Origin of the sequence: Citrobacter sp. wls711 (assembly GCF_005281055.1) — a bacterium.
Lineage (GTDB): Bacteria > Pseudomonadota > Gammaproteobacteria > Enterobacterales > Enterobacteriaceae > Citrobacter > Citrobacter gillenii.
Genome location: NZ_SZXC01000006.1, coordinates 1 through 230686 on the forward strand (window position 1 = coordinate 1; position 230686 = coordinate 230686).

The 230686-nt window shown below is 53.4% G+C and carries 191 protein-coding genes, 5 tRNA genes and 2 pseudogenes (1 of these 198 cut by a window edge); 71 read left to right on the forward strand and 127 right to left on the reverse strand.

The genetic code is table 11. From position 1 onward, the window contains the following. Window positions 1-111: 111 nt before the first annotated feature. From FDW98_RS00500 to mltB, 8 genes are all read right to left on the reverse strand, one after another. Window positions 112-188: transfer RNA gene (locus FDW98_RS00500), tRNA-Arg, on the reverse strand. Window positions 189-191: 3 nt separating this feature from the next. Continuing rightward, window positions 192-284 (reverse strand) — tRNA-Ser (locus FDW98_RS00505). Window positions 285-663: 379 nt separating this feature from the next. Continuing rightward, entirely contained in the window at window positions 664-849 is a 186-nt protein-coding gene (gene csrA, locus FDW98_RS00510) for a carbon storage regulator CsrA (RefSeq protein WP_000906486.1), read from the reverse strand. Between the two features lie 238 nt (window positions 850-1087). Then, window positions 1088-3715 carry an alanine--tRNA ligase gene (alaS, locus tag FDW98_RS00515; protein ID WP_096755989.1) on the reverse strand — a complete coding sequence of 876 codons (2628 nt, stop codon included), beginning with the start codon at window positions 3713-3715 and terminating at the stop codon, window positions 1088-1090. Between the two features lie 128 nt (window positions 3716-3843). Continuing rightward, window positions 3844-4344, reverse strand: a complete 501-nt coding sequence (recX, locus tag FDW98_RS00520) for a recombination regulator RecX (RefSeq protein WP_096755988.1) — start codon at window positions 4342-4344, stop codon at window positions 3844-3846. 68 nt (window positions 4345-4412) lie between these two features. Continuing rightward, window positions 4413-5477, reverse strand: a complete 1065-nt coding sequence (recA, locus tag FDW98_RS00525; RefSeq protein ID WP_096755987.1) for a recombinase RecA — start codon at window positions 5475-5477, stop codon at window positions 4413-4415. A gap of 92 nt (window positions 5478-5569) precedes the next feature. Then, window positions 5570-6067, reverse strand: a complete 498-nt coding sequence (pncC, locus tag FDW98_RS00530) for a nicotinamide-nucleotide amidase (protein WP_096755986.1) — start codon at window positions 6065-6067, stop codon at window positions 5570-5572. Window positions 6068-6260: 193 nt separating this feature from the next. After that, on the reverse strand, window positions 6261-7340 hold the full coding sequence (mltB, locus tag FDW98_RS00535) for a lytic murein transglycosylase B (RefSeq protein ID WP_096755985.1): 1080 nt from the start codon (window positions 7338-7340) through the stop codon (window positions 6261-6263). A gap of 262 nt (window positions 7341-7602) precedes the next feature. Between mltB and srlA the strand changes: the two genes are divergently transcribed. From srlA to gutQ, 7 genes are all read left to right on the forward strand, one after another. After that, window positions 7603-8166 (forward strand): PTS glucitol/sorbitol transporter subunit IIC, encoded by a 564-nt coding sequence (srlA, locus tag FDW98_RS00540; RefSeq protein WP_096755984.1) that lies wholly within the window; start codon window positions 7603-7605, stop codon window positions 8164-8166. Further along, on the forward strand, window positions 8163-9134 hold the full coding sequence (locus FDW98_RS00545) for a PTS glucitol/sorbitol transporter subunit IIB (protein WP_096755983.1): 972 nt from the start codon (window positions 8163-8165) through the stop codon (window positions 9132-9134). Before srlA ends, FDW98_RS00545 begins: the two co-directional genes overlap by 4 nt. Window positions 9135-9147: 13 nt before the next feature. After that, complete coding sequence (srlB, locus tag FDW98_RS00550) at window positions 9148-9510, forward strand: PTS glucitol/sorbitol transporter subunit IIA (protein WP_096755982.1); 363 nt, start codon at window positions 9148-9150, stop codon at window positions 9508-9510. A gap of 17 nt (window positions 9511-9527) precedes the next feature. Further along, entirely contained in the window at window positions 9528-10307 is a 780-nt protein-coding gene (gene srlD, locus FDW98_RS00555; RefSeq protein ID WP_096755981.1) for a sorbitol-6-phosphate dehydrogenase, read from the forward strand. Window positions 10308-10408: 101 nt separating this feature from the next. Further along, window positions 10409-10768 carry a transcriptional regulator GutM gene (gene gutM, locus FDW98_RS00560; protein ID WP_096755980.1) on the forward strand — a complete coding sequence of 120 codons (360 nt, stop codon included), beginning with the start codon at window positions 10409-10411 and terminating at the stop codon, window positions 10766-10768. 136 nt (window positions 10769-10904) lie between these two features. Further along, window positions 10905-11678, forward strand: a complete 774-nt coding sequence (gene srlR, locus FDW98_RS00565; protein WP_096755979.1) for a glucitol operon DNA-binding transcriptional repressor SrlR — start codon at window positions 10905-10907, stop codon at window positions 11676-11678. Next, complete coding sequence (gutQ, locus tag FDW98_RS00570) at window positions 11671-12636, forward strand: arabinose-5-phosphate isomerase GutQ (protein WP_096755978.1); 966 nt, start codon at window positions 11671-11673, stop codon at window positions 12634-12636. The genes srlR and gutQ overlap by 8 nt, the downstream gene beginning before the upstream one ends. On the opposite strand, the gene norR is transcribed toward gutQ, so the two are convergent. Then, entirely contained in the window at window positions 12633-14156 is a 1524-nt protein-coding gene (norR, locus tag FDW98_RS00575; RefSeq protein WP_096755977.1) for a nitric oxide reductase transcriptional regulator NorR, read from the reverse strand. The two genes, gutQ and norR, sit on opposite strands and share 4 nt — an antisense overlap. A 191-nt stretch (window positions 14157-14347) precedes the next feature. Here norR and norV point away from each other — a divergent pair, with 191 nt between their 5' ends. Then, on the forward strand, window positions 14348-15796 hold the full coding sequence (gene norV / locus FDW98_RS00580; protein ID WP_096755976.1) for an anaerobic nitric oxide reductase flavorubredoxin: 1449 nt from the start codon (window positions 14348-14350) through the stop codon (window positions 15794-15796). Then, entirely contained in the window at window positions 15793-16926 is a 1134-nt protein-coding gene (norW, locus tag FDW98_RS00585) for an NADH:flavorubredoxin reductase NorW (protein ID WP_096755975.1), read from the forward strand. The genes norV and norW overlap by 4 nt, the downstream gene beginning before the upstream one ends. A gap of 117 nt (window positions 16927-17043) precedes the next feature. Here the strand turns inward: norW and hypF are convergent. From hypF to FDW98_RS00600, 3 genes and pseudogenes are all read right to left on the reverse strand, one after another. Further along, window positions 17044-19255 (reverse strand): annotated as a pseudogene (gene hypF / locus FDW98_RS00590) (carbamoyltransferase HypF). A 141-nt stretch (window positions 19256-19396) separates the two neighbouring features. Beyond that, complete coding sequence (gene hydN, locus FDW98_RS00595) at window positions 19397-19942, reverse strand: electron transport protein HydN (RefSeq protein ID WP_096759340.1); 546 nt, start codon at window positions 19940-19942, stop codon at window positions 19397-19399. 144 nt (window positions 19943-20086) lie between these two features. Continuing rightward, window positions 20087-21100 (reverse strand): LacI family DNA-binding transcriptional regulator, encoded by a 1014-nt coding sequence (locus tag FDW98_RS00600; protein ID WP_096755973.1) that lies wholly within the window; start codon window positions 21098-21100, stop codon window positions 20087-20089. A 263-nt stretch (window positions 21101-21363) separates the two neighbouring features. Between FDW98_RS00600 and ascF the strand changes: the two genes are divergently transcribed. The 3 genes from ascF to FDW98_RS00615 all read left to right on the forward strand — a co-directional run bounded on the left by ascF (window position 21364) and on the right by FDW98_RS00615 (window position 24698). Continuing rightward, complete coding sequence (gene ascF / locus FDW98_RS00605; protein ID WP_096755972.1) at window positions 21364-22818, forward strand: PTS cellobiose/arbutin/salicin transporter subunit IIBC; 1455 nt, start codon at window positions 21364-21366, stop codon at window positions 22816-22818. A 22-nt stretch (window positions 22819-22840) separates the two neighbouring features. After that, window positions 22841-24265, forward strand: a complete 1425-nt coding sequence (locus FDW98_RS00610) for a 6-phospho-beta-glucosidase (protein ID WP_096755971.1) — start codon at window positions 22841-22843, stop codon at window positions 24263-24265. Between the two features lie 193 nt (window positions 24266-24458). Continuing rightward, window positions 24459-24698 carry a SymE family type I addiction module toxin gene (locus FDW98_RS00615; RefSeq protein WP_096755970.1) on the forward strand — a complete coding sequence of 80 codons (240 nt, stop codon included), beginning with the start codon at window positions 24459-24461 and terminating at the stop codon, window positions 24696-24698. Between the two features lie 67 nt (window positions 24699-24765). Here FDW98_RS00615 and hycI read toward each other — a convergent pair whose 3' ends face one another. From hycI to hycA, 9 genes are all read right to left on the reverse strand, one after another. After that, window positions 24766-25236 carry a hydrogenase maturation peptidase HycI gene (gene hycI, locus FDW98_RS00620; protein ID WP_096755969.1) on the reverse strand — a complete coding sequence of 157 codons (471 nt, stop codon included), beginning with the start codon at window positions 25234-25236 and terminating at the stop codon, window positions 24766-24768. Then, window positions 25229-25639 (reverse strand): formate hydrogenlyase maturation HycH family protein, encoded by a 411-nt coding sequence (locus tag FDW98_RS00625; protein ID WP_096755968.1) that lies wholly within the window; start codon window positions 25637-25639, stop codon window positions 25229-25231. Before FDW98_RS00625 ends, hycI begins: the two co-directional genes overlap by 8 nt. Further along, on the reverse strand, window positions 25636-26403 hold the full coding sequence (hycG, locus tag FDW98_RS00630) for a formate hydrogenlyase subunit HycG (RefSeq protein WP_096755967.1): 768 nt from the start codon (window positions 26401-26403) through the stop codon (window positions 25636-25638). Before hycG ends, FDW98_RS00625 begins: the two co-directional genes overlap by 4 nt. Continuing rightward, complete coding sequence (gene hycF / locus FDW98_RS00635) at window positions 26403-26945, reverse strand: formate hydrogenlyase subunit HycF (RefSeq protein WP_096755966.1); 543 nt, start codon at window positions 26943-26945, stop codon at window positions 26403-26405. The genes hycG and hycF overlap by 1 nt, the downstream gene beginning before the upstream one ends. A 9-nt stretch (window positions 26946-26954) precedes the next feature. Then, entirely contained in the window at window positions 26955-28664 is a 1710-nt protein-coding gene (hycE, locus tag FDW98_RS00640; RefSeq protein ID WP_096755965.1) for a formate hydrogenlyase subunit HycE, read from the reverse strand. Between the two features lie 17 nt (window positions 28665-28681). Further along, window positions 28682-29605, reverse strand: a complete 924-nt coding sequence (locus FDW98_RS00645) for a respiratory chain complex I subunit 1 family protein (RefSeq protein ID WP_096755964.1) — start codon at window positions 29603-29605, stop codon at window positions 28682-28684. Window positions 29606-29607: 2 nt separating this feature from the next. Continuing rightward, the gene (gene hycC, locus FDW98_RS00650) at window positions 29608-31434 is read right to left on the reverse strand and encodes a formate hydrogenlyase subunit 3 (RefSeq protein ID WP_096755963.1); all 1827 of its coding nucleotides are present in this window, start codon (window positions 31432-31434) and stop codon (window positions 29608-29610) included. Further along, window positions 31431-32042, reverse strand: a complete 612-nt coding sequence (gene hycB, locus FDW98_RS00655) for a formate hydrogenlyase subunit HycB (protein WP_096755962.1) — start codon at window positions 32040-32042, stop codon at window positions 31431-31433. Before hycB ends, hycC begins: the two co-directional genes overlap by 4 nt. A gap of 144 nt (window positions 32043-32186) precedes the next feature. Further along, window positions 32187-32645: a formate hydrogenlyase regulator HycA gene (gene hycA, locus FDW98_RS00660; protein ID WP_096755961.1), complete on the reverse strand. Its 459-nt coding sequence runs from the start codon at window positions 32643-32645 to the stop codon at window positions 32187-32189. 198 nt (window positions 32646-32843) lie between these two features. On the opposite strand from hycA, the gene hypA reads away from it, so the two are divergent. From hypA to flhA, 6 genes are all read left to right on the forward strand, one after another. After that, window positions 32844-33200, forward strand: a complete 357-nt coding sequence (hypA, locus tag FDW98_RS00665) for a hydrogenase maturation nickel metallochaperone HypA (protein WP_096755960.1) — start codon at window positions 32844-32846, stop codon at window positions 33198-33200. Between the two features lie 85 nt (window positions 33201-33285). Continuing rightward, complete coding sequence (gene hypB / locus FDW98_RS00670; RefSeq protein WP_096755959.1) at window positions 33286-34158, forward strand: hydrogenase nickel incorporation protein HypB; 873 nt, start codon at window positions 33286-33288, stop codon at window positions 34156-34158. Further along, window positions 34149-34421, forward strand: coding sequence for a hydrogenase 3 maturation protein HypC (gene hypC / locus FDW98_RS00675; protein ID WP_096755958.1), 273 nt, complete (start codon window positions 34149-34151; stop codon window positions 34419-34421). The genes hypB and hypC overlap by 10 nt, the downstream gene beginning before the upstream one ends. Then, the gene (gene hypD, locus FDW98_RS00680; protein WP_096755957.1) at window positions 34422-35543 is read left to right on the forward strand and encodes a hydrogenase formation protein HypD; all 1122 of its coding nucleotides are present in this window, start codon (window positions 34422-34424) and stop codon (window positions 35541-35543) included. Further along, complete coding sequence (hypE, locus tag FDW98_RS00685) at window positions 35540-36550, forward strand: hydrogenase expression/formation protein HypE (RefSeq protein ID WP_096755956.1); 1011 nt, start codon at window positions 35540-35542, stop codon at window positions 36548-36550. The genes hypD and hypE overlap by 4 nt, the downstream gene beginning before the upstream one ends. A 131-nt stretch (window positions 36551-36681) precedes the next feature. Further along, on the forward strand, window positions 36682-38760 hold the full coding sequence (flhA, locus tag FDW98_RS00690; RefSeq protein ID WP_096755955.1) for a formate hydrogenlyase transcriptional activator FlhA: 2079 nt from the start codon (window positions 36682-36684) through the stop codon (window positions 38758-38760). A 78-nt stretch (window positions 38761-38838) separates the two neighbouring features. Here flhA and FDW98_RS00695 read toward each other — a convergent pair whose 3' ends face one another. Next, complete coding sequence (locus FDW98_RS00695; protein ID WP_096755954.1) at window positions 38839-39183, reverse strand: nitrous oxide-stimulated promoter family protein; 345 nt, start codon at window positions 39181-39183, stop codon at window positions 38839-38841. A 186-nt stretch (window positions 39184-39369) separates the two neighbouring features. Here FDW98_RS00695 and sitA point away from each other — a divergent pair, with 186 nt between their 5' ends. From sitA to sitD, 4 genes are read left to right on the forward strand one after another with little or no spacing between them, the layout of a single operon-like run. After that, window positions 39370-40287, forward strand: coding sequence for an iron/manganese ABC transporter substrate-binding protein SitA (gene sitA, locus FDW98_RS00700; protein ID WP_096755953.1), 918 nt, complete (start codon window positions 39370-39372; stop codon window positions 40285-40287). After that, the gene (gene sitB, locus FDW98_RS00705) at window positions 40284-41105 is read left to right on the forward strand and encodes an iron/manganese ABC transporter ATP-binding protein SitB (protein WP_096755952.1); all 822 of its coding nucleotides are present in this window, start codon (window positions 40284-40286) and stop codon (window positions 41103-41105) included. Before sitA ends, sitB begins: the two co-directional genes overlap by 4 nt. Continuing rightward, complete coding sequence (gene sitC / locus FDW98_RS00710) at window positions 41102-41965, forward strand: iron/manganese ABC transporter permease subunit SitC (RefSeq protein ID WP_048213040.1); 864 nt, start codon at window positions 41102-41104, stop codon at window positions 41963-41965. Before sitB ends, sitC begins: the two co-directional genes overlap by 4 nt. Then, window positions 41956-42807: an iron/manganese ABC transporter permease subunit SitD gene (sitD, locus tag FDW98_RS00715; RefSeq protein WP_096755951.1), complete on the forward strand. Its 852-nt coding sequence runs from the start codon at window positions 41956-41958 to the stop codon at window positions 42805-42807. Before sitC ends, sitD begins: the two co-directional genes overlap by 10 nt. A gap of 29 nt (window positions 42808-42836) precedes the next feature. On the opposite strand, the gene FDW98_RS00720 is transcribed toward sitD, so the two are convergent. The 9 genes from FDW98_RS00720 to FDW98_RS00760 form a co-directional block, all read right to left on the reverse strand. Continuing rightward, window positions 42837-43196, reverse strand: a complete 360-nt coding sequence (locus tag FDW98_RS00720) for a hypothetical protein (RefSeq protein ID WP_096755950.1) — start codon at window positions 43194-43196, stop codon at window positions 42837-42839. Continuing rightward, window positions 43180-43704, reverse strand: a complete 525-nt coding sequence (locus FDW98_RS00725; RefSeq protein ID WP_096755949.1) for a chemotaxis protein CheW — start codon at window positions 43702-43704, stop codon at window positions 43180-43182. Before FDW98_RS00725 ends, FDW98_RS00720 begins: the two co-directional genes overlap by 17 nt. Next, window positions 43701-45386, reverse strand: coding sequence for a diguanylate cyclase (locus FDW98_RS00730; protein ID WP_096755948.1), 1686 nt, complete (start codon window positions 45384-45386; stop codon window positions 43701-43703). Before FDW98_RS00730 ends, FDW98_RS00725 begins: the two co-directional genes overlap by 4 nt. 15 nt (window positions 45387-45401) lie before the next feature. Further along, window positions 45402-45758, reverse strand: coding sequence for a response regulator (locus FDW98_RS00735; RefSeq protein ID WP_096755947.1), 357 nt, complete (start codon window positions 45756-45758; stop codon window positions 45402-45404). A 22-nt stretch (window positions 45759-45780) separates the two neighbouring features. Beyond that, window positions 45781-47907, reverse strand: a complete 2127-nt coding sequence (locus FDW98_RS00740) for a response regulator (protein WP_096755946.1) — start codon at window positions 47905-47907, stop codon at window positions 45781-45783. A gap of 11 nt (window positions 47908-47918) precedes the next feature. After that, window positions 47919-49331: a protein-glutamate O-methyltransferase CheR gene (locus FDW98_RS00745; protein WP_096755945.1), complete on the reverse strand. Its 1413-nt coding sequence runs from the start codon at window positions 49329-49331 to the stop codon at window positions 47919-47921. Next, a complete protein-coding gene (locus FDW98_RS00750) occupies window positions 49328-50395 on the reverse strand; it encodes a chemotaxis protein CheB (protein ID WP_096755944.1) in 1068 nt (355 codons plus the stop codon). The genes FDW98_RS00745 and FDW98_RS00750 overlap by 4 nt, the downstream gene beginning before the upstream one ends. Further along, entirely contained in the window at window positions 50392-52482 is a 2091-nt protein-coding gene (locus FDW98_RS00755; RefSeq protein ID WP_096755943.1) for a Cache 3/Cache 2 fusion domain-containing protein, read from the reverse strand. The genes FDW98_RS00750 and FDW98_RS00755 overlap by 4 nt, the downstream gene beginning before the upstream one ends. Window positions 52483-52547: 65 nt before the next feature. Next, window positions 52548-54740 (reverse strand): EAL domain-containing protein, encoded by a 2193-nt coding sequence (locus tag FDW98_RS00760; protein ID WP_096755942.1) that lies wholly within the window; start codon window positions 54738-54740, stop codon window positions 52548-52550. Window positions 54741-55361: 621 nt separating this feature from the next. Here FDW98_RS00760 and FDW98_RS00765 point away from each other — a divergent pair. The 5 genes from FDW98_RS00765 to lapD are packed head-to-tail and all read left to right on the forward strand — an operon-like array spanning window position 55362 to window position 61995. Beyond that, entirely contained in the window at window positions 55362-57554 is a 2193-nt protein-coding gene (locus tag FDW98_RS00765; protein WP_096755941.1) for a bifunctional diguanylate cyclase/phosphodiesterase, read from the forward strand. Beyond that, the gene (locus tag FDW98_RS00770) at window positions 57547-58479 is read left to right on the forward strand and encodes a transporter substrate-binding domain-containing protein (RefSeq protein ID WP_096755940.1); all 933 of its coding nucleotides are present in this window, start codon (window positions 57547-57549) and stop codon (window positions 58477-58479) included. The genes FDW98_RS00765 and FDW98_RS00770 overlap by 8 nt, the downstream gene beginning before the upstream one ends. Further along, window positions 58463-59356, forward strand: a complete 894-nt coding sequence (locus tag FDW98_RS00775; RefSeq protein WP_096755939.1) for a transporter substrate-binding domain-containing protein — start codon at window positions 58463-58465, stop codon at window positions 59354-59356. Before FDW98_RS00770 ends, FDW98_RS00775 begins: the two co-directional genes overlap by 17 nt. A 5-nt stretch (window positions 59357-59361) precedes the next feature. Then, complete coding sequence (gene lapG / locus FDW98_RS00780) at window positions 59362-60051, forward strand: cysteine protease LapG (protein ID WP_170975188.1); 690 nt, start codon at window positions 59362-59364, stop codon at window positions 60049-60051. Window positions 60052-60060: 9 nt separating this feature from the next. Then, on the forward strand, window positions 60061-61995 hold the full coding sequence (lapD, locus tag FDW98_RS00785) for a cyclic di-GMP receptor LapD (RefSeq protein WP_096755937.1): 1935 nt from the start codon (window positions 60061-60063) through the stop codon (window positions 61993-61995). A gap of 157 nt (window positions 61996-62152) precedes the next feature. Here lapD and FDW98_RS00790 read toward each other — a convergent pair whose 3' ends face one another. Together FDW98_RS00790 and FDW98_RS00795 are read right to left on the reverse strand one after the other, a co-directional pair. Continuing rightward, window positions 62153-62404, reverse strand: coding sequence for a hypothetical protein (locus tag FDW98_RS00790; protein ID WP_371683349.1), 252 nt, complete (start codon window positions 62402-62404; stop codon window positions 62153-62155). A gap of 65 nt (window positions 62405-62469) precedes the next feature. Beyond that, window positions 62470-70626 (reverse strand): retention module-containing protein, encoded by an 8157-nt coding sequence (locus tag FDW98_RS00795; protein WP_096755936.1) that lies wholly within the window; start codon window positions 70624-70626, stop codon window positions 62470-62472. 331 nt (window positions 70627-70957) lie between these two features. Between FDW98_RS00795 and FDW98_RS00800 the strand changes: the two genes are divergently transcribed. The 3 genes from FDW98_RS00800 to FDW98_RS00810 all read left to right on the forward strand — a co-directional run bounded on the left by FDW98_RS00800 (window position 70958) and on the right by FDW98_RS00810 (window position 75941). Next, complete coding sequence (locus FDW98_RS00800; protein WP_096755935.1) at window positions 70958-72301, forward strand: TolC family outer membrane protein; 1344 nt, start codon at window positions 70958-70960, stop codon at window positions 72299-72301. 75 nt (window positions 72302-72376) lie between these two features. Then, on the forward strand, window positions 72377-74581 hold the full coding sequence (locus tag FDW98_RS00805; protein WP_096755934.1) for a type I secretion system permease/ATPase: 2205 nt from the start codon (window positions 72377-72379) through the stop codon (window positions 74579-74581). After that, window positions 74568-75941, forward strand: coding sequence for an HlyD family type I secretion periplasmic adaptor subunit (locus tag FDW98_RS00810; protein WP_096755933.1), 1374 nt, complete (start codon window positions 74568-74570; stop codon window positions 75939-75941). The genes FDW98_RS00805 and FDW98_RS00810 overlap by 14 nt, the downstream gene beginning before the upstream one ends. A 41-nt stretch (window positions 75942-75982) precedes the next feature. Here the strand turns inward: FDW98_RS00810 and FDW98_RS00815 are convergent, their stop codons facing one another. Further along, window positions 75983-76588: a helix-turn-helix domain-containing protein gene (locus FDW98_RS00815; RefSeq protein ID WP_096755932.1), complete on the reverse strand. Its 606-nt coding sequence runs from the start codon at window positions 76586-76588 to the stop codon at window positions 75983-75985. Window positions 76589-77091: 503 nt separating this feature from the next. On the opposite strand from FDW98_RS00815, the gene FDW98_RS00820 reads away from it, so the two are divergent. From FDW98_RS00820 to mutS, 3 genes are all read left to right on the forward strand, one after another. Continuing rightward, window positions 77092-77877 carry a winged helix-turn-helix domain-containing protein gene (locus FDW98_RS00820; protein ID WP_096755931.1) on the forward strand — a complete coding sequence of 262 codons (786 nt, stop codon included), beginning with the start codon at window positions 77092-77094 and terminating at the stop codon, window positions 77875-77877. Beyond that, window positions 77877-78395, forward strand: a complete 519-nt coding sequence (locus FDW98_RS00825; protein WP_096755930.1) for a hypothetical protein — start codon at window positions 77877-77879, stop codon at window positions 78393-78395. The genes FDW98_RS00820 and FDW98_RS00825 overlap by 1 nt, the downstream gene beginning before the upstream one ends. Before the next feature lie 206 nt (window positions 78396-78601). Further along, complete coding sequence (gene mutS / locus FDW98_RS00830) at window positions 78602-81169, forward strand: DNA mismatch repair protein MutS (protein WP_096755929.1); 2568 nt, start codon at window positions 78602-78604, stop codon at window positions 81167-81169. 112 nt (window positions 81170-81281) lie between these two features. Here mutS and FDW98_RS00835 read toward each other — a convergent pair whose 3' ends face one another. From FDW98_RS00835 to FDW98_RS00850, 4 genes are all read right to left on the reverse strand, one after another. Further along, the gene (locus FDW98_RS00835) at window positions 81282-81434 is read right to left on the reverse strand and encodes a Hok/Gef family protein (RefSeq protein ID WP_003034202.1); all 153 of its coding nucleotides are present in this window, start codon (window positions 81432-81434) and stop codon (window positions 81282-81284) included. Window positions 81435-81773: 339 nt separating this feature from the next. Then, window positions 81774-82010, reverse strand: a complete 237-nt coding sequence (locus tag FDW98_RS00840; RefSeq protein ID WP_096755928.1) for a non-oxidative hydroxyarylic acid decarboxylases subunit D — start codon at window positions 82008-82010, stop codon at window positions 81774-81776. A 10-nt stretch (window positions 82011-82020) separates the two neighbouring features. Continuing rightward, complete coding sequence (locus FDW98_RS00845; protein WP_096755927.1) at window positions 82021-83448, reverse strand: non-oxidative hydroxyarylic acid decarboxylases subunit C; 1428 nt, start codon at window positions 83446-83448, stop codon at window positions 82021-82023. Next, the gene (locus FDW98_RS00850) at window positions 83448-84041 is read right to left on the reverse strand and encodes a non-oxidative hydroxyarylic acid decarboxylases subunit B (protein ID WP_096755926.1); all 594 of its coding nucleotides are present in this window, start codon (window positions 84039-84041) and stop codon (window positions 83448-83450) included. Before FDW98_RS00850 ends, FDW98_RS00845 begins: the two co-directional genes overlap by 1 nt. A 160-nt stretch (window positions 84042-84201) precedes the next feature. Between FDW98_RS00850 and FDW98_RS00855 the strand changes: the two genes are divergently transcribed. Next, a complete protein-coding gene (locus tag FDW98_RS00855) occupies window positions 84202-84606 on the forward strand; it encodes a MarR family winged helix-turn-helix transcriptional regulator (protein ID WP_096755925.1) in 405 nt (134 codons plus the stop codon). A gap of 187 nt (window positions 84607-84793) precedes the next feature. Here the strand turns inward: FDW98_RS00855 and rpoS are convergent, their stop codons facing one another. The 12 genes from rpoS to cysD all read right to left on the reverse strand — a co-directional run bounded on the left by rpoS (window position 84794) and on the right by cysD (window position 94711). Then, window positions 84794-85786, reverse strand: coding sequence for an RNA polymerase sigma factor RpoS (gene rpoS / locus FDW98_RS00860; RefSeq protein ID WP_000081498.1), 993 nt, complete (start codon window positions 85784-85786; stop codon window positions 84794-84796). Between the two features lie 63 nt (window positions 85787-85849). Beyond that, window positions 85850-86929, reverse strand: a complete 1080-nt coding sequence (gene nlpD, locus FDW98_RS00865) for a murein hydrolase activator NlpD (RefSeq protein WP_319016474.1) — start codon at window positions 86927-86929, stop codon at window positions 85850-85852. A 186-nt stretch (window positions 86930-87115) separates the two neighbouring features. After that, window positions 87116-87742 carry a protein-L-isoaspartate O-methyltransferase gene (gene pcm, locus FDW98_RS00870; RefSeq protein ID WP_096755923.1) on the reverse strand — a complete coding sequence of 209 codons (627 nt, stop codon included), beginning with the start codon at window positions 87740-87742 and terminating at the stop codon, window positions 87116-87118. Further along, window positions 87736-88497, reverse strand: a complete 762-nt coding sequence (gene surE, locus FDW98_RS00875; RefSeq protein WP_096755922.1) for a 5'/3'-nucleotidase SurE — start codon at window positions 88495-88497, stop codon at window positions 87736-87738. Before surE ends, pcm begins: the two co-directional genes overlap by 7 nt. Beyond that, on the reverse strand, window positions 88478-89527 hold the full coding sequence (gene truD, locus FDW98_RS00880; protein WP_096755921.1) for a tRNA pseudouridine(13) synthase TruD: 1050 nt from the start codon (window positions 89525-89527) through the stop codon (window positions 88478-88480). The genes surE and truD overlap by 20 nt, the downstream gene beginning before the upstream one ends. Beyond that, the gene (ispF, locus tag FDW98_RS00885) at window positions 89524-90003 is read right to left on the reverse strand and encodes a 2-C-methyl-D-erythritol 2,4-cyclodiphosphate synthase (protein WP_096755920.1); all 480 of its coding nucleotides are present in this window, start codon (window positions 90001-90003) and stop codon (window positions 89524-89526) included. The genes truD and ispF overlap by 4 nt, the downstream gene beginning before the upstream one ends. 139 nt (window positions 90004-90142) lie before the next feature. Further along, on the reverse strand, window positions 90143-90838 hold the full coding sequence (ispD, locus tag FDW98_RS00890) for a 2-C-methyl-D-erythritol 4-phosphate cytidylyltransferase (protein ID WP_096755919.1): 696 nt from the start codon (window positions 90836-90838) through the stop codon (window positions 90143-90145). Window positions 90839-90856: 18 nt separating this feature from the next. After that, entirely contained in the window at window positions 90857-91168 is a 312-nt protein-coding gene (ftsB, locus tag FDW98_RS00895; RefSeq protein ID WP_003034163.1) for a cell division protein FtsB, read from the reverse strand. A gap of 219 nt (window positions 91169-91387) precedes the next feature. Next, window positions 91388-91711, reverse strand: coding sequence for a DUF3561 family protein (locus FDW98_RS00900; protein WP_096755918.1), 324 nt, complete (start codon window positions 91709-91711; stop codon window positions 91388-91390). A gap of 49 nt (window positions 91712-91760) precedes the next feature. Further along, window positions 91761-92366, reverse strand: coding sequence for an adenylyl-sulfate kinase (gene cysC / locus FDW98_RS00905; RefSeq protein ID WP_096755917.1), 606 nt, complete (start codon window positions 92364-92366; stop codon window positions 91761-91763). Next, window positions 92366-93793 carry a sulfate adenylyltransferase subunit CysN gene (cysN, locus tag FDW98_RS00910; protein WP_096755916.1) on the reverse strand — a complete coding sequence of 476 codons (1428 nt, stop codon included), beginning with the start codon at window positions 93791-93793 and terminating at the stop codon, window positions 92366-92368. Before cysN ends, cysC begins: the two co-directional genes overlap by 1 nt. Before the next feature lie 9 nt (window positions 93794-93802). After that, complete coding sequence (cysD, locus tag FDW98_RS00915) at window positions 93803-94711, reverse strand: sulfate adenylyltransferase subunit CysD (RefSeq protein ID WP_096755915.1); 909 nt, start codon at window positions 94709-94711, stop codon at window positions 93803-93805. A gap of 254 nt (window positions 94712-94965) precedes the next feature. Here cysD and FDW98_RS00920 point away from each other — a divergent pair, with 254 nt between their 5' ends. Then, window positions 94966-96003, forward strand: a complete 1038-nt coding sequence (locus FDW98_RS00920; protein ID WP_096755914.1) for an aminopeptidase — start codon at window positions 94966-94968, stop codon at window positions 96001-96003. A gap of 53 nt (window positions 96004-96056) precedes the next feature. Here FDW98_RS00920 and cysH read toward each other — a convergent pair whose 3' ends face one another. The 3 genes from cysH to cysJ all read right to left on the reverse strand — a co-directional run bounded on the left by cysH (window position 96057) and on the right by cysJ (window position 100399). Beyond that, window positions 96057-96791, reverse strand: coding sequence for a phosphoadenosine phosphosulfate reductase (gene cysH, locus FDW98_RS00925; protein ID WP_096755913.1), 735 nt, complete (start codon window positions 96789-96791; stop codon window positions 96057-96059). 96 nt (window positions 96792-96887) lie between these two features. Continuing rightward, on the reverse strand, window positions 96888-98600 hold the full coding sequence (cysI, locus tag FDW98_RS00930; protein ID WP_096755912.1) for an assimilatory sulfite reductase (NADPH) hemoprotein subunit: 1713 nt from the start codon (window positions 98598-98600) through the stop codon (window positions 96888-96890). After that, window positions 98600-100399, reverse strand: coding sequence for an NADPH-dependent assimilatory sulfite reductase flavoprotein subunit (cysJ, locus tag FDW98_RS00935; protein WP_096755911.1), 1800 nt, complete (start codon window positions 100397-100399; stop codon window positions 98600-98602). Before cysJ ends, cysI begins: the two co-directional genes overlap by 1 nt. Window positions 100400-100704: 305 nt before the next feature. Here cysJ and queD point away from each other — a divergent pair, with 305 nt between their 5' ends. Continuing rightward, on the forward strand, window positions 100705-101067 hold the full coding sequence (gene queD, locus FDW98_RS00940; RefSeq protein WP_096755909.1) for a 6-carboxytetrahydropterin synthase QueD: 363 nt from the start codon (window positions 100705-100707) through the stop codon (window positions 101065-101067). Between the two features lie 94 nt (window positions 101068-101161). Here queD and queE read toward each other — a convergent pair whose 3' ends face one another. The 3 genes from queE to FDW98_RS00955 all read right to left on the reverse strand — a co-directional run bounded on the left by queE (window position 101162) and on the right by FDW98_RS00955 (window position 104150). Then, window positions 101162-101833 carry a 7-carboxy-7-deazaguanine synthase QueE gene (gene queE / locus FDW98_RS00945; protein WP_096755908.1) on the reverse strand — a complete coding sequence of 224 codons (672 nt, stop codon included), beginning with the start codon at window positions 101831-101833 and terminating at the stop codon, window positions 101162-101164. Between the two features lie 71 nt (window positions 101834-101904). After that, window positions 101905-102594 (reverse strand): N-acetylmannosamine-6-phosphate 2-epimerase, encoded by a 690-nt coding sequence (locus FDW98_RS00950; protein WP_096755907.1) that lies wholly within the window; start codon window positions 102592-102594, stop codon window positions 101905-101907. Further along, window positions 102594-104150, reverse strand: a complete 1557-nt coding sequence (locus FDW98_RS00955; protein ID WP_096759339.1) for a PTS transporter subunit EIIC — start codon at window positions 104148-104150, stop codon at window positions 102594-102596. Before FDW98_RS00955 ends, FDW98_RS00950 begins: the two co-directional genes overlap by 1 nt. Before the next feature lie 165 nt (window positions 104151-104315). Here FDW98_RS00955 and FDW98_RS00960 point away from each other — a divergent pair, with 165 nt between their 5' ends. Beyond that, window positions 104316-105140 (forward strand): MurR/RpiR family transcriptional regulator, encoded by an 825-nt coding sequence (locus tag FDW98_RS00960; RefSeq protein WP_096755906.1) that lies wholly within the window; start codon window positions 104316-104318, stop codon window positions 105138-105140. Window positions 105141-105195: 55 nt separating this feature from the next. Here FDW98_RS00960 and eno read toward each other — a convergent pair whose 3' ends face one another. From eno to rlmD, 5 genes are all read right to left on the reverse strand, one after another. Beyond that, complete coding sequence (gene eno, locus FDW98_RS00965; RefSeq protein ID WP_096755905.1) at window positions 105196-106494, reverse strand: phosphopyruvate hydratase; 1299 nt, start codon at window positions 106492-106494, stop codon at window positions 105196-105198. A gap of 86 nt (window positions 106495-106580) precedes the next feature. Then, window positions 106581-108218, reverse strand: coding sequence for a glutamine hydrolyzing CTP synthase (gene pyrG / locus FDW98_RS00970; RefSeq protein WP_096755904.1), 1638 nt, complete (start codon window positions 108216-108218; stop codon window positions 106581-106583). Between the two features lie 224 nt (window positions 108219-108442). Further along, entirely contained in the window at window positions 108443-109234 is a 792-nt protein-coding gene (mazG, locus tag FDW98_RS00975; RefSeq protein WP_096755903.1) for a nucleoside triphosphate pyrophosphohydrolase, read from the reverse strand. A 95-nt stretch (window positions 109235-109329) separates the two neighbouring features. Beyond that, a complete protein-coding gene (relA, locus tag FDW98_RS00980; RefSeq protein WP_096755902.1) occupies window positions 109330-111564 on the reverse strand; it encodes a GTP diphosphokinase in 2235 nt (744 codons plus the stop codon). 98 nt (window positions 111565-111662) lie between these two features. Further along, window positions 111663-112961, reverse strand: a complete 1299-nt coding sequence (gene rlmD / locus FDW98_RS00985; protein ID WP_096755901.1) for a 23S rRNA (uracil(1939)-C(5))-methyltransferase RlmD — start codon at window positions 112959-112961, stop codon at window positions 111663-111665. A gap of 57 nt (window positions 112962-113018) precedes the next feature. On the opposite strand from rlmD, the pseudogene barA reads away from it, so the two are divergent. Beyond that, window positions 113019-115067: pseudogene (gene barA, locus FDW98_RS00990) on the forward strand (two-component sensor histidine kinase BarA); the annotation flags it as partial. 20 nt (window positions 115068-115087) lie between these two features. Here the strand turns inward: barA and FDW98_RS00995 are convergent. From FDW98_RS00995 to syd, 6 genes are all read right to left on the reverse strand, one after another. Next, window positions 115088-116428 (reverse strand): enolase C-terminal domain-like protein, encoded by a 1341-nt coding sequence (locus FDW98_RS00995; RefSeq protein ID WP_096755897.1) that lies wholly within the window; start codon window positions 116426-116428, stop codon window positions 115088-115090. A gap of 2 nt (window positions 116429-116430) precedes the next feature. Next, window positions 116431-117783: a galactarate/glucarate/glycerate transporter GudP gene (gene gudP, locus FDW98_RS01000; protein ID WP_096755896.1), complete on the reverse strand. Its 1353-nt coding sequence runs from the start codon at window positions 117781-117783 to the stop codon at window positions 116431-116433. Window positions 117784-118265: 482 nt separating this feature from the next. Beyond that, complete coding sequence (locus FDW98_RS01005; RefSeq protein ID WP_096755895.1) at window positions 118266-118715, reverse strand: flavodoxin; 450 nt, start codon at window positions 118713-118715, stop codon at window positions 118266-118268. Between the two features lie 19 nt (window positions 118716-118734). Then, window positions 118735-119517: a tRNA pseudouridine(65) synthase TruC gene (gene truC, locus FDW98_RS01010; RefSeq protein WP_096755894.1), complete on the reverse strand. Its 783-nt coding sequence runs from the start codon at window positions 119515-119517 to the stop codon at window positions 118735-118737. Continuing rightward, entirely contained in the window at window positions 119517-119846 is a 330-nt protein-coding gene (locus FDW98_RS01015; RefSeq protein ID WP_096759337.1) for a YqcC family protein, read from the reverse strand. Before FDW98_RS01015 ends, truC begins: the two co-directional genes overlap by 1 nt. 634 nt (window positions 119847-120480) lie before the next feature. Continuing rightward, a complete protein-coding gene (gene syd, locus FDW98_RS01025; RefSeq protein WP_096755893.1) occupies window positions 120481-121026 on the reverse strand; it encodes a SecY-interacting protein in 546 nt (181 codons plus the stop codon). A 68-nt stretch (window positions 121027-121094) separates the two neighbouring features. Between syd and queF the strand changes: the two genes are divergently transcribed. The 5 genes from queF to xni all read left to right on the forward strand — a co-directional run bounded on the left by queF (window position 121095) and on the right by xni (window position 127596). Then, window positions 121095-121943 (forward strand): NADPH-dependent 7-cyano-7-deazaguanine reductase QueF, encoded by an 849-nt coding sequence (gene queF / locus FDW98_RS01030; protein WP_096755892.1) that lies wholly within the window; start codon window positions 121095-121097, stop codon window positions 121941-121943. A 113-nt stretch (window positions 121944-122056) separates the two neighbouring features. Further along, window positions 122057-123421, forward strand: coding sequence for a nucleotide 5'-monophosphate nucleosidase PpnN (ppnN, locus tag FDW98_RS01035; protein ID WP_096755891.1), 1365 nt, complete (start codon window positions 122057-122059; stop codon window positions 123419-123421). A gap of 561 nt (window positions 123422-123982) precedes the next feature. Further along, the gene (locus FDW98_RS01040) at window positions 123983-125272 is read left to right on the forward strand and encodes an HAAAP family serine/threonine permease (RefSeq protein WP_096755890.1); all 1290 of its coding nucleotides are present in this window, start codon (window positions 123983-123985) and stop codon (window positions 125270-125272) included. Window positions 125273-125306: 34 nt separating this feature from the next. After that, window positions 125307-126674: an L-serine ammonia-lyase gene (locus FDW98_RS01045; protein WP_096755889.1), complete on the forward strand. Its 1368-nt coding sequence runs from the start codon at window positions 125307-125309 to the stop codon at window positions 126672-126674. A gap of 166 nt (window positions 126675-126840) precedes the next feature. Continuing rightward, window positions 126841-127596 carry a flap endonuclease Xni gene (gene xni / locus FDW98_RS01050; protein ID WP_096755888.1) on the forward strand — a complete coding sequence of 252 codons (756 nt, stop codon included), beginning with the start codon at window positions 126841-126843 and terminating at the stop codon, window positions 127594-127596. Window positions 127597-127690: 94 nt separating this feature from the next. On the opposite strand, the gene fucO is transcribed toward xni, so the two are convergent. From fucO to FDW98_RS01085, 7 genes are all read right to left on the reverse strand, one after another. Beyond that, window positions 127691-128839: a lactaldehyde reductase gene (fucO, locus tag FDW98_RS01055; RefSeq protein WP_096755887.1), complete on the reverse strand. Its 1149-nt coding sequence runs from the start codon at window positions 128837-128839 to the stop codon at window positions 127691-127693. A gap of 27 nt (window positions 128840-128866) precedes the next feature. Beyond that, complete coding sequence (gene fucA, locus FDW98_RS01060; protein WP_096755886.1) at window positions 128867-129514, reverse strand: L-fuculose-phosphate aldolase; 648 nt, start codon at window positions 129512-129514, stop codon at window positions 128867-128869. A 138-nt stretch (window positions 129515-129652) separates the two neighbouring features. Then, complete coding sequence (locus FDW98_RS01065) at window positions 129653-130651, reverse strand: LacI family DNA-binding transcriptional regulator (protein ID WP_096755885.1); 999 nt, start codon at window positions 130649-130651, stop codon at window positions 129653-129655. 64 nt (window positions 130652-130715) lie between these two features. Beyond that, window positions 130716-132296 (reverse strand): FGGY-family carbohydrate kinase, encoded by a 1581-nt coding sequence (locus FDW98_RS01070; RefSeq protein ID WP_096755884.1) that lies wholly within the window; start codon window positions 132294-132296, stop codon window positions 130716-130718. A 53-nt stretch (window positions 132297-132349) separates the two neighbouring features. After that, the gene (locus tag FDW98_RS01075) at window positions 132350-133300 is read right to left on the reverse strand and encodes an ABC transporter substrate-binding protein (RefSeq protein ID WP_096755883.1); all 951 of its coding nucleotides are present in this window, start codon (window positions 133298-133300) and stop codon (window positions 132350-132352) included. A gap of 73 nt (window positions 133301-133373) precedes the next feature. Then, window positions 133374-134357, reverse strand: coding sequence for an ABC transporter permease (locus FDW98_RS01080; RefSeq protein ID WP_096755882.1), 984 nt, complete (start codon window positions 134355-134357; stop codon window positions 133374-133376). Between the two features lie 3 nt (window positions 134358-134360). Beyond that, window positions 134361-135860, reverse strand: a complete 1500-nt coding sequence (locus tag FDW98_RS01085; protein WP_096755881.1) for a sugar ABC transporter ATP-binding protein — start codon at window positions 135858-135860, stop codon at window positions 134361-134363. 464 nt (window positions 135861-136324) lie between these two features. Here FDW98_RS01085 and fucI point away from each other — a divergent pair, with 464 nt between their 5' ends. The 4 genes from fucI to fucR all read left to right on the forward strand — a co-directional run bounded on the left by fucI (window position 136325) and on the right by fucR (window position 140832). Next, window positions 136325-138100 (forward strand): L-fucose isomerase, encoded by a 1776-nt coding sequence (fucI, locus tag FDW98_RS01090; protein ID WP_096755880.1) that lies wholly within the window; start codon window positions 136325-136327, stop codon window positions 138098-138100. Between the two features lie 97 nt (window positions 138101-138197). After that, window positions 138198-139616 (forward strand): L-fuculokinase, encoded by a 1419-nt coding sequence (fucK, locus tag FDW98_RS01095; protein ID WP_096755879.1) that lies wholly within the window; start codon window positions 138198-138200, stop codon window positions 139614-139616. Between the two features lies 1 nt (window position 139617). Beyond that, window positions 139618-140040 (forward strand): L-fucose mutarotase, encoded by a 423-nt coding sequence (gene fucU, locus FDW98_RS01100; RefSeq protein WP_096755878.1) that lies wholly within the window; start codon window positions 139618-139620, stop codon window positions 140038-140040. Between the two features lie 57 nt (window positions 140041-140097). Then, complete coding sequence (gene fucR, locus FDW98_RS01105) at window positions 140098-140832, forward strand: L-fucose operon activator (RefSeq protein ID WP_096755877.1); 735 nt, start codon at window positions 140098-140100, stop codon at window positions 140830-140832. Window positions 140833-140859: 27 nt separating this feature from the next. Here fucR and rlmM read toward each other — a convergent pair whose 3' ends face one another. The 4 genes from rlmM to FDW98_RS01125 all read right to left on the reverse strand — a co-directional run bounded on the left by rlmM (window position 140860) and on the right by FDW98_RS01125 (window position 143873). Continuing rightward, a complete protein-coding gene (gene rlmM / locus FDW98_RS01110) occupies window positions 140860-141960 on the reverse strand; it encodes a 23S rRNA (cytidine(2498)-2'-O)-methyltransferase RlmM (RefSeq protein WP_096755876.1) in 1101 nt (366 codons plus the stop codon). Next, entirely contained in the window at window positions 141953-142348 is a 396-nt protein-coding gene (locus FDW98_RS01115) for a DUF423 domain-containing protein (RefSeq protein ID WP_096755875.1), read from the reverse strand. Before FDW98_RS01115 ends, rlmM begins: the two co-directional genes overlap by 8 nt. 18 nt (window positions 142349-142366) lie before the next feature. Beyond that, window positions 142367-143284, reverse strand: coding sequence for a glycine cleavage system transcriptional regulator GcvA (gene gcvA, locus FDW98_RS01120; protein ID WP_096755874.1), 918 nt, complete (start codon window positions 143282-143284; stop codon window positions 142367-142369). 361 nt (window positions 143285-143645) lie between these two features. Next, window positions 143646-143873: a YgdI/YgdR family lipoprotein gene (locus FDW98_RS01125; RefSeq protein WP_096755873.1), complete on the reverse strand. Its 228-nt coding sequence runs from the start codon at window positions 143871-143873 to the stop codon at window positions 143646-143648. Between the two features lie 192 nt (window positions 143874-144065). On the opposite strand from FDW98_RS01125, the gene csdA reads away from it, so the two are divergent. Both csdA and csdE read left to right on the forward strand, forming a co-directional pair. Next, entirely contained in the window at window positions 144066-145271 is a 1206-nt protein-coding gene (gene csdA, locus FDW98_RS01130; protein WP_096755872.1) for a cysteine desulfurase CsdA, read from the forward strand. Further along, window positions 145271-145714, forward strand: a complete 444-nt coding sequence (gene csdE / locus FDW98_RS01135) for a cysteine desulfurase sulfur acceptor subunit CsdE (RefSeq protein WP_096755871.1) — start codon at window positions 145271-145273, stop codon at window positions 145712-145714. The genes csdA and csdE overlap by 1 nt, the downstream gene beginning before the upstream one ends. 68 nt (window positions 145715-145782) lie before the next feature. Here csdE and tcdA read toward each other — a convergent pair whose 3' ends face one another. Continuing rightward, a complete protein-coding gene (gene tcdA / locus FDW98_RS01140; protein ID WP_096755870.1) occupies window positions 145783-146589 on the reverse strand; it encodes a tRNA cyclic N6-threonylcarbamoyladenosine(37) synthase TcdA in 807 nt (268 codons plus the stop codon). Between the two features lie 133 nt (window positions 146590-146722). After that, window positions 146723-147820, reverse strand: coding sequence for a murein transglycosylase A (gene mltA, locus FDW98_RS01145; RefSeq protein ID WP_096755869.1), 1098 nt, complete (start codon window positions 147818-147820; stop codon window positions 146723-146725). Window positions 147821-148024: 204 nt separating this feature from the next. Here mltA and FDW98_RS01150 point away from each other — a divergent pair. Both FDW98_RS01150 and FDW98_RS01155 read left to right on the forward strand, forming a co-directional pair. Continuing rightward, window positions 148025-148101: transfer RNA gene (locus FDW98_RS01150), tRNA-Met, on the forward strand. A gap of 48 nt (window positions 148102-148149) precedes the next feature. Next, a tRNA-Met gene (locus FDW98_RS01155) sits at window positions 148150-148226 on the forward strand. Window positions 148227-148616: 390 nt separating this feature from the next. Here the strand turns inward: FDW98_RS01155 and FDW98_RS01160 are convergent. The 9 genes from FDW98_RS01160 to amiC all read right to left on the reverse strand — a co-directional run bounded on the left by FDW98_RS01160 (window position 148617) and on the right by amiC (window position 158083). Continuing rightward, window positions 148617-149705: a fimbrial protein gene (locus FDW98_RS01160; RefSeq protein WP_096755868.1), complete on the reverse strand. Its 1089-nt coding sequence runs from the start codon at window positions 149703-149705 to the stop codon at window positions 148617-148619. A gap of 12 nt (window positions 149706-149717) precedes the next feature. Further along, window positions 149718-150383, reverse strand: coding sequence for a hypothetical protein (locus FDW98_RS01165; RefSeq protein ID WP_096755867.1), 666 nt, complete (start codon window positions 150381-150383; stop codon window positions 149718-149720). Next, complete coding sequence (locus FDW98_RS01170) at window positions 150373-153009, reverse strand: outer membrane usher protein (RefSeq protein WP_096755866.1); 2637 nt, start codon at window positions 153007-153009, stop codon at window positions 150373-150375. The genes FDW98_RS01165 and FDW98_RS01170 overlap by 11 nt, the downstream gene beginning before the upstream one ends. Window positions 153010-153027: 18 nt before the next feature. Further along, entirely contained in the window at window positions 153028-153738 is a 711-nt protein-coding gene (locus tag FDW98_RS01175; RefSeq protein ID WP_096755865.1) for a fimbria/pilus periplasmic chaperone, read from the reverse strand. Between the two features lie 47 nt (window positions 153739-153785). Next, on the reverse strand, window positions 153786-154451 hold the full coding sequence (locus tag FDW98_RS01180; protein WP_096755864.1) for a fimbrial protein: 666 nt from the start codon (window positions 154449-154451) through the stop codon (window positions 153786-153788). Window positions 154452-154466: 15 nt separating this feature from the next. Next, complete coding sequence (locus FDW98_RS01185) at window positions 154467-155087, reverse strand: fimbrial protein (RefSeq protein ID WP_096755863.1); 621 nt, start codon at window positions 155085-155087, stop codon at window positions 154467-154469. A gap of 10 nt (window positions 155088-155097) precedes the next feature. Further along, window positions 155098-155553 (reverse strand): fimbrial protein, encoded by a 456-nt coding sequence (locus tag FDW98_RS01190; protein WP_172625551.1) that lies wholly within the window; start codon window positions 155551-155553, stop codon window positions 155098-155100. Between the two features lie 128 nt (window positions 155554-155681). Further along, a complete protein-coding gene (locus FDW98_RS01195) occupies window positions 155682-156293 on the reverse strand; it encodes a fimbrial protein (RefSeq protein ID WP_137398731.1) in 612 nt (203 codons plus the stop codon). A gap of 536 nt (window positions 156294-156829) precedes the next feature. Beyond that, on the reverse strand, window positions 156830-158083 hold the full coding sequence (gene amiC, locus FDW98_RS01200) for an N-acetylmuramoyl-L-alanine amidase AmiC (protein ID WP_096755860.1): 1254 nt from the start codon (window positions 158081-158083) through the stop codon (window positions 156830-156832). Window positions 158084-158318: 235 nt separating this feature from the next. Here amiC and argA point away from each other — a divergent pair, with 235 nt between their 5' ends. After that, complete coding sequence (gene argA / locus FDW98_RS01205; protein WP_096755859.1) at window positions 158319-159650, forward strand: amino-acid N-acetyltransferase; 1332 nt, start codon at window positions 158319-158321, stop codon at window positions 159648-159650. Between the two features lie 85 nt (window positions 159651-159735). Here the strand turns inward: argA and recD are convergent, their stop codons facing one another. The 12 genes from recD to rppH all read right to left on the reverse strand — a co-directional run bounded on the left by recD (window position 159736) and on the right by rppH (window position 178148). Beyond that, window positions 159736-161574, reverse strand: coding sequence for an exodeoxyribonuclease V subunit alpha (gene recD, locus FDW98_RS01210; protein ID WP_096755858.1), 1839 nt, complete (start codon window positions 161572-161574; stop codon window positions 159736-159738). Continuing rightward, window positions 161571-165116, reverse strand: coding sequence for an exodeoxyribonuclease V subunit beta (gene recB, locus FDW98_RS01215; RefSeq protein WP_096755857.1), 3546 nt, complete (start codon window positions 165114-165116; stop codon window positions 161571-161573). The genes recD and recB overlap by 4 nt, the downstream gene beginning before the upstream one ends. Further along, the gene (gene ptrA / locus FDW98_RS01220) at window positions 165109-167997 is read right to left on the reverse strand and encodes a pitrilysin (protein ID WP_096755856.1); all 2889 of its coding nucleotides are present in this window, start codon (window positions 167995-167997) and stop codon (window positions 165109-165111) included. The genes recB and ptrA overlap by 8 nt, the downstream gene beginning before the upstream one ends. A gap of 177 nt (window positions 167998-168174) precedes the next feature. Further along, on the reverse strand, window positions 168175-171543 hold the full coding sequence (gene recC, locus FDW98_RS01225; protein WP_096755855.1) for an exodeoxyribonuclease V subunit gamma: 3369 nt from the start codon (window positions 171541-171543) through the stop codon (window positions 168175-168177). Window positions 171544-171555: 12 nt separating this feature from the next. Beyond that, window positions 171556-171879 (reverse strand): prepilin-type N-terminal cleavage/methylation domain-containing protein, encoded by a 324-nt coding sequence (locus tag FDW98_RS01230; RefSeq protein ID WP_096755854.1) that lies wholly within the window; start codon window positions 171877-171879, stop codon window positions 171556-171558. Continuing rightward, the gene (locus FDW98_RS01235; protein WP_096755853.1) at window positions 171864-172271 is read right to left on the reverse strand and encodes a DUF2509 family protein; all 408 of its coding nucleotides are present in this window, start codon (window positions 172269-172271) and stop codon (window positions 171864-171866) included. The genes FDW98_RS01230 and FDW98_RS01235 overlap by 16 nt, the downstream gene beginning before the upstream one ends. After that, complete coding sequence (locus FDW98_RS01240) at window positions 172268-172831, reverse strand: prepilin peptidase-dependent protein (protein WP_096755852.1); 564 nt, start codon at window positions 172829-172831, stop codon at window positions 172268-172270. Before FDW98_RS01240 ends, FDW98_RS01235 begins: the two co-directional genes overlap by 4 nt. Further along, on the reverse strand, window positions 172822-173292 hold the full coding sequence (locus FDW98_RS01245) for a prepilin peptidase-dependent protein (protein WP_096755851.1): 471 nt from the start codon (window positions 173290-173292) through the stop codon (window positions 172822-172824). The genes FDW98_RS01240 and FDW98_RS01245 overlap by 10 nt, the downstream gene beginning before the upstream one ends. 184 nt (window positions 173293-173476) lie before the next feature. Further along, entirely contained in the window at window positions 173477-174271 is a 795-nt protein-coding gene (gene thyA, locus FDW98_RS01250; RefSeq protein ID WP_096755850.1) for a thymidylate synthase, read from the reverse strand. A 6-nt stretch (window positions 174272-174277) separates the two neighbouring features. Then, a complete protein-coding gene (gene lgt / locus FDW98_RS01255) occupies window positions 174278-175153 on the reverse strand; it encodes a prolipoprotein diacylglyceryl transferase (protein WP_115257571.1) in 876 nt (291 codons plus the stop codon). Window positions 175154-175358: 205 nt separating this feature from the next. After that, the gene (gene ptsP / locus FDW98_RS01260; protein ID WP_096755848.1) at window positions 175359-177605 is read right to left on the reverse strand and encodes a phosphoenolpyruvate--protein phosphotransferase; all 2247 of its coding nucleotides are present in this window, start codon (window positions 177603-177605) and stop codon (window positions 175359-175361) included. A gap of 12 nt (window positions 177606-177617) precedes the next feature. Further along, window positions 177618-178148 (reverse strand): RNA pyrophosphohydrolase, encoded by a 531-nt coding sequence (gene rppH / locus FDW98_RS01265; RefSeq protein ID WP_003825602.1) that lies wholly within the window; start codon window positions 178146-178148, stop codon window positions 177618-177620. 684 nt (window positions 178149-178832) lie between these two features. On the opposite strand from rppH, the gene mutH reads away from it, so the two are divergent. The 4 genes from mutH to FDW98_RS01285 all read left to right on the forward strand — a co-directional run bounded on the left by mutH (window position 178833) and on the right by FDW98_RS01285 (window position 181828). After that, complete coding sequence (gene mutH, locus FDW98_RS01270; RefSeq protein ID WP_096755847.1) at window positions 178833-179525, forward strand: DNA mismatch repair endonuclease MutH; 693 nt, start codon at window positions 178833-178835, stop codon at window positions 179523-179525. 78 nt (window positions 179526-179603) lie between these two features. After that, window positions 179604-180317 (forward strand): TerC family protein, encoded by a 714-nt coding sequence (locus FDW98_RS01275; RefSeq protein ID WP_096755846.1) that lies wholly within the window; start codon window positions 179604-179606, stop codon window positions 180315-180317. 144 nt (window positions 180318-180461) lie between these two features. Next, window positions 180462-180680, forward strand: a complete 219-nt coding sequence (gene ygdR / locus FDW98_RS01280; protein WP_000758660.1) for a lipoprotein YgdR — start codon at window positions 180462-180464, stop codon at window positions 180678-180680. A 107-nt stretch (window positions 180681-180787) separates the two neighbouring features. Then, window positions 180788-181828, forward strand: coding sequence for an NADP(H)-dependent aldo-keto reductase (locus FDW98_RS01285; protein ID WP_096755845.1), 1041 nt, complete (start codon window positions 180788-180790; stop codon window positions 181826-181828). A 102-nt stretch (window positions 181829-181930) separates the two neighbouring features. Here FDW98_RS01285 and lplT read toward each other — a convergent pair whose 3' ends face one another. Further along, entirely contained in the window at window positions 181931-183124 is a 1194-nt protein-coding gene (gene lplT, locus FDW98_RS01290; protein WP_096755844.1) for a lysophospholipid transporter LplT, read from the reverse strand. After that, complete coding sequence (aas, locus tag FDW98_RS01295; RefSeq protein WP_096755843.1) at window positions 183117-185276, reverse strand: bifunctional acyl-ACP--phospholipid O-acyltransferase/long-chain-fatty-acid--ACP ligase; 2160 nt, start codon at window positions 185274-185276, stop codon at window positions 183117-183119. Before aas ends, lplT begins: the two co-directional genes overlap by 8 nt. 602 nt (window positions 185277-185878) lie before the next feature. On the opposite strand from aas, the gene galR reads away from it, so the two are divergent. Both galR and FDW98_RS01310 read left to right on the forward strand, forming a co-directional pair. Next, complete coding sequence (gene galR, locus FDW98_RS01305; protein ID WP_096755841.1) at window positions 185879-186907, forward strand: HTH-type transcriptional regulator GalR; 1029 nt, start codon at window positions 185879-185881, stop codon at window positions 186905-186907. Window positions 186908-186920: 13 nt separating this feature from the next. Next, entirely contained in the window at window positions 186921-187931 is a 1011-nt protein-coding gene (locus FDW98_RS01310) for a LacI family DNA-binding transcriptional regulator (protein WP_096755840.1), read from the forward strand. 140 nt (window positions 187932-188071) lie between these two features. Here the strand turns inward: FDW98_RS01310 and lysA are convergent, their stop codons facing one another. Further along, window positions 188072-189328 carry a diaminopimelate decarboxylase gene (lysA, locus tag FDW98_RS01315; protein ID WP_096755839.1) on the reverse strand — a complete coding sequence of 419 codons (1257 nt, stop codon included), beginning with the start codon at window positions 189326-189328 and terminating at the stop codon, window positions 188072-188074. Window positions 189329-189445: 117 nt separating this feature from the next. Here lysA and FDW98_RS01320 point away from each other — a divergent pair, with 117 nt between their 5' ends. Further along, the gene (locus FDW98_RS01320; RefSeq protein ID WP_096755838.1) at window positions 189446-190381 is read left to right on the forward strand and encodes a LysR family transcriptional regulator; all 936 of its coding nucleotides are present in this window, start codon (window positions 189446-189448) and stop codon (window positions 190379-190381) included. Here FDW98_RS01320 and FDW98_RS01325 read toward each other — a convergent pair. Then, the gene (locus tag FDW98_RS01325) at window positions 190368-191060 is read right to left on the reverse strand and encodes an aspartate/glutamate racemase (RefSeq protein WP_096759336.1); all 693 of its coding nucleotides are present in this window, start codon (window positions 191058-191060) and stop codon (window positions 190368-190370) included. The two genes, FDW98_RS01320 and FDW98_RS01325, sit on opposite strands and share 14 nt — an antisense overlap. Before the next feature lie 142 nt (window positions 191061-191202). Between FDW98_RS01325 and FDW98_RS01330 the strand changes: the two genes are divergently transcribed. From FDW98_RS01330 to FDW98_RS01350, 5 genes are all read left to right on the forward strand, one after another. After that, complete coding sequence (locus FDW98_RS01330; protein ID WP_096755837.1) at window positions 191203-191529, forward strand: cupin domain-containing protein; 327 nt, start codon at window positions 191203-191205, stop codon at window positions 191527-191529. 480 nt (window positions 191530-192009) lie between these two features. Continuing rightward, window positions 192010-192900: a carbohydrate ABC transporter permease gene (locus tag FDW98_RS01335; protein WP_096755836.1), complete on the forward strand. Its 891-nt coding sequence runs from the start codon at window positions 192010-192012 to the stop codon at window positions 192898-192900. Continuing rightward, window positions 192893-193795 (forward strand): carbohydrate ABC transporter permease, encoded by a 903-nt coding sequence (locus FDW98_RS01340; RefSeq protein ID WP_096755835.1) that lies wholly within the window; start codon window positions 192893-192895, stop codon window positions 193793-193795. The genes FDW98_RS01335 and FDW98_RS01340 overlap by 8 nt, the downstream gene beginning before the upstream one ends. 12 nt (window positions 193796-193807) lie before the next feature. Further along, complete coding sequence (locus FDW98_RS01345; protein WP_096755834.1) at window positions 193808-194935, forward strand: ABC transporter ATP-binding protein; 1128 nt, start codon at window positions 193808-193810, stop codon at window positions 194933-194935. A gap of 13 nt (window positions 194936-194948) precedes the next feature. Beyond that, a complete protein-coding gene (locus tag FDW98_RS01350) occupies window positions 194949-196235 on the forward strand; it encodes an ABC transporter substrate-binding protein (RefSeq protein ID WP_096755833.1) in 1287 nt (428 codons plus the stop codon). A gap of 85 nt (window positions 196236-196320) precedes the next feature. Here the strand turns inward: FDW98_RS01350 and FDW98_RS01355 are convergent, their stop codons facing one another. The 3 genes from FDW98_RS01355 to kduI form a co-directional block, all read right to left on the reverse strand. Further along, entirely contained in the window at window positions 196321-197739 is a 1419-nt protein-coding gene (locus tag FDW98_RS01355) for a sugar porter family MFS transporter (protein ID WP_096755832.1), read from the reverse strand. 314 nt (window positions 197740-198053) lie between these two features. Further along, window positions 198054-198815 (reverse strand): 2-dehydro-3-deoxy-D-gluconate 5-dehydrogenase KduD, encoded by a 762-nt coding sequence (kduD, locus tag FDW98_RS01360; protein ID WP_096755831.1) that lies wholly within the window; start codon window positions 198813-198815, stop codon window positions 198054-198056. Between the two features lie 57 nt (window positions 198816-198872). After that, the gene (gene kduI, locus FDW98_RS01365) at window positions 198873-199709 is read right to left on the reverse strand and encodes a 5-dehydro-4-deoxy-D-glucuronate isomerase (protein ID WP_096755830.1); all 837 of its coding nucleotides are present in this window, start codon (window positions 199707-199709) and stop codon (window positions 198873-198875) included. A gap of 459 nt (window positions 199710-200168) precedes the next feature. On the opposite strand from kduI, the gene FDW98_RS01370 reads away from it, so the two are divergent. Further along, on the forward strand, window positions 200169-201344 hold the full coding sequence (locus FDW98_RS01370) for an oligogalacturonate lyase family protein (protein WP_096755829.1): 1176 nt from the start codon (window positions 200169-200171) through the stop codon (window positions 201342-201344). Window positions 201345-201511: 167 nt separating this feature from the next. Here the strand turns inward: FDW98_RS01370 and FDW98_RS01375 are convergent, their stop codons facing one another. The 3 genes from FDW98_RS01375 to FDW98_RS01385 form a co-directional block, all read right to left on the reverse strand. Next, on the reverse strand, window positions 201512-202195 hold the full coding sequence (locus FDW98_RS01375; protein WP_096755828.1) for an oligogalacturonate-specific porin KdgM family protein: 684 nt from the start codon (window positions 202193-202195) through the stop codon (window positions 201512-201514). A 474-nt stretch (window positions 202196-202669) separates the two neighbouring features. Then, window positions 202670-203848 (reverse strand): acetyl-CoA C-acetyltransferase, encoded by a 1179-nt coding sequence (locus FDW98_RS01380; RefSeq protein ID WP_096755827.1) that lies wholly within the window; start codon window positions 203846-203848, stop codon window positions 202670-202672. A 103-nt stretch (window positions 203849-203951) separates the two neighbouring features. Then, window positions 203952-204836 (reverse strand): LysR family transcriptional regulator, encoded by an 885-nt coding sequence (locus tag FDW98_RS01385; protein ID WP_096755826.1) that lies wholly within the window; start codon window positions 204834-204836, stop codon window positions 203952-203954. Between the two features lie 101 nt (window positions 204837-204937). On the opposite strand from FDW98_RS01385, the gene FDW98_RS01390 reads away from it, so the two are divergent. Beyond that, window positions 204938-205393: a multidrug/biocide efflux PACE transporter gene (locus tag FDW98_RS01390; RefSeq protein ID WP_096755825.1), complete on the forward strand. Its 456-nt coding sequence runs from the start codon at window positions 204938-204940 to the stop codon at window positions 205391-205393. Window positions 205394-205535: 142 nt separating this feature from the next. Continuing rightward, window positions 205536-206765 carry an amino acid permease gene (locus tag FDW98_RS01395; protein WP_096755824.1) on the forward strand — a complete coding sequence of 410 codons (1230 nt, stop codon included), beginning with the start codon at window positions 205536-205538 and terminating at the stop codon, window positions 206763-206765. A 52-nt stretch (window positions 206766-206817) separates the two neighbouring features. Here the strand turns inward: FDW98_RS01395 and rcnR are convergent, their stop codons facing one another. Beyond that, window positions 206818-207090 carry a Ni(II)/Co(II)-binding transcriptional repressor RcnR gene (rcnR, locus tag FDW98_RS01400; RefSeq protein WP_016154292.1) on the reverse strand — a complete coding sequence of 91 codons (273 nt, stop codon included), beginning with the start codon at window positions 207088-207090 and terminating at the stop codon, window positions 206818-206820. 119 nt (window positions 207091-207209) lie between these two features. On the opposite strand from rcnR, the gene FDW98_RS01405 reads away from it, so the two are divergent. Continuing rightward, complete coding sequence (locus FDW98_RS01405; protein WP_096755823.1) at window positions 207210-208076, forward strand: nickel/cobalt efflux protein RcnA; 867 nt, start codon at window positions 207210-207212, stop codon at window positions 208074-208076. Window positions 208077-208127: 51 nt separating this feature from the next. Here FDW98_RS01405 and FDW98_RS01410 read toward each other — a convergent pair whose 3' ends face one another. From FDW98_RS01410 to FDW98_RS01440, 7 genes are all read right to left on the reverse strand, one after another. Beyond that, the gene (locus tag FDW98_RS01410; protein WP_096755822.1) at window positions 208128-209510 is read right to left on the reverse strand and encodes an amidohydrolase family protein; all 1383 of its coding nucleotides are present in this window, start codon (window positions 209508-209510) and stop codon (window positions 208128-208130) included. A gap of 12 nt (window positions 209511-209522) precedes the next feature. Next, complete coding sequence (locus FDW98_RS01415; RefSeq protein ID WP_096755821.1) at window positions 209523-210473, reverse strand: carbamate kinase family protein; 951 nt, start codon at window positions 210471-210473, stop codon at window positions 209523-209525. A gap of 26 nt (window positions 210474-210499) precedes the next feature. Next, window positions 210500-212050: a xanthine permease gene (locus FDW98_RS01420; protein ID WP_096755820.1), complete on the reverse strand. Its 1551-nt coding sequence runs from the start codon at window positions 212048-212050 to the stop codon at window positions 210500-210502. A gap of 117 nt (window positions 212051-212167) precedes the next feature. Then, complete coding sequence (locus FDW98_RS01425; protein ID WP_096755819.1) at window positions 212168-213586, reverse strand: DUF1116 domain-containing protein; 1419 nt, start codon at window positions 213584-213586, stop codon at window positions 212168-212170. Further along, window positions 213586-215133, reverse strand: coding sequence for an acyl-CoA synthetase FdrA (fdrA, locus tag FDW98_RS01430; protein WP_096755818.1), 1548 nt, complete (start codon window positions 215131-215133; stop codon window positions 213586-213588). Before fdrA ends, FDW98_RS01425 begins: the two co-directional genes overlap by 1 nt. Next, on the reverse strand, window positions 215111-216010 hold the full coding sequence (locus FDW98_RS01435; protein ID WP_096755817.1) for a DUF2877 domain-containing protein: 900 nt from the start codon (window positions 216008-216010) through the stop codon (window positions 215111-215113). Before FDW98_RS01435 ends, fdrA begins: the two co-directional genes overlap by 23 nt. A 15-nt stretch (window positions 216011-216025) precedes the next feature. Beyond that, window positions 216026-216724: an ankyrin repeat domain-containing protein gene (locus tag FDW98_RS01440; RefSeq protein WP_338075331.1), complete on the reverse strand. Its 699-nt coding sequence runs from the start codon at window positions 216722-216724 to the stop codon at window positions 216026-216028. A gap of 298 nt (window positions 216725-217022) precedes the next feature. Between FDW98_RS01440 and FDW98_RS01445 the strand changes: the two genes are divergently transcribed. Beyond that, complete coding sequence (locus tag FDW98_RS01445) at window positions 217023-217952, forward strand: LysR substrate-binding domain-containing protein (protein WP_096755815.1); 930 nt, start codon at window positions 217023-217025, stop codon at window positions 217950-217952. Window positions 217953-217997: 45 nt separating this feature from the next. On the opposite strand, the gene FDW98_RS01450 is transcribed toward FDW98_RS01445, so the two are convergent. From FDW98_RS01450 to pgaA, 6 genes are all read right to left on the reverse strand, one after another. Further along, on the reverse strand, window positions 217998-218270 hold the full coding sequence (locus FDW98_RS01450; RefSeq protein ID WP_096755814.1) for a GNAT family N-acetyltransferase: 273 nt from the start codon (window positions 218268-218270) through the stop codon (window positions 217998-218000). An 11-nt stretch (window positions 218271-218281) separates the two neighbouring features. After that, the gene (yjdI, locus tag FDW98_RS01455; protein ID WP_096755813.1) at window positions 218282-218512 is read right to left on the reverse strand and encodes a 4Fe-4S mono-cluster protein YjdI; all 231 of its coding nucleotides are present in this window, start codon (window positions 218510-218512) and stop codon (window positions 218282-218284) included. A 105-nt stretch (window positions 218513-218617) separates the two neighbouring features. Next, window positions 218618-219118 (reverse strand): poly-beta-1,6-N-acetyl-D-glucosamine biosynthesis protein PgaD, encoded by a 501-nt coding sequence (gene pgaD / locus FDW98_RS01460; RefSeq protein ID WP_096755812.1) that lies wholly within the window; start codon window positions 219116-219118, stop codon window positions 218618-218620. Then, window positions 219115-220449, reverse strand: coding sequence for a poly-beta-1,6-N-acetyl-D-glucosamine synthase (gene pgaC, locus FDW98_RS01465; protein ID WP_016246533.1), 1335 nt, complete (start codon window positions 220447-220449; stop codon window positions 219115-219117). Before pgaC ends, pgaD begins: the two co-directional genes overlap by 4 nt. Continuing rightward, window positions 220446-222467, reverse strand: a complete 2022-nt coding sequence (gene pgaB, locus FDW98_RS01470) for a poly-beta-1,6-N-acetyl-D-glucosamine N-deacetylase PgaB (protein ID WP_096755811.1) — start codon at window positions 222465-222467, stop codon at window positions 220446-220448. Before pgaB ends, pgaC begins: the two co-directional genes overlap by 4 nt. A 9-nt stretch (window positions 222468-222476) precedes the next feature. Beyond that, the gene (gene pgaA, locus FDW98_RS01475) at window positions 222477-224939 is read right to left on the reverse strand and encodes a poly-beta-1,6 N-acetyl-D-glucosamine export porin PgaA (protein ID WP_096755810.1); all 2463 of its coding nucleotides are present in this window, start codon (window positions 224937-224939) and stop codon (window positions 222477-222479) included. Window positions 224940-225731: 792 nt separating this feature from the next. Here pgaA and FDW98_RS01480 point away from each other — a divergent pair. Then, the gene (locus tag FDW98_RS01480; RefSeq protein ID WP_096755809.1) at window positions 225732-229274 is read left to right on the forward strand and encodes an inverse autotransporter beta domain-containing protein; all 3543 of its coding nucleotides are present in this window, start codon (window positions 225732-225734) and stop codon (window positions 229272-229274) included. 301 nt (window positions 229275-229575) lie between these two features. On the opposite strand, the gene FDW98_RS01485 is transcribed toward FDW98_RS01480, so the two are convergent. Both FDW98_RS01485 and actS read right to left on the reverse strand, forming a co-directional pair. Beyond that, window positions 229576-229649: transfer RNA gene (locus FDW98_RS01485), tRNA-Gly, on the reverse strand. Window positions 229650-229728: 79 nt separating this feature from the next. After that, the gene (gene actS / locus FDW98_RS01490; RefSeq protein ID WP_168246980.1) at window positions 229729-230487 is read right to left on the reverse strand and encodes an amidase activator ActS; all 759 of its coding nucleotides are present in this window, start codon (window positions 230485-230487) and stop codon (window positions 229729-229731) included. A 160-nt stretch (window positions 230488-230647) separates the two neighbouring features. On the opposite strand from actS, the gene idi reads away from it, so the two are divergent. Beyond that, window positions 230648-230686: the 5' end (the start) of an isopentenyl-diphosphate Delta-isomerase gene (gene idi, locus FDW98_RS01495; protein ID WP_096755806.1), read on the forward strand. It continues 510 nt past the right edge of the window; the window shows 39 of its 549 coding nt (coding positions 1-39); its start codon is at window positions 230648-230650; its stop codon lies off the right edge, out of view.

The window sequence follows — 230686 nt, forward strand, 5'->3', positions numbered from 1 at the left end:
TCCAGCTGAGCTACGGATGCATCAGGGAAACTACTTTAGTGCAGATTTTTGATACCGCTGCTAAGGCTGTATCGATTATCCATTCTTTCATTGCTGAAGAAACAGAAAATATGGTGCATCCGGGAGGATTCGAACCTCCGACCGCTCGGTTCGTAGCCGAGTACTCTATCCAGCTGAGCTACGGATGCAAATGGCGGTGAGGCGGGGATTCGAACCCCGGATGCAGCTTTTGACCGCATACTCCCTTAGCAGGGGAGCGCCTTCAGCCTCTCGGCCACCTCACCAACAACGCCTCTTGCGAGTGCTTCGAAGAACTTGTTTCTGCTCATCGTCGCTGCGTGGCGCACATATTACTTTCTGGTACTTATAAGTCAAACAATTTTTCCAGTGCTTTTATCGTTTGCACATTTCACGCGCAATTAGTCTGCAAAAACGGCAAAAAGAGTGTTTTATCAACAGATAAATTGGCGTTTTCTCGGGGGGGCGGGCAAACAGAAAAATTGAGGAAAAGGCAAAAAGTGCAGTGCTGTAGTGAAAACAGAGTGAAATCAGAAGAACAAGATGGGTGCCAGGAGGTAAAGCGAAAAGGAAAAGTAACAGAAACAGGAAAAGAGAGGCGCTAAATCAGGTTGCGCCTCACCAGAAAGGTGAGACGCGAAAACCTTAGTAACTGGACTGCTGGGATTTTTCAGCCTGGATACGCTGGTAGATCTCTTCCCGATGGACAGAAACTTCTTTCGGGGCGTTTACGCCGATGCGTACCTGGTTGCCCTTCACCCCTAAAACTGTCACGGTGACCTCATCGCCAATCATGAGGGTTTCACCAACTCGACGAGTCAGAATCAGCATTCTTTGCTCCTTGAAAGATTAAAAGAGTCGGGTCTCTCTGTATCCCGGCATTATCCATCATATAACGCCAAAAAGTAAGCGATGACAAACACCTAAGTGTAAGCAGTCACGGCATCACATTCTGTTAAACCTAAGTTTAGCCGATATACACAACTTCAACCTGACTTTATCGTTGTCGATAGCGTTGATGCAAACGCTGCAGATTGACCTCCGCAGCGTTGGATTACGCTTATAATTATTACAGTTTTGCGCTGACCCAGCCTTTCACACTGGCTAACGCTGTAGGCAGAGCTGCGGCATCCGTACCACCGGCTTGCGCCATGTCCGGACGACCACCACCCTTACCGCCTACCTGCTGTGCGACCATGCCAATCAGTTCCCCTGCTTTCACACGGTCAGTCACATCCTTAGACACGCCCGCAATCAGAGAAACCTTACCTTCAACTACCGTTGCCAGTACGATAACGGTAGACCCCAGCTGATTTTTCAGATCATCAACCATGGTACGCAGCATTTTAGGTTCAACGTCGGTCAGTTCGCTGACCAGTAGTTTCACGCCGTTGATATCAACCGCTTTACTGGAAAGATTTGCACTCTCCTGCGCGGCGGCTTGTTCCTTCAATTGCTGCAATTCTTTCTCGAGCTGACGCGTACGCTCCAGTACGGAACGCACTTTGTCACCGATATTCTGGCTATCACCTTTCAGCAGATGCGCTATCTCGCTTAAGCGGTCGCTCTCAGCACGCACGGTATTGATAGCACCTTCGCCGGTTACAGCTTCGATACGACGCACACCCGCGGCAGTACCAGACTCAGACACGATGCGGAACAGGCCGATATCACCGGTACGGCTAGCGTGAGTACCACCACACAGTTCGGTAGAGAAATCCCCCATGCTCAGTACGCGCACGTGGTCATCATATTTCTCACCAAACAGCGCCATTGCGCCTTTGGCTTTCGCCGCGTCGAGATCCATGATGTTAGTTTCAATCGGCAGGTTGCGACGAATTTGCGCATTCACCAGATCTTCAACAGCACGAATTTCAGCCGGTTTCATCGCTTCGGTATGAGAGAAGTCAAAACGCAGAAGTTTATCGTTAACCAGTGAGCCTTTCTGTGCCACGTGCGTGCCCAGAACCTGGCGCAGCGCCGCATGCATCAGGTGCGTTGCGGAGTGGTTCAAACGAATACGCGCACGACGCGCTTCATCGACGTCAGCCTGCACGGCATCGCCCACTTTCAGAGAACCCGCAGACAGTTTGCCGATGTGACCAATTGCCTGGCCATATTTTTGCGTATCGCTAACCGCAAACGCAAAGCCCGCACCTTTCAGTTCGCCTTTATCGCCAACCTGACCACCTGATTCCGCATAGAACGGCGTCTGGTCAAGGACGACAACAGCTTCCTGGCCTGCGTTAATTGCGTCTACCGCTTTACCATCTACAAACAGCGCGGTAACTTTACCGTTCAGTTCCAGATGCTCGTAGCCTTTAAATTCAGAGGTACCCTCAACGCGAATCATCGCATTGTAGTCGGCACCAAAACCGCTGGCTTCACGCGCGCGACGGCGCTGTTCTTCCATTGCGGCTTCAAAGCCCGCTTCGTCAACTTTGATGTTGCGCTCACGGCAAACGTCTGCCGTCAGGTCAACCGGGAAGCCGTAGGTATCGTACAGGCGGAAGGCGGTTTCGCCATCCAGCGTATCGCCGGACAGTTTTGTCAGTTCTTCATCCAGCAGAGCCAGACCACGCTCCAGCGTGCGGGCAAACTGCTCTTCTTCAGTTTTCAGAACCTGCTCAACCAGTGCCTGCTGACGCTTCAGTTCTTCACCCGCAGAACCCATCACCTCGACCAGCGGCCCCACCAGCTTGTAGAAGAAGGTGTCTTTCGCGCCCAGCATGTTGCCATGACGCACCGCGCGACGAATGATACGACGCAGCACATAGCCACGGTTTTCATTCGACGGCACAACACCATCGGCAATCAGGAACGCACAGGAACGGATATGGTCGGCAATCACGCGCAGCGATTTGTTGCTCAGATCGGTAGCACCGGTGACTTTCGCCACGGATTCAATCAGCGCGCGGAACAGGTCAATATCGTAGTTGGAGTTAACGTGTTGCAGCACGGCTGCAATACGCTCCAGCCCCATACCGGTATCTACAGATGGCTTCGGCAGCGGTTCCATAGTACCGTCAGCCTGACGGTTAAACTGCATGAAGACGATGTTCCAGATCTCAATGTAGCGATCGCCATCTTCTTCTGCGCTTCCCGGAGGGCCGCCCCAAATGTGGTCGCCGTGATCGTAGAAAATTTCGGTGCACGGACCGCAAGGACCGGTGTCACCCATCTGCCAGAAGTTGTCGGAGGCATAGGCCGCACCTTTGTTATCACCAATACGGATGATACGTTCGCGCGGAATACCGACTTCTTTCTCCCAGATTTCAAAGGCTTCATCGTCAGTTTCGTAAACGGTTACCCACAGACGCTCTTTCGGCAGGGCAAACCAGTTTTCACCGGTCAGCAGTTCCCATGCATACTGGATAGCGTCGTGTTTGAAGTAATCGCCGAAGCTGAAGTTACCCAGCATTTCGAAGAAAGTATGGTGACGTGCAGTGTAGCCGACGTTTTCCAGATCATTGTGTTTACCGCCCGCACGTACGCAACGCTGCGAAGTGGTTGCGCGGGAATAATTACGCTTGTCGAGACCAAGGAAAACATCCTTGAACTGGTTCATCCCGGCGTTGGTAAACAACAAAGTAGGGTCATTGTTTGGAACCAGGGAGCTGCTGGCAACTACCTGATGTCCTTTACTGTGGAAAAAATCGAGAAACGCCTGACGGATCTCAGCAGTGCTCTTGCTCATAATTATCCTGAAGAAATCAAGCTAACGAAATGTCATCACCAGCACAGGCACGTAAACAGCGCCGCTGGCAATCGAAAAGTGGGAATAAGATAAGTTTTCTTCACGGGGAAGTAAAATCCCGTATGCGCTCAATCGTCAAAATTTCGCCATATTGTCTGAATATCTTCCATCAGATAGCCGCGATAGAGCAAAAAACGCTGGACCTTCACCTTTTCTGCAAAATCCACAGGCAAGGGCTCACCGTATTTTCTGATGGCTTGATCTCGCGCCAACGGTGCCCAGTCAATCTCACATTCACGCATCGCGCGTTCGATGGCTTCGCGGGAAATACCTTTCTGTCCCAACTCCTGGCGCACACGTGCGGGGCCATAGCCTTTACGGCTACGACTGGCGATAAATTGTTGAACGAAACGGTCGTCATCCAGGTAGCGGCTTTCTATACACCAGGCAATAACCTTATCGTAATCCTCTGGCGTAGCATCAATTTCTTCCGGTCCATTTTTTCCCATAACCGGGGCTGCCAGTTTCCGTCGCAGTTCCTGTTCACTGTGATCGCGCATGGCAAGTATGCGCACAGCGCGGTCAAGCAGTCGAGAATACGCGGATCGGCGAGACGTTGAATCTGTCATAGTGCACCTTCAGAAATGGAAAAGGGCCGCATCATATGCAGCCCTTTTTATACGATAAAATCAGATTATCAGAAATCTTCGTTCGTTTCTTTTACGCCTTCACTGCTGTCATCAACGGAGAAGTCCGGTTTTGAATCCTGGTTATTGAGCAGTAACTCGCGGACTTTTTTCTCAATTTCTTTTGCGGTAGTCGGGTTTTCTTTCAGCCAGTTGGTTGCGTTCGCTTTACCCTGACCAATTTTTTCACCGTTGTAGCTGTACCATGCACCGGCTTTTTCAATGAGCTTCTCTTTCACGCCCAGGTCGACCAGTTCGCCGTAGAAGTTGATGCCTTCACCGTAAAGGATCTGGAATTCTGCCTGTTTAAACGGCGCAGCAATTTTGTTTTTCACGACCTTAACGCGGGTTTCACTGCCGATTACGTTATCGCCCTCTTTCACCGCGCCAATACGACGGATGTCCAGACGAACAGAGGCGTAGAATTTCAGTGCGTTACCACCGGTCGTGGTTTCCGGGTTACCGAACATGACACCAATCTTCATACGGATCTGGTTGATGAAAATCAGCAGCGTATTGGACTGTTTCAGGTTACCCGCCAGTTTACGCATCGCCTGGCTCATCATACGTGCCGCGAGGCCCATGTGAGAGTCACCGATCTCGCCTTCGATTTCCGCCTTCGGCGTCAGTGCGGCAACGGAGTCGACAACGAGAACATCTACGGCACCGGAACGCGCCAGTGCGTCACAGATTTCCAGCGCTTGTTCACCGGTATCTGGCTGAGAACACAGCAGGTTGTCGATATCAACACCAAGCTTACGGGCATAAACAGGGTCAAGCGCGTGTTCTGCATCGATGAACGCACAGGTTTTACCTTCACGCTGTGCGGCAGCAATCACCTGCAGCGTCAGGGTTGTTTTACCGGAGGATTCTGGCCCGTAGATTTCGACGATACGCCCCATCGGCAAACCGCCTGCACCCAATGCGATATCCAGAGAAAGCGAACCGGTGGAGATGGTTTCCACGTCCATGGAACGGTCTTCACCCAGGCGCATGATGGAGCCTTTACCGAATTGCTTTTCGATCTGACCCAGCGCTGCCGCCAACGCTTTCTGTTTGTTTTCGTCGATAGCCATTAATTACTCCTGTCATGCCACTCTCGGGTTGAACCAAGAATCGTGAAAGATGATGTTCTGTTGACGCAATTATACTGTATGCTCATACAGTATCAAGTATTTTGTAGAAATTGTTGCCACAGGGTCTGTAACGCATAGGCGGTCGCCTGTCTACGCACCGCATCGCGGTCGCCGCTGAAGCATTCCCGGCGCGTGATCCCCTCGCCGCTTACGCTGGCAAAGGCAAACCAGACGGTCCCAACCGGCTTGTCTTCGCTGCCTCCATCCGGCCCGGCAACTCCGCTTATAGAAACGGCGAAATCAGCACGGGCCGCTTTTAGCGCGCCAATGGCCATTTCAACAACCACCGGTTCACTCACCGCGCCATGCTGTGCCAGCGTCGCTTCTCGCACACCAATCATCTGCGACTTGGCTTCGTTACTGTAGGTCACAAATCCGCGCTCAAACCAGGCGGAACTGCCGGCGATATCCGTAATGACTTTCGCTACCCAACCGCCGGTACAGGACTCTGCGGTGGTCATCGTCGCGCCGCGCGCTTTCAATGCCAGCCCTACCTGTTCACTTAACTGCATCAGTTCACTGTCGGTCATTTCAGCCTCTGTCAGTTAAAAAAATATGCCGGACAAGATAGCACTTTCAAAACAAATGTGGGGATGAGGAGAGCAATTTACGAGGGGGATTCCGGAAATAGATCCGTCGCGTCAAGAAGATCTGCCGGATGGCGGTGCCAGGCATCCTATCCGGCCTACAAGAGGTTTCCTCCTGTAGACCGGTTGCGGGTAATTACTGTACGCGCGCCAGCGCTACAGCCTGACCTAATTGCCAGACGGCCATCGCGTAATGCGTGCTGTGGTTGTAGCGGGTAATGGTGTAGAAGTTCGGCAGCCCGTACCAGTATTGGTAACCAGTGCCAATATCCAGACGCAGCAGGCTGGCCTGCTGATGGTTACCCAACGACTGCTGTGGCGTCAGACCTGCAGCCGCAAGCTGAGAAATGCTGTACTGGGTTTTAAACCCGTTTGCCAGCCCTGGCGCCTGGCCATTTGCCGGCACCGCCACCGTATCGCCTTTCACCCAACCGTGACCTTTAAAGTAGTTTGCCACACTGCCGATGGCATCCTCCGGATCCCACAGGTTGATGTGCCCATCGCCATTGAAATCAACCGCATATTCTTTGTAAGAGGACGGCATGAACTGCCCGTAGCCCATTGCACCGGCAAAGGAGCCTTTCAGGTCCAGCGGGTCATCGCTTTCATCTCGAGCCATCAGCAGGAAGGTTTCCAGCTCACCGGAGAAGTATTCCGCCCGACGCGGATAGTTAAACGACAGCGTCGCCAGCGCATCCAGAATACGCGTTTTACCCATCACGCGGCCCCAGCGGGTTTCGACACCGATAATGCCAACAATAATTTCCGGTGGTACGCCGTAGACCTGCCATGCGCGCTTCAACGCATCTTCATGCTGGTTCCAGAACGCCACGCCATTTTGCACGTTATCTGGCGTGATGAACTGCTTGCGATAGCGCAGCCATGCACCGTTAGGCCCGGCTGGCGGCTGCGTCGTCGGTGCCTGACGGTCCATCAAGCGCAGAACGTAGTCCAGACGTTTGGCCTGCGACAGGATCTCCTGCAACTGCTGACGGTCAAAGCCGTGCTTGCTCACCATTTTATCGATGAACTGTTGCGCATTCGGATTATTGGCGAAGTCGCCGCCCGACAGCATGACGTTGTGTTGCGGCTCAAGCAGGAAGCCGCCAGAAGGCGTACCCGTTGTCGTTTGAGTCTCTGAAGGTTTTGGTTTGCTACTACAGGCAGCAAGCAACACACAAAGGGGAAGTAATGCTACATAACGACGCTTGAACATGAGACATCCATTAAACAGATTCAGCCAGAGAGAAGTATGGTAAAGCATCCACCGCCACACAAGGAAGCGGTAGTCGCGCTCCTTCGCAGAATTTACCGCCCCTTTCACCGTTTACCACCCCATTTGCGATCCCTCACGCAACAACTTTCACAATAAAATATTTATCTTTCATTTTGCGATCAAAATAACACTTTAAAATCTTTCATTGTGATTAAAATAAACCACGTTCTAGCAAATTCCCAACCCCCTACAGGAGAGAATAATGATCGACACCATCACCCTGGGCGCAGAGTGGTTCATCGGGCTGTTTCAGAAAGGCGGAGAAGTGTTCACCAGCATGGTCACCGGGATTCTTCCACTGTTAATTAGCCTGCTGGTCATCATGAACGCGCTCATTAACTTTATTGGCCAGCAGCGAATTGAACGTTTTGCTCAACGCTGTGCCGGAAACCCGCTGTCTCGCTATCTACTGCTGCCGTGCATCGGCACCTTTGTTTTTTGTAATCCAATGACGTTGAGTCTGGGCCGGTTTATGCCCGAGAAGTACAAACCCAGTTACTACGCGGCAGCCTCTTATAGCTGCCACTCAATGAACGGGCTGTTTCCACACATCAATCCCGGCGAACTGTTTGTCTATCTGGGGATCGCCAGCGGCCTGACCACGCTTGGCCTGCCGCTCGGTCCACTCGCGGTGAGCTATCTGCTGGTTGGCCTGGTGACAAACTTCTTCCGCGGCTGGGTGACCGACCTCACCACCTCCATCTTCGAAAAGAAAATGGGCATTCAACTTGAGCAGAAAGTCCATCTGGCGGGAGCGACATCATGAGGCGTATTCGTATTGAAAGAGGTACCGGTGGCTGGGGTGGCCCGATTGAACTGGATGCAACCCCCGGTAAGAAAATTGTCTATATCACCGCAGGAACACGCCCGGCGATTGTCGACAAGCTGGCGCAATTAACCGGTTGGCAGGCTATTGATGGCTTTAAAGAGGGCGAGCCTGCAGAAGACGAAATCGGCGCAGCCATCATCGACTGCGGCGGCACGCTACGCTGCGGTATTTACCCGAAACGCCGGATTCCGACAATTAACATTCATTCCACCGGAAAGTCCGGCCCGCTGGCGCAGTACATTACCGAAGATATTTATGTCTCCGGCGTTAAAGAAGACAACATTACCGCTGTCGGTGAAGCCACCACGACGCCACCACCAGCAAGCACCACGGCGGGTCGTGACTACGACACCAGTAAAAAGATTACTGAACAGAGTGATGGCCTGCTGGCGAAAGTCGGCATGGGCATGGGTTCCGCCGTGGCGGTACTGTTCCAGTCCGGGCGCGACACGATTGATACCGTGCTGAAAACCATTCTGCCGTTTATGGCCTTCGTCTCGGCGCTGATCGGCATCATCATGGCCTCCGGCCTGGGTGACTGGATCGCCCACGGCCTGGCGCCGCTGGCCAGCCATCCGCTGGGGCTCGTGACGCTGGCATTAATCTGTTCCTTCCCGCTGCTGTCGCCGTTCCTCGGCCCAGGTGCAGTGATCGCCCAGGTTATTGGCGTGTTGATTGGCGTGCAGATTGGTCTGGGCAATATTCCTCCACATCTGGCTCTGCCTGCACTGTTCGCGATCAACGCCCAGGCCGCCTGCGACTTCATCCCTGTGGGGTTATCACTGGCAGAAGCCCGTCAGGACACCGTGCGCGTCGGCGTGCCGTCCGTACTGGTAAGCCGCTTCCTGACCGGCGCGCCTACCGTTCTCATCGCCTGGTTTGTTTCCGGCTTTATTTATCAATAAGAGGCTCTCAAAGATGACCGTGATCTATCAAACCACCATCACCCGCATTGGCCAGAGCGCCCCGGATGCACTCTGTGACCAAATGCTGATTACCTTTCGTGAAGGCGCACCTGCGGATATCGAAGAGTTTTGCTTCATCCACTGCCACGGCGAGCTAAACGGCGTTCTGCAGGCGGGTATTCAGTTTGAGCTGGGTCAGCATCGCTACCCGGTCACCGCCGTGGGTAGCGTGGCAGAAATGAACTTGCGTGAACTGGGGCATATCACCCTGCGCTTCGACGGACAGAGCGAGGCGGAATTCCCTGGCACCGTACACGTTGCGGGGCCGGTACCGGACGCCATCGCGCCGGGCTGTATTTTGAAGTTTGTTGCTTAAGCGTAAAGGAGAGAAAAATGAATCAAGTTGCCGTTGTCATTGGTGGAGGCCAGACCCTGGGGGCATTCCTTTGCCGTGGGCTTGCGACAGAGGGATACCGCGTGGCGGTGGTCGATATTCAAAGCGATAAAGCCGCAAACGTGGCGCAGGAAATTAATGCCGAGTTCGGTGAGGGGACCGCTTACGGATTTGGTGCCGACGCCACCAGCGAACAAAGCGTGCTGGCGCTATCACGTGGTGTCGATGAGATATTCGGTCGCGCCGATCTACTGGTTTACAGTGCGGGGATCGCCAAAGCGGCGTTTATCAGCGATTTTCAGCTCGGGGATTTCGACCGCTCGCTGCAGGTGAATCTGGTCGGTTACTTCCTCTGTGCCCGTGAGTTCTCACGTCTGATGATCCGCGACGGCGTGCAGGGGCGCATTATCCAGATCAACTCAAAATCCGGCAAAGTGGGCAGCAAGCACAACTCAGGTTACAGTGCGGCAAAATTTGGCGGCGTGGGCTTAACCCAGTCGCTGGCGCTGGATCTCGCGGAATATGGGATTACCGTGCATTCATTGATGCTCGGCAATCTGCTGAAATCACCGATGTTCCAGTCGTTGTTGCCGCAGTATGCCACCAAGCTTGGCCTCAAACCGGATGAAGTGGAGCAGTACTACGTGGATAAGGTCCCACTCAAGCGCGGCTGCGATTATCAGGACGTGCTGAACATGCTGCTGTTCTACGCCAGCCCGAAAGCATCTTACTGCACCGGACAATCGATTAACGTTACCGGCGGTCAGGTGATGTTCTAATGTTGAATTGCCGGATGGCGGTTTCACCTTATCCGGCCTACGCCATCCCTGTAGGCCGGGTAAGCGTAGCGCCACCCGGCATATAATCAAGGAGCAATAACATGGTTTCCGCACTGATTACCGTCGCCGCCATCGCCTGGTGCCTACAGCTAGCGCTGGGCGGCTGGCAAATTTCCCGCTTTAATCGCGCGTTCGACAAGCTTTGTCAGCAGGGTCGGGTCGGCGTCGGGCGTTCCGGCGGACGTTTTAAACCGCGCGTCGTGGTCGCTATCGCTCTGGATGAGCAACAGCGGGTAACCGATACGTTATTTATGAAAGGTCTTACCGTATTCGCCAGACCAGGCAAAATTGTCCCGATAATGGGAAAACATCTTGATGAATTACAGCCTGATGTGATCTTTCCCCATGATCAACTCTCACAGAATGCACTATCATTGGCGCTTAAACTGAAACATGGATAATTTCGTTGTGAATGCTATTAGCTTGCGAAATTATCATTTTGCAACCTATAGCCTAAATAATTCGAGTTGCAGAAGGCCAACGCACATGCAGCTTGAAGTATAACGGGCATATACATAAGTCAGGGTAATCACGCCTATGAAACCTCGTCAGCGTCAGGCTGCCATACTGGAGTATCTGCAAAAGCAGGGAAAATGCTCGGTTGAAGAACTGGCCCACAACTTTGATACAACCGGCACAACCATTCGCAAAGACCTGGTCATTCTGGAAAATGCCGGCACCGTCATTCGCACCTATGGCGGCGTAGTATTAAACAAAGACGAATCTGACCCACCCATCGACCACAAAACGCTAATCAACACGCATAAGAAAGCGCAAATTGCCGAAGCCGCCGTGCGCTTTATTCACGACGGCGACTCAATCATTCTCGACGCAGGCAGCACCGTTTTGCAGATGGTGCCAATGCTCACCCGCTTTAGTAACATCACCGTGATGACCAACAGCCTGCACATTGTTAACGCCCTTTCGGAACTGGACAACGAGCAAACTATCCTGATGCCCGGCGGCACCTTTCGCAAAAAATCGGCGTCATTTCACGGGCAACTGGCAGAAAATGCCTTCGAGCAGTTCAGCTTTGATAAACTCTTCATGGGAACCGACGGCATCGATCTGAATGCCGGTGTGACCACCTTTAATGAGGTCTATACCGTCAGCAAGGCGATGTGCAATGCCGCTCGCGAAGTGATTCTGATGGCGGACTCGTCGAAATTCGGGCGCAAAAGCCCCAATGTGGTATGCAGTCTGGAAAGCGTCGACAAGCTGATTACCGATGCGGGCATCGACCCTGCATTTCGTCAGGCGCTGGAAGCAAAAGGGATAGAAGTGATCATAACCGGAGAAACCAATGAGTGATGCACTACTGAACGCGGGCCGTCAGACGTTAATGCTGGAACTCCAGGAAGCCAGCCGACTGCCAGAACGCCTCGGCGATGACTTTGTTCGTGCCGCCAATACTATCATCCACTGCGAAGGCAAAGTGATTGTCTCTGGCATTGGTAAGTCTGGCCATATTGGCAAAAAAATCGCCGCGACCCTCGCCAGCACCGGCACCCCGGCGTTCTTCGTGCATCCAGCGGAAGCATTGCACGGCGACTTAGGCATGATTGAAAGCCGCGATGTGATGCTCTTCATCTCCTACTCCGGCGGCGCGAAAGAGCTGGATCTCATCATTCCGCGCCTGGAAGACAAATCAGTCGCGCTGCTGGCGATGACCGGAAAACCCACCTCGCCATTAGGTCTGGCCGCCAAAGCCGTACTGGATATTTCGGTTGAACGTGAAGCCTGTCCGATGCGTCTGGCACCCACCTCCAGCACCGTCAACACCCTGATGATGGGCGATGCGCTGGCAATTGCCGTCATGCAAGCGCGCGGTTTTAACGAAGAGGATTTTGCGCGTTCTCATCCGGCCGGAGCGCTGGGCGCTCGTCTGTTAAACAAGGTGCACCACCTGATGCGCCGCGACGACGCCGTACCGCAGGTGACGCTTACTACCAGCGTTATGGACGCCATGCTGGAACTGAGCCGCACCGGTCTGGGTCTGGTGGCGGTCTGCGACGAGCAGTCTCTGGTGAAAGGTGTCTTTACCGACGGTGACCTGCGTCGCTGGCTGGTTGGTGGCGGCGCACTCAGCACGGAAGTACGCGAAGCGATGACCCCGAATGGCGTCACGCTGCAGGCACAAAGCCGCGCGATTGACGCCAAAGAGGTTCTGATGAAGCGCAAAATCACTGCCGCACCGGTGGTGGATGAAAACGGCAAACTCACCGGCGCAATTAACCTGCAGGATTTTTATCAGGCGGGCATTCTCTAATCCTTCAGTCCCAGACGCTTCGCCAGCCGATGCAGGTTGGCGACGTCGGTTTCCAGCGCCCGCGCGCTTGCCGCCCAGCTATGGTTATTCTGCGCCAGCGCCCGGCGGATCATCTCCCGCTGAAAAGACTCCGTGGCTTCGCGCAGATTGTGATTCTGCGGGATCTCCGCCATGACGTCGGCTTCAGCCTGCGGCGTATGCGCCTCTTCCTGTAAGGCAAAGTGCTGCGGCTCCAGCACCACTTCATCCCCTGCCCTTGTTGCCCTGGCCAGCACCACCGCACGATGAATAGCATGTTCCAGCTCACGCACGTTACCCGGCCAACCGTAGCTCAGCAGATGGCGACGCGCACCGGGGCTTAGCACCACACGGGAAAGTCCCAGCCTCAGCCGGCACTGTTCGCAAAAATAACCCGCCAGCAAAACCACATCTTCACCGCGCTCACGCAGCGGCGGTACCGAAAGGGGAAAGACGCTCAGGCGGTGGAACAGGTCGGCACGGAAATTCCCGGCCAGCACCTCTTCGCGTAAATCACGGTTGGTGGCTGCCAGCACGCGAACATCCACCCGCAAGCTGCGATCGTCACCCACTCGCTGAATATCACCGTACTGCAACACGCGCAGCAGCTTGGCCTGCAACGCCAGTGACAGTTCGCCAATCTCGTCCAGGAACAGCGTGCCGTTGTCCGCCATTTCAAACTTGCCGCTACGGTTGCTGATGGCCCCGGTAAAGGCGCCTTTCACATGGCCAAACAGTTCGCTTTCCGCGACGCTTTCTGGCAACGCGGCACAGTTGAGATACACAAGCGGATTCACCGCACGCGGCGAGCCTTCATGAATTGCTTTCGCCACCAGCTCTTTCCCGGTTCCCGTTTCGCCGCTGATTAAGACGTTAAGATCGGAGCCTGCCACAATCTCAATCTCTTTTTTCAGCTGCATCATATTAGGCGACAGGCCAATCATCTGCGTTTCCGTCACCTGTTCGAAAGCGGTGGACGAACCCGGCAGCATATTCTGGCTTTCCAGCTGTTCAATCAGCAGCGCATTGCTCAGCGCCCCCGCCGCCAGTGCGGCAATCAACCTAAGCTCTTCATCGCTGAAGACATCGAACTGATCTGGCTCCATACCATCCAGCGTCAGCGCGCCAATCAAATTTTGTCCGGCAAACAGCGGCAGCCCAATGCAGGCATGGACCTTCAGGCTTTCCTGGCCGGGGATCAGCCCATCGTACGGATCGGGCAAATCGCTGTCGGCTGGAAAACGCACCACGTCCCCGGCGCGGGCAATCGCTTCCAGACGCGGATGCCCCTCCAACGTAAACCGTCTGCCGAGAACATCCTGCGCCAGCCCGTCGATCGCCAGCGGAATAAACTGTCGTGATTCATAGCGCAGCAGCGCCGACGCATCGCACTCCAGCACCTGGCGCAGCGTAGTGATCAGGCGTTGAAAACGATCCTGATGCCCAATACCGCTTTGTAATTCAATGGCGATACCCGCCAGCACATCAACGGAAAAACTCATGGCTACCTCATTGTCATTTTGACAATGCATATTGTCATATTGACAACAAAAAGCATAGTCATTTTGACAATTAATTTAAAGAAGAAAAACATTAAACTGTTATAAATCAATTAAATAAAAAGTTGGCACGCAACATGCAATAAGCAAAACATCTTTTTTAGAAACACGCTAAATTAATTACTGAGGTTGCTATGTCTATTCTGGTTAAAAATAACATTCATTGGGTTGGCCAACGTGACTGGGAAGTTCGTGATTTCCACGGGACAGAATACAAAACGCTGCGCGGCAGCAGCTACAACAGCTATCTTATCCGTGAAGAAAAAAATGTCCTGATCGATACAGTAGACCACAAGTTTAGCCGTGAATTCGTGCAGAATCTGCGCAATGAAATTGACCTGGCAGATATTGACTACATCATCATTAACCATGCAGAAGAAGACCATGCCGGGGCGCTGACCGAGCTGATGTCCTGCATCCCGGACACGCCGATTTACTGCACCGCTAACGCGATTGACTCCATCACCGGCCACCACCATCACCCGGAATGGAACTTCAACGTGGTAAAAACCGGTGACTCACTGGATATCGGTAATGGCAAACAGCTGATCTTCGTTGAAACGCCGATGCTGCACTGGCCGGACAGCATGATGACTTACATGACCGGTGACGCCGTGCTGTTCAGTAACGATGCTTTTGGTCAGCACTACTGTGACGAACGTCTGTTCAACGACGAAGTAGATCAGACTGAACTGTTCGAACAGTGCCAGCGCTACTACGCCAACATCCTGACGCCGTTCAGCCGCCTGGTTACGCCAAAAATCACTGAAATCCTCGGCTTCAATCTGCCGGTTGATATGATTGCCACCTCTCACGGTGTGGTATGGCGCGACAACCCAACGCAGATCGTTGAGATGTACCTGAAATGGGCAGCGGATTATCAGGAAGATCGTATCACTATCTTCTACGACACCATGTCCAACAACACCCGTATGATGGCCGATGCCATTGCCCAGGGCATCAACGAAGTTGACCCGAACGTGGCAGTGAAAATCTTTAACGTCGCCCGCAGCGATAAAAACGAAGTCCTGACGAACGTCTTCCGCTCTAAAGGCGTGCTGGTCGGCACCTCCACGATGAACAACGTGATGATGCCGAAGATCGCCGGTCTGGTCGAAGAAATGACCGGCCTGCGTTTTCGCAATAAACGCGCCAGCGCCTTCGGCTCACACGGCTGGAGCGGCGGTGCGGTAGACCGTCTGTCCACGCGTCTGCAGGATGCCGGTTTTGAAATGTCCCTGAGCCTGAAAGCCAAATGGCGCCCGGATCTGGATGCGCTGGAACTGTGCCGTCAGCACGGTCGTGAAATTGCACGTCAGTGGGCGCTCGCTCCACTGCCGGAAACCAGCGTCAAAGCCGCAACCAAAGAGGAAGAGTGCGCCTGTGCCGCCGCCGCGGCCGCTGACCTTGGACCTTGCATGCAGTGCAGCGTTTGCCAGTGGATCTACGATCCAGAGAAAGGCGAGCCGCTGCAGGATGTCGCACCGGGTACACCGTGGAGCGACGTGCCGGAAAACTTCCTGTGCCCGGAATGTTCATTAGGCAAAGACGTCTTCGACGTACTGGCTACGGAGGCAAAATGAGCCGCGGAATTGTCATTATTGGTTCGGGCTTCGCCGCCCGCCAGTTAGTCAAAAATATCCGTAAGCAGGATGCGACTGTCCCGCTGACCCTGATTGCCGCTGACAGCATCGATGAGTACAACAAGCCCGATCTCAGCCATGTTATCAGCCAGGCACAGCGTGCCGACGACCTCACCCGCCAGTCGGCGGGGGAGTTTGCCGAACAGTTTAATTTGCGCCTGTTCCCGCACACCTGGGTGACCGACATCGATGCCGATGCTCACGTAGTGAAAAGCCAGGACAAGCAGTGGCAGTATGACAAGCTGGTGCTGGCTACGGGGGCATCAGCCTTTGTACCGCCGGTGACCGGACGTGAGTTAATGCTCACACTGAACAGCCAGCAGGAGTATCGCGCCTGTGAAACGCAACTGCGCGATGCGCAGCGAGTCCTGATTGTTGGCGGTGGTTTGATTGGCAGCGAGCTGGCGATGGATTTCTGCCGTGCCGGTAAAGCGGTGACGCTTATCGATAACGCCGCCAGCATTCTGGCCTCGTTAATGCCGCCAGAAGTCAGCAGCCGTTTACAGCATCGTCTGACCGATATGGGCGTACACCTGCTGCTGAAATCACAGTTGCAGAGTCTGGAGAAAACCAGCACCGGTATCCGTGCCACGCTCGATCGTAACCGCAGTGTAGACGTTGATGCGGTGATTGCCGCAACCGGTCTGCGTGCAGAAACCGCGCTGGCGCGTCGCGCCGGGTTAACCATCAATCGCGGCGTTTGCGTTGACAGCTATCTGCAAACCAGCCACCCGGATATTTACGCCCTCGGTGACTGCGCAGAAATTAATGGTCAGGTCCTGCCGTTCCTGCAGCCGATTCAGCTCAGCGCGATGTATCTGGCTAAAAACCTGCTCGGCGGCAATGCTCCGCTGAAACTGCCGGCCATGCTGGTAAAAATCAAAACGCCTGAGCTGCCATTACACCTGGCAGGGGAAACCCAGCGTCGCGATCTGAACTGGCATATTGCGGCTGAAGCAGAAGGTATGGTCGCCAGAGGAATGAACAGCGAAGGCCAACTGTGTGCCTTCGTGGTGAGCGAAGATCGTATGAAGGAGGCCTTCGCGCTGCTGAAAACACTGCCCGTGTAAACAATGTTGTGCCATTGCTTGTTTTATTAACCTCACGCACACGGATGTGCGTTGCCACTTGTCGGTATGCCCCGACTTGCTTTTCTTGCCCCGCCAGTCCCGGGGCTTTTTTTATTTTTACGGCAATGCCCGCGCCGCAGCAATCACGCCCTGCCCCAGCGACAATCCCCCATCCCCTGCCGGTAAACGCTGCGGGAACAGTAACGTAAAATCATGCAGATAAAACGCCAGACGGGCTGACAGCAAACGGTTATGCATCACGCCCCCGCTAAATACCAGCGTCGTAATACCGCGTAACTGTGCCTGTTGGCGCATCAGCGTAGCAAACCCACGCGCCAGCGCATCATGGAAAGCCCAGGCGCGTTCAGGGGGGGTCGCCTGCCAGTTCAGCCACTGCTGCCAGAAAACCGCCAAATCCAACTGGTTGTTGTTAAGCGGTATGGCGACCGGGTGTTCAACGCCTGCACATTGTGACGCTAACGCCTCCAGCGCACAGGCGGCCTCGCCTTCATAGCTCAGGGATTGCGGTGCGCACTGCAGTGCGGCGGCAACGGCATCAAACAAGCGTCCACACGACGATGCCAACGGCGCGTTGATCCCACGCTCGATGGCGCGAGCCAGTACGCTCCAGTTTTGTTGCTGCACAAACGCCGTTTCCGGATAACGCTGCCAGTCAGGCACAAAGCGCAGACACTGCGCCAGCAGATTGCGCCACGGCTGTTTTGCCGCCAGATCGCCACCCACCAGCGCTACCGCGGGCAAGCCACCCAGGTATTCGCATTCGCGATAATTCACCCGCAGGCACTCGCCACCCCACAGCGCACCGTTTTCGCCCATGCCGATACCGTCCAGCGTCAGGGCAATAACATCGCCACCGTTCAACGGCCAGCCGTGCTCAGCCAGGCACGCCGCAGCATGCGCATGATGGTGCAGCACCGTTTCAATTGGCAACGTCATCTCACGGGCCCACTGGCTGGAAACGTAGCCAGGATGCGCGTCGCAGACGATACGCTGCGGGGTAAAATCATAAATGTTCTGGATCAGATGCAGCGCATCGCGCCACTGATGCTGAATGCCGTCATCGCTCAGATCGCCCAGATGCTGACTAATCACCGCCTGTTCCCCCCGGATCAGACAGAACGTATTTTTCAGATCAGCGCCTAAGCACAGCATCGGCGGCACGTCGCGAAAACCTGGCGGCAACGCCACGGCATCCGGCACGTAGCCTCGGGAGCGACGCAGCATCTCCCCGCTTTCGCGCACCACGGAGTCATCCATGCGCTGCACAATCTCGCGGTTATGCAGCAAAAAGCCGTCGGCAATGTCGTGCAAATCGTCCAGCGCCTGCGCATTAGTAATGGCTGGCGGTCATCACCAGCGGCCCCTTCATCTCCTGCAACAGCAAATGCTGTAACGGGTTGGCAGGCAGCATGACGCCGACCTCGGTAAGTCCTGGCGCAATCCCTTCACACAGTGAAACCACATACTGTTTATTGACCAACACGATGGGGGCAGCGGGCGTAGTCAGCAAACGCCGTGCCGCTTCTGGCAGTCCGTCATCCCCCGGCAGCATTACCGCCAGCGGTTTAGCCGGACGATGTTTACGCCGACGGAGCAGCGCCACGGCAGCGTCGTTGCGCGCATCACAGACCAGATGAAATCCACCAATGCCTTTAACCGCCACAATGCCACCGGCTTTCAACCGCGTAACCGCCGCCTGTAGCGCCGGTTCTTTTTCCGCTCGCTCGTCTGCGCTTATCCACGCCAGATGCGGGCCACACGCTGGGCAGGCGACAGGCTGGGCATGAAAACGACGATCATACGGATCGCGATATTCAGCATCGCATTGTGGGCACAACGGGAATGAAGCCATGACGGTAAACGGACGGTCATACGGCATCGCACGAATAATGGTGAAGCGCGGGCCGCAGTGGGTACAGTTGATGAAAGGGTAACGATAACGGCGTTCACCGGGGGTGTTCATTTCAGCTAGACATTCAGGGCAAGTTGCGGCGTCCGGTACGATCTGCGTATTCATCGTTCCGCCAGCACTTTGGCGGATGGAGAAATCTGCGGGTCGTTGTTGCCAGGCAAACGGCGCACTCTCGACGCTATCAATCCGCGCCAGCGGCGGGCAGTGCTGATGCAGTTCGGCAATAAATTGCGCTGCGTCTTCGAGCAAACGCACCACCACCCCGTCGCCGTCGTTACAGACGTCGCCATGCAGCTGTAGCCGCTGCGCCAGTTGCCAGACAAAGGGTCGGAACCCAACGCCCTGTACCTTACCGCGAATGCGCAGCTCTACACCGGAGTGGTTGCTTAGTGTCATGTTGAATTCCCGCGATCGTGTATCCCTGAAATATCCCTTTGCCGGATGGCGGCTTCGCCTTATCCGGCCTACGTGTTATTGCCCTGTAGGCCTGATAAGCGTAGCGCCATCAGGCAGGTATTTTACGCGGATTTTGGACAATCAGAACAGCAAAGATGCGGTGGAGTCCAGTGCCGCACGACGGCGTTTTTCCGCGCTCAGCTGCTCCAGTTTATTGCGATCGACATAAATCAGCGCATGCGTCGGGCAGACTTCCATACAGGCAGGACCGGCTTCGCGATGGTGGCACAGATCGCATTTGTTGGCTTCGGCTTTTTCAGCACGCACGTTCAGACCCGCGCCGCTGTTACGAATAACCGGACGGACAACCACTTCCATTGCGCCATAAGGACAAGCGACCACGCAGGTTTTACAGCCAATGCAGCGTTCCTGCATCACGTGGACAAAGCCTTTATCGCGGCTAATTGCACCGTTCGGGCAGACGTTGGCACACGGCGCATCTTCACACTGACGGCACAGCGTCGCGGTAGAGACGTTAACGCCTTTGATCACGTGAATGCGCGGTAAAAAGGTTTCAGGGGTCAGCGATGCGCAGTCCTGGTTATCCTGATGGGATACCACGCAGGCCACTTCACAGGTACGGCAACCAATGCATTTATTGGCGTCTGCAATGATGAAACGGTTCATCAAATTCTCCAGCAATGACAGATTATCTGCCGAAACATTCATAAATCGTGCCAGAATTTAATGCGCTGTTATTAAAGGATTTTTATTTTACTCTGCTTTAATAAAGCATGTCATCGTCACTAGTGACGATGACAAATGACAGCATCAGCGCGAAAGTGTCGGCGCAAGAGAGGCGCGAGGGATAAGCTCACCGGTAAAGGTTTTCGCTGGCGTAAAGGCTCCGCCGTCCAGCATAAAGATCAGGCGTCCTATGGTTTCCTGGACCATCTCCGTGACCGGGATTTTGACGCTGGCAAGCGCCGGAATGGTGTACGGCGCAAGGGCTATATCATCGAAACCAATCACCGACACCTGCGCGGGAACATTAATGCCCTGCTCGTTCAACTGCTTCATCGCGCCAATCGCCATATCATCATTGCTGGCCACCAGCGCGGTGAAATTCACCTTGCGTAAAAGTAAGGTTTTAACGCCTTCAGCCCCACAGGCTGGCGTCCATTTACCCTTCACAATCAAATCATTATTCAACGGAATGCCGTGCTGCGCCAGCGCGTCTTTGTAACCGGAAAGTCGCTCCACGCCGGTGGGCGAATCCATTGAGCCGCTGATAAAAGCAATCTCGGTATGCCCGGCGCGAATCAACTGCGTGACGGCATTAAAGCTGGTCTGTTTTTGATCGCACCAGACGCAGTGGCTGGTGTTTTTACGCAGGCGTCGGTTAAGCACCATAATGGGCTGGGCGTGTGCATCGATAATCTCATCGATGTCATCCACACTGAGAAAACGCGGATAGATCATGACAGCATCACAGCGCAGGTCGAGCAGATATTGAATCGCCTGACGCTCTTCCTCGGCACTATGTTTACCGTCGGCAAGCAGAAGCTGGCGTCCTTTATCCTCCGCCATACGCGCAGTGTGAAAGAGCAACTCGCTAAAATAAACGCCGTGATACAGGGTGTTGGTTACCACCAGACCCAGCGTCTGCGTGCTCTTCGCCGCCAGGCTGCGCGCCAGCAAATTGGGACGATAGCCACTCTCTTCAATAGCCTGGAACACGCGGTCTTTGGTCTCCTGGCTGACGTAGCCGTTCCCCGAAAGCACCCGGGAAACCGTAGCTTTCGACACGCCAGCACGCTTCGCCACTTCCAACATCGTGGTCATCTTACTCATCCCTTTTCACGCAATGTGACGCAGTGTACTGCACCGTTTCACCGCTGTCCTTGCTGCTCAATCGCAGAACGCGTTATCTGGTGATCGTAGTCACAAATACAAAAAATGATCAAAATATAATCTTGTATAAATAGTATAAATTAAACATGATTTTGTGGAACCGGTTTCCTATCAATGTTTCATCATCACCAACATGAGACGAAAATAAACGGTAAGACATTACCTACCCTACTGATAAAACAGGATTAAATCCGATGTCTAAAAATTATGCAGCGCTGGCGCGCTCGGTTGTGACGGCTCTGGGCGGCGTCGAGAACATCACCGCAGTAACCCACTGCATGACCCGTTTACGTTTCGTTATCAAAGATGATTCACAGGTCGACAGCGCTACGTTAAAAACGCTTAGTGGCGTACTCGGCGTAGTGCGTAGCGACAATCAGTGCCAGGTGATCATTGGTAATACCGTGTCCCAAGCGTATCGCGAGGTCGTCAGCCTGCTGCCGGGCGATATGCAGCCCAGCGAACCTGCAGGCAAACCCAAACTGACGCTCAAGCGTATTGGGGCAGGGATCCTTGATGCGCTGATCGGCACTATGTCACCGCTGATCCCGGCGATTATCGGTGGATCGATGCTGAAACTGCTGGCAATGATCCTCGAAATGACCGGCGTGCTGCAAAAAGGCTCCTCGACGCTGACGATCCTGACAGTGATTGGCGACGGCGCATTCTTCTTCCTGCCGCTGATGGTCGCCGCCTCTGCCGCCATTAAATTCAAAACCAACATGTCGCTGGCTATTGCTATTGCGGGCGTGCTGGTGCATCCGAGCTTTATTGATCTGATGGCTAAAGCCGCACAGGGCGAGCACGTTGAGTTCGCGCTGATCCCGGTCACGGCGGTGAAATACACCTACACGGTGATCCCGGCGCTGGTCATGACCTGGTGCCTGTCGTACATCGAACGGTGGGTGGATCGCATTACGCCAGCCGTAACCAAAAACTTCCTGAAACCAATGCTGATCGTGCTGATCGCCGCCCCGCTCGCCATCGTCTTAATTGGCCCGATTGGCATCTGGATCGGCAGCGCGATCTCCGCGTTGGTGTACACCATTCACGGTTATCTGGGCTGGCTGTCGGTGGCCATTATGGGCGCACTGTGGCCGCTTCTGGTGATGACCGGCATGCACCGCGTCTTTACCCCCACCATTATTCAAACCATTGCCGAAACCGGTAAAGAAGGCATGGTTATGCCGTCTGAAATTGGCGCCAACCTGTCGCTGGGTGGCTCTTCTTTAGCGGTCGCCTGGAAAACCAAGAACCCGGAACTGCGTCAGACAGCGTTAGCCGCGGCGGCCTCCGCCATTATGGCAGGGATTTCCGAGCCGGCGCTGTACGGCGTGGCGGTACGCCTGAAACGTCCGCTGATTGCCAGTCTTATCAGCGGCTTTATCTGCGGTGCCGTAGCCGGGATGGCCGGACTGGCAAGCCACTCGATGGCTGCACCAGGTCTGTTCACCAGCGTACAGTTTTTTGACCCGGCCAATCCGATGACCATTGTCTGGGTATTTGGCGTCATGGCGCTGGCGGTAGTGCTGTCGTTTGTCTTAACGCTGCTGCTCGGCTTTGAGGATATTCCCGTCGAAGATGCGGCTGCGCAGGCCAGAAAAAATCAGGCTGCGCAGCCGGGAAATATCAATGGCGCCAGCATCTGACGGATACTAACTGAGGTTTATTATGTCTGTTTTTCCGCAAGGATTTTTATGGGGCGGTGCACTGGCCGCCAACCAGTCTGAAGGGGCGTATCGGGAAGGCGGCAAAGGGCTGACTACCGTGGATATGATCCCCCACGGCGCACATCGAATGCCGGTTAAACTGGGTCAGGAAAAGCGCGTTCAACTGCGGGATGACGAGTTTTATCCCAGCCATGAAGCGATTGATTTTTATCATCGCTATAAAGACGATATCGCCCTGATGGCAGAAATGGGGTTCACGGTGTTTCGTACCTCAATCGCCTGGAGTCGGCTCTATCCGAACGGGGATGAACTGACGCCAAATCAGGAAGGCATTGATTTTTATCGCTCGGTGTTTGCCGAGTGCAAAAAGTACGGTATTGAGCCGTTGGTGACGTTGTGCCACTTTGATGTACCGATGCACCTGGTCACCGAGTATGGCTCCTGGCGTAACCGCAAAATGGTGGAGTTTTTCACCCGCTACGCCCGTACCTGCTTCGAGGCCTTTGATGGTCTGGTGAAATACTGGCTGACGTTCAATGAAATCAACATCCTGCTGCACAGCCCTTTTTCCGGCGCGGGACTGGTGTTTGAAGCGGGTGAAAATCAGGATCAGGTGAAATACCAGGCCGCGCACCACGAACTGGTTGCCAGTGCACTGGCAACCAAAATCGCCCATGAAATCAATCCGCACAACCAGGTCGGGTGCATGCTGGCGGGCGGAAACTTTTACCCCTACTCGTGCAAACCTGAAGATGTGTGGACCGCGCTGGAAAAGGACCGTGAAAACCTGTTCTTTATTGATGTACAGGCGCGTGGTGCTTATCCCGCCTACTCAGCCCGCGTGTTTCGTGACAAGGGCGTAGTGATTGAGAAAGCCCCGGAAGATGACGACATCCTGAAAAATACCGTCGATTTTGTCTCCTTCAGCTATTACGCCTCGCGCTGCGCCTCGGCAGAAATGAACACCGGCAACACCAGCGCCGCCAACGTGGTGAAGTCACTGCGCAATCCGTACATTGCAGCCAGCGAATGGGGCTGGGGCATTGACCCACTGGGTCTGCGCATCACCATAAACATGATGTATGACCGCTACCAGAAACCCCTGTTTCTGGTGGAGAACGGACTGGGGGCAAAAGATGAAATCGATGCCAACGGTGAGATCAACGATGACTATCGCATCCGCTATTTATGCGACCATATTCGCGCCATGGCAGACGCCATTGAAGACGGCGTGCCGCTGATGGGTTACACCACCTGGGGCTGTATCGATCTGGTTTCCGCTTCCACCGGCGAGATGAGCAAACGCTACGGTTTTGTCTATGTCGACCGCGATGACGCAGGCAATGGCACGCTGACGCGGACTCGCAAGAAATCATTCTGGTGGTACAAAAAAGTGATCGCCAGCAACGGGGCTGAGCTGGACTGATCGTCGGGCCGGATGGCGCTTGCTATCCGGCCCGCATGATCACCCGCCACAAACATCCCCCTTCCTTTCCGTTTCATTTTTTACATTCATTTTTCTGGATCGTCATTCCATTCTGCGGTTTGCTGCCGCGCATTATTACTGGCATTTTATTCAGTAGTTTTTACTTTTCACCGTTCGTAACAAGGAAACGTTCATGTCTACTGATAATGTTCAAACACCAATGATTATCGCCAAACCCGTGCGTCGTTTAAAAGTGGGTTACGTCAGAAGACGCTACGAAGATCGCCGTACCGGATTCACCCTGCGTATCAGTCGACACGCCTCATTAACGCTGAATGGCGACTGGCTGGAACAGGCGGGTTTTCCGACCGGCACAGAGGTGAATGTTTCGGTGATGCAGGGGAAATTAATTATTGAGCAGGCAACTAAATAACGGCTGGATATGTAAAGGCGGAACAGGCCGGATGCCGCGCGTGGCTGACATCCGGCGCTGGGAATGCTTACTCTTCTGGTGCTTCTAACTCAGCAAATCCGCCATGGCCTTCCCAACCGGCTAATCGCTGATACACGGTCCCGACCGCCTCTTTGATTGGCTGCGTCATCGGGTAATAAAAGCCGACAATATCCGGTTGAATGCCGAGGAAAATCACCTCGCCAACATCTTCTTTGAGCTGATCAACCAAATAGTTCAACGGCATATTATGGGTGGTCATCATGAACATCTCGGCAATATCATCGGGATCGATAATGCGAATCTCGCCTGGGTTGAGGCCCATGTCAGTGGCATCAACAATCAGCAGACGTTCCGGGCGCAGTTCGCGGATCGCGACGATATCATTTTCTGGCGCACTTCCGCCGTCGATGACCACCCAGTTGCCTTTAGGCTCAGCGGCGCACATTTCTGCCAGCAGCGGACCCGCACCGTCGTCACCCATCATGCTGTTGCCGACACACAATAAAACGTCAGTCACGGTGTCTCCTCACCATCAGATAGATGGCGCTTTCCTGGTGAATGTCATGCAGCATGCTGAGCACCAGCTTGCTCCATTCCTGCTGTTGCGGCGTCTGCGCGTCGAGTGCGTCATCAAACGCGCGCGCCAGCATCTGCACATGGTTAAAATCGATGACGATTTCACCGTACTTCGGTACGCCTTCCATCTTACGGCGAGCTTCGCTTCCTTCGGCAAGTGTGGCAATCCACGCCAGATAGTCATCCCACGGGCAGGTTAACGCCGCTTCCAGGCAGTCGATTATGCCTAAGTGGTGACCAATCGCCAGGCTGTAATAGACAACCTGCTGCGCCTCAGCGGGCGTTGCATCGTTCTCATCAATAAACTTACGGCTCAGTTGACTGAACACCACCGTTTCACTCATCGGATACGCGCCTCTTCTACAACATGATTAAGATGCGTGACGATCTCGGTCAGACGCGGATCGTTTTCCGCTTCCAGCCAGCGCACCACCTGTTGCTCACCCTGCCCCAACTGATTCATATAGTCATCGGCAATCTGACGACCATAACGATAACCCGCCAGACGACGTGCTTCGCGATCGACCTTCACACGCAGCGGCTGAACCATATCCGGGTGCAAAATTTCCGCAGGCTGTGCGTCCAGTTCGCCTGGTGCACGTGCGTGAATTTTCTGCTCCAGCAGGCCAAGCGCCATCGCAAAGCCGTACAGCGTGGCGGCAGGCGTCGGTGGGCAACCGGGAATATACACATCCACGGGAACAATTTTGTCGGTGCCGCCCCATACGCAGTATAAGTCGTGGAAGATACCGCCGCTGTTGCCGCAGGCCCCATAGGAGATACAAATTTTCGGGTCCGGGGCAGACTGCCAGGCACGCAGCGCCGGAGAACGCATCGCGCGGGTTACCGCACCGGTGAACAGCAGAATATCCGCATGGCGCGGCGACGGAACCACTTTGATGCCAAAACGTTCGGCGTCAAACAGCGGGGACAAGGTGGCGAAGATTTCGATTTCGCAACCGTTGCAGCCACCGCAGTCGACGCGGTAAACGTACGCTGAACGCTTGATGCTTTTCAGCAATGACGCTTTCATGCTGGCAATGGATTCATCCACGGTCATCGGGACCGGAATTCCGTTGGCATCACGTGGGCCTAATAAATTGCTCATCAGCTGGCCTCTTTCATATGGCGAGTCAGTTCAATACGGTCAGACGGCACCAGGCATTTCTGGCGCTTACAGTCCGGGCAGGTCTCAAAGCCTTCACGGTGATTTTCCGCACGGGAATCACCGTTGTGCTTCAGTAACGCAATGGCGTAATCAATCTCTTTTTGCACCGCAAAAGGACGGTTACAGACGCGGCAATTACACAGCGCAAAACGAGACTGCTGCAGGAAATCTTCTTTCTTCCATACCGCCAGCTCATACTCCTGCGACAGCTTGATCGCCGCCGTCGGGCAGACTTCTTCACAGCGGCCACAGAAAATACAGCGACCGAGGTTGAACTGCCACGCCAGCTCACTGGTGACCAGATCTGTTTCTACTGTCAGCGCGTTAGATGGGCACGCATTGATACAGGCCGCACAGCCAATACACTGCTGCGGATTATGTTCCGGCTTACCGCGGAAGTTTTTATCAACCGCAATCGGCTCCAGCGGGTAGGACGACGTTGGTGCCCCGGTTTTGATGACTTTTTTGATAAAAGTAAACATGGCGATTCCTTATTTCAGCGGCGAGTTTTTACGCTCGATGCTGTAGCGCTCAAGTTCTTTGTACGGCACGACTTTGCTTTTCTTCTTACGTACATCGACCACGGTCATACGGTCAGTACAGGAGTAGCAAGGATCGAGGCTACCGATAATCAGCGGGGCATCGGAGACGGTGTTACCGCGCAGCATGTAACGCAGCGTCGGCCAGTTGGCGTAGGTGGCCGCACGGCAGCGCCAGCGATACAGTTTCTGGTTGTCGCCGGTCATGCTCCAGTGGATGTCATCGCCACGCGGTGCTTCGGCAAAGCCCAGCGCGAAGCGGTGCGGAATATAGGTAAAGCCTTCCACCGCCAGCGGGCCGCCCGGCAGGTTATCGAGACCAAAGTCGATCATGTTCAGCGCAGTATAGACTTCGTTGATACGCACTTTCAGACGGGAAATAACGTCGCAGCCCTGCTCGCTGTGCACTTCCATCGGCAGTAAACCGTAACCGACAAACGGGTGGTCCGCGCGGGTATCACGCGCGTGGCCGCTGGCACGCACCATTGGGCCGACGTTACTGAAGTCACGAGCGATTTCCGGGTCCAGACGACCAATGCCGACGGTGCGCTGTTCCATGTTCGGCGTACTGAGCAGCATGTCGACCAGATCCTGTACATCACGACGCATCTGCTGCGCCAGCTGACGGGTCTGGATCATGTCCTCTTTCAGCAGGTCACGACGGATGCCGCCGATCAGGTTCATGCCGTAGGTTTTACGCGCCCCGGTGAGGATCTCCGCCATTTTCATCGACGTTTCACGCACGCGGAAGAACTGCATAAAGCCGGAGTCAAAGCCGGTGAAGTGGCACGCCAGGCCAAGGTTCAGCAGGTGCGAGTGCAGACGTTCCACTTCCAGCAGAATGGCGCGGATCATCTGCGCACGTTCCGGCACCACAATCCCCATCGCATTTTCCACGGAGGTGGTGTACGCCGTGCTGTGGGCAAAACCACAAATACCGCATACGCGATCCGACAGGAACGTCACTTCGTTATAACCCATACGGGTTTCCGCCAGTTTCTCCATGCCGCGGTGGACATAGAACAGACGGTAGTCGGCGTCGATGATGTTTTCGCCATCAACAAACAGGCGGAAGTGACCTGGTTCATCGGAGGTGACGTGCAGCGGGCCAATCGGCACCACGTTATTTTTCTTGTCACCCAGTTCGTTGATGAACTCGTAGGTTTCGGCATCGGTAGTCGGCGCCGGGCGCTGACGGTAATCCATGCTGTCTTTACGCAGCGGATAGAGTTCGTCCGGCCAGTCATCCGGCAGTACCAGACGGCGTTCGTCCGGTAACCCTACCGGGATCAAGCCGTACATGTCGCGCACTTCACGCTCGCCCCAAACGGCGGCCGGTACGCGCGGCGTCACGGACGGGAACTCCAGTTTATTGGCGTCGACTTCTACGCGAACGGTTATCCAGCACTTGGTGCCCTGTTCCATCGACATGACGTAGTAGACGGCGTAATGGCCGCACAGCTGACGTTCGTCGTTACCAAACAGCACCGACAACCAGCCGCCCTGTTTGTAGTAGAGAAATTCAACTACTTCCGGCAGATAGTTGACCTTCACGGTGATGGTCAGCTGATCTTTGGTCTGCCAGCCTTCATCCAGCACCACGCCCGGGAAGGCCTGGTGCAGAGCGGCGAGATAGTGTTGACCTACTTTTTCTTCAGACATGTTCAAACTCTCTTAAATCACGCCACCAGCAAGGAGACGAAGGCTAAAAACGCAAACCCAAAACCGGCCCAGGTCACGCGTGAAGTGGCGCAAAAACGCAGACGCGCCATGCTGTTTTCAAACAGGGCGATGACCAGCACGCCGAGGACCAGCTTAACGACAGCAATCACCAGCGCCAGCAGCAGCCCGCCCGCAGTGAAGGTTTCCATCTGCCCCCACGGCAGGAACACGCCGACAAACATTTGCAAAACGACCAGCTGCTTGAGGCTGATGCCCCACTTGAGCACCGCAAAACCGCTGCCGCTGTATTCGGTCAGCGGACCTTCCTGCAGCTCCTGCTCGGCTTCCGCGAGGTCGAACGGCAGCTTGCCCATTTCGATAAAGGTGGCGAAGGCACAGGCACACAGCGCCAGAATCAACGGGATGCTACGCGCGGCAGGCCAGTGATAAATGGTATCGGCAATGTTGCTGATGTGGGTCGAACCAGCAACCTGCGCCGCCACCCACAAGCCCAGCAGCAGAATCGGCTCCACCAGTACGCCGAGCATCGCTTCACGGCTGGCGCCGATAGCGGTGAACGGGCTACCGGTATCCAGACCGGCGATAGAAAAGAAGAAGCGGGCAATGGCAAACAGGTAAATCAGCGTGATCAAATCACCCAGTTGCGGTAGCGGCGAGCCCACGGTCACCACCGGCAGTGCGGTAGCGATAGTCAGCATAACGCCCACCATCACAAACGGCGTCAGGCGGAAGACCCAGCTGGAATCCGCTGGCGCAATGCTCTGACGGCCGAGCAGTTTGATAATGTCGCGATATTCCTGCAACACGCCCGGACCGCGGCGGTTATGCAAACGCGCACGCGCCACGCGGGTAATACCGGACAACAGCGGCGCCGCGGCAAACAGCACCAGCGCCTGAATTAACGGATATAAAACACTCATTCTCAGGCTCCTCGTGAAACCACAATCACCACCAGCACCGCCAGCTCAATCAGCGCCAGGCGACGGAACAACACCGGTGCCGCCGCGTTCTGCCAGCCCGGAATCCAGGATACCGGGTTCAGCCATTTACGCAGTTTGAGTACCGGAGCAAAGGCTTCTTTAACCGGCATGGCAAAGCCGTGCGCAGTGATCACCATTGACTGCTCGTGATCGTAACCACACACCCACGCGGAACCGCGTGAACGTGACGGCAGGCGGTTGCCTTTGAAAATAGCCATGATGATGAACGGCAGCAGCGGACACGCGATCAACAGCAGCGTGATCATCGGCTGAGATACGGTGGTATTCGCCGTTTCCAGCGGTAGCGGAACAGCGGCAGAAATCAGCGGCAGCAACCACGGGGCAGCAACGCCGCCAATCACGCAGCAGATAGCCAACGCAACCACGCTCACGCTCATCAGGATAGGGGCGCAGCAGGCGTTTTCCGCTTCCTTCGTGCGCGGTGCGCCGAGGAACGTCACACCGTAGACTTTCGCCATACACATCACCGCCAGCGCGCCGGTAATTGCCAAACCGACAGCCAGCAACGGTCCTAACAGACGACCGATGAACGCGCCGCTGTTACCCAGCTTGAAGAAGGATTGATAGATAACCCACTCACCGGCAAAGCCGTTCAGCGGCGGCAGCGCGGCCATCGCCATCAGGCCAACCAGCATCGCCAGAGAAATCACCGGCATACGTTTACCGATACCGCCCAGTTTCTCGATATCACGGTGACCGGTGCGGAACCAGATGCTGCCTGCGCCCAAAAACAGGACGCTTTTGAACAGGCTATGGTTGACCAGGTGATACAAACCGCCGGTCAGGCCAAGTGCGATCAGTGCCGGTTGGTTAAGGGAAATACCGGTCACGCCAGCACCCAGACCCAGCAGGATAATGCCGATATTTTCCAGCGTGTGGTACGCCAGCAGACGCTGGATGTTGTGCTCCATCAGGGCATACAAGCCGCCGATAAACGCGGTGATCATCCCCAGCACCAGTAGCGTAACGCCCCACCACAGCGGGGCATTACCGCCCAGCAGCGACAGGGACAGAATACCCAACAGACCCACCTTCATTACCACGGTGGAGAACAGCGCCGCCGCCGGTGCACTGGCGTTGGCGTGTGCCTGTGGCACCCAACCGTGCAGTGGGATAATCCCGGCCAGCAGACCAAAGCCCGCCACACCCAACAGCCAGATGTCAGCGCCGAGCGGCAGCTGCTGAGTGCGCAGGTCGAGCAGACGCAGTTCCAGCGTACCGTAGCGCTGCCACACCAGATAGCAAGCAATCGCCAACAGCAGCGTACCGACACGACCCAGCGCAAACCACAGCTTGCCTTCTTTGCTGCACCCGGTCAGGAACACCGCACACAGCGCCATGATTTCCGCCATCACCACCAGCGTGCCGAGATTGCTGGCAACCACCGCGCACACCGCCGCCGCCATCAGCAGATTCACCAACAGACCGTTGGCCTTTACCTGCGGGTGACGGTGCCAGTCGATGTTGTACAGACTGACGAACAGGCCGCACAGACCCAGCGTAATCAGCCAGATAGCGTTCAGCGGCGACATTTGCAGGCTATGACCGATGAACGGCATCACGCCGCTAACCGCCAACCCATTAATGAGCACGCTAAAACCGGCCGCCGCCGTACAGAGGCTGCCCACCGCACCGCCGACACCGGCGATCCAGCCGCTTAACGGCTTATGAAACGAAAACAGAAATGCCAGAATCGCCGCCGCCGTAAACCAGGCCACGCCGCTGTTAATCAGTGAAATTGCGCTCATTTTGCATCCCCACTCTGAGCCTGCTGAAACAAGGTGAGATCGCCGAAGTCGGTATTGAACGTCAGCTCACGCTTACGTTTGCTGGCGCGGGCGATGTCCATATTGCTCACCAGATGCAGGGCTTGCGTTGGGCACATGCGCACGCAGGCCGGACCTTGTTCATCAAAGCTACACAAGTCGCATTTCACCGCAATGGCGCGAATACCCGGCACCCAGTCCAGCAGCGTGCTGACGCGAGCTGGCGCTGGCGGAGCAGGAGGCGCTTTTGACGTGTTGGCGTTCGCCGGGATATGCAGCGGACGGCTGCCTGAAAACTCAATGGCCCCAAACGGACAGGCGATCCCGCACAGTTTGCAGCTCACGCACAGGCTTTCATTCAGCTGTACGGCGCCGTCGACACGGTTAATCGCATTGACCGGACAAACGGTGGCACAAGGCGCATCTTCACACTGATGGCAAAGCTGCGGCGCAGATTCTTTTTCATTTAGCATCACTTTCAGGCGCGGCATTGACTGCAGGCCATGCTGGCGATGTGTCTCTGAGCAGGCGGCTTCACAGGTGTGGCAGCCGATACAAAGAGTGGAGTCAGCAATTACAAAACGATTCACCAGGCATTCCTCAGGTGATAGTCATTTTTGACGAAAACATGTCTATCAAATGTCATTTTCGACACTTATCGACATGCCCATTCCCTAAACTGTCGTGACGCAGCATACGCACCGCATCATGACTTACGTGGACACACCCGAGGCTTAAACCGGGCTATGACCCTCTACCAGTTGGCTTAAATTCACTGGCATATTGTTTTCAACCGCGGTGTACAGGCTGTCGTAGACGCTGGCGATTTTTTCGAGATAGTGCTCCAGCACCTGTTCCCGATCGCGGTTGCTGATACGGTCATCGACCTTGCCGTCGAGAGACAGTTGTGCCTGTGCAATCAACTGCTTATCTTCGCCGTCTTTCGTTTCAACGTAGTACTCGATGGTATGGCTGTTAAAGCCGTCCGCCAGCGTGACGTAGATAACGAAGTGCTCAAACAAGACAAAGCACAGATCCTTGTCCGGTGCGCAGCTCATCGCATGATGTAAACGCGCTTTCGACAGGGTGATCCCCTGTACCAGCGAGTTGCAATAAATACGCCACTGGTCCTGTAGGCGACGATGCCGTTCAGCGATGTAATCGGCTTTTTCGCTTATTTCCCAAATAGTCATGTCAGGTTACCCGTTTAGCAGAGACATTCTGCGTTAAGCATGTTTCATGCCAATATTTAATTACTTATATTTCATATAGATAAATAAATTACTGGTCGTGACGACATGTCATTTCGTCATCGTCGTCATTGTCACGGGTGAAAAAATTCAGTTTGGCATGTTTTTTGCTTTTATCCCGATAACAACATGGGAGGCGATATGCACGAAATAACCCTCTGCCAACGGGCACTGGAATTGATTGAACAACAGGCTACGCAACACGGTGCAAAACGGGTTACTGCGGTCTGGCTCAAAATTGGCGCATTTTCTTGCGTAGAAACCAGCGCTCTCGCCTTTTGTTTTGATCTGGTATGCCGTGGCACCCTTGCAGAAGGTTGTAAACTCCACCTCGAAGAACAAGAAGCCGAATGTTGGTGTGAAACATGCCAGCAGTACGTCACCTTACTGACCCAGCGCGTGCGCCGTTGTCCGCAATGTCACAGCGACATGCTAAGAATCGTGGCCGATGACGGCCTGCAGATTCGACGAATTGAAATAGGCGATGCTGAAGATTAAAGCTGGTGACAAAGTAGGCCGGATAAGACGTTAGCGCCGCCATCCGGCAAAAAGCGAGTAACAAGCAATAGATCAGGAGTGAGCGATGTGTACGACATGTGGTTGCGCTGAAGGCAACCTTTATATAGAGGGTGATGAACATAACCCCCACTCGGCGTTTCGCAGCGCGCCATTTGCCCCGGCCGCTCGTCCGGCGCTGAATATTACCGGTGTGAAGACCGCCAGTTTCACCCCGAGCCAAACTGAAGAAGGCGATTTACACTACGGTCATGGTGAAGCCGGCACCCACGCGCCAGGCATGAGCCAGCGCCGTATGCTGGAAGTGGAAATTGACGTGCTGGACAAGAACAACCGTCTGGCCGAGCGTAACCGCGCCCGCTTCGCCGCCCGTCAGCATCTGGTGCTGAATCTGGTCTCCAGCCCCGGTTCCGGTAAAACAACGCTGTTAACCGAAACATTGATGAAGCTGAAAGACAGCGTGCCGTGTGCGGTGATCGAAGGCGACCAGCAGACGGTTAACGATGCCGCGCGTATTCGCGCCACCGGTACGCCCGCTATCCAGGTGAACACCGGTAAAGGCTGCCATCTTGATGCACAAATGATTGCCGATGCCGCGCCGCGACTGCCGCTGGCAGACAACGGTATTCTGTTCATTGAAAACGTCGGTAACCTGGTATGCCCGGCGAGCTTCGACCTCGGCGAACGTCATAAAGTAGCGGTGCTTTCCGTTACCGAAGGCGAAGACAAGCCGCTGAAATACCCGCATATGTTTGCCGCCGCCTCGCTGATGCTGCTCAACAAAGTCGACCTGCTGCCGTACCTCAATTTTGATGTTGAACAATGCATCGCCAGCGCCCGGGAAGTGAACCCGGAAATTGAGATCATCCTGATTTCCGCCACCAGCGGTGAAGGCATGGATCAATGGCTCTCCTGGCTGGAGACGCAGCGATGTGCATAGGTGTTCCGGGTCAAATCCGCACCATTGAGGGAAACCAGGCCAAGGTCGATGTTTGCGGTATTCAGCGCGACGTCGACCTGACGCTGGTCGGTAGTTGTGATGAGCACGGTCAACCACGTCTGGGGCAATGGGTCCTGGTGCACGTTGGTTTTGCCATGAGCATCATTAATGAGGCTGAAGCGCGCGACACGCTCGAGGCGCTGCAAAATATGTTTGACGTTGAGCCGGATGTCGGCGCGTTGCTGTACGGCGAGGAAAAATAAATGCGTTTCGTTGACGAATATCGCGCACCAGAACAGGTGATGCAGTTGATTGACCACCTGTGTGAACGTGCCGCACACCTCCCCTACACCGCTGAACGTCCGCTGCGCATTATGGAAGTGTGCGGTGGCCATACCCACGCTATTTTCAAATTCGGTCTTGACCAACTGCTGCCTGAAAACGTGGAGTTTATTCACGGCCCCGGCTGCCCGGTTTGCGTGCTGCCGATGGGCAGAATTGACAGCTGCGTAGAAATTGCCAGCCACCCGGAAGTGATTTTCTGCACCTTTGGCGACGCGATGCGCGTCCCGGGAAAACAGGGGTCGCTGCTGCAGGCCAAAGCGCGGGGCGCAGATATCCGTATCGTCTATTCGCCGATGGATGCCCTGAAGATGGCGCAGGAAAACCCAACCCGCAAAGTCGTGTTCTTTGGTCTGGGTTTTGAAACCACCATGCCGACGACCGCCATCACGCTCCAGCAGGCAAGACAGCGTGACGTGCAAAACTTCTACTTTTTCTGTCAGCACATTACGCTGATCCCAACACTGCGCAGCCTGCTGGAACAGCCAGATAACGGTATTGACGCCTTTTTAGCACCGGGGCACGTCAGCATGGTCATTGGCACCGATGCCTATAATTTCATCGCCTCCGATTTCCATCGCCCGTTGGTGGTCGCCGGTTTCGAACCGCTCGATCTGCTGCAAGGCGTGGTAATGCTGATTGAGCAGAAAATTGCCGACCACAGCCAGGTTGAGAACCAGTACCGTCGCGTGGTGCCGGATGCCGGTAACGCCCTGGCGCAGCAAGCTATCGCCGAGGTGTTCTGCGTCGATGGCGACAGCGAATGGCGCGGTCTGGGCGTTATCGAATCCTCCGGCGTTCATCTGACGCCTGACTACCAACGTTTTGATGCCGAAGCACATTTCAAACCGGCGCCACAGCAGGTGTATGACGACCCGCGCGCGCGCTGCGGCGAGGTGCTGACCGGCAGATGTAAACCGCATCAGTGCCCGTTATTTGGTAAAACCTGTAATCCGGAGACCGCATTTGGCGCCCTGATGGTCTCCTCCGAAGGCGCGTGTGCCGCCTGGTATCAGTATCGTCAGCAGGAGTGTGAAGCATGAACAGCGTACAACTCGCCCACGGTAGCGGCGGTCAGGCTATGCAACAATTGATCAATAGCCTGTTTATGGAAGCATTTGCGAATCCGTGGCTGGCGGAACAAGAAGATCAGGCGCGTCTGGATCTGGCGCAACTGATGGCTGAAGGCGACCGTCTGGCATTTTCGACCGACAGCTACGTGATTGATCCCCTGTTCTTCCCTGGCGGCAATATCGGCAAGCTGGCTGTCTGCGGTACGGCTAACGACGTTGCCGTCAGTGGTGCGATCCCTCGCTACCTCTCCTGCGGGTTTATCCTCGAAGAAGGCCTGCCGATGGACACGCTGAAAACCGTGGTCAACAGCATGGCGGCCACCGCGCGCGAAGCGGGCATTGCCATCGTCACCGGCGACACCAAGGTGGTGCAGCGCGGCGCGGCGGACAAACTGTTTATCAACACCGCCGGAATGGGCGCGATCCCCGCCAATATCCACTGGGGTGCACAAACCCTGAGCCCAGGCGATGTGCTGCTGGTCAGCGGAACGCTCGGCGACCATGGCGCAACCATCCTTAACCTGCGCGAGCAGTTGGGGCTGGACGGTGAACTGGTCAGCGACTGCGCGGTGTTAACGCCGCTGATTCAGACGCTGCGTGACATCCCCGGCGTGAAAGCGCTGCGCGACGCCACTCGCGGCGGCGTGAATGCAGTCACCCACGAGTTTGCGGCGGCCTGCGGCTTCGGCATTGAATTGTCCGAATCATCCCTGCCGGTGAAGCCAGCGGTACGTGGCGTCTGCGAACTGCTCGGTCTGGATGCGCTCAACTTTGCCAACGAAGGCAAACTGGTTATCGCCGTGGAACGCCAGGCCGCAGAAAGCGTGCTTGCCGCGCTACGCGCGCATCCGTTGGGCCGCGATGCAGCGCTGATTGGTGAAGTGGTGGAACGTAAAGGCGTTCGTCTGGCCGGACTGTATGGCGTGAAGCGAACTCTTGATTTACCACACGCCGAACCACTCCCTCGCATATGCTGATATATTGCCCGGTGGCGCTTCGCTTACCGGGCCTACGGATGGCGTACCCTGGCCATCCGACAATAATTTTCAACTTATACCTATAATTCATTTACCGTTTTTGCACCGTTGGTGCTTCCTGGAAAAGCAATATGTCGTATACACCGATGAGCGACCTCGGACAGCAAGGCTTGTTCGATATCACTCGTACATTATTACAGCAGCCCGATCTTCAGTCTCTCAGTGAGGCGCTTTCACAGTTGGTCAAGCGTTCGGCGCTGGCCGACAGTGCGGCTATTGTGTTATGGCAGGCGCAGACGCAGCGTGCGCGTTACTTTACGACGCGTGAAAATGGTAAACCCATCGATTATGAAGACGAAACGGTGCTGGCACACGGTCCGGTGCGCCGCATTCTGTCTCGTCCCGATGCCCTGCACTGCAGCTACCATGAGTTTAGTGAAACCTGGCCGCAGCTGGCATCCGGCGGCTTGTACTCCCAATTTGGTCACTACTGTCTGCTGCCGCTGGCGGCCGATGGGCGCATCTTCGGCGGCTGTGAATTTATCCGCCACGAAGACAGCCCGTGGAGTGAAAAAGAGTACAACCGCCTGCAAACCTTTACCCAGATCGTCGGCGTCGTGGCCGAACAGATCCAGAACCGGGTCAGCAACAACGTCGACTACGATCTGCTGTGTCGTGAGCGTGACAACTTTCGTATCCTGGTCGCCATCACCAATGCGGTGCTCTCCCGACTGGACATTGATGAGCTGGTCAGCGAAGTCGCCAAAGAGATCCACCACTACTTCGATATCGACGCCATCAGCATCGTGCTGCGCAGCGATCGCAAAAATAAGCTGAGCATCTATTCCACCCACTATCTGGATGAGCATCATCCGGCGCACGAGCAGAGCGAAGTTGACGAAGCGGGAACGCTCTCTGAGCGGGTATTCAAAAGCAAAGAGATGCTGCTGATTAACCTGAGCGAACGTGATGCGCTGGCGCCTTACGAACGCATGCTGTTTGACACCTGGGGCAACCAGTTACAAACCCTGTGTCTGCTGCCGCTGATGTCCGGCGACACGATGCTTGGCGTCCTCAAGCTGGCCCAGTGCGAAGAAAAAGTCTTCACTACCGCCAATCTCAAGCTGCTGCGCCAGATTGCCGAGCGCGTGGCCATTGCTGTCGATAACGCCCTCGCCTACCAGGAGATCCACCGCCTGAAAGAACGGCTGGTCGATGAAAACCTGGCATTGACCGAGCAGCTCAATAACGTGGACAGTGAGTTTGGTGAAATCATTGGCCGCAGCGAAGCCATGTACAGCGTGCTCAAACAGGTCGAGATGGTGGCGCAAAGCGACAGCACCGTGCTGATTCTGGGCGAGACCGGAACGGGTAAAGAGCTGATTGCCAGGGCTATTCACAATCTGAGTGGACGTAATGCCCGTCGGATGGTGAAGATGAACTGTGCGGCGATGCCTGCCGGACTGCTGGAAAGCGACCTGTTTGGTCATGAGCGTGGCGCGTTTACCGGTGCCAGTACGCAGCGCATCGGGCGTTTCGAACTGGCTGATAAAAGCTCGCTGTTTCTCGACGAAGTTGGCGACATGCCGCTGGAGCTACAGCCTAAGCTGCTGCGCGTTCTGCAGGAGCAGGAATTTGAACGCCTGGGCAGCAACAAGCTGATCCAGACCGACGTGCGGTTGATCGCCGCCACCAACCGCGATCTGAAAAAAATGGTGGCCGATCGCGAATTCCGCAACGATCTGTACTATCGCCTGAACGTCTTCCCGATCCACCTGCCACCGCTGCGCGAGCGCCCGGAAGATATCCCGCTGCTGGTGAAAGCCTTCACCTTTAAAATTGCTCGCCGGATGGGGCGCAATATCGACAGCATTCCGGCTGAAGCGCTGCGCACATTGAGCGGCATGGAGTGGCCGGGTAACGTGCGCGAACTGGAAAACGTGGTGGAACGCGCGGTCCTGCTGACCAGAGGCAACGTACTGCAACTGTCCCTGCCGGATATCATCACGCAGTCGCCGTGTACACCGCCGGTGGCGACCGAAGTTGCGCAGGAAGGCGAAGATGAATTCCAGTTGATTATGCGCGTGCTGAAAGAAACCAACGGTGTGGTCGCCGGTCCAAAAGGCGCAGCACAGCGGCTGGGACTGAAACGCACAACGTTGCTCTCGCGCATGAAGCGACTGGGTATTGATAAGGATGCGCTGGTTTAACGATTGTGGCTGATGGCGCAGATGCGTATGCCTTTGTAGGCCGGATAAGGCGCTGCCGCCATCCGGCACACAGCAACATTATTTCTTAGGCTTAAATTTCTCTGGCAATTCCGGCACCGGGCGTTTGTCATCAATCAAATGACGCACGGTCAGGATCGGATGACGCCAGAGCATTCTCGGCCCAGCCCAGCGCATAATCTGCTTCATCTCTTCGCGTTTGGCTGGTTGGTAGCAGTGCACCGGACACTGTTTGCAAGCTGGTTTCTCCTCACCAAATACGCACTTATCCAGTCGTTTTTGCGCATAGGCAAACAACGCATCGTAATGCCCCGGCTCGTCTGAAGCCTGCGGACACTGGCTCTCATACAGCGAGATCATTTTCTGGATCGTCATTTTTTCACGTGCAATACGTTTGCCGGACATGATGCCTCCATATTTAAGTTGCATGCATAATACACCTTAGTAATCCGCGGCACTATTACCTGAAGGTGATACATCCTTAGCACCCTACACAAATAAGAATTATTTTCATTTATCATGCCTTGTGCTATATAACATAGCAAAGGCTATATTCGATGATAAATTAACCACTTTCTTGTGAGGGATACTATGCCGCGCCTGCCCCATCTGAAATCATTTCTCCTTGCCTGCGTCCTGACGGCGCTGTCGCTGTCGCCTGCATCGGCGCAAGAAAAATTTAAGGTGGTCACCACCTTTACGGTGATTGCCGATATGGCGAGCAACGTAGCGGGTGACGCAGCCGAGGTCAGCTCCATTACCAAGCCGGGGGCTGAAATTCACGAATATCAGCCCACGCCGGGCGACATTAAACGCGCGCAGGGCGCACAGCTGATCCTCTCCAACGGTCTCAATCTGGAACTGTGGTTTGCCCGCTTCTACCAGCATTTATCCGGCGTGCCGGAGGTGATGGTCTCTGACGGCGTGAAGCCGATGGGCATCAGCGAAGGTCCCTATAACGGCAAGCCAAATCCCCATGCCTGGATGTCAGCTGAGAACGCGCTGATTTACGTCGATAACATCCGCGATGCGCTGATGAAGTACGATCCGGACAATGCCACCATCTACCAGAACAATGCAGAGCGCTATAAAACGAAAATTCGTCAGACGCTCGATCCCCTGCATGCGGCGCTGGCAAAAATCCCGGCCAATAAACGCTGGCTGGTCACCAGTGAAGGCGCATTCTCCTATCTGGCGCGCGATAACGATTTGAAAGAGCTGTATTTGTGGCCGATCAACGCCGATCAGCAAGGCACACCCAAACAGGTGCGCAAAGTGATCGATGCGATCAGAACTCATCAGATCCCGACGGTATTTAGCGAAAGCACGGTGTCCGACAAGCCCGCCCGTCAGGTGGCGCGTGAGTCCGGCGCACATTACGGCGGCGTGCTGTATGTCGATTCGCTGAGCGCTGCCGATGGCCCGGTACCGACCTATCTGGATTTACTGCGCGTGACAACGGAAACCATTGTCAGCGGGATTAACGCAGGTTTGGGGAGCCAGCCATGAGTCATTCAGCGATTTCCGTCAATCAGGTGACGGTGACGTATCGCAACGGGCACACCGCGCTGCGCGCTGCCACCTTTCAGGTACCGGGTGGATCGATTGCCGCGCTGGTCGGGGTCAACGGCTCCGGGAAATCAACGCTGTTTAAAGCGCTGATGGGGTTTGTCCGCCTGGCGCAGGGCGAAATTTCCATTCTGCGGCAGCCGGTCAGCAAGGCGCTAAAACAGAATCTGATTTCCTACGTTCCCCAGTCGGAAGAGGTGGACTGGTCATTTCCGGTGCTGGTGGAAGACGTGGTGATGATGGGACGCTTTGGCCATATGGGCTGGCTGCGTCGACCAACCGCACGCGACCATCAATGCGTGGATGCGGCGCTGGCGCGGGTCGATATGCTGGAATACCGCCATCGGCAGATCGGCGAACTCTCCGGTGGGCAGAAAAAACGTGTTTTTCTGGCGCGCGCCATCGCCCAGGACGGACAGGTCATTTTGCTGGATGAACCGTTCACCGGCGTGGACGTGAAAACCGAGGCCCGCATCATCGACCTGCTGCGCGAACTGCGCGATGAGGGGCGCACGATGCTGGTCTCTACTCACAATCTGGGCTCGGTGACCGAGTTTTGTGATTACACGGTCATGATCAAAGGGACGGTGCTGGCAAGCGGCCCGACCGACACCACCTTTACCCCCGAAAATCTCGAGCTGGCGTTCAGCGGCGTCCTGCGCCATGTGAAGCTAAGCGGCGGTGAGCAGCACGTGATCACCGATGATGAACGGCCGTTTATTTCTCGACGTACGCCCAACGAGGGGGAATCACCATGAACTGGCTGACAGAACCGTTTGGCTACCAGTATATGCTCAACGCCATGTGGGTCTCGGCGATGGTCGGCGGCCTGTGCGCGTTTCTCTCCTGCTATTTAATGCTCAAGGGCTGGTCGTTAATTGGCGATGCACTGTCACACTCGATTGTGCCGGGCGTTGCCGGGGCCTATATGTTAGGGCTCCCCTTTGCGCTTGGCGCGTTTCTTTCTGGCGGGCTGGCAGCGGGCAGTATGCTGTTTCTTAACCAGCGTTCGCGCCTGAAGGAAGATGCGATCATTGGGCTGATTTTTTCCTCTTTCTTCGGCATCGGGCTGTTTATGGTGTCGCTCAATCCGATGTCGGTGAACATTCAGACCATTATTCTCGGTAATGTGCTGGCGATTGCACCGGAAGATATTCTGCAACTGGCGATTATCGGCGTCATCTCACTCACCATTCTGCTGTTGAAGTGGAAAGATTTGATGGTGGTTTTTTTCGATGAGAACCACGCGCGTTCTATCGGTCTGAACCCAGGCCGCCTGAAGCTGTTATTTTTTACGCTGCTCTCAGTTTCCACCGTTGCGGCGCTACAAACTGTCGGCGCATTTCTGGTGATTTGCCTGGTAGTGACGCCCGGTGCCACGGCCTGGCTGTTGACCGATCGCTTTCCCCGGCTGCTCACTATCGCCGTCGCTATCGGTAGCCTGACCAGCTTTTTCGGTGCCTGGCTGAGCTACTGGCTGGACGGCGCGACTGGCGGAATCATTGTCGTTCTGCAAACACTGCTGTTTCTGCTGGCGTTTGTCTTCGCGCCAAAACACGGTCTGTTGGCCAACCGTCGCCGCGCCCGCCAGGTGAATAAGGAGTCCTCATGTTCTTAACCGCCCTGCTGGAACCCTTTCAGTTCAGCTTTATGGTGAACGCGCTGACCATCTCCGTTATCGTCGCCATACCCTGCGCGCTGTTGTCGGTGTTTTTGGTGCTCAAAGGCTGGGCTTTGATGGGCGATGCCATGAGCCATGCGGTATTTCCTGGGATCGTACTGGCTTACATCGCGGGCATTCCGCTGGCCATTGGGGCGTTTATCGCTGGGCTGTTCTGCGCGGTGGCGACCGGCTATCTCGATGATAATAGCCGCATCAAACGCGACACGCTGATGGGTATCGTCTTCTCCGGCATGTTTGGCGCAGGACTGGTGCTGTACGTCTCAATCCAGTCTGAGATTCATCTGGACCATATTCTGTTCGGCGACATGCTCGGTGTCTCGCTGGGGGATATCGCACAAACGGCGGTTATTGCGCTGGGGATTGCCCTTGTCATCGGGTTAAAGTGGAAAGATCTGTTGCTGCACGCCTTCGATCCGCACCAGGCAAAAGCCTGCGGGCTGAACACCACCCTGCTGCATTATGGTCTGCTGTGTATGATCGCGCTCACCATCGTCGCCACGCTGAAGTCGGTGGGTATTATTCTGTCGATCTCGTTGTTAATTGCGCCGGGCGCGATTGCAATTTTACTCACGCGCCAGTTTTCCCACGCCCTGATACTCGCCGTCGTCATGTCGATGGCCACCTCATTTATGGGCGTGTACCTGTCATTTTTCATCGACAGCGCACCGGCCCCGACCATCGTCGTCTTATTCTCCCTGCTATTTGTTATCGCCTTTATTTATTCCACCCTGCGCGATCGCCGTTTAGAACGGCGACGCCAGTACGGCGGTATATAACGCTCAAAGATAAGAGCGTGAGGTATTTATCAGCCCCAGCTCAACAGCGGGCTGAGCGCCTCGCGCCCCACCAGCGCCCGTAGCGCGGGCAGGCGACAGCTGTGAGCCAGCAGCGGAGGCAGCGCAAAAATGATGTCGCTGGAGAGCATGACATTCTCCAGTTGCCCCCATAAGTACCAGCCAGTATCAACACCACTTGGCGGAACAAAAAAATGCAAATGTCCACCCTCTGGCGGTTCATCGGCAATGCCCAGCCACTGGCTAAAGCGCGGGATAGCCGGTGAAACGTGCGTCACCCGCGAGCAGTTGCGGACCTGGCTTGCGGGAATGTAAAACTCCTGCGTTCCCATGCGAATGCGCACGGCCGCCAGGTTAACGGGTTGCGTCATCACCACAGGTCTCCTGATAACGGTCAAATACCAGATTCAGATCCAGCAGGGTGAACCAGGTGTCGCCCACCTTGACCACCCCGACCGCAATCGGCTGTAGCGCCGGAGGCAGTGAATCACCGGGTAAATGAATCTGGCTTTCCACCACCTCAAGAACATCAATCAATCTGTCAATCAGGATGCCACTTTGCATCCTCTCACCGCAGCCAATCAGGATAGTCCGTTTCCCCAGGGCGTTAGCCACGGGGTTGTCAATCAGGCCGTCCAGCCTCATGACCGACTCCACGCGCCCGCGATAGTTGATCACGCCTTCAAGCATCGGCGGACAACAGGGTACCCACGAGATAGGACGTTCCGCGAGGATCTCTCTTATCTGCGCGCCGTAGAAAGCAAAGTTTTTATCCGCCAGCTGAAATAACACCAGCGTGCACTGCGGCTCATCGACGCTTTCACACTCGGGTTTCTCACCATGATTCAGCGCCAGGATCTGCTCCAGTTGTGGGCTCATGCTCTCTCCTTTTCTTCAGCGATACAGAAGGTGTTGCGGCCTTTTTGCTTGGCGGCATACAGCGCCTGATCGGAACGCTCACGCAGCGTTTCAATACGATCGCCAAACTGCCACTGCGCGATACCAGCGCTGAAGGTACTGTGAAAATAGGTACCATTAACGGAGAACGCGACCTGCTCGTAATCCTTGCGTAAACGTTCCACTACCAGGGCTGCCGTTTCGCTGGTGGTATTCGGCATGATGATGGCGAATTCTTCCCCGCCGTAGCGGCCCACAATGTCAGTGCTGCGTAAACGATGGGAAAACAGCTGCGAGATGCCGACAATCACCTGGTCTCCGACGACGTGGCCGTAGGTATCGTTAATATTTTTAAAATGATCCAGGTCCACCATCACCATGCAGAACGGTTTACCGCTGTAGTTAGATTCGGCGATCGCGCTTTTAAGAAAGTGGGTGGTCGTCGAGTGGTTGTATAACCCACTCAAACTGTCCTGCGACATCCGGGCGCGCAGGGTGCGCATTCTTTCCGCTCGGATCGACACGGCATGGATCAATCCCTGAGGATCGGCCTGTTTGAGGATAAAGTCCTCCGCCCCAATACTCATGGCGCCAAACTGCGCCGTCTTATTAGTTTCACTGGAAAGATAGGCAATCGGCAGGCCAATGTGCTGCGGGATCTGGCGGATCAGTTTGGTCAGATCCACGCCGCTAAACTCAGGCATGTGGTAGTCCATCAGTACCAGATCAATCGGCTGGGCGTTCAGCACATGCAGCAAATACTGAGGTTTCTCCAGCACATGCACGTCCATTCCCGCCATCCGCAGCATTTCCGCGTTGTATTCCGCGACCGCTGGCTCATCGTCAATCAACAGGATCTGATAGGGTTTCTTTAGCGACGGCTGGGTTAAGCGGTGAAGCTCCTGCACTAAATCGGTGATAGACGCCGGTTTAACAAAGTAGCCGTCGCAGCCCGATTTTATGGCGTTAATGCGCGCCGTAAAGTCGCTGTGACAGGAGAGAAACAGCACCGGGAAAGCGGTGCCAACTTTCTTTTTCAGATCCGACATGGTCAGCGGGCCGCCGTAGGCGTTGTCCGGAAAGCTGACATCCATGATCACCACGGAAGGTGGTTGCGCCAGTACGGCCTGGGTAAAGTCCTCGGTATTCGCAAAGACATGGCAGGTAAAACCAAAGCAGCGCAGTTGGGTGGCGAGCAGTTCAACCTGATCAAGGTCATCATCGCACAGGTAGATCGGTTTACTGGTACGGCGGACAAACGCCTCCTCTGGACGCTCCTCAGGGTTCGGTAATTTGAAGCCTGTGTCGCTGATACGATGCTCAAGACTGAGCTGTTCTTGCGTCAGGGTATACAGCCAACGGAGGATCCTCCGCAGCTCATCGCAATGTAATGTGCATTGCTCCGGCTCGGTGAGTAATCGCTCACCTTCCGCGGAGGCAGTAGCGAGCGGAGCAAAGCCAAAAGATCCGGCAGACCCGTGAATACTGTGCAGCAAAATATGCAGCTGTTTACGACAAACCTCGCTGGGTTCGGCGACCAGTTGCACCAATAGCCTGTCCGCTTGTGCCAGCATATCGGGAATGCGGCGTAAAAACCCCTGTCTCAGCCGTGAGATTTTTTCCTGAGCGGCAGCCATAGCAAGGTGCTTATTTTCTTGTTTCATCGTGAGGTTTTTGACTTATTCAGTAGCAGGCTGCAGCAGCGCATTGACCGCGGAACCGAGGTTTTCCGCCAGATTTTCATCTTTTTTCACCCAGCGATCATACGGCACATCGCTGGCCGTCACTTCATTGGCGCTCAGCAAAATAAACGGTTTAGACCAGCCCTGGGCACGCAGCAGCGCCAGCAGATCCAGTCCGCTGATCTCTGGCATATACAGGTCGCTAATCACCAGATCGAGTGTTTTATCCGAATCCAGGCACGCTAAGGCAGAGATGGCGCTTTCCACAATCACCACCTCGTAGCCGTCCATTTCCAGGAAGACGGATGCCAGTTCAGCGGCAAAAAGATCATCATCAACTAATAAAATTCGCATCGTCTCTCTCGGTGTTGTGCCCTCAGCACAACAGCATTTTTAAGGTTTTTATCAGGCTGTCCTGCTCGAAATCGCCCTTGGCAATATAGGCATCCGCGCCTACCTGAATACCGCGCCGCCGGTCTTCTTCCTTGGCGCGGGAGGTCACGATAATAATCGGCGTGTGCTGGTAGTTTTTCTCGCCACGCAGCGATTTTGTGAAGGTAAAACCGTCCATAAACGGCATTTCGACATCCGTCAGGACCGCATCAAACTGGGTCAGTTTCGCTTTCTGCAAGCCTGACAGCCCATCTTCCGCCAGCGTCACCTGATAGCCGTGCGCTTCCAGTACATTCTTTTCTATCTCGCGGGTATTCAGCGAGTCATCAACCACCAGCACATGCCAGGCGTTTTGCGCCACGCTCACCGGTTTTACGGGCGTACTGGTTTGTCGCGATTGCTGCGCCATCGCCATCAACGCCGGAACTTGTAAAATACTGACCAGCTGGTTCTCCGGCGTCTGGACCATTCCGGATACCAGCGATTGCTGCTGCATATGCTTCGGTAGCGGTTTGATCATCATCTTGCGCTCATCGAGCAACTTATCGACCCGCAGCGCCATCTTGCTGTACTGATTCTGCACAATGATTAAGCGCTGCCCCGCCGGAGAGCGGCTTCCCTGACGTGCGTGTATACCGAGTAGCAGGCCTGCGCAAACCACCGGAATAAACTCGTTATGCAAAATAATGGCCGGGCGTCCGGCAATATCGCTGATCCCTTCCGGGGTGTACTCCACCACCTCAACCACGTACTGAGCGGGCAACCCAAACAGGTGTCCCTGCTCTTCAAATTGCAGGATACGCATCATTGTCAGTGATACCGGCAGACGCAGCGTGAAACTCGTTCCGACACCTTGCCGACTGTACACCTGCAAATCCCCCTGCAAATCGGTCACCACCGTTTTGCGCACCACATCAAGACCGACGCCGCGACCGGACAGTTCAGAAACGATTTTGCTGGTTGAAAAACCGGGATGAAAAATAAGCTCATTACACTCCTGCTCAGAGAGCTGCCCGGCCATCGACGCGGGAACCAGTCCTCTACTGACCGCCTTCGCGCTGATGGCCGGATAGTTCAGCCCACGGCCATCATCTTCCACCCGCAGTAATATTCCGCTGCCATCCTGCTGGGTAGTGATGGTGATCGTACCGCGCGTGGATTTACCGAGCGCCAACCGCTCATCAATGTCACCAATGCCGTGATCGACCGCGTTGCGCAGTAGATGCGTCAGCGACTCCGATAGCCGGTCAATAAGCTGGCGGTCAATCTCCACTTCCCCGCCCACAAAGCGGCAGACCACCTGCTTATTCAGCGTGGAGGCCAGCTCACTCACCTGCAATGAAATCGGCTCAAAGAGCGTGGAAAGCGGGAGCATGCGGATCCGCGCCGCCACGTCATACAGTTCAAACATCTGCAAATGCTGAACCTGTACGCTCTCTTTTAACTGGGCGCTGAAATCGCGGATCTGCTGACGAAGCTGCTCTGCGCTTAGCCCTAACAACCGCGGCACAATGTGACTCAGATTCTGTATCTGCTGTTCCAGGCGGTCATGACCGGCGACCACTTCCCCCAGAATGTCGATCAGATCATCCAGCTTGTTGAGCTTAACGCGCACGAAGTCAGCCTGCTTAATGCCACCGTCCACGGTAATCGACGCCGCCGACGGCGTGGGTTTGTCCGCGTGAATAACCGCCTCCACCGCCAACGTAGCAGCTTCCCCACGGCTCGCACAGGCAAGACGTTCACACAGCCCCGCATCCGCAGGCGGCAGCTGGTTATCCCCTGCGCTGACAAAAAGCTGGGTCAATTGGTTTGAGAGATACTCCACCGCTTCATGAATCAGGTTGCCCAGCGCCCGGTCCGGCGTCAGTTTTTTTTCCCGCAGTTCGCTCAGGACGTCCTCCAGGTGATGCGTGACATCGGCGATACTTTGCAGTTTCAGCATCCGTGCGCCCCCTTTCAGGGTATGCGCGGCGCGAAACATCTCACCTATCCCGGCATCGGTATGTTCCCCAGCAGAGAGCAGAAAGGCCCCCTCGCTGAGCGTCTGCAAATGCCCTCTCCCTTCATCAATAAAACGCAGAACGAATTTTTTCAGATCGATAGCCATAATCGTTCTTATTACCCGCTTTGATGGGCGAATTGCGCCAGTTGATGTTCACACAGAAAGCGAAACGTCGTGCCGGGAAAGACCATCGGCAAACGTAGACGACACACCGTTGAAGGATTGTTGATTTCATCGTTAAGTAATTGCATCACCACGCGATAAGTCCGCTGCGCGGGCTGGTGAAGTTCACTTTGGCGATACATTTCGGCCAGATAATAATGCGCGGGCCAGTAACCCGGTTCCTGATAGACCACCTGTTTGAACCAGGCAATCGCCTGCTGCGTCTGGTGCTGCCACATCATCGCCAGACCGAGCAACATTTTTGCCTCTGCCGACCATTCATCCTGGGCGAGGATCTTTTGCGCATTGCCGGTGGTCTGCGAGAACTCTCGCTGCTCAAGCGCAATCACGCCCTGAATCAGCAGCGCATCCTGATGGCCCGGATCGCTGCGTAATACGCAGGCGATACACTTTTCAGCATCGGAAAAACGTTTTTCATCGAGGCAGGCACGCGCCTTTTTCAGCCAGTCGTCAGACTTAAGCGCCGCGGGTGCGGCAGGCTCGACGGCAACAACGGGGGCGGTGACGGTCGCGCGCGGCGTAGCCCGTGGTGTTGGCACCACCCGAGGAGATTCAGCGTGGTGGCAAAAATAGAAAATGCTCTCTTCCTGCTCAAGCTTCAGGATATCGAAATTGTTCGCCAGCGTTTCTGCGTTGCCGAAGAACAAAGCGCCGTGCGGCTGCAGCATTTTTTGCAAATTTGCGTGCAGCTCGCGGCGGGTCGGCGTGTCGAAATAGATAGACACGTTGCGCAGCAAAATAATATCCACTTCCGGTAGCAGTTGCTCTTTGATGATGTTGGTGCGGTGGAATGACACTTTTTCACGGATGGCGTCATGCAGCCGAAACTGGTTTCCCGTACGGGTAAAATAGCGCTGCTGAATTAACGGATCGACGCCACGAAACGAGTAGCTGGAATAGCTGGCATTTCTGGCTTTCGCGAGAATTGCCGGGTCAATATCACAGCCGTAGAGTTCAACCCGTTCCGCCATCCCATCCTGGTACTTTTCATGCAGTTTGATAGCCAGCGAGTAGGCTTCTTCCCCTGATGAACACCCTGCGCTAAGAATACGCACCGGACCGCTACGCTGCTGCATGATGCGCGGCACCCATTTTTCGCAGATTAAATCCAGCGTGTCGCTTTCACGGAAAAAATAGGTTTCGTTAATCGTAATCAGGGTAATAAAGCGATCAAACTCGTCCTGCGACAGCCGCAGTTTTTCATAGTATTCATAGTAATCAGTGATATTACGCTCAGCCATGCGCTGACTCAGCGCCGATTTCAGCAGCGCTTCCATCGCATTATCAAAGTGCAAACCCACCCGTTCTTTGATCAAGCGGGCATATTCTGGAAGGTTGGGTATCATGGCAATGTACTCTCGAAATGCCCGTGACCTGCCATCGAAAGCAGCACCTTCGCGAGGCCATTCAGCGGGATCGTGCGGTGTATGAGCTGCTTATCAATCGCGTTCTTGTTCATACCAAAGACCACCGAACTTTCTTCATCTTGCGCCAGCGTTCGCCCACCACGCTGGACGATAAGCTCGATGCCGCGACATCCATCGCTGCCCATTCCGGTCATGATCAGCCCGACCGCTTTTTCGCGGAACACCTCAGCGACCGACTCCAGTAACAGATTGCAGCTGGGGTGATACACGTCGCTTTCTTGTCGTGGAACCGTCGCCAGTCGTTGGTTACTTTTGACGATCAGATGCTGTTCCGGTGGCAGGATATAGACATTTCCGGCCTCCACCGGGTCATTATCCTGTGCCAGCCGTACCTTCAGATCGGTTACGCTGTCCAGCCAGTGCACCATGTTTTTGGCGAAACCATCGGCAATGTGCTGGGCAATCAGTACCGGACACGGGAACGTACCGGGTAAATCCTGCAACAGTTTGCTCAGTGCCTGCGGCCCACCGGTCGAACAGGCAATCGCCAGCACATAGGGCCAGTCGGCCGTGGTCTCAACCGTTTCCATTGCCAAACGCGTGCCCGACACACTCGGTTCGGCAGGGTAGCGTAACCCCTTGATATGACGGATGACCTTTACGCCCACCAGCAGTTCCACCTGTCGATGCAGCGTCCGGGTGGCGAGTGGAGAGTCGTAGTTATGGTGCAACACCGCCAGCGCCCCGCGAGAAATGTAATCCTCATCGCCTGCATTTTCACCACCAAAATGCATGACCAGAATAGGGATTGCGCTGGTCGCCATGATGGTTTCGACGATCTCGACGTTATCGGCGGTCGACGTTTCCAGCGTCAGGATCAGCAGATCAGGCCCTAACTGTTGCAACAACCGCATTGCCTGGCGGCGATGGGCCGCCTGCCCAACCACCGAAATATGTGGATGATCTTCCAGTTGCTTGACCAGTTGGTTGCGCGAGACGCTGCCCAAATCCAGGATCAGTACCCGAATACCGCGGCTACTCATGCATCCATATCCATCAGGGTGAATGATGCAGAGGCCTCTTTCAGCGCCTTCGACAGCTGTGTCATATCCTGACTCACAATCAGAATGTCTTTGATCGACTGCGACGTGTAGTTACTGGCGACAACAATTTCACGCAGCGCCATAACCACCTGATTGCTGGCGGTTTTCTGCTGCTGGGTAGACAGCGAGATCTGCAGCGCTGCCGTAGAGGTTTGCTCTGCGGTAACGACGATATCATTCAGGTGCTCAGCGCTCAGCTGACACGCCCTCGTCCCCGATTTTATGCTCTCGCCACCTTTTTCCGCGTTCAGCACCAGGCGATTAATCGCGTTCTGGATTTCACTAATTTTATTCTCGATTTCAACCGTCGATTCGGTGACTGAATCCGCCAGACGACGGATTTCAGCCGCCACCACGGAGAAACGTTTCCCGGCTTCTCCGGCGCTGGCCGCTTCCAGCGCGGCGTTAAAGGCGATCAGTTTGGTTTGATCCGCCACACTGTTAATGATCACCATCACGCGGCTGATTTCCGTCGACTTGTTGCCGAGCATCATGATTTCACGCATGTTTTGTTGGTTATCGTTGTCGATATCCGTCATGCGCATCAGCAGCTGCGACATCGAATCCGAGCCTTTATTGCAATCCTCAAGCGTCTGGTTGGCAATATCGACCACCGCCCGCGAATGCTCGGCTATCTGGGTGGAAGAGGCCGACAGCTCTTCCATGGTGGAGGTAATTTCAGCCACTGAAGATGAGGTTTCCACGCTGGTTGAGGCCTGGCCGTCTACCGCCTCGGTGATGTGCAATGATGCCTGGTGCACTGAGTTCGCATGAGACACCATATCTCCCACCAGCGAGTGCAGGCGCTGGCGCATCATTTCTACCGCGCCGAGCAGTTCGCCAATTTCATCAGGATGATCGACCTGCACATCCACCGTTAAGTCACCTTCCGCGATGGTCTGCGCAATTCTCAGCACACGGTTTAGACGGCGTGAAATCAGGAAGCGGCTGGCAATCGCAATCAGCAATAAAATGATGGGCAACAGCAACGCGGTGAACAGCAACAGGCCATTGCGCACAAGATTGCTGCTCTTGGCGACATCATCCACATAGCTGGTGGTGGCGATGATCCAGTTGATCCCTTCAATGTACTCATAGACGGCAACTTTGGTCTTAGGTGCGACACCATAACCACTCACCCAGTTGTAGTAGGTGATGCCATTTTTATGTTCGAGGATATCGGCAAACAGCTTATAACCGTTGGCGTCAGTAATATTCACCACCTGCTGGTTTGCCAACGAAGGATGCGACAGCATACGTCCGGGATCAAACCCGGCGTCCAGCACGTAGGCATAACCATTTTTACCAATATGTACATCGAGTAAGTGCCTGATGATCGGTTGCAGGGTCTGTTTGACATCAAACCCGACCGCCACGGCACCAATCACCTGACCATATTTATCGGCAATCGGCTCATAGTGGCTAATAAACTGCTTACCAAACAGCGTGACCACGCCAGAAAACGGTTTATTTTTCAGCAGTAATGGCAATGCCGGATTATCGCGCCCCAGTGCCGTTGTCGTCGCCGTGTTACCTGAACTGGCCAGCAACGTGCTGCTGACACGAACAAACTGCTCGCCCTGCAGAATAAACGTGCTGGCAAAGACGCTGGTTAATTCGGTGAAATGGTCGTTTGTATTGGGGTTACTCAAAACGGCTTTTAGTTCAGACGCGTCCATAGAGCGCAGTGGCTTATTGGCTACATTCTGATAGTTATTAATGTAAACATTGCTGTAATGTTCCGCATCCCGGGTGACCCTTTGGAACTCATTAGCAATACTATTATGGAAAATACGGGTGTTGGTTTTGATCATTTCCAGCGCATTAACCTGCAGCTCGCTGGACAGATAATTCGATAACATAAAAGAGGCGCCAATCAGCAGCGTGGCAATGCACACCACCAGAATCATGCCGAGTTTCATCGCGACACCCAGGTGAATACTGTGCAGCCAGGTGAGCACTCGTGCAGTGGGTCCGTCTGAAGATATGGCCGCCGGGCGTTCTTTTACTTTAATCATGTCACTCATATTTTTTATTCTCTGTCTGAGAAGGCGCTGTTCTTTTTTTGAGTCAGAATTATGCTGGCGCCACGCTATTTCAGCGTGAGCAGCGGTGTCGGCTTACCAATGTGATATCCCTGCAACCACCCCACGTTCATTTGCTCCAGGCATGCCTGAATACTGGCGTTTTCCACAAATTCGGCGACGACTTGCATGTTTTTCATTTCGGCAACGCGGCAGAATGATTCAACGATGTAGTAGCTGATTTCACTTTCCGTGATCCGCCGAATAAACGAGCCATCAATTTTCAAAATGTCCGCCTCGATATTCATCAAACGCGCATGGCTGGCGAACCCGGTACCAAAATCATCAATCGCCACCCGGCAGCCTAATTGGCGAATTAAACGCAGCGTTTCTACGGTTTGTTGTTTATCGGACAGCGTATCCGCTTCGGTAATCTCAAAAATAATTCGCTGCGGCGCGACGGCGTATTCCTGTAAGAGCTGGGTGATCTTCGAGACAATATTTGAACGACACACCGTCACCGGTGCCAGGTTAATAGAAAAGCAACGCTGTGGATGGTGACACATGGCTTTGAGCGTATTTTCGATGACCCATAAATCGATTTCCGGTGCCAGCCCCGCATCATGCGCCACCGGCAGGAAACTGTTTGGCGAAATAAATTCACCCTTATCGTTTAACATGCGGATCAATATTTCATGATAGTGTTCTTCGCCCTGGGTGCTGACAATAGGCTGGGCCATCAGCACAAACGCATTGTTATCCAACGCATTTTGCAACGCCGTGCGAATATCGGTTTTATCCACAATATGGTTGCCGAGCATGCGGCTATGTTGTGTTTCCAGGTTTTCGGGTCTGCCGTTGGTCAGAGACAACCCCGCGACCATGCCCAGTTTCCCCACCAACTGATAGATGTCATCGCTCACATCGTGAATCAGGCAATAGCCCAAACCACTGCGAAACCCCAGCCGCTGATTATTATGAAAAAGGCGAAAACCGTTAGCGGCCTGGTATAAATCACACAACCGCTCCCAGGTACAATTTTCCAGCCTGATCAGCAGATCATAACCGGCGTGATAATAGACCTTCTCACTTTCGACCAAATGCTTCTGCAAATGCTCAGCCAAAATTTTCTGATAACGGGTACGAAAATGAAAACCGTAGCGGCGGGAAAAAAGCTCCAGTTCGGGAAGTTGAATCAGGCACACCGTCGCATGTTCGGTCGTAAACAGCTCCGTCTTCAGCGCACGCAAGTTTGCCATGCCCGTCATCGGGTCGGTCAGACCTAATACCAGCGCCTGGCTAAATCGTTGACGGGTAAATTTTGCCAGCGCGCCCATAATCACAATGGTGAGTGAAAAGATAAAAATAAGCGTTGAAACCATAGCCTGGTGCAGCATGAAACTCTCATCGCTGGCGATATAATTATCGTTATGCTTGCCCAGAATAATTAATACCACCGTCCACACTAGCATCGTAAATGAGTGGCCAATCTTAATAGCTCCCCACAGCATCAACGGGAAAAGCAGGATCAGACTGTAGAATGAGAAGAAAATATTCGAGTTATAGGGCGACGTTAAACATAGCATCAGACCAATAAGCACGGTGCACCACGCCATGACGCCGTATACCGTGACATTGCCTTTGCATTGCTCGCCGATCGACTTAATAAAGGTAAACAACCAGGACGGTCGGCGCAGGATGCGAAATGCTTTATAGAAAAAGGGGATCCCCGTCAGGCAACCGTTAGCAAGTCCCTGGACACGCACCAGCATTTCCAGACTCATAATATGCAGGTTCGCCACATCCGATCGCTGACTGTGGGGAACCACAAAGGCGAAAATTTTGCTGAAAAGCAGATACAGCAAAATGTTGTAGCCGCAGAGCCAAATCATACGATTCAGGCTGATGGTGATCCGGCTAAAGCTGGCGCTACTGCGTCTGCCCGTCACTTTACGATAAATGGCATAGCTCAGCGTCGATGCCGCCGTCAGGCACAACGCATCCACGTGTTCGCCTGCAGGACCAACCCAAAACATCACCGCCAGAAACAGCATTATCCCCGGCAGAACCCGATAACCAAAGAGAACCAATGCGGCGGAAAATACGGCTAATTTGAGATCGTAAACGGTTAATAGAGTATTATTAAGAATGCAGTAACCGTTAAGATAGTGTGCCAGTGGATAAAAAAGGCCAGGAATAGCAAGCGGCAGACACCATTCACGCGTGATTTTTGCAGTGTTTGTATTTATTATTGCGTCCAAATCAATTTATCCGCTATACACTATACCAATAGGACTTTAATCCAGATTCTAATGTCGCAAACAAATCCATTTGGGCCAGTCATTAACCATTGTAAAATTGATGACATTAACCGCACACTGAGAAAATAAAAAAGGCTCTACATTGAAGCGTGCATCTTATTCATATCGCATCAGAAAATAAACCATCATTTATAGATAAAAATGGACATATCATGATATTTTTATTTTTATCTCACCAGTTAATAAGCCACCTAATCAATTGATTAATAGTGTAAAAACACAGCACCGCCAGCATATCCATCGCACATCTTTAACGTGTGTACAAAAAACATTCCTTACAGGCATTAATGTCAACATTAATACGACACATCACCACTGAATGAAATTGTGTTTTAATGTACATTTTTACCTGTTGACGAAATGTACAGCGATCCTTATATTTATACACCGTTATTTTATCGTTAGCTATTCAGCTCCAGTGTTAATTAAATGTTGTACCTGAGAGTTTCACACCTTTCATCTACTTACTTGTAACAAAAATACCCATATTGTTATTTCATTAAGTCATAAAAGAAATTTAATTCAGCATATATGTGTATTTTCAGGAATTAAAAAGAATCCGTGGCCACGTCTCTGTTTTCCCTAAAGGCAATAAAAGGATGGCAACATTCGATCACCGGCAAAATAACACAGTTTTTGCTGGCGGGGATCATTATTGCGTTTGGTGCTGGTGCCTTTACCAGTTGGAGCCTGATCGACAACTTTTCTTATCAGCAGTGGGTACAGAGAGCAGAAGCCAACGCCCAGATCATGACCTACATCATCCGCAGCGTATATACCACCGTTTCGGTTGAAACCCGCGACACGGGGCAAATATCCCGTATTGTCTCGGACAGACAGCTTGGCGATACCGACTCCATTATTCAGACCGGCTATAACCCGGTAGACGTTTTGGCACTGGCCTCAGCGCAAACGCACAATCCCACCTGGATGTTCCTGTATACGCCCGATAAAGGTTTCGTGGGTATCAACAATAAGTCTGAAGAAGGCGACGGGGTAATCTCCTTCGCCGGGCGTTTGCCACGCGATGTGCTGGTCAACGACTATATCGGATTTGCCCAGATCAACGGCGAAGCGTGCTTCATCAGCGCCGTCCCTGTTCTGACGCCCTCAGGTGAAATCCTCGGCAGCCTGATAAGCAGCATTGGTAAGAAGAGTGATCTGTACGCTGCCTATGATGCGATGTTGAAAAAGAGCAGTATCATTTTCGTCCTCATTTTACTGGCAACGCTGACGCTGGTGACGCTGTTCATGCGCCGTCTGTTCCGCCCGGTTCCGTTGCTAATTAACTCCATTACCCGCATTGCCCGCGAAGAAACCGACTCTGTCACCCCCTATCTTGACCAGGATGATGAGATTGGACATCTCGCCAGCGCCATTGAAAAATTGCGCGTCGCGATGAAAGAACGCGGCTATCTACAGCGTATGCATGAGATGTCACAAAAGATGGAGCATATGGCCCATCATGATTCGCTGACAGGCTTACCCAATCGCGTCTCTTTCGGACTGGCGCTGGATAAACGCGTCAGTGAAGTCCAGCAGGCAGAGAAACCGTTCAACCTGCTGTTGATTGACCTCGACAACTTCAAGCCGGTAAACGACACCTTCGGCCATAAAGCCGGCGATGAAGTGTTAATCAACGTGGCGCAGCGCCTGCAATTATTGCTGGGGCCAAACGATATGGCGGCACGTCTGGGCGGGGATGAGTTTGCGATTCTGCAACAGGTCAGCGACAACGCCGTTAAAGAGGCGAACCGGCTGGCGAAACGTATTCTGCGCGCGCTGAGCACACCGTTTAGCTGGAGCACCCACACGTTCTCTATCAGTTGCAGCATTGGCATTACCAGCGCCCCTTATCAGGGCAATAATACCTCAACATTGATGATCAATGCCGATCTGGCCATGTATGCCTCCAAGCACCATGGCCGCGGTTGCTTCCATTTCTTCGAAGACGGCATGGTGATGAAACAGAGCCACAGCCTGTTCATTAATCAGGAAATTATTGATGGTATTGATAACGAGCAGTTCGAACTTTACTACCAGCCCATCGTTAATCTGCAGGATGAAACGGTTCACGGCTACGAATCTCTGATCCGCTGGAATCACCCGACGAAAGGGCTGATTTACCCGGATTACTTTATCAATATTGCTGAAAGCTCGGGCCTGATTGTGCGTTTAGGTGAATGGGTCATTCGCCAGTCTTGCGCCGTCGCAGCAAAATGGCCGGAACACATCCGCATTGCCGTCAATGTGTCAGCCAATCAGTTACACAGCCCAGGGCTGGTCGACGTCATCAAAGAAGCGTTACGCACCAGCCAACTGTCAGCCAATCGACTCGAAATTGAAATCACCGAATCCGAGAAACTGGATCAGTCTATTGCCCTCCCGGTACTGAAAGAGATCCGCGCGATGGGGATCGACATCGCAATGGACGATCTGGGAACAGGCTACGCCGCGCTGGACTATTTGCTGGTCTACCCCTTCACGCGCATCAAGATTGCCCGCACGCTTATCGATAAATTAGAGCAGGATAATGCCAGCCAGTACTTGATTGTGATGCTTATCCAGTTCGCGCAAAAGTACAATATCTCCGTCACCGCGGAAGGGGTGGAAACACCGCTCCAGCGCAACATTTTGCGCGAAATTAAGTGCCAACATGTGCAGGGATATTTCTTCAGCTATCCGCTGCGCGAGCGTGACGTGTTGTCTGCTTTTGCCGATGAAGCCCTTGCAGAAGAGGTTATGCATGACTAATTGCCTGCGTTTGGCAACGCGTATTGTGCTTGCCGCTGCGCTGTTAATCCCTTTCTCTGCACGCTGCGCGACGGATGTTTCGCCCGAACAGCGCACGCTGGAGAAGATTGCCAGAATGAAAACTATCACCCTCGGTTACCAGGATGATGCCTTTCCTTTCTCGTACCAGGAAGGCCAGTCACCTGCTGGCTATTCCATTGATATCTGTAAAAATATCGTCGCTGCGCTGAAAACCAAACTGCAGCTTAAATCATTGAAAACGCAATGGGTGCGCGCAAACTCGGCATCTCAGTTTGTGCTCATTAAAAAACACATGGCCGATATCATGTGCATTCCGGCTTTTTATTCGAAGGGTCGCCACAGCATTAGTGAATTCTCATTGCCATTTTACTTTTCCAGCACTCGCTATGTGATGCGTAGGAATGATTATAATGGCAATCTACAAGCACTTTCCGGGCACAGCGTGCTGGTAAAAAGCGGCACAGTTTACGTTGAGCAACTACAGAAAATTAATACCGCCAACGCGCTTAACATTAATATTGAGCTGGATACTAACAACAACGTCGCCTTCAATGGCGTTCAGAGCGGCGCCTATCCGGCGCTGATTTCCAGCACCGTATTATTAAAAGGGATGATTGCGCAGGCCGCCAACCCGGATGAATATATGCTATCCCGTATTGCGCTCAGTGCGCCACTTCCGGCGGGACTGCTGCTCCCTTTACACGATAAAGAATTTAAAGCTTTTGTGGATGACACGTTATCTTCTCTGATGACCAGCGGTGAGTTTACGACCTTGTACAATAAATGGTTTCAGTCTCCAATACCGCCGAAAGCCATCAATTTAAATATTCCCATGTCAGATAATCTGAAAGCATTAACGTCAGCAAAAAAGAAGATCGGTTTTGATTATGAAAAATATAATTAAGCATGAGATGGCCCGGATAAAACGTGTAGCGCAGGGGCTGATTTTACTGGCTGGCCTCACCGTGTCCCCTGTGTTGATGGCGCAGCAGAATGCCGCCACGCTGGAACACATACAAATCAGCAGCGTACTGAACGTGGGTTATCGCCAGCTGCCGCCGTTTTCCTTTACCGACCAAAACGGCAAGGTAACGGGGTATACCATTGCGGTGTGTAACCTGATTGCGGACAAACTGCGGCAGTATCTCAAGCTCAATAACTTAACCATTCATTATATTCCGGTGAATTTTGCGGAACGCTTTTCTGCATTAAAAACACGTAAAATAGACATGGACTGTGGCGTAAATACTAACGCGCCAGAGCGGACCTCCAGCGTTTCATTTTCCGTTAACTACTACATCGCGAAAATGCGCATCATCTCTTTACGTAAAAACAATATCCACTCCCTGGCTGACTTAAAAGGACGAACGGTTAGCCTGACAGGCAGTTCAAAAGATTTGCTGGAATTCAATAAGGCGAACCGGGAACAGCATCTTAATATTTCAACAATAACCACTACCACGATAAACGGGGCGTTTAATAAAATGGCGCAGAATGAATCTGCAGCGCTGTTTATCGATGATATCCTGGCCTGGCCGCTGATTAATCAGAGTGAACTGCCTGACACATTTAGCGTGTCAGCCGAAACCATCGGCGCGGATATGCACTATGCCATTATGATGCGCAAAAACGATCCGCAGTTTGTGGCGTTCATCGACAGTTCACTGAAAACCATTTTCGCTTCCCCTATTAATGTACAGCTGCGCAAAAAATGGCTGGCGCCTTATGCCTGTAAACATACGGGAAATCAGCCTCCTACACCGTGTCAGCATCACCCTTGAAAAAAATAAGCGTCTGTTCACTCACTCGCTTACTTCGCCTCTGGCAGATCCCAGGGGCGCTGTTGTTGCTATTGATGGTCAATTCGCTGCGCGCGGCGTGGGATTTTGCCACCATCATGCAGAAGTCCGATGCCCTCTATGGCCCTGCCAGCGCTGCGGCACAACAGCGCATCAATGCCTGGCAACAGCTCTTAATTCAACTGCGCCATGCCGATGAGCAAACACAGCTGCGCGCGGTAAATCTGTTTTTTAATACCCAGCTCCGTTACGCCGAGGATAGCGACGTCTGGCACAACGTCGACTACTGGGCGACGCCAGTGGAATCCCTGCGCCAGGGTAAAGCAGACTGCGAAGACTACGCCATCGCGAAATATTTCACGCTGCGGCAGTTGGGCGTTTCCGAAGAGAAGCTGCGTATCACTTACGTTAAAGCCCTACGTTTAAACCGCGCACATATGGTACTGACCTGGTATGCCACGCCTGACGCCATCCCTCTGGTTCTCGATAGTCTGACAAACACCCTTTCACCGGCCAGCCAGCGTCAGGATTTATTACCAGTGTACTCATTTAACGATAGCGGCCTGTGGCTGCCGGGCAACCAGAACACAAAACGTATTGGGGACAGCAAGAGACTTTCTCGCTGGCAGCAAGTATTCACCAAAATGCGGGAAGAAGGCTTCCCGATAGATAAATAGGGAACGTCAGTGTCACTTTTTAAACAGTTACTTTTTTCTATTTCTCTTTTCATGATGATTGTCTTCAGCGGCAGTTTTATTGTGACGCTGGAAAGCTCCCGCCATCAATACAACAACCAGCTGCTGGCGCATGCCCAGGATGCGGCAACGGCTCTGGGGGTTTCACTCACACCGAACGTCAACGATCCGGCGATGATCGAGCTGATGGTGAGCTCTATTTTTGATAGTGGTTACTATCAAAAAATCCGCATCGTCGATCTGACCAACGGTACAACGATGCTGGAACGTCACGCGGCGGCGTCGATCCCGGATGTACCCGGCTGGTTTGTGGATCTGGTGGATGTGGTCCCGCAAACGGGCAATGCCACCATTATGCGCGGTTGGCAGCAGGCCGCCCGCGTGGAGGTCACCAGTGACCCCATTTTTGCGGTGCAACGTTTGTGGAGCAGCACTGTAGGCAATTTGGTGTGGATGCTGTCCTGTAGTCTGGCCTGCCTGCTGGCGGGGGTTATGCTGTTGCGTAAACTGCTGCGCCCGCTCAACTATCTGGCGAAACAATCAGAAGCAATTACCCGTCGCGAATTCCTGACGCTGCCTGAACTGCCAAAAACGCCGGAACTGCGCCGGGTCGTCGCAGCCATGAACCTGATGGCGACCAAGCTGAAATCACTCTTTGAAGAGCAGGCTATCTACAGCGAGCGCCTGCACAATGAGGCCTATCTCGACAGCCAGACCGGTATTGCCAACCGCCGCGCATTTGATATGCAGTTGCAGGCGCGACTGAGCGATGCGGATACCGCACCGGGCTATTTGATGTTGGTTCGCGTTCAGGATTTGGGGGGGCTGAACCAGCGTTTTGGCGGCCCGCATACCGATAAGCTGTTGCTGAATATCGCCAACCTGTTGAATGCACACAAAGCCAAATACGCGCCGCTCGACAGCACGCTCGCCCGCATTCGGGGCGGCGAGTTCGCCCTGCTCTGCCCCGGCGTCACGCACGGTGAGATGCTGGAACTGCGTACTTCGCTGACGCAAAAACTGACGGCATTTTATGCCACCGGAATGTCAGATCAACAACCGGTCGCCTACTGCAGCATGGTGCCCTTCAGCGCCGGAGACAGTCCGCAGTCGTTGTTGATTCAGGCCGATCGTCTGCTGGTCGAAGCGGAAACGCATACCGACCATCAGGTCGTGCCAACGACAGAGGTCGCCACAGCGAGCGAAGATCAGCATTTATGGTTTGTGCGTCTGGAGCACGCGCTGGCGAATCAGCAATTTCAGCTGGTGTATCAGCCCGTGGTCGATTGTCATCAGCCGGATAAAATCCTGCATTACAAAGTGCTGTCGCGCATTGTTGATGAGCAGGGCAATACCATTAACGCCGGTCGTTTCCTGCCGTGGATCCACCGCTTTGGCTGGAGCCATCGTCTGGACAAGGTCATGTTAAAACTGACCTTAAATCAGCTGAAAATCGCCCCCGGTAAGTTAGCGCTGAGTATTTCAGGCAGTTCAGTCACCAGTGCTCGCGCCATTTCCGACCTGTTAAATCCGCTGAAATACGCACCAAAGCTGGCCGGTCAGTTAATTCTCGAGCTGGATGAAAACCAGCTACCCGGGCCGAACCAAATGGCGATGTTTGTTAAAGCCGTAAGTCAATATCGCTGCTCGCTGGGCCTGCAACACTTCGGCAGTCGCTTCGATATGATTGGTCATCTGTCACAGTGGGGCCTGGCGTATCTGAAAATCGACAGCAGCTATATCCGCCATATCGACAAAGAAAAAGATAAGCGCTTGTTTATTGAAGTGCTCTGTAACGCCACCCGCAGTATTGATTTACCGCTGATTGCCGAGCGCGTTGAAACCGCAGGTGAGCTTAAGGTGTTGCAGGAATTGGGCGTGGATGGCGCGATGGGACAGCTGTTAGGCGAGCCCGCACCGCTGTGATGAAAACAGTCCGTCTGGGCGCCGTTGTTTTGCTTGCTTTTGCCGGATAGCGCTTCGCTTATCTGGCCTACAAAATCAAATGGTTATGATTTTTGTAGGCCCGGTAAGCCTGCGCCACCGGGCATTTTCTACGTTGTCTGCAGGCTGTCTGTTGCCGTTAAAAAATTCGGTCATCGTTACCGAGCAGTTGTTCTAACCCCCCGAGTTCCTGACGCGCGTTCGCGCGATTCATTAATTTAACCTGTGCCATCGTCGGCAGATCGGTAATCGCTATAACGCCTTTACGCATCAGCAGGTAAATCAAGTCATCCAGTACGCGCACCATCTCCAGGTCGCTCTTTTGCAGCATGGCCAGGAACTGTTGGTTGTCTATTTCAGCGCCGTGTTCATCAGGTGGAACAGCATTCATCTTGTTGCCTTAGATTAATATGTCGTGACGTGACTGCCCCGTTTACACAGGGCAGTCAGCTTCCGTTAGTGAGAGTGATTTTGTTCCGGTTTGGCGATCAGGTGATCCAGCGAGTACGTTGACGCATGCACATCGCTACTCAACGGTGTGGAGACTGCCGTGTCAATGCCATGCGCAACCTTCGCCGGGCTGGCAATCAGATGATGATCGCCGCCGCTTTGAATGTACTTCGCAATATCAACGCCTTCATGCAGCTCACGGGCCAAATCGCTCAGGTCGACTTTATCGAGCACGGCCTTCGCTTTATCGTCAGGACCCAGTACGGCTGCCGCCTGTCCGTGCGCGGATGCCGCTGGCGCGTATGACAAAGACAATGCGCTGTCATCAAACAGATTGTGCAGCGCATGCTGTGCTGCGGCGTGCTGTCCCTTGTCTGCCGCATGCGCTTTCACTGGCGCATGATCTTCCATGGTGACATCAGCCATTTGCGCATGTGTCGTGGTATTGCCGTGGTTATCGTTCGCCTCAACCATCACGCTGACGCGATTATGGCCGGTACGCAAGGTCGACGTATCCACCGCAAAGTCATAACGCAGTTCGTTATTATTCAGATGAATAACCGTATCGTACTGATGACCATTGACCCGCGCTGTAATGTGTTCACCATCATGCACGTCACCGGTCACGCTACCGGTAAGGTGGGTGATCGCGTTCTGCGACTCTGCCTGCGAAATGTGGTTATCGCCGGTGATTTTATCCACCACGATAGTGGCATCAGCATGAGTATCAACCACGTAAGAATGAGATATGTGGACACTGTACGGGTTACCCGGTGCATCATGGCCGCTAAGTGAAACATCAATCGCGGTGTGGTTTTTTAGAACGGCTGTATCCACGTCAATCTGATACCCCAGAGTGCCGTTATTCAACGCCGTCACAACACCTTTAAACGTGTCATTACCCATCTTCAAAGTGACCGGATCCCCAGGCTGCGCATCCCCTCCCACAGTACCGGTAATCGTCGTTTTCAGCGCCTGCAGCTCCTGCTGGTTCAGGACGTTGTCAGCAGTGACGTTATCGATATCCACCGTCCCCTTCGCCTCCCGATCAATGGTGAGGGTTTTCGCAGTATCGATTTCCTGACGGTTGCCCGCATCGTCATGGGCGGTAACGTGCGCCGTAATATTCTGGTCATGGACCAAATCCACGGTGCTGGCATCGACGCTAAACACTTTTTTACCGCCGCTGCTGGTAACTTTCGCCACCAGGTCTTTGCCGCCGACCCTGATGGTGACCAGATCGCCAACGTCAACATCACCGGTGACATAGCCGCTGATTTTGGTGTGCTGAAGATTCGTTTGCGCGTTATTCAACACATCATCATCCGACACCTTATCCAGATGAATTTCTGCCACCACATTGGTGTCAATGGTCACCGGTTTCTGACTGTTCGCAGTCTGGGTATTTTTCGCCGCATCTTCACCCGTCACGCTAACGTAAATAGTGGGATCGGTTTGCAAACCAGCGGTGTTCACTAACGCGGAGTAGCCCAGTTGTCCGTTCATATGCGGCAGTTCGACCACATCGGCATCCACCGTGATGTTATTGACGGTGATATGCACTTTATCGCCTTTATGCACATCGCCACCCACGGTGCCGCTGACTTCAATCTGGCCTGCCTTCACTTCATCCGCATTAATGACATCGTCACCGCCGACGGTGTTAATGGTCACCGTCGCTGCCGCCGTGGTATCACGCGTAAAGTTCTTCGTGTAGCTGGCGTCCTGATCGTTACCGTGAACGTCATGACCAGTGACTTTCGCCACAATTGAGTGGTCAGCGTTCAGGTGTTGGGTGTCGATATCCACCGAATAATGCAGCTGGTTATCAACCGTCGCGGTGTAGGTATGATTGTCCACTTCCAGCGTTACGATATCGCCGGACTTCACATCGCCGGTCACGGAACCCGTCACCGTCGTCGTCGGATGCACATTGACATCAGACTCCTGCGCGTTGAGCACGTTATCAGCGGTGATGTTATCAATCGTCACTCCCGCAACGGCGTTCAGATCGACGATGACATGTCGGTCCGTCGACCCGGTGACCGTGTTCCCGGCCGCATCGGTGCCGGTTACGGTCGCAACGATAGTCGGGTTGGTGCGCAGGTCGTTAATGCTGACCTCTTTTGACCACTCCAGCGTGCCGTTATTGTTATGCACCACGGTGGTTAAGGTATTGCCATTGACCTGCAAGGATACCACGCTGCCATCGTGTAACCCTTCGCCTTTGACCGTACCCGTTATCATCGTTTTGCCTGTAAGCGCTTCTTTGCCATTGATGACATCATCGCTGGCCACAGGGTTCATGTTGATGGTGATAGGGTTATCGGTGTCGATGCTAATAACCTTGCGCTGCGTATCCGATCCCGTCAGATTGCCCTCGGTCACGGTAACAGAGACATCAAACATCGGGTGTGCCTGAAGCACATTTGAGGGAACATCAACCTGGTAGCCAAATTCGCCTGACAGCCCCGGAATCGCAAACACCTTGCCGTGGTAGTCCACACCGTTCACCGTGACGGTGACAACGTCGTTGGCATGCACATCCCCCGTCACCCTGCCACGCACAGGTGTGGTAGCGTTATTTACTTCATCGTGGTTCAGCACATCATCGCCCGTCACCTTATCAACAGTCAGATGAACCTGCGGCTGATGCGGGACCGTCGTCCCGGTACCGGTTGGCGGCGTGGTGATCGCTGGCGGGTTATGCATGATATACGGCGTATTCCCACTGACAGCCTGATTATGAGTCCATGGCAGATCAATCAGTTTGTGGTCCGTTGCCGTCGCGGTATTACCATGATCATCATGCGTGGTAATCGACACGGTGATATTACCGTTATCACCGAGATCGCCCGTGCTCACTGAAGCCTGAAAGCCCAGAATGTGACCCGGTAATTCAATGACATGAGTTGTATAGCGGATCCCATTCCCAACAATGAGAATCACCTCATCATTCAACTTAGCATCTGGATCGACATGCCCGGTGACAATCACATAGTCAGGTTTTCTGCCCGGAGCAAGATCCTGCGGGGTCGTCATGTTGGGCAATAAACCGGTGGTCATTGAATCAATCGTAATCCTGGCATCGGCATGGGTATCAATCACTACCGGACGGTCATCATGCCCATATGCCACGTTACCTGCCGCGTCAGTGGCCGATACTTTCGCATGGATATTCGGGTCCAGTAGTAGATCCAACGTGGAGACATCCGCGCTAAAGGTATGCTGTCCGTTGCTGTCCTGTACCTGGGCGTAATAGACCTGATTGTTGACGGTCAGCTCAACCCAATCACCCACCAGTACATCACCGCCTACCGTCCCGGTGACGGTTGTCAGCGGGTTATGCGCCTCGTTATAGTTGATGACGGAATCGTGATCCGCCGTAACGATAGGGTTGATGTGCACCGTAGCAACAGCATGGTCGTCAATCGTCAGGACATCCTGCGCCTGCGCCGTGGCGCTATTGCCATGCGGATCGGTGGCGGTAATGGTGGCGATAATATGCGGATCGTGCTGCAGCCACTGGGTAGTTACATCGACGCTGTAGCCTAATGTTCCGCCCAAATTCGGCAGCGGAATCACTTGAGTGTCCACCAGATGTCCGCCGATATTGAGATGAACAATATCGCCCGCCTTCGCGTCACCGCCCACCGTCCCGCTCACTACGGTGGTTGTTTTCTGCAACTCAGCACCGTTCAGAACGTTATCACCGGTGACCGGGTCGATAGTGATTGCGGCATCGGCTTTATCATCCAGCCCCACGTTATGGTGTGCCGTAATATGCGCATGGTTTTGCGCCGCATCGGTGACATCCATTGACACATCGATATGTGGGCTGGCGATAATATCGGACGTCGCCACCGAAATATGGAAGCCCATTTTATTACCGCCAAGATCTTCCACCACACCAGTATAGGTCTGTCCGTTGATCGTCATTACCAGCGGATCGCCCGGATGCACTTCGCCGGTAACCGTGCCGCTGACCAGCGTATGGCCCTGCATCTGCTCATCGCGGTTAAGTGTGTTATCCGGCGTTACCGTATCAATCTTGATTGCTGCGTCGACACGCGTATCAATAATCACCGTCGTTTCGGCATCCGCTTTCGCCACGTTGCCCGCCGCATCGGTGGTGCTGACGGTGGCGGTTAAGTGCGGGTCGGCCAGCAAATCAGCGGTGCTGACCTTGATGCTATACCCGAGAACCCCACCGCCCAGATCGACAACTTTCCCTGTCAGGACGTGGCCTTTCACCGTCAGATACACCACATCATTGACGTGCACATCACCAGCGACTTTTCCGGTTACCCAGGTAAACGGCTGGTGAGATTCATCACCGTTCACCCGGTTATCGCCGGTAACAGGATCGATGCTCAGCATTGCTTTCGCGTGCAGATCCACCGTCAGATCGTGAAGCGTCTGCACATGCTGAATATTGTGTGGAGCATCCACGCCATTGACCTGGGCAATAATATGAGGGTCTTTAAGCAGATCGCGGGTCAGAACATCCAGTTTATAACCCAGTGCGCCATTATGTTCAGGTAAGTGCTGTACGGTTGTATTGTAGGTATGCCCGTTGACGATGATCTGCACCTTATCGCCGAATTTCACATCGCCAGAAACGGTACCCATCACCTCGGTGGTAAGTCGAGCAGCCTCTGCACCATTGAGCACATCGTCACCCGCTACGGTATCAACAGTGATCCCTGCCCTTGCATGGTTGTCGATATAAACAGTGTGGGAAGTGCCGATGGTAACTTCATTACCCACCGCATCGTGGGAAGTCACCGTGGCGGTAAAGGTGAGATTTTTATCCTGATTACCCTGGTTATTGCTGAATGCAGCCGAATCAACTGGAATTTGATAGCCCAGCTTACCCCCACCCAGGTCGATAACCTTGCCGGTAAACGTGTAACCATTAATCTCAATGTTCACCGCATCACCGACCTGTGCATCGCCGCCCACCGTACCGCTCACCAACTGTTTAGGCTTATCCAGTTCAAAGTGGTTCAGCACATTATCGTCGGTCACCTCATCGATGGTGATTTTCGCATCCGCATGCAGGTCGATATGCACCGTATGATCGTGGGACACGGTTAACTGATTACCGTGTTCATCGACGGTGGAGATTGAAACATGCACGTTCTGATCGACACCATCAGGCAGGTTTTTGGTGCTCACCGGAATGCTGTAGCCTAACGAGCCGTCCGCCAGCACCACCACGTTACCGTGCCAGGTCTGGTTGTTGAACGTTAAGGTCACAACATCGCCTGGTTTCGCATCACCACCGACCGGTCCTGTTATTGTCGTCGTGTTCAGCAGAGATTCGGCATGACTGATAATGTCATCACCTGCCACGGTATCAACACCGATACTGGCGCTGGCATCGAGATCGAGCCCAACGGTACGTTCTGTCGTGGCGGTGCTTTCGTTACCGTGATTATCGGTGGTGTTGATACGGGCATGAATCACCGGATCGTTAACCAGCGACTGGGTATCCACCAGGATGTGATACCCCAGATTCCCGTCAGGCAATGCTTCGACAAAACCAGAGTAACGATGACCATCAATCATCAATTCAACGGTGTCATGCAGTTTTGCATCTCCGCTCACCGTGCCGCTGATCTTCGTCTGACCGTTGTTTTCCGTGGACTCTTTAATATTAATGACGTTGTCGTCAGTCACCGCCTCAATCGTAATATATGACTGCGTGTACATATCCGAGTCGATAGTTTTTAACTCGTTATGGGTGATGTGGTTACCCGCCGCATCGCTTGAGGTCACAGTAACGTTAATCTCCGGATGCGTTATCAGCATATGGGTGTTCACCGGGAAGCTATAACCTAACCCACCTCCCGCCAGCGCAATCACCGTCGTTGTAAGGGTATATCCGCCTTTCAGCCCCAGCGTCACCACATCGCCTGCTTTCGCGTCAATACCGGTCACTGTTCCGGTGATATGCGTAACGCCGCCGTTTTCTGAAAACTCTTTAATATTGATAATGTCATCGACGGCTACTTGATCAATATGCACCTGGTTTTCAGCATAATTGTCGATATGCACGGTGTGGGTTTCGGTTGCAATCGCCAGGTTGCCTGCCGCATCGTGAGAAGTGATGGTTGCATGCACGTCAACGTCTTTCAGCACGTTGCCGCGGTTATCGTCAAATACCACGGAGTCCACCGCGATGCGGTAGCCCAGGCTGCCGTTGCCCAGATCGATCACCCGCCCATGGTAGTCGTGGCCGTTGATGAGCAGTTCCACCCGGTCGCCCGCCCGGGCATCTTCCCCGCTGACGGTACCGGTAATGGTCCGCGTTTTCGCCGATAGCTCATTAAAATTCAGCGTATTATCGACCGTCACATCATCAATACTGATCCGGTTTTCAGCGTAGTTGTCGATATGTACGGTGTGGGTGTGGGTCACTATTGCCAGGTTCCCCACCGCATCAAGGGAGGTAACCGTAGCGTTCACGTCGACGTCCTTCAGCACGTTACCGCTGTTATCAGCAAACGCCCCAGTGTCCACCGCAATACGGTAACCCAGCGTATTGTTACCGAGATTAATAACCTGACCGCTGTAGCGGTGGCCGTTGATCTCCAGCTCAACCCGGTCGTCCACTTTGGCATCTTCGCCGCCGACGGTGCCGGTAATGACCTGATTACGCGCATACAATTCGACACGATTCAGGGTGTTATCGCTGTCCACATCGTCGATGCTGATGGCGTTGTGCGCCACGGTGTCCAGCACCACGTTTTTGTGTGTGACGGCAGTCGCTTCGTTACCCACATCATCATGGCTAACCACCTTCACCTGCACATCATTGACGCCTTCTTTAAGCGTTCCCCTTGGCACCTCAATTTCGTACCGGAGTTGACCATGATCGTCGAAAACCGTGCCGTGGAATTCTTTTCCCTGAACAGTCAACGTCACCGGATCGCCCGCTTTGGCATCGCCACTGGCGACGCCGGTAATCAGCGTTGGCATGCGGTTTTCACTGGCGTTAACAACATCATCATTCGCCACTGTCTCGATGGTCACAGCATTCTGTGCCAGCAGATCGCTCTCGACATGATGCTCCGTAGAAACAGTCGTGGTATTCCCGGCATCATCGGTTGACGTTAGCGTGGCGTGGAAAGTTGGGTCATTCAGCAACCCGTGAGTTAACACCGGGATGTTATACGTCAGCGGGCCATTGCCAGGATCGGTCACAATGCCGGTATATTCTTTGCCATCGACCAGTAAGGTCACGATATCGCCAGGTTTGGCGTCGCCGCCTACATGCCCATGGATGATGGTTTGCGTATGGAGAGATTCTTCGTAGTTAATCAGGTTGTCTGGCGTGACGTTATCTACCGTAATATCGATGCGCGGGCCGGTGATATCAATCAGCGCATTGTCGAAAGTTTGTGCCGTTCGACCCGACACATCGGTGGCCGTTGCCACCACGGTGACGTTCCCTGGCTGTAATCCACCCAGATCGGTATCGATAATCCAGTGACCGTTCCTCACAGGGACATCGACGGTGAATGTGTTTTTTTGGCTATCGGTGAAGGTCAGCGTGACGTGGTTCTGGTTACTGGTGCCGCTTAAATGCGTCCGGTGGAATTCATTCTTGTTAATGTAGCCGTCGTTGCCTGCAAACTCCGCAATAGTCACTTCTGGTGGGAAAAGACTGGCAGACCCGGACAGGATCCCCGCCACCGGCAGGTTGATATCGCCGTTTGGGCTACCCAGTCCCTGGGTGTCAAAACCCGCAGTAGGATCAACCACCTGCCCGGTCAGTTCAAGCTGAACCCGCGTGTGACCGCCACCGCCACCTTCCATCGGCACCGGTTCGTCGTTGCCCGCTGCGGTCGCGTCAAGTATCTGCGTCGGATCCGCACCATCGGCGATGGCTTTTTGTACGGCGGCAATATCCTGGGCATCATGATTCGGATTATGGCTTACCTGTATCCCGTGCTCTCCCCAGTGGCTATTACGCCCAATATCTACCGTCTGCCCGTTAGGTAGAGAGATACTGACCGCGCCGCCGGCACCGGTCACAATTTCTTCACCGAGAGAGATCCTGTCGCCTTCATGAACAAGTCGTTGTGTGCCATTGGCTTCAACAACATACACCTGCCCAATTATTGCTTTGATCACACCGAGTAATTTGCTCACCGTAACCTCACTTAAATACCATCATTATTTTTATAAACTCGTTAATATATTAACGAACAAAAAACACATTCTTTTAATGTAAACATTAATATTCAATGTGGAAAAAAACACATTTTTTAGAATGCATATACATGAGACTTGACTGGCAAATGAATATAATAAAAAATAACCAAAAATAAAACACGATGTGACAAAACATGTCTCTGAATAGCTGATTACCGGCTTTAATTAAGACAATTCATATTTGTTAATTAATATAACGTGTTTGTAAAAATGGATGATAGCGACGACAACTGGATGTCATAACCGTGTGATATAAGGCATTCCTGTCATGAAGAAATTTTTTGTTTTTCTGCTTTCATGGTTTTCAATAAACTCCGTGTATGCAGAAGACTTACACAATACCGTTAAAGATGCATTAGCCAATCACCCTGAAGTCAATGCGGCTATAAATAGTCGCTATTCAGCAGAAAAAGAGCTCCGTGCGGCACAAGGTGGATATTTACCCGCATTGAATTTAAATGCCGAAGCCGGGCGAAAAAATATTGATGATGCGACCACCCGTGCCGCAGGCAGCACAAACGGGCTGACCCAATCCCCCAACGGGGCGACGCTCAGCCTGGAGCAAAATGTGTTCAATGGTTTTGCCACCCATAGTGAAGTTGCACGGCAAAAAGCGACCGTTGACTCACGGGCATTTGGCGTGATGAACACCAGCGAAAGCACCGCTTACACGGTGGTTCAGGCCTATTTTGATGTGCTGCAGCGCGAGGAGTTTGTTCGCCTGGCAGAAGACGATCTCGCTAACCACGAACGCATTTACGACCAGATAAAACTGCGCACCGATCAGGGCGTGGGCCGCTCCGGTGACTTTATGCAGGCAGAGGCACGTCTGGCGCAGGCACGAAACAATTTGCTCACCGAGCAAACCAACCTGGAAGACGCTAAAACCACGTTCGTCAGCGTAACCGGTCAAGACCCTCAAGGATTAAGCCTGCCGGAAAGCATTGACGCGCGGCTCCCTACCTCGCTTGCCGACGCCAAAATCCGGATGGAAAACAACAACCCGCTACTGAAATCGGCCAACGCCGACATCGAAGCCGCGCATCAGCAGTATGAAGCGTCAAAATCGACCTTCTACCCGCGCGTCGACGTTGAGCTGTCTCGGGGGATCAGCAATAACACCGATACCACCCGCGCGCACACTGAAGAGTGGGAAGCGATGGTAAAACTGCATTACAACCTGTACCAGGGCGGCAGCGACAAAGCCACCATGGAATCTCGCGCCTGGCTGCATAAACAGGCTCAGGATGTGCGCAATAACACCCTGCGCCAGTTGAATCAGGAGCTGCGCCTGGCATGGACCGCATTACAAAATGCGCGCGCCCAGCTGCCATCGGCGGAAGAATATGCCGACCGAAGCGTGAAAGTACGCACCGCCTATCAGGACCAATTTAGTCTGGGTGAACGTACGCTGCTGGATTTACTCGACAGTGAGAATGAAGTGTTCTCCTCTAAACGTCGTCTGGTTGAATTACGTTACCTGGCCATGACAAGCGGGTATCGAATTAGCGAACGTACCGGTGAATTAATGACTATTCTAAACATCGCGCCGCCGCCATCAGGCCAGCCGGTGGATTCTGAAGAAGAAAATCATTTACCTGATCTTCATTAATAATAATTTATATAAATAAACATCTGAGCTGCACACTTATTATTAGCATGCTATTTTTAAGTCGTGCAGTCAGAAATGGTTGCTAAAATGAGTGCACAAGCTGAATTATTAAATGAAGTCCCGGAGAATTCTGATAGCACAAATTCTCAATATCATGATCCCCGTAGCTATAATGACGACCCTTTATTAGATAGCTTACTCATTCTGTGTTCTTTGCACGGTAAACCCGCCAGTCGAGCAACATTAAGCAGCGGCCTGCCATTAGAAAACAATCGGCTCACGCTAAATATACTCCCCCGAGCCGCAGCACGCGCCGGTTTAAAAGCCCGGGTGGTGACGCGCACGCTCGATAAAATCCCCGCCATGTCCCTGCCCGCCGTTCTGTTACTGCGCTCCGGGGGAACCGGGGTGTTACTGGGCTGGAATGATGACGGTAGCGCCCGCTTTATGCCCAGCGAAAGCGAAGGAGGCGAAATCACCGTCGATGCCACCACGCTTACGCAGAACTATGCCGGCAAGGTAATTTTTGCTCACCCGCGCCACGAATTCGATTTGCAGGCAGAAGCATTTTTACCGCGCACTAAATCCTGGTTTAAAGATACGCTCAAGCTGTCGCGCTTTCTGTATATGGATGCCGTGCTGGCCAGCCTGCTGATCAACCTGATTGCGCTCGGCACGCCGCTGTTTACCATGAACGTCTACGACCGCGTGGTGCCGAATCAGGCGACGGTAACCCTGTGGGTGCTGGCGGTCGGTATCTGCCTGGCTTTTGTCTTTGATCTGATCTTAAAAATGCTGCGCAGCATCTGTCTGGATATTGCTGGCAAAAAAAGCGATCTCATTATCTCCTCGACCCTGTTTGAACGCATTATCGGTATGGAGATGAAGGAGCGCCCTGCGCGCGTGGGCAGCTTCGCGCAAAACATCCACGAGTTTCAGTCGCTGCGCGATTTTCTCTCCTCGCTCACCCTGACCACCATTATTGACCTGCCCTTTACCCTGCTGCTGCTGGTTGTCATCGGCATTATCGGTGGTGCGCTGGCGTGGATCCCGGTCCTCACACTGCCGGTTGCGCTGCTGTGCAGCTGGGCATTGCAAAAACCGGTTAACGCCGCGGTGGAAAAAACCATGAGCCTGGCCAGCGAACGCCAGGCGCTGCTGATTGAAACATTAAGCAGCCTGGATGCCATCAAAGTGAATAATGCCCAGAGCGAGCGCCAGTATCTGTGGGAGCAAACGCTGGGTAGCCTGAGTCGTCTGGAACTGCGCGTGAAAACCTTGTCCAGCCTGGCAAGCAACCTGACCGGCTGGTTCCAGCAGATCTCTGGCGTGGTAATGATCATCGTCGGCGTATACATGATAATCGGCGGCAAGCTGAGTATGGGCGGCCTGATCGCCTGCTACATGCTCAACGGTCGCGCCTTAATGCCGCTGGGCCAGTTAACCGGCCTGATTGCCCGCTATCAACAGGCGAAGCTGACCATCAAAAGTACTGAGAAAATGATGTCGCTGGCGCAGGAACGCCGGGCGGATGAAACGCCGCTCAAACGTGAACAACTGCAGGGCAGCATAGAATTTCGCGATGTGGACTTCAGCTACCCGGAACAAAAAAGCCTGTCGCTCAACAAGATCAACCTGACCATTTCGCCCGGTGAGCGTGTAGGCATTATCGGTCGTAGCGGCTCCGGTAAAAGCTCACTGAGTAAATTGATCGTTAATTTGTACCCGCCCAGCGCCGGTAACATCCTGATCGACGGTGTCGATGCGCGCCAGCTGGATGTCAACGATCTGCGCCACAGCATCGGCTACGTCCCGCAGGACATCCAGTTATTCAGCGGAACGCTGCGCGACAACTTGCTCTGCGGAGCGCGCTATGTCGATGACGAAACTATGCTGCGCGCGGCAGAACTTGCGGGAGTGAACGACTTCGCCCGCCTGCACCCTGACGGCTATAACCTGCAGGTCGGCGAGCGTGGCTCGCGGCTTTCTGGCGGGCAACGCCAGGCCGTCGCGCTCGCACGTGCGTTATTACTCGATCCCCCTTTGCTGCTGCTGGATGAACCCACCAGTTCGATGGACAACACCAGCGAAGAGCAGATCAAACACGCGCTGGCCCCCTGCATTGCAGGTAAAACGCTATTACTGGTTACTCATCGCGCCTCAATGCTGTCGTTGGTTGACCGCCTGATTATTGTTGATAAAGGACGCATCATTGCCGACGGCCCGAAAGCGGTCGTGATGGATGCGTTAAAAAAGGGGCAGATAAATGCGTCTCGCTGATTTCCTGGCTCGCGCCCGCCGCTCTGTACAGCCCTACTTTCGTGCCCGCGATGAAAATCAAACTGACAGTATCAATGACGTCAGCCACGCCATTATTGATGACGCCCCGAGGGTGATCCGCCTGACGCTGTGGGTGATTCTGGCGTTGGTGCTGCTGGCCTTCGTGTGGGCGGGCTTTGCCAGCATTGACGAAGTGACGCGCGGCGAAGGTAAAGCGATCCCCTCGTCAAAACTGCAAAAGATACAGAACCTGGAAGGCGGGATTGTTACCGAGCTGTACGTGCATGAAGGACAAATCGTTAACGCCGGTACGCCACTGTTGCATCTCGACGATACCCGTTTTGCCTCTAACGTCGGTGAAACAGAAGCCGATAAACTCGGCCTGCGGGCGAAGGTGGAACGCCTGACGGCAGAGGTTGAAAACCGGGACTTTGTTATCTCAGAAGAGATAGCCAGCAAAGCACCGGACGTCGCCCGCGGAGAAACCGAACTGTACAACAGCCGTCGCGCGCAATTTCACAACGAAATCTCCGGACTTGAAGAGCAGTTGGTACAGAAGAAACAGGAACTGCGCGATGTTGAATCAAAAGAAGATCAGTTTAAGCGCAGTCTCGGGTTAATTCGCCAGGAAATCAAAATGTCCGAGCCGCTGCTTGCCTCCGGGGCGATCTCGAAAGTCGAGCTGCTGCGTCTGCGCCGTACTGAAGTAGAAACCGCCGGGCAGTTAAATTCTATTAGCCTGACGTTGCCTAAAGTCGCTTCAGAAATAAAAGAGATTGAGAACAAAATTGGCGAAAGCCGCGGTCGCTTTCAAAGCGATGCGCTGGCCCAGTTGAACGAAGCCCGTACCAATCTGAGTAAGGCGCAGGCCAGCGTCAAAGCGCTGGAAGACCGCGTGAATCGTACTATGGTCACCTCGCCGGTCCGCGGTATCGTCCAGCAGGTCATGGTGAATACCATCGGTGGGGTGATTCAACCCGGTAGCGATCTGGTGGAGATCGTCCCACTTGATGACAAGCTGTTGGTTGAAGCCAAAATACAACCGCGCGATATTGCCTTCCTTCATCCGGGCCAGCACGCGATGGTGAAATTTACCGCCTACGACTACACCATCTATGGTGGCCTGCAAGGTGAAGTGGTACAGATAAGCCCGGATACGGTTACGGATAAACAGGGGCGGAGTTTCTATATTGTTCGTTTGCAAACGGATAAAAACTATCTGGGGACGAAAGAGCACCCGATGTTGATTATTCCCGGTATGGTGGCCAGCGTCGATATTCTCACCGGTAAGAAGACGATTCTTAGCTATCTACTCAAACCGATTATCCGCGCACGTGCGGAAGCACTGAGAGAACGTTAGTGGCTCTGCGCCCCCAGTCATAGCCCTGGGGGCGTACGCGGTTATGATGGGATATAAGAAGTGAGCTTTCCGCGATTCAGGCTAATTTTTCCGTCGCTAACCAGTTCCTGTAATACCTTGTGGATGGCACTGCGCGAGATATGGTTACGCGCCAGAATAAAGGTATACACCGACGTTTTTTCGCGCACCTCAGGTGCCATCGCCCAAATATACTTCACATGCTCAATAATCAGCTCGCGAATAGTACGGTGCGATTGCAGGGTCTCGCGCTGAAAATAGCGTTGCAGATGGTGCGTTAAGATATCAAACGCCTGCTTCCATAAATTTTTAGCGGTGAACAGGAGATCGGCATTCTGCACGCTCATTGCCCACATTTCACAATCGGTGTCACAGCGTAAATAATGTCCTGCCACTTCGGTGCGCATTTGCGGTAGCCCGAGAATAGCGGGTGCTGAAATACTGACCGTGACCAGGTCATTTTCCACACGATAAACAGAGACCGTCCCTTTCTCCAGAAATAAGATATGTCCATCGACCTTCAGGTCAATACGCTGGCGTTTTTTCCGTAAGGAGAGCCAGGCGTTATCTGATTTCTTAATTTCATCACCAATAAGTACTACCGACTTCTCTATTTCATTCTGGAACATGGATATCTCTGCTACAAATTTATGCCTGACAAAAAAACAGAAACAAAAATAAATGCCAGCTTAATAACATGCTGACATTTATTTCCGTTTATATTTTTATGTTAATCCGGATGCTACGCACTACAGGTACGACAAACATCGCAACCATCATGGTTTCACCACCCGCATTCCCAGGTGCTTTGGCGCGTTATCGGTGTGAACCGTGTTCTCGCGTGGTGATGCCGAACAGTATATTGCGCAGTCCAAAGAGAATTAATGCTTATCGCCTTTGTCATCATTATTTCTTCTTTCTCTTCTTTTCGCAATAGCCAGAAAGATACAATTATTTGATTCCTATATGTTTTATTTTCATTAACAAACCATTACTGTTGTTGTGCTATGATACTAAATTGCAACATTTCGCGGTTCTGGCTGCAGAATCTGACAGACATTGGTGGTCCTGATGGCCGGGATGTTTTTAATGCCACCCCACCAATGAAAGCATCATCAAGAGTAGAGACATCATGTCTGAGACTGGTAACATCAGTTATCTGATTGAAAGAAAAATCATCTTTACACCAGCGACTCAATGCCTGGCGAGAGTGGATCAACCCGAGCTACAGATAAAGCTCAAGCACTCAGCATCATTATGTCTTTTATTACTCATCCAAAATCACGGAAAAGTGGTTTCGCAAAACGAACTACTGGAATTTGGCTGGGGTGAAAACCATCGTCAGGCAAGCTTCAATGCTTTTTATCAGAGTATTCTCTCGCTGCGTAAAAGTTTACTTCAGTTAGAACTGGAAGCATCCTTTATCACAACCATTACCCGTAAAGGGCTGATCGTCCAGGACACATTTAGCATTGAGGAAATTGACACGCCGGAGAATTGCCCTGCGGTAACAGAAGAAGATTGGCCGCCCAATACCGACCTCACTGAGTTTTCAGATAATACCGCACATAAAACACCGATAACCAGGACGGAATCTGTACTGGTCTTACTGACTATTATCGTCTGCGGTCTGATACTGTATCCGTGGAACACCCGCGATAATTATTTTTCCGGTTATATTGCCACCCAGAATACCCACTCAAACTGTAAGTATTATTTTAATAACGATGCCAGCGATTTCTCCCGACACACTGCTTTTATCGATAAGAACCCAGGGTTGTGCCAGGACAATAAATTTATCTATATAACGACGTATCCTGAGTCCAAAAAACTGTCAGTGATCCAGTGTCGCTCCCCTATAAACGGAGAGCAGAAGAATACCTGTCAGTCGGTCTATTACCCACGGTACGATAGCTAATGAACTTACCTTCCCGCGCGCCCAAAATCAGAACACAAACAGGTATTATCCTGCTGCTTTGTCTTGTGGTTATCAGTATTGTGAGTTTTTGGCAGCAGGGTAAAAATCATAGCCATCTACATAATCTAGCCTGTCGCGCTACGATCGAGATCGTACGCGATAATGCCTCGTTTCGCGGGATCATCGATATCAAAAGTGGGGACAGTAAAGGTATTGTGAATATTGATGGCATCATCAAAGATGCAAACAACAGCGAGCAAACCGTGCAACGCATGGTTTTGTTTACCCACTCCAGCTATGGCTCAAGCCCCGTATGGGTATCGCAGAACATCCATATATCAAATCGTGAAACCGCCCCTGTCAGTATCATCCAGCAACTCCTGCCCGATTTCTTCCTGACCAATACCAGCGTCTCTAATGTCGATCTTTTCTCGCTGAATAAAGAAACCTACCTGATCACTAAAGAAGGCATCCCCTACCTGTACTGTCAGAATTATGACTTGCCCGAGAGTGAATAGTGACACCGTATTTTTGTGCCAAAGTGACGGGTGAATGTCTGGGGTAGTCGGTGATAAGATACTCTATTGTGGCTGAACTGAGGCTTGCCGTTGCAGCCCTTCAGGCTGCTTTCGATAGTGAAATTTATGGGTTTGTGTGAGTCTACAGGGGGTTCACATGAGACTGCCCGAGTACCTAAAAATATTAAAAAACGAGCATAATCAATATGAAAGAGTCACTTGATACGGACTTCACCAACCACACCCCCATGATGCAGCAGTATCTTAAGCTGAAGGCTCAGCACCCGGAGATCCTGCTGTTTTACCGCATGGGCGACTTTTACGAACTGTTTTATGACGATGCCAAACGTGCGTCGCAGCTGTTGGATATCTCGCTGACCAAGCGCGGCGCATCCGCGGGCGAACCGATCCCGATGGCGGGCATTCCCCACCACGCGGTAGAAAACTACCTCGCAAAACTGGTGAATCAGGGGGAGTCGGTTGCCATTTGCGAACAAATTGGTGACCCGGCCACCAGCAAAGGTCCGGTTGAGCGCAAAGTTGTCCGCATCGTCACGCCCGGTACCATCAGCGATGAAGCGTTGCTGCAGGAGCGTCAGGACAACCTGCTGGCTGCCATCTGGCAGGACAGCAAAGGCTACGGCTATGCCACGTTGGACATCAGCTCCGGGCGCTTTCGCGTCAGTGAACCAGCCGACCGCGAGACCATGGCGGCGGAATTACAGCGCACTAACCCGGCAGAACTGCTGTATGCCGAAGATTTCGCCGAGACCTCGCTGATCGAAGGCCGTCGCGGACTGCGTCGCCGTCCGCTGTGGGAATTTGAAATTGATACCGCCCGCCAGCAGCTTAACTTACAGTTTGGCACGCGGGACCTGATTGGCTTTGGTGTCGATAACGCATCGCGCGGATTATGTGCCGCAGGCTGTCTGCTGCAATATGCGAAAGATACCCAGCGCACCTCGCTGCCGCATATTCGTTCCATCACCATGGAGCGCCAGCAGGACAGCATCATTATGGATGCCGCCACGCGCCGGAATCTGGAGATTACCCAGAATCTGGCCGGCGGTATCGAAAATACGCTGGCCTCGGTGCTCGACTGCACCGTCACCCCGATGGGCAGCCGTATGTTCAAGCGCTGGCTGCATATGCCGGTTCGCGACACCAAAATCCTCACCGAACGTCAGCAGACGATCGGCGCCCTGCAGGATGTCACCAGCGAATTACAGCCGGTTCTGCGTCAGGTCGGCGATCTGGAGCGTATTCTGGCCCGCCTGGCACTGCGTACCGCGCGTCCACGCGATCTGGCCCGTATGCGCCACGCCTTTCAGCAATTACCTGAACTGCGTGCACAGCTGGAAGGCGTCGACAGCGCGCCGGTACAGATGCTGCGCGAGAAAATGGGCGAGTTCAGCGAACTGCGTGAACTGCTGGAACGCGCCGTCGTTGAAGCCCCGCCGGTACTGGTACGCGACGGTGGCGTCATTGCGCCAGGCTATAACGATGAACTGGACGAGTGGCGGGCGCTGGCCGATGGCGCGACCGACTATCTTGACCGACTGGAGATCCGCGAGCGTGAACGCACCGGGCTGGACACGCTTAAGGTTGGATTTAACGGTGTACACGGTTACTACATTCAGATCAGCCGCGGTCAAAGCCATCTGGCGCCCATTAACTACGTGCGCCGCCAGACGCTAAAAAATGCCGAACGCTACATCATTCCTGAACTCAAAGAGTACGAAGACAAAGTCCTGACCTCGAAGGGTAAAGCGTTGGCGCTGGAAAAACAGCTGTACGACGAACTCTTCGACATGCTGTTACCACACCTGGCGGATTTACAGCAGAGCGCCAGCGCGCTAGCCGAGCTCGACGTGCTGGTCAATCTGGCCGAACGGGCTTATACCCTGAATTACACCTGCCCGACCTTCACCGACAAACCCGGCATTCGTATTACCGAAGGCCGTCATCCGGTGGTTGAACAGGTGCTGACCGAACCGTTTATTGCCAACCCGCTGAATCTTTCACCTCAGCGCCGGATGTTGATCATCACCGGGCCGAATATGGGCGGTAAAAGTACCTATATGCGCCAGACCGCACTGATCGCCCTACTGGCCTACATCGGCAGCTATGTTCCGGCACAAAAGGTTGAGATAGGTCCGATCGATCGCATCTTTACCCGCGTGGGCGCAGCGGATGACCTGGCGTCCGGTCGTTCGACCTTTATGGTTGAGATGACCGAAACCGCCAATATTTTGCATAACGCCACCGAGAACAGCCTGGTGTTGATGGATGAGATTGGGCGCGGCACCTCCACCTATGACGGTCTGTCGCTGGCATGGGCGTGCGCAGAAAATCTTGCCAATAAAATCAAGGCATTGACGCTGTTCGCAACCCACTACTTTGAACTGACTCAGTTAGCAGAGAAGATGGAAGGCGTTGCCAATGTGCATTTGGACGCATTAGAGCACGGCGATACGATTGCCTTTATGCATAGTGTGCAGGATGGTGCGGCAAGCAAAAGCTATGGTCTGGCCGTCGCTGCGCTGGCCGGTGTGCCGAAAGACGTCATCAAACGTGCGCGGCAAAAACTGCGCGAACTGGAAAGCATTACGCCAAATGCCGCCGCAACCCAGGTAGACGGGACGCAAATGTCGCTACTTTCAGCACCGGAAGAAACGTCTCCCGCTGTAGAAGCGCTGGAAAATCTCGACCCGGATTCCCTGACGCCGCGTCAGGCGCTGGAATGGATATATCGGTTGAAAAGCCTGGTGTAACACTCGTTGTGCCCGATGTCGCTGCGCTCATCGGGCCTACGACAACTGGCAGGAATGGGTGCGAGAGGACGAAACCAAACCCTCAAGACGCGGGGTTTCCCCCGCGTTGTTGCTACTTCTTCGGTTCGTAAGCGAGAACAGCTTTAAACTCCATACCACGCTCTTTAATACTTAACTCGCACAGCGAATCTCGTACCATTAACGTAAATCCCAGCGCCGTGAAGCACAGCACTACAATTGCCACCAGGGCATATTTTGTCAGCATGTCTTGCCTCCCTGCAAAGAAGAGACTAGCATCCAAATGGTCTAGGTTTGTACGTTAGCCTCAGGTTGATAGAACTATCTCCTGGGGCTTTTGTCTTTCCGGGACCTTGCAAATGCTCAAAGCTCAGAAAGCCTCAAGCACCCGCCATCATTCTATTCCAGATGCCATTTCTTCGAAAAAATTAAGCCATTTGCTACGAGTCTGCTCGCAAAATAACAAGCCCCCGGATATTCGAGGCTTAATATTGGTATGCTGTGCCCGATGTCGCTGCGCTCATCGGGCCTACAAAATACCGCTATATGCAAGCCGGGCAAGGCAAAACCACGCCCGGGATTTTGATTAGCGCTTACCTTCCGCCAGCAGCGGCGGGATGCTCGGCACCATTGGCGCATCATCGATATCTTTTTGCGTCATGCGAAACGCCTGCGGGTAATGTTCGCGACTGGTACGGCGTAGCGGCTCGGTATCACGCCAGGTGTACAGGCAGTGCTGGCACTGGTATACCGTCCAGACGCCTTTCACCGGCGAGGTTGCCATCACTTCAATATGTTCATCAGCACAACGTGGACAAATCATCTGCTACTCCTTATTTACGGTTGGCCAGCATGGCGGTCAGCTTTTCAGCCCAGGCTTTGGTTTCCGGTAAATCGCATACCGGTTGGCTGTAGTGACCACGGTTATCCGGTGCAACCGGGGTAGTGGCATCAATGATCAGCTTATCGGTGATCCCTGCCGGGCTGGAACCCGGATCCAACTCCAGCACCGACATGTTCGGTAACTGCACCAGATCGCCTGCCGGGTTGACCTTCGACGACAGCGCCCACATCACCTGCGGCAGGTTGAACGGGTCAACGTCCTCATCCACCATAATCACCATCTTCACGTAGCCCAGACCGTGCGGCGTGGTCATCGCCCGCAGGCCGACCGCGCGGGCAAAGCCGCCATAGCGTTTTTTAGTCGAGATAATCGCCAGCAGACCGTGGGTGTACATGGCATTCACCGCCTGTACCTCCGGGAATTCCGCTTTCAGTTGCTGATACAACGGCACACAGGTCGCAGGCCCCATCAGGTAGTCGATTTCGGTCCACGGCATACCCAAATACAGCGATTCAAAAATCGGTTTGGTGCGATAAGAGACTTTATCAATACGCACCACCGTCATATTGCGCCCCCCGGAATAGTGACCGGTAAACTCACCAAACGGCCCTTCGATTTCACGTTTGCGGCTTTCGATAACCCCTTCGAGGATCACCTCAGAGCCCCACGGTACGTCAAAACCGGTCAGTGGCGCGGTAGCGATCGGGTACGGGCTTTCACGCAGCGCACCGGCCATTTCATATTCGGACTGATCGTACTTCAGCGGCGTGGCGCCCATCAGGGTAATGATCGGATCGTTGCCCAGGGTGATCGCTATCGGCAGATCTTCGCCGCGCTCTTCGGCTTTATGCAGATGCAGCGCGATATCGTGCATCGGCACCGGCTGCAGGCCAAGCTTACGTTTGCCCTTCACTTCCATGCGGTAGATGCCGACGTTTTGCTTGCCGAAGTTATCCGGATCCAGCGGATCGCGCGACACCACGCAAGCTTTGTCGAGATAGAAGCCCCCGTCGCCGTCGTTCAAACGAAACAGCGGCAGAATGTCGAACAGATTAATGTCTTCGCCGTCGACAGTATTCTCAGCCCATGCCGGGTTCGCACGGCGCTCCGGGGCAATCGGAAATTTATCCCAGCGTCGGATAAACTCATCAATCTGTTTTCTGACCGGCGTATTGATCGGCAGCCCCATCGAAATGGCGTGGTTTTGCCATGAACCGATGGTGTTCATCGCCACACTGGCGTCGGTAAAGCCACGAATATTGTCAAACCACAGCGCCGGTGCGCCGTCGCCGATACGCCCGGTCGCATTAGCGGCCGCGGCCAGATCCGGCTCAGCGTTCACCTCTTCGCTGATTTTCAGCAATTGCCCCTGGTCGTCCAGCGCCTGCAAGAAACCGCGCAAATCATCAAATGCCATTATTCATTCTCCTGTGAAAAATTCTGCGCCGGTCGTAAACCCTGCCAGCGACGGGCGTTCGGATGTTCCAGACCAAACTGATCGAGGACGCGCGCCACAATGTGCTGCGTGATGTCGTCGATCGTTTGGGGATGGTTATAAAACGCAGGCATGGGCGGCACCATCGCGACTCCCATGCGGGAAAGTGCGAGCATATTTTCCAGATGGAGGGTACTCAGCGGCATTTCACGCGGCACCAGCACCAGTTTGCGCCCTTCCTTCAGCACCACGTCGGCAGCACGGCCCACCAGCCCTTCGGCATAGCCTGCGCGGATCCCGGCCAGCGTTTTCATGCTGCAGGGGATAATAATCATACCGTTGGTGTGAAATGAGCCGGAAGAGATCGTCGCCGCCTGGTCCGCCGGGTTGTGGCAATAATCCGCCAGCGCAGACACCTCGCGGACGCTATAAGGCGTTTCCAGTTCAAGGGTGGTTTTCGCCCACTTCGACAGCACCAGATGTGTTTCCACCTCCGGCATTTCCCGTAGCGCCTGTAGCAGCGACACACCAAGCGGTGCTCCCGTTGCACCGGTCATCCCTACGATCAGTCTCATTCAGCCCCTTAATATTTGTTCGTGTACGAACATTTTAGTTAAAATACGCTCTCGATACATTTCAGGCAAGGGTGACTCGCACAGATAGCTAAAGAAACGATCGTTAAAAAATGGCGCATTACCCGCTATGATAGAAGCCGACCGCGATCCCGGAGTCCCTATGCCATTACGAAATAAAGCCTTTCACCTGTTACGTCAGCTTTTCCAGCAGCATACGTCACGCTGGCAGCACGAATTACCGGAGCTCACCAAGCCGCAATACGCAGTGATGCGCGCTATTGCCGAGCATCCCGGCATTGAACAGGTTGCTCTCACCGAAGCCGCGGTCTGCACCAAGGCCACGCTTGCCGAGCTGCTGAGCCGTATGGAAAAGCGTGAGCTGGTCAGGCGTGAACACTTCCCGGCTGATAAGCGTCGTCGGTTTGTCTATTTGACTGAGCAAGGTGAGGCACTACTGACAAGCGCAGCGCCGCTGGGCGATAGCGTTGATGATGAGTTTCTGGGCAGGTTGAGCGAGGAAGAGCGTGAACAGTTCACGCAACTGGTACGCAAGATGATGGCGTAATTTACCGGATGGCCGCTACAGGTGATGTATTTGTAGGCCCGATAAGCAAAGCGCCATCGGGCAATCAGTGCCGGATGGCGGCTACGCCTTATCCGGCCTACACACAGATAAGACGTAGCGCTACCTGGTTGTAAACCAAGAAAAAGGCCAGCCTCACTGAGACTGGCCTTTCTTGATAGAACTGTGCTTACTCGCGGAACAGCGCTTCGATATTCAGTCCCTGTGTCTGCAGGATTTCACGCAGACGACGCAGACCTTCAACCTGAATCTGACGAACACGTTCACGAGTGAGACCAATTTCACGGCCCACATCTTCCAGTGTCGCAGCTTCATACCCCAGCAGACCGAAACGACGTGCCAGCACTTCACGCTGTTTGGCGTTCAGCTCGAACAGCCATTTGACGATGCTCTGTTTCATATCATCGTCTTGCGTGGTGTCTTCCGGACCGTTTTCCTTTTCGTCGGCCAGAATATCCAGCAACGCTTTTTCGGAATCGCCACCCAGCGGGGTGTCTACCGAGGTAATGCGCTCGTTGAGTCGGAGCATACGGCTGACGTCATCAACCGGTTTATCCAGTTGTTCAGCAATCTCTTCTGCGCTCGGTTCGTGGTCCAGTTTATGCGACAACTCACGCGCAGTACGCAGATAGACGTTCAGCTCTTTTACTATATGGATCGGCAGTCGGATCGTACGGGTTTGGTTCATAATCGCCCGTTCGATCGTCTGGCGGATCCACCAGGTTGCGTATGTTGAGAAGCGGAACCCGCGCTCCGGGTCAAACTTCTCGACGGCACGGATAAGCCCCAGATTGCCCTCTTCAATCAGATCCAGCAATGCCAGACCACGATTGCCATAACGACGGGCAATTTTAACCACCAGACGCAGGTTACTTTCAATCATGCGACGGCGAGAAGCTACATCTCCACGCAATGCGCGACGCGCGAAATACACTTCTTCTTCGGCTGTTAACAGTGGCGAATAACCAATCTCACCAAGGTAAAGCTGAGTCGCGTCCAACACACGCTGTGTGGCCCCTTGCGATAACAGCTCCTCTTCAGCCAAGTCGTTATCACTGGGTTCCTCTTCACTCAAGGCTTTTTCATCAAAAGCCTCTACTCCGTTCTCATCAAATTCCGCGTCTTCATTTAAATCATGAACTTTCAGCGTATTCTGACTCATAAAGGTGGCTCCTACCCGTGATCCCTAAACGGAACAAGCAAGTGAAAGCCTGGTTCCGCCGAATTATCGCTGCGGTAAATAGCGCAGCGGGTTTACGGATTTCCCCTTGTAACGAATTTCAAAATGCAAGCGTGTAGAACTGGTTCCGGTGCTACCCATGGTAGCTATTTTCTGCCCCGCCTTGATTTCTTGTTGCTCCCGAACCAGCATTGTATCGTTATGGGCGTAGGCACTCAGGTAATCATCGTTGTGTTTGATGATAATAAGATTACCGTAACCGCGCAGTGCGTTACCGGCATATACGACGCGTCCATCTGCGGTCGCGACAATAGCCTGTCCCTTACTGCCTGCAATGTCGATCCCTTTATTGCCACCTTCGGTAGCCGCAAAGTTTTCAATCACTTTACCGTCAGTCGGCCAACGCCAGGTGGAGATTGGCGCACTGGTAGACGTTGAGCTTGCAGTCGATTCGGTTGCGCTAACTGCTGGTGCCGTTACTGGCGCTGTGACAACTGTCCCAGCAGGCTTGTTGTTCGGCAACATTTTGTTAGCACTTTGTTCACCTGAATCATCAGAATACGTAATTGTTGGTTTCGAAGCAACAGCGACGGTGGAATTTTGTGCAGGGTTGGTCACAACTCCTTGCTGTGCTGCATCCGCCTGGGTGATGGCATTGCCGCCGGTAATCGGCGCACCCGATGCGTTGCCCACTTGCAGAGTTTGTCCCACATTCAGGCCATACGGGGCCGGAACGTTATTGCGTTGTGCGAGGTCACGGAAATCGTTCCCGGTTATCCAGGCAATATAGAAAAGTGTGTCACCTTTCTTAACTGTATAGGTGCTGCCGCCGGTATAGCTGCCTTTCGGAATGTTCCCATACTTACGGTTGTACACAATACGGCCATTTTCCATCTGTACAGGCTGCTGCGCAACGGGCTGAATTTGCGTTGGCTGCGCGACCGGAGTCTGCACCGATTGGATCTGCGGCGTTTGCTGTGCGGTCGTCGTGCCCATTTTAGGTGGAGGCGTGATTAGCATGCCAGAATTGGTGTTCGTTGGCGCACCGCCATCAACAGAGTTGACCGGCGCAGGCGGATTCGAGGTGTTAGAACAGCCTGCCAGCCATAACGAAACCAGTGACAATGCCGCCATGCGGCGAACGGTAAATTTGTGGCTTCCCGCGCTCATTTATCCCCCAGGAAAATTTGGTTAACAACCAGTGACGTAATCACCGTGCAAGGCATCGGGCTGGACACTGGAAAACGTGACCACGATACGCTTACTAATTCCAGAATATCCAGGAAAACTCCAGGTATTCAGAACCTATATCTACGCTAACTCCCCTTTAACTAAGGGTACGAAGCGTACAGCCTCCACGGTATCGATAATAAATTCGCCTCCCCGACGACGCACCCGTTTCAAATACTGGTGCTCGTCGCCCACGGGTAAGACGAGAATGCCGCCTTCATCCAACTGCGTCATTAACGCGGTAGGGATTTCCGGCGGTGCAGCTGTCACAATGATGGCGTCAAACGGCGCTCGTGCCTGCCAGCCTTGCCATCCATCACCATGACGGGTCGAAACATTATGTAAATCAAGCTGCTTCAGGCGACGACGCGCCTGCCACTGCAAACCTTTAATGCGCTCGACAGAACACACATGCTGTACCAGATGCGCCAGAATCGCTGTCTGGTAACCAGAACCGGTGCCGATTTCCAGCACCCGCGATTGTGGCGTCAGCTCAAGCAACTCGGTCATACGTGCGACCATATAAGGCTGCGAAATCGTCTGCCCCTGACCAATGGGCAGGGCGATGTTTTCCCAGGCCTTATGTTCAAACGCCTCATCAATGAATTTTTCACGCGGCACGGCGGCGAGCGCATCAAGGACAAGCTCATCTCTGATGCCCTGCGCACGTAATTGTTCAAGAAGAGTGTGTACGCGTCTGCTTACCATTGCGTGTCGACTCCCACGCTGTCTAACCAATCAGAAACAACCTGATGCGCGCCGTATGCGGTTAAATCAACATGCAGCGGCGTGACAGAAACATAGCCTTCATCGACGGCAGCAAAGTCCGTATCCGGCCCGGCATCGCATTTTTCGCCCGGCGGCCCAATCCAGTACAACGTGTTACCGCGTGGGTCCTGCTGTGGAATAACCTGATCCGCCGGATGGCGACTGCCGCAGCGGGTAACGCGAATACCTTTAATCTGATCCAGCGGCAAGTCCGGGACGTTGATATTCAGAATACGCCCGGTACGCAGCGGTTCGCGGCTCAGCGCACGCAAAATGCGGCAGGTAATCGCGGCTGCGGTATCGTAGTGTTTATGGCCATCCAGTGAGACCGCCAGCGCGGGAAAGCCCAGGTGCCGGCCTTCCATCGCAGCCGCAACGGTTCCAGAATAGATAACATCGTCACCCAGATTAGGACCGGCGTTAATCCCGGAAACTACGATGTCCGGGCGCGGACGCATTAATGCGTTTACGCCCAGATAGACGCAGTCGGTAGGCGTGCCCATTTGCACGGCGATATCACCGTTTTCAAAGGTGAAGGTGCGAAGCGAAGATTCCAGCGTCAGTGAGTTAGACGCGCCACTGCGGTTACGATCCGGGGCAACGACCTGTACGTCAGCAAACTCACGCAGCGCTTTCGCCAGCGTTTGTATACCGGGCGCGTGGACCCCATCATCGTTACTCAGCAATATACGCATAATCACCCGTTGTGTTAATAAGTTCCCTTACTACACTGGTGGCAAAGCTACCTGCCGGTAGCCAGAAGCGTAACTCAACGGTTACGTCATCCCACCAGTTCCAGCTTAATTGTTGTGGGTACAGCAGCATAGCGCGACGCGATGCGTCGACTTTCTCACGCAATAATAAAGACTGCAGCACGCTTTCATCGGCAATGGCGGCCTGTTCAAACGCCAGCGCATCGCGCTGAGTTCCCCACTCACCGCAGCCGGGTAATGCCGCTGTAATCATTAATTCTCTTTCATTAACGCGACGCTGTAATTCAACCTGTTCTTCAGGAGTGGCAACAAACCAACTTCCGCGTCCAGACAATTGTAGCGCATCGCCGTCAACAACTTGATTAAAGTCTGTTTTTTTCAATCGTTCATTGACTATTTGATTAAACAACGCGCTGCGGGCTGCCGACAACCAAAAACTGCGTTTATTGCGATCGCGCACCGGTGCATCGCTTTGCGCCCAGCGCAGCGCCCCTTGCAGGTTACTGCCGGCGATGCCAAAACGTTGGGCACCAAAATAGTTCGGTACGCCGCGCTCGAGAATAGCCTGCAAACGTGCTTCAACGTCGGCGCGATCGCTGACTTCACGCAGCACCACCGTAAAGCCGTTACCTTTCAGGGCACCTAAACGCAGCTTACGCTTGTGACGGGCGTACTCCAGCACTTTACAGCCTTCAAGCTCAAATTTGCTTAAATCAGGCATGACATTGCCCGGCACGCGCGCGCACAGCCACTGTTCCGTGACCGCATGCTTATCTTTCTGCCCGGCGAAGCTGACTTCACGAGCATGAATTTTCAAAAACTTTGCCAGTGCATCGGCGACAAAACGAGTGTTACAGCCGTTCTTCAGGATGCGTACCAGAACGTGTTCGCCTTCTCCGTCCGGTTCAAAGCCTAAATCTTCGACCACCACAAAGTCTTCTGGATTCGCCTTCAATACGCCACGGCCCTGCGGTTTACCGTGGAGATACGTCAGATTTTCAAACTCTGTCATTTTGCAGCCTTTATGAGCAACGCCACCGCTTCACAGGCAATCCCTTCCCCACGCCCGGTAAAACCGAGTTTCTCCGTGGTGGTCGCTTTCACGTTAACATCATCCATATGACAGCCGAGATCTTCGGCAATAAACACGCGCATTTGTGGAATGTGCGGCAGCATCTTCGGTGCCTGCGCAATAATGGTCACATCCACATTGCCGAGCGTGTAGCCTTTGGCCTGAATACGACGCCAGGCTTCACGTAATAATTCGCGGCTATCTGCCCCTTTAAAGGCCGGATCGGTGTCCGGGAACAGTTTACCGATATCGCCCAGCGCTGCCGCGCCCAGTAGCGCATCAGTCAGCGCATGTAACGCGACGTCGCCATCAGAATGCGCCAGCAGCCCCTTTTCGTACGGGATGCGCACGCCACCAATGATAATTGGGCCTACGCCGCCAAAGGCGTGTACGTCAAAACCGTGTCCAATTCGCATTATGCATTCTCCTGATATACACATCACCCTTCAAGCGGCCTCTTTGTTGGCTGCCTTTGTTCACCCCAGTCACTTACTTATGTAAGCTCCTGGGGATTCACTCAGTTGCCGCCTCGATGCAGCTTGAATGATTTTGTGTCTAGATTCTTCGGGTCAGATAAAATTCCGCAAGCGCCAGATCTTCCGGACGAGTAACTTTAATATTATCAGCGCGTCCTTCGACAAGCTGTGGATGAAAGCCGCAATATTCCAGCGCCGAGGCCTCATCGGTAATGGTCGCGCCTTCGTTGAGTGCTCGGGCCAGGCAGTGGTGTAATAACTCGCGGGGGAAAAACTGCGGCGTCAACGCGTGCCATAAGTCAGTGCGTTCGACCGTATGGGCAATGTCAGTTTTGCCCGGTTCCGCGCGTTTCATGGTATCGCGCACCGGTGCGGCAAGGATCCCACCTGTACGACTGGTTTCGCTTATCGCCAGTAAACGAGATAAATCGTCCTGATGCAGGCACGGTCTGGCAGCATCATGCACCAGCACCCAGCGGGCATTTCCGGTGGCCTGCAAACCGGCCAGCACTGAATCGGCGCGCTCATTGCCGCCATCCACCACGGTGATTTGCGGGTGCGCTGCCAGAGGAAGTTCTGCAAAGCGGCTGTCGCCAGGGCTGATAGCAATGACGACATGCGTCACCCGGGGATGCGCCAGTAGCGCAGCAACCGAGTGTTCAAGAATGGTTTTATTGCCGATGGAGAGATACTGCTTAGGACACTCCGATTGCATTCGGCGGCCAAATCCGGCAGCCGGTACCACGGCGCAAACGTCCAATAAAGTGGCTGCCATGTTAAATCCTTGGCTGGTTTATCGATTGTTTTGCCCTGCAGTCTGAGCGCGTTTAGACGCATCAGGCACCAGACGATAAAAGGTTTCGCCCGGCTTGGTCATGCTGAGTTCGTTGCGCGCACGCTCTTCAATCGCTTCCTGACCGCCATTGAGATCGTCAATTTCGGCAAACAGCTGATCGTTACGCGCTTTAAGTTTCGCATTTGTCGCTTGCTGCGCAGCCACATCATCGTTGACGCGGCTATAGTCATGTATGCCGTTCTTACCGAACCACAGCGAATACTGAAGCCAGACCAATAAAGCCAGCAACAGCAGCGTTAGTTTACCCATCCTGCCCCCTGAAAAACGGCATCATCATCCCAAAACATCCGCAGACGACTCTCCGTCTACAGGCGGGAATACCGCGACAACGCGGGCAAATGTACCACATTTGCTCGTTGTTACGTATACCCCGTGTAAGGAGAACATAATCTCATTGTTGGTTACGGTTTGAATTATGACCAGTCCGCGTTTCAGCCTCAGTAGCCATATAAAGAGAAGGGAGATAGCCTAACCCAGCAGCCACATAAACAATGCCCCGAACATCAGCCCCACCGTCAGCAGGGTACACGTCATGCTCAGGAACAGTCGTCCCTTCAATAACGAGTGCAGGGCTATTCCCGCCACAATCGCGACAGGCAGCAATGCAAGGAAAAACGGCCAGGTATAGAGGAAGAAAAACAGCGTGTTAGGGCCATACATAAGACATGGAATGCCCAGCGCCAGCAACCACGCCACAAAACCGACCACGGCCCCCGGTAGTGACCAGATGGTTTCGCCGTCGGCCTTGAAGGTGTCTGACTCTGCAATAGTAATGTTATGGCTGTTACGCATAGCTAATCCTGTGACCTTGACTGACCGAGCCGATAAGCTCGGGGATGTCTCAGGATCTGATAATATCTTGCTGCCTCAGCAGGTCTAATAATTGAGGAACCAAATTTGTTACCAATTGTTCACCATCAAGGTGAATCTCTGGCGATTCAGGCGCTTCGTACACCGCGTCAATTCCGGTGAAATTGCGCAGTTCACCCGCTCGCGCTTTTTTATACAGCCCTTTCGGATCGCGGGCTTCGCATGTCGCCAGCGGCGTATCGACAAACACCTCGATAAAACGCCCCTCGCCGACGCGCTCGCGGACCATTTGCCGCTCAGCGCGATGCGGGGAGATAAATGCCGTCAGCACCACCAGCCCGGCATCCACCATCAGGCTAGCGACTTCCCCCACCCGCCGGATGTTCTCTTTGCGATCGGCGTCGCTAAAACCCAGATCGCTGCACAGGCCATGGCGCACGTTGTCGCCATCCAGCAGCCAGGTGCTGACGCCCAACCGATGCAGCACCTCTTCCAGCGCCCCCGCCACCGTTGATTTACCGGAGCCTGAGAGCCCGGTAAACCAAACAACCGCCCCTTTATGCCCGTGCAGCACTTCGCGATCTTCGCGCGTTACCGCATGGGCATGCCAGACGACGTTTTCGTCATGCAAGGCCATTACTTTCCTCCCAGCAAATCACGTGCGTTCCAGTGCGGGAAGTGACGACGCACCAGCGCATTCAGTTCCAGTTCAAACGCGCTGAACGGGGATGTCGTGGCCTGTTGCTGCTCGATAGGTTCGCGGATCAGTCCCGCACCCACGGTGACGTTGGTCAGACGGTCAATAATAATCAGACCGCCCGTCACCGGGTTATGCTGATAGGTGTCCAGTACCAGCGGTTCATCAAACGTCAAATTAACCAGGCCAATACCATTCAGCGGCAACGCGTCGACCTCACGCTGAGTCAGGTTATTGATATCGACCTGATACTGCACGTTATCTACGCGGGCACGCGTCTTCTTGCCCGCGACTTTGATGTCATAGCTCTGACCTTCCGACAGCGGTTGTTCCGCCATCCATACCACGTCAACGGCAGCATGCTGTACCGCTGGCAAGACTTCGCGAGCATCCAGCAACAGGTCGCCACGGCTGATGTCGATTTCATCTTTCAGTACCAGTGTAATCGCTTCGCCCGCATGCGCTTCCTGGAGGTCGCCGTCAAAGGTGACGATCCGCGCGACGCTTGATTCAACGCCAGACGGCAGCACTTTGATTCGCTGGCCTACCGTTACGCGACCGGAGGCCAGAGTTCCGGCATAACCACGAAAATCCAGGTTCGGGCGATTCACATACTGCACCGGGAAACGCATCGGTTGGGTCTCAACAGCCCGCTGGATCTCTACCGTTTCCAGTACCTCCAGCAGCGTCGGGCCGCTATACCATGGCATGTTTTTACTCTGGGAGGCCACGTTGTCGCCTTCCAGCGCAGAAAGCGGCACAAAGCGAATATCCAGATTGCCCGGCAACTGTTCGGCAAAGGTCAGATAATCTTCGCGAATGCGGGTAAATGTGTCTTCGCTGAAGCTCACCAGATCCATTTTGTTGATCGCCACCACCAGATGTTTGATCCCCAGCAGCGTGGAGATAAAACTGTGGCGGCGAGTCTGGTCCAGCACACCTTTACGTGCATCAATCAGCAGGATCGCCAGATCGCATGTGGACGCACCGGTGGCCATGTTCCGGGTGTACTGCTCGTGCCCTGGCGTATCGGCGATAATAAATTTGCGCTTCTCGGTGGAGAAATAGCGGTAGGCCACGTCGATGGTGATCCCCTGCTCACGCTCGGCCTGTAACCCGTCAACCAGCAGCGCCAGATCCAGTTTCTCACCCTGGGTACCATGACGTTTGCTGTCGTTATGCAGCGTTGAGAGCTGATCTTCGTAAATCTGGCGCGTGTCGTGCAGCAGTCGGCCAATCAGCGTACTTTTCCCGTCATCCACGCTGCCGCAGGTTAAAAAGCGCAGCAGGCTTTTGTGTTGCTGGGCAACCATCCAGGCTTCAACGCCGCCTTCATTAGCAATTTGTTGTGCAAGTGTCGTGTTCATGGCGGCTCCTTAGAAATACCCCTGACGTTTCTTCAGCTCCATGGAGCCCGCCTGGTCGCGGTCAATCACGCGGCCCTGACGTTCACTGGTGGTTGAGACCAGCATTTCTTCGATAATTTCCGGCAGCGTCTGCGCGTTTGACTCCACGGCGCCGGTAAGCGGCCAGCAGCCAAGCGTGCGGAAACGCACCATGCGTTTTTTGATAACCTCACCAGGCTGCAGATCGATCCTGTCGTCATCGATCATCATCAGCATACCGTCACGTTCCAGCACCGGGCGCTCCGCAGCCAGGTACAGCGGCACAATGTCGATATTTTCCAACCAGATGTACTGCCAGATATCCTGTTCGGTCCAGTTGGAGAGCGGGAACACGCGAATGCTTTCGCCTTTGTTAATCTGCCCGTTGTAGTTGTGCCACAATTCCGGGCGCTGGTTTTTCGGGTCCCAGCGATGAAAGCGGTCACGGAAAGAGTAGATACGCTCTTTAGCACGTGATTTCTCTTCATCGCGGCGGGCGCCGCCAAACGCGGCATCAAAGCCGTATTTGTTCAGCGCCTGCTTCAGCCCTTCGGTTTTCATAATGTCAGTATGCTTGGCGCTGCCGTGAACAAACGGGTTAATGCCCATCGCCACCCCTTCCGGATTTTTATGCACCAGCAGCTCGCAACCGTAGGTTTTTGCCGTGCGGTCACGGAATTCATACATCTCGCTGAATTTCCAGCCAGTATCCACATGTAGCAACGGGAACGGCAGCGTGCCGGGATAAAACGCTTTGCGCGCCAGATGCAGCATTACGCTGGAGTCTTTGCCGATGGAATACATCATCACCGGATTAGAAAACTCGGCGGCCACCTCACGAATAATATGGATGCTTTCCGCTTCCAGTTGCCGCAGGTGGGTAAGTCGTTTTTGATCCATAACCGTTCCTATGTAATGCCGTTATTGTTCTAACGATGCTCAGATAACTCGACTATAGGGAGGGCAAGAGAACGAATGAAATTACGAATTGGAATGAGTAGTTCCTCAAAGGAATAACGATCTGGAAAAGCAAATATCAAAAAGTGCTTAAGCCGCCGGATTTCGGGCATTTAGGAGCAAATGAAATTGTTTTACCCCGATCACGGTTTCATACTAGCGGGTAAAAATTTATGCTTGGTATTTAAGGACTCACTATGTTTTCCGCATTGCGCCACTTTCCTGCTGCCCTGGCGCTCGGCGTGTGCTTTATCCTTCCCGCACAGGCAACCTCTTCGAAGCCCGGAGATATCGCCAACTTCCAGGCCCGCCATATTGCAACGTTTTTTCCTGGCCGCGTGACGGGCTCGCCTGCAGAAATGTTGTCTGCCGATTATTTACGTCAGCAGTTTCAGCAGATGGGATACAGCAGTGATATTCGGACGTTTAATAGCCGCTATGTGTATACCGCCAAAAATAACCATAAAAACTGGCATAACGTAACGGGTAGCACGGTAATTGCAGCACATGAAGGTAAGGCACCGCAGCAGATTATTATTATGGCGCACCTTGATACCTACGCGCCGCAAAGCGATGCCGACTCCGATGCCAATCTCGGTGGATTAACGCTGCAAGGGATTGACGATAACGCGGCGGGTCTCGGCGTGATGCTGGAACTGGCAGAAAAACTCAAGAATGTCCCGACCGAGTACGGCATCCGCTTTATCGCCACCAGCGGAGAAGAAGAAGGCAAGCTCGGCGCAGAGAACGTACTCAAACGCATGAGCGCCGCCGAGAAGAAAAATACGCTGCTGGTGATTAATCTGGATAACCTGATCGTCGGCGATAAGCTCTATTTCAACAGCGGGCAAAAAACGCCAGAAGCGGTTCGTAAGCTCACACGCGACCGGGCGCTGGCTATTGCACGCAGTCGCGGTATCTCCGCCAGCACTAATCCCGGTCTGAACAAGAACTACCCGAAAGGCACTGGATGTTGTAACGATGCGGAGGTGTTCGACAAAGCGGGGATTGCCGTGCTCTCCGTCGAAGCCACCAACTGGAATCTGGGTAACAAAGACGGCTATCAGCAGCGAGCCAAAACTGCCTCATTCCCTGCAGGCAACAGCTGGCACGACGTTCGACTGGATAACCAGCAGCATATTGATAAAGCGTTACCCGGCCGTATTGAGCACCGCAGTCGCGACGTGGTACGCATTATGCTGCCACTGGTAAAAGAGCTGGCAAAGGCGGGCTAGTTCACCCGTATCCTGCCCGGTAGCATGCAGATGCTTACCGGGCCTGTTACCGATTACCCTTCGTGCAATCCGCACTCCCGCTTCAGTCCGAAGAAGCGCGTCTCTTCTTCCGCCATGCCCGGTTCCCATTTACGGGTGGTGTGGGTATCGCCTACCGACAGATAGCCTTGCTCCCACAGCGGATGATACTTCAGCCCGTGTTGTTGCAGGTACTGGTACACCGTGCGGTTGTCCCAGTCGATGATCGGCAGCAGTTTGAACACGCCACGCTGGATAGCCAGTACCGGCAAATGGGCACGACTGCCGGATTGCTCACGACGCAGACCGGCAAACCAGGTTTGCGCATTGAGTTCTTGCAGCGCCCGGTTCATCGGCTCGACTTTGTTGATGTCATTGTATTTCTCAATGCCTTCAACGCCCTGTTCCCACAGTTTGCCATAGCGCGCTTCCTGCCAGGCGGCACTCTCTTTTGCCCGGTAAACCTGCAGATTGAGTTTGAGCGTGTCCGTTAACTCGTCAATAAACTGGTAGGTTTCCGGGAACAGATAGCCGGTATCGGTAAGGATCACCGGGATATCCGGGCGAATCTGATTCACCAGGTGCAGGCTAACCGCCGCCTGAATACCAAAGCTCGAAGAGAGCACGTAGTCGCCGGGCAGATTCTCCAGCGCCCACGCCACACGATCCTGCGCGCTCAGTTTTTCCAGCTGGCTGTTGGTTTCCGCCAGCGCCATGACGCGCTCAACTTTTGGTAGGTTGTTCAATGCGTGTAGATCGAGTACGGACATGATTACCTCATCTTATGCCTGATGGCGCTGCGCTTATCAGGCCTACGCAGTCGGTAGGCCGGATAAGGCATTTATGCCGCCATCCGGCAATTCAGGTTATTCCCAGAAATCCCGCGCGGGATCGAGCACCGGGCGAATAATGCCCGCACGCACCGTAAAATCGCCGAAGCCTTCACCCGCTTCACGCTCTTTTGCCCAGCGCCCAATCAGTTCATCCAGCAAGGCCAGAATTTCTGTCTCGGTGATGTTCTCTTTGAACATCCGTGGAATACGCGTCCCGATACGGTTACCCCCCAGGTGCAGGTTGTAACGTCCCGGCGCTTTCCCGACCAGGCCGACTTCCGCCAGCATGGCGCGACCACAACCGTTCGGGCAGCCCGTCACGCGCAGCACAATGTTCTCGTCGCTCAACGCGTATTTCGCCATCAGGGCGTCAATGCTGTCGATAAACGTCGGCAGGAAGCGCTCTGCTTCCGCCATCGCCAGCGGACAGGTCGGGAACGAGACGCAGGCCATCGAGTTTTCACGCTGCGGAGTCACGGCATTCATTAAGCCGCTCTGCTGCGCAATCTTCTCGATCTTCGCCTTCTCGCTTTCCGGCACACCGGCAATGATCAGGTTCTGGTTGGCGGTAATACGGAACTCGCCTTTGTGGATCTTTGCTATCTCCAGTAACCCGGTTTTCAGCGGACGTCCCGGATAATCCAGAATACGGCCATTCTCAATAAACAGCGTCAGGTGCCATTTTTTGTCGATGCCCTTCACCCAGCCGATACGATCGCCGCGACCGGTAAACTCATACGGGCGAATCGATTCAAATTTGATGCCCGCCCGGCGTTCCACTTCTGCCTTAAAGGTCTCAACGCCGACGCGCTCCAGCGTGTATTTGGTTTTGGCGTTTTTACGGTCGGTACGATTACCCCAGTCGCGCTGGGTAGTCACCACCGCTTCCGCAACGGCCAGCGTGTGCTCCAGCGGCAAATAGCCAAATTCACTGGCGGTACGCGCGTAGGTTTTCTTGTTACCGTGCTCAACAGACAGCCCACCGCCAACCAGCAGGTTGAACCCCACCAGTTTGCCGTTTTCTGCCACCGCGACGAAGTTCATGTCGTTGGCATGCAGATCGATATCGTTCTGCGGCGGAATAACCACCGTCGTTTTGAACTTACGCGGCAGATAAGTTTGACCGAGGATCGGCTCTTCATCGGTGGTGGCGACTTTTTTCTGATCCAGCCAAATCTCTGCATACGCCCGGGTGCGCGGCAGCAGGTGTTCAGAGATTTTCTTCGCCCACTCGTAGGCTTCCGCGTGTAACTCGGACTCGTACGGGTTGGAGGTACACAACACGTTACGGTTCATGTCATTGGCGGTCGCCAGCGCGTCCAGTCCGACCGAGTTCAGCATCTGATGCACCGGCTTGACGTTCTTCTTCAGAATGCCGTGAAACTGGAAGGTCTGACGGTTGGTCAGACGGATGCTGCCGTAAATCGTGTTGTCATGAGCAAACTTATCGATCGCCTGCCATTGTTTAGTGGTGATGACCCCGCCCGGCAAGCGGCAGCGCAGCAGCATCGCATGACGCGGCTCCAGCTTCTGCTCGGCGCGCTCGGCGCGAATATCGCGGTCATCCTGCTGGTACATACCGTGAAAACGGATCAGCAGAAAGTTATCACCTTTAAAACCGCCGGTGAGACCGTCATTTAAATCTTCCGCAATGGTGCCGCGCAGATAGTTGCTTTCCAGCTTCATACGTTCAGCGTCGGACAGCTTACCTTCGACCACCAGTGGCCCTGGATGTTTTTCACTCATTAGTAGACATCTCGCTGATAACGGCGCTCAACGCGCAGCTCACTTAAAAATTCATCCGCCGCTTCGGTATCCATCGCACCGAATTCGGCAATCACTTCCAGCAAAGCCTGCTCAACGTCTTTCGCCATGCGATTGGCGTCGCCGCAGACATAAATGTGCGCCCCGTCATTAATCCAGCGCCACAGTTCCGCACCTTGTTGGCGCAGTTTATCTTGTACGTAGACTTTTTCTTTTTGGTCGCGTGACCAGGCGAGATCGATCCGGGTAAGTACGCCCTCTTTGACGTAGCGCTGCCACTCCACCTGGTAGAGAAAATCTTCGGTAAAGTGCGGATTGCCAAAGAACAGCCAGTTTTTGCCCGTCGCTTCATCGGCAGCACGCTGCTGCATAAAGGCGCGGAACGGTGCAATTCCCGTCCCCGGCCCAATCATAATAACCGGTGTTTCAGGATTGGCTGGCAGGCGGAAGTTGTCGTTATGTTCAATGAACACACGTACTTCACCTTCTTCGCCAACGCGGTCGGCGAGGAAGCTCGAGGCTCCGCCGGCACGCGCACGGCCTTCGACGTCAAATCGCACGGCACCGACGGTCACGTGTACTTCGCTTTCGACTTCCGCCTGTGAGGAGGCTATTGAGTACAGGCGCGGGGTCAACGGACGCAGCAGACCGATTAACGCTTCCGCGTCCAGCTGCGCCGGAGAAAAGCGCAGCATGTCGACGATAGGCGTGGTGGCGGCATAGTGTTGCAACTGCGCTTTATCGCCCACCAGCGGCAGCAACGTCTCACTGCGCGTTAAGGTGGCGTAATTTTCTACAATATTGGCTGTGTTAACCGTCAGTTCGAAGTGCCACTGCAGCGCGTCGGTAAGCGATAGCAATTTGCCATCAACCGTGACCGGCTCGTCGCCTTTCAGCCACAGCAGTTCAACAATCTCTTTGACCAGCGCCGGATCGTTTTGATACCACACGCCGAGCGCGTCGCCGGGCTGATAGCGCAGGCCGGAATCGCCCAGATCGATTTCGATATGACGCACGTCTTTTTCGGAGTCACGACCGGTGATTTTCTGATTCACGGAAAGCGACGCGCTAAGCGGCGCTTCTTTAGTGTACGGACTGGTATGCACCTCGTTAATCGCACCGCTCGCAGCGGTCTGTACAGAAGGTACAGCAGGCGCTCGTGCCTTCAACACATCAACCAGACGGGCGCGCCACTGCGCAGCTGCCGGTTGATATTCAACATCTGCATCTACACGATCCAACAAGCGTTCACCGCCAAGCTCCGCCAGTTTGCTGTCGAAGTTTTTGCCAGACTGGCAGAAAAACTCATAAGAGGTATCGCCAAGGCCAAACACGGCGAAGGCGGTATTTTCAAGTTTCGGCGCTTTTTTAGAGAACAGGAATTTATGCAACGCCACCGCTTCTTCCGCCGGCTCACCCTCTCCCTGCGTCGAGGCCACTACGACCAGCAATTTCTCGTTGGCAATATTTTTAAATTTATAGTCGCCGGCATTGATCAGGGTGACATTGAGCTTCGCGGCAATAAGATCGTCACGCAGGGCTTCCGCCACGCGGCGCGCATTACCGGTCTGCGAGGCGGAGATGAGTGTGATCCCCGGCATTTCGGCAGCAGGTGCAGGAATAACCGCATTAGCGCCCGGCTGCTGATTCAGCACGCCCCAGAAATAGCCAGAAACCCACGCAAGCTGCGCGGGCGAGAGATCGGTCGTGGCCGCCTGAAGGCGTGCCAGCTGTTCCGGGTTTAGCGGAAGCAAAGCGGAAAGTGGGGCCTGTGTCGTCATGCGTTGTCATGTTCCAGTAAGCAAAGCGGATTTAAGCAATAAAACCCAAACTGAAGATAAGGTTAACGGCGAGAATAGTAACAATTAAAGAAGGGATAGAAATAACAAATAACCAAATGGACTAACCTGTTTTAGCTATAGTTATTAACGGCAAAACAGATTTAATAACCATATGATATATAAATAGTTATTTGATATTGATTGTGTGAATGCACTGTCAGGATACTCAGCGCCCGTTTAACTAATGATAAAATTCGTATTATAAGGTACCCTACGGCGGTTTTTTGCATTCTTGAGAGTAGATAATGTCCACCACCCTGTTTAAAGATTTCACCTTCGAAGCCGCTCACCACCTGCCGCACGTACCAGAAGGGCACAAATGTGGCCGTCTGCATGGTCACTCATTTATGGTGCGTCTTGAAATTACGGGTGAAGTCGATCCCCATACCGGTTGGATTATGGACTTTTCCGAGTTAAAAGCGGCATTTAAGCCGACGTACAATCGCCTTGATCACTACTATTTGAATGATATTCCGGGTCTTGAGAATCCGACCAGTGAAGTACTGGCAAAGTGGATCTGGGATGAGATGAAACCGCTGGTTCCGCTGCTGAGCGCGGTGATGGTAAAAGAGACCTGCACGGCGGGCTGCGTCTATCGCGGCGAGTGATTCAAAGTCATTGCCGGATGGCGGAGCGTCTTATACGGCCTACACGTATCTACAAGCGTAGGCCGGGCAAGCGAAGCGCACCCGGCAAAATTTATCAGGCAATATTCAGATATTTATGCGTTTGCATCGACAGACGCCAGTTACGCGCAATGCAGGTATCAATACACAGGCGCGTGGCATCATCCTTCTGACTGATCGGCTGTAAAGCAATGATGCGCGGCTTATCATCGGTCAACGTCGCCAGCAGTTCATCCAGTGCTTCAATGTCGCGAACACGCCCCACCGGGTGCTTGATTTCATTGGCGCGTTCCAGCGCCTGAAATAACACGTCATAGCCGCCGCGCATATTCACCTTGGGAGAGACAGTCACCCAGGTGTTCGGCGTACAGCGGACTTCATGCGTGCCGCTGGTTTCAATCTGGCAGCTAAAGCCATTCTTTTCCAGCAAGTCGGTCAGCGGCATCAGGTCGTGAATGCAGGGTTCACCACCGGTGATCACCACATGGCGGGCGGTATAGCCCTGACGCTGAATCACAGCCAGCAGATCTTCGCTGCTCGCCGCGCCCCATTTATCGCTCTCTTTAGTCTTGGCCAGGATGCTGTAAAGCGAGACTTCCCGATCCTCAAGCTTATCCCAGGTGTGTTTGGTATCGCACCAGGCACAGCCAACCGGGCATCCCTGTAAACGAATAAAAATGGCGGGGACGCCGGTAAAATAACCCTCACCTTGCAGGGTCTGGAACATCTCATTAATCGGGTACTGCATAGTCTTCTCAATGTGGGGATAAACGATAATTATCGCAGATCCCCGCCAAAGTATCATGCCCGATCGTTGCTTTACGAGGCGATCGCCGTGACAAAGCGTGCCGTTATTTGTTGCGGACGGGTGATCGCCCCCCCAACCACTACGGTGTGCGCGCCTAATGCCAGGCAGTGTGCAGCCCGTTCAGGGGTGTCGACATTCCCCTCTGCCACTACCGGCAGGCTGACTGCAGCCAATACCTCACGTAAAAAACCACAGTCGTTATCCGCGAGCACATGCCCGCGAGTCTCTACCGTGTAGCCGTAAAGCGTCGTACCCACGCAGTCAAAACCCAGTCGTTCAGCGGCGACGGCTTCGTCTACGCTGGCGATGTCCGCCATCAACAGCACAGATGGGTAGCGCGCGCGAATCTGCATAACCAACGCGTCCAGCGTTTGCCCACCGGGACGTGGGCGCGCAGTCGCATCAAGGGCAATAATTTCCGGCTCAACGGTCATCAACTCATCTACTTCCTTCATAGTGGCGGTGATAAACACGTCGCTACCCGGATAATCACGTTTGATGATGCCAATGATCGGCAGTGCGACGTTTTCTTTAATGGCGCGAATGTCCACGACGCTGTTTGCACGGATACCGACAGCCCCTCCCTGTGCTGCCGCCAATGCCATCCGTGACATGATAAACGGGCTGTGCAGAGGCTCATTTTCCAGCGCCTGACAGGAGACAATTAACTTACCTTTCAGCGAATTCAGTACAGTTTTCATTACGATAAAATCTCTTCAACTTCATTTTTGATAATGGTGACGTGCGGGCCATAAATCACCTGAACACCATTGCCACGAATAATCACGCCACGCGCCCCGGTTGCTTTCAGCGCGGCTTCATCAACCTTGCTGCCATCTTTCACCGTCACGCGTAGTCGTGTGGCGCAACAATCCACCTCTTCCAGATTCTCTTTGCCCCCCAGTCCGGCAACCACTGCTGCGGCACGTTCGCTTTGAGGCAACGCATGTTCTACTAACGTTGCGTTCTCACGGCCCGGCGTCAGCCAGCCAAAGCGGTTGATCAAATAGCGGAAGGTGAAGTAGTACAGGAAGAACCACGGCACGCCCACCATAGGCACGTACATCCAGTTGGTTTTCGCTTCGCCCTGCAATACGCCAAAGAGGATGAAATCGATCAGTCCTCCCGAGAAGGTTTGCCCGATGGTGATATGTAAAATATGGGCAATCATAAATGCCAGGCCATCGAAGAAGGCGTGAATGACATATAACACGGGTGCCACGAACAGGAAGGAGAACTCAATAGGCTCAGTGATGCCGGTCAGGAAGGAAGTCAGCGCAGCAGACAGCAGCAGGCCCGCGACAACTTTTTTGTTCTCTGACTTCGCCGTGTGGTACATCGCCAGACATGCCCCAAGCAGACCGAACATCATGGTAATGAAGCGCCCGGACATAAAGCGCGAGGTACCCACATAGAACTGCTGAGTGTTCGGATCGGCAAGCTGAGCGAAGAAAATACGTTGTGTGCCTTCCACTAATTGGCCGTTAACGATTTCACTGCCACCGAGTGCCGTCGTCCAGAATGGCAGATAAAAGATATGATGCAGACCCAGTGGACCAAGCATACGCAGGATAAAACCGTACAACAGCGTTCCCAGATAACCCGTTGCATCAACAAGGCCACCCAGTCCAAATATGAGTTTCTGGAAATGGGGCCAGACCACCGTCATTGCGGCACCGACTGCAATCGCCGCAAGCGAGCTAATGATCGGAACAAAGCGCGAGCCGCTAAAGAAACCCAGAAACTGCGGTAGCGAGACTTTATTAAAGCGACTGTGCAGCGCGCAGGTGACAAGGCCTATCACCACACCACCAAACACACCCGTTTCCAGCGTCTGAATACCCAGCGTCATTCCCTGACCAACAGCACCTGGGTTCTCATGCGCCAGCGTCCCGTTCAGGATCAGCAAAGCGTTGATAGTGGCATTCATCACCAGAAACGCCAGCAGCGCGGCAAGCCCCGCAGTGCCTTTATCCGTCTTCGCCAGACCCACTGCTACACCAACCGCAAAAAGCACCGACAAGTTGGCGAACACAATGGATCCCGCGCTGGTCATGATAGTGAAGATAGCCTGCAACCAGTCAACATCTAAAAACGGGTAAGCCGTCAACGTGTTGGGGTTTGATAATGCACCACCAATACCCAGTAACAGCCCCGCAGCAGGTAATATCGCAATTGGCAGCATAAACGATTTGCCAAACCGCTGTGCCTTTTCAAACCACGTCCCTGACGACGCGCCGCTAAACATATTCATCATTTTTTCATTCCCCTGACAATTGATGAAAATTTTTACCATAAAAAATTTTATAAATGAAAATTATCATCAACTTTCTGGAAGTCGATCATACTTTTTTGAAATGACTGGCATCTCTCCCCCGCTTTCCGCCACACTATCGCCAGAGAAACGTATTAAGGATTTTGCATGCCAGAAAATGAAAACCTGCTGCTGAGACTGCGCCAGGGCGTAGACGGATACAGCCGTACACAGCAGAAGCTGGGTGAGTTTGTGCTGAGCGATCCGGCAAAAGTTGTCTATCTAACGATTACCGAACTGGCGCGCGAAAGCGACACCAGCGAGGCCAGCGTCACGCGTCTGTGCCGCACGCTAGGATGTAAGGGCTATAACGAATTTAAGATGGCGCTGGCGCTTGATCTCCAGCACGGACAGCCGATCGAACACGGCGGCGATGAGATTGACAATGTGGTCAATGAATCCGTGCAGGCCTTGCAGGACACCGCAAAATTACTCGACAGGACATTACTCGAAGCCGCCGCCCTCGCGCTGCATCAGGCCCAGTCGGTACAGATTTATGGCGTGGCGGCCAGTGCGATTCTGGGGGAATATCTGCATTACAAACTGTTGCGTCTGGGCAAGCCCGCACAACTGTTCAGCGACATGCATCGTGCCGCCATGAATGCCACTACGCTTTCCAAAGACTCGCTGGTAGTGGCAATTTCCAGTTCAGGCTCCACTCGCGATCTGCTTCATGTCGTTAAACTTGCGCGTAAGCATGGCGTCCCCGTACTGGCGCTGAGCAACACGCCGCGCAGTCCGCTGGCCTCACTGAGTGATATCCAACTGGTTGCAGCCAAACCCGAAGGACCGCTGAGCGCTGGGGCGCTCAATGCCAAAGTGGGCGTAATGTTATTAGTTGAATTGCTCACCACATCGCTTATCGCGCTGGATGAAAAGTACAGCAATGTGAGTCAGCAAACCGCCAGTGCGACGCTGCCGCTGCTACTTTAAAGACATAAAAAAACCCGCCGAAGCGGGTTTTTACGTTAAGAGCTAAAGAGCAGGATTACGCCTGACCTTTGATCTCTTTACGACCGTTGTACGGCGCTTGTTCACCCAGCGCTTCTTCGATACGAATCAGCTGGTTGTACTTAGCAACGCGGTCAGAACGGCTCATAGAACCAGTTTTGATCTGGCCTGCAGCGGTACCAACAGCCAGGTCAGCGATGGTTGCGTCTTCAGTTTCGCCAGAACGGTGAGAGATGACAGCCGTGTAGCCAGCGTCTTTCGCCATTTTGATCGCAGCCAGAGTTTCGGTCAGAGAACCGATCTGGTTGAATTTGATCAGGATGGAGTTAACGATGCCTTTGTCGATGCCTTCTTTCAGGATCTTGGTGTTGGTTACGAACAGATCGTCACCAACCAGCTGGATTTTGTCGCCCAGTACTTTAGTCTGGTATGCGAAACCGTCCCAGTCAGACTCGTCCAGACCATCTTCGATGGACACGATCGGGTACTGTTTGGTCAGTTCTTCCAGGAAGTGAGTGAATTCTTCGGAGGTGAATGCTTTGTTGCCTTCGCCAGCCAGAACGTATTTACCGTCTTTGTAGAATTCAGATGCTGCACAGTCCATCGCCAGAGTGATGTCTTTGCCCAGCTCGTAGCCTGCTGCTTTAACCGCTTCAGCAATAACAGCCAGAGCTTCTGCGTTGGAACCCAGGTTCGGCGCGTAGCCACCTTCGTCACCAACTGCAGTGTTCATGCCTTTGGCTTTCAGAACTTTAGCCAGGTTGTGGAACACTTCAGAACCCATACGTACGGCTTCTTTCAGGGATTTAGCGCCAACCGGCTGAATCATAAATTCCTGGATGTCGACGTTGTTGTCAGCGTGCTCACCACCGTTGATGATGTTCATCATCGGAACCGGCATAGAGAATTTGCCCGGAGTACCGTTCAGTTCTGCGATGTGTGCATACAGCGGCAGGCCTTTAGCAGCAGCTGCTGCTTTGGCGTTCGCCAGGGACACAGCCAGAATGGCGTTTGCACCGAAGTTGGATTTGTTTTCAGTACCGTCCAGATCGATCATTACCTTGTCGATGCCAGCCTGATCTTTAGCATCTTTACCCAGCAGAGCCTGAGCAATTGGGCCGTTTACCGCGCCAACCGCTTTCAGTACGCCTTTACCCATGAAACGGGATTTGTCGCCATCGCGCAGTTCCAGTGCTTCGCGGGAACCAGTAGAAGCACCTGACGGCGCTGCTGCCATACCAACGAAACCACCTTCCAGGTGTACTTCGGCTTCAACAGTCGGGTTACCACGGGAGTCGATGATTTCACGACCGATGATTTTAACGATTTTGGACATTAGGTTTTCCTCAGTACAAGTTAAACTAAAACTCCAGACAAACAATGCACCCGGATGGGTGCATTGCCGTTCTAACTTTTTACTTCTTACTTCGCCTGACGCTTCTGATGTTCACTGGCGGCTTTCACAAAGCCGGCAAACAGCGGGTGCCCATCACGTGGCGTGGAAGTAAATTCCGGGTGGAACTGACAGGCCACGAACCACGGATGATTCGGTACCTCAATGATCTCGACCAACTGATCATCACCGGAGCGGCCTGCAACACGCAGACCCGCAGCTTCAATTTGTTTCAACAGCATATTGTTGACTTCGTAGCGGTGGCGATGGCGTTCAACAATTGTCGGCGTACCGTACAGCTTACGCACCAGACTCTCGTCGTCCAGCTGACACTGCTGCGCACCAAGGCGCATCGTGCCGCCCAGATCGCTCTTCTCGGTACGGACTTCGACGTTGCCGTCTTCATCACGCCATTCGGTAATCAGGGCCACCACCGGGTACTTACAGTCTGGCACAAATTCCGTGGAGTTGGCGTTGTCCATACCCACGACGTTACGAGCAAACTCAATCAACGCTACCTGCATACCCAGGCAAATGCCCAGATAAGGAATATTGTTCTCACGCGCAAAGCGTGCCGTCGCGATTTTACCTTCAACACCACGGTAGCCGAAGCCGCCAGGGATCAGGATAGCGTCGAGACCTTTCAGGATCTCAACACCGCGCGTTTCAACATCCTGCGAATCGATCAGCTTGATGTTGACGGTGACACGGTTCTTCAGACCACCGTGCTTCAGCGCTTCGATAACTGACTTATAGGCATCCGGCAGCTCAATGTACTTGCCGACCATACCGATAGTCACTTCGCCTGCCGGATTGGCTTCTTCGTAGATAACCTGTTCCCATTCTGACAGATTTGCTTCCGGACAGTTCAAGCTGAATCGTTTACAAATATAATCGTCCAGCCCCTGAGATTTCAACAGGCCTGGAATTTTATAGATAGAATCGACATCTTTCAGAGAAATCACCGCTTTTTCCGGGACGTTACAGAACAATGCAATTTTTGCACGTTCATTAGCCGGAACAGCACGATCGGAGCGGCAAATCAGAATATCTGGCTGAATACCGATAGAAAGCAGCTCTTTTACAGAGTGCTGAGTCGGTTTAGTTTTGACTTCACCTGCCGCTGCCATGTAGGGAACCAGCGTCAGATGCATAAACAGCGTATGTTCGCGGCCAATTTCCACGGCCATCTGGCGAATCGCTTCAAGGAACGGCAGAGATTCGATATCCCCAACGGTTCCGCCGATTTCGACCAGAACAACATCATGACCTTCACCGCCTTCCAGAACGCGTTCTTTGATCGCATTCGTGATGTGCGGGATAACCTGAACGGTTGCGCCCAGATAGTCGCCACGACGTTCTTTACGCAGAACGTCAGAGTAAATACGACCGGTGGTGAAGTTGTTGCGGCGGCTCATTTTGGTGCGGATGAAACGCTCGTAGTGACCCAGGTCCAGATCGGTTTCAGCGCCGTCTTCGGTAACGAACACTTCCCCGTGTTGGATTGGGCTCATAGTACCGGGATCGACGTTGATGTACGGATCCAGTTTCATCATGGTTACATTGAGGCCACGGGCTTCAAGAATGGCTGCCAGGGAGGCTGCGGCAATGCCTTTTCCCAGAGAGGATACGACCCCGCCGGTCACAAAAATATAGTTCGTTGTCATGCTGGACCTGAGAAGTTAGGGTGAAACGATGGAATTACCAAGACGGGAAAGTAGTATACCCGAACATGGCGAGCGCCACAAACTTTCATTATTCCTCCTCTTCACCAGGCTCACATTAACATCGGGAGTGAGAAAATAGCCCCTTTGGGGTAAATGTTTTTGACGTAAATCAATCGCTTGTTATTTAAAAAATCACACAAATCGCCCTTGACCGACGAAACCCCTTAGAGATCAATTTCCTGGCGTTTTACCTGTTGCCAGACTTCTTCCATAGTTTCCAGATCAACACCAGTCATTTCCAGACCGCGTTCAGCAACAATCCGTTCAACTTCACGAAAACGTCGCTCAAATTTTTCGTTCGCTTTCTGTAATGCGGTCTCGGCTTTTGTGCCTAAATGGCGGGCCATATTGACCGTGGCAAACAGCAGGTCGCCTATTTCCTCCTCCAGTTTAGCCTGGTCGACGACGGCCTGCTTCGCTTCGAACATGACTTCGTCGATCTCTTCACAAACCTTGTCGACCACCGGTCCTAACGTCTTCCAGTCAAAACCAACATTTGAGCAGCGTTTCTGGATTTTTTGAGCGCGCATCAGCGCCGGTAAACTACGGGGAATATCGTCCAATGCGGAATGTTGGGCTTTCTGCGCACGTTCTTCGCTTTTAATTTGCTCCCAACGGGTTAACACCTCAGTGCTGTTGCTGGCGGAAACATCGGCAAAAACATGCGGATGACGGCGTTCAAGTTTATCGCTGATGGCCGCACAAATATCATCAAAATTAAAGCGCCCTTCTTCCTGTGCCATCTGCGCGTAAAACACCACCTGGAACAGTAAATCCCCCAACTCTCCGCGCAGATCGTCGAAGTCTTCACGCGCAATGGCATCGAGCACTTCATAGGTTTCTTCGAGGGTATAGGGGGCGATGGTGGCGAAAGTCTGCTCTTTATCCCACGGACAGCCGTTTTCCGGGTCGCGCAGGCGCTGCATAATACCGAGCAGTCGGTCGATTTGATTCATTACAAGATCCTGAAAACGTAGGCCCGATAAGCAAAGCGCCATCGGGCATGGTGATATTGCCGGATGGCGGCACGCCTTATCCGGCCTACAAATGATTAATTACCGTGCAGACGACGTGCGTCGATCACATCCGGCACCTGATTGAGCTTGCCAAGTACGCGCCCGAGCACCTGCAGATTATAGATTTCGATGGTCATATCGATGGTGGCAAGCTGCTGTTTGGTATCGCTACGACTGGCAACCCCCAGCACGTTCACCTTCTCATTGGCGAGAATGGTGGTGATATCGCGCAATAAACCGCTACGATCGTTCGCCAGGACGCGGACCACCAGCGAATACCCCGCCGAGTAGCTTTCGCCCCAAACCGCATCGACGATACGCTCCGGCGCATGAGAACGCAGTTCTACCAGCTGTTCGCAATCCGCCCGGTGCACGGATATACCGCGCCCCTGGGTGATGAACCCCACAATCTCATCGCCAGGAATCGGCTGGCAGCAGCGTGCGATGTGGTGCATCAGATTACCTACCCCTTCAACCACCACGCGACCATCATCTTTACGGCGGTTTTGTGGCGCATGCGTTTTCTGCTGCAACTGCTTCAGCGCGGCAGCATCCTGCTCGGCGGCGCTCGGCTTGTTAAACTGCGATTGCAGGAAGTTCACCATCTGGTTAAGACGGATATCCCCACCGCCAATCGCCGCCAGCAGCTCTTCCAGCTCATTGAAGTTGTAGCGCGGCAGCAGATGCTTTTCGGCTTCTTTCAGACTAATGCCTAAGTGCGCCAGTTCATCATCAAGGATTTGTCTGCCCGCGAGGATATTCTTGTCGCGATCCTGCTTGCGGAACCAGGCATGGATCTTGGAGCGCCCACGGCTTGTGGTCACGTACCCGAGGTTAGGGTTCAGCCAATCGCGACTTGGGTTTGGCTGCTTCTGGGTGATGATTTCAATTTGATCGCCCATCTGCAACTGGTAGGTAAACGGCACAATACGCCCACCAATTTTGGCACCAATACAGCGATGACCGACATCACTATGGATATGGTAAGCAAAATCAAGCGGCGTCGAGCCCGCCGGTAAGTCCACCACATCGCCTTTTGGCGTAAAGACATAAACCCTGTCATCAAAGACCTGGCTACGCACTTCATCGAGCATCTCGCCGGAGTCTGCCATCTCTTCCTGCCAGGCGATCAGCTTACGCAGCCAGGCAATTCTGTCTTCATGACCCGAACGCGCCGCACCTGAAGCGGTGCCTTCTTTGTACTTCCAGTGCGCCGCGACGCCCAGTTCGGCATCCTCGTGCATCTGTTTAGTGCGGATCTGGATTTCGATGGTTTTACCACCCGGCCCCAACACAACCGTATGGATTGATTGATAACCGTTGGGTTTGGGATTCGCGACGTAATCATCGAACTCGTCCGGCAGATGCCGATAGTGAGTATGTACTATCCCCAGTGCGGCATAGCAATCCTGTAACCGCTCGGCGACGATGCGCACGGCGCGCACATCGAACAGCTCATCAAAAGCCAGCTGTTTTTTCTGCATTTTGCGCCAGATGCTGTAGATGTGTTTCGGACGACCGTACACCTCGGCCTTCACGCCTTCGATTTTCATCTCTGAACGCAGGTGACCGACGAACTCATCAATGTAGTGTTCTCTGTCGATACGGCGTTCGTGCAACAGCTTGGCGATTCGCTTGTATTCGTCCGGATGCAGGTAGCGGAAGCAGTAATCTTCCAGCTCCCATTTTAACTGCCCGATACCTAATCGATTGGCCAGCGGCGCATAGATATTGGTGCACTCTTTTGCCGCCAGTACACGTTCGTCTTCTGGTGCGTCCTTGACTTCGCGCAGGTGCGCGATACGCTCCGCCAATTTAATGACCACACAGCGGAAGTCGTCGACCATGGCCAGCAGCATACGGCGGACGTTATCAACCTGTTCGGAAGAGACCGAATCGGTATGCGTGGCTTTCAGCTGACGTATCGCCGCCATATCACGCACGCCATGGATAAGATTGACGATTGACTTCCCCGCGTTCTCGCTCAGGATGTCTTCGCTGACCACGTTGGCATCCGCCAGAGGGAAAAGCATAGCGGCCCGCAGCGTGTCCATATCCATACTCAGCATAGAGAGAATTTCTACCATCTCCACGCCGCGCCACAACAGCAACTCCGCATCCGGATGCCCCTGTGTCTGCTGCAGGCAATACGCCCAGGTTTCGGCTAAGCGTTCACACGACTGCTGGCTGGTGATCCCCAGACTGGCGATCCATTTTTTGGGATCAAACTCACCAGCTTTATTAATATGTGCACTTCTTACCGCAACCATCGTCCTCTCCTTTAGGGGCCTGGCCTGTCGAAGTCGACAAGCCGTACCCATTGGGTTTCAGGCTACTGCGCGCCGAAACCCAGTGGGTATAAGATTCATTACCTATGCTCAAACAGGACCATTGACTCCAGGTGTCCGGTGTGCGGGAACATATCGAGCATCGCCAGTCGCTGAATGGTGTATCCCGCGTTGAGTAACGCTTCGCTGTCACGAGCCAGCGTAGCAGGATTACAGGATACATAAACAACGCGACCCGGTTTTAATTTTATAATATGTTGCATCACGCCTGCAGCACCTGCACGCGCGGGATCGAGTAAAACTTTGTCAAATCCGTTCTTTGCCCACGGCTGCCGGGTGACATCCTCCTCAAGATTCTCATGAAAGAATGTCACATTGTGTAATCCGTTATTCAGGGCGTTCTCGCGGCCTTTATCCACCAGCGCAGGCACGCCTTCAACGCCCACCACGCTAGCCGCACGGGTTGCTAGCGGCAGCGTGAAGTTACCCATGCCGCAAAACAGATCGAGCACCCGATCTTCAGGTTGTACATCCAGCCATTCCAGCGCTCGGGCAACCATCTGTTGATTTACCCCGGCATTCACCTGGATAAAATCACGCGGGCTGAAGGTTAAACGTAGCCCATTTGAGTCATACCAGGGTGATTCTCCTGAAACGCGTTCCAGTATCTCGCTTTGCGGGGCCAGAAACAAAGACAGTCCCTGAGAATGCGAAAAGCATTCCAGTTTTTCTTTATCAGCAGTATTTAGCGGCGACGTATGGCGCAAAATCATCACCGTACCGTTGCCAGCCTGCACTAATTCAACATGGCCAAGATGGCGTAACCCTTGCAGACTTTCCAGGCACGCCCTGATATCGGGCAGCAGCGCCTCAAGTTGGGGCACCAAAACGGGGCACTGCTTCACGTCGATAATGTCACTGGAGCCAGATTTACGAAACCCCATCTGCAACTGCTTTTCTTTCGCCCGATAGTTCAGGCTTAAACGCGCACGACGGCGATAGCCCCATGGCGTGTCGGCAATAACCTCTGACACTTCACATTTCATTAAGCGTGACAGCGCCGCGCTTTTGCTACGTTGCTGTAAAGAAATGCTGGCATGCTGCTGCTGGCAGCCACCACATACGCCAAAGTGTGGGCAACGTGGCACTTCACGGTCTGGGCTGTCATTTAAACGACGTTTGACTTGCGCGCGGGCGAACTGTTTTTTATCTTTGGTGATTGCCACCTCAGCGCTTTCCTGGGGCAGTAATTCCGGTATAAACAGGGTCTTCCCGTTATGGCGAGCGACGCCCTGACCAAAAGGATCGAGGTCATTGACGGTAACGGTTATGATCTGACGCGTCGTCACGCGTCGTTTTGCAGAGTAGAATTGCGCCATCGACGAGAGTTTTCTCTATTTAACAGTGTGACCCTAATTGTCCCATAACGGAACTCCATGACCAACTACAGCCTGCGCGCTCGCATGATGATTCTGATCCTGGCACCGACCGTCCTGATAGGTTTGCTGCTCAGTATCTTTTTTGTTGTGCATCGCTATAACGACTTGCAGCGTCAACTGGAAGATGCTGGTGCCAGCATCATTGAGCCACTCGCAGTCTCCAGCGAATATGGCATGAACCTACAAAATCGGGAGTCTATCGGCCAGCTTATCAGCGTGCTGCACCGTCGCCATTCCGAAATTGTGCGGGCGATTTCGGTCTATGATGAAAATAATCGGCTGTTCGTCACGTCAAATTTCCATCTCGATCCATCAGAAATGCAGCTGCCTGCCGGTGCGCCGTTTCCCCGAAAACTGAGCGTCATCCGCCAGGGGGATATCATGATCCTGCGCACCCCAATTATATCGGAAAGTTATTCTCCGGATGAGTCTGTGGTCAGCGACGCGAAAAACACAAAAAATATGCTGGGGTACGTGGCGCTTGAGTTAGATCTTAAATCGGTGCGGCTACAGCAGTACAAAGAAATCTTTATTTCAACCGTGATGATGCTGTTTTGCATCGGTATTGCGTTAATTTTTGGCTGGCGTCTGATGCGCGACGTGACCGGCCCTATCCGCAACATGGTGAATACCGTTGACCGGATACGACGAGGGCAGCTCGACAGTCGAGTAGAAGGCTTCATGCTGGGCGAGTTGGATATGCTGAAAAACGGCATCAACTCGATGGCGATGTCGCTGGCGGCCTACCATGAAGAGATGCAGCACAATATCGATCAGGCCACGTCTGACCTACGCGAAACGCTGGAGCAGATGGAGATCCAGAACGTTGAGCTGGATCTGGCGAAGAAACGCGCCCAGGAAGCGGCGCGTATCAAATCCGAGTTTCTGGCAAACATGTCGCATGAGCTGCGTACGCCGCTCAATGGCGTGATTGGCTTTACCCGCCTGACGCTGAAAACCGAGTTGAACACCACCCAGCGCGATCACCTGAATACCATTGAACGCTCCGCCAACAATTTGCTGGCCATCATCAACGACGTGCTCGACTTCTCCAAACTGGAAGCAGGCAAGTTGATTCTGGAAAGTATCCCGTTCCCGCTACGCAGCACGCTGGACGATGTGGTGACGCTGTTGGCGCACTCCTCCCATGATAAAGGGCTGGAGCTAACACTCAATATCAAGAACGACGTGCCAGACAATGTGATTGGCGATCCACTGCGTTTGCAGCAGGTCATCACCAATCTGGTCGGCAATGCCATCAAATTTACCGAGAGCGGCAATATCGATATTCTGGTGGAGAAACGCGCCCTCAGTAACACCAAAGTGCAGATTGAAGTGCAAATCCGCGATACCGGTATCGGCATTCCAGAACGCGATCAGTCGCGCCTGTTCCAGGCCTTCCGCCAGGCGGATGCCAGTATTTCGCGACGCCACGGCGGCACCGGGCTGGGCCTGGTGATTACGCAAAAACTGGTCAACGAAATGGGCGGGGATATCTCCTTCCACAGTCAGCCCAATCGTGGATCAACCTTCTGGTTCCACATCAGCCTTGACCTCAATCCTAACGTACTCAGTGAACGCTCACCTACCCGCTGTCTGGCCGGGAAACGACTGGCCTACGTAGAACCCAACGCCAATGCGGCACAATGTACGCTGGATATCCTGAGCGAAACGCCGCTGGAGGTGATTTATAGCCCGTCATTCTCCGCGTTGCCGGCAGAACACTACGATATTCTACTGCTTGGCGTACCGGTGACGCTGCGCGAACCGCTCACCATGCAACATGAACGGCTGGCAAGCGCCCGGGCAATGACCGACTTCTTGTTACTGGCGCTGCCTTGCCATGCGCAGATTAACGCTGAGAAATTAAAACAAGGCGGCGCTGCGGCGTGTCTGTTAAAACCGCTCACGTCAACCCGCCTGCTGCCTGCCCTGACGGAGTATTGTCATCTGAACCAAAGCAACGAGCCGTTGCTGGTCGACGAGAGCAAAATTGCGATGACCGTCATGGCGGTAACAACGGGGGTCGTAAATTGTGTGCTCATAATAAAGTCCTTATTCAAAATCTAGTGGCGGCCGAAAACGGGGCGTTTACGGTCGAAGGTCCATCCAGGGAGCAGGTACTGCATCGGACCCGCATCATTACGCGCGCCGCCGGGCAGTCTCTTGTAGGCTTCATGGGCCTTGTTAACCTGTTCCCAGTCCAGCTCCACGCCCAGCCCTGGGGCGTCCGGAACCGCAATTTTTCCGTGCTTAATCTCCAGCGGATTTTTGGTCAGGCGGCAATCGCCCTCCTGCCAGATCCAGTGGGTATCAATCGCCGTCGGCTTGCCGGGCGCAGCAGCGCCCACGTGGGTAAACATCGCCAGCGAAATATCGAAGTGGTTGTTCGAGTGACAGCCCCAGGTCAGCCCCCAGTCATCGCACAACTGTGCCACGCGCACCGCACCAGAAAGCGTCCAGAAGTGCGGATCGGCCAGCGGAATATCGACGGAGTTCAGCATCACCGCGTGGCCCATTTCGCGCCAGTTAGTGGCGATCATGTTGGTCGCCACAGGTAGACCAGTCGCGCGGCGGAATTCTGCCATCACTTCGCGACCCGAGAACCCTTGTTCGGCACCGCACGGATCTTCAGCGTAGGTCAGCACATCGTTCAGCCCTTTGCACAATGAGATAGCTTCATCCAGCAGCCAGGCGCCGTTAGGGTCGACCGTAATACGTGCATCCGGGAAACGTTTTTTCAGCGCACGGGCGGTCTCAATTTCCTGCTCACCGGGCAGCACGCCGCCCTTGAGTTTGAAATCTTTAAAACCGTAGCGGTCCTGCGAGGCCTCCGCCAGGCGCACGACCGCCTCGCTGTTCATCGCTTGCTGATGACGCAGGTGATACCAGTCATGGTTGCCCGGCGTCGTCTCCAGATACGGCAAATCTGTCTTCGTGCGATCGCCTACGTAGAACAGATAGCCCAGCACGGTTACCGCATCGCGCTGCCTGCCCGGCCCTAACAGTTCACAGACCGGCACGTTGAGCGCTTTACCCAGCAGGTCGAGCAGCGCTGCTTCCAGCGCAGCTACCGCATTAACCCGCAGCTCAAAGGTCCAGGCGCCTTTACCGAAGGTGTCAAAGTCAGCGGCCTGGTTGCCTTTATGCACCTGCTGCACCACTTTGTTCAGACGGGCGACTTCCTGGCCTAATACCATCGGGATGGCGTCAAGGAGCGTCTGATAAATCACTTCACCGCCCGGCGCTTCACCGACGCCGGTATTCCCGGCGTTGTCGGTCAGTACCACGATATTGCGGGTAAAATACGCGTTATGCGCACCGCCGATGTTGAGCAGCATGCTGTCATGACCGGCTACCGGAATAACCTTCATGTCGGTGATAACGGGACTCGATTGTGTTGTCATCGTCATTGCCCTGCCACAGGTTTCAGTTCGATACGCTTAATATCGCCCACCAGCACCAGATAGCTCAGCACCGCAATCAGCGCATGCACCCCAACGTAAATCAACGCACCGTTGAACGAACCGGTGGTGCCCACGATGTAGCCAATCGCAATCGGCGTCACGATACCGGAAATATTGCCAAACATGTTGAACAGACCGCCGCTCAGGCCGCTGATCTCTTTCGGCGCAGTATCCGCCATCACTGCCCAGCCGAGCGCACCGATGCCTTTCCCGAAGAAGGCCAGCGCCATAAAGCCAATAATCATCCATTCAACGTCGACGTAGTTACAGAACACCATCACCATCGACAACAGCATACCCATCACGATCGGCGTTTTACGCGCAATATTCAGCGATCCGGTACGACGCATCAGCCAGTCGGAAATAATCCCGCCGAGCACGCCGCCCACAAAGCCGCAGATAGCCGGAACCGACGCCACAAAACCGGCCTTCAGAATCGACATACCGCGCGCCTGCACCAGGTAAACCGGAAACCAGGTGATAAAGAAGTAGGTCAGCGCGTTAATGCAATACTGGCCGATGTAGATCCCCACCATCATGCGCGAACCAATCAACTGCTTAATTTGTCCCCACTTCACACTGAACGGGACTTTCGTTTTCGCTGCCGCCTGATCCATGTTGATCAGCGCGCCGCCTGCGGCGATGTAATCCAGCTCTTTTTGGTTCACACCTGGATGCTGGTTAGGTTCGTGAATTACTTTCAGCCAGACGAAGCTGATAACGATCCCGAGGCCGCCCATAAAGAAGAACACGTGCGACCAGCCCACTTCGTGAGTCAGCCAACCCATGATCGGCGCGAAGATAACGGTGGCAAAGTACTGTGCGGAGTTAAAAATCGACACCGCAGTGCCCCTCTCCTGCGCCGGGAACCACGCCGCCACAATGCGACTATTGCCGGGGAAGGAAGGCGCTTCGGCTAAACCGACAAGGAATCGCAACGTAAACAGCGCGATGATAATGCCAAAGCCGCTGAAGATATCGACGAAGCCTTGCAGCAGGGTAAACAGGGACCAAATAAAGATGGACCAGAAGTAGACACGTTTAGAACCAAAGCGGTCGAGCAACCAGCCGCCGGGGATCTGGCCGATAACATAGGCCCATGAGAATGCAGAGAAAACGTAACCCATACCGACAGCATCGAGGCCAATATCTTTGGCCATCTCCGAACCGGCAATGGATAAGGTGGCGCGGTCGCCATAGTTGAAGGATGTGACGATAAACAGCATCACCACTATCCAGTAGCGAGCATTAGTGCGCTTTTCCGCGCCGCTCGCCGCCTGACTTAATGAACTCATTGTTGCACTCCTGAATTTTCGCGTTTTTATTCGCTCACTCTGAATTGCAAAACCGGTAGGGGTCAGAGGTAACGTTTGGTGTATAGGCAGCTTTTTTGGAGGTTGTTCGCCTTGCATGCTGCATTTTCTTATAACTGGCATGAGGAGTATAAAAAGCAGGCAGGAAACACTCACCGTGCAACAACACAGTATTTAGTCCACACACCAAGCCTGTTTGTGGCAAAAGCCCTGGTGACTGGAAGCGACTTCACGGAAATGAAAACCAGAGGGTTGAATAAGGAAATATCAGGACGGAAAAGAAAGGAGTGTGAAACGGGTCGCTTGATCCTATGAAAACGCCTGTAAAACCACTTTTAAATGAAGGTTTTTACAGGCATTTGCCCGAAGCTAACACGATTCAGTTTTATTAGGATATGGCCAGGTCGTTCTTTTTGCTTGCTGGCACAAGCAGGACACCCTCCCGGTAGGGGGGAGGGGAAGCCTCAAGACAGGAGAGTTCCCCAATGTTCTACCCAGGGATTGGATTCACTTTCCGGCTCAGGGTGCTCGCTGGCATCAATCAACAACATCTCACCCACGCGCTGCGCGCTTTGTTCCTGCAACAACGCGTCGAACTGTTTTCCGCCGTTGCAGAAGTTAACGTAGCTGCTGTCGCCGAGTGCGATCACGCCATAATGCAGATTTGGCTGGAAACCAAGATTATCTTTGATTCCCTGAAACAGTGGCACAATGCTGTCCGGAAGATCGCCCTGCCCGGTCGTTGAAGTCACCACCAGGACGTATTTGTCTTGATACGCCTGCCAGTCCGCCAGCTCTGGATCTTCAAACACCGTAGCCTTATGGCCCTGTCCGGTAAGGATAGCTTCAGCCTCTTCGGCTACCAACAGCGAGTTTCCGTACATCGTGCCGACAAAAATACCAATTTCCGCCATAACCTTTTTCTCCAGGGACTTAAGAATCTATTTGCTCATCCTGACCTGACCGCTCGCTGAACTCAACCCTTTCATTCTCAGGGAGAAGTCCACGCCAGCCAAACTGCGATAGCGCCTGCATCCAGACGTCATCCAGACCCGCGCGAATCACCAATGGCTCGCCAGTGAACGGATGGGTAAGCGTAAGCTGGCTGGCATGCAACATTAAGCGCTGGCAACCGAAATGCTCCGCCGCACTGCGGTTCTGCCGCAAATCACCGTGCTTACTGTCGCCAATAATAGGATGGCGTAAATGGGACAGATGCCGCCGGAGCTGGTGTTTACGACCGGTTTTAGGCTCAAGCTCTACCAGTCCGTAGCGAGTCGTTGGATAACGCCCGGTGGCCACCGGCATTTCTACCGTTGCCAGTCCGCGATAGTGGGTGACCGCCGGTTGCGGATCTTTATCTTCACGGGAAAATTTGTCGGCAATTTTATCCAACTCTTCCACCAGCGGGTAATCCAGCACCGCGTCATCCATTAGCCAGCCACGCACAATGGCATGATAACGCTTTTGAATTTGATGCTGTTCAAACTGCTGCGACAGCAAACGCCCGGCTTCGCTGGACAATCCCATCAGCAGCACGCCGGATGTCGGTCGGTCGAGGCGATGCACGGTAAAAACATGCTGACCAATCTGGTCACGCACCGTTTGCATCACGACCACTTTCTCATCGCGGTCGAGCCAGCTGCGGTGAACCAACCAACCAGAAGGTTTGTTAACAGCAACCAGCCATTCGTCCTGATAGAGGATCTCAAGCATCAGGATTTATCGCTGGTAAACAGTGCATCCAGCTCCTGTAATGCAACGAGAAGCACTTCACGCTGTGGATGGTCGGCGGTCAGCGCCATTTCGTAATACGGTGCGATGGCAAACGCCTCTGGAAGCGGCTGCGCGTTATCAAGCAGAGCATGCATGCGGGGAATCAATACCCATTGCAGCCATTCAACCGGCTCCATGGTATCCATACAAAAAGGCTGCGTGCTGGTAAATAAATGCGCCTCAGGCTCATCCATTCGCCAGTGATTATGCTCACGCAACAGCGCTTCAAGCGCGTGGAGTTGCTGGCGCACACGGTCATGAGTCGTCATGAAATTAACCTCATTGATGAAAAATCTGGCGCGAAGAATAGCATTTGTGGGCAGGAAATAAAAAAAGGGAGCACTGTAAAAAAACAGTGCTCCCGGTTCGTTTCGCAGCATTCCAGCTACTTTTAGTGCTCCCTGCTCATCCATGACAACTTTTCCTGTGGTCTTACGACCTGTTCATCCTGAACATTTGCATCCTGCTCACATCACCCCGATGTGAAAACTTCATCCTGAAGTGTCCGTGGCCATCCTGACCCGCCGACCATCCTGCCCGGCTCTCATTCTCCTTCCTGGAGGTGTCCCTTAACGCATCCGGCGTTTTCCTCTTTGCTTCGTCCTGAAGCCTATCCTTGTAACACCATCCTGGTGTGTCCTGCAGAAGTGTCATCATCCTGATGTTCACTTCGTTGTGCGACTCCTTGTCGACGGAGATAGAATCGCCTGTTTCGCTTTGTCTTACAAGATACTTACAGACATTCCTTTAAGGTTTTTTTCATATGAAAGCAGAGAATAAAACATCAACTAGCTGAATTACATACATTTACTATGAAGGCCCTGCATTAAGCTTTCACTTATTACCTGGCGATCTCCTACAGGGTTTGTAAGAGATCTCTCACACGCATGCGGGCAAAATGGATTACAGAACTGGCTTAAGTTGAGTCAGGAAATCCGCAAGAGAGGCCGACAGCACCGTTCGTTTACGAGTCCCCAGCGTTTCTTTGCACACTTCCCCGGACAGGTTACACACCGAAATGACATCCAGTTCATTTTCCTGTGTCGCAATAAACAGCGTCGGCGAGAGCTTGAGCCGCTTTTGCGTGACCAAATGGCCAATCAGGTTTTCCTGAACGCGCCTGAAGTCATCTTCGCTCCAGGTTTGCAGCAGCGTGAGCTTTTCATCGGCAAACTGCGCGTGCATGTCCCCGGCAAATTGGGTGGTATAAAAAGCGTGAACGGCGGGTTGTACCACAATGTCAAAGGCGCGTTCAACCGCGTTTACATTCGTTTCGCCCACAAACGGCTGAGGCTGCCAGTACACGGCATCGCTGGTCGTGGAAATAATGCATGGGGAAGGTACGCCATATAATTCTTCGCTGAGAGGCCAGCTGTTATTTTTCTCATGCCATGCATCGCAATAGCGTGTCGTAAAGGCCGTTAACGCCTGCGCAGTCAATTCGTCCACTGATTTCTCTCTTCACAAAAGCCAGGATACACTTGACACATAGTGTATCTGGTTTATGACGGTGAAACATGTCTTCTTATGAAAACCATCAGGCGCTTGACGGCCTGACCCTCGGTAAATCAACAGATTACCGGGATAATTACGATGCCAGTTTGTTGCAGGGCGTTCCGCGTAGCCTGAACCGCGACCCGCTGGATTTAAAGGTCGATAATCTTCCTTTTCATGGCGCCGATATCTGGACGCTGTATGAACTGTCATGGCTAAATGCCAATGGCTTACCGCAGGTTGCCGTCGGGCATGTCGAATTAGACTACACCAGCGTGAATCTGATTGAATCAAAAAGCTTTAAGCTGTATCTGAACAGTTTTAACCAGACCCGCTTTGATTCATGGGATGCCGTTCGCCAAACGCTGGAACACGATTTGCGCGCCTGCGCCGAAGGTGATGTTCACGTGGCACTGTACCGTATCGATGAACTGGAAGGACAGCCGATTGCTCATTTCAATGGCACCTGCATCGATGACCAGGATATTGTCATCGATAACTACCAGTTCACCACTGATTATCTGGAGAACGCCACAAGCGGCGAGAAAGCAGTGGAAGAAACGCTAGTCAGCCATCTGCTGAAATCTAACTGTTTGATCACCCACCAGCCCGACTGGGGCTCTATACAAATTCAGTATCGTGGACGAAAAATCGACAGGGAGCAGCTGCTGCGTTATCTGGTGTCCTTCCGCCATCATAATGAATTCCATGAACAGTGCGTGGAGCGCATTTTCAATGACATTCTGCGCTTCTGCCAGCCGGAAAAGCTGAGCGTCTACGCCCGCTACACGCGACGCGGCGGTCTGGACATTAATCCATGGCGAACCAACACCGATTTTGTCCCTGCTATCGGTAGACTGGTGCGTCAGTAACTTTATTTCTCAATTTTGCGTGCCGGATTCCGCGCGCAAGGTTGTGAAAGGTCATAAGCCAGAGCTATTGTAATCAACAGGGAATGACGTGTTGCGTCCCATAAGGAGTTTACTTGATTACACATATTAGCCCGCTTGGCTCAATGGACATGTTGTCGCAGCTGGAAGTCGATATGCTTAAACGCACGGCCAGCAGCGACCTGTATCAACTGTTTCGTAACTGTTCGCTTGCCGTCCTGAACTCCGGCAGTTTGACCGACAACAGCAAAGAGCTGCTGTCTCGTTTTGAAAGTTTCGACATTAACGTGCTGCGCCGTGAACGTGGCGTTAAGCTGGAACTGATTAACCCGCCTGAAGACGCGTTTGTTGATGGACGCATTATTCGTGCGCTGCAGGCCAACCTGTTTGCCGTCCTGCGCGACATTCTTTTCGTTAACGGCCAGATCCATAACGCTGGTCGTTTTCAACGTCTGGATCTCGAAAGCTCGGTTCACATTACCAACCTCGTCTTCTCCATCTTGCGTAACGCCCGGGCACTGCACGTCGATGAAGCACCGAACATGGTTGTCTGCTGGGGCGGTCACTCCATCAACGAAAATGAGTACCTGTATGCTCGTCGCGTCGGTACCCAGTTGGGCCTGCGTGAGCTGAACATCTGTACCGGCTGCGGTCCTGGTGCGATGGAAGCCCCCATGAAAGGCGCGGCGGTGGGCCACGCCCAGCAGCGTTACAAAGACAGCCGTTTTATCGGCATGACTGAACCGTCAATCATTGCCGCCGAACCGCCTAACCCGCTGGTCAACGAACTGATCATCATGCCGGACATTGAAAAACGTCTGGAAGCATTTGTCCGTATTGCCCACGGCATTATCATTTTCCCTGGCGGCGTAGGAACGGCGGAAGAGCTGCTGTACCTGTTAGGGATCTTGATGAACCCGGCGAACAAAGATCAGGTTCTGCCACTGATCCTGACGGGACCAAAAGAGAGTGCGGACTACTTCCGCGTGCTGGATGAATTTATCGTACACACGCTGGGTGAAGACGCGCGTCGCCACTACCGCATTATCATTGACGATGCTTCAGAAGTCGCTCGCCTGATGAAAAAAGCGATGCCGCTGGTGAAAGAGAATCGCCGCGACACCGGTGATGCCTACAGCTTTAACTGGTCGATTCGCATTTCACCTGATTTGCAGATGCCGTTTGAACCGTCTCATGAAAACATGGCGAACCTGAAGCTGTACCCCGATCAACCGGTTGAAGTACTGGCTGCAGACCTGCGTCGCGCGTTCTCCGGCATCGTCGCGGGTAACGTCAAGGAAGTCGGTATTCACGCTATTGAAGAGTTTGGGCCGTACAAGATCCACGGTGACCGAGAGATGATGCGCCGTATGGATGACCTGCTGCAGGGCTTTGTCGCACAGCACCGCATGAAGTTGCCGGGTTCGGCCTACATTCCTTGCTACGAAATCTGCGCCTGATGTTTAACGCCCGGTAGCTGCGGCTACCACGGTGACAGATTTGTCCATATCCAAGCCGGTTTTGGCCTCGCAGCCAGCCGGCTTTTTTAGTGATACCAGTCACATAGCTCAACTCCTAACATAAACATCAATAATGTTTCGTCAGAAAACCCTCAATACGCAAACGTTTACCTTTCAAATTCGACCGTGACTTATCATCATAAATTATCATTAGTTGCAAGAATCCACTGAAAATGACAGTTTTTACAGCGCAACACTCGTATCTTCTCGCGTTCTCTTTCACGTCATATGTCGTTAATGCTAGCCTTCGCGCCCGTAAATCCGCTTTGGTTATTTTTTAATAGATTAATGGTCCAAATTTATCCACATAAAAAGTGGATTATTGCATTTGGGATCCCGATCACTGATACATTCATAACTTAAATGTATCTTTCCGCCCGAAAATTATTACGGCGAAAAATTATATAAAAAATCGCTAATCGGAATTCGTTTTACAGTCGGGTCTTTTTTCAGTGGATTGAACCCAAACCTGACTTTTTAAGCTTCCTCCAGGAGAAATAGATGGAAAACACGCAAACCAGCACTATCGTTACGGGCCAGACCCGCAGCGCATGGCGCAAGACTGACACCATGTGGATGCTGGGCCTTTACGGTACGGCAATTGGCGCGGGTGTCTTGTTCCTGCCAATTAACGCCGGTGTTGGCGGTCTGATCCCGCTGATCATCATGGCTATTCTTGCCTTCCCAATGACCTACTTTGCACACCGTGGTCTGACCCGTTTCGTGTTATCCGGTAAAAATCCGGGTGAAGACATCACCGAAGTGGTAGAAGAACACTTTGGTGTTGGCGCAGGTAAACTGATTACGCTGCTCTATTTCTTCGCTATCTACCCAATTCTGTTGGTTTACAGCGTAGCGATTACCAATACCGTCGAGAGCTTCCTGACCCATCAGCTGGCAATTACGCCTCCGCCGCGTGCCATCCTGTCGCTGATCCTGATTATCGGTATGATGACCATCGTGCGCTTCGGTGAGCAGATGATCGTGAAGGCGATGAGCATCCTGGTATTCCCGTTCGTTGCAGCGCTGATGCTGCTGGCACTGTACCTGATCCCTCAGTGGAGCGGTGCGGTTCTGGAAACCCTGTCCTTTGACTCTGCAGCAACCACTGGCAATGGCCTGTTGTTGACCCTGTGGCTGGCAATTCCGGTAATGGTATTCTCCTTCAACCACTCACCGATCATCTCCTCCTTCGCCGTTGCGAAGCGTGAAGAGTACGGTGATGAAGCAGAGAAGAAATGCTCCAAGATTCTGGCATTCGCTCACATCATGATGGTGCTGACCGTTATGTTCTTCGTCTTCAGCTGCGTGTTTAGCCTGACCCCGGCGGATCTGGCTGCGGCGAAAGAGCAGAACATCTCCATCCTGTCTTACCTGGCGAACCACTTTAACGCACCGATCATTGCCTGGATGGCACCGATTATCGCGATGATCGCTATCACCAAATCCTTCCTCGGCCACTACCTGGGCGCACGTGAAGGCTTCAATGGTATGGTGATTAAGCACCTGCGTGGTAAAGGCAAATCCATCGAAGTCAACAAGCTGAACAAACTCACTGCGCTGTTCATGCTGGTTACCACCTGGATCGTGGCAACGCTGAACCCGAGCATCCTCGGTATGATTGAAACCCTGGGTGGCCCAATCATCGCGATGATTCTGTTCCTGATGCCGATGTATGCGATTCAGAAAGTCCCGGCCATGCGTAAGTACAGCGGCCATATCAGCAACGTCTTCGTTGTGATTATGGGTCTGATTGCCATCTCCGCTATTTTCTACTCGCTGTTTAGTTAATCCCCTGCGCCGCCTACGGGACAATGGACGCCTCATGATTAGCGTATTCGATATCTTCAAAATCGGCATTGGCCCTTCCAGCTCCCACACTGTGGGTCCAATGAAAGCAGGCAAACAATTCACGGATGACCTGATTGCTCGCGGAATACTCACTGACGTAACCCGCGTCGTGGTTGATGTTTACGGCTCTCTGTCTCTGACGGGGAAAGGCCATCACACTGACATCGCGATTATTATGGGCCTGGCGGGTAATTTGCCTGACACCGTAGACATCGATGCCATTCCGTCCTTTATCCAGGATGTGAATACTCACGGACGTTTGCTGCTGGCAGACGGTCAGCATGAAGTGGAGTTCCCGGTCGATAAGTGCATGAATTTCCATGCGGACAATCTGTCCCTGCACGAAAACGGCATGCGCATTACCGCCCTGGCCGGCGAAAAAGTCCTCTACAGCCAGACTTACTATTCCATTGGCGGTGGTTTCATCGTTGATGAAGAACATTTCGGCCTGCCGAACAGCTCGCCGGTAAACGTGCCCTATCCGTACAAATCCGCCGCCGATCTGCAACGACATTGCCAGGAAACCGGCCTGTCGCTTTCTGGTCTGATGATGCAAAACGAACTGGCCCTGCACAGCAAAGAAGAGCTGGAACAGCACTTTGCTAACGTCTGGGAAGTGATGCGTAGCGGGATTGAACGCGGTATCACCACCGAAGGCGTCTTGCCGGGTAAACTGCGCGTGCCACGTCGTGCCGCAGCGCTGCGTCGCATGCTGGTCAGCAGTGACAAAACCACCACCGACCCAATGGCGGTCGTGGACTGGATTAACATGTTCGCGCTGGCGGTGAACGAAGAGAATGCGGCCGGTGGACGTGTGGTTACCGCCCCGACCAACGGTGCGTGTGGGATCGTTCCTGCGGTACTGGCTTACTACGACAAGTTTATCCGCGAAGTGAACGCTAACTCGCTGGCACGCTACATGCTGGTCGCGAGTGCGATTGGTTCCCTGTACAAGATGAACGCCTCTATCTCGGGTGCCGAAGTGGGTTGCCAGGGTGAAGTTGGTGTGGCCTGCTCAATGGCGGCAGCGGGTCTGGCGGAACTGCTGGGCGGTAGCCCTACCCAGGTGTGCATCGCGGCAGAAATCGGTATGGAACACAACCTGGGGCTGACATGCGATCCGGTTGCGGGCCAGGTTCAGGTCCCATGTATCGAGCGTAACGCTATTGCCTCAGTCAAAGCGGTTAACGCCGCACGTATGGCGCTACGCCGTACCAGCGAGCCGCGCGTGTGCCTCGATAAAGTGATCGAGACCATGTACGAGACCGGTAAAGACATGAATGCCAAGTACCGCGAAACCTCTCGTGGCGGCCTGGCGATGAAAGTTGTCACCTGCGATTAAGTCCCAACCCATTGCCGGATGGCGCAAGCTTATCCGGCCTACAGTACCGTAGTCATTTGTAGGCCGGATAAGGCGTCAGCCGCCATCCGGCAAAATGTTGTTTCAGATCTTCGCCTCCACTCGCCGTGAATGTTACCCTACAGGCTGATTCGTAAGGGAGAACACCGTGGCCGTCCATCTGCTCATTGTCGATGCACTGAACCTCATCCGCCGTATTCACGCTGTTCAGGGATCGCCCTGCGTGGAGACCTGCCAGCACGCGCTCGATTTATTGCTCGTGCACAGCCAGCCTACGCACGCCGTGGCGGTGTTTGATGACGAAGCGCGTAACAGCGGCTGGCGTCACCAACGGCTGCCCGACTACAAAGCTGGTCGCCCACCGATGCCCGACGAACTCCATCAAGAAATGCCCGCCTTACGCGCGGCCTTTGAACAACGCGGCGTCTGCTGCTGGGTTTCCAGCGGTAATGAAGCTGACGATCTAGCCGCAACGCTGGCGGTGAAAGTCACCCAGGCCGGGCATCAGGCCACCATCGTCTCAACCGATAAAGGTTACTGCCAGTTGCTCTCTCCTGCCCTGCGTATTCGCGACTATTTCCAGAAGCGCTGGCTGGATGCGCCGTTCATCGAAAAAGAGTTTGGTGTACAGCCTCAGCAACTGCCGGATTACTGGGGGCTAGCGGGAATAAGCAGTTCAAAAGTACCTGGTGTCGCCGGTATTGGCCCAAAAAGTGCGACCCAACTGCTCGTGCAGTTTCAGCATCTGGAAGGGATTTACGCCCGGCTTGATGACGTGCCGGAAAAGTGGCGCAAGAAGCTCGAGGCGCACAAAGAAATGGCATTTCTATGCCGCGATATTGCCCGGTTGCAAACGGACTTACATATCGACGGGAACCTACAGCAACTACGCCTGGTACGGTAGTTCTTTGGCGATAGCGCTGTTGCCGGATGGCCGTGTAAACACCTTACCCGGCCTACAAATCAATCACACTGTAGGCCGGATAAACGCCAGGTGATTACCAGGCGGTGTGGTACAGCTCAACGATATCGCCGAGGCTCGCTTCACGCGGATTACCACCGGTGCACACGTCATCGAATGCTGCCTGCGCCAGCGCCGGGATATCCTCTTTACGCACGCCAACATCACGTAAGTGCAGCGGAATGCCCACATCACGGTTAAGCGCAAACACCGCATCCACGGCGGCTTTACGCGCCTCGTCCAACGTCAATGCTTCCACCTTCACGCCCATTGCCCGGGCGATATCGCGGAATTTGTCCCCGCTATAGTCGGCGTTGTACTGCATCACATGCGGGAGCAGAATGGCGTTGGCGACGCCGTGCGGCGTGTTATAAAACGCCCCCAGCGGGTGTGCCATACCATGAACCAGCCCCAGGCCAACGTTGGAAAAGCCCATTCCGGCAACATACTGGCCCAGCGCCATGGCTTCACCGGCCTTGCTGTCACCGGCGACGGAGCCACGCAGCGCCCCGGCAATGATCTCAATGGCTTTGATGTGCAGCGCATCCGTCAACGCCCAGGCCGCACGGGTGATGTAACCTTCAATGGCATGGGTCAGCGCATCAACGCCGGTAGCCGCCTTTAACGCCGCAGGCATACCGTCCATCATATCGGCATCGATAAATGCCACCTGCGGAATATCATGCGGATCGACGCAGACAAACTTGCGCCGGTTTTCCTCATCGGTGATCACGTAGTTAATGGTCACTTCTGCCGCCGTCCCTGCCGTCGTCGGGATAGCCATCACCGGTACGCTTGGCTTACGCGTGGGCGATAAGCCTTCAAGGCTGCGCACATCGGCAAACTCAGGGTTATTGTAGATAATACCAATCGCTTTACAGGTATCCTGCGGGGAGCCACCGCCAATGGCAATCAGATAGTCTGCGCCACTTTGCTCAAAGACACCCAGCCCTTCCTGTACCACTGCAATGGTGGGATTGGGGATAACGCCGGAGTAAATCTCCCACGCCAGCCCCGCCGCATCCATCCGCGATGTCACCTTCTCGACCACACCGCACTGTACCAGGTTGGCATCGGTCACAATCAGCGCCTTACGATATCCCCGACGAATAACTTCATCGGTTAACGCCCCAACAGCTCCCCGGCCAAACCATGCCGTTTCATTCAGAATCATTCTGTTCGCCATCGTATTTCTCCTTTTCGCTTTGCGAAATTACTCTTCAATTCGTAATCCGTAGGATTTGAATTTCTCCAGCACGATGGCAATCTCTTCATCATCCAGCACCGGAACAGGATCGACGATCGCTAATGTGCTCAGATAAAGGCGGGCCAGAACTTCCACTTCATGCGCCAGCCACAGTGCTTTTTCCAGGTTCGCCTCGCAGGCAATCAGCCCATGATGCTGCAACAGCGTTGCTTTGCGGTCTTTCAGCGCCACGATCACGTGCTCTGACAGTTCACGTGTACCAAACGTCGCATACGGCGCACACGGAATAGAATTTCCACCGGCAGCAGCAATCATGTAATGGATAGCCGGGATAGGACGGTTGAGAATCGATACCGCGGTGCAATGGATCGCATGATTATGGACAACCGCATTAGCCTCTGGCCGCGTCTGATAGGCTGCAAGGTGAAAACGCCATTCGCTGGACGGTAATTGTCCTTTATCGTAATTACCGTCGTTGTCTACATACACGATCATATTTTCCGTGAGTCTTTCGTAAGGAATTCCGCTGGGTGTGATCAGCATTCCATTTTCATAACGTGCACTCACATTTCCCGCCGTTCCCTGATTCAGCCCCAGGCTGGTCATTTCAAGGCAGGTTTCAATGATTTCTCGCGACAAACGCATTCTTTCCATCATAATTCTCCGGGTACAGTTTCCCCTCGTCTTGATTGCGAAAAATACAGCCGCAGAGTAAGACGGGTCAGGTTTCAGATATGAGCAGCCACTGAATTTTTATTCAGGTTCAGTTAGCTGATTTATTATTAAAAAAGTTTATTTTTGTCTTACACGCTTAATGAGCTTCATCGGTACTTTTACCGTTTCTTTAATCGGCTGGTCTTCAATCGCACTCATCATCATGTCGAAGGCTTTTTCCGCCCAGACGTTTTCATCCTGCTGCATTGACCAGACATTATTGGCGAGGAATCCCAGCATCGGATGTTCATCGAATGTGCCGATATTAATATCAGGTGGAATAACGCCAAAACGATTGCGAATAGCGACGATGGCGCCTTCCAGCACAGGTAATGACGAGGCGATAAATGCCTGAGGACATCCCTGCTCAGCGATCAGTTTTTCCATTAGCCGGTAGCCACCATCTGGCGTGTTATCCGGACCTTCACGCACCCAATCATGATGGGAAATACCATTGTTACTCAATGCGTTAAGATACCCCTGTAAACGGTCGCCAATACTGGGCAGCCCGGTATCGCCCACCAAAAACCAGATTGGTGATTTTCCCGCATCGAACAAACTTTGCGTTAGCTTTTCGCCCCCTAAACTATTATGACTCTCTACCAGCGCGTTATCGGTGTACTTAAAATCACGGTCAAGTAACACCATCGGTTTTCTAACCTGGCGTAAATGATGCTGCTGGTTTTCGAGCGTTGACGGGACAATAAAAAGTCCGTCAACATTACGGGCAATTAACGCTTTGGTTAATTTATTCTCGTAATCAACATCATCATAAGTACAGCTAATCGTTAACTGATATCCAGAACGACGACAGCGTTGCTCAAGTTTTTCAGCGAGCGTAGCAAAAAAGACGTTGGAAATATTGGGCACAATCAGCCCCAGCGTATCCGTTTTATTCAGTTTAAGGCTGCGCGCTGAATGGTTGATGACATAACCATAACGCTCAACATATTCATTAATGCGCGTTTGGGTTTTAACGCTGATACGATATTGCTCAGCTTTCCCATTCAACACCAGTCGCACGGTTGTCACCGATAAATTCAGATCGCTGGCTATCTGTTCTACTGTTTTAGCCATTATATGCCCCAGTTCACATCTAAAACGTCAATTCACAATCATAAAAGTATTTTAAACATTTGTCTTACAGCATCAGTTGGTTAAGCACCTGCTGCTGCCCCCACATAGTCAGATGCACCTGATATTTGCGGGCATAAAAGTCCTGACGCTTAGGGTTTGTCTTGATAACCTCACCGGGCGTCACCATCGCCTGACAAGCCGCCGGGAAATTTGCCCACGCCCCGCAGGCAACCGCACCGGTAATCGCCGCACCCAGCGTCACCGCATCTTCTTCCTGCATCAAATGGATATCGCATCCGGTCGCATCCGCATACTCACGTAGCCACAGCGGATTGTGCGTTGCTCCTCCGCACAGCGTCAGTCGTGAAATAGTGTGTCCATTTTCGCGCATCACTTCCATAATGTGCCGCGTACCGCAGGCAATCGCCTGTAATGTTGCCAGATACAAGCGAGCAACCTGCCGCTCGCCACGTTCAAGGGTCAAGCCACATACGCTGCCGCGAGCATCCGGTCGCGCACGCGGTGAGCGGTTGCCATGATGATCGGCCAACACATGTAAGTTGCGCCCTGGTTCCGCTTCATTTTCCTCCAGTGCAGCCACCCATTCATTGACCAATACTATCGGATGGCAACCCCGCGCTTCGGCCTTACGATACAGGTCCGCACTGGCACCTGACTCCTGAAGCGTCCAGTCGACTAACGCCCCGGCGGCACTTTGCCCGCCTTCGGTCAGCCAGTAGCCGGGTAGCATCGCGGACCAGTACGGTCCCCATACGCCCGGTGTATGAATTTCCTCTTCGCTGCACAGCATATGGCAGTTTGACGTGCCGCTGATCAACGCCAGCGTTCCCACAGGCTGAGCACCGGCCAGCGCCACACCGCCTGCATGCGCATCAATCATCCCGCTGGCAACCACAACATGCGTGGTCAGTCCCAACGCCTGCGCCGCTTCAGGGCTGAGCGTACCAACGGCGGCCCCCGGTGGTAAAATACGCGACGGGATTTTGCTGAGTAAATCTGTTAATTCAACGGCATCGAGCAACGAATGACTAAAACGTTGTTCGTGCGCCAGATAGTTCCATTTACAGGTCAGGGTGCACAGACCCGCTACATCGCTGTCGGTCGCTTTCCAGACCAGGAAGTCCGCCAGATCGTAGAATCGATGCGCGCGCTGCCACGTCGCAGGAAAATGATTCTTCAGCCACAGCACTTTAGGCAATTCCATTTCGACGCTGACTTCGCCGCCAACATAGCGCAGGGCGGGATCCTGCGTGGCGTTAATGCGTTTGGTCTCGTCTGCCGCGCGATGATCCATCCACATGATGATGTTATGGTCAGGCGATTCACCGGGTGAAACCGCCAACCCTTGCCCTTGTTCATCGAGAGCAACCAGAGAGCAGGTGGCATCGAATCCCAGTGAACGAATTTCCTCGACGGGAACCCCCGCTGACGACACCGCATCTTTCACCGCATGACACACCTGCTGCCAGATTTCAGCGGATGATTGCTCTACCCGCTGCGGACCGGGTCGAAACTGCGAGATAGGTAATGTCGCAAAGGCCAGCCGCGTACCGTTGGCATCAAAGACACCGGCCCTGACGCTGGCGGAACCGACATCCACACCGAGGAAATATCCACTGCTCATAGTAACTCCCTGACACTGGCTAAAAATGGGGCGAACGTGTCGCCCCAACGGTCTTATTTTTTACCGAATGGATGTAATAATTTATCGATTTCCGGCGTATCAATATTCTTCGCACTCACGAATTTAACCGGGATATCAATCTCTTTTGGCACAGCCTGACCCGACACGGCGGCGTTCAGCGTTTTGATCCCCTGATAGCCAATCTGGTAAGCATCCTGCACCACAAAGCCCTGGATAACGCCGGATTTCAGGAAAGCAATAATCGCTTCGGTGCTGTCAAAGCCAATCACCTTCACTTTGCCCTTCAGGTTTTGACTATCAATGGCGTTCGCCACACCCAGCGTTGAACCTTCGTTAGTGCCATAGATCCCGGCAATATCCGGGTTGGCCTGAATCATATCGATGGTTTTATCCATCGCTTTTTGCGGATCCCCATCGCTGTACTGAACAGGCAGTACCTTGATATCCGGATATTTTTCCTTCATGCGGGCAATAAACCCTTCCGAACGCTCGATTGCAGAAGAGGTACCGGCCACGTGCGCAATAATACCGACCTTCCCTTTGCTGCCCACTTCAGCGGCGAGCGCATCGGCGGCTTCTGCGCCGGCTTTACGGTTATTGGTTGCCACAAAGCTGACCGGAATGTCGGAATTCACGCCAGAGTCAAAGGTCACAACCTTAATCCCCCGTGAATTGGCGGTTTCCACCAGCGGTGCGAGGGCATTGGCATCTAACGCCGCCAGCAGCAGTCCGTTAGGCTTTTGCGCCATTGCGTTTTCAACCAACTGAATCTGCTCAGCAATTTGTGTTTCATCCGCCGGCCCTACATAGCTGGTTTTATCACCCAACTCTTTCGCTGCCGCTTCGGTCCCCATTTTTACGGTTTGCCAGAATTCATGCTGAAAACCTTTACTGACCACAGGGAGGTTCATATCTTTAGCCAACGCGCTGGAAGTCATGCAGGCCAGCAGGGATAACGCATAGACAAAATGCCTGGTTTTCATTGTTGTACTCCGTTCTGAGTGAGTCACCCTAAACGTCAGGGTTATGATGCCCCGCAACTTCCGGGAGCGTAAATCAACGAATTTTTTTGCGTAATGTGTCGAGATAAACCGCCGCGATAACCACCACACCCATTGCCACCATCTGCCAGAACTGGGAGACGCCCATCAGGTTGAGGCCATTTTTCAACACGCTCATAATGAATGCGCCGATAATCGTGCCGCCGATGGTGCCAATCCCGCCCATCAGGCTCGTACCACCAATCACCACCGCGGCAATCGCTTCCAGCTCATAACCCACACCAACCGTTGGCTGACCTGAGTTCAGACGCGAAGCCAGAATGACCCCGGCAATCCCGGTCAGCAGACCGCAGAAGGCGTAGACGAAGATTTTGACGCGCTGGACTTTAATTCCGGACAGGTGTGCTGCAACTTCATTGCTGCCCACAGCATAAACATAGCGACCAATCACCGTTTTCTTCAGGATGTACGCAGCGATCAGCGCCACCACCACCAGGTAAAAGACCGGATAAGGCAGCACGTCGAACAGGCGGCCCTGTGCCAGCATTTTGAAGCCTGGGTAATCAGCAAAGTAAATCGCGCGGCCGTCGGTCATCACCATGTTGATGCCCCTGACGGACATCATCAGGCCCAGCGTGGCAATAAAGGGCGGGATGGTCATCTTGGTGACCAACAGCCCGTTGATATAACCGCACAGCCCACCGGCCAACACACCTGCCAGGATGCAAATCGGCAGAGGCAACCCCAGCGTGGCGCAGATACCGACAGCAACGCCTGAAAACGCCACCACGGAACCAAGAGAAAGGTCGATCCCGGAGGTGATAATGACGAAGGTAACGCCAATCGCCATGATGCCAATGACCGAGGTTTGCAGGGCAATGGTCATAATATTTTCAGTATTAAAGAAAAATGGCGATCCAAAACTGAAAAAAATCACCAGAATAATCAAACTGAAAAGCGGCGCGAGGCGCATTAAAAGTTCTTTGTTAATTTTAATTTTTTTATTATTGCTGTCTGAAGAGGTTACAGAGATAGTCATAAATTAATCCTCTAACGTCGCGTATTGCATGATTTTTTCCTGTGTGGCGTCATCAGAAGCTAACTCACCGGTAATACGACCATTACGCATCACTAAAATGCGATCGCACATACCCAGCACTTCCGGTAATTCAGAAGAAATCATGATGATTGATTTCCCTTTTGCCACTAGTCGATTCATCAATTCATAAATTTCAAGTTTGGCCCCCACGTCAATGCCACGCGTAGGCTCATCAAAGATGAGAATATCGGTGTCTTTACACACCCATCTGGCAATAATGATTTTCTGCTGATTACCACCACTTAAATTTAATGCGGCCTGCTCAAGGTGTGGCGTTTTAATTCGCAGGGCTTGCACCTGCTCCTGGCTGGTTTGCTGACAGCGCTTGCTATCAACATTGCCGTAGCGATCGGAATACTCCGGGTAATTCCCCAGCATAATATTGCGCTCAACCGACAACCCTAATGCCAGTCCTTCTTTTTTTCTGTCCTCTGTTAAATAGCTGATCCCCTGTTTGATTGCGTCAGGGATATCTTTAACCACGGTGACCTTACCGTTTAGCGTAATGGTACCGCTATCGATGGGATCTGCGCCGAAAATGGCACGCGCCAGTTCGGTACGCCCTGCGCCCATCAGACCGGCAAAACCTAAAATCTCCCCCTGATGCAGGGTGAAATCGATGTTGTTCAGTACCCCTTTGCGCGTCAGGCCGCTCACTTCCAGCACCGGTTTGTGCTGAGACAAGGGCTCACGACGCGGATAGATATTCCCGAGGTCACGCCCAACCATCATGGCAATTAAATCGCTGATTTTTACCGCATCATAATCGACGGTAGCAATAAACTGACCGTCTCGCATCACGGTCGCGCGGTCGGCAATTAACGCCAGCTCTTCCAGACGGTGCGAGATATAGACAATGCCGGTACCCTGCTCTTTCAGCAAACGGGTAACCTGAAATAAACTGTCGATCTCCGTTTCCGTCAGCGCCGCCGTCGGTTCATCCATAATCAGAATTTTGGCATTCACCGATATAGCTTTGGCAATCTCAACCATTTGTTGTTGAGCGACGGTAAGATCGGCAACCAGCGTATCTGGCGCAATATTCAGGTTCAATTTTTGCAAAATATCGATAGCTGCCTGGCGCTGTTGTTTCTCGTCAAGACGCCAGCGGTTATTTTTGCAAAATTCCCTGCCAATAAAGATATTATCTTCAACCGTTAACTCTGGGAATAAATTAAATTCCTGGTGAATAATCGTGATCCCGGCTTTTTGTGCACTTAACGGATTCGCGAATGAAACAGCTTGATCTTCAAAAATAATATTACCTTCATCCGGTTGATAAACGCCGGATAAAATTTTCATCAAGGTGGATTTTCCCGCGCCATTTTCGCCAAGCAGCGCATGAACTTCCCCTTTGCGTAACGTAAAATCAACATTACTCAACGCTAATACGCCGGGAAAACGTTTCGTAATATGACTCATCTGTAAAAATGTTTCGGACATTGCTGCTTTCCTCAATATACAGAAACTACAGTCGGTAAATCAGGCGAAAACAGCGTTGCCAGGGAGCCATCGTCACCGTTAATGCGAATACTTCTTAAAAGCGTAGATACGTTTTATGATTTTTGCTAACTCGAGTTAGCGATTGCCTTTTAAAGCTATTTTAGCTGCAAAAAATAACCAAATCATTTGGTTTAAAACTGTGACACTGGACAGACAATTTATTGTATCTCATTAATTAAAAAGAAAATTAACTTAAATACGGACATTTATTTATTTGACGCAGATCGAATTTTAACCACTTCTCGTGAGGCCTCTCACAGTTCCGCAACAAAAAAGTTGTGCAAAAAACTCGCTGATACCTAAGCTAACTCGAGTTAGCAAAAATAAAAAATTCAGCCAACTGCGACAGTGGTGTCCTCCATCCGCTTTTGCAGCACGGCATAAAGTGAGATGAGGAACCTCGAATGAACAAAATGAGTTTACCGAAAATCGGTATTCGTCCGGTGATTGATGGGCGTCGTATGGGTGTACGCGAGTCGCTCGAAGAACAGACCATGAATATGGCGAAAGCCACTGCTGCGCTTATCAGCGAGAAACTTCGTCACGCCTGTGGCGCACAGATTGAGTGCGTAATTGCAGACACCTGTATTGCCGGGATGGCTGAATCCGCCGCCTGCGAAGAAAAATTCAGTAGCCAAAATGTCGGCGTGACGATCACCGTGACACCATGTTGGTGCTACGGCAGCGAAACCATCGACATGGACCCAATGCGTCCAAAAGCCATCTGGGGCTTCAACGGCACGGAACGTCCTGGCGCTGTTTATCTGGCTGCAGCGCTGGCAGCGCATAACCAAAAAGGTCTGCCTGCTTTCTCGATTTACGGTCATGACGTGCAGGATGCGGGTGACACCACCATCCCCGCCGATGTTGAAGAAAAACTGCTGCGCTTTAGCCGTGCAGGCCTGGCAGTGGCCAGTATGAAAGGTAAAAGCTATCTGTCCGTGGGCGGCGTTTCAATGGGGATCGCAGGATCCATTGTCGATCATAACTTCTTTGAATCCTGGCTGGGCATGAAGGTTCAGCCGGTTGATATGACCGAGCTGCGTCGTCGTATTGACCAAAAAATCTATGACGAAACCGAGCTGGAGATTGCGCTGGCGTGGGCGGACAAAAACTTCCGCTATGGCGAAGATCAGAACGCCCAACAGTACAAACGCAACGAAGAGCAAAGCCGCGCCGTGCTGAAAGAAAGCCTGCTGATGGCAATGTGCATCCGTGACATGATGCAGGGTAACAAGACGCTGGCTGAAAAAGGCCTGGTCGAAGAGTCGCTGGGCTTCAACGCCATTGCCGCGGGCTTCCAGGGTCAGCGTCACTGGACCGATCAATACCCGAACGGCGACACCGCCGAAGCCCTGCTGAACAGCTCATTTGACTGGAACGGCATACGCGAACCGTATGTGGTTGCCACCGAAAACGACAGTCTGAACGGTGTGGCAATGCTGTTTGGCCGCCAGCTTACCGGTACCGCGCAAGTCTTTGCCGATGTACGCACCTACTGGTCACCGGAAGCGGTGCAACGCGTCACCGGCCATCCGCTGACTGGCCTTGCTGAGCACGGTATTATCCACCTGATCAACTCCGGATCTGCGGCGTTGGACGGCTCCTGCAAACAGCGTGACAGCGATGGCAAACCGACCATGAAACCGCACTGGGAAATCTCCCAGCAAGAGGTGGATGATTGCCTGGCAGCAACCGAATGGTGCCCGGCTATTCATGAGTACTTCCGCGGCGGCGGTTACTCCTCTCGCTTCCTGACCGAAGGCGGTGTGCCGTTCACCATGACCCGTATCAATATCATCAAAGGTCTGGGACCGGTGCTGCAGATAGCCGAAGGCTGGAGCGTGGAATTGCCGAAAGACATGCATGACCAGCTCGATGCCCGCACCAACTCCACCTGGCCAACGACCTGGTTTGCTCCGCGCTTAACCGGTAAAGGTCCATTCAGCGACGTTTACTCGGTAATGGCGAACTGGGGTGCGAACCACGGTGTGCTGACTATTGGTCACGTTGGTGCAGACTTTATTACCCTTGCCGCCATGCTGCGTATTCCAGTGTGTATGCACAACGTGGAAGAAGAGAAAATCTATCGCCCTTCAGCCTGGGCTGCACACGGTATGGACAGTGAAGGCCAGGATTATCGCGCCTGCCAGAACTATGGCCCGCTGTATAAACGTTAATGCGACTCTGCCCGGTGGCGCAAGCTTACCGGGCCTACAACTGTAAAATTTGTAGGCCGGATAAGCGCAGCGCCATCCGGCAACATTTGGAGTGGCTATGAAACAAGACGTTATACTGGTCCTCGACTGTGGCGCGACCAACGTGCGGGCCATTGCCGTTGACCGTCAGGGAAAAATCGTTGCCCGCGCCTCCACACCGAACGCCAGTGATATCGCCTCAGAAAACAGCACCTGGCATCAGTGGTCCCTGGATGCCATTCTGCAACGCTTTGCCGACTGCTGCCACCGCCTGTCATCTGAACTGTCTACCCGCCAAATCCGCGGGATTACCGTCACCACGTTTGGCGTAGACGGCGCGCTGGTTGATGAAAATGGCGAACTGCTTTATCCGGTAATCAGCTGGAAATGCCCACGCACCGCCGCCGTGATGGCCAATATCAGCCGCCTGATGACACCACAGCAGTTGCAGGACATCTCCGGCGTCGGCGCCTTCAGCTTTAACACCCTGTATAAACTGGTGTGGCTCAAAGAAAACCACCCGCAATTACTGGAACGGGCGCACGCCTGGCTATTTATCTCCTCGCTTCTTAACCATCGCTTAACCGGTGAATACACGACGGATATCACCATGGCAGGCACCAGCCAGCTGCTGGATATCCATCAGCGAGAGTTCAGCCCCGACATTTTGCAGGCAGCCGGCATTCCACGCCGACTGTTTCCCCGCCTCGTCGAAGCAGGCGAGCATATTGGGACGTTGCAAAGCACCACGGCAACATTGCTCGGGCTGCCGACGGGCATTCCGGTCATTTCCGCCGGGCATGATACACAGTTCGCTCTCTTTGGCGCGGGCGCACAGCCGGACGAACCGGTGCTCTCCTCCGGCACATGGGAAATTTTGATGGTGCGCAGCGCGCAGGTGAATACCCCACTGCTGAGCCAGTATTCCGGCTCCACCTGCGAACTGGACAGCCACGCCGGGCTGTACAATCCCGGTATGCAATGGTTGGCTTCCGGCGTTCTCGAATGGGTACGCAAGCTGCTGTGGACTGCCGATACGCCGTGGCAAACGCTTATCGATGAAGCCAACGCCATTCCGGCTGGGGCTGATGGGGTAAAAATGCAGTGCGATCTGCTCACCGGCGCGAACGCGGGTTGGCAAGGCGTTACGCTCAACAGTACGCGGGGACATTTATACCGTGCAGCACTGGAGGGACTCACCCACCGGCTGCAGAAAAATCTACAGACACTGGAGACCATCGGTCACTTCCAGGCGACAGAGCTGCTGCTGGTTGGTGGGGGAAGTCGTAACGCGCTGTGGAATCAGATTAAAGCCAACGTTCTGGGTATCCCGATCAAAGTGCTGGATGACGCCGAAACCACCGTCGCCGGGGCGGCGATGTTTGCCTGGTCAGGCATTGGGGAATTTACCTCACCGGAGCAGGCTCGCGCCCAGGTGCACTACCAGTACCGTTATTTCTATCCGCAAACTGAACCCGAACTCACAGGAGTCGAGTGACATGCTAAAAACGATTTCGCCTTTAATTTCCCCTGACCTGCTGAAAGTGCTGGCTGAAATGGGTCACGGCGATGAAATTATCTTTTCCGATGCTCATTTTCCCGCGCACAGCATGGGGCCACAGGTGATCCGCGCCGACGGCCTGCAGGTCGACGCCCTGCTACAGGCGATTATTCCGTTGTTTGAACTGGACAGTTACGCTCCGCCGCTGGTGATGATGGCGCCCGTTGAAGGGGATTCACTCGACCCAAGCGTCGAAGCACGGTATCGCGATGCGCTCTCCTTGCCAGCGGGCGGTCCGGGTATCACGCGCATTGATCGCTATGCATTCTACGAGCGGGCGCAAAACGCGTTTGCTGTCGTTATCACCGGCGAGCGGGCAAAGTACGGAAATATTCTTTTGAAAAAAGGCGTAACACCGTAATCTCTGATCGGGGTGCCCGTCCGGGGCGGGCATTCATCCAACGATGAGGATCGGACCATGAAAGCGGCGCGCCAGCAGGCGATAGTAGACTTGCTCATTCACCATCAAAACCTGACCACTGAAGTTTTGGCTTTGCAGCTGAACGTCAGTAAAGAGACTATCCGCCGCGATCTCAGCGAACTACAAACCCAGGGCAAAGTCCTGCGCAGCCACGGATGCGCCAGGGTCATTCAGCGGGAAAATCAAAACAGCGGCGACCCGTTTCACATTCGACGTAACAGCCATCATGCGCATAAAGCCGATGCCGCACGGGAAGCGCTGACATGGATAGAAGAAGGCATGGTGATAGCCCTGGACGCCAGCTCGACCTGCTGGTATCTGGCCCGACAGTTGCCGGATATCAACATCCAGGTATTTACTAACAGTCAGCCCATTTGCCAGGAACTGGCCAAACGTAAACATATTCAGCTCATCTGCTCAGGCGGTAGGCTGGAGCGTAAGGACGGTTGCTACGTGAATCCGTCGCTCATTTCTCAGTTGAAATCCCTCGACATCGACCTGTTTATTTTTTCCTGTGCCGGGATCGATAGCAGCGGCACGCTTTGGGATTCCAACAGCCGCAACGCGGAGTTCAAATCTATTCTGCTCAAGCGTGCATCACAGTCATTGCTGCTTTTCGATAAAAGTAAGTTAGATCGTTCTGGCGAGGCCCGGATCGGGCATCTGGAGGAGGTCACGCATATTATTTCGGGTGAACAGCAGACAGACGGTGCGGTAATCCAGGCCGGATAAACGTATGCGTCATCCGGCCCGGGCGTCTTATCGCTCGTCGCGACGACCACCAACAGCCGCCCACAGACGGCGCACGTGCACGGTCACTTCTTCGCGGTCATGGTACAGCTGACGCGCCTGAATCTGTGCATTGATGTTGTGTTCATCCAACTGCTCCTGAATATACGCCAGGTTTTGCGACACTTCTTCGTAGCGTTTTTTCATCGGCAGTTTGAGATTGAAAATCGTCTCACGACACCAGCCATTGACCAGCCACTGCGCCATCAGCGCGGCAACTTTCGCCGGCTTCTCCACCATATCGCAAACCATCCACGAAATGTTGCTACGATTCGGACGGTACTTAAATCCGTCTTCACGCAGCCAGGTAACCTGTCCGGTATCCATCAGGCTTTGCGCCATCGGACCATTGTCCACGGAGTAAACCCACATGTTGCGTTTGACCAGCTGATAGGTCCAGCCGCCAGGACATGCGCCTAAATCCACCGCATACATTCCGTTTGCCAGACGCTCATCCCACTCATCGGCCGGAATAAAGACATGCAGCGCTTCTTCCAGCTTCAGCGTTGAGCGACTCGGCGCATCGGCCGGGAACTTCAGACGTGGGATCCCCATGTAAAACGGCGAGTTGTTGTCAGGCCAGGAATAGCCGGTGTAACAGCAGCCCGGCGCAATAAAGAACACATGGACTACCGGGCGCTTTGGTGTCTCATACTTTGCCAGTACGCCCGCTTCGCGCAGCGCCGCACGTAGCGGTACGGTAAATTTGCGGCAAAACTTCACCAGTTCTTTGCTTTCGTTGGTGTCGGCCACTTCTACACGCAAATCGCCGCCTTTTTCCACCACGCCCTGCAGCATGCCAACAATCGGCGTAATGCGGTCTTCCGGCGGTAAATATTGCAGCAACTCGCCGACAACAAACATCTGGCGAGCAAAAATCAGCGAACTAAACGGCAACTCTTTTACGAGCTTTTCAGCATCCCCCTGCTGATAGCACTCAAAAGTCACGTAGCCCGCATTGTCTTTCACGCGGGCAAAGCCGAACACTTCCCGGCGTGTTGCTTTATCCGTAATTTCTGCGGCGCACTCTTTCTCAAAACCCGGGCGACACAACAATACAACCTTATTCATGGCTAACGCCCTTACGTTTCAATCGAATAGCACCCACTAACATCAGCGCCCAACCTACCAGGAAGCTGAAACCGCCGACCGGGGTAACAAACGCCCACAGGCGTAAATGAGAGAGCGCGAGGCAATACAGGCTACCGCTAAACAGCACGGTGCCTAATGCCATGAACACGCTACTCCAGTAAAACCAAATGCTGATACGTCGCTGCATGGCGACGGCCAGACCAAAAATAGCCAGCGTATGAAACGCCTGATACTCAAGACCGGTCTGGATCCAACCCATTTCAACAACGCCAAGCGTTTTGCTTAGCACGTGAGCCCCAAACGCGCCCAGAGCAACAAAGATAAAGCCACTTATGGCGGCAAAAATCAGCATAAAACGGCTGGTCATGTTAATACCCTACGTAAATTATTGTTCGTAACGAAAGCGGAATTTTTCTTGTTCAGTGGCCGCTTTCGCCAGAATCCACTGACGGAAGGCGGCTATTTTACCCAGTTCTGCCTGACTGTCATGACAAACCAGATAAAACGCGTTTTTGCTGACCAACACATCATTAAACGGGCAAACCAGACGGCCCGCTTCAATTTCTGATTGCGACATCACGTTATTGGCCAGCGCAACACCCTGTCCATGGATGGCAGCCTGTAGCACCATGGCGCTATGGCTGAAGATAGGTCCCTGCTGAACGTTAATATGATTCAACCCAAGCTGGCGCGTATAGGCCTGCCAGTCGCGGCGAGAAGCATCATGCAATAACGTGTGCTTTGCCAGATCCTCTGGCGTCTTCAGCGGTTTATCGCCGGTGAGCAATAAAGGAGAGCAGACCGGCAACAGATATTCTGCGTACAATTTTTCGACGCGCAGGCCAGGCCAGTTGCCGCGACCATAAAAAATCGCCACGTCAACATCGTCAGCCAGTTTATCTTCCTGACGGTCAACCGCCTGGATCCTGACGTCGATTCCCGGATAAGCTGAGTTAAAGCTAGAGAGTCTGGGCACCAGCCATTGAATGGCAAAACTGGGCAATAAACTGACGGTAAGCGCACCTTTTGCACTGCGTGCCTGAAGTTTACGCGTCGCATCGGTTAATTGCGAAAAAATCTCTTTGATGTCGAGAAAGTAGCTTTGGCCTTCCTCCGTCAACAGAAGAGATCGATTGCGTCGACGGAACAGCTTCAGCCCCAGGAAATCCTCGAGTGACTTGATTTGGTGACTTACTGCGGCCTGCGTCACAAAAAGCTCTTCTGCTGCGCGAGTAAAGCTCAAATGACGCGCTGCGGCATCAAAAACACGTAACGCATTTAAGGGTGGTAATCGTTTTGACATGACTTTTAGGCTTTGATGTTAAATGAATTTAACAGTTATCTAACAGGCTGTAACCTATTAGTTTTTTTAATCTGAGCCATTATAAATTGTCCGTTGAGGTTCTACCAGCAAATACCTATAGTGGCGGCACTTCCTGAAGCCGGAACGAAAAGTTTTATCGGAATGCGTGTTCTGGTGAGCTTTTGGCTTACGGTTGTGATGTTGTGTTGTTGTGTTTGCAATTGGTCTGCGATTCAGACCATGGTAGCAAAGCTACCCTTTTTCACTTCCTGTACATTTACCCTGTCTGTCCATAGTGATTAATGTAGCACCGCCAATTTGCGGTGCTTTTTTTTGTCTACGTTTATCGATGGCCAAGCGGCTAGTTCTCCAGTTCTACCATCTCTTTCACGTCAGTACGGTTAATCTGCTGTTTGTTGCCGTTAGCGTCCTTATACGAAATCATTCCCGTTTCATCATCGGTCTTTGGCTTGCCATCAGACACGATTGTCCGACCATCGTTGGTGTGCATTACATAGTTCGAACCAGAACAGGCGCTCAGGGCAAAAGTCAGCATACAGGCAGAGATAATGGCGGCAGTCTTTTTCATATTCTTCTCCTTAAAGCGATTTATGCTAGATAAAACGAATTTCATAACAGGCAAAAATCTTCGCCCAACATTATCTAGCATAAGACACTGGTCTGATTTCACCAGGATATCCAGAGGATTCCGATGCTTAGGGTTACCCTTGTGCCAGCGCCCTTTTTGCGCCACGATCGGGGTATTGAACTGAGGAATCCCATGAACGCTTTTAACCCCGCGCAGTTTCGCGCACAGTTTCCCGCACTCAATGATGCTGGCGTCTATCTCGACAGCGCCGCCACGGCGCTCAAGCCGCAGACGGTTATTGACGCTACGCATCAGTTTTATAGCCTGAGCGCCGGGAACGTCCATCGCAGCCAGTTTGCCGAAGCCCAGCGCCTGACCGCCCGCTATGAGGCTGCACGGGAAAAAGTCGCCCGTCTGATCAACGCGCCAGATGACAAAACCATCGTCTGGACCCGCGGCACGACGGAGGCCATCAATATGGTGGCGCAAAGCTACGCGCGCCCACGCTTGCAGCCGGGTGATGAGATCATCGTTAGCGTGGCAGAACATCACGCCAACCTCGTTCCCTGGCTGATGGTCGCCCAGCAAACCGGGGCCAGAGTCGTCAGGCTGCCGCTCAACGCGCAGTTACTTCCTGATGTTGAGCGTTTGCCCGAGCTTATCACCCCGCGCAGTCGCATACTGGCGCTGGGACAGATGTCTAACGTCACCGGCGGCTGCCCGGATTTAGCGCGCGCGATTACACTTGCCCACGCGGCAGGAATGGTGGTGATGGTAGACGGCGCTCAGGGCGTGGTGCATTTCCCCGCCGACGTTCAGCAGTTAGATATTGATTTCTATGCCTTCTCGGGCCACAAGCTGTATGGTCCAACCGGCATTGGCGCACTGTACGGTAAGCCTGAGCTACTGGACGCCATGTCACCCTGGCTCGGCGGTGGCAAGATGATTAGCGAGGTCAGCTTTGAGGGGTTCACCACTCAGGCAGCACCGTGGAAGCTGGAAGCGGGTACGCCTAACGTGGCCGGAGTCATCGGCCTGAGCGCGGCGCTGGAATGGCTGGCGGATATCGACATTGTTCAGGCCGAGAGCTGGAGCCGTGGTCTGGCGACGCTGGCGGAAGATGCGCTGGCAAAACGGCCTGGATTCCGCTCCTTCCGCTGTCAGGATTCCAGCCTGTTAGCCTTTGACTTCGCCGGGGTGCACCACAGCGATATGGTCACGCTGCTGGCCGAATATGGCATTGCGCTGCGTGCAGGACAGCACTGCGCACAGCCGCTGTTGGCAGAACTTGGCGTATCAGGCACCCTGCGCGCCTCATTTGCACCTTATAATAGCCAAAGTGATGTGGATGCGTTGGTCACAGCCGTTGACCGCGCGCTGGAAATATTGGTGGATTAATGACAACTCCTCTGCTCGCCGGACACCCGTTTGGCACAACCGTAACCGAAGAGACATTACGCAATACCTTTCTCCCACTCAACCAATGGGAAGATAAATACCGTCAGTTGATCCTGCTCGGTAAGCAGCTTCCGGCTCTGCCGGATGCGCTGAAGGCACAGGCCAAAGAAATTGCCGGATGCGAAAACCGCGTCTGGCTGGGGTATACCCTGCAGGATAATGGCACCCTGCATTTTTTTGGCGACAGCGAAGGACGTATCGTGCGCGGTCTGCTGGCGGTTTTACTCACCGCCGTCGAGGGCAAAACCGCCGCCGAGTTACAGACGCATTCGCCAATGGCGTTCTTTGATGAATTGGGTTTACGCGCACAGCTTAGCGCCTCGCGCAGCCAGGGGTTGAATGCGCTCATTGGGGCAGTTCAGGATGCCGGATGGCAACGCTGATGCGTCTTATCCGGCCTACAACGCCACACAAACCGTAGGTCGGATAAGCGTAGCGCCATCCGACACAATCAGGGTTGACGCGCGGCTTTCGCCATCATCTTCTTCAGTGCGTGAGACACGGCAACAAAGCCAAAGGTTGCGGTCACCATGGTGGCCGCGCCAAATCCGGATGCACAATCCATACGTTTCGGCCCTTCCGCCGTCGCCTTCATCGCACACACGGAGCCGTCAGCCTGCGGGTACACCAGCGCTTCGGTCGAGAACACGCAGTCCACACCCAGCTTGCCTTTACTGTTCTTCACCACGCCAAAATCGCTTTTTAGCCGCTCACGTAACTTCGCCGCCAGCGGATCCTGAATGGTTTTTGCCAGATCAACGACCTGAATCTGCGTGGGGTCGATCTGCCCCCCCGCGCCACCGGTGGTGACCAGCGGAATTTTATTGCGTCGACAGTAAGCAATCAGCGCCGCTTTCGGGCGCACGCTGTCGATAGCGTCAATGACATACGAAAAGCCCGCGTTCATATACTCAGCAACATTATCTGGCGTGACAAAATCGTCAACAACATTAACCCGACACTCCGGGTTAATCTGGCGTATCCGCTCGGCCATCACCTCGGCTTTCGCCTGCCCGACGGTATCTCGCAGGGCATGGATCTGACGGTTAGTATTGGTGACGCACACATCATCCATATCGATGAGCGTAATCGCGCCAATCCCGGTACGCGCCAGTGCTTCTGCCGCCCACGAGCCCACGCCACCAATCCCGACCACGCAAACATGCGCCCCGGCAAACAATTGCAGGGCATTTTCACCATACAGACGCGCGGTGCCACCAAAACGCTGACGCCAGGCGTCGCTTATTACCACTGACATAGAACCTCAGATATAGAAAACAAAAAGAGCGGACAATGCCGCCCTGAGTGTCGTTTCATAGCCGGATGGCGCTTCGCTTATCCGGCCTACGCGCTAATTTGTAGGCCTGATAAGGCTAGCCGCCATCAGGCAACTAGCCGCTAAATACGTTACCCGCGCTGCCGGATGACTTCAGCACCCAGACGCGACCATAGTGATTATACCAACCTGCGCGATGTCCGGCATCGGCACCAATACCCTGGTAGATATCAAAGTGCTGGCCTTTGATAGCGCCACCGACATCCAGTGCCACCATCAAGCGCAGTTCATACTGACCGGTAAATTTGCCGTTATTATCCAGCAGCGGGACTTCTGCCAGTAATGTCGTACCGGCTGGAATAATGCTGCGATCGGAGGCAACCGATGCGCGGCCAATCAGCGGCACTGCGCTGGCACCTTTAACCGGAGCATAAGATTGTGGTTTAAAGAAGACGAACGACGGGTTTTGCTCCAGCAGCTCACGTACTTCGGCTTCGCTGTGCGTTTCGCCCCAGTGGCGGATCGCCTGCATCGACATATCTTCTTTCTTCACTTCGCCACGGTCGATCAGTACTTTACCAATACTGCGGTAGGCATGGCCGTTTTTCCCGGCATAGCTAAAGAAGTTAAGCGGGCTGCCATCGCCGAAGTCAATATAGCCGCTGCCCTGCACATCCATAATGAAGTTGTCCATCAGGGAGTTGCTGTAGGCCAGAATATAGTTGTCACTCAGCGCCCCGGCGTAGATTTCAGCACGCGTTGGTAAGCGCCCACGTTTTGGCGGCATGCGATAGATAGGATACTGGAACTCACCCTGACGCGTGTGGCGCGCCTGAATAACCGGCGTGTAGTAACCGGTAAACTGGACGTTACCGTAATTGTCCGCCCCTTCCATTTGCCAGGCATCAATACCAAACTGGCGCATACTGCGCGTATCACCGCCCGCGCGTAACCATTCCTGGATAGCGTTGTAGACGTTGCTTTGATTGCCATATAAACGCGGTGAGGAACTGCGGATCTGATTAACCTGCTCGGCGAAATCACCGGCATTGATTGGCGCGCCAACCGCATCAGGCTGGTTCACCAGTGAGAAAGGCTGGGTCAATTTCCCGTCTTTATACTGCTGCCCACGATCGGTGGGTTTTGAGGAACACGCGGCGAGCATCACGACTACCGCCCCCGCCAGAAGATATTTTGCCCAACGTCCTTTCATTGTTCTCGTCTTATGTTGCCTGAATGCGAGATGAAGATAACAAACCCCTGAACCTAATGAAATGCGAATACATACCTCAAGGCAAATTTTGAACAAAAAATAGACCGAAATGCGTTGTTTTTGTTCATTTTCATCCTAAAACAGTGATCCACGTAAAAAAAGGTTGCATGAAATCGTTAGCAGAGTATAGTGCGCATCCACGGACGCGGGGTGGAGCAGCCTGGTAGCTCGTCGGGCTCATAACCCGAAGGTCGTCAGTTCAAATCTGGCCCCCGCAACCAATTAAAATTTGAAGCAGTAACGTTACTCGATGGAAGAGTAATGACGGACGCGGGGTGGAGCAGCCTGGTAGCTCGTCGGGCTCATAACCCGAAGGTCGTCGGTTCAAATCCGGCCCCCGCAACCAACACAATCTGTTAAGGTCGCTTAATAAGGCCTTAAAAATAAAACCGCAAAAGCGTTAAGCTTGATGCGGTTTTTTTGTGTCTGCTGTCCGCCTGCATCTGATACAGGCGGTAGTCGCCGGGATTAATAGTAATTAACGTTAACGGTGGCCTCGAATTTCCCATTCCTTAGCGATTCTGCCAGAATCATTCAAAAACCCCGGCATCACGCCATTCCTGAAAACAACGGTGAGCAGAGCTTGATGAATCGCGCTGTTTTTAGCTGGGATCGTTCGATTCACCAAAGACGACTGCGTGCGTTCGGCGCTGTGCCAGCGGACGCTGAACGCCTACGGTTAAGCGGAGGTAGGGCAGCAAAGCCCGGTTTCCGGGCTTTGCTGTGGGGGGTGTTGTTAGTAGTAGGTGACGCTGAAGGTGGCGCTGGTTGAAAAATAGCCGGTTGTCGGCTCTTCTCCAGACGGGGGATAGATATTGGCAATCACTGTATGGGTGCAGGTATTGATAAAACCGTTACTGTCGAAAGTCAGGGATTCGTCATCGCAGCTCAGGCCTTCAGTCGAATCGTTTATATCAAATTTAATGGCTTTACCAGACTTGTCGAGAAAATTTACCAGGATGTTTTGGGCAGCATTATCTCCGGTCAACTGATTCCCCAATGCGAGAGCCTTTGGTGCTAGATGGCCGTTGGAGAGTATACGCAACTGCGCCGCGCCGACCTGTGAACAACCATTGCTGGTTAAGATCACCTCTTTATCCGGCCAGGTTTGGTACGTACGGACATCCAGCTTGCCAAAATCAATCGTAGAGCTGTTTATAGACAGATTGCATGTTGTTGGAGCCACGGTAATGGCGGCACCGCTATCGAAATACATATGGGCCGAACTATCGCCATACCCATGAGTATTAAAATACAATGTGAAGTACGACACACTCGGCATTGCCGTTATTGTCGTAAGCTTCGATTCATTCTTGTAATAATTACCCGCATGCCACAGTTCAGCTGTGATAGTCCAGGTTGCGTTATTGCACTGCTCTTTCGTCAGGCCAGGGAATAACGTACCTTCCTTTCCACCGTAAGTTCCTGACTCTGTAATGTAGCGTGTACCTGGCGGGCCGCTAACTTTAAACGCCAATGCAAAACCCGTCTGCGGCGCACCGGGGTAGACGGGATATAACAGGGCACCATTAGGCGCTTTTGTGGTTGGTGGCGGGAATGCTGAAGATGCTTGTACCACGGTCATATCCATGGCGTTGGCGTTGGCGTTCTGAGTTTCTTGATAGTACGACGTTACAACGCCCTGTGTTTGATATTCAGCAATAAGCTGTGCCTCGTTTGTATTGGATGGCAGTGTTATCGACTGAGGACCGATGAGCTTAAGATAAAGTACCGTGGCCTTATTTAGTGCAAAATAACACTGGTCACCAGCAAACACTGAGCGGCTAAAAATCAGCAACAAAATCACTAGTCCATATTTTTTCATTATAATATTCCCTTATTCATAATCAACCACAACGCTGACGCTGCCCACCACCGGGCCTGGGGTAATGCTTGTTGCGTTAGGGTGAACCTGCATTCGCGCTTTAAAGTGGTAAGTCGTACCTTCGGCATTACTACCGAGGTTTTCAAACTCAGGGGTCGTAATGAGTACGTTGTCCACCGTTTCGCCATCGGTGCTGAAGATGGCAAAACCGACGTCGTCGCGGGGCGGTTCATCCGCTGCAAATATGCCCGTCGTACCGGTGGTCGTGCCCAGATCGGTAAACACCAGGTGTAGTTTTGGCCAGACTAAGCTATCTATGGCACATTCCTGGAGTGTGACGCCAAACTCGGTGTAGAGATTTGACGACCCTCCGCTGTCAGATGGCTGCAGATTCAGGGGGCTATCGGCCGTCAAAAAATCGCTGATAGTGGCATCCGGCAGCGTGATTTGAGAAGGCACCGTCACCTCGCAGGCGGGTTCGATAAACGACGCGGTAAAGAAGATCTCGCGCTCATTTTTTGTGCTACTCCTACAATCGCCCATTACTCCTCTATAGCAGTCCACCGTGGTATCGGTATCGGCCGCGTCAGACGGCCGAGCGGTTAACAGGGTGGCACTGGCTAACAGCAGAAGCCCCAGTAGCCCCCATAGCGGGTAAGCCAAGGATTTATTGCGCATGATTGACTCCGGGTTTCGCGGTGGACATCTGGCAGCGCTGGTTGGCCAGGAACGGGGATTTACCCACAATGGCGGTATCGCTGCTCAGGCTGTAGGTGACGCGGCAGCGTTCGTCGCTGCTGGCGCCCCAGACGACGGAGAGGGTGCCGCTGTCGTCGACGCCGCGAACGAAGGCCACGCCCGCCTGGCCGACGGTGCCGACGGAGACGCCCGTGTCGTCTTTGACGTCGGCGGCCAGTGGAATAAAGCCGCCGTCATCGCGCACCAGCTCAAGCATCAAGGCTTTGCGGGCATCGGTTTCAATATCAATGCGCACCAGCGCGCCGCTGGTGGGAACCACGACGGCGGTGGTGTTGCCGATCTCAATGTCATTTTCCATGGTGGAGATATCCAGCCCGACGGTATTTTCACGATACGGACTCAGGCTGGTGACCACCAGGTTGCCGAAGCGGTCGACCGCGCCGTTGCCGGAGGTGCCAGAAGCGCCTTTCGCGCCCTCGGCGTGTACCAGCGCCATGGTGCTGTCGCTGGACAGGTAGCCCGAGGCCAGTGTCAGGCCGCCGCTATGCAGCAGCAGGCCGCCGGAGGCGCTGAGCGAATACTGTTCGTCGCCGTTTAGGCCTTCCGTAACCGACAGCGAGCTGGTGGTCACGTCGCCATTGTAGGTTAGCCAACTGCCCACGGTAGTGAGATCGTCGCTGTCCTTATTACGGCTGCTGCTGGCGTTCAGGCTGTAGTTGTAGCGACTATCGCTGGAGTTGCCGGACACGGTGGTGTTGAAGTTGTCGTTGCCTTTCATGTCGCTGGTGGCGTTCATGCTCAGGCTGCTGAACGCGTTTTTATCAACGGTGGAGCCGTTGCCGAGCGGGATGGAAAAGCCGAGGTTAATGGTGTCATCCTTTTCGCCGTAGCTGTCATAGCTGCGCTGTACCGAGATACTGTAGCTCACAATGCCAATGCTGCTGTTGTAGCCAAAAGCGTATTCGGAGGTGTTGCCGTCGTCTCCCCAGTAGTTGCTCCAGGTGCCGTTAAGATAGAATGAGCCATAGCTCTCCTCGTCGATGGTGATGTCCTGGTAGATATTGGCCTGAACCTGGTTACGGGTACGCGAGTAGGCATGCATGGCGCTTTGCTGGTCGGTATTGTGCTCCTCGGCATAATCGTCGAGGGTGTTCTGTAACGACAGGGCGTCGTTCATCGACAGGTAGTTTTCTGAAGAGAAACGGTAGCCGGTGACGCTAAAGGTGGTGTCGGTGGCGTCAAAGCTTTTGCTGTAGTTGATGCTGTAACTCTGCCCGGTGAGCGTACCTTCGTCCTTTACGTCGGTAGAGGAGTGAGTGACGTCAACGGCAAACGCGCCGACCAGCGTGTTCATGGCGACCCCCGCCATGCCGGCCGCGTACAGGCTTTCCGCCCACTGCGCGCCGCCATAGAGGGTAAACAGGTTATTGACGCCGTAGGCGCCGGAGAACGTGGCAACCTGGATGGTTTCGTCCACCTGGTCTTTATCGACGGTGCCTGCGCCAAAATCCCAGTCGGTCTGGCCGGGGCTGAGCAGGTGGGCGACCGAGGCAAAGGGGACGGAAAAGGTGCGGATGCTGCCGTCCGACTCTTCGACGGTCACGTCAAGATCGCTGCCGTTCTGCGCGGCGAAGTAATCGCTGATGGCATACGGCCCCGGCGGTACGGTGACCTGGGTGACGATGCGATCCTGCTGGCGGACGGTGATTTTAGCGTTGCTGCTGGCGACACCGCGGATCGTCGGCACGTAGTTGTTGGCGCTGGGGTCCATCTGGGTATCTTTGTACAGATGGAGGCCATCTAACGACACCGAATCCAGCCCGTCGGAGTTGGTTCTCACGTCGCCCAGCTCCATCATCGCCCGTAGGGGGGGGATGTTACGCGAGACGAAGAGATCGTAGCTGTTGTATTCGCCGCCGTTGTCGTTGTCCCAGTTATAGGCACCGTTCGAGCGCAGGCGCCACGCGCCCATATTGATACCGAACAGCAGGCCGGTGTAAAAGGAGTCCTGAGTGGCGCCATCATTCTGCGCATGCCAGGCGTTGCTGGTATAGGAGAGCATCGCCATCGGCACGCCTTCATCCCAGCGCGACGGTGAAACGTAACCAGGCGGATGATTGAGCAGGTAAATCTGCGGAATGGTAACGTCCAGTTGTTGCGTGAGCGGATCGTAGCGGCTGCTGCTGTGATCCAACACCTGGGATAATACGTAGCAGGTGTCTTCGTCGTCGTTTTCAAACGGCGCGATATTGACATCCATCTGCTCCAGCAGGCTGCGGGGGAAGCAGGGGGTGGCGTAGTCGGTGCCATTTTCCTGAAACGTGACCTGGGTTTTGAGCTTTTCCTTGCCGTTCAGCCACAGGCTGACGTTGTAACGGCCGGGCAACACCGGGTTGCCGCGGGAAAAGCGTTTCAGGTCGAGCTGGCTACCGGCGTTACCCATCAAAAAGGCACTACTGAATTCTACAGACTCAGGAACGGCGGTATCGGTGGCTGCGGACTCGGCCGCCACCGCAGGCGCTGCTGCGTCGGCAAAAGCGTCGGGCAGCCAAAAAATGCCGACCAGTAAAGGCGGCAAACAAGATATTGCAGATAAGTTACGCATACGCTCCCTTCCCTGAGATTATTTGGTCGTTTTAACAACCTCGGTGACGGCTCCATAGTCGTTCAATCCCGTCCAGCTCACTTTGTTTACCGTGGCGCTGGTGAACTGCGGAATAGCAAAATGATCTTCTGAAAATGGGCTTAACATTTTGGCTTTGTAGGTATATTTCTTCTCGCCAACCCAGATGTTGCCACCGACGATGGATAAATAATAAGGTGAGGCATTTTTTAGCGTGATTTCATTATTGGCTATATTCCAGCTAACATTATTCAGCGCTTCAATGAAATTGCCGGGCAAATTTTTCGGTCGAAAGAAAAATTTAATCCGCGAGCGCAGGGCGAGGTTTAATTTGCTGCTTCCCTCGGTGCCAGCGGTTTTTGGCGGAATTTCCAGGACGTTAAACCAGTATATTGATTCCCGGTCCTGCGGCAGTGCCTGACCGGTCCAGGTTATACGCACGCTTTGTCCTTTTGCCGGGTCAAGGCGTGACACCGGCGGGGTGACGATAAACGGTAATTTCATCTGCGCCGGGTCGCCGCTTTCATGGCCGTCATCCATCCAGGATTGTACCAGTAGGGGAATTTTCCCCTCGTTAACCATTTTAACGGTGATTTCTTTTGCCGATTCAGGATAAATAACCCGGGTGCCCTGAACCACCACGCTGGAGAATGCCGGGGCGCTTAATACCCCGGCAACGATAGCGGCTAAACATAACGTTGAAAACTTCATGTGTGAATCCCTTCCTGGTTTAATACATAAATTGCTGAATGCGAAAATTAGTTCCATTCAACGGTGACCGTCGCATCGGCCCCCACGACGCCGGGCCCTGGGTCGTTACCGTAAGCGGTATATTCCACTGAGTAAGGGAAAGAATAGGTACCGCATATCGAATCAGTTTCTTTGCTATTGGTGGCTGCAGCGATCCGGTACATATCGTCGATGTGTTCACAGAGCGCATCTGTCGCGACATAGGAATCTTTATAGGTGGGATCGGTTTTTCCCGTTTCGAATTGAACGACGCGATCCGTTCTGTCTTTAATTAAAAACCCAATATCTTTCGCGCCGTTGCTGTTTTCCGGAATGCTGTTTTTTAAACTCTGGGTGGCGGGATCTAACTCACTTTTGGCCGTGAAACGAACGGTTAAATACTGGGTGCCCTCAGCTAAAAAGTCGGCAATATCGATAATATCGCCTTCGGAACACTGGAATTTTACCTTGAACGCCGTTTTCCCTACCGCTGTCTGGCCGTTCTTGACCCCACTCACTGAAACGGGCGGCAGCGTGATTAGGCTCGACATTACACCGTTGCTGTCTTCAACCCAGGCGGTGCACGCGGTGACGTAAACATGGGCATCAAACGATACCTCGAGGGTATCGCTGGACTGGGAACACGCCTGGAAACAGGCGCAGAACCCCAGCAACATTAGCATGATGTTGCGCATTATTATTCCCCTATCCTATTCATAGGTGACGTTAAACATAATGGGTATATCCAGGTTGGGTACATCTACCACCTTATTGCCGTAACGCACGAGGTTTACCTGATAATGAACTTCCGCCTGTGCGCTGGCCCCATCGGTCGTTGACGGCACCAGCTCCACCGAGGTGGCGGTGGCATCAGTAAAATCAATATCCTGGTCGTTATCGGTATTGCGAAGCATGATGCCAAAATCGCCCTCGCCATATTTGTCGTGACGGCCGTTTTTTATTGCGTGGGTGCTGCTGTCAACTTCGTTGCGGGTGGTGATTTTTACGGTGACAGTCGCCCCAAGCATTGAGCCTGGGCATTGCACCCCCAGCGCCATCTCTTTGGACACGATTGGCTCGCCGATGGCGGGGACTGTGTTAGTCACCTTATCAATACCGGCTGCTTTCGCTATGCCGAAAGCAACGGTACCAAAATAAATCGTGCTACTGTGTTGGTATTCCTGAATCAATAATAAAGTACAGGTGCCATCCACTATCCGGCCGGTTATCACGTAGTCACGCGAGGTGCTTTGCGGCGTAACGGTGTCCTCGGCCCACGCCTGGATGCTGAACAGGGGGAGCAGTACCGATAACATAGGGAAAAGTTTCATGCGCTACCCCTTATAAATAGGTGGCGATAAACGTCGCTTCAACGCGAACGTCGCCTGTGCCAGCGTTGCCCAGATTGACGTAGGCAAAGTCAAAATTAAACGTCGCCTTGCCCGCGTTCAGAGTGGCGGTCGCGACGGCCTCCTGGCCCTCTGGGGCATTCGGTTCGATGACGGTACTGCTGGCAGTATCGATAATTTGTACCCCGATGTCCTGGGCGCCGCCAGACTCGGTGGTGAGGATGTTTTTTAGCGCCAGGGTAGTGGGGTCGACCTCGCCCTTGGTGGTAAAACGCCCCTCAAAGGCCATGCTGGCGTCTGGGTCCTCGCAGGAAACGGTAATGCTCAGCGCTCCGCCAGAGCTGGCTGATTGGGGGACACCCACTTGCAGCAGGCCAACTCTGACATCCGGCAGCTCGATAACATTACTTGCTCTATAGTCAATTGCACAGGTGGTCTTATTAATCATCCCTGAGACGGTAAATTCGGCCGCAGAGGTTGGTGCTACTAATATTAAATAAAACGCGGATAGAAAAAATGCGTTAATTATTTTCATTATTGCCATCCTTGTTCTATGTTATTACCAACAGCAGTCCGTTAGTTCGCTTGCCGTGTGGTCGGTATAAAAATGTCGGGGAAATGGTAATTTACCATGAAGGTGCTGTCGGCTGCGACTTTACCCGCCGTTACGCCGCTCGCCACTTTCATATAACCGACTTTGTAGTCAAATTTATATTTATTATCGCCAGCGGTTAACGGCTTCGCGACTATATCTGCGGAAGTAAAGGTCTGCAGTTTGTCGGTATTATCCTTCACGCCGAAGCCCACGTTCACAGCACCAGCAGCGCTGACATCGGTGTTTTTCAGCGCCTGGGTGGCAGCATCGACTTCGGTACCAGAGGCTGCAGTCAGATAGCCGGTCATGGTGGTAAACCCTTCGTCCGTGATGGCTGTGGTGGCACCTGAACAGTCAACATTAATGCTGAATACTTTCTCATTGAGCAGAGCAGAGCCTGACTGACCTTCAACGGCTTTGGCGTTGGTAGGGTCGAGCGTAACGGTACTACCACCGTCAACGTCAACCGCGCAGAGGTTGGAGTATACCTCACCGGCAAAATGAATGTCTGTGCTATCGTTATAAGGACCGGCGGCCAGAGCAGAACCCGCAAACACCAGACCCATTGCAGCTAATAATACTTTTACTTTCATTGATTAATCCTTTAATAAATTATGGGCTTAGAACCTATCCGAATACCGAAATTTGCGGTACTTGCACGTCTACCAGAAACTTTCTGGAAGGATAGTACTTCATGCGAAGAAACATTATATTTCATATATATAGATTACCTAGCGAGAAGGAAGAGTTAAGTTTATTTTAGGAAAAAATAAATACAAAAAACTCATCAATTAAAGATAAGCATAAGAATATGTTATAAAATTACATTACACCTAAAGAATACAACATCAGATATTAATTAATTTAATAATTTAAAACCCTCTAAATATAAATTTACTGACACCTATTTGAAATATATTAACGAGTCCTGTAAACAATTCAACTATACCCGTCATACTTCAAGTTGCTTATGTGTTGGCTACGCTCGCTCACCCCAGTCACATAGTTATCTATGCTCCTGGGGACTCACTCCCTTGCCGCCTTTAAGCAACTCGAATTATTTAGGGTATATAATATTCCCCCCTGGGCATTCGTACGTTTTATTGCATCAGAATGCCAGGGTGTATATTTATCCCCTTCTTGCCAGCGTCGCGCCATCGGCAAAATACGCTTTGATCCCTGCCAGAATTGACTCCGCCACTTCCTGCTGGAACGTCGCTGTTTTGAGCTTACGCTCTTCTTCAACGTTACTGATAAACGCTGTTTCCACAAGGATAGACGGAATATCCGGTGCCTTCAGTACCGCAAACCCGGCCTGTTCAACCTGATTCTTATGCAGATTATTCACCTTACCGAGCTTATTCAGCACCGCTTTACCAAACTTCAGGCTGTCGGCGATAGTCAGTGATTGCACCATATCGAACATAGTGTGGTCGACGTAGCGGTCACCACTCTTGCTGACGCCACCAATGAGATCCGAGGCGTTCTGGGTTTGCGCCAAAAATTTTGCGGCCGTACTGGTCGCGCCTTTGGTGGAGAGTGCGAACACCGACGAACCGCTGGGCTGTCGGCTGGTAAACGCATCGGCGTGAATAGAGACAAACAGATCGGCACGCTGTTTCTGGGCTTTGGCCACGCGTACCTTCAGCGGAATGAAGATATCTTCATTTCGCGTCATAAAGACCTTCATGTTGCCTTCTTTCTCGATCAGCGCACGCAAACGGCGGGCAATTTGTAGCACCACGTCTTTTTCGCGCGTCTTGTATTTCCCCACGGCACCGGAGTCTTCTCCGCCGTGACCGGGATCGAGCATAATGACAATCGGACGATCGCGCCCCGCTTTACCTGGCTGTGGACCACTTTGCGCAGGCGGCACCTGCTTATCCAGATCGCCCTTGTTGTAATCTTCAAGCAACGCCAGCAGAGGATCCTGTACATCCTGGGCATTGGCCGGATAGAGATCCATCACCAGTCGTTCTTTAAAGCCCGCTACCGGTGCCAGCGCAAAAAGCTGTGGCTTCACATTTTGCTTCAGCTCAAACACCATACGCACGGTCTGCGGGTCAAACTGCCCGACTCTTGCCGACTTGATGTACGGATCGTCCGGGCGGATCTGCGTCCCAATGCCCTTGAGCACCGAGTTCAAATTGACGCCTTCAATATCTACCACCACACGCTCAGGATTACTCAGGGCAAACTGTTTGTATTTCAGCAGACGATTGGATTCTACCGTGACGCGGGTATAGCTGGACGCTGGCCATACGCGCACCGCAACGACCTGACTCACGGCAGCCAAACCGACCTGACTGACGCTCAAAAGCCACATAGCACCCGCACCTTTCAGTAAACGGCGGCGACTGATTGCTGAATTGGATCCCGACATGCTTCTCCCGAGCAAAAGAAATCTTTAGTAGAGGTAATACGTAAAACGTCCGAATTGACCGGAAACTTTAACGAATGACGCATAATCTGTCATCTACAAAAGGGTAAACATTCTTTTTATATGCACGGCATTACTGGGAAAAATCTTTAGCAGGAATAAAAATTACGCTTGCGCACAACGCGAAAACAGAATAAAAATACACAAATTACGAATAATCATGCAATAGAGGTGTGCCGTGGTGAAGGAGCGTAGAACCGAGCTGGTACAGGGATTCCGCCATTCTGTTCCCTATATCAATACCCATCGGGGAAAAACGTTTGTCATTATGCTGGGCGGCGAAGCCATCGAGCATGAAAATTTTTCCAGTATCGTCAATGATATTGGACTCCTTCATAGCCTCGGCATTCGCCTGGTTGTGGTGTATGGCGCACGGCCACAGATTGATGCCAATCTTGCTGCGCATCATCATGAGCCGGTGTATCACAAGAATACGCGCGTGACCGACGCCAAAACGCTGGAGCTGGTCAAACAGGCGGCTGGTCTGCTCCAGCTTGATATTACTGCACGCCTGTCGATGAGCCTGAACAATACGCCCTTGCAGGGTGCGCACATCAACGTGGTCAGCGGGAATTTTATTATCTCCCAGCCGTTGGGCGTGGATGACGGCGTCGATTACTGCCACAGCGGGCGCATTCGTCGTATTGATGAAGAGGCGATTCACCGCCAACTGGACAGCGGCGCCATTGTTCTGATGGGACCTGTCGCTGTTTCTGTGACCGGCGAGAGCTTTAACTTGACGTCTGAAGAGGTCGCCACTCAGTTAGCCATCAAACTGAAGGCGGAAAAGATGATCGGCTTTTGCTCCTCGCAAGGGGTCATTAACGATGATGGCGATATTGTGTCCGAACTGTTCCCCAACGAGGCCCAGGCGCGCGTTGAAGCCCAGGAAGCGATCGGTGACTACAGCTCCGGTACCGTGCGCTTCCTGCGGGGTGCAGTCAAAGCCTGTCGTAGCGGGGTACGCCGCTGCCACCTGATTAGCTATCAGGAAGACGGCACGCTGTTGCAAGAATTGTTCTCACGTGACGGGATTGGGACGCAAATCGTGATGGAGAGTGCCGAGCAGATCCGTCGCGCAACCATCAATGATATCGGCGGGATCCTGGAGCTGATCCGCCCGCTGGAGCAGCAAGGTATTCTGGTTCGCCGCTCGCGCGAACAACTGGAAATGGAGATCGACAAGTTCACCATTATTCAGCGCGATAACCTGACCATCGCCTGTGCCGCGCTGTACCCTTTCCCGGAAGAACGAATTGGCGAAATGGCCTGCGTGGCGGTGCATCCGGACTATCGTAGTTCGTCGCGTGGCGAGGTTTTGCTGGAGCGGATCGCCGTGCAAGCCCGGCAAATGGGGCTCAGCAAGCTGTTCGTGTTGACCACACGCAGCATTCACTGGTTTCAGGAGCGCGGCTTTACCCCGGTGGATATCGACCTGCTACCGGAAAGTAAGAAAGAGATGTACAACTATCAGCGGCGGTCAAAAGTGCTGATGGCAGATTTAGGGTAGTGGTCGTTGCCGGATGCGGCATAAATACCTTATCCGGCCTACCTCGCTGGCACCGTAGGCCTGATAAGAGGCGTTAGCGTCGCCATCAGGCACACTGCAGGCCGTCATTAAATAATGCTGACAATCCACTGCGACGTTCCGTGCGAATAGCAACAGCCGCAGTTAATATCCGCTCATCGGCGTACAACGACAGGCGGCGGCGCGCGCGGGTAATGGCGGTATATACCAGTTCGCGGGTGACAACGGGCGAGTGCTGGCTAGGCAAAATCAACGCCGCATGATCAAATTCAGACCCTTGCGATTTGTGCACCGTCATCGCCCAGGTGGTTTCATGTTCCGGCAAACGGCTGGGCTGCACCGACTTGATGGACCCATCCGGCAGAGCGAACCATACCCGCAGCCCCTGCCCACGATCGAGCGCAATACCGATATCTCCGTTAAACAGCCCCAGCGAGCTGTCATTACGCGCAATCATTACCGGTCGCCCCTCGTACCAGCGAGTATGCGCGGAACGCTGGATTTTACGTTTTTGCACCATCACCTGTTCAAGGCGTTCATTCAGTCCGCTTACGCCGAATGGCCCTTCTCGCAGGGCGCACAGCAGTTGATATTCATTAAATGCCTGAATGACGGCATCCGGCTCTGCGCCTTCGCGCAACAACGTCAGGTAGCGGCCATATCCGGCTAACGCCTCTTCAAGCATAGCGGCATAGTCTTCCCCGCTGCGCAGGGTGCGTTTTTCAATATCGCTAAATCCCTGCTGGAATACCGTTTTCAGCGCGGCTTTATCACCGCGATTAATCGCCGACGCCAGCTGGCCGATACCGGAGTCACTGCCGAAACGGTAGCTTTTTTGCAGCAGACAGAGGCTGTCCCGCAAAGAGGCGGCCTGGGTGCCCACGCCCGCCGGAATGGTGCTGCCGGTCAGCCGACTCAGCTGTTTTGCGCGTTCGGGGGTAAACCCGGCATTCACAAAGGCACAGATATCCCCCAGCACCGCGCCCGCCTCAACGGATGCCAGTTGGTCGCGATCGCCAAGAAAAATCACCCGCCCGTGCGGCGGTAGCGCATCAATCAGGCGTGACATCATGGGCAAATCAATCATCGAGGCTTCATCCACCACCAACACATCAAGATGCAGGGGGTTGCCCGCATGATGGCGCAGGCGCTGGCTGCCGGGCTGTGCACCCAACAGCCGATGCAACGTACTGGCATCATCCGGAATGCGTTTCTTTTGCTCATCGGTCAGCGGCAGCTCACGCAGTGCCGCGCCCAGCGATGCGGTCAGACGCGCCGCCGCTTTTCCCGTCGGTGCCGCCAGGCGAATACGACAGCGCTCGCCGTCGGTCATCTGAATCAATGCCGCCAGCAGCCTCGCAACCGTGGTGGTTTTACCGGTGCCCGGTCCGCCGGAGATCACCGATATACGGCGAGTCAGCGCCACGGCCGCCGCCACTTTTTGCCAGTTAACGCCCTCTTCTGTTTGCGGAAAAAGCGTCTCCAGCGTCTGGGCCAGCCGCGACTCATCGACGTCGATGGCCTGGTTAACTTCACTGAAAAAGCGGGCGACCGTACGTTCGTTATTCCACATCCGGTTCAGGTACAGGCGATCGCCGTACAGCACCAGCGGAGTGGGACGCTCGCCGCGACTCACCGCCACGGAGGCCAGCAGGCATTCAGTCCAGTCTGCTGGCTCACCCGCTTCGCTCAGCCAGGCACTCAGCAAAGGATGGGCGTCTTCGCTTAAGGATAAACGGGAAAGCGGTAAACAGACGTGCCCCTCACCCGCTTCACGACTGAGTAGCGCCGCTGCCAGCGTGACCGCAGGGTTATCGTTACCGGCAACCGCCAGCGCAAACTGGGCATCCAGCGCCCGGAGCTGCTTTTGCTCTACCGCCTCCAGTAATCGCGTTTGGATTGTCATAACGTCTCCTCCAGTGTCGCACCGGCAAACATCTCGTCCATCAAAGCGACCAATTCTGCGTCAGGTCGGGTCGCGTAAATACCCTGCTGCGGTTGTTCGCTGTCAACGCCGCGCAGGAAGAGGTAGATGACGCCGCCAAAATGACGTTCATAGTCGTAGTCTGCAATGCGATGACGTAAATAGCGGTGCAGTGCCAGGGTATAAAGCTGATATTGCAGATCATAGCGATGCGCCTGCATGGCAGCGGCCATCGCCTGCTGGGTGTACGCCGTACTGTCTTCACCCAGCCAGTTAGACTTGTAGTCGAGCAGGTAATAACGCCCCTGATGACGGAACACCAGGTCGATAAACCCTTTCAGCATGCCGCGTACCTGCATAAAATCCAGCGGAGGACAGCCCGCCGAGAGCGGGTCATACTGACGGATCAACGCATCCAGTTGGCTGGCAATCAGCGGCTGCGAAATCGGCAGATAAAACTCCATCTCCACCTGTTTTTCATGCGCTGAAAGTGCGCTCAGGCTCACGCCAGTTTCGTTGAGCGGCGCATACAAAATGGCCTCCAGCCACGGGGTCAGAACCGGCGCCCAATGTGCGTCATACCCGCCAAGCGCGAGTTGTTCCTGCACCCAAAGCGGGTCCACCGGCTGGGTAAAATCAAGCGCTTCAAACAGGCTATGCAAAAATGTTCCCGGTGACGCCCCACGCGGGAACTGGTGCGGCGTGAGTCCGGATTCCACAATCGCTTCACCGACGCCCGCCGCATCAACGTCCAGCCGGGGGATCAGATCCTGCGCGATACCGTGCCCGCGCTGTTGCAGGCCGGAATAACTGGTAACGCGCCAGTTATCGCCTGGCAGGCGCGGCAAGGTCCGCGCGCTCAACGGCTCGCGGCTTTCTTCAGCAGAAAGCCAGCGTTCGGTGTCCGGTTCATCAGGGACCCGACAGGCAATATCGTCACTACAAAGTGCATCAATGGCGGCGCGCAGTCCGGCAGCGTCCATCGGCTCGCCTTTTTGCAACAGACGGCCCAGCGCGCTTTGATGCACATCGGTGTCACCTTTTTTATCTCCCCGGCGGCGTACCAGCGGCGCAACGCCAAGGCTGCAGTGCCATACCGAACGGGTCAGCGCGACGTAGAGCAGACGCAGGTCTTCCGCCAGACGTTCAACCTCAGCCAGCTCGATGCTCTCATCAGCCTGGCTGAGATCCAGCACCGCTTCAAACGAACGGCGATCGTGATAGAACGCCTGATCCTGCACGCGAAAATGAGTGATGAAAGGCAGCCAGACCAGCGGGTATTCCAGCCCTTTCGATTTGTGAATAGTGACGATTTTGACCAGGTGCTTATCGCTTTCCAGCCTGAGCTGCTGGCTGGATGCATTGCTGTCCGGCTCAAGAATATGCTGGGATAACCAGCGCACCAGCGCATGCTCGCTTTCCAACTGCGAACCGGCTTCCTGTAGCAGCTCGCTGATGTGTAAAATATCAGTCAGGCGACGCTCGCCTCCCGCCGTTGCCAGCAGGTTTTCCGCAATCTGACGCGCCGACATCAGCGCGCGAAGCATCGGCATCACGCCGCGCTTGTGCCAGAGCTGACGGTAGCCGTCAAACTCCTCGACCACCGCATCCCAGGCATGCTCATCATTATTGAGCGTTTCGATATCCTGCGCATTCAGCCCCATCATCGACGTTGCCAGTGCGCTACGCAGCGTATTTTCACGCTCCGGCGTCATCACCGCCTGCAATACCCACAGCAGTTCCTGCGCTTCGAGGGTATCAAAGACGCTGTCACGGTTGGAAAGATAGACCGACGGGATCGCCAGTTGCGTCAGCGCATCGCGGATGAGCGCCGCCTCCTGGCGACTGCGCACCAGCACGCTGATATCCGACGCGCGTACCGGTCGTGATGTTTTAGCGCTCGTCAGAAGCGCCTTGCCCGCGTGTCCGGCTTTCAGCCAGTCACGAATTTGCGTCGCACAAACCCGGGCCATATAGTTCTGATAGTCACCGACACCGCAACTTTCCCCGTCCATCAACCACATGTTGATCGCTGGCTGTGTTTCACCGTTCAGGACAAACCGCAACGACTGATTTTTTTCGGCGGATTTCACCGGACTAAAGGGGATTTCGCGGAACATAAAGGCGTCGGTCATCTGGCTAAACAGCGTATTCACACCATTAACCATGCCAGGTGCCGAGCGCCAGTTGGTGTCGAGCGTGTAGTGCGCGCTCACTTCGCTGCGCGCCTTCATGTAGGTAAAAATATCCGCGCCGCGAAACGCGTAAATCGCCTGTTTCGGGTCACCAATCAGCAGCAGGGCCGTATCCGGCTGATGCTGCCAGATACGGCGGAAAATGCGATATTGCTGCGGATCGGTGTCCTGGAATTCATCAATCATTGCCACCGGAAAACGGCTACGGATGGCTGTCGCCAGTGCGTCGCCGCTTTCGCTGCGCAGCGCCGCATCGAGACGACTGAGCATATCGTCAAAACCCAGCTCACCACGTCGGCGTTTTTCTGCAGCCACCGTTTCGCGGATCTCCGCCAGTGCCCGGGTGATCACCAAATCGCGAATGGTCAGCGGCTCAGCGAGCAGTTCATCAATGGCAACAAAGAGCGGATGCTGTGGCGTGATGCCGCCCGCTTTGGTACGTTCTTGCAGAAAACGCTGGGAGAATTTTTCCAGGGCATCCGGCAGCTGATAACTTTGCGTTTCTTCCTGCGCCCAGGCGCTTATCTTCTCAATCCACTTGCCCTGATTACCCCGGTTAAATTTACGTCTGTCGATCCCGGAGGCTTCCAGCAATCCGTCCAGCTCATCAACCGAATCGCACCATTGCTGCTTGATGTGGTTGATGCGTGCGAGGATTTTTTCGTGTCGGGATGCCAGCGTTTCATCTGCTGACGGCGGCACTTTAATGACCGGCGCTTCCCCTTGCAAGTAGCGATCGATATCCCTCAACAGCGCCTGCGGCCCTTTCCACGTTTCAAAAACCACCTGCGCAATATCGCGAGACAGTGGGTAGCAATGCCGACGCCAAAAGTCCGCGCAGGCCTGATAACGCAGCAGTGATTCATCTTCAATCAGCTGTTGTTCAAACAACATGCCGGACTCAAAGGCGTTGAGACTGAGCATGCGCTGACAAAAACCGTGGATAGTAAACACCGCCGCTTCATCCATCTGTCGTTCAGCCAGCAGCAGCCACTGCGCGGCCTGCTTTTTATCGGCAATTTCATCTAACAGACGGGCGTACAGCGGGTTTTCGGTGGTTTCACGCAGGCAGGCAATGCGCAGTTCATGGATGTTGCTACGAATACGTCCACGCAGTTCTTCAGTGGCCGCCTCGGTAAAGGTGACCACTAATAACTCTTCGACGGTCAGCGGACGGGGAAAGGCGGCAGAGCCGCCCAGTCCAAGCAGTAAACGTAAATACAGGGCGGCGATGGTAAAGGTTTTACCGGTGCCTGCGGAGGCTTCAATCAGACGCTCGCCCGTCAGGGGCAAGCGGAGAGGATCAAGGGACTCAGCGGCATCATTCATTCTTTTCACTCATCAGGGGTAAGGTTTGCTGCAACGCGCTGACGGTCTGCCACACTTTCCAGCCTTCCGGGTGCACATAGTCTGCTTTCCCGTTCTGACTGCCGGAAACCTGTGACAGTATCGCCATGCCTTGCGGCTCAACCACCGACTGATGGAAGAAATCGGCAAGCTTTTTCGGCGTCAGCAGTTTAATCTGAGCCACGATTTTATCACGTGAATCGAAGCGCATATTACCCCGATCGAAATCTTTGCTTAACTGCGAAGCTTCTGCCCCTAACGTTTGCGGCGCCTGCAGCATTTGCGCAATGATAGCCTGCTGAATTTGCGCGAACTCATCGGCTTTCATCGCCCGCAGCTTCGCTTCCGCCGTGGGGAAAAATGCTTTGTAGCGGTCCCACAAATAAGACGGCTGCTTGTCACTGCTTTGCAGCAGGAAGCCCATCCCCCACTGACGGCCTACGCTCATCGGGAAGGCAAATACGGCGTATCCCAACTGCTCTTCGGTACGCAGCTGATTGTAGAACCACGGCTGCACAATCTGTCCTAACATGGCGCTGTAGGCAGAGCTGGTGTATTCATCGTAGCCGGTGGGGACAAATACCGCCGCCAGCGCGGAGTCTGTACTGCTGCCCGCTTTTTCAAAGATAACGGACTGCTTTTTGTCCACCACCACATCTTTGTTACGACACCACTCCGAGCCGTTAGCACCCAGCTGTTTCTGGATGTCCCGCGCCATGGTCTTCGCCTGCGCCTCGCTCATATTACCAATCACGAGGAATTCAGGTCGCGCCCCGGCTTTTAACGTGTCGCGGTAGGTCATCACCTCATTTAAGGTAATAGAAGGCAGCAGCTTACGGCGCTCATCACGCGAGAAGTACGGCACCTGAGAAAGCATCTGTACCGGCATAATCGCCTGGTCGTAGGCCTTGCCTTTTTCCGCAGAGTCCATCATCTGCGCGTACCAGGATTTCGCCTGTTCCAGTTGTTCCTCCGTAGAGGTATAGCTGAAATAGCCGCTCAGCAGCGCCTGAAAAAGCTGCGGTAAACGTTGCGTATAGCCGTTAGCGTTGAGCATCAAACCGTTGTTGGCATTGGTCGAGAAGCCAATACCGCCCACCGCAGCCTGATTACTCAACTGGTCAAGCGCAATGCCAGCCAGGTAATCGTTAAGCGCGAATAACACCTGGTTTTTGGCGCTGTCCATCGCCTTCGGGTTACGCAGGATCACGCTGACGTCGGCCTTCGGCTCAGTGGCAAAATACTGGCTCGGCGCATAGACCACGCGTAAATCCGGCTCATCGACGATCAGATCCGGACGCGCATATTTTTTATCCGTTTTAATCAGCGTGAAATCGTCAGGAATATAGGGGTTTAACTCCGGCAAAGACAGCGCAATGCCCTGCGCTTTTTGCTGCCAGTCAGCGAAGGTTTTGTCGCTTATTTTATCGACCTGATAAGGCGCATCAACAAAGTATGCGGTTTTGTTGTGCGGCTCTTTCGGGCTGATGTACCAGATACGCGCGTTCTGCGGCGTCATCATCGCCAGACGCTGCTGCACGGCTTTCGCATCGTACTGGTCGGCAATATTTACCGCATCCAGCGTATGTTCTACCGGAACGCGGATCATGGTATCTGCCAGCCATTCCACATAGTCCATATCACGGGTGATGGACGGATAGCGGAAGTCGAGATCCAGCACATGCGCCAGTTCGTCGAAATAACGTTTATCGACGCCTTTATCGCGTAACAGGTTGAGATAGCTAAAGATGGCCGCGACCACTTCATCGCGATTCGCCAGGCCTTTGTCGGTTAAGGTCGCGGAAATGGCTAATACACCGCTGTTACCGTTGACCACCGGGTCAGAGTCCGCACGGATGCCTTCCACTAATCCCTGCTTTTGCAGCCAGTCAGACAAGGTACCTGGGCTGCGGTTGCCAATCAGGTACGTCACCAGTTCATCGGTTTTACTGCGAAACTGTGCGCTATTGTTATCAATACGAAACTCAATGCGCAGCACTTTACGCGGCATCGCCGGGACATAGTGGATTATGATGCCCTTTTGCGCGTCGGTAACTACCGGGACGGTGATTTCCGGCTTTTCGATATTTTTGTTTGGCACCCGTCCGAAGGTATCAGCGGCTATCCGCGCCAGTTCTGGCAGCGGTTTATTGCTGTAAATTACCGCCTTCATCACGTTTGCCGAGTAGTACTTTTCATGAAACGTCTGTAAAGCCTGCAGCACCGGATTACCCGGCTTGTCGCTCAGCGTTTGCAAGTTACCGCCGGAGAAGCGCGAGCCCGGGTGCGCCGGGTTGATGGTCTCGGCACTCACCTGCGCCATACGCATACCGTCACGGGTACGCGCCAGCGTCAGCTCAGAGTTAACGGCATTACGCTCGCGATCGGCATATTTTTTATCCAGTATCGGTTCGGCAATGGCGTCCGCCAGACGATCCACCGCCCCGAGCAGCGCGTCGTTTTCAACTTCAAGATAGAAAGCCGTGCGATAAGGCGCCGTGCTGGCATTGTGGCTGCCGCCGTGCATTTTAAGGAATTCCGCTAAGCTATCCGGCTGCGGGTATTTTTTCGAGCCCATCAGGCACATGTGTTCGAGGTAATGCGCCAGCCCCTGATGATCGTCGGGATCTTCCAGAGACCCAACGGGCACCACCAGTGCGGAAAGGGATTTCACGGCCTGGGGATCGGATACCAGCAACACGACCATGCCGTTGTCCAGGCGCACGGCCTGATACTGGCGGGTATCTTTATCGCTTTTACGGATGGTTTCAGCTAAGGGCTGCCAACCGGTATCTGCCTGACTTACGGGCGCCCAAAGGGCGACGAACAACAGTATTGCGCAAAACCAGGTGCTGCGGGGCATTCACAAACCTCATCATTAACGTATTCACCTGTTCACAGCAAACCACGCAGAAAGGCGGGGTCTGAACAGGGCAAGACTTTGTGCTGAACGAGTCAGCATCTTATGTGTAAGAATCAGTCCGTGACAGAAAGCGCATCATAGAGGAAGCCATCGAATTGCGCAATTTTTATACAATCATCATGACTGATTAAAGCGAAATAACGGTAACAAAAAGCGCTGAGACTGCGCCACAATGGCCTCTAGCGTATCCGGCTCCAGCTGACGCCACAGGCGTTGATACCAGATATCGTCACCCTCACCGCGTACCATCATGTTGCCTTCATAGGCCTGCAAAAACTTACTACGCGCTTTTTGCCGCGTGTCGTCGTCCTCTAACATGGCATCATTTGCGGCGTCGTAACAGGTTTTTATCCATGCCCCACCGCTTTCCGGCAGCACCAGCAACGGCGATGACATGCCCTCGCGATACCCGTCAACAAGCTGCGCCAGGTAGCGCATTGCCTGCCCGGCATCCAGTGGAGGAAAACGCCACTCAGCATCTTTACGCAGGAACAGCCGACTCTCACCCGTTCCACCACTGGCACAATAGACAAGATGTTCCAGCCAAAGTTGCACGCCCTGAGAAACGCTTAACAAAGATGGGCGCCAGCGCAACAAACCGTCCTGCTGAACCTGCGGTAGCCACCCGGTGATTTGCACGCCGTTGCAGTTGAGATCGATTTCCATGCTCTGACCCGGCTGGCGACAAGCGATAATACGCTCGGCCAGCGACTGCATTTCCTGGCGCTGGACATCCCACAGGATTTCGCCAAATGCCCCATAAGGCAGCGAGCCTGCCGCACGGAAGTGACGGAACAAACGCTCTGCATCATGCTCTTCAACCAGCGTGTTAAGCAGTTGCTGATTAAGCTGATAGCGGGTTAATCCCTCAAGGATAAAGGGTTCCGTTTCCGGAATATCACTCTCTTCAGAACGGAAGTTCACCTGTAGTCGCATCTGAAAGAAAGCCCGCACCGGGTGCGCCCAAAATCGCTGTAATGTTTCCAGCGTCAGGGTTTCAGGCATGACATACGGCAGTGGTTGCACAAAATCAGTGTGTGCTTTGCCTGTCAGGCTCGCCGCGGGCAGCCACTCCCGGGCATAACTTTGCTGTTCACCCGGCAGATAGTTTTGTGCATCAAAAGGCATGCGGGTATGCAAACGGGTTATGTGCGCTTTTACCCGGGCTTCGCTTTCATCACAGGTGAGCGCTTCATCACCCGGCAAATAGTGACTTTGCCCAATGTAGTCCAGCAACTCTTGCACCAGCACCGACGGAAAGCGTTCGCTGTTGTCCTGGATTGAACGGCCAATGTAACTGATATAAAGCGTTTGCTGCGCTGAAATCAGGGCTTCCAGAAACAGATAGCGGTCATCATCGCGGCGGCTTCGGTCACCACGCATCGGCTTTTGGCTCATCAGATCAAAACCCAGAGGCGCAAGCTGGCGCGGATAAACGCCGTCGTTCATGCCCAGCAGACACACTACCTTGAAAGGAATCGATCGCATCGGCATCAGGGTACAGATATTGACCGGACCTGCGAGGAAGCGCTGGCTAATGCGTTCCTGATCGAGCCGTTGTGCCAGCTCATCGCGTAACAGCGAAAGCGGCACGGCCTCGCCGTATTTAGCCCCCAGACCTTCAGCGATAATGGCCTGCCACTGATCTTTAATCAGCGTCATTGCCGCTTCGGTATCCACATCCGGCAGGAAGAAATCATTAAGCATGTCGTTGCAAACAGGCAACCACTCTTCCAGCGGACGTTCCTGCGCCAGACCCCGACGCCAGAGATTCAGTTTCATCAACAGCGAAGCCAGATGCCCCACCAGTTCGGCGATCAAACCGCTGGACTCATCATACGGCAGTACGGATTGCCACTCCCCCTGCGCACTTTCCATCGCATAGCCCAACAGCATTCGCGTCAAACCAAATTGCCAGGTGTGTTGGCCTGTCGGCGGCAGTGCCAGTTCACGCACGTTGTCATCATCAATGCCCCAGCGAATGCCGGACTCATTCACCCACAAGCGGAGGTAGCGCAGCCCTTCTTCGTTGATATTGAAGCGCGCCGCCAGCACAGGAACATCCAGTAAAGCCAGCACATCCTCGGAGACAAAGCGGCTGTCCGGCAACGACAGCAGGCTAATAAACGCCTGTAAAACAGGATGGGACTGGCGCGCACGACGGTCAGAAATGGCATACGGTAAATAGCGATCGGCCGGTGCGCTGCCAAAAACAGCCTGGATAAAGGGGCTGTAGCTGTCGATATCCGCCACCATGACGATGATATCGCGCGGCGTCAGCGTTGGGTCCGCCGCCAGCATCGCCAGCAGGCGGTCATGAAGAATTTCCACCTCACGCTGTGGACTGTGGCAAACATGAAACGTTACGCTGGTGTCATTCGGCTCAAGTAAGCGCTTATTATCGCTGCGCGAATACTCCTCCAGATTAACGCCCGCCACGGCCCGGCTTTCCAGTTCAAGGATATCCGACTGAATGTTATGCAAAAGATTGTCAGGCGTGATATCCACAAACGCATCCAGCTCCTGGCTGTTTTCCAGTTCGGAAAGCAGGTAAATATAGTCCCGCCCCAGTTTGCCCCACGAGGCCAGCAGCGGGTTACTGACATCCTGTTCGCCGTCGCTGTTAAACAACTCTTCAGCATTCTGGCTATCACGAAACAGCGGCAGATGACGTTCTTCAAAGCTATGCCGACGCTGACGTGCCAGCAGCTTTGCCAGATACGCGGGGTCTTTAATATCACCCCAGTAGTAACGACATGGATTGGTAAACAGCAGATGAATTTCAATATGCTTCCCCAGCGCCTGCAGGGCCTGAAGATACACGGGCGGCAGTGCGGAAATGCCGCAAATAAAGACGCGAGCGGGCAGCCCCTGCGGACAGCTCGAGGTATTTTCCAGGGTCTGAATAAATCGCTGATATAAATTGGCGCGGTGCCAGCGCTCTTGCCCCAGCTCTGCGGTGTATTCCACCAACGCTTTCCACAACGGTGCCTGCCAGGCCTGAGACTCCCCCAATCCTTCAACCTGTTTCCCCGACTCCCACTGCGTCAACCAGTCAGGACGGTAGACTAAGTACTGGTCAAACAGGTCAGCGGCACGTGAGGAGAGCTGAAACAGCTTACGCTTGTCGGTATCGTCTGTCAGATACTGGCGCAGCAACGTGAACGCCTCGTCATCCAGCAACTGCGGCAGCAGCGTCATCAGCTTCCAGCTCATACTCTGCTTGCTGAACGCACTTTCTTTTGGGATATCCGGCAGTACCCGCACGAACATATCCCAGATAAAACTCGCAGGTAGCGGGAAGTCAATATTGGCGGCAATGCCGAACTTCTGTGCCAGGGTCATTTGTAGCCATTGCGCCATGCCGGTACTTTGAACCAGGATCATTTCAGGTTCAAAGGGATCGATGAGCCGGTCGCGCTCAACGATATATTCCATTAACGCTTCCAGCACATCCAGACGATTGGAGTGGTAGACCCTTAACATAGCGGCTCCTGACTACTGACTGTTCGGGCAGTGCAGACGCGTCATTTGACCTTGCCTGCCCAAGGGTGAAGAAAGTTTGACGTTGATGCTGACACATCCCGCCCGCGTTGTCTGCATTCGGTTTACCTGCCAGTTTAACGGCGACGGAAATGCCGTCATCTGGGTTTGCATCCACGCATGACGCCACAGCTGCTGGTACTGACTTCTGATGAGGAAACTGTTCATTAATACCCTTTGATACCCCGACAATGCGGTCACAATCATGACCATAAGCACCATTGCCAGCATCACTTCTGGCAGGCTAAAACCGCGTTGCCGGTTCAGGGTAGCAGGCACAGAGCAGCCTCTCTTAGCGGGCAGAAATCGCTCCAGCCATGTGCGGAAAATACAATATTGCCATCGATAACCTCGCCCTGCCGCCATAGTGACATCCCTTCATAGTCGGTAATAAGCAACACGTTATCCTCGCCATGTAATCGCAGGCATACGGCTGCATTCGTGGTTGAATCACGCCGGCATTGCACGGCCGGTTGCCGTTGCCAGGACTGCATACGTCCCCATTCCATGGCGGATTGCACCACAGCCTGGTGTTGCAAAGCCTGACTTTCCGTGGCAACGCGCGAAGCAAAACTGGCTTCCTGTTGGCTAAGCCCCTGGAGCAGCAGACCGCCGAGCAGCAGAAGCAAAAGCACCATCGCCAGGGACGATACGCCGCGTTCCCGGTTCACAGGTTAAACCCCGTCACGCTATAGCGCGCTTCAATAACCTTTTGTGGCGCACTTTTGCTGGCTCCGCGCAGACGCAAGGTCAGAACGGGCGCAAATCCGCTGATGTTCTGGCGTTCAACCTGAAATGTCTCAATCAGAACCGTGCCAGGATCGGTCATTTTATCCCAGCCCTTTCCATCGCAGGATGTCGCACCACGCAAGGTTTCCAGCACCTGGTCTTGTAAACGAAAACCTATCTGGTCCGCGTCTTTAGCTGGGGTTGTCTCCCAAATGCCGTTACCGTTAGCGTCCCAACGCGCAATTACGCAATCACCGTGTCCCGATATCACCAGCCCTTCACCGCTACAGTTTCCGTGACAGTACCCTGCCCGCTGGAGATGTTTAGCCACCGTATAGGCTCGCTGCCAGAGCTCATCTTCAAGGGCTAACTGGCGCGTGTTGAGCAATATATCGTGCTGAAGCGCCGGTAAAAAGCGCGCAGCCCCCAGTAGCAAAACGCTGCTGATAGCCATTGCGATCAGCACCTCCAGCAATGAAAAACCGCGTTCGTTTACCGACATACATCTGCCTCATCACGCTCACAAAGCCGAATTCGCCCCCAGTTCGATATCACCACCCACCGTTCACCCGCGGCATTTTTTAGGCCAATATGTCCAGCCCATGCGGTGTTGCGCAGGCCAAAAAAGGCCAGCGATGGCGTGATGTCTGCCATCTCAACATCATCCCAGCGCGGGATTAACACCAACGCAGAAGCGGGCTTACAGGTATTTTGAGCCGCAGCAGAGCTGACCAGACACCATGACGTTCCCTCTCTGATAACGCCGATGACATGGTCACGGTTATGCCAGTTGGCATCCTCGCGCAGTTGCAGCAGGTAGTCCTGCACCTGAACGACGGTTTGCCACAATCGTTGCTGTTGCTGCCAGCGTTTCCAGCCATATAGCCCTGACGCGCTGAGCGTGACGATGATGAGCATTGCCACCAGCGTTTCAATTAGCGTATAGCCCTGTTGTTTTTTCATGCCGCCAGTATGGCGATAAGGAAAATAATCACGAGTGGGGAATTCGGGTTATTCGGCGAGCTTCGGGGAATATATTCTTCGTTTCAGCGCATTGCAAAATTTCAGGAATCAGCGTTGAAAAACTGAAATCAGGGCAAAAAAAACCGACGCGCGAGGGCGTCGGTCGTGGCAGGATCGCGGTCGATTAGATAGCAACCGGCGCTTTAATACCAGGGTGCGGATCGTAACCTTCAATCTCGAAATCATCGAAACGATAGTCGAAGATAGAGTCAGGCTTACGCTTGATGACCAGCTTCGGCAAGGCACGCGGTTCGCGGCTGAGCTGCAGGTGCGTTTGCTCCATGTGGTTGCTGTACAGGTGCGTATCGCCGCCGGTCCAGACAAAATCACCGACTTCAAGGTTGCACTGCTGCGCCATCATATGGACCAGCAAAGCATAGCTGGCAATGTTAAACGGCAGGCCGAGGAACACATCGCACGAACGCTGATACAGCTGACAGGAGAGCTTGCCGTCTGCCACATAGAACTGGAAGAACGCATGGCACGGCGCCAGCGCCATCTTATCCAGTTCGCCTACGTTCCACGCAGAAACGATAATACGGCGAGAGTCCGGATCATTCTTCAACTGGTTAAGCACCGTGGTGATCTGATCAATATGGCGGCCATCTGGCGTTGGCCACGCGCGCCACTGTTTACCATAGACCGGGCCCAGATTGCCGTTTTCATCTGCCCACTCATCCCAGATAGAAACGTTGTTTTCGTGCAGGTAGGCCACGTTAGTGTCGCCCTGCAAAAACCACAGCAGTTCATGAATGATAGAGCGCAAATGGCAGCGTTTAGTGGTAACCAGCGGGAATCCTTCCTGCAGATTAAAACGCATCTGATGACCAAAAATGGAAAGCGTTCCGGTTCCGGTACGGTCGTTTTTCTGTGTGCCTTCATCCAGCACTTTTTGCATCAGTTCTAAATACTGTTTCATGATTCCTCAGGAAGCGTGTTGCTGTGGGCTGCGGCGGTACGCCCAAACCATCATAATGATACCGGCGACAATCATCGGGATAGACAGGATCTGCCCCATGCTGATGTACTGTACCCATTCGCCGGTAAACTGCTGATCCGGCTGGCGGAAAAATTCAACGATGATACGAAACGCGCCGTAGCCAATCAGGAACAGACCGGAGACCGAGCCCATCGGACGCGGTTTACGAATGAACAGGTTAAGAATGATAAACAGCACCACGCCTTCCAACGCCATCTCATAAAGCTGAGACGCGTGACGAGGCAGCGAACCGTAGGTATCGAAAATAGATTGCCACTGCGGGTTGGTTTGCAGCAGTAAGATGTCTTCGGTACGCGAGCCCGGGAACAACATGCTATATGAGAAGTTCGGGTCAACGCGTCCCCACAGTTCGCCGTTGATAAAGTTGCCCAGTCGGCCCGCACCCAGACCAAACGGAATCAAAGGAGCAATGAAGTCAGAGACCTGGAAGAACGAACGCTTGGTGCGTTTGGCGAAGATAATCATCACCAGGATCACACCGATGAGACCACCGTGGAATGACATTCCGCCATCCCAGACGCGGAACAGATACAGCGGATTATCAAGGAACAGCGGGAAGTTGTAGAACAGTACGTAACCGATACGCCCACCGAGGAACACCCCGAGGAAGCCTGCATAAAGTAAGTTTTCAACTTCGTTTTTGGTCCAGCCACTTCCTGGGCGATTAGCGCGGCGCGTCGCCAGCCACATCGCGAAAATAAACCCCACCAAATACATCATGCCGTACCAGTGAAGTGCGACGGGTCCAATTGAGAAAATGACCGGATCGAATTCCGGAAAATGCAGATAGCTACTGGTCATCTGTCACCACAAGTTCTTGTTATTTCGCTGAAGTCAGACAGCAATTGATAAGCGCGCCTGTATGATACAGGCGCTCCGAAGGTGCGAATGATAGCACAAGGGGATCACCACGCATGCCGGGAAGATGTAAAAGATCTGTATAGGTAAGCCAGACACCAACAGGGATGCCAGATGAAACCGTAATGATCAGGCCGACAATTCAGACTTACAGCCCCCCGCGAATCAAACCGCCCATACCGCGGCGTTCCATAAATGCCGCCACCTGATGGCGCACTTCCGTCGCCAGTTGCGCTTCCAGGCTGCGCTGTGCCAGCGTTTGCGCTTCATCAAAATCGATGTGGCGCAGCAGATATTTCACTCGTGCCACAGAACGACCGTTCATTGATAAGTGGCGAAAACCCAGACCGATTAAAATGGCCACACACATTGGGTCACCCGCCATTTCACCGCACAGGCGTAAATCGATGCCGCTTCTCTCGGCTTCCTGGGCAATCATCGCCAACGCACGTAACATCCCAGGATGCAGACTGTCATAAATGCTGGCGACCCGCGTATTGTTACGATCGACCGCCAGAATATATTGGGTCAGATCGTTAGTACCCACCGAGATAAAATCGACCCTGTTCGCCAGATGCGGCAGCATAAAGACCATCGACGGGACTTCCAGCATGATGCCGATACGCGGTTTCGGGATCGCGTAGCCGATCATCTCTTCCACTTCGCGCCCGGCGCGCTCAATCAAGCGCCGCGCTTCGTCGACTTCATCAATACTGGTGACCATCGGCAGCAAAATACTCAGGTTGCCGGTTGCCGCGTTGGCACGCAGCATTGCGCGGACCTGGATCAAAAAGATCTCCGGCTGATCGAGCGTAATGCGGATCCCGCGCCAGCCAAGGCACGGATTCTCTTCACTGATGGGCATGTAAGGCAGTTGCTTATCAGCCCCGATGTCCAGCGTACGCAGAGTCACCGGCTTGTCGTTAAACATTTGCAGCATGCCCTGATACTGGGCAACCTGTTCTTCTTCCGACGGAAACCCGCTTTGTAGCATGAACGGAATTTCGGTGCGATACAGCCCGATGCCGTCGATCCGGCTTCCCAGTTTTTGCTCGTGTTCCGGACTCAGCCCGGCGTTGAGCATCACCTTAACGCGCTCGCCGCTTTTCAACTGGGCTGGCTGGTTAACGTCATCTTCTGCCAGGCGACTGAGTTCAATCTCTTCACTGATAAGTCGCTGATATTCCTGAATCAAAACCGGTTCAGGATCAACCAGCAGCTCGCCGCGATAACCGTCCACCACCAGCGTACGGCGGTGGAGTACCGACGGCTGGATGTCGGCCCCCATCACAGTCGGAATACCCAGCGCGCGCACCATAATTGCCGCATGGGAGTTGGCAGCGCCGTCTCTGACCACCACACCAACTAGTCGGTCCTGCGGAAGCTCTGCCAGCGTGGTCGCAGAAAGCTCATCTGCCACCAACACGAAACGTTCCGGCCAGGCATTTGGCCCCTGAATCGAATCGTCAAGATGGAACAGCAGACGCTGGCCGAGCGCACGTAAATCCCCGGCCCGCTCTTTGAGATAGTTATCACTGAGGGCGGCAAACTGTTCAGCGAACTTCTCGATAATCGTTTTAACCGCCCACTCCGCCACCGAACCGTTGTCCACTTCTGCAAACAGCTCGCGGCGCAGACGGGTGTCGGAAAGCAGGTGCGAGTAAAGATCGAAGATCGCTGCCGTCTCTTTTTGTGCTCCCGCCGTAAAGCGCTTACTGTAGCGGCGGAATTCATTGGCGGCTTCTTCCAGCGCCTCAGTCAGTCGTTCGCGTTCTAGTACCGGATCCAGGGTTGACGCCTGATACACCTGCTCCATCAGCGGCAGCGTGGCATCCTGCCAGCCTTCGGCAATCGCCACGCCGGGTGCGGCAGGCAACGCACGAATGCGCGTTTGCCGGTATTGACCAAACAACGCGGTGAGCTGCGACTGAGAAAGAATGGCGGCCATTTGCGTGGCGAGCGTCACCAGGAATGACTCTTCGCTTTCATCGTACTGGCGCAGTTCACGCTGCTGGACCACCAGCACACCCAATAGCTGGCGGCGCTGAATGATCGGCACGCCTAAGAAGGCGCGGAATCGCTCTTCTTTTACTGAAGGGATGTATTTGAAGCTGGGGTGTTTTTGCGCATCGGCGAGGTTAATCGGTTCCGCCAGCCTGCCAACCAGGCCAACGATACCTTCATCAAACGCAAGCGCAACGGTGCGACCGCGTGGTTTTTTGAGTCCCCGGGTCGCCATCAGGTAATAACAACGTCGGTCGTGATCGGCCAGATAAACCGAGCAGACCTCTGTATCCATCGCAAGACAGATGTCGGTAACCAGAATATTCAGCGCCTCATTAAGACGCGGAGCACTGGCCACCTTTTCGACTATTTCGCGCAGGCGGGTGAGCATAATTTGCGTAGCTTAACCTCTTTTACGTCTGTACGCAGGTGCGCTTTGCGGCTTTGGGGTACTCTCCTGAAGCGCCATCACAACACTTGCGAATTCTTTCATCACCCTGCGATAGACATCGCGTTTAAATGACACTACCTGTCGAACCGGATACCAGTAACTCACCCAACGCCAGCCATCGAACTCGGGCGTGCTGCTGGTTTGCATATTGATCTCAGCATCGCTGCTTACCAATTGCAGAAGGAACCATTTTTGTTTCTGGCCGATACAAACCGGCTTCGTGTCCCAACGCACCAAACGTTTCGGTAACTTGTAACGCAACCAGTTACGAGTAGAAGCCAGGATCCGCACATCTTTACGACTGAGGCCCACTTCTTCAAACAGTTCCCGGTACATCGCCTGCTCTGCTGTCTCTCCCGCGTTTATCCCACCTTGCGGGAATTGCCAGGAGTGCTGACCAAATCGCCGGGCCCACATGACCTGCCCCTGGCGGTTACAAATTACTATTCCTACATTCGGGCGGTAGCCATCGTCATCAATCACCGGACTACCTCAACATAAACCTTATATATAAACGATTGTTTCACACTCCTGAGAGGCGGTAAACCACTGTGTTAAGCACACGAGACTCTAATAACAATTGAATAACTCACAGCAAAGGACTGAGTTATAAACAGAGGTAGGCTGAGTTAGGCGATTTTATTCACCTTTTCTGTGGATATAGTTGTGAAGAAGTACGGAATTACTATGGGAAAACCCGGAACAGTCTGAATATGACCTTTGTCACATATAAAAATTAGTCGTCTATATTCATTGAGTTAAAAGCAAATACTGTCACCCAGCACACAGAAATGTGATGTACATCACGCATACGATCCTCGAGCTGATGAAAGATCAACCAGCGTTGGTTTTATCCACAGATTGTGCCAATAAGTTAGGCACAATTTGTGTGAAAATTCGATTTTCGTCGCACGTCAAGGCTGTAAATTGAAACAGTAGTGGGGGTTTTTCACAGTTATCCCATCTTTCTGTGGATAACATGGTGTAAGATCCTGTTCATTGTCAGTGACCAGAATTGGAAAACTTCATCGCTTGTTGCGCAACTCTTGATTATGAAATTTAAAAATCAATATAAATCAGATAATTGAGTAAAACTTGTGGAAAAAGATAAACTCTGTCCACTCGGTATAAAATCATTGCTCATTTTTTCGCCTAAGGGTTAACTCAATGTCAGAACTCCAGCCACTGCTTTCTCCCCCTGAATCCGAAGCCCTGCTGCTTGCCCAGGCACGGCGGCTTTCAGGCTACACGTTAGGGGAGCTGGCGGCAATGGCGGGGATTGTAACCCCCAACGATTTGAAACGGGACAAAGGCTGGATCGGCGTACTGCTGGAGATCTGGCTCGGCGCCAGCGCGGGCAGCAAGCCGGAGCAGGATTTTGCGGCGCTAGGCGTAGAGCTGAAAACGATCCCTGTGGACAGTCTTGGCAGACCGCTGGAAACCACCTTCGTTTGCGTAGCACCATTAACCGGCAATACCGGCGTAACATGGGAAACCAGCCATGTCCGCCATAAGCTTAAACGTGTGCTGTGGGTGCCGGTGGAAGGGGAGCGCAGCATCCCGTTAGCCCAACGTCGCGTAGGATCCCCGCTGTTATGGAGCCCGAATGAAGAAGAAGATAACCAGCTACGCCTGGACTGGGAAGAATTGATGGACATGATTGTGCTGGGCTACGTCGAACGCATCACCGCCCGCCATGGGGAAGTGTTACAGCTACGCCCAAAAGCCGCCAATGCGAAAGCGCTAACCGAAGCCATTGGCGCGAATGGCGAGCCTATTCTGACGCTACCGCGCGGTTTTTATCTAAAAAAGAACTTCACGCGCGCGCTGCTGGAGCGTCATTTTTTATTCCAGGCGTAATAGGCGCAGCCCGGCCTTTCGCCCGCCGCGTTACGCGCCTATAATTAGCGCTTCTTTTTTTTGGCAGGACTTTGTTCGATGTTATTTGCATGGATAACCGATCCTAACGCCTGGCTGGCGCTCGGTACGCTGACGCTGCTGGAGATCGTTCTGGGGATCGACAATATTATTTTCCTTTCTTTGGTCGTTGCTAAACTCCCGACCGCACAACGCAGTCATGCCCGACGTATCGGGCTGGCGGCAGCGATGATCATGCGTCTGGCACTACTGGCGTCTATCGCCTGGGTCACGCGTCTGACCAACCCGCTGTTTGAGGTGTTTGGCGAGGCGATCTCAGCGCGTGACCTGATCCTTCTGCTTGGTGGATTGTTCCTGATCTGGAAAGCCAGTAAGGAGATTCATGAGTCTATAGAAGGTGAAGAAGAAGGGCTGAAAACACGCGTATCCTCGTTCCTCGGGGCGATTGTGCAGATCATGTTGTTAGACATTATCTTCAGCCTGGACTCCGTCATCACCGCAGTAGGCTTGTCCGATCATCTGTTTATCATGATGGCGGCGGTAGTTATTGCCGTCGGCGTGATGATGTTTGCGGCACGCCCGATTGGTGAATTTGTGGATCGCCACCCCTCGGTAAAAATGCTGGCACTCTCTTTCCTGATCCTGGTCGGCTTCACGCTGATTCTGGAAAGTTTCGATGTGCATGTGCCGAAAGGGTACATTTATTTCGCCATGTTCTTCTCTATCGGTGTAGAGACCCTGAACCTGTTGCGCAATAAAAAGAACCCGCTCTGACCCCATCAGTCGCTCTCCCGCAAGGGGAGCGACGACCCACATCACCTTTTCTTCTCACAGATTAAGATTTTACTGCTTTCGCCCGGCATAACTTCGCGTTATTACTAAACTAGTGTCAGACGCAGGCCACGTGAGGATAAATAGATGAAAAAATGGGCAGTTTTAATTTCCGCGGTAGGATTGGCTTTCGCCGTTTCTGGATGCAGCAGTGATTATGTGATGGCGACCAAAGATGGTCGGATGATCCTGACCGACGGTAAACCCGAAATTGATGATGATACCGGTCTGGTGAGCTATCACGACCAGCAAGGCAATGCCATGCAGATTAACCGCGACGACGTATCTCAAATCATTGAGCGTTGATGGTTGAGGTCAGCCACGCTGCTGGCCTTAACAATTTTGCTTCCCTTTTTCCCTTCCCTCAGCCATTTTTATAATCCTTATGTTGTGATTATAAAAAGGAAACGGCTATGCAATATCACCGTATACCCCACAGCTCGCTGGAAGTCAGTACACTGGGGCTGGGCACAATGACGTTTGGTGAACAAAACAGCGAAGCCGACGCACATGCACAGCTTGACTATGCCGTAGCACAAGGCATCAATTTAATCGACGTTGCCGAGATGTATCCGGTCCCGCCACGCCCGGAAACCCAGGGCCTCACGGAAACCTACGTCGGCAACTGGCTCGCTAAACACGGCAGCCGTGAAAAACTGATCGTCGCCTCGAAGGTCAGCGGGCCGTCGCGTAATAATGACAGCGGCATTCGCCCGAATCAGGCGCTGGATCGTAAAAACATTCGCCAGGCACTGAACGACAGCCTCAAACGCCTGCAAACCGATTATCTGGACCTGTATCAGGTTCACTGGCCACAGCGTCCAACCAACTGCTTTGGCAAGCTGGGCTACAGCTGGACAGACTCCGCTCCGGTAGTCACCCTGCTGGAAACGTTGGAAGCGCTAACTGAATTTCAGCGCGCCGGGAAAATTCGCTATATCGGCGTGTCCAACGAAACCGCATTTGGCGTCATGCGCTATTTACACCTGGCGGACAAACACGATCTGCCGCGCATTGTCACTATCCAGAACCCCTACAGCCTGCTGAACCGTAGCTTTGAAGTGGGATTAGCGGAAGTCAGCCAGTACGAAGGCATTGAACTGCTGGCCTACTCGTGCCTGGGCTTTGGCACATTAACCGGTAAGTACCTGAACGGCGCGCAGCCTGCAGGCGCACGCCATACGCTGTTTAGTCGCTTCACGCGCTACAGCGGCGAGCAGACGCAAAAAGCCGTCGCCGCCTACGTAGATATCGCCAAACGCCATAATCTGGACCCGGCGCAGATGGCACTGGCCTTTGTGCGTCGCCAGCCGTTTGTCGCCAGCACCCTGCTGGGGGCGACAACTATGGAGCAGCTAAAAACCAATGTCGAAAGTTTGCATCTGACGTTAAGCGAAGAGGTACTGGCAGAGATTGAAGCGGTGCATCAGGTTTATACCTATCCTGCACCGTAACGTGTAGTGCCTGATGGCGCTACGCTTATCAGGCCTACAAAAACAAGCCGTACTGTAGGCCGGATAAGGCAACGCCGCCATCCGGCAACAGCACGTAACAGGCTAATGGCGACGTTGCCAGATCCACAGCGCCGTAATCGCCAGCGCGAACAGCCCGCCAAAGCCAATTCCGATAGCAACTGCCGGAATGCCCACCAGCACCGCCAGCGAGTAAATACCGAGCATCAGCAGCATGGCGCTGTTTTCACCCAGATTTTGCACCGCGATGGCATTACCCGCGCCGACGCTTTTTTTGCCTCGTTCCTGCAACAACGCATTCAGCGGCACAACAAAGAAACCGCCCAGCACACCAATAAGCATCAGCAGCCCATAGGACGGCAACAGCGCATGCTGCAGAGATAAGAACAGTACGCCGACGCCAATCAGGATCCCCGCAGGCATGCAGCGAGACACTGTCTCCAGCGTGACCAGCTTGGCCGCAGCACCCGCGCCAACAACAATCCCAATTGCCACCATCGCGTTGAGATAGGTCGGTGTGGCGTTATCGGTAATCCCCAACGCTACCGGCACCCACAGTACCAGCAGAAAACGCAGCGTCACCCCCGCGCCCCAAAACAGGCTGGTTCCCACCAACGAGAAGCGCGTTTCACCGTTGCGCCACAGCGAAGACGCCGCGCAGAAGAAGCTGCGCGTCATTTTCCCCAGATGCCACGACTGACCAGGACGCGCGGCGGCCAGTTTCGGGATTGACAGGTTCGCCACCACCGCACCCGCATAGGCCAGCGCGCAAACCGAGAGCGCGGCTATCACATGCCAGTCGGCCAGCACACCGCCAGCCACCGAGCCCAGCAGAATAGCAGCGATGGTTGAGGCTTCCATCAGACCGTTAGCTTTCACCAGTTTATCGCCGGTGGTCAGTTCCCCGAGAATGCCATACTTGGCCGGTGAATACGCCGCCGCGCCAACGCCCACTAGCGTGTACCCCAGAAAAGGGTTAACACCGAAGCAAATACTTGCCGCCCCCAGCAGTTTGAGACCGTTAGCGAACATCATCACTCTGCCTTTGGCAAAGCTGTCCGCTACCTGCCCGACAAAAGGGGCGAAAAGAATGTAAGCACCCACAAACACCATTTGCAGGATCGGCTGGCTCCAGTCCGGATAGAATTGCTCTTTCAGCAACGCCAGGGTGGCAAACAGCAGCGCGTTATCGCCAAACGCCGACAGAAACTGCGCGGCGATAACGGACATCATCCCTTTGGACCAGATTGAAGTGTTAGTGTGTACTGACTCACGCATGTTGTTGTTCCGGTTCATCAACCCAGCTTTTCAGCGTTACAAAGTCCGGCTTACCGCTGCCGAGGAGAGGGAGTTGCTTCAGATGGCGAATATCACGCGGCACGGCGAGCTCAGGGATGCCGTGGGCCCGCGCATGCTGCAGCAGTTTTTCACGCGTCAGCTCGCTGTCAGTGGTGAACAACACCAGCGCCTCACCTTTGCTGGCATCACTCTTGATAGCTGTGGCGTGCATTTTGTCAGCAGAGACCGCCAGCGCCAGCTGCTCCACCATTTCCAGCGATACCATCTCACCAGCAATTTTCGCAAAGCGCTTGGCGCGCCCCTGAATCTGCACAAAGCCGTTCTCGTCAAAACGCACAATGTCACCGGTGTCATACCAGCCGCGCTCAACCTCGCCCTGTGCATTTTCTGCCGTCGGCACTTCCAGTACACCCGGTTTTTCAACGCGCAAATAGCCGCTCATAATGTTCGGACCTTTCAACTGCAAACGTCCGCCGTCTTCAATGCCTGGAACCGCCAGCAGTCGGGCATCCATACCGGGCAGAATACGCCCTACCGTGCCTGATTTTGCCGCCATCGGCACGTTAATCGACACCACCGGCGCACATTCCGTCACGCCATAACCTTCAAGTACACGCAACCCAAACTTCTCCTGCCACAGTTGCTTTGTGGTGTCCTGCAGCTTTTCAGCTCCCGCTACCACGTAGCGCAGGCGGTGGAAATCATAAGGATGGGCAAAGCGCGCGTAGTTGCCGAGGAACGTCGAGGTGCCAAACAGCACGGTGCAGTTTCGGTCATACACCAGTTCCGGCACAATGCGATAATGCAGCGGGCTGGGATAGAGAAAGACTTCGGCACCGGTCAGGAGCGGCGTAAACAGCCCCACCGTCAGGCCAAAAGAGTGGAACAACGGCAGCGCCGACATAAAGCGATCGTCGGCGGTGAAGTCGGCAATGGTTTTAATTTGCTCGACGTTCGCCAGAATGCTTTTGTGGCTGTGCACCACACCTTTCGGATGGCCCTCAGAGCCGGAGGTAAAGAGGATCACCGCAGCCTCTTCAGGCTGCTGCTTCACCTGAGCCAGGTGCGGCATCAGCAGATGAGAGAAAATCCACACTTTATCGTTAAAGGTAACATCGGCTTTTAAATCTTCCAGGTACACCCAGCGCACCTGGGTAAGCTGTTCCGGCAGATGCCAGAGTTTGCCTTTGTCGAGAAACTGGCGGGAGGTAAAAATCGTTTTGATTTCGGAGGCGGTAATGGCGCTGGTCAGCCCTTTTACGCCCGCCGTGTAGTTCATCATGGCCGGAATACGTCGACGGGCAATAGCGCCAAAAATCACAGCCGCGCTAATCCCCGCATTGGGGAGCATCAGACCAATCTTCTCACCTTCTACGCTGTATTTTTCCAGAATACGAGCAACAAACAGCGTTTTGGTCAGCAGTTTGCGATAGCTGTCCGGGGTAAAGTTAACGTCTTCAATGCAGTTTTTTCCTGCGCCAAAACGGTACTTCGCCGCCAGCAGAGACTCATACAACGTTTCACGCGGTCGTACGGCCATGCGCGCTTCCATCATAATCTGGTGCAGCATTTCACCGGCCATCTTGCGGCGATCGCGCGCGCGCGGCGCTTCTGGCATCGGTAACTGCGTAGGCGGCAGGATATGTAGCTGAATCCGCGGGAAGAAACGTCGTTTAACTAAACCTTTCAGGCGGCTAAAGTAGCTCAGCTCAGCGCCCTCAATGCGCACTGGCACCACCGTCGCGCCCGATTTCGCAGCAACAAATCCGGCACCATCATAGATTTTCATCAATGAACCGGTAGTCGAAATACGACCTTCCGGGAAAATAACCACCGGACGTCCCTGCTCAACCAGGCGAACCAGATGTTTAATTGACATCGGTTTAGTGGGGTCTAGCGGCACGAAATCAATCAGCGGGGTGAGCCAGCGCATGTACCATTGTTGACTGATCGAGGTGTACACCGCAAAGACCGGTCGAATCGGTAGGAACAGCGCCAGCAGCATGCCATCAATAAAGGAGACATGATTAGGAGTGATTAAGACGCGTTCTCCCTGTAGCGCACTGACATCGCCCGTAACGCGAACGCGGAAAAGCACGCGAAACACATTGCGAAAAAACCCTAATAGCATTTCAACTCCCTGTACCATCAATTATCTAAAGATGAATGGTGGCAGATTATACGAGTTGTGGGGGAGGTGCGACAGGTAAATGGAATCCGAAAAAAGAGGCGAAAAAAAACCTGCGCATCCGCGCAGGTTGGTGCAAGAGACAGGTACGAAATGCGTACCGAATAATCTCACCAATCAATACCTCTGGGATCTTGATTGTGGTCGCCACCGGGCCGATACGCCAGTCCGAAAACGCAAAGGAATGAACCCAAGTGCAACCAGTTGTGTAAATTATCGCTTACTGTTACAGATGCGCGTAAAGGCAAAAAAAAACCTGCGCATCTGCGCAGGTTGGTGTAAATCTTGTGATCAACCCGAAAGCTGATTTCACCTATCAATACCTCTGGGATCCCAACTCTAGCAATCCTGTCTTTCTCCTCGCCAGCGAACAATCGCAACAGGTCATCGCAAAGTGTAAGCAAAGATTTTCATTCTCTCTTTCTGTCTTACTTCGCTCGTGTGCGCTCACATTTGCGCAGTCCTGATGGGCAATCTGCTTGAACAACCAGCCATTTTCCGTAACACTGACGGAATGTAAGCGTTTACCCACAACAGGTACTATCATGGCGACTATAAAGGACGTAGCCCAACTCGCTGGTGTATCAGTCGCCACCGTTTCTCGCGTGATCAATCATTCCCCTAAAGCCAGCGAAGCCTCTCGCCTGGCTGTGATGAGTGCAATGGAATCACTCAACTACCACCCTAATGCCAACGCGCGTGCGCTGGCACAGCAATCCACCGAGACCGTCGGTCTGGTGGTGGGTGATGTGTCCGATCCATTCTTCGGGGCAATGGTTAAAGCTGTCGAGCAGGTGGCCTATAACACGGGTAATTTTTTACTGATTGGTAACGGCTACCATAACGAGCAGAAAGAACGTCAGGCGATTGAGCAACTTATTCGCCACCGCTGCGCGGCTCTGGTGGTTCACGCAAAAATTATCCCGGACGCGGAGCTGGCGTCATTAATGAAACAAATTCCCGGCATGGTGCTTATCAACCGCATTCTGCCCGGCTTCGAACAGCGCTGCGTTGCGCTTGATGACCGTTACGGCGCATGGCTGGCAACCCGCCACCTCATCCAGCAGGGCCATACGCGCATCGGCTACCTGTGCTCTAACCACAGTATTTCTGATGCAGAAGATCGTCTGCAGGGCTATTACGATGCACTGGCAGAAAGCAACATCCCGGTCAACGATCGGCTGGTGACCTTCGGTGAACCGGACGAAAGCGGCGGCGAACAGGCAATGACGGAACTGCTGGGACGTGGCAAGAACTTCACCGCTGTCGCCTGCTATAACGACTCAATGGCGGCAGGTGCTATGGGTGTATTAAATGATAATAGCATCGATGTACCGGGCGAAATATCACTGATCGGTTTTGATGATGTGCTGGTTTCCCGCTACGTGCGTCCACGGCTGACGACGGTACGCTACCCAATAGTAACGATGGCAACCCAGGCCGCCGAACTGGCACTGGCGTTGGCCGACAACCTTCCGGCACCGGAAATAACGCATGTATTCAACCCTACGCTGGTCCGTCGACATTCCGTTTCGACGCTGACAGAATCAGGGAATTCTTCGTCAAAGGATTAATCAGGATAGCGTCATGACAACGATGTTGGATGTTTCTCGTCATGCTGGCGTATCAAAAGCGACCGTTTCGCGTGTGCTGAACGGAACGGGTCAAGTCAAAGAAAGCACGCGCCAGAAAGTCTTTAATGCCATGCAGGCCTTAGACTACCGCCCTAATTTTTTGGCGCGTTCGCTGGCGAACCGTACCAGTAACAGCATTGGCCTGGTGGTTTCCACATTCGATGGCTTCTACTTTGGCCGTCTGCTGCAACAGGCTTCACGCCAAACCGAATCCCACGGCAAACAGCTGATCGTGACCGACGGCCACGATACGCCGGAGCGCGAACAGGAAGCGGTACAAATGCTGGCCGACCGCCAGTGCGACGCCATTATTCTTTACACCCGCTATATGAGCGAAAAAGCGATTATGTCGCTGATGCATAGCATTAATATGCCACTGCTGGTCATTAATCGCGATGTCAGCCAGGCCCGCGACCGGGCAATTTTCTTTGAACAAGAAAATGCGGCGTATCAGGCGGTAAGTTACCTGATTTCACAAGGCCATAGCGATATCGCCTGTATCACCGTCCCGCACCATACCCCGACCGGTAAGTCACGCCTGATGGGATATCGTAAGGCGCTGGAAAAGCACGGTATTCCCTGGGATCCCGCGAAAGTTAAATACGGTGATTCTACGATGATGAGAGGCTTCGAGGCCTGCCGTGAATTGCTGGAGGAAGGGGTGATTTTCAGCGCCCTCTTTGCCTGTAACGATGATATGGCATTGGGTGCCTCAAAAGCATTACATCAGGCCGGACTGAAGATCCCGCAGGATGTATCGCTGTTTGGTTTTGATGATGCCCCCAGCGCCAAATGGCTGGAGCCGGGGCTGTCGACCGTCTATCTGCCGATTGATAGCATGATCACCACGGCCATCGACCAGGCCGTCCGCCTGGCGAACGGTGAGAACGTTGAACCCATCCCGCCGTTTACCGGCACGTTGATATTGCGTGATTCGGTCACAACCGGGCCGTTTTACGAATAGTGCCGGGATACATTCGTGCATATTTGTAGGCCTGATAAGCGTAGCGCCATCAGGCATCACCGCGCACATTGCAGGATGGCGGCTACCGCCTTATCCGGCCTACACCCGGCCAAGCGCAGCGCCGCCGGGAATCCCATCTCTCAAATAAGTTCCAGCGCTAACAGCTCATCAATGGTCTGGCGACGACGAATCAGTCGCGCCACGCCGTTATCAAACAGCACTTCCGGTAGCAGCGGTCGGCTGTTGTAATTCGACGACATCGACGCACCGTAAGCCCCGGTGTCGTGTAGCACCAGATAATCGCCCGGTACAACCGCTGGCAGCAGACGCGTTTCGACTTTGCCGCCCTCCTGCTGGGTAAACACATCACCAGATTCACATAGCGGCCCGGCAACCACCGTGTCAATCTGCGCGGCCTGCTCTAACGAACGACCATCACCCGCCAGCGCCGAAATGTGGTGATAACTACCGTACATCGCCGGGCGCATCAGATCGTTAAAACCGGCGTCGATCAATACAAAGTGGCGGCTACCCATCTCTTTAACGCTGCGTACTTGCGCCACCAGCACACCCGCTTCGGCCACCAGAAAACGCCCAGGCTCGATCTCAAGTTTCACCGGATGCCCCAGATGTTTAGCAATTTGCTCACGCGCGGCGTTCCACAGACCAAAGTAGTGATCGGTATTGATCGCCTCTTCCCCTTCACGATACGGGATCGATAAGCCTCCACCCGCCGAGATCGCGTCAAGATCCTGACCAAACTCCACCACTTGACGCACCATTGCGCCGCACACTTGCTCCAGATGACCGTAATCCACGCCAGAACCGATATGCATATGAATGCCGACCAGCTTCAACTGATAGCGCTGGATCACTTCCAGTGCCGCCGGAAGATCGCTATACCAGATCCCGTGCTTGCTATTTTCACCGCCGGTATTGGTTTTCTGGCTGTGCCCATGACCAAAACCAGGGTTAACACGCAGCCACACGCGGTGACCCGGCGACAGCTGGCCCAGTTGCTCAAGCATATCCACCGAACCGGCATTCACCGGGATCTGCAGCTCGTGCACCCGCGCCAGCGTCGCACCATCAATCATATCTGCGGTAAAGACAATATCATCGTTACCCGGCACGAACCCCGCCGCCAGCGCACGTTCAATCTCGCCTAATGAGACGGAATCCACCTTCACGCCCTGCTCGCGCATCAGGCGCAGGATATGAATATTTGAGCACGCCTTCTGGGCAAATCGCACCACGTCAAACTGGCCGAGTTTAGCAATCTGCGTACGGATGATTTGCGCATCATAAACCCACACCGGACAGCCGAATTCGGCGGGCAGGCGCAGCAGGTTATCAGCGGTCAGGTCAGTATCGGTATTGTTGAGTGGGCGTGGCATAGCAAACTCCGGTATCTGTTTTTTATGATTACGCCACAGCCTGAAGATAATAAAAAATATCGTTTTATCGTGAGTCTATGCAAAAATGATATGGACTAGTTGATTCGAGGAATGCCCATGCCTGCCGTTAACCTGCGCCATATCGAAATCTTTCACGCCATCATGACGGCGGGCAACCTGACGGAAGCCGCACGGATGCTGAATACCTCGCAGCCGACCGTCAGCCGCGAGCTGGCGCGATTCGAGCAGGTACTGGGATTGAAGCTGTTTGAGCGCAGCCGTGGACGGCTACACCCAACGGTGCAAGGACTGCGATTATTCGAAGAAGTACAGCGTTCCTGGTACGGCCTGGATCGGATTGTGAGCGCCGCCGAAAGCCTGCGTGAGTTCCGCCAGGGGGAGTTATCGATTGTTTGTCTGCCGGTCTTTTCACAATCCTTTTTGCCCTCGCTGCTGCAACCGTTTCTGGCGCGCTATCCGCAGGTGAATATTCAGATTGTGCCGCAGGAGTCTCCACTGCTGGAGGAGTGGCTGTCGGCACAGCGTCACGATTTAGGCATAACGGAGACGCTGCATACTCCCGCCGGAACCGAACGTACGCCGCTGCTGACACTAAACGAAGTGTGCGTATTGCCCCAGGGGCATCCGCTGGCGGCAAAATCAGTCTTAACACCACAGGATTTTCAGGGCGAAAATTACATCAGCCTGTCGCTAACGGACAGCTACCGCCAGTTGCTCGATGCCCTGTTCCTTGAGCATCAAGTTAAACGGCGGATGGTGGTGGAGACGCACAGCGCCGCCTCTGTTTGTGCGATGGTGCGTGCCGGGGTGGGGATCTCCGTGGTCAACCCGCTCACCGCACTGGACTATGCCACCAGCGGCGTGGTAGTGCGCCGATTTAGCCTCGACGTCCCCTTTACCGTCAGCCTGATTCGCCCGCTGCACCGCCCTACCTCCACGCTGGTTGATACGTTCACAACCCATCTGCAAACTCACCTTCCGCACCTGCTCGATCCACTGGATACTATTTTAAACCTGCCTACGACAACATAAATTCCACCGCATCCGCCGCGTGAATCGCCGCCGTATCAAACACCGGTAGTGGGCTTAATTCTGCTGGCACCAGCAGACCAATCTCGGTACAGCCAAAAATCACCCCTTGCGCTCCCTGGCTCGCCAGGTCGCCTATCACACTCAGGTAATAGTCGCGCGAGGCGTCGCTGAATTCGCCGAGGCACAGCTCGTCAAAAATTATCTGGTTAATTTTCTGCCTATCGCCTTGTTCAGGAATCAACGTGCTAATACCAAATTCATCCTGTAGGCGACCGCGATAGAAATCCTGCTCCATGGTGTAGCGCGTACCCAACAGCGCCACATTACTCATATTCTGCTGACTGATGGCGCGTCCTGTTGCATCCGCAATATGGAGGAACGGCACATCACAGGCGGCTTCAATCGCCCCGGCCACCTTATGCATGGTGTTGGTACACAGCACAATGCCCTCGGCACCGGCCTGCTGAAGTCCCCGCGCGGCCTGCGCCAGAATGTCGCCCGCTTTACCCCACTCGCCACAACTCTGACACAGCTCAATCTCATGGAAATCCACGCTGTGCAGTAGGATCTGCGCCGAATGCAGGCCACCCAATTGCTGTTTTACGCCTTCGTTAATCAAGCGATAATAAGGAATGGTCGATTCCCAGCTCATACCACCTAACAGACCGATCGTTTTCATCATTTTCCCCGCGTTCGTTACCGTCATGCCAGTGAAGCAAAGATGTGATCAACTTTCCACATCTGTGAGCAAGCGTTTCTTTTTTACTCTTTCTGATATAAATTTAATGAAACATTGTTTCAACATACTACAGGACTGCCGGATGTTTATTTTTCATAAAGAAACCACCCTTGAAGATTTGGGCAATGGCGTGAGCCGCCGCATTCTGGCTCACGATGGCAAAATGATGGCCGTTGAAGTCAACTTTGAACAAGGCGCAGTTGGCCCAATGCACTGCCACCCGCACGAGCAGCTAACCTACGTGCTGTCAGGTGAATTTGAATTTACCATTGGCGAAGAAAAGCATGTCGTGCGCGCCGGTGACACGTTATATAAACAACCCAATATTATGCACGGCTGCGTGTGTTTAAAGCCGGGAACATTACTGGATACCTTCACACCGGTACGTGAAGACTTCCTGAAAAAATAATGTCCCCCTTTATTTCAAGCCTTCCTTAGTGGAAGGCTTTTTTATGCCCGCAATAGCATTGTTAGCATGTTAATAATATAAATTTCATTACTTTAACCCGCCCAAAAAGCTGCCATACATGTCGTCATAACCCATAGAAATCCGGCAGGGATTTTTAAAATATGACGCGCACCTCACCTATTTGAAACGCCGTTTCGACTTTGATCACATTTCCATCATTATGTGAATGACGTAGAAACAAATCGCAATAAAATAAATTAAAACGATGTTTTACAAATCAAGAACGGCGGTTCATTCATGTTAATCGTTAGGATGACAACCGGTTAATGACAACATTAAAAGCATTGTATATCAATCATTAACAGGGAGCATTGGTATCGCAAACAGACACAGAACGCCGACACACCGGGCATCCAGAGAGTATGTCCGGTTCGTTACAACCGAATCCGTATTAAACCATTACTCGCCAGGTAGGTATGTATGAATGAAAACAGAATGCTGGGATTGGCGTGGATATCACCCTACATCATAGGGTTGATAATCTTTACTGCCTTCCCATTCGTTTCATCTTTCTTCCTCAGTTTTACTGAGTATGACTTGATGAGTCCACCGGTGTTTAACGGCATCGAGAACTATCGCTACATGCTGACAGAAGATGCTCTCTTCTGGAAATCCATGGGCGTGACGTTCGCCTACGTATTTTTGACAATCCCATTAAAACTGGCATTTGCATTAGGGATTGCGTTTGTTCTTAACTTTAAATTACGCGGTATCGGCTTCTTCCGTACGGCTTACTATATTCCGTCCATCCTCGGTAGCTCCGTGGCTATCGCCGTGCTGTGGCGTGCGCTGTTTGCCATCGACGGTCTGCTGAACAGTTTTATCGGTGTATTAGGCTTTGACCCGGTTAACTGGCTGGGTGAACCCTCGCTGGCACTGATGTCCGTGACCCTACTGCGCGTCTGGCAGTTTGGCTCCGCGATGGTTATCTTCCTCGCGGCGTTGCAAAACGTACCGCAGTCTCAGTATGAAGCGGCAATGATCGATGGCGCATCCAAATGGCAGATGTTTATGAAAGTCACCGTGCCGTTGATTACGCCGGTTATCTTCTTCAACTTCATCATGCAGACCACACAGGCATTCCAGGAGTTTACTGGCCCGTACGTGATAACCGGCGGCGGACCAACCTACTCCACCTACCTGTTCTCCCTGTACATCTACGACACGGCCTTCAAGTACTTTGACATGGGCTACGGCGCGGCGCTGGCCTGGGTATTGTTCCTGGTTGTTGCGGTCTTTGCGGCCATTGCCTTCAAGTCTTCGAAATACTGGGTGTTCTATTCCGCCGATAAGGGAGGCAAAAATGGCTGATATCCAACAAATCTCTGAAGCTCAGAGCATCGCTGAGCGTGAAGTTGCCCGCACCCTGCGTCGGGAAAAAATTAACGCGGCCATCCGCTACGTGATCCTGCTGTTGGTAGGGCTGCTGATGCTGTACCCGCTGGTGTGGATGTTCTCGGCCTCGTTCAAACCGAACCACGAGATCTTCACCACCCTGAGCCTGTGGCCTGCAAACGCCACCTGGGATGGCTTCGTCAACGGCTGGAAAACCGGTACCGAATACACCTTCGGCCATTACATGCTGAACACCTTTAAGTATGTGATTCCGAAAGTCATCCTGACCATTATCTCTTCCACCATCGTGGCATACGGCTTTGCCCGCTTCGAGATCCCATGGAAGAAATTCTGGTTCGCCACGCTCATCACCACCATGCTGCTGCCAAGCACCGTCTTGCTGATCCCGCAGTACCTGATGTTCCGTGAAATGGGCATGCTGAACAGCTATATGCCGCTGTACCTGCCGCTGGCCTTCGCCACGCAAGGGTTCTTTGTCTTCATGCTGATTCAGTTCCTGCGCGGCGTACCGCGTGACATGGAAGAAGCGGCGCAGATTGACGGCTGTAACTCCTTCCAGGTGCTGTGGTACGTGGTGGTGCCGATTCTGAAACCGGCCATCATCTCTGTCGCTCTGTTCCAGTTCATGTGGTCAATGAACGACTTTATCGGGCCGCTGATTTATGTCTACAGCGTGGATAAATACCCGATTGCACTGGCGCTGAAAATGTCCATCGACGTTACCGAAGGTGCGCCGTGGAACGAAATTCTGGCAATGGCGAGTATCTCCATTCTGCCATCCATCATTGTGTTCTTCCTGGCACAACGCTACTTCGTACAGGGCGTTACCAGCAGCGGAATTAAAGGTTAAGAGGGAAATATCATGGCTGAAGTGATTTTTAATAAACTGGAAAAAGTGTACTCCAACGGCTTCAAAGCGGTACATGGTATCGACCTGAAAATTGCAGAAGGGGAATTCATGGTGATTGTCGGGCCATCCGGCTGCGCCAAGTCTACCACCCTGCGTATGCTGGCCGGTCTGGAAACCATCAGCGGCGGCGAAGTGCGTATCGGCGAGAAGATTGTGAACAATCTGGCACCGAAGGAGCGCGGGATTGCGATGGTGTTCCAGAACTATGCGCTGTACCCGCACATGACGGTGCGTGAGAACCTGGCGTTCGGCCTGAAGCTAAGCAAAATGCCGAAGGCACAGATTGATGCCCAGGTAAACGAAGCAGCGAAGATCCTCGAACTGGAAGAACTGCTGGAGCGCCTGCCTCGTCAGCTCTCCGGTGGTCAGGCACAGCGTGTGGCCGTTGGCCGCGCGATTGTGAAGAAACCGGACGTGTTCCTGTTCGACGAACCGTTGTCCAACCTTGATGCCAAATTGCGTGCCTCAATGCGTATCCGTATTTCCGACCTGCACAAGCAGTTGAAGAAATCCGGCAAGCCGGCCACCACCGTGTACGTGACCCACGATCAGACCGAAGCGATGACCATGGGTGACCGCATCTGCGTGATGAAACTGGGACACATCATGCAGGTTGATACCCCGGATAACCTGTACCACAAGCCGAAAAATATGTTCGTGGCTGGCTTTATCGGCGCACCGGAGATGAACATTCGCCCCTGCAAGTTGGTGGAACAAGAGGGACGCCTGCACATTGCCATCGGCAATGAAACCATGCCGTTGAACGACGAAAAGCAGGAGAAAGTCTCTTCTTATGTCGGTCAGGATGTCTTCTACGGCATCCGTCCGGAATTCGTCGACGTCGCCGAAGAGCCTTTTGCCGAAGGCAACTGTAGTGGCGAAATGGTACGCGTGGAAAACATGGGCCATGAATTCTTTGTTTACCTGAAAGTGGCAGATTACGAACTGACTGCTCGCATCCCTTCAGATAAAGCTAAGCCAATGATTGATAAAGGTCTTAACCGCAAGGTGCATTTCAAGTTCGATATAAATAAATGTCATCTCTTTGACGCAAAAACTGAAAAGAACATCTCTCTCTAATGGAGTTATAAAAATGAAAAAAGTGCTTTTAAGCGCCGCTATCTCCGCCACTCTGGGCCTGACCGCGCTGCCTTCTATGGCAAAGGATGTTGATTTACGTATGTCCTGGTGGGGGGGCAATGGCCGCCACCAGGTCACGCTGAAAGCGTTAGAAGAGTTTCACAAGCTGAACCCGGATATCACCGTCAAAGCCGAATATACCGGCTGGGATGGTCACTTATCCCGCCTGACCACGCAGATTGCGGGCGGTACCGAGCCGGATGTGATGCAAACCAACTGGAACTGGCTGCCGATTTTCTCGAAAAATGGCGACGGTTTTTACGACCTGAACAAAATGAAGGACGTGATCGACTTAAGCCAGTTCGATCCAAAAGAACTGCAGTCCACCACCGTTAACGGCAAGCTGAACGGGATCCCCATTTCCGTCACCGCGCGCGTGTTCTACTTTAACGATGAAACCTGGAAAAAAGCGGGCGTTGAATACCCGAAAACCTGGGATGAGCTGATGGCTGCGGGCAAAACGTTCGAAAGCAAGCTCGGCAAACAGTACTACCCGGTGGTACTGGAGCATCAGGACACGCTGGCGCTGCTGAACTCGTACATGATCCAGAAGTACAACATTCCAGCCGTAGATGAAAAGACCAAGAAATTCTCCTACTCCAAAGAGCAGTGGGTTGAGTTCTTCCAGACCTATAAAAAGTTGGTTGATAGCCACGTAATGCCAGACACCAAATACTATGCGTCGTTTGGTAAGAGCAACATGTATGAAATGAAGCCGTGGATCCAGGGCGAATGGGGTGGCACCTACATGTGGAACTCCACCATTAACAAGTATTCAGATAACCTGAAGCCACCGGCGAAGCTGGATCTGGGTAGCTACCCGATGATGGAAGGTGCCACGGACGCAGGGCTGTTCTTTAAACCTGCGCAGATGCTGTCTATTGGCAAATCCACGAAAAATCCGGAAGCCGCTGCGAAAGTGATTAACTTCCTGCTGAACAGCAAAGAAGGTGTCGAAACGCTGGGTCTGGAGCGCGGCGTGCCGCTGAGTAAAGCAGCCGTTGAAATCCTGACGCAAAACGGCACCATCAAAGAAAACGATCCGTCCGTCGCTGGGTTACGTCTGGCGCAGTCACTGCCAACCAAACTCACCGTGTCGCCATACTTTGATGACCCGCAGATCGTGGCGCAGTTCGGTACGTCACTGCAGTACATCGACTACGGTCAGAAAACCGTGGAAGAAGCTGCCGCAGACTTCCAGCGTCAGGCTGAACGTATCCTGAAACGCGCGATGCGCTAAATAAAAAGCCGGGTGGCGGCTTCGCCTTACCCGGCCAATGCGAACCTGTCGGCCCGGTAAGCGAAGCCGCCACCGGGCATTAACATTACACGCCGATGTTCCGCAACTTCTCTCCCGCCATCAGTTTGCGTTCGATATGTTCCAGGGTGACGTTTTTGGTTTCAGGAATAAGCCAGAACGTAATACCAATGAATACGACATTCAGCGCGGTATAAAGCCAGAATGTACCGGCCGCGCCAATACTGTCGAGCAGCGTCAGGAACGTTGCCCCGATGATCATATTCGACACCCAGTTGGTGGTGGTGGAACAAGTGATACCAAAGTCACGGCATTTCAGCGGCTGAATTTCCGAGCACAGGATCCACACCACCGGTGCGGCGCTCATCGCATAGCCGGCGATACACATCATGGTCATGCCGACGGACAGCCACGATAACCCGCGGGATGCCGTGCCGTTATCAAACTGCATCAGGCAGTAGCCCAGCACCAATGTTCCCAGCGCCATCACGGTAAAACCAATTTTCAGCGCCGGTTTACGCCCGGCTTTATCGACGGTAAAGACGGCGATAAACGTAGCAAACATAAAGGTTAAGCCAACCACCAGGGTGGCAATCATCTGCTGTTCTGTGGTGGTAAAGCCCGCCATTTTAAAAATCCGCGGCGCGTAGTACATGATGATGTTCATCCCGGTGAACTGCTGCATCGCCTGCAGCAACATACCGAGGAAAACCGCACGACGCACGTTACTGTTGATCTTAAACAGCGCCCATCCGCCCTGCTTTAGCTTCAGGCTTTCGCGGATGTCATTCAGTTCATCGCGGGCTTTTTCCGAGGTATCTCGCAGCATACGCAGCACTTCTTCGGCTTCAATATGACGCCCTTTTTGTGCCAGCCAGCGCGGGCTGTTCGGTAAAAACACCACCAGAACAATCAGCACCACCGCAGGCAGGGCCAGCACGCCGAGCATGGCCCGCCAGTTGCCGGTGTAGCTGAACGCCGTATCGGATAAAAAGGCCAGCACAATGCCCAGAGTAACCATCAGCTGGTACATGCTGATCATTTTTCCGCGCACGTTTTCACTGGCCATTTCGGAGAGATAAAGCGGCGCGGTATAGGAAGCAATCCCGACGGCTACCCCCAGTACTACCCGGGCGGCGATCAGAAGCTCAACGCTTGTCGCTAATGCCGATCCCAACGATCCGAGAACAAAGAGGATTGCCCCGACCATCAGACTGTATTTTCGCCCGAGGCGGAAAGAGAGCCAGCCGTTGAACAGTGCGCCAATTGCCGCACCCAGCATCATGCTGCTGACTACCCACTCCTGCAAACGACTGCTTAGCGCAAAGTGTTCAGTGATAAACGGCAGCGAACCCGCGATCACCCCAATATCCAGACCAAATAATAATCCTGCGACAGCAGCGGAAACTGAGACAAACAGATTCATACGTCGCGTGTCGCGCATTGCGCGCGGTGCTAATGCAGCATCATGATTAATTGAGACCATTTTTTCCTGCCAGAAACAGAGTAAGACATAAAACTGAAAATAAGGGATCCCTTGCCAGGGGCGTCAGGCTGGAAACGGCATAGTTATGGATAAAATAGCTAGCCCATACCGTTATGTGATGGACATTACAATTTTAAAATTTATAGATAATTACTCAATAAAATTTAATACACTGATATTAAAGAGTATTAAATATTACCGTTTCATACATATGAAATTATTTATGGATTAATTTATAACCACAATATGGATTAAAATAACTTAAAACCAAAAAAAACCTGCCGTTGGCAGGTTTTTTAATACTGGAGAGGGAATTAACGCGCCAGCCAGCCGCCGTCTACTGCAACGGTATAACCATTGATGTAGTCAGATGCGCTGGAGGCCAGGAATACGATCGGCCCCTTCAGATCGTCAGGCAGACCCCAACGGCCTGCCGGGATACGATCGAGGATTTCTGCGCTACGCTGCTCATCAGCACGCAGCTGTTGCGTGTTGTTGGTCGCCATGTAGCCCGGTGCAATCGCATTGACGTTGATGTTGTGTTTTGCCCACTCGTTCGCCATCAGGCGGGTGACGCCCATCACACCGCTTTTTGATGCGGTATAAGACGGCACGCGGATGCCACCCTGGAAGGAGAGCATAGAGGCGATGTTAATAATTTTCCCGCCGTTGCCCTGCGCGATGAAGTGCTTCGCCGCCGCCTGGGACATAAAGAATACGCTCTTAATGTTCAGGTTCATGACGTCGTCCCAGTCTTTTTCGCTGAAATCAATCGCATCATCACGACGAATAAGACCCGCATTGTTCACCAGAATATCGATATGGCCGAATTCTGCCACCGCGCGCTCCAGCAGTGCCGGAATACCGTCAATCTGACGCAGGTCGGCAGTCAGGCTTAAAAAGCGACGGCCCAGGGCAGTAACACGTTCGATAGTTTCTGTCGGCTCAACAATGTTGATACCCACGATATCGCAGCCCGCTTCCGCCAGACCCAGCGCCATACCCTGGCCCAGACCGGTGTCACAACCTGTCACAACGGCGACTTTACCTTCAAGAGAGAATGCATTCAAAATCATTGTTAATCCTTATTTTTTATAGTGCCCATCACCGACAGGCTGAGTGGCCGCCCGCGACTAGCGCAGATCTTTTACTGCAACGTGATCCATGTCATCAAAGACCTGGTTTTCGCCGACCATACCCCAAATAAACGTATAGGCTTTTGTGCCCACGCCAGAGTGGATAGACCAGCTTGGAGAAATAACAGCCTGCTCGTTGTGCATCACAATATGGCGCGTTTCCTGAGGCTGCCCCATCATGTGGAATACACAGGTGTCCTCTTCCATATTGAAGTAGAAATAGACTTCCATGCGGCGTTCATGGGTATGGCACGGCATGGTATTCCACAGGTTACCCGGCGCCAGTTCAGTCAGACCCATGCTCAACTGGCATGTTTCCAGAACATCCGGCACAAAGTATTTGTTGATGGTACGGCGGTTACTGGTGAGATCATCGCCCAGCGTCACCGGCGCAACGTCTGCTGGCGTGACTTTTTTGGTTGGGTACGCGGTGTGTGCCGGCGCACAGTTGTAGTAAAACTTCGCCGGAGTTGCCGCATCAAGGCTGGCAAACACCACTTCTTTGGCACCTTTACCGACATACAGCGCATCGCGGTGACCGATTTCATAGCATTGACCATCGACGGTAATCGTGCCCGGACCACCGATGTTGATCACGCCCAGCTCACGGCGTTCGAGGAAATACGTTACGCCCAGCTGTTTGCCAACTTCACCACCAACGGAAACGGTTTTGGCCACCGGCATAATCCCACCGACAATAATACGGTCGATGTGGCTGTAAACCATGGTGTATTCGTCTGCGACAAATACCTGTTCTACCAAAAATTCGTTACGCAGCGCCTGGGTGTCCAGGGTTTTAGCATGCGCACTGTGGATACTTTGTCTTACGTCCACATTTACCTCCAGTGATAAATTGACCGTGAATACGTTATCGGATAGCAAAACGTCGTTCCGTTTTTCCTAATGCGTTAATGATATCTCTCTCGGAACGCGTTTTCAATTACAACTAAAACGATGTTTCACTTTTTCTGCATCTTATTATCAAAAGTGTAGTTGCGATCACGCTAGCGACGGAAAATCGGCAGATAACAAAAAACAACTGGATTTAAAAACCATATAAAACAAATAGATGTAAAATAATAAGAAATGATAACTCCATGGAGGTAGAGATAAAGCATTCAACAACCTCTCGCCGCAGAAATGCTTTCTTATGCTTTTTGTTACAAATTGCGTCATCAATCACACATGATGAAACGCTGTTTTGATAAATTATCACTTGGTTTTTAAATTCATCATAAATCTGGGTGCTGACGCAGATTGCTAAAATCCTGCGTACGGTAAAAGGAGTGCATTATGGCTAAAGGCATGCGGGTCAAGCTGAACTATGAGATCAGCCGCGATCCGGATACAGGCGTGGAAGTCACCCGACTGACCCCACCGGAAGTAACCTGTCATCGAAACTATTTCTATCAGAAATGCTTCTTTAATGATGGCAGTCACCTGCTGTTCGCCGGTGAGTTTGATGGTCACTGGAACTACTATTTACTGGATCTTGCCAAAGCCGAAGCCGTTCAGTTGACCGAAGGCGCAGGTGATAATACCTTCGGCGGTTTTTTATCGCCGGACGACAGCGCCCTCTACTATGTCAAAAACGACCGCACCCTGCTGGAAGTGAATCTCAAGACGTTGGCAGAACGCGAAGTGTACCGCGTGTCTGATGACTGGGTGGGCTACGGTACCTGGGTTGCCAACAGCGATTGTACAAAACTGGTCGGTATCGAAATTGCTAAAAGCGACTGGACACCGTTAAACAGCTGGCAGCTTTTCCATGACTTCTTCCATAAAGGCCCGCACTGCCGACTGCTGCGCGTCGATTTACGTACCGGCGACAGCGCGGTGATTCACGAAGAGAAAAACTGGCTGGGTCATCCGATTTACCGTCCGTTCGACGATAACACCGTCGCTTTCTGCCATGAAGGTCCGCACGATCTGGTCGATGCGCGAATGTGGCTGGTCAATGAAGACGGCAGTAACGTGCGTAAAGTTAAAGATCATGCGCAGGGTGAAAGTTGCACCCATGAATTTTGGGTCCCGAACGGCTCGGCGCTGGTCTATGTCTCGTACCTGAAAGGTCAGCAAGGACGCACTATCTCCAGCTACAATCCTGATACCGGCGTTAATGAAGCCGTAATGTTAATGCCTGCCTGCTCGCATTTAATGAGCAATTTTGATGGCACGTTGCTGGTTGGCGATGGTTCAGGTACACCGGTAGACGTGAAGGATACTGGCGGTTACACCATCGATAACGACCCTTATCTGTATGGATTTGATGTAGCGAAGAAAAGCTGTTTCCGCATCGCACGCCACGATACTTCCTGGGCTACCGTGGCAAACAGCCGTCAGGTCACCCACCCGCATCCGTCGTTTACACCAGACGATCGCGCGGTACTTTTTAGCTCAGACAAAGATGGCAAACCGGCGTTGTACATTGCCAAACTGCCCGAGCAGCCGGAACTGTTTCAACTGTAGTCCCCGAAATGATTGTGCCCTGTTTTTAATTTCATGTTTCTGTAACTGGCCTTGCCCTCCTCGCGGAGGGCTTTTTTTATTAATAGAAAAGCTCAAGACTATAAATAATAAGCAGCAGAAAACCCCGGTCAACATCTCCGGGGTATTTCGCCAGCTATTGATGGTATTTAGAAAGAATAGGCGACGCCCATACGGAAACGAGTTTGACGCTCATCCGTTGTTTTCACACCCACGTTCCCGACTTCAACATACGGTGCCCAGTTTTTATCCCACTTATAGGCTAACTTGGCATTATATTCATTGGAGTAGGTTTTATTATTATTACGCGCGACACCTTCGGTGCTTTTGGCGTAAACATAGTTCAGCTCAGTACGCCAGTCACCCAGCACAAAACCAACCCACGCATCCCCACGGTTTACCTTATCATCTTCTTTATTGGAGCTTGAAGGATAGCGTGTATATTCATAACGATAGCGGGTGGCTACATAGAAACCATTCTCAAAACTGTACTGCAGGTGCAGGTTCGGTTTGTAGATGGTGCGGCTGTCATTACTTTCAAGTGTCAGACCTGGCGTTACCGCAATATTGCTGGTTGCTTTCCAACGCCAGTTAATTGAGTCTTCATGACCGTTACCCACTACATCAGCAAAAGGCTGGTCAGCTTTATCACCGCCCGATTTCCATTTTGCTTCAACGGTAAAACCTAAACCATTTTCAAAACGATGCGACACCGACACGCGATCGGCATTAGACCCGCTATCAATATATTCATGTCGTAAGTCAACGGTGACAGCCTGCGCTGCAAATGACGCACCAATTAAAGACGCAAGCACCAGAGTGTTCTTAAACATATGCTACCCTCAAATTAAAATGATGTTCCTTTTTTATGGAATTGCATTTTATTTTTTTAACACCATTATTTTAGTGATCATGATCGTAATTATTTGTTTCAAAAAAAATGGACAACAACAGCGTGATGAATATCAAACAAAAATCATCTAAAAACCCGAAAACAAAGATCATGATCACGGTTCATTTTATTTAAAATGAATAGCGGAAGTATTAATCACAATAATTGATATTAAAAACAATGAGATACAACAAAACACGCAGTTAATAACCTAAGTTATATTACCTGTGACAATTATACGCTTTTGTATTATTAATTAAGTTATAAGCGAAAAGGGTAAATCAGAGAAGGGATTTTGCTTCAGAGTTTTTCTGAATAGATTTTACTTATTTCAAAATATAACAGACGAGCGCTGTCACATTTGCATGGACAGCGCGGCAGGAAGGCGTATTTGAGAGGATTAATTTAGAGCGGATCAGTCACGTTCAATGGCCAGTGCCACACCCTGACCGCCGCCGATGCACAGCGTTGCCAGACCTTTATGCGCCCGGCGTTTCACCATTTCATGGACCAGTGAAACCAGAATACGGCAGCCGGACGCCCCAATCGGATGACCGAGCGCAATGGCCCCACCGTTCACATTCACCCGGCGTTCATCCCACTCCAGCATTTTGCCGACAGAAAGCGCCTGCGCGGCAAACGCTTCGTTGGCTTCGATAAGATCAACATCCGCCAATTGCCAGCCAACTCGTTCCAGGCAACGTCGCGTCGCGTACACCGGCGCAATGCCCATCAACGCAGGATCGACCCCGACGCTGGCAAAGGCACGAATGCGCGCCAGCACGGGTAAGTTCAGCTCTTGGGCCTTGGCTTCGCTCATCATCATCACGGCAGCAGCACCATCGTTTATTGATGACGCGTTACCCGCCGTAACGGACCCCAAACGATCAAAGGTAGGATCCAGACGCGCCAGCCCTTCTGCGCTGGCATCGGTTCTCGGCTGTTCGTCGGTATCCACCACTATCGATTGCCCGTTACGCTGAGTGACCACGGGCACAATTTCATCTTTAAACCGCCCAGCATCGATCGCCATACGCGCTTTGTGTTGCGAGTGAAGCGCGTAGGCATCCTGTAATTCACGGCTGATACCGTATTCCCGCGCCAGGTTTTCCGCGGTAACGCCCATGTGATAATCGTTGAAAGCATCCCACAGGCCGTCGTGCACCAGGCTATCGACCAGTTGACTATTACCGAGTTGCGCCCCGGTGCGACTGTCGGTCAGGACATGTGGGGCGCGGCTCATATTCTCTTGTCCACCGGCAATCACAATGTCGGCTTCACCGCACTGGATAGCCTGCGTCGCCAGATGCAACGCCTTCAGGCCCGAGCCACAAACGTCGTTAATGGTGATGGCGGAAACGGTGTTGGGGAGTCCTCCGTTAATGGCTGACTGGCGTGCCGGATTTTGCCCCGCACCAGCCGTGAGGACCTGACCCAGGATCACTTCATCAATAGAGTGAACATCCACCCCGGTGCGTTCCATTAACGCCCTGACCACCATACTGCCTAACTCAACGGCAGAGTGGCGTGCCAGCGTCCCCTGGAAGCAGCCAATCGGTGTCCTCAACGCCCCCACTATCACAACCTCTTTCATCACTACCTCAGCGCAAAATAACAGCGCAATAGTAGATGATTGTTAAGAATAGTTATCTTAGTTGTTTAAAAAATGGTGAGTTTTATCACAAAGGAAATGTGTATCATTTATCTATCATCGAAACGCCACCCTGTTGTAAGTGATCGCGTAGCCAGCTTCCCGCCACGCCAGGCGGCGATTTCTTGTTCCACAGCAGATCGATAGAGATAGCCTTAGGCCAGCCAGGTACCTTCAGCTGTGCCAGCGGTTTTTCTGCTGCAAACTCCTCCACCAGCGCACAAGGCAGCGCACACCAGCCAAATCCCTGCACCGCCATACTGAGCAACAATAAATAGTTAGGCGCTGACCACACCGGACCGCGCGCCACGTTAGTGCCGCTTTCCAGGTAGGTATTTAGCCGCAGCTCGCGCCAGGTACGCAGTTGCTCCCACTGCAGTTTTTCCTGCGCCGCTAGCGGGTGCGAAACCGCCACGTACAATCCCATCCAGGTTTGCATCGGCAGGCGCGTGACACCCATGTCCGTGGGGTAATCCTCGCGCGCTTCAAGGAGACCAACCTGCGCACGCCCCTTTTGCAGCAGATCGATCACGTCCTCATCTTCGCCAATCAGACATTCAAACTCGGTGTGCGGAAACAGTCGGTCAAACTGCACCATCAAATCCTCCAGCACATCCGGATGCAGGGTGTCCGAAAGCACAAAAGTCAGACGTGCTTCCGTTGCGCCCGACAGCGAAATCGCCGCTTCATCCAGCCGCTCGCTGGCCGACAGAATCGCCTGCACATAGCCAAGAATCCGCTTGCCTTGCTCGGTGAGCGTGGGTTGACGTGAAGAGCGGTCAAACAACGCAAAGCCGAGATCGGCTTCCAGATTGGCTATCGCCGTGCTGATGGTGGACTGACTTTTGCGTAACCGCCGCGCCGCCGCAGAAAATGAGCCGCAGGAAACGGTCTCAACAAATGCCGTTAATGCTTCAGGAGAGTAGCGCATGAACTATCTACTTTATCGATGGATTCTATCTTTTAGATATCACATAAAACGATAAAATTACCACTATTCCGTTATCCGGGCATCAAAGAAGGTTTCAGATTATGCAACACGATACAGTCCAACGCCGTTCGTTAATGGAACGTATTTTTCACGCCGTCTGTTTTGAAGGTATTGCCACCGCCGTTCTCGCGCCAACCGCCGCGTGGTTGATGCAGCGCTCAGTGCTGGAAATGGGCGGATTGACCGTACTTCTGGCAACCACGGCGATGATCTGGAATATCATTTATAACGCCCTGTTTGACCGCTTATGGCCGACTCACCTGGTAAAACGTACGGCTAAGGTCCGCGCATTTCACGCGTTAGGTTTTGAAAGTGGGTTTATTGTGATTGGGGTGAGCATTATGGCGTATGTGCTGAACGTCAGCCTGCTGCAAGCATTCACCCTGGAAATTGGTTTCTTCCTGTTCTTCCTGCCGTACACCATGTTTTATAACTGGGCGTATGACACATTACGCGAGCGCGTAATGAAACGTCGCCAGCAGCGCGTTACTGCCTGATAATCCAATGAATAGTCGGAATTATCCCCATTCCGGCTATTCATCCCTTCTCCCGCCCACATGTTCACACCTCCCCCAGCCCCGCTCATATGTGGTAAATTGCGCTTCTTTTTGTTTATTTTATAGTTGATACGTTCAAATAATGTCGAAAATTTGGTCAAAAGAAGAGACTCTCTGGAGCTTCGCGTTATACGGGACTGCCGTCGGCGCAGGAACCCTTTTCCTCCCCATACAGCTGGGTTCTGCTGGTGCGGTGGTGCTGTTTATCACCGCACTCGTCGCCTGGCCTTTAACCTACTGGCCGCATAAAGCGCTGTGCCAGTTTATTCTGTCATCCAAAACCTCAGCGGGTGAAGGGATCACTGGCGCAGTCACCCACTATTACGGCAAAAAGATAGGCAGCCTGATTACCTCCCTCTATTTTGTGGCCTTCTTTGTGGTGGTGCTGATCTACGCCGTGGCGATCACCAACTCACTCACCGAACAGCTGGCAAAACATATCGAGATCGATCTTCGCGTACGTATGCTGGTCAGTCTCGGCGTAGTGCTGGTGTTGAATTTGATTTTTCTGATGGGTCGCCAGGCCACCATTCGGGTGATGGGTTTTCTGGTATTCCCGCTGATCGCTTACTTTTTGTTTCTGTCGCTCTACCTGACCGGAAGCTGGCAGCCAACATTACTCACCGGCCAGATGTCGTTTGATCAGCACACGCTGCATCAGGTCTGGATATCGATTCCCGTGATGGTTTTCGCTTTTAGCCATACGCCGATTATCTCCACGTTTGCTATCGACAGGCGTGAGAAATACGGCGAGCAGGCCATGGGTAAATGCAAAAAAATCATGAAAGTCGCCTACGTTATCATCTGCCTGAGCGTGCTGTTTTTCGTCTTCAGCTGTCTGATGTCGATTCCGGTAAATTACATTGAAGATGCGAAGCACGAGGGCGTGACCATTCTGTCCGCGCTGTCGATGATGCCCAACGCGCCCGCATGGCTGTCGATTTCCGGGATCATCGTCGCCGTAGTGGCGATGTCAAAATCGTTCCTCGGCACCTACTTTGGCGTGATTGAAGGGGCGACAGAGTTGGTCAAAACGTCGCTGCACCAGGTCGGAGTGAAGAAAAGCCGGGCCTTTAACCGCGCCCTGTCTATTATGCTGGTCTCCACCATCACGTTTATCATTTGCTGCATTAATCCAAATGCAATTTCAATGATTTACGCGATTAGCGGGCCGCTGATCGCCATGATTTTGTTCATCATGCCGACGTTGTCTACCTATCTGATCCCGGCCCTGAAGCCGTACCGCTCGGTGGGCAATCTGATCACCCTGATTGTCGGTCTGCTGTGCGTATCTGTGATGTTTTTTGGCTAGAACGTGTTGTTTAATGGCTCATTCCACTATGTGGATGAGCCATTAAACTGAATTATTTGATGTAGGAATCCAGCACCTTCAGCACGACGTCCAGATCCTCTTCACGCTTGATTTCATCACCCTGATGCACGATATGCTCGGTCAGATGACCTTTAATCACTTCACGCATTAATCCGTTTACCGCGCCGCGAATTGCCGCAATCTGCTGTAAAACGGCGGCGCATTCATGCGGTTCATCAAGCATAGTTTTCAGCGCGGCTACCTGCCCCTGAATCTTACTCGCGCGGGCTTTGAGCTTTTGTTTATCGCGGATCGTATGTGACATCGTCCTGTCCCCGTTGCATAAATCATGACGTACTATACCGTGCCGATCTACTGGGGGGTAGTATTCGGTACTGGGGGGGAGTAGAATCTGACGAAACAAACCAACTAAGAATCATTCTCATGGGTGAATTTTCGACGCTTCTTCAGCAGGGCAACGCCTGGTTTTTTATTCCCAGTGCGATTTTATTGGGCGTGCTGCACGGCCTGGAGCCGGGGCATTCCAAGACCATGATGGCGGCCTTTATCATCGCCATTAAAGGCACCATCAAACAGGCGGTCATGCTGGGGCTGGCAGCGACGCTGTCGCACACCGCTGTGGTGTGGTTGATTGCGCTGGGTGGGATGTATATCAGCAAAGCCTTTACCGCCCAGGCGGTCGAACCCTGGCTACAGTTTGTCTCGGCGATTATTATTCTGAGTACCGCATTGTGGATGTTCTGGCGCACATGGCGCGGGGAGCAGAACTGGCTGGCCGAAACACATCACGACCACGGGCACGATCATCACCATGACCATGACCACCATCATCATGCTCACCACGACGCTCATCATCACCACGAACACGATCATGCCGCGCTGGCAGGCTTTGCTGAAGGTTCAAAAGAGTATCAGGATGCCCACGAACGGGCGCATGCCACGGATATCCAGCGCCGCTTTGCGGGTAAAGAGGTTACCAACGGGCAAATTTTGCTGTTTGGCCTGACCGGCGGGCTGATCCCGTGCCCTGCCGCCATCACCGTATTGCTGATTTGCATCCAGCTCAAAGCTTTTACGCTGGGGGCCACCATGGTGTTGTGCTTTAGCGTCGGTCTGGCAATAACGCTGGTTACGGTGGGTGTAGGCGCGGCCATCAGCGTGCAGCAGGCGGCCAAACGCTGGAGCGGGTTTAACACGCTGGCGCGCAAAGCCCCCTATTTTTCCAGTGTGTTGATTGCTATGGTCGGCGTATATATGGGCATTCACGGTTATATGGGGATCGTGGGGTAACACGAGTCACAATAGCGCGCAGCGACCTTTGCCGCTGCGCGTGAAACCTGACTAGCTCGCCACATTCCCCCACACCAGTTGGCCTTTATGGAAGGTTGCGGTACGGGGAGAGATTCGGGCGACGGCCTCGGCAGAACAGGAGGCATCCACCAGCACAAAGCTGGCCTCATCCTGTGCTTTTGGCCATACGCGTTCGCCTTTATCGTTGAGCGGCAGCACATCGCCGGTGGCAAGGAACAGCGCCCGCGACAGGTTGAGTTCGTTAGGGCGAATATAAAGCTGCGCGTACAGATTGGCCTTTTCCAGCATGTCCCCCAGCCCGTACGGCGACCAGTGGTCGATCACGCTGTCGGTGCCGGTAATCACCACCACGCCTTTGTCGCGCAGCTGTTTCAGCGGCATGTGCATCGTGCCAATCGGCACCGTCGAGGCAATGGTAATTTGCTGCGCCACCAGGCGGGTCGCCAGTTCATCCACCTGCTGCTCGTTCAGCGTAGACAGCGCAAACGCATGGCTGATGGTCAGCTTGCCCTTCAACTGCGGGGTTTTCTCTACCGTTTCCACCATGTAATTCACCGCCGCCACACCTGCCGGGCTGGTTTCATGCAGATGGATATCCACGCCTTTATCGTAATCGAGCGCAATCTGGAACATGGTGTCGAGGGATTTCTCCATCGCCCCGTCCACGCTGGTTGGGTCCAGCCCACCTACGTACTGCGCCCCCGCCTGCATCGCTTCACGCATCAGCGGTTCAGACTTCGATAACAGCAGGCCATGCTGCGGAAATGCCACGATCTCACAGGCAAAACCCGGCTGACGACGCGCCAGCACCGCCTGTAAATTCTCCAGATTTTTCAGCCCGGAAACCGGCTCAATATTGCAGTGGCTGCGGGCAATCGAGGTACCTTTTGATTGCAGCAGGTCGATAAGCTTTTCCGCACGCTCTTGCGTATACGGCTGCAGTTCAGGCAGCAGCTTTTGCTCCAGGCGAATCATATCCTGAATAGTGGTACCCGCCGGGCGGTTGAGTGAGCGCCATGGACCGCCATAAAAGGTTTTATCCAGATGGATGTGCATGTCGCGCATGGCGGGCAGCATCAGCTTTCCGCCTGCATCGTAGTGCGGCAGCGTGACATCCGGATGCTGCTTATTCTCACGCAGCGCAACAATTTTCCCGTCCTGAATCTCTACGGTTTGCAGTGCGGTACGGGTATGCACCACCACGGCGTTTTCGTAATCAAATCCCGCTTCCAGCAGGACGTTATCCAGGTAGTAGTGTTTATCGTTAATCGTCATCGTGTTCTTCGCGCAACGGGTTGTCCCGACAGGATCCGCAGCATACGCGACCGGAGCGACCGCGCCAAATAGCGCGGCAGCGGTGACCATTTTTCCGCTCTGGCTTAAAAACTCACGGCGGCTGTTACTTTCCTTCATTCGCATCTCCTTTCAGGAATGGACAATATGGGTGCCTGTTTCACCGCGCAGCGCGGCGGGCAGGCATTCCGGCGTGGTGATGATCACCCGTTTGCCGCCACGGGCGAGAAACGTCAGGCTGGCAACGATTTTGGGTAACATGCTGCCCGGCGGGAAATGCCCTTCCTGCATATAGTGGGTCATTGTTGCAATATCCACGGTGTCCAGCGCCTGCTGCTCAGGCTTGCCAAAATGAATACACACTTTCTCAACGCCGGTGGTGATCACCAGCACGTCGGCGCGGATCTCCTGCGCCAGCAGCGCGGTGGAGAGATCTTTATCAATCACCGCATCTACGCTCTGGTAATCCCCCTGATCGCTACGTACCACCGGGATCCCACCGCCGCCCGCGCCAATCACCACAAAGCCTTGCTGGGTCAGTGCTTTAATCGCCTCGGCTTCGACGATGCGCTTCGGCTCCGGCGAAGCGACGACCCGACGGTAGCCGCGCCCGGAATCCTCAACAAAGCGCCAGCCCGGATTGGCCAGCTGTAGCGCATCACGCTGAGCGTCGCTAAAAAACGCGCCGATCGGTTTGGTGGGGTTGGCAAATCCTGGATCGTTTTTGTCGACTTCCACCTGCGTAACCACGGTGACCGCTTTCTGTTCGCCACGCCGCGCCAGACGGTTATTCAGCGCCTGTTGGATCAGATAACCAATGCCACCCTGGGTATCGGCGACGCAGTTTGCCAGCGGCGTCAGCGGCAAGCCTTCACGCTCGTGGGCAATCTCTGCGCGCCGCAGATCGAGTCCCACCTGCGGCCCGTTGCCGTGCGTCAGCACAATGTTGTAGTCCGATGCCAACATCTCCAGCACCGTATCGGCAACGGCTTTTACGGCTTCAGCCTGGTGCTCAATCGACTGGCTGGCGTTATCTTTGATAATGCTGTTGCCGCCAATGGCAACGACCACAAGTTCTTTCATAGCGTCATCTTCCACAGCAAAGCGATTCAGGAGGTTTTGGTCGGTTGCTGCTCAAGGGCAGTCACCGCTTCACGGCTGTCGAGCACATGCTTTATCACGAACATCCCGCCCATCATCAGGTAGGCCATGACAAACATCAGCGAACTGCCTTCAGCAAACCCAACGGCCGGGGAGTGGATTACGCCAAACAGCGACAGCAGCGCCCCACCGGCGGCGGCAATCGCCCCACGTAATGGTTTGTTGATAATGGCGAAGATGGCGATACAGCCCCACAGCATACTGGCCAGCGGCGCGCCGCTACCGAGGTGCACCAGCCCGTCGTAGTACACGCCTTTACTGTGCAGCAGGTCGGTTCCGAGTTTAGCCGCTGACGTTCCCGCCGCCCCCATCACGCTGTTCACAATGGTTAACGCCCAGTTGGCAATCCACGGGAACAGACAGATAAAGATGACGGGCACCTCAACTTTGGGCGTTTCTCGCACCACCTGGTTGGCGGTTACTACGCCGATAAACACCAGTATCGGCACGATCGCGGTCATCGGAATAATGGCGAGCATAAACGCCCCCAGACCAAACAACGGCACCAGAAACATGGTGATCCCCGACGCGAGGGTATAGCCGATACTGGCCCCCATCGCTTTCCAGCCCGCGTGTCCGACATACACGGTAACCGGGAACGGATTACCCAACATGCAGCCCAGCATTGATGCAAAGCCGTTCGCCATCATGACTTTACGGGTGTTGTACTCATCGCCTGCGGCGTGCGCACTTTCAATGTTCTCAAGGTCAAAAATGTAGTTCGCCAGTCCCAGAGGAACCGCAGAAGCCAGATACGGCAGTGCGTGCGGCAAGCCTTGCAGGAAGCTGTCGACGTGAATTTCCGGCGGGTTGAAGCCAAAGGAAGACATCGACGCTTTGATCGCTTCCGGGCTTTGCAGGCCGGAGATCCACGCCAATGCCGTACCGGCGATCAGCAGCAGCAGGCCGGTAGGGATACGGGCAAAAATCGGCTTCTTACCGAACCAGTTAATGAAGATCAGCAGCAGCACGATGAACGATACGGTTGGCGCTTCAAACGCCTGCAGCATCGGGTTCATCGCCAGCAGCAGCAGACCCAGGCCGGATAAACAAGAGAGCAGCACCGTGCGTGGGATCATCTTGCGGATGGTCTCACCAAGGAACGAGCCACCAACCAGGATCAACGCTTCGACAAAACACCACACCAGCGCGATTTGGATAGCAAAGTTGGCATCTTTGGTTTGCTGATACACCGGCATCAGCACCAGGAAGGTGACGGTGAAAATTGACGGGGCGCTCGGCCCGGAAGGCAGCGCCGTCACGTCTTTACGTCCGGTCTGTTTTGCCATCTGCAGGCCAAACCAGGCGTAGCAGACGCTGGCCACCAGCACCGCCAGACCAAAGGCAGGCGCAATACGGCCGTAGACAATTTCGGTAGGGATCCCGACGACAAAGATGAGCAACCCCATCATTGTCAGCAGGTTAGTCAGGTTGTTGGTCATCAGCCCAAAGTAAGCCGCCCAGTCACCCCGTTTCCATTCTAGTTTTGTGCTGTTCATGGAATATCCTTTACAGGTTAAGCATCGTTTGCGATCGCGGGGATCGCCCAGCCCTGCAGGTAAGCAACGTTATTCGCTTCGCGACCAGGGGCTAACGGCATTAGCCCCTGATTATCGTTATTGGCAGTAGCGATCGCGCCAGCTGAGAATTGCCTTTTCAAAGCAGGCAAACGGCGGATGGACAATTCCCGCGCCGATCATGCCGATCCCCGCATCTTTGTGGGCAATCGCGGTGTTGATGACCGGCAGAATGCCGGTGCTGCCGACGCGCGTAATGTCGATAGCGGTAGGTACGCCCATAAAACCGAGCAGCGGAATGGTGACGTTCGGGTTTTCGCCAAGGGTGATTTCACGCATCTGGCGAGAGAAGTCGACCGCTTCCTCAACCGTACCGCCGACCAGCGCCACGATGGCCGGCGCCGTCGCCATGGCAAAACCGCCAATGCCGTAGGTTTCGGTAATCGCACTGTCGCCGATATCACGCCCGGAATCTTCCGGCTTATAGCCCGCAAACATCGGGCCAATCACCTGCTGAGCCGGGCCGGTAAACCACTGGCCTGGTAACCCACTGACGCGCAGACCAAACTCAACGCCGTTGCGCGCCATCGTCGTCACCACGGTGCTGTATTCAATACCGTGCGCAGCATCCATCGCGGCTTTGCACATCGCCATCCACGTCGGTCCGGAGAAATAGTCGCTGCTAAGGACAAACTCAAAGACCTCGCGCTGCTGCGCCACCGGATAGCCGGTCTGGATAATCCACGGGGTCAGCGCCTGAATCAGCAGCGCCGTCCCGGCGTTATTGCGGTTGTGGCATTCATCGCCCATGTGCAGCGCCTGCGCAAGCATCAGGCGCAGATCGATTTCCCCCGCCAACTTCATGGCGTCGCGCAGCATCGGTCCCAGCACGTCGCGCATCCAGTTCAGGCGATCGATGACGCTCTGATCGTTCGCCCCCATACGCAGGATCTTCGCCATCTGCTCGCTCATATTGGTATATGCGCGGTTGCCGTAGGTTTTGTTTTCCACGATGTGCATAAACATCGAGGCAGACGTGACGCCCGCCATCGATCCGACGCAGTCGTGCTCGTGGCACGGCGAGAAGATGATTTCACCGGAGGCGGCAAGCTCGGCGGCGGCATCGAGGTCTTTCGCCAGTCCTTCAAACACCAGCGCCCCGGTCACGGCCCCTTTCATAGCGCCGCACATGTTTTGCCAACGGGTCGGCGGCCCAGCGTGCAGGATGGTGTTGCGGGTCATGCCCGGTACCACGTTGATGGCCTGATCAAAACCAATCAGCACCGGGTGCGACTGGATAATACGTTCCAGCGCCTGCTGGTTTGCGGCAGCAATTTTGTCTGCCAGCGGCGAATCGGCAATCTCGTCCAGCGCGGCAACCACCTGCATATTGCCCTGGCCCGGCGGCGTCCAGTCGAGCTGGGTCACCGGTACATTTTGCTTTTTCAGGTCATCACTGAACATCGCGATGCCGACGTTAATCACGTTCAGCGGCTGGGTAAACAGCGTCTGGCTCATCAGGCTTCCTCCCCTTTACAGATAAATTCACGCGCCAGCAATCCGGTGTTGGTGCTGCTGCTCGCCCAGATAACCCCGGCATCGGTCAGCATCTGGCACTGTTTTTCCAGTGATGGCGTATCCTGGTCGGTTCCCAGTACATAACCGAGGATCTCCAGAGGACGTCCGTCTGCGGCAGCGATCGCTTTCGCCTCAGCGATCGCCTCGATCATCACGCCCACCGGATCTTCATGCGATCCAAAGCCGAGGACGAAATCCATCACGATCACGCCGACTTCAGGATCCCGCGCTTCCTGCAACAAACGGCTGATGCGGTTGGTCGGGTCGATCATCGGGTGCGGCTTGCCGTTGGTGAAGTCGTCATCACCAAAATCGAGGAAGGTATGCGCCACGCTGCGGTTAATATCCGGCAGGCGGAACGCCGGGTCCGGGTGAATGTTGCTGTACACCTCGGCATGTTTTTCCATCGCGGCAAACATCGCCTCATCGCACAGCGTGCCGCCACAGAACAGCCCACGGATATATTTTTGCTGCGGTGTCAGACGGGCGCGCACTTCTTCAATCAGCGGCCAGTTGAGCGGATGCAGATCCAGGCTCTCTTTTTTCACGCCGCTGAGCAGGACCGCGCGCAGCGCCGCATCTTTGGTGCCTCGGGCGAACTGCAATCCGTCTTCATCCGCCAGCGCGGCGTCACGTCCGAGGAAGCACACCACCACCGGTTTGTGACAAGCGCGCGCGCGATCCAGCACTTTTCGGGCCACCGCAGGCGCAGGCGGTTTGGAGATCAGCGCAATAATCTCGGTTTGCGGATCGGCCTCCAGCATGGCAATCGCGTCGAGCATCATCAGGCCGCCAATCTTTTCGCTCAAGTCACGTCCACCGGTACCAATCAGCTGGGAAATACCGCCGCCAAATTCATGAATACGTACGCTGAGTTCCTGGCTACCGGTGCCGGATGCGCCGACAATGCCGATATTGCCGCGACGCACTGCGTTACCAAAACACAGCGCCGCACCGTTAATAATGGCGGTTCCGCAGTCCGGCCCCATCATCAACAGCCCTTTTTCGTGCGCCAGTTGTTTCAGCGCCAGCTCATCGTCGAGGGACACGTTGTCAGAGAACAACATCACGTTGAGGTTATTTTGCAGCGCCTGACGCGCTTCACGGGCCGCGAACAGGCCGTTGACCGAAATCACCGCCAGGTTGCTGTCGGGAACGTGCTTCTTCGCACTGGCAAGCGTGGCATAGCGTGCTTCATGCTGGCCGCCCTGCTCCTTGTGCGTGAACAGCTCATCGATAGCCACCAGCGTTTGCGCGTTCGCCGCCTCGCTCGCACCCTTGATGACAATCATCAGATCGCCACTCTTCGCCTCTTCCAGTTCAGGCGTCAGCAGGCCGAGATTCTTCAGCACGCCTTTGTTCATTTCCGTTGCCATCGCCACAAACGCCTGCTCCACGCCATCGAGCTTGTTAGCGCGCGTTGAGATAGACATCAGTGACACAGAATCAAAATACGTGTTCTTTTTAACAACTATCCTGATCGACATAATTCCCTCCGGACCGATGGCTCAGGGTGCAGGCGTCTGCCATGCCATACAGCATGTCGCAGCCAGAACTTGAGCCGATATTTTTAATATCAGTAATAAATGGCGTAGCAACGTGGTGTTGCCGCGTAATAATATGGGTTACCAGTCGTGCAACGTTTTCCCGATAACGCTGATGAAAAGCCTCTTCCAGCGTTATTTTACTGAGCAGCGTCGTGTTATTTCCGGCAATCCGTAATGCTGCTAAAAAATCGTGCTGATGTTTTTTTAACGGGTGACCGTTAATAAATAAAACCGTACTCAGACCCACTAAATAATCATCGGATGATGGCGTTAAACCAATTCCCAGACCGATTAACTGGCCAACTGCGAAAGAAATATTTTCACCATTATTCAGGGCGGCGATTAATGCCCGGCGGCGGTTCTGTAATTCACGGGCGATTTCCTGATAAAACGGGTTATCGCCCTGGTACAAAAATAATGTGTCGCGGTGATTCAGCTGTTGGCGGATAACCTCTGCCCAGCAACGCCAGGAAATTGCTGCGAAGCGGTCTGCATCTGGCGACCAGCGCGGCATTTGCCAGGTCTGGCACCCGGAGGTTGCTATCCATTTATCCGTGCCAACGGCTATCCCCGTCTCGGTAAAACTCACCGGCTCGCCGGGATGAAACAGATCTTCACAATGCGTCAGCGCCAGCCGACAGCTGTTAGGCGCGTTATCGCCGCTCTCGCTCAGTAAGGTGAACAAGCGCTGCAGCTCGGGTATGAACAGGTTTACCGCGCGGGAAAAAACCTGTTCTACACGCCCCGTTCCCCGAAATTCAAGAAACGCGCCGTCGGCGGTTAGCGCCGTTACGCATCGCCGTGATGACGTGGCGATAGTGGCGCTCCTCGGTCAAGCTCCGGCGGCAATCAGCAGCTCGGCAATTTGGTGATACCCTTTCTCCCGCGCCAGTTCCAGCGGGGTTTTGCCGTACTTGTCCGTCATGTGCGGATTCGCACCATTGTCGAGCAGCAGCTTGACGATTTCCTGCTGCTTTGCGCCGCCGTCGTTGAGTACGATGGCTTCCAGCAGCGGCGTCCAGCCGACAAAGTTGGTGTGGTTAACGTTGATGTCGGTACGCAGCAGCAACTCACGCACGATCTCCACGTGGCCTTTTTCGCTGGCAGGCGTAATGCCAACGCCACCAAAACGGCTGAGAACATTGAGATCAGGGTTAGCCGGTAACACCAAACGCAGCAGCGTTAAATCATTGGTCAGGCAGCTAATCAGGAAGGGATTGAAACAGGTTTGATCTTGTTTATTAATATCAGCGCCGGCCTCAATCAATAAAGACACGCAGTCATAATGTTTATTCAGGCTGGCAATAATAATGGCGGTACGTCCCTGGCGATTGGTCGCATTAATATCCACATTTTTTGCCAGACAGGATGTTAATCCCTGCGCATTACCCTGCTCTGCCGCCAGCAGAAATTCAGTAATAAGTTCTTTCTCTGACATAATCCTTCTCCTGCAGTTTTTAAGGCTTTTTAAAATTCCGATAACCTGAGAATAGCAACAGAGAGAGGGGAATAACATCCGCTTAAATTTCATTCATCGTTAGCGAGTTGATTATTGAATAGTATTTAATAATGAGAGCAAAAACGTGCTGTAGTGCAATCTTTCTCTTATGGCCGCTGCTCTTTTAGACATTATTCAGACATCCGGGAAATAAAGCGGGATGCTGCACGGATAGCGGCCTGCAACTAAAAGACAGAAGTGTGATTGCCTTCAAATCAAATGTGAACCTAGTGTTAAATTCTGTTCAAAACTGGTTGCTCTGCATAAGGATTACAAATACATTCAACAATCATCGTATGGCAGGGGGTAGACGAGCCCGAGGGGAGAGAGGATGAATTCAATTTTTACCGAGGAGAACCTGCTGGCGTTCACCATGGCTGCGCGCTACAGCAGTTTTAGCAAGGCCGCCGAAGAGCTGGGTTTAACCACCTCCGCCATCAGCTATACCATCAAGCGAATGGAAACGGGGCTCGACGTGGTGCTGTTTACCCGCAATACCCGCAGCATTGAGCTAACCGAGTCCGGGCGTTATTTCTTCCGTAAGGCGACCGACCTGCTAAACGACTTCCACGCCATCAAGCGCAGTATTGATACCATCGCTCAGGGTATTGAGGCGCGGGTGCGCATCTGCATTAACCAGTTGCTCTACACCCCGCAGCATACCGCGCGGCTGTTGCAGGCCCTCAAAAAGCAGTTTCCAACCTGCCAGATAACCGTGACCACCGAAGTGTATAACGGCGTCTGGGATTCCATAATTAATAACCAGGCCAACATCGCCATTGGCGCGCCGGACACATTACTGGACGGCGGCGGGATTGATTACACCGAGATAGGGGCGATTCGTTGGTCGTTTGCCATTGCCCCGGATCACCCGCTGGCGTTTATGCCTGAACCTATTTCAGAAAGTCAGCTACGGTTGTACCCAAACATCATGGTCGAAGACACCGCGCATACCATTAACAAGAAGGTCGGCTGGCTGCTGCACGGGCAGGAGTCCATTCTGGTCCCCGATTTTAATACCAAATGTCAGTGCCAGATCCTCGGCGAAGGTATTGGCTTTTTGCCGGACTACATGGTGCGTGAGGCAATGGAGAAGTCGCTGCTGGTGACGCGTCAGATCCATAATCCGCGTCAGGATTCACGCATGCTGCTGGCAACCCAGCACTCGGCAACCGGCCGGGTCACTCAGTGGATTAAAAAGGAGTTTGGCCCACACGGGGTTCTGACGGGGATTTATCAGGATCTGCTGCATCGGGAATGAGATGCCGGATGACGGCGGCGCCGATCCGGCCTACAACTGTGCATATCAGGCGCGGATATCGTCATACTCGCGGGTTTTATCAAACTCATGTTTGGCAAATGGGCACAGTGGAATAACCTTGCGGTTTTCGGCACGCATTTTCTCCACCACCTTTGCCACCAGCAGTTTACCCACGCCCTGACCTTTCAGACTCGGGTCGACATCAGTATGTTCAATAATGCTCAGATGCTCGCCAGTCGGCACAAAGACGATTTCAGCGACCTGGTTGCCCTGCGCATCATTCACATAAAATTTGTTATGGCCTGCAAGAATTTCCATGGTTCCCTCACTTATTTCTGACGGTATTTCAGCGCACCGCTTGGGCAGGTATCGATAACCCTGATAACCGTGGCAACATCAACTTCATCAGGAATAATCCACGGTTTACGCTTGAGGTTGAACAGCTTCGCGCTACCGCGCACACAGTTTCCCGAGTGCTGGCACATTGTCGCATTGAAATAGACGTCGATCTTCTCACCGGTATAGGCCCGGTAGCCTGCATCCAGTAGTTCCTTATCCATGACATTGCCTCAGTTATTTTTATTGTACCGAGTCTAATCATAGTCCGATGCAGAGTTGAAGGATGTAACAGGCGGCACAAATTGTCTCATGCCGCCTGAGGGTCATTATTTTGCGTCTTCAGACTCGAGCGTTCTTTCCGGCAGCATCGTCAGCATGGCCGGCGTGGGCGGCGGCAACCGGTTATCGGCAATGTGCTTGTCCACATCGACGTGACTGATTTCACCATTCTCATGGTGATGCACCGTCAGCACCCTGGCTTTGTTGAGCTCTGTTACCAGTTCCGGAGTAATACGCATGCTTTCTGCCAGCTCATGATGTTCAAGCCCAGGTCTGCGGTTGCGTCGTTCCACCCGAAAACGGTACTGGTTGTACTTCGCCCAGCCAATCAGCACCAGTCCGTTGATTAAGGCGACCAGCATGTAAAAAGTCACCGTATCCAGGGTGGTGAAAAACGGCCGCACGCCCATATACGGTGAGTGTGCCAGCGCGGTAATCAGCCCTTTATAAATCAGGTACGCAAACCCAATCCACGCAATCAGAGTCAACAGCACGTCAATTATGCGTGGCAGGAGACGCCGCTCGGTAAAGATCAGTGGCTGGTTCATGGTTCGATCCTCCCTATTCCACGGTCAGGGCTCACCCAGCGCGCCCGCCCGCGTTTGCGTTTGAGCATCACTTTGGGGAACGCCACCAGCGTGGTAAACAGGCTCAGCATCCAGTACACCACCGGGAACCAGATAATCCAGAACAACGAGGCACCAATGCCTTTTTCATAGCGTCGTTCGATCATCAGGCTCACGGCAAACTGCAGTAAACAGACCACGCCGAGGATGAGTCCGGTAAAGGCTGGCGGGAACAGATGCTGCACATATAACGAGTCAGGCATCGGCATGATCAGCCCTAACACGAACAGCAGGATGCTGACCGCATAGGCAAACGACCACGCGGTCGAAAAACAGAACTCGAGGAACAGCGGCCACATGCGGCGGAATTCCCACGACCACAGGCGGCGCATGTTAACAATAAACACCTCGGCCCCACCCTGCGCCCAGCGCAGACGCTGTTTCCACAACCCTTTTAAGGTTTCAGGCATCAGGATCCAACACAGCGCCCGCGGTTCAAAGAATACCGACCAGTGGCGCAACTGCAGCTTCCAACTGATGTCGATATCTTCGGTGATCATGTCGGGACTCCAGTATCCCACCTCAGCCAGCGCACGACGACGAAACGCCGCAATCACGCCGGAGACGGTAAAGATTTGCCCATAGACTCGCTGGGTACGCTTGATAAGACCAATGATTGACGAGAACTCGCCGACCTGCACGCGGCCAATCAACGTGGAACGGGTACGGATACGCGGGTTCCCGGTTACCGCACCCACGCGCGGGAACTGGATCAGCGGGGCCACAATATAGGCTACCGCATCGCGATCCAGTAGCGCATCACCGTCGATGCACACCAGATAATCGCTACGCGCAGCGGCTGCACCGGTCTTGAGCGCCAGCGCTTTGCCCTGGTTTTCGGCTAAATGAATCACCCGCAGGCTGGGGTACTCAATTGCCAACTGTTCCAGCACGTCGTGCGTGTCGTCCGTTGAACCGTCGTTAATGGCAATAACTTCAATGTTCTTATAGCGCTGTGCCATCGCGGCACTGATGGTTTCGCGGGCGTTGATCCCTTCGTTAAAGCAGGGGATCAAAATCGAAACCAGCGGATTTCCCTCCAGCGTCGGTGGCGGCGTGTCGTCTCCCCATTTCCAGTGGCGCTCACGGTAAAACCAGAAGTACACCCCACCGCTTATCCACAAAGCAGACATGAACAAGGGCCAGAAGAAGACAAAGTTCAGCATCACTTCACCCGTAAAGATGACAGCCACGCCAAACGGCAGGCTGAACATCAGGCAAAGTATCAGGAAAGCAATAATGCGATCGGTCATTTTTGCGGGTACCAATATGATGAGAACGTCGAGCGAATCTCTGACATCTCGGGTTTGTCGCTGATGAAATCATCCGGGTAATAACCGTAGTTACCTGCACCGCTTAATTTAAGCTGGCGCATCCATTCGGCTATCTGTTTACCGCTGATTTCGGCCTGTTCGCCGGATTTACGCCAGTCGCGTGCCTGCAGCTCAAACACGGTTTTATCCAGCGCACCTGGGGTTTGTGCAACGGCATTCACCAATCTGTCGAGCCAGGCATTGGCATCATTGGCTGGAATATTCTCCATCAATGGCATCGCCATCGGTGCCGTCCAGTCATAGGTATTGAGGAAGTCATTCAGGTTTTGTGCAAACCAGGCTTCACTTTCTGGCTCCAGTACCGGCATGGCATAAATATTGCGCGCCGTTTGTACCTGCGGGCCGCGAATATTACGCACCGAACGTGTCAGTTGCTGGGTAAAGTCGATCAGCATCTTACTTTTCAGGCGAGTCCAGCGCTCAAACGCCTGCGGATCGTTACGGATTTTCTCAATGCTGTCCGGAAGGCCCGCAGCGCGGTAGGCGGCTAACGCATCCGGTGAGGCATCTTCGAAGTCCGTCAGGAATGCATCATCATGGAACAATATGCCTTTGAAGCTGGCGTGCTTCGCCAGGTCTTCATAGATCTCGGTAATGCGCTGACGCGCTTCGCTACTCCAGGGAGACAGACGCACATACTGTTCGTGGTTAATCGCACTGCGTCCGGTTTTCGGATCCCATGCGGTGACGCGCGGAATGGACGCGTCGAGATCGAACGCCAGCACTGGCATCCAGGCATAAACCGTCACGCCAGCACGCGTTTGTAATTGCCAGGAGATGTAGTTAAAGAGATCGGCACGCATCGGCAGCCAACGGTTAGGGAAATAGAGTTCGCGAATATTCCCGTCGCCTTTGGGGTCGGCATACGCCTGCAGGAAGACATGTGAAATGCGCATGTCGTAAACACGCTGGATCAGCTTATCAATGTTTCGCTTCTGCTGGGCAGGATCTTTGTCATACACGTAATCCAGATCGACATGCATCACGCGCATGGTCTGCGGTTCGCGCACCTGAGCAATTTGACTGGCAAAACGTTTCAGTGACGGGTTATCCGAGATCAGTACACGCGGAATATCATCAAGAAACGCCGCGTTCGCCAGCCCTTCGTTGAGCGTAAACGCCATTTTATAGCCGTGCTCTTTGGCCAAATTCAACGTCGTACCGTTAGCAGCACCGTACGGCCACACCCACGCGCGGGGCGATTTCCCGGTTACAGACTTAATTTTGTTGGTGATCAACGAGATATCGGTATTAATGCGGCGAGTGTACTGCTCATCCGTTTCATACGTACCGGTTTTCTTGTCATACAGACGGTTCGCCACCGCCGGTTCTTTACTGCCCTGCGGGTTCGCCTCTGCGCCGAAGTGTGAGTTCCAGGTATGCGCCCCGACTTCCACCAGCGGCGATTTGCCCATTTCCTCAACCATCTTCCAGGTAGCGAACTTGTCTCGGGCCGTCATCAGGCCACCAAAATCCACTTTTTTGTTGGCAGGGGCATCCACCCAGCTTCCCACCGGCGCCCATAGCGCAGGCCAGTTGTAGGCTTTCAGCAGCGGCCAGACGCGGGTATAAAAGCTGCTATAGCCGTCATCAAAGGTAAGTAAGACGGCTTTTTCAGGCAGCACGATTTTGCCGTCATGGGCATCGAGAATTTGCTGCACGCTGATCGGGTTATAGCCGTTGTCACGCAGCCAGCCGATCTGATCGCTCAGCGCACTGGTACGTACAGAAAGATAGCGTTGATCCGCTGCGCCATCCTCAACATCGTGATAACCCAACACCAGGAAACTATTTTTTGGCCACGGATGGTCCGCCGTCAGCTCGGTTCTCTCTCCTGGAGGAACATAGCGAGGTGTCGTATTGTGCGCGCTACTACACGCGGTGATCATCAACCAGCCAGCGATGAGTGCGCTAAGCCACAGGCATCTTTTCAGCATGTTCTATCCTTAAAACCTAACATTCAAATCGAAAGCGAGGGAGATATTCCGCTCACGTTTACCGTCGTAGGGGCGTTTATCCCACATCAGCATCACCCCGCCATCCACGACGTTATTCCATTTAAGCCGCTGTCCGTAACCTAACTGAACTATCGCACCGCCATCTGCGCCTTGCTGCCAGTAGTTACCCACACCGCCCACGCCTTGCTGGGTCCAGACCGTGTCATAGTGTCGGTAAAGGACCTGCTCCGCGCTCAAGCCGGGTACCACAGAGAAATCGCTTTTGGGGTTGTAATACGGCACATTTTCTTTGGTGTTGGTACTGCCACCGATACCCGGCGTGAAGTCCAGCGTAAAGCGCGGCGTCGTCCACAGGCGCTCTTTTCCACTCAGTCCGTACTCAATGCGATCGTTACCATCCGAGAAATGTGATGCGGCAAACGACAACTGATATTCTCGTCTTTCGTTTTGATACCAGCGGACAAACACATCTCCACCGTTGGCGTACACGCCGCTACGCAATGCACGTAGGGGCGTATTACGCGAAAGACGCTCCGCCGAACCGCCGACGCGCCAGTTATCATTGAAATCATGCCAGCCAGAAAGACGGCCACCTATTTTCTGACCATCGCCATAATTACGACCTGAAACTTCCATTTCAGCCCAGTAGTCACGGGAGGTCCATTCCGCACCGGCAGCCAGATCGCGGCTGATGCCCTTACCTTCTTCAAATTCACCAGTAGCGAAGTTGAATCCAGTAAACAGTCGCCAGTTGTCATTGATCGGTGGGCTGTAAATGGCGGTATTGATATTGAAGTCATTCTTACCGCTGACCGGGCTATCAGAGGAGATCCCCTGCGTGCCGCTGATCCGCAGTTCAGACATTTTATGCACATCGCGAATGCGCGCGAGACGCAGCGTTGCCTCATCATCCGGGCTACGAGCGATGACATCATCAGTCAGTTCATCGGCCTGCTTCCATTCCTGGAGATCCAGCGCCACATAAGCCTGCTGACGCTCCAGTTCCAGGTTGCTTGGCTCGATCACTTCCGCAAGCTTCAGTTCTTTTTCGGCGGCATGCGGCAAACCGCGGGCTTCGAGTACGGAAGAATAGAGGATACGTAGCCCCTGGTTACCCGAACCAGTACGCGCCAGATGTTCCGTCAGCTTTTCGGCTTCGGGCAGCTCATTAGCGGCAATGTGATATTGCGCGAGTAGCGTCTGACCAAGCAGCCAGTTATCGTTAGGCTGCGGCGTAGGCGAACCATAGATCCGTCGCAGGTACGGGCTGTCTTTGATTAACGCATCGACCTGTTTTTTGGCATCAACAAAGTTTTCATTATCGATATGCGCGTAGAACAGATCCTGTTGATCTTCAGGGCTAAGCGGCGTAACGGGTATCGGCCCGTTCGGATAGTAGATGCTCATCAGCATCGCTTCGGTTTTTTCCGGCTGACGTTCACTTAACCACGCAGAAGCCACCCAACGTTTTGCATAGTTGGGGACTTCGCCTTCGGCAGACAGTGATTCGTATTCGGTAATAACGTCAGCGGTACGCTTGCGGACCAGCAAGGCCCCCATACGGTCTATTCTCGCCCGACGCACATCGCCCTGGGCTGCGGGATCATCTTTCCAGGCAGCAAGCAGTTGGTCATAGCGGGCAAGGGCTTTGTCCGCCACGATAAAACGTTCTTCTTCATTGCGCGCGGTCGTATACGAAGAGCGCACCTTTTCGGCCGCGGCATCAAGCGCAAGGCGACGCTTCACGGGATCGGATGTGGGAACCTCTTCCGCCAGTCCCAACGCAGGTTCGGCTATGCGGTTGGCAGCCAGCGCGGACAACAACGTTGATTTTGCATTTTTGTTGCCCGGATCAACGTCAACCGCCTGACTGGCGACAAGCAATGCATCCCAGTTTTTATTCTGCGAATGATACACGTAGGCAAGCAGGGCATCGGAATCGGCTCCTGGATGCGCTCGCGCCCATTTATTCGCCTCGGTCAGCGCTTGTTGATTATAACGGGCATCGGCCAGCGTCATTATCCAGCCAGTACGAACATCCGCGTTATCAGGCTCTTCCTGCAACACGCTTTCCCAGATAGCTAAGGAATCATTCCAGCTTTTCTGATTGCGATACGCACGCGCAGCGGCAACTTTACCGCGCGCAGGCACATCCATCTTCCCGCGATACTGCTGCCAGATAGCAATCGTTGTTTTGTCGTTGTTATCAACCCAACTGGAGACTTGCAGCCAGTCGGCAACCTGATTGGGCGTGAGCGCGCTTTTCTTTCCCTGATTTTCAAGGTAGCGCAATAGTGGCGCGCTATTACCCCCTCGCGCTTCAATAATCAACGCATCATAATCTGATACTGCCGCAGAGATTTGTAGGGGGAAAAGAACGCTGGCCGTAAATAAACAACTTACAGACTTAAAGCGTGTAATGAATTTGGCATGTCGACGTATACTGAACATATCTTCCCTTATATCTTACACCAGAGTAAAAATAAGCGTTATCAATAGGTTATCGTCACTCCCTGACGGTTGCCGACCATGTAAAGAAACAGTGCCGCTTATTTAGCAATGTGGTTGTAACCCATTTAATTCTTTCGTCTTATTGACGACCAGCACCTCATCCACTAGTACAAGGAGGAGATCAAAAACTCATAAATTTTAACACTACGCGAACACGGTTGCTACGCGATAAGAAAACTCTTAAGCAAAAAAAGTATTTTAGACCATGTTCTCCTAATACTCCTGGGATTGAACACTGCGTTCGGTTAATTTTGGCGGCAAAACCATGCCATTGCGGATAATATTTCAAAAAAATATAAGAACGTTACGTAACTGTTTGCCTGTTAACTAACTTGGGCGGTAGACAGAGAGATCTCTGAGATGTCTCTACCGGTCAGCATGCACATCCTACGAATGCGCCGACGTCGGTCAGGTCAACGCGGCGTATTATGAATGACGGTAGAATACGAACAGGCAGATTAATTTCCTGATAATTTTTATTTGCAGTGTACGCTCATGGTTAAAATACAGACGCCAATATTAAAATCGCCACTATAAAAAGAAAAGCATTTTTACAGCACCCGTTATTTAAAGGTTCGACATCATAGCTACTCAGGAACCACATAATGTAAAAGTATCCTGTTAACTGCGCGATGAACAGGTCTTGAATTTCCCCACTAAATACATATATTACGCATCCCATTCAGTACATGGAATAACCTTTAATTTTTTTAATTGATATTGGAGTTACGAATGTCAAATAAGAAAATTTCGCGGAACAATGGAGCAACAGGCTCCGTTAATAAGGTTGTCGCATGGTCAACAATCGCTTTACAGGCTCTGTATCCAGCCCTTCTCAGCTTCACGCCGACCATCAGCCATGCTTCAGCCGTTAAGGCATCGCAGGCCGCAGCTGAGCAGCAAGAACTGCGCGGCCTGTCTTCCCTCGCCGCACAGGCTGGCAGAAGCATTGAAAACGGCCATGCGGGCAGTTTTGCTGCTAATACCGTCTCGGCACAGGCAACGAAGGAGGTGGTAGAATGGCTGCAGCAATACGGTAATGCGCGTATTCAACTCAACGTCGATGACGCTTTCTCGTTGAAAGATTCTGCGTTCGATTTCCTTTATCCGTGGGTTGATACAAAGCAGCATGTTTTATTTACCCAGACATCGCTTCACCGTACCGATGACAGAACCCAAACCAATATCGGTATGGGTTATCGCTACTTCACGCCAGATAATTCAATGCTGGGCGCGAACTTATTTTATGACTACGATTTAAGTCGGCATCACGCACGTATGGGTGCAGGCGTTGAGTACTGGCGAGATTATTTACATGCAGGCGCGAATGCTTATTTAAGATTGTCAAAATGGAAGGATTCCCACGATCTGGGCGATTATCAGGAACGTCCGGCTGATGGCTGGGATATCTATACCAAAGGTTGGTTGCCGTCATATCCGCAACTGGGTGCATCGCTTAAATATGAAAAGTATTACGGCAAGAATGTCGGCCTCTTTGGCAGCGATCATCTGCAGGAAAATCCGTACGCCTTTACGGGCGGGGTCAGCTACACGCCGGTTCCGCTGGTTACGCTTTCTGCTGAACACAAGCAGGGGCAGAGTAATACTCATGATTCACGCTTCGGCATTGAAATTAACTATCGCCCCGGCATCCCGCTGGCGAAGCAACTGGACGGCGATAACGTTGCGGTGATGCGCGAAGTTCAGCACGGGCGCTACGATTTTGTCGAACGTAATAACAACATTGTTCTGGAATACCGCAAAAAATCGGTTCTGAAGATCCGCCTGCCTGAAAGCGTGCAGGGGGAAGGTGGCGCCGTTATTCCGGTGACTATTTCGCTGGATAAATCCCAATGGGGCATTCAGTCGGTAGAGTGGAACGATAGCGCATTTACCGCCGCTGGCGGGCGTATTTCCGGTAGCAGCACGTCATGGCAACTGACGTTGCCAGCGTATACACCAGGCGGTACCAATCACTGGCAGATCGGCGCAACGGCGCGAGATGTTAAAGGAAACGTCTCTAACTATGCGGTGATGAACGTGACAGTGACGGGGAGTTCAGCCTCAATCGGCACAATGGATTTTACATTAAACGGCGAGCATCAACCAATCATCGCGGCTGACGGGCAGTCGCAGCATCCGGTTACGTTGGTGCTAAAAGATGCCAATGGTAAACCGTTAACAGGGCTTGCCCATGACATTGAGTTGTCACTGGCATTTATGCCTGACGCACAGCAAAACCGTGAGCGTTCGGCACAGGCACCCAAGCTCGGTGAACTACAGGAAACCCGTTCCGGGGTGTATACCGCGACGCTGACGCCGGGTTTAACGGCGGGTACGGCACGCATCACCGCTAAAGTCCTGGGCAAAACAGAAACTCTGACGGTAAAACTAAAAGCGGTTTCCGCCGAGGCGGCAAAATCGACGTTGACGGTAATGCCCATGGAACAGATCGTTGGGCATCCGATTAGCCTGACGTTAGAGGCAAAAGATAAAGACGGGAATGCCATTACCGGCGACGACAGCTTACGTTTTTATGCTGTTTCAGCCAGCGGCGAGGTTCGTTTTACTGCCGTAGAAGAGAAAGACGGCGTGTACCGCGCTAAGGCAACGTCTGAACTGGCTCAGGCGACACGCATTGGTGTGGCATCACAAAAACATGATTTCTCCGGACTGGAAAAACAAGCCACCTGGATTGCCGACAAAACGCAGCCGGTGGTTCAGGCTTTTAACCTGACCAGGGACAATGCGCTGGCGGATGGCAAACAGAGTAATGTCGCAGTCGTTACCCTGACCGACCGTTATGGCAACGCGCTGTCCGGATACACGGTTACCCTGGCGTTACCGCCACAGGTCAAGATCGCGAATGGGGAGAACGTTGTGAAGACCGATGCCAAAGGTGAAGCAACATTCTCACTGATCAGTTCAACACCGGGAACATATGAGATTACGCTAAGCGCGGGGAACATCAGCTCATCACTGCGCGTAACATTTGCCTCTTCAATGACGGGCGCAACATTGTCTCTGGCAGCCAAAGACAATGGCGCAATCACCAATATTGCTGCAAACGGTCGCGATGGCGCCACGCTTGAGGTAAGGCTCAACAATACCGCCGCGTCGGTTGAAGGACAGAAAGTGGAGCTTATCGTAACGCCGCAAGGGCTCGTATACCCGGACAAAATCACCACCAATAAAGACGGTTACGCAACGGTGACGTTAACCACGGTTAAGGCGGGTAATTACACCGTGAAAGCCATGGCTACAGACGGGCAACAGAGTATTGAGTCCTCGAACGTTGAACTGGGCTTTGTACCTGATATTAACAGCGCGGTGCTGAATTTGACCGCACCAGCAGAGAGCATCGCGGCAAACGCATCAGCTAAGCACGAAATTCAGGTACAGGTTGTCGACGGTGAAAACAACCCATTTAGCGGTGACGTGCGCCTGACCAGCGAACCCGCCAGTGGATTAAAACTGGACCAGTCCGAACTGACATTGGATGAGAAAGGAATGGCATCAACAACCTTTGTTGCCGCAGAGGCCGGGCGCTATCAATTGCAGGCAACCTTCATCAAAGAGGGTAAACGCGTTACGGCGAGTAAGGTAGTGGAGGTGGTATCGGATCTGCAAAATGCAGTCTTGACGATCGAACCGTCAACCACATCAGCCATAGTGAGTGATGTGGATAACGTGGCGTTTACCCTGCATCTGAGCGATACATCGGGTAACAGCGTCAGCAACCGTAAGCTGAAAATTACGGCCACAGGCCCATCGTCACGCGATCCTCTGCAGATTGATAATACGCTTGTCACCACCAATGGCTCCGGTACTGCGACCGTGAATGTCCACGGCCATAAGGTGGGTCGTTACACGCTGACCGCCACATTGGCTGAACACGGTAGCAACGTCTCGGCAAATGCTTCGCTGATGCTGAATGCCGATGCCCAGAATCCGGTACTCACTCTGGAGCAGGATCCTGGCTATGCCGTTGCCAACCTTGAACCAGTAGGCTTTATGGCCCGATTGCAGGATAAGTTCGGTAACCCGTTAAACGGCAGTGTCGAATTTAGCGCGGGCAGCAAAGCCCAACCCAGCAGCGGAACCTTTACGATGACGCCGGATAAAACCAACCTTACGCTAGGTAATGCCTACTCACAGCTGAGAACGGATACCGCTGGTGAAAGTTGGGTGAAGGTGAAGGCAACGACGGGAGATAAAACGCTGGAAAAAGAACTCACCGTCTGGGTAGTTGAAAACCATAAACCGAATTCCTGATTCGGGATATAACTGGAGATAGTCACGTTCGCAGTGGCTATCTCCCCTTCTTTCTTTATGTTTGAGTTTATATATAAAATTCATTCGATTAAGTGCGAACCCTTTTTATATATTCACTCAGAGAAATCACTGCAGATGCTGTGCAGTAATCAATATTCTACGGTGCAGTTAAAAATTATGTGAAGTGAATTGCCAAATGCTGGCCGTAACGATCATGCAGCTAATTTCGCTAGCCACGATTAAAAATCCACATGCAACATTATGAAGGGTTTTGAGTAGACTACTAACAAAAGAAAAGCGTTGGAGCGGGCGAAGGGAATCGAACCCTCGTATAGAGCTTGGGAAGCTCTCGTTCTACCATTGAACTACGCCCGCATTGAAGTGCGTAAGGGATTATAAACCTTACACACTTCCTGGCAAGAGGCTGATCGACTGACTGGCGATTAATTCACCGTCAGCATTTTGGCTTGCTGCCCTGCGGCGGCAAATAGCGCTGCGGATCGATAGCCGTAGCGCGATAACGGATCTGGAAATGCAGGCGCACCGAAGCCGCATCAGAGCTGCCCATGGTGGCAATTTTCTGCCCGGCTTTCACTGTTTGCCCGTTGTTAACCAACAGCGTATCGTTATGGGCGTAGGCGGTAATGTAATCTTCGCCATGTTTTATCATCACGAGGTTGCCGTAACCGCGCAGCTGATTGCCGACATAGACCACCTTCCCGGCTCCAGCCGCATAAACAGGCGTGCCGCGCGCGGCAGAGATATCAATCCCCTTGTTGCCACCTTCGGCCGTGGAGTATGGCAGTATCACCTTCCCGCTCGCTGGCCACTGCCAACAGCGTTGCCCTACCGGTGGCCAGGATGACTGTGGCACAGAAGAAGACGGCCTGACTGCTGCCGTTTTGGTGGAGGATTTCGATTTAGATTTTGTTTTCGCCGATGCCGTGCTGGTTTTCGCGCCACCGCTGACCTTAAGCTTTTGCCCAACTTCTATGGTATAGGGGGGAGAAATGTTGTTCAGGCGCGCGATCTCTTTGACGCTGGTCCCTGTCGCACGTGAAATACCATACAGCGTATCTCCCCGCTTAACGGTATAGGTAGAACCAGAACCGGAATCAGATGAGCTTGAACATCCCGCGACGATCAGGCTGCTCAGCAACATTATTGTGATAACAAAGCGTTTTCTCATCAGGCGTCCCGCACTCAAAACAATTCCTCGCAACATTTTAAGACGCTTTATCATAGCAGTCCGATGCCGGATGCCAAATCATATCGCGGCACGAATCGTCCGTTCAGGCATTTCACACCGACGGATAATCAATCGGCCACAATTAGGCATATAATAGTGATGCTCAAGATTAATGGTGGATGCGATGCGACAGGAACATGTCATTTTGTTGAATGAGCAGGAC

What these genes read in the sequence shown, in the direction of transcription:
- csrA (WP_000906486.1), bottom strand. Translation starts at nt 849, where the DNA reads ATGCTGATTCTGACTCGTCGAGTTGGTGAAACCCTCATGATTGGCGAT.
- alaS (WP_096755989.1), bottom strand. Translation starts at nt 3,715, where the DNA reads ATGAGCAAGAGCACTGCTGAGATCCGTCAGGCGTTTCTCGATTTTTTC.
- recX (WP_096755988.1), bottom strand. Translation starts at nt 4,344, where the DNA reads ATGACAGATTCAACGTCTCGCCGATCCGCGTATTCTCGACTGCTTGAC.
- recA (WP_096755987.1), bottom strand. Translation starts at nt 5,477, where the DNA reads ATGGCTATCGACGAAAACAAACAGAAAGCGTTGGCGGCAGCGCTGGGT.
- pncC (WP_096755986.1), bottom strand. Translation starts at nt 6,067, where the DNA reads ATGACCGACAGTGAACTGATGCAGTTAAGTGAACAGGTAGGGCTGGCA.
- mltB (WP_096755985.1), bottom strand. Translation starts at nt 7,340, where the DNA reads ATGTTCAAGCGTCGTTATGTAGCATTACTTCCCCTTTGTGTGTTGCTT.
- srlA (WP_096755984.1), top strand. Translation starts at nt 7,603, where the DNA reads ATGATCGACACCATCACCCTGGGCGCAGAGTGGTTCATCGGGCTGTTT.
- FDW98_RS00545 (WP_096755983.1), top strand. Translation starts at nt 8,163, where the DNA reads ATGAGGCGTATTCGTATTGAAAGAGGTACCGGTGGCTGGGGTGGCCCG.
- srlB (WP_096755982.1), top strand. Translation starts at nt 9,148, where the DNA reads ATGACCGTGATCTATCAAACCACCATCACCCGCATTGGCCAGAGCGCC.
- srlD (WP_096755981.1), top strand. Translation starts at nt 9,528, where the DNA reads ATGAATCAAGTTGCCGTTGTCATTGGTGGAGGCCAGACCCTGGGGGCA.
- gutM (WP_096755980.1), top strand. Translation starts at nt 10,409, where the DNA reads ATGGTTTCCGCACTGATTACCGTCGCCGCCATCGCCTGGTGCCTACAG.
- srlR (WP_096755979.1), top strand. Translation starts at nt 10,905, where the DNA reads ATGAAACCTCGTCAGCGTCAGGCTGCCATACTGGAGTATCTGCAAAAG.
- gutQ (WP_096755978.1), top strand. Translation starts at nt 11,671, where the DNA reads ATGAGTGATGCACTACTGAACGCGGGCCGTCAGACGTTAATGCTGGAA.
- norR (WP_096755977.1), bottom strand. Translation starts at nt 14,156, where the DNA reads ATGAGTTTTTCCGTTGATGTGCTGGCGGGTATCGCCATTGAATTACAA.
- norV (WP_096755976.1), top strand. Translation starts at nt 14,348, where the DNA reads ATGTCTATTCTGGTTAAAAATAACATTCATTGGGTTGGCCAACGTGAC.
- norW (WP_096755975.1), top strand. Translation starts at nt 15,793, where the DNA reads ATGAGCCGCGGAATTGTCATTATTGGTTCGGGCTTCGCCGCCCGCCAG.
- hydN (WP_096759340.1), bottom strand. Translation starts at nt 19,942, where the DNA reads ATGAACCGTTTCATCATTGCAGACGCCAATAAATGCATTGGTTGCCGT.
- FDW98_RS00600 (WP_096755973.1), bottom strand. Translation starts at nt 21,100, where the DNA reads ATGACCACGATGTTGGAAGTGGCGAAGCGTGCTGGCGTGTCGAAAGCT.
- ascF (WP_096755972.1), top strand. Translation starts at nt 21,364, where the DNA reads ATGTCTAAAAATTATGCAGCGCTGGCGCGCTCGGTTGTGACGGCTCTG.
- FDW98_RS00610 (WP_096755971.1), top strand. Translation starts at nt 22,841, where the DNA reads ATGTCTGTTTTTCCGCAAGGATTTTTATGGGGCGGTGCACTGGCCGCC.
- FDW98_RS00615 (WP_096755970.1), top strand. Translation starts at nt 24,459, where the DNA reads ATGTCTACTGATAATGTTCAAACACCAATGATTATCGCCAAACCCGTG.
- FDW98_RS00625 (WP_096755968.1), bottom strand. Translation starts at nt 25,639, where the DNA reads ATGAGTGAAACGGTGGTGTTCAGTCAACTGAGCCGTAAGTTTATTGAT.
- hycG (WP_096755967.1), bottom strand. Translation starts at nt 26,403, where the DNA reads ATGAGCAATTTATTAGGCCCACGTGATGCCAACGGAATTCCGGTCCCG.
- hycF (WP_096755966.1), bottom strand. Translation starts at nt 26,945, where the DNA reads ATGTTTACTTTTATCAAAAAAGTCATCAAAACCGGGGCACCAACGTCG.
- hycE (WP_096755965.1), bottom strand. Translation starts at nt 28,664, where the DNA reads ATGTCTGAAGAAAAAGTAGGTCAACACTATCTCGCCGCTCTGCACCAG.
- FDW98_RS00645 (WP_096755964.1), bottom strand. Translation starts at nt 29,605, where the DNA reads ATGAGTGTTTTATATCCGTTAATTCAGGCGCTGGTGCTGTTTGCCGCG.
- hycC (WP_096755963.1), bottom strand. Translation starts at nt 31,434, where the DNA reads ATGAGCGCAATTTCACTGATTAACAGCGGCGTGGCCTGGTTTACGGCG.
- hycA (WP_096755961.1), bottom strand. Translation starts at nt 32,645, where the DNA reads ATGACTATTTGGGAAATAAGCGAAAAAGCCGATTACATCGCTGAACGG.
- hypA (WP_096755960.1), top strand. Translation starts at nt 32,844, where the DNA reads ATGCACGAAATAACCCTCTGCCAACGGGCACTGGAATTGATTGAACAA.
- hypB (WP_096755959.1), top strand. Translation starts at nt 33,286, where the DNA reads ATGTGTACGACATGTGGTTGCGCTGAAGGCAACCTTTATATAGAGGGT.
- hypC (WP_096755958.1), top strand. Translation starts at nt 34,149, where the DNA reads ATGTGCATAGGTGTTCCGGGTCAAATCCGCACCATTGAGGGAAACCAG.
- hypD (WP_096755957.1), top strand. Translation starts at nt 34,422, where the DNA reads ATGCGTTTCGTTGACGAATATCGCGCACCAGAACAGGTGATGCAGTTG.
- hypE (WP_096755956.1), top strand. Translation starts at nt 35,540, where the DNA reads ATGAACAGCGTACAACTCGCCCACGGTAGCGGCGGTCAGGCTATGCAA.
- flhA (WP_096755955.1), top strand. Translation starts at nt 36,682, where the DNA reads ATGTCGTATACACCGATGAGCGACCTCGGACAGCAAGGCTTGTTCGAT.
- FDW98_RS00695 (WP_096755954.1), bottom strand. Translation starts at nt 39,183, where the DNA reads ATGTCCGGCAAACGTATTGCACGTGAAAAAATGACGATCCAGAAAATG.
- sitA (WP_096755953.1), top strand. Translation starts at nt 39,370, where the DNA reads ATGCCGCGCCTGCCCCATCTGAAATCATTTCTCCTTGCCTGCGTCCTG.
- sitB (WP_096755952.1), top strand. Translation starts at nt 40,284, where the DNA reads ATGAGTCATTCAGCGATTTCCGTCAATCAGGTGACGGTGACGTATCGC.
- sitC (WP_048213040.1), top strand. Translation starts at nt 41,102, where the DNA reads ATGAACTGGCTGACAGAACCGTTTGGCTACCAGTATATGCTCAACGCC.
- sitD (WP_096755951.1), top strand. Translation starts at nt 41,956, where the DNA reads ATGTTCTTAACCGCCCTGCTGGAACCCTTTCAGTTCAGCTTTATGGTG.
- FDW98_RS00720 (WP_096755950.1), bottom strand. Translation starts at nt 43,196, where the DNA reads ATGACGCAACCCGTTAACCTGGCGGCCGTGCGCATTCGCATGGGAACG.
- FDW98_RS00725 (WP_096755949.1), bottom strand. Translation starts at nt 43,704, where the DNA reads ATGAGCCCACAACTGGAGCAGATCCTGGCGCTGAATCATGGTGAGAAA.
- FDW98_RS00730 (WP_096755948.1), bottom strand. Translation starts at nt 45,386, where the DNA reads ATGAAACAAGAAAATAAGCACCTTGCTATGGCTGCCGCTCAGGAAAAA.
- FDW98_RS00735 (WP_096755947.1), bottom strand. Translation starts at nt 45,758, where the DNA reads ATGCGAATTTTATTAGTTGATGATGATCTTTTTGCCGCTGAACTGGCA.
- FDW98_RS00740 (WP_096755946.1), bottom strand. Translation starts at nt 47,907, where the DNA reads ATGGCTATCGATCTGAAAAAATTCGTTCTGCGTTTTATTGATGAAGGG.
- FDW98_RS00745 (WP_096755945.1), bottom strand. Translation starts at nt 49,331, where the DNA reads ATGATACCCAACCTTCCAGAATATGCCCGCTTGATCAAAGAACGGGTG.
- FDW98_RS00750 (WP_096755944.1), bottom strand. Translation starts at nt 50,395, where the DNA reads ATGAGTAGCCGCGGTATTCGGGTACTGATCCTGGATTTGGGCAGCGTC.
- FDW98_RS00755 (WP_096755943.1), bottom strand. Translation starts at nt 52,482, where the DNA reads ATGAGTGACATGATTAAAGTAAAAGAACGCCCGGCGGCCATATCTTCA.
- FDW98_RS00770 (WP_096755940.1), top strand. Translation starts at nt 57,547, where the DNA reads ATGACTAATTGCCTGCGTTTGGCAACGCGTATTGTGCTTGCCGCTGCG.
- FDW98_RS00775 (WP_096755939.1), top strand. Translation starts at nt 58,463, where the DNA reads ATGAAAAATATAATTAAGCATGAGATGGCCCGGATAAAACGTGTAGCG.
- FDW98_RS00790 (WP_371683349.1), bottom strand. Translation starts at nt 62,404, where the DNA reads ATGAATGCTGTTCCACCTGATGAACACGGCGCTGAAATAGACAACCAA.
- FDW98_RS00800 (WP_096755935.1), top strand. Translation starts at nt 70,958, where the DNA reads ATGAAGAAATTTTTTGTTTTTCTGCTTTCATGGTTTTCAATAAACTCC.
- FDW98_RS00805 (WP_096755934.1), top strand. Translation starts at nt 72,377, where the DNA reads ATGGTTGCTAAAATGAGTGCACAAGCTGAATTATTAAATGAAGTCCCG.
- FDW98_RS00810 (WP_096755933.1), top strand. Translation starts at nt 74,568, where the DNA reads ATGCGTCTCGCTGATTTCCTGGCTCGCGCCCGCCGCTCTGTACAGCCC.
- FDW98_RS00815 (WP_096755932.1), bottom strand. Translation starts at nt 76,588, where the DNA reads ATGTTCCAGAATGAAATAGAGAAGTCGGTAGTACTTATTGGTGATGAA.
- FDW98_RS00820 (WP_096755931.1), top strand. Translation starts at nt 77,092, where the DNA reads ATGTCTGAGACTGGTAACATCAGTTATCTGATTGAAAGAAAAATCATC.
- FDW98_RS00825 (WP_096755930.1), top strand. Translation starts at nt 77,877, where the DNA reads ATGAACTTACCTTCCCGCGCGCCCAAAATCAGAACACAAACAGGTATT.
- mutS (WP_096755929.1), top strand. Translation starts at nt 78,602, where the DNA reads ATGAAAGAGTCACTTGATACGGACTTCACCAACCACACCCCCATGATG.
- FDW98_RS00835 (WP_003034202.1), bottom strand. Translation starts at nt 81,434, where the DNA reads ATGCTGACAAAATATGCCCTGGTGGCAATTGTAGTGCTGTGCTTCACG.
- FDW98_RS00840 (WP_096755928.1), bottom strand. Translation starts at nt 82,010, where the DNA reads ATGATTTGTCCACGTTGTGCTGATGAACATATTGAAGTGATGGCAACC.
- FDW98_RS00845 (WP_096755927.1), bottom strand. Translation starts at nt 83,448, where the DNA reads ATGGCATTTGATGATTTGCGCGGTTTCTTGCAGGCGCTGGACGACCAG.
- FDW98_RS00850 (WP_096755926.1), bottom strand. Translation starts at nt 84,041, where the DNA reads ATGAGACTGATCGTAGGGATGACCGGTGCAACGGGAGCACCGCTTGGT.
- FDW98_RS00855 (WP_096755925.1), top strand. Translation starts at nt 84,202, where the DNA reads ATGCCATTACGAAATAAAGCCTTTCACCTGTTACGTCAGCTTTTCCAG.
- rpoS (WP_000081498.1), bottom strand. Translation starts at nt 85,786, where the DNA reads ATGAGTCAGAATACGCTGAAAGTTCATGATTTAAATGAAGACGCGGAA.
- pcm (WP_096755923.1), bottom strand. Translation starts at nt 87,742, where the DNA reads ATGGTAAGCAGACGCGTACACACTCTTCTTGAACAATTACGTGCGCAG.
- surE (WP_096755922.1), bottom strand. Translation starts at nt 88,497, where the DNA reads ATGCGTATATTGCTGAGTAACGATGATGGGGTCCACGCGCCCGGTATA.
- truD (WP_096755921.1), bottom strand. Translation starts at nt 89,527, where the DNA reads ATGACAGAGTTTGAAAATCTGACGTATCTCCACGGTAAACCGCAGGGC.
- ispF (WP_096755920.1), bottom strand. Translation starts at nt 90,003, where the DNA reads ATGCGAATTGGACACGGTTTTGACGTACACGCCTTTGGCGGCGTAGGC.
- ispD (WP_096755919.1), bottom strand. Translation starts at nt 90,838, where the DNA reads ATGGCAGCCACTTTATTGGACGTTTGCGCCGTGGTACCGGCTGCCGGA.
- ftsB (WP_003034163.1), bottom strand. Translation starts at nt 91,168, where the DNA reads ATGGGTAAACTAACGCTGCTGTTGCTGGCTTTATTGGTCTGGCTTCAG.
- FDW98_RS00900 (WP_096755918.1), bottom strand. Translation starts at nt 91,711, where the DNA reads ATGCGTAACAGCCATAACATTACTATTGCAGAGTCAGACACCTTCAAG.
- cysC (WP_096755917.1), bottom strand. Translation starts at nt 92,366, where the DNA reads ATGGCCTTGCATGACGAAAACGTCGTCTGGCATGCCCATGCGGTAACG.
- cysN (WP_096755916.1), bottom strand. Translation starts at nt 93,793, where the DNA reads ATGAACACGACACTTGCACAACAAATTGCTAATGAAGGCGGCGTTGAA.
- cysD (WP_096755915.1), bottom strand. Translation starts at nt 94,711, where the DNA reads ATGGATCAAAAACGACTTACCCACCTGCGGCAACTGGAAGCGGAAAGC.
- FDW98_RS00920 (WP_096755914.1), top strand. Translation starts at nt 94,966, where the DNA reads ATGTTTTCCGCATTGCGCCACTTTCCTGCTGCCCTGGCGCTCGGCGTG.
- cysH (WP_096755913.1), bottom strand. Translation starts at nt 96,791, where the DNA reads ATGTCCGTACTCGATCTACACGCATTGAACAACCTACCAAAAGTTGAG.
- cysI (WP_096755912.1), bottom strand. Translation starts at nt 98,600, where the DNA reads ATGAGTGAAAAACATCCAGGGCCACTGGTGGTCGAAGGTAAGCTGTCC.
- cysJ (WP_096755911.1), bottom strand. Translation starts at nt 100,399, where the DNA reads ATGACGACACAGGCCCCACTTTCCGCTTTGCTTCCGCTAAACCCGGAA.
- queD (WP_096755909.1), top strand. Translation starts at nt 100,705, where the DNA reads ATGTCCACCACCCTGTTTAAAGATTTCACCTTCGAAGCCGCTCACCAC.
- queE (WP_096755908.1), bottom strand. Translation starts at nt 101,833, where the DNA reads ATGCAGTACCCGATTAATGAGATGTTCCAGACCCTGCAAGGTGAGGGT.
- FDW98_RS00950 (WP_096755907.1), bottom strand. Translation starts at nt 102,594, where the DNA reads ATGAAAACTGTACTGAATTCGCTGAAAGGTAAGTTAATTGTCTCCTGT.
- FDW98_RS00955 (WP_096759339.1), bottom strand. Translation starts at nt 104,150, where the DNA reads ATGATGAATATGTTTAGCGGCGCGTCGTCAGGGACGTGGTTTGAAAAG.
- FDW98_RS00960 (WP_096755906.1), top strand. Translation starts at nt 104,316, where the DNA reads ATGCCAGAAAATGAAAACCTGCTGCTGAGACTGCGCCAGGGCGTAGAC.
- eno (WP_096755905.1), bottom strand. Translation starts at nt 106,494, where the DNA reads ATGTCCAAAATCGTTAAAATCATCGGTCGTGAAATCATCGACTCCCGT.
- pyrG (WP_096755904.1), bottom strand. Translation starts at nt 108,218, where the DNA reads ATGACAACGAACTATATTTTTGTGACCGGCGGGGTCGTATCCTCTCTG.
- mazG (WP_096755903.1), bottom strand. Translation starts at nt 109,234, where the DNA reads ATGAATCAAATCGACCGACTGCTCGGTATTATGCAGCGCCTGCGCGAC.
- relA (WP_096755902.1), bottom strand. Translation starts at nt 111,564, where the DNA reads ATGGTTGCGGTAAGAAGTGCACATATTAATAAAGCTGGTGAGTTTGAT.
- rlmD (WP_096755901.1), bottom strand. Translation starts at nt 112,961, where the DNA reads ATGGCGCAATTCTACTCTGCAAAACGACGCGTGACGACGCGTCAGATC.
- FDW98_RS00995 (WP_096755897.1), bottom strand. Translation starts at nt 116,428, where the DNA reads ATGACAACACAATCGAGTCCCGTTATCACCGACATGAAGGTTATTCCG.
- gudP (WP_096755896.1), bottom strand. Translation starts at nt 117,783, where the DNA reads ATGAGTTCATTAAGTCAGGCGGCGAGCGGCGCGGAAAAGCGCACTAAT.
- FDW98_RS01005 (WP_096755895.1), bottom strand. Translation starts at nt 118,715, where the DNA reads ATGGCGGAAATTGGTATTTTTGTCGGCACGATGTACGGAAACTCGCTG.
- truC (WP_096755894.1), bottom strand. Translation starts at nt 119,517, where the DNA reads ATGCTTGAGATCCTCTATCAGGACGAATGGCTGGTTGCTGTTAACAAA.
- FDW98_RS01015 (WP_096759337.1), bottom strand. Translation starts at nt 119,846, where the DNA reads ATGACGACTCATGACCGTGTGCGCCAGCAACTCCACGCGCTTGAAGCG.
- queF (WP_096755892.1), top strand. Translation starts at nt 121,095, where the DNA reads ATGTCTTCTTATGAAAACCATCAGGCGCTTGACGGCCTGACCCTCGGT.
- FDW98_RS01040 (WP_096755890.1), top strand. Translation starts at nt 123,983, where the DNA reads ATGGAAAACACGCAAACCAGCACTATCGTTACGGGCCAGACCCGCAGC.
- FDW98_RS01045 (WP_096755889.1), top strand. Translation starts at nt 125,307, where the DNA reads ATGATTAGCGTATTCGATATCTTCAAAATCGGCATTGGCCCTTCCAGC.
- fucO (WP_096755887.1), bottom strand. Translation starts at nt 128,839, where the DNA reads ATGGCGAACAGAATGATTCTGAATGAAACGGCATGGTTTGGCCGGGGA.
- fucA (WP_096755886.1), bottom strand. Translation starts at nt 129,514, where the DNA reads ATGGAAAGAATGCGTTTGTCGCGAGAAATCATTGAAACCTGCCTTGAA.
- FDW98_RS01065 (WP_096755885.1), bottom strand. Translation starts at nt 130,651, where the DNA reads ATGGCTAAAACAGTAGAACAGATAGCCAGCGATCTGAATTTATCGGTG.
- FDW98_RS01070 (WP_096755884.1), bottom strand. Translation starts at nt 132,296, where the DNA reads ATGAGCAGTGGATATTTCCTCGGTGTGGATGTCGGTTCCGCCAGCGTC.
- FDW98_RS01075 (WP_096755883.1), bottom strand. Translation starts at nt 133,300, where the DNA reads ATGAAAACCAGGCATTTTGTCTATGCGTTATCCCTGCTGGCCTGCATG.
- FDW98_RS01080 (WP_096755882.1), bottom strand. Translation starts at nt 134,357, where the DNA reads ATGACTATCTCTGTAACCTCTTCAGACAGCAATAATAAAAAAATTAAA.
- FDW98_RS01085 (WP_096755881.1), bottom strand. Translation starts at nt 135,860, where the DNA reads ATGTCCGAAACATTTTTACAGATGAGTCATATTACGAAACGTTTTCCC.
- fucI (WP_096755880.1), top strand. Translation starts at nt 136,325, where the DNA reads ATGAACAAAATGAGTTTACCGAAAATCGGTATTCGTCCGGTGATTGAT.
- fucK (WP_096755879.1), top strand. Translation starts at nt 138,198, where the DNA reads ATGAAACAAGACGTTATACTGGTCCTCGACTGTGGCGCGACCAACGTG.
- fucU (WP_096755878.1), top strand. Translation starts at nt 139,618, where the DNA reads ATGCTAAAAACGATTTCGCCTTTAATTTCCCCTGACCTGCTGAAAGTG.
- fucR (WP_096755877.1), top strand. Translation starts at nt 140,098, where the DNA reads ATGAAAGCGGCGCGCCAGCAGGCGATAGTAGACTTGCTCATTCACCAT.
- rlmM (WP_096755876.1), bottom strand. Translation starts at nt 141,960, where the DNA reads ATGAATAAGGTTGTATTGTTGTGTCGCCCGGGTTTTGAGAAAGAGTGC.
- FDW98_RS01115 (WP_096755875.1), bottom strand. Translation starts at nt 142,348, where the DNA reads ATGACCAGCCGTTTTATGCTGATTTTTGCCGCCATAAGTGGCTTTATC.
- gcvA (WP_096755874.1), bottom strand. Translation starts at nt 143,284, where the DNA reads ATGTCAAAACGATTACCACCCTTAAATGCGTTACGTGTTTTTGATGCC.
- FDW98_RS01125 (WP_096755873.1), bottom strand. Translation starts at nt 143,873, where the DNA reads ATGAAAAAGACTGCCGCCATTATCTCTGCCTGTATGCTGACTTTTGCC.
- csdA (WP_096755872.1), top strand. Translation starts at nt 144,066, where the DNA reads ATGAACGCTTTTAACCCCGCGCAGTTTCGCGCACAGTTTCCCGCACTC.
- csdE (WP_096755871.1), top strand. Translation starts at nt 145,271, where the DNA reads ATGACAACTCCTCTGCTCGCCGGACACCCGTTTGGCACAACCGTAACC.
- tcdA (WP_096755870.1), bottom strand. Translation starts at nt 146,589, where the DNA reads ATGTCAGTGGTAATAAGCGACGCCTGGCGTCAGCGTTTTGGTGGCACC.
- mltA (WP_096755869.1), bottom strand. Translation starts at nt 147,820, where the DNA reads ATGAAAGGACGTTGGGCAAAATATCTTCTGGCGGGGGCGGTAGTCGTG.
- FDW98_RS01160 (WP_096755868.1), bottom strand. Translation starts at nt 149,705, where the DNA reads ATGAAAAAATATGGACTAGTGATTTTGTTGCTGATTTTTAGCCGCTCA.
- FDW98_RS01165 (WP_096755867.1), bottom strand. Translation starts at nt 150,383, where the DNA reads ATGCGCAATAAATCCTTGGCTTACCCGCTATGGGGGCTACTGGGGCTT.
- FDW98_RS01170 (WP_096755866.1), bottom strand. Translation starts at nt 153,009, where the DNA reads ATGCGTAACTTATCTGCAATATCTTGTTTGCCGCCTTTACTGGTCGGC.
- FDW98_RS01175 (WP_096755865.1), bottom strand. Translation starts at nt 153,738, where the DNA reads ATGAAGTTTTCAACGTTATGTTTAGCCGCTATCGTTGCCGGGGTATTA.
- FDW98_RS01180 (WP_096755864.1), bottom strand. Translation starts at nt 154,451, where the DNA reads ATGCGCAACATCATGCTAATGTTGCTGGGGTTCTGCGCCTGTTTCCAG.
- FDW98_RS01185 (WP_096755863.1), bottom strand. Translation starts at nt 155,087, where the DNA reads ATGAAACTTTTCCCTATGTTATCGGTACTGCTCCCCCTGTTCAGCATC.
- FDW98_RS01190 (WP_172625551.1), bottom strand. Translation starts at nt 155,553, where the DNA reads ATGATTAATAAGACCACCTGTGCAATTGACTATAGAGCAAGTAATGTT.
- FDW98_RS01195 (WP_137398731.1), bottom strand. Translation starts at nt 156,293, where the DNA reads ATGAAAGTAAAAGTATTATTAGCTGCAATGGGTCTGGTGTTTGCGGGT.
- amiC (WP_096755860.1), bottom strand. Translation starts at nt 158,083, where the DNA reads ATGTCGGGATCCAATTCAGCAATCAGTCGCCGCCGTTTACTGAAAGGT.
- recD (WP_096755858.1), bottom strand. Translation starts at nt 161,574, where the DNA reads ATGACAATCCAAACGCGATTACTGGAGGCGGTAGAGCAAAAGCAGCTC.
- recB (WP_096755857.1), bottom strand. Translation starts at nt 165,116, where the DNA reads ATGAATGATGCCGCTGAGTCCCTTGATCCTCTCCGCTTGCCCCTGACG.
- ptrA (WP_096755856.1), bottom strand. Translation starts at nt 167,997, where the DNA reads ATGCCCCGCAGCACCTGGTTTTGCGCAATACTGTTGTTCGTCGCCCTT.
- recC (WP_096755855.1), bottom strand. Translation starts at nt 171,543, where the DNA reads ATGTTAAGGGTCTACCACTCCAATCGTCTGGATGTGCTGGAAGCGTTA.
- FDW98_RS01240 (WP_096755852.1), bottom strand. Translation starts at nt 172,831, where the DNA reads ATGTCGGTAAACGAACGCGGTTTTTCATTGCTGGAGGTGCTGATCGCA.
- FDW98_RS01245 (WP_096755851.1), bottom strand. Translation starts at nt 173,292, where the DNA reads ATGAAAAAACAACAGGGCTATACGCTAATTGAAACGCTGGTGGCAATG.
- thyA (WP_096755850.1), bottom strand. Translation starts at nt 174,271, where the DNA reads ATGAAACAGTATTTAGAACTGATGCAAAAAGTGCTGGATGAAGGCACA.
- lgt (WP_115257571.1), bottom strand. Translation starts at nt 175,153, where the DNA reads ATGACCAGTAGCTATCTGCATTTTCCGGAATTCGATCCGGTCATTTTC.
- ptsP (WP_096755848.1), bottom strand. Translation starts at nt 177,605, where the DNA reads ATGCTCACCCGCCTGCGCGAAATAGTCGAAAAGGTGGCCAGTGCTCCG.
- mutH (WP_096755847.1), top strand. Translation starts at nt 178,833, where the DNA reads ATGTCAGAACTCCAGCCACTGCTTTCTCCCCCTGAATCCGAAGCCCTG.
- FDW98_RS01275 (WP_096755846.1), top strand. Translation starts at nt 179,604, where the DNA reads ATGTTATTTGCATGGATAACCGATCCTAACGCCTGGCTGGCGCTCGGT.
- ygdR (WP_000758660.1), top strand. Translation starts at nt 180,462, where the DNA reads ATGAAAAAATGGGCAGTTTTAATTTCCGCGGTAGGATTGGCTTTCGCC.
- FDW98_RS01285 (WP_096755845.1), top strand. Translation starts at nt 180,788, where the DNA reads ATGCAATATCACCGTATACCCCACAGCTCGCTGGAAGTCAGTACACTG.
- lplT (WP_096755844.1), bottom strand. Translation starts at nt 183,124, where the DNA reads ATGCGTGAGTCAGTACACACTAACACTTCAATCTGGTCCAAAGGGATG.
- aas (WP_096755843.1), bottom strand. Translation starts at nt 185,276, where the DNA reads ATGCTATTAGGGTTTTTTCGCAATGTGTTTCGCGTGCTTTTCCGCGTT.
- galR (WP_096755841.1), top strand. Translation starts at nt 185,879, where the DNA reads ATGGCGACTATAAAGGACGTAGCCCAACTCGCTGGTGTATCAGTCGCC.
- FDW98_RS01310 (WP_096755840.1), top strand. Translation starts at nt 186,921, where the DNA reads ATGACAACGATGTTGGATGTTTCTCGTCATGCTGGCGTATCAAAAGCG.
- lysA (WP_096755839.1), bottom strand. Translation starts at nt 189,328, where the DNA reads ATGCCACGCCCACTCAACAATACCGATACTGACCTGACCGCTGATAAC.
- FDW98_RS01320 (WP_096755838.1), top strand. Translation starts at nt 189,446, where the DNA reads ATGCCTGCCGTTAACCTGCGCCATATCGAAATCTTTCACGCCATCATG.
- FDW98_RS01325 (WP_096759336.1), bottom strand. Translation starts at nt 191,060, where the DNA reads ATGAAAACGATCGGTCTGTTAGGTGGTATGAGCTGGGAATCGACCATT.
- FDW98_RS01330 (WP_096755837.1), top strand. Translation starts at nt 191,203, where the DNA reads ATGTTTATTTTTCATAAAGAAACCACCCTTGAAGATTTGGGCAATGGC.
- FDW98_RS01335 (WP_096755836.1), top strand. Translation starts at nt 192,010, where the DNA reads ATGAATGAAAACAGAATGCTGGGATTGGCGTGGATATCACCCTACATC.
- FDW98_RS01340 (WP_096755835.1), top strand. Translation starts at nt 192,893, where the DNA reads ATGGCTGATATCCAACAAATCTCTGAAGCTCAGAGCATCGCTGAGCGT.
- FDW98_RS01345 (WP_096755834.1), top strand. Translation starts at nt 193,808, where the DNA reads ATGGCTGAAGTGATTTTTAATAAACTGGAAAAAGTGTACTCCAACGGC.
- FDW98_RS01350 (WP_096755833.1), top strand. Translation starts at nt 194,949, where the DNA reads ATGAAAAAAGTGCTTTTAAGCGCCGCTATCTCCGCCACTCTGGGCCTG.
- FDW98_RS01355 (WP_096755832.1), bottom strand. Translation starts at nt 197,739, where the DNA reads ATGGTCTCAATTAATCATGATGCTGCATTAGCACCGCGCGCAATGCGC.
- kduD (WP_096755831.1), bottom strand. Translation starts at nt 198,815, where the DNA reads ATGATTTTGAATGCATTCTCTCTTGAAGGTAAAGTCGCCGTTGTGACA.
- FDW98_RS01370 (WP_096755829.1), top strand. Translation starts at nt 200,169, where the DNA reads ATGGCTAAAGGCATGCGGGTCAAGCTGAACTATGAGATCAGCCGCGAT.
- FDW98_RS01375 (WP_096755828.1), bottom strand. Translation starts at nt 202,195, where the DNA reads ATGTTTAAGAACACTCTGGTGCTTGCGTCTTTAATTGGTGCGTCATTT.
- FDW98_RS01380 (WP_096755827.1), bottom strand. Translation starts at nt 203,848, where the DNA reads ATGAAAGAGGTTGTGATAGTGGGGGCGTTGAGGACACCGATTGGCTGC.
- FDW98_RS01385 (WP_096755826.1), bottom strand. Translation starts at nt 204,836, where the DNA reads ATGCGCTACTCTCCTGAAGCATTAACGGCATTTGTTGAGACCGTTTCC.
- FDW98_RS01390 (WP_096755825.1), top strand. Translation starts at nt 204,938, where the DNA reads ATGCAACACGATACAGTCCAACGCCGTTCGTTAATGGAACGTATTTTT.
- FDW98_RS01395 (WP_096755824.1), top strand. Translation starts at nt 205,536, where the DNA reads ATGTCGAAAATTTGGTCAAAAGAAGAGACTCTCTGGAGCTTCGCGTTA.
- rcnR (WP_016154292.1), bottom strand. Translation starts at nt 207,090, where the DNA reads ATGTCACATACGATCCGCGATAAACAAAAGCTCAAAGCCCGCGCGAGT.
- FDW98_RS01405 (WP_096755823.1), top strand. Translation starts at nt 207,210, where the DNA reads ATGGGTGAATTTTCGACGCTTCTTCAGCAGGGCAACGCCTGGTTTTTT.
- FDW98_RS01410 (WP_096755822.1), bottom strand. Translation starts at nt 209,510, where the DNA reads ATGAAGGAAAGTAACAGCCGCCGTGAGTTTTTAAGCCAGAGCGGAAAA.
- FDW98_RS01415 (WP_096755821.1), bottom strand. Translation starts at nt 210,473, where the DNA reads ATGAAAGAACTTGTGGTCGTTGCCATTGGCGGCAACAGCATTATCAAA.
- FDW98_RS01420 (WP_096755820.1), bottom strand. Translation starts at nt 212,050, where the DNA reads ATGAACAGCACAAAACTAGAATGGAAACGGGGTGACTGGGCGGCTTAC.
- FDW98_RS01425 (WP_096755819.1), bottom strand. Translation starts at nt 213,586, where the DNA reads ATGAGCCAGACGCTGTTTACCCAGCCGCTGAACGTGATTAACGTCGGC.
- fdrA (WP_096755818.1), bottom strand. Translation starts at nt 215,133, where the DNA reads ATGTCGATCAGGATAGTTGTTAAAAAGAACACGTATTTTGATTCTGTG.
- FDW98_RS01440 (WP_338075331.1), bottom strand. Translation starts at nt 216,724, where the DNA reads ATGAAATTTAAGCGGATGTTATTCCCCTCTCTCTGTTGCTATTCTCAG.
- FDW98_RS01445 (WP_096755815.1), top strand. Translation starts at nt 217,023, where the DNA reads ATGAATTCAATTTTTACCGAGGAGAACCTGCTGGCGTTCACCATGGCT.
- FDW98_RS01450 (WP_096755814.1), bottom strand. Translation starts at nt 218,270, where the DNA reads ATGGAAATTCTTGCAGGCCATAACAAATTTTATGTGAATGATGCGCAG.
- yjdI (WP_096755813.1), bottom strand. Translation starts at nt 218,512, where the DNA reads ATGGATAAGGAACTACTGGATGCAGGCTACCGGGCCTATACCGGTGAG.
- pgaD (WP_096755812.1), bottom strand. Translation starts at nt 219,118, where the DNA reads ATGAACCAGCCACTGATCTTTACCGAGCGGCGTCTCCTGCCACGCATA.
- pgaC (WP_016246533.1), bottom strand. Translation starts at nt 220,449, where the DNA reads ATGACCGATCGCATTATTGCTTTCCTGATACTTTGCCTGATGTTCAGC.
- pgaB (WP_096755811.1), bottom strand. Translation starts at nt 222,467, where the DNA reads ATGCTGAAAAGATGCCTGTGGCTTAGCGCACTCATCGCTGGCTGGTTG.
- pgaA (WP_096755810.1), bottom strand. Translation starts at nt 224,939, where the DNA reads ATGTTCAGTATACGTCGACATGCCAAATTCATTACACGCTTTAAGTCT.
- FDW98_RS01480 (WP_096755809.1), top strand. Translation starts at nt 225,732, where the DNA reads ATGTCAAATAAGAAAATTTCGCGGAACAATGGAGCAACAGGCTCCGTT.